The 230,686-nt window shown below is 24.4% G+C and carries 210 protein-coding genes, 15 tRNA genes, 2 rRNA genes, 1 other RNA gene and 4 pseudogenes (1 of these 232 running past the window's edge); 107 read left to right on the plus strand and 125 right to left on the minus strand.

Going from position 1 to position 230,686, the window contains the following annotated elements:
- The 4 genes from zwf to tsaB form a co-directional block, all read left to right on the plus strand.
- On the plus strand, positions 1 to 337 hold the 3' portion of the coding sequence (zwf, locus tag UAT33_01525) for a glucose-6-phosphate dehydrogenase (protein ID XBC43629.1). 1,130 nt of this gene lie to the left of the window's left edge; only the last 337 of its 1,467 coding nucleotides appear in the window; the start codon falls outside the window, past its left edge; it ends in the stop codon at positions 335 to 337.
- Between the two features lie 552 nt (positions 338 to 889).
- Positions 890 to 1,771 carry a protease HtpX gene (htpX, locus tag UAT33_01530; protein ID XBC43630.1) on the plus strand — a complete coding sequence of 294 codons (882 nt, stop codon included), beginning with the start codon at positions 890 to 892 and terminating at the stop codon, positions 1,769 to 1,771.
- 314 nt (positions 1,772 to 2,085) lie between these two features.
- Positions 2,086 to 3,666 carry a TerC family protein gene (locus tag UAT33_01535; GenBank protein XBC43631.1) on the plus strand — a complete coding sequence of 527 codons (1,581 nt, stop codon included), beginning with the start codon at positions 2,086 to 2,088 and terminating at the stop codon, positions 3,664 to 3,666.
- A 113-nt stretch (positions 3,667 to 3,779) separates the two neighbouring features.
- The gene (tsaB, locus tag UAT33_01540; protein ID XBC43632.1) at positions 3,780 to 4,448 is read left to right on the plus strand and encodes a tRNA (adenosine(37)-N6)-threonylcarbamoyltransferase complex dimerization subunit type 1 TsaB; all 669 of its coding nucleotides are present in this window, start codon (positions 3,780 to 3,782) and stop codon (positions 4,446 to 4,448) included.
- A gap of 118 nt (positions 4,449 to 4,566) precedes the next feature.
- Here the strand turns inward: tsaB and minE are convergent, their stop codons facing one another.
- From minE to minC, 3 genes are read right to left on the minus strand one after another with little or no spacing between them, the layout of a single operon-like run.
- Positions 4,567 to 4,818 carry a cell division topological specificity factor MinE gene (gene minE / locus UAT33_01545; protein XBC43633.1) on the minus strand — a complete coding sequence of 84 codons (252 nt, stop codon included), beginning with the start codon at positions 4,816 to 4,818 and terminating at the stop codon, positions 4,567 to 4,569.
- Positions 4,819 to 4,820: 2 nt separating this feature from the next.
- On the minus strand, positions 4,821 to 5,633 hold the full coding sequence (gene minD / locus UAT33_01550; GenBank protein ID XBC43634.1) for a septum site-determining protein MinD: 813 nt from the start codon (positions 5,631 to 5,633) through the stop codon (positions 4,821 to 4,823).
- An 18-nt stretch (positions 5,634 to 5,651) separates the two neighbouring features.
- The gene (gene minC, locus UAT33_01555) at positions 5,652 to 6,353 is read right to left on the minus strand and encodes a septum site-determining protein MinC (GenBank protein ID XBC43635.1); all 702 of its coding nucleotides are present in this window, start codon (positions 6,351 to 6,353) and stop codon (positions 5,652 to 5,654) included.
- Positions 6,354 to 6,776: 423 nt separating this feature from the next.
- Between minC and rsmC the strand changes: the two genes are divergently transcribed.
- Positions 6,777 to 7,730, plus strand: a complete 954-nt coding sequence (gene rsmC, locus UAT33_01560) for a 16S rRNA (guanine(1207)-N(2))-methyltransferase RsmC (protein XBC44108.1) — start codon at positions 6,777 to 6,779, stop codon at positions 7,728 to 7,730.
- A 32-nt stretch (positions 7,731 to 7,762) separates the two neighbouring features.
- Here the strand turns inward: rsmC and UAT33_01565 are convergent.
- Both UAT33_01565 and UAT33_01570 read right to left on the minus strand, forming a co-directional pair.
- Positions 7,763 to 7,846, minus strand: a tRNA-Leu gene (locus tag UAT33_01565).
- A gap of 26 nt (positions 7,847 to 7,872) precedes the next feature.
- Positions 7,873 to 7,943, minus strand: a tRNA-Cys gene (locus UAT33_01570).
- 182 nt (positions 7,944 to 8,125) lie between these two features.
- Here UAT33_01570 and UAT33_01575 point away from each other — a divergent pair.
- Positions 8,126 to 8,210, plus strand: a tRNA-Ser gene (locus tag UAT33_01575).
- Between the two features lie 7 nt (positions 8,211 to 8,217).
- On the opposite strand, the gene murJ is transcribed toward UAT33_01575, so the two are convergent.
- On the minus strand, positions 8,218 to 9,768 hold the full coding sequence (gene murJ, locus UAT33_01580) for a murein biosynthesis integral membrane protein MurJ (GenBank protein XBC43636.1): 1,551 nt from the start codon (positions 9,766 to 9,768) through the stop codon (positions 8,218 to 8,220).
- 186 nt (positions 9,769 to 9,954) lie between these two features.
- Here murJ and pyrC point away from each other — a divergent pair, with 186 nt between their 5' ends.
- A complete protein-coding gene (gene pyrC, locus UAT33_01585; GenBank protein ID XBC43637.1) occupies positions 9,955 to 11,004 on the plus strand; it encodes a dihydroorotase in 1,050 nt (349 codons plus the stop codon).
- On the opposite strand, the gene flgA is transcribed toward pyrC, so the two are convergent.
- The gene (flgA, locus tag UAT33_01590) at positions 10,994 to 11,656 is read right to left on the minus strand and encodes a flagellar basal body P-ring formation chaperone FlgA (GenBank protein XBC43638.1); all 663 of its coding nucleotides are present in this window, start codon (positions 11,654 to 11,656) and stop codon (positions 10,994 to 10,996) included. The genes pyrC and flgA overlap by 11 nt on opposite strands.
- 242 nt (positions 11,657 to 11,898) lie before the next feature.
- On the opposite strand from flgA, the gene flgB reads away from it, so the two are divergent.
- The 7 genes from flgB to UAT33_01625 all read left to right on the plus strand — a co-directional run bounded on the left by flgB (position 11,899) and on the right by UAT33_01625 (position 16,753).
- Positions 11,899 to 12,303 (plus strand): flagellar basal body rod protein FlgB, encoded by a 405-nt coding sequence (gene flgB / locus UAT33_01595; GenBank protein ID XBC43639.1) that lies wholly within the window; start codon positions 11,899 to 11,901, stop codon positions 12,301 to 12,303.
- Between the two features lie 3 nt (positions 12,304 to 12,306).
- A complete protein-coding gene (gene flgC / locus UAT33_01600) occupies positions 12,307 to 12,720 on the plus strand; it encodes a flagellar basal body rod protein FlgC (protein ID XBC43640.1) in 414 nt (137 codons plus the stop codon).
- Positions 12,721 to 12,889: 169 nt separating this feature from the next.
- Positions 12,890 to 13,633, plus strand: coding sequence for a flagellar hook-basal body complex protein (locus tag UAT33_01605; protein XBC43641.1), 744 nt, complete (start codon positions 12,890 to 12,892; stop codon positions 13,631 to 13,633).
- Between the two features lie 17 nt (positions 13,634 to 13,650).
- The gene (gene flgG / locus UAT33_01610) at positions 13,651 to 14,433 is read left to right on the plus strand and encodes a flagellar basal-body rod protein FlgG (GenBank protein XBC43642.1); all 783 of its coding nucleotides are present in this window, start codon (positions 13,651 to 13,653) and stop codon (positions 14,431 to 14,433) included.
- 69 nt (positions 14,434 to 14,502) lie between these two features.
- Positions 14,503 to 15,210, plus strand: coding sequence for a flagellar basal body L-ring protein FlgH (locus tag UAT33_01615; GenBank protein ID XBC43643.1), 708 nt, complete (start codon positions 14,503 to 14,505; stop codon positions 15,208 to 15,210).
- A 101-nt stretch (positions 15,211 to 15,311) separates the two neighbouring features.
- Positions 15,312 to 16,433, plus strand: a complete 1,122-nt coding sequence (locus UAT33_01620; protein ID XBC43644.1) for a flagellar basal body P-ring protein FlgI — start codon at positions 15,312 to 15,314, stop codon at positions 16,431 to 16,433.
- Positions 16,434 to 16,435: 2 nt separating this feature from the next.
- A complete protein-coding gene (locus tag UAT33_01625; GenBank protein ID XBC43645.1) occupies positions 16,436 to 16,753 on the plus strand; it encodes a rod-binding protein in 318 nt (105 codons plus the stop codon).
- Positions 16,754 to 17,516: 763 nt separating this feature from the next.
- Here UAT33_01625 and UAT33_01630 read toward each other — a convergent pair.
- A pseudogene (locus UAT33_01630) lies at positions 17,517 to 18,827 on the minus strand (Rne/Rng family ribonuclease).
- Between the two features lie 436 nt (positions 18,828 to 19,263).
- Between UAT33_01630 and rluC the strand changes: the two are divergent.
- From rluC to UAT33_01680, 10 genes and pseudogenes are all read left to right on the plus strand, one after another.
- A complete protein-coding gene (rluC, locus tag UAT33_01635; GenBank protein ID XBC43646.1) occupies positions 19,264 to 20,220 on the plus strand; it encodes a 23S rRNA pseudouridine(955/2504/2580) synthase RluC in 957 nt (318 codons plus the stop codon).
- A gap of 188 nt (positions 20,221 to 20,408) precedes the next feature.
- On the plus strand, positions 20,409 to 20,573 hold the full coding sequence (gene rpmF / locus UAT33_01640; GenBank protein XBC43647.1) for a 50S ribosomal protein L32: 165 nt from the start codon (positions 20,409 to 20,411) through the stop codon (positions 20,571 to 20,573).
- A gap of 313 nt (positions 20,574 to 20,886) precedes the next feature.
- Positions 20,887 to 21,798: an ACP S-malonyltransferase gene (gene fabD, locus UAT33_01645; protein XBC43648.1), complete on the plus strand. Its 912-nt coding sequence runs from the start codon at positions 20,887 to 20,889 to the stop codon at positions 21,796 to 21,798.
- A gap of 49 nt (positions 21,799 to 21,847) precedes the next feature.
- Positions 21,848 to 22,564, plus strand: a complete 717-nt coding sequence (fabG, locus tag UAT33_01650; GenBank protein XBC44109.1) for a 3-oxoacyl-ACP reductase FabG — start codon at positions 21,848 to 21,850, stop codon at positions 22,562 to 22,564.
- Between the two features lie 80 nt (positions 22,565 to 22,644).
- Positions 22,645 to 22,881 (plus strand): acyl carrier protein, encoded by a 237-nt coding sequence (gene acpP / locus UAT33_01655; GenBank protein XBC43649.1) that lies wholly within the window; start codon positions 22,645 to 22,647, stop codon positions 22,879 to 22,881.
- Between the two features lie 91 nt (positions 22,882 to 22,972).
- A pseudogene (gene tmk / locus UAT33_01660) lies at positions 22,973 to 23,607 on the plus strand (dTMP kinase).
- Positions 23,604 to 24,599, plus strand: coding sequence for a DNA polymerase III subunit delta' C-terminal domain-containing protein (locus UAT33_01665; protein ID XBC43650.1), 996 nt, complete (start codon positions 23,604 to 23,606; stop codon positions 24,597 to 24,599). Before tmk ends, UAT33_01665 begins: the two are co-directional and overlap by 4 nt.
- Before the next feature lie 21 nt (positions 24,600 to 24,620).
- Positions 24,621 to 25,406: a YchF/TatD family DNA exonuclease gene (locus UAT33_01670; GenBank protein ID XBC43651.1), complete on the plus strand. Its 786-nt coding sequence runs from the start codon at positions 24,621 to 24,623 to the stop codon at positions 25,404 to 25,406.
- Positions 25,407 to 25,551: 145 nt separating this feature from the next.
- The gene (gene ptsG / locus UAT33_01675; GenBank protein XBC43652.1) at positions 25,552 to 26,985 is read left to right on the plus strand and encodes a PTS glucose transporter subunit IIBC; all 1,434 of its coding nucleotides are present in this window, start codon (positions 25,552 to 25,554) and stop codon (positions 26,983 to 26,985) included.
- A 114-nt stretch (positions 26,986 to 27,099) separates the two neighbouring features.
- Positions 27,100 to 27,447 carry a histidine triad nucleotide-binding protein gene (locus tag UAT33_01680; GenBank protein ID XBC43653.1) on the plus strand — a complete coding sequence of 116 codons (348 nt, stop codon included), beginning with the start codon at positions 27,100 to 27,102 and terminating at the stop codon, positions 27,445 to 27,447.
- A gap of 1,057 nt (positions 27,448 to 28,504) precedes the next feature.
- Here the strand turns inward: UAT33_01680 and UAT33_01685 are convergent.
- The 3 genes from UAT33_01685 to pncB form a co-directional block, all read right to left on the minus strand.
- Positions 28,505 to 28,678, minus strand: coding sequence for a hypothetical protein (locus tag UAT33_01685; protein ID XBC43654.1), 174 nt, complete (start codon positions 28,676 to 28,678; stop codon positions 28,505 to 28,507).
- 304 nt (positions 28,679 to 28,982) lie between these two features.
- Positions 28,983 to 30,383, minus strand: coding sequence for an asparagine--tRNA ligase (gene asnS / locus UAT33_01690; GenBank protein XBC43655.1), 1,401 nt, complete (start codon positions 30,381 to 30,383; stop codon positions 28,983 to 28,985).
- A gap of 49 nt (positions 30,384 to 30,432) precedes the next feature.
- Entirely contained in the window at positions 30,433 to 31,620 is a 1,188-nt protein-coding gene (gene pncB, locus UAT33_01695; GenBank protein ID XBC43656.1) for a nicotinate phosphoribosyltransferase, read from the minus strand.
- A 137-nt stretch (positions 31,621 to 31,757) separates the two neighbouring features.
- On the opposite strand from pncB, the gene pyrD reads away from it, so the two are divergent.
- Both pyrD and UAT33_01705 read left to right on the plus strand, forming a co-directional pair.
- Positions 31,758 to 32,768 (plus strand): quinone-dependent dihydroorotate dehydrogenase, encoded by a 1,011-nt coding sequence (pyrD, locus tag UAT33_01700; protein ID XBC44110.1) that lies wholly within the window; start codon positions 31,758 to 31,760, stop codon positions 32,766 to 32,768.
- A gap of 187 nt (positions 32,769 to 32,955) precedes the next feature.
- Positions 32,956 to 34,851 carry an ATP-binding cassette domain-containing protein gene (locus UAT33_01705; GenBank protein ID XBC43657.1) on the plus strand — a complete coding sequence of 632 codons (1,896 nt, stop codon included), beginning with the start codon at positions 32,956 to 32,958 and terminating at the stop codon, positions 34,849 to 34,851.
- Positions 34,852 to 35,072: 221 nt separating this feature from the next.
- Here the strand turns inward: UAT33_01705 and UAT33_01710 are convergent, their stop codons facing one another.
- From UAT33_01710 to UAT33_01720, 3 genes are all read right to left on the minus strand, one after another.
- Positions 35,073 to 36,014 carry a rhodanese-related sulfurtransferase gene (locus tag UAT33_01710; GenBank protein ID XBC43658.1) on the minus strand — a complete coding sequence of 314 codons (942 nt, stop codon included), beginning with the start codon at positions 36,012 to 36,014 and terminating at the stop codon, positions 35,073 to 35,075.
- A 92-nt stretch (positions 36,015 to 36,106) separates the two neighbouring features.
- Entirely contained in the window at positions 36,107 to 38,965 is a 2,859-nt protein-coding gene (locus tag UAT33_01715; protein XBC43659.1) for a valine--tRNA ligase, read from the minus strand.
- A gap of 76 nt (positions 38,966 to 39,041) precedes the next feature.
- Complete coding sequence (locus UAT33_01720; protein ID XBC43660.1) at positions 39,042 to 40,550, minus strand: leucyl aminopeptidase; 1,509 nt, start codon at positions 40,548 to 40,550, stop codon at positions 39,042 to 39,044.
- A 497-nt stretch (positions 40,551 to 41,047) separates the two neighbouring features.
- Here UAT33_01720 and argF point away from each other — a divergent pair, with 497 nt between their 5' ends.
- From argF to UAT33_01740, 4 genes and pseudogenes are all read left to right on the plus strand, one after another.
- On the plus strand, positions 41,048 to 42,064 hold the full coding sequence (argF, locus tag UAT33_01725) for an ornithine carbamoyltransferase (protein XBC43661.1): 1,017 nt from the start codon (positions 41,048 to 41,050) through the stop codon (positions 42,062 to 42,064).
- A gap of 155 nt (positions 42,065 to 42,219) precedes the next feature.
- Positions 42,220 to 43,160, plus strand: a pseudogene (gene pyrB / locus UAT33_01730) (aspartate carbamoyltransferase).
- Complete coding sequence (gene pyrI, locus UAT33_01735; protein XBC43662.1) at positions 43,147 to 43,614, plus strand: aspartate carbamoyltransferase regulatory subunit; 468 nt, start codon at positions 43,147 to 43,149, stop codon at positions 43,612 to 43,614. Before pyrB ends, pyrI begins: the two are co-directional and overlap by 14 nt.
- A gap of 80 nt (positions 43,615 to 43,694) precedes the next feature.
- Positions 43,695 to 44,090: a RidA family protein gene (locus UAT33_01740; protein ID XBC43663.1), complete on the plus strand. Its 396-nt coding sequence runs from the start codon at positions 43,695 to 43,697 to the stop codon at positions 44,088 to 44,090.
- A 224-nt stretch (positions 44,091 to 44,314) separates the two neighbouring features.
- Here the strand turns inward: UAT33_01740 and UAT33_01745 are convergent, their stop codons facing one another.
- The 13 genes from UAT33_01745 to greA form a co-directional block, all read right to left on the minus strand.
- Positions 44,315 to 46,120, minus strand: a complete 1,806-nt coding sequence (locus UAT33_01745) for a DEAD/DEAH box helicase (GenBank protein ID XBC43664.1) — start codon at positions 46,118 to 46,120, stop codon at positions 44,315 to 44,317.
- Positions 46,121 to 46,632: 512 nt separating this feature from the next.
- Complete coding sequence (gene pnp, locus UAT33_01750) at positions 46,633 to 48,726, minus strand: polyribonucleotide nucleotidyltransferase (GenBank protein ID XBC43665.1); 2,094 nt, start codon at positions 48,724 to 48,726, stop codon at positions 46,633 to 46,635.
- Between the two features lie 252 nt (positions 48,727 to 48,978).
- The gene (rpsO, locus tag UAT33_01755) at positions 48,979 to 49,248 is read right to left on the minus strand and encodes a 30S ribosomal protein S15 (GenBank protein XBC43666.1); all 270 of its coding nucleotides are present in this window, start codon (positions 49,246 to 49,248) and stop codon (positions 48,979 to 48,981) included.
- A gap of 111 nt (positions 49,249 to 49,359) precedes the next feature.
- A complete protein-coding gene (gene truB, locus UAT33_01760) occupies positions 49,360 to 50,289 on the minus strand; it encodes a tRNA pseudouridine(55) synthase TruB (protein ID XBC43667.1) in 930 nt (309 codons plus the stop codon).
- A 21-nt stretch (positions 50,290 to 50,310) separates the two neighbouring features.
- Positions 50,311 to 50,670: a 30S ribosome-binding factor RbfA gene (rbfA, locus tag UAT33_01765; GenBank protein XBC43668.1), complete on the minus strand. Its 360-nt coding sequence runs from the start codon at positions 50,668 to 50,670 to the stop codon at positions 50,311 to 50,313.
- Between the two features lie 58 nt (positions 50,671 to 50,728).
- Positions 50,729 to 53,344 (minus strand): translation initiation factor IF-2, encoded by a 2,616-nt coding sequence (gene infB / locus UAT33_01770; GenBank protein XBC44111.1) that lies wholly within the window; start codon positions 53,342 to 53,344, stop codon positions 50,729 to 50,731.
- 16 nt (positions 53,345 to 53,360) lie between these two features.
- Positions 53,361 to 54,848 carry a transcription termination factor NusA gene (gene nusA / locus UAT33_01775; GenBank protein ID XBC43669.1) on the minus strand — a complete coding sequence of 496 codons (1,488 nt, stop codon included), beginning with the start codon at positions 54,846 to 54,848 and terminating at the stop codon, positions 53,361 to 53,363.
- A gap of 318 nt (positions 54,849 to 55,166) precedes the next feature.
- Positions 55,167 to 55,251, minus strand: a tRNA-Leu gene (locus UAT33_01780).
- A 45-nt stretch (positions 55,252 to 55,296) separates the two neighbouring features.
- The gene (secG, locus tag UAT33_01785; protein XBC43670.1) at positions 55,297 to 55,533 is read right to left on the minus strand and encodes a preprotein translocase subunit SecG; all 237 of its coding nucleotides are present in this window, start codon (positions 55,531 to 55,533) and stop codon (positions 55,297 to 55,299) included.
- Between the two features lie 125 nt (positions 55,534 to 55,658).
- Positions 55,659 to 56,993: a phosphoglucosamine mutase gene (glmM, locus tag UAT33_01790; protein XBC43671.1), complete on the minus strand. Its 1,335-nt coding sequence runs from the start codon at positions 56,991 to 56,993 to the stop codon at positions 55,659 to 55,661.
- Between the two features lie 355 nt (positions 56,994 to 57,348).
- Positions 57,349 to 59,178, minus strand: a complete 1,830-nt coding sequence (gene ftsH, locus UAT33_01795) for an ATP-dependent zinc metalloprotease FtsH (GenBank protein ID XBC43672.1) — start codon at positions 59,176 to 59,178, stop codon at positions 57,349 to 57,351.
- Positions 59,179 to 59,239: 61 nt separating this feature from the next.
- Positions 59,240 to 59,878: an SAM-dependent methyltransferase gene (locus UAT33_01800; protein ID XBC43673.1), complete on the minus strand. Its 639-nt coding sequence runs from the start codon at positions 59,876 to 59,878 to the stop codon at positions 59,240 to 59,242.
- Between the two features lie 259 nt (positions 59,879 to 60,137).
- Complete coding sequence (greA, locus tag UAT33_01805) at positions 60,138 to 60,617, minus strand: transcription elongation factor GreA (GenBank protein ID XBC43674.1); 480 nt, start codon at positions 60,615 to 60,617, stop codon at positions 60,138 to 60,140.
- A gap of 432 nt (positions 60,618 to 61,049) precedes the next feature.
- Between greA and UAT33_01810 the strand changes: the two genes are divergently transcribed.
- The 5 genes from UAT33_01810 (at position 61,050) to cgtA (ending at position 64,658) form a co-directional block, all read left to right on the plus strand.
- Entirely contained in the window at positions 61,050 to 61,295 is a 246-nt protein-coding gene (locus UAT33_01810) for a BolA/IbaG family iron-sulfur metabolism protein (GenBank protein ID XBC43675.1), read from the plus strand.
- A 5-nt stretch (positions 61,296 to 61,300) separates the two neighbouring features.
- Positions 61,301 to 62,551, plus strand: coding sequence for a UDP-N-acetylglucosamine 1-carboxyvinyltransferase (murA, locus tag UAT33_01815; protein XBC43676.1), 1,251 nt, complete (start codon positions 61,301 to 61,303; stop codon positions 62,549 to 62,551).
- 326 nt (positions 62,552 to 62,877) lie between these two features.
- Positions 62,878 to 63,189 (plus strand): 50S ribosomal protein L21, encoded by a 312-nt coding sequence (rplU, locus tag UAT33_01820; protein ID XBC43677.1) that lies wholly within the window; start codon positions 62,878 to 62,880, stop codon positions 63,187 to 63,189.
- A 12-nt stretch (positions 63,190 to 63,201) separates the two neighbouring features.
- On the plus strand, positions 63,202 to 63,462 hold the full coding sequence (rpmA, locus tag UAT33_01825; GenBank protein ID XBC43678.1) for a 50S ribosomal protein L27: 261 nt from the start codon (positions 63,202 to 63,204) through the stop codon (positions 63,460 to 63,462).
- 176 nt (positions 63,463 to 63,638) lie between these two features.
- Positions 63,639 to 64,658, plus strand: a complete 1,020-nt coding sequence (gene cgtA / locus UAT33_01830) for an Obg family GTPase CgtA (GenBank protein XBC43679.1) — start codon at positions 63,639 to 63,641, stop codon at positions 64,656 to 64,658.
- A gap of 256 nt (positions 64,659 to 64,914) precedes the next feature.
- Here the strand turns inward: cgtA and rpsI are convergent, their stop codons facing one another.
- Together rpsI and rplM are read right to left on the minus strand one after the other, a co-directional pair.
- Positions 64,915 to 65,307, minus strand: a complete 393-nt coding sequence (gene rpsI / locus UAT33_01835; GenBank protein ID XBC43680.1) for a 30S ribosomal protein S9 — start codon at positions 65,305 to 65,307, stop codon at positions 64,915 to 64,917.
- Positions 65,308 to 65,322: 15 nt separating this feature from the next.
- Positions 65,323 to 65,751 carry a 50S ribosomal protein L13 gene (gene rplM, locus UAT33_01840; GenBank protein ID XBC43681.1) on the minus strand — a complete coding sequence of 143 codons (429 nt, stop codon included), beginning with the start codon at positions 65,749 to 65,751 and terminating at the stop codon, positions 65,323 to 65,325.
- Positions 65,752 to 66,172: 421 nt separating this feature from the next.
- Between rplM and UAT33_01845 the strand changes: the two genes are divergently transcribed.
- From UAT33_01845 to rplS, 6 genes are all read left to right on the plus strand, one after another.
- The gene (locus tag UAT33_01845) at positions 66,173 to 67,315 is read left to right on the plus strand and encodes a chorismate mutase (protein ID XBC43682.1); all 1,143 of its coding nucleotides are present in this window, start codon (positions 66,173 to 66,175) and stop codon (positions 67,313 to 67,315) included.
- 508 nt (positions 67,316 to 67,823) lie between these two features.
- Positions 67,824 to 69,185, plus strand: a complete 1,362-nt coding sequence (gene ffh, locus UAT33_01850) for a signal recognition particle protein (GenBank protein XBC43683.1) — start codon at positions 67,824 to 67,826, stop codon at positions 69,183 to 69,185.
- A gap of 69 nt (positions 69,186 to 69,254) precedes the next feature.
- The gene (gene rpsP, locus UAT33_01855) at positions 69,255 to 69,512 is read left to right on the plus strand and encodes a 30S ribosomal protein S16 (GenBank protein ID XBC43684.1); all 258 of its coding nucleotides are present in this window, start codon (positions 69,255 to 69,257) and stop codon (positions 69,510 to 69,512) included.
- A gap of 50 nt (positions 69,513 to 69,562) precedes the next feature.
- Complete coding sequence (gene rimM, locus UAT33_01860) at positions 69,563 to 70,072, plus strand: ribosome maturation factor RimM (GenBank protein XBC44112.1); 510 nt, start codon at positions 69,563 to 69,565, stop codon at positions 70,070 to 70,072.
- Complete coding sequence (gene trmD / locus UAT33_01865) at positions 70,065 to 70,859, plus strand: tRNA (guanosine(37)-N1)-methyltransferase TrmD (GenBank protein XBC43685.1); 795 nt, start codon at positions 70,065 to 70,067, stop codon at positions 70,857 to 70,859. The genes rimM and trmD overlap by 8 nt, the downstream gene beginning before the upstream one ends.
- A gap of 35 nt (positions 70,860 to 70,894) precedes the next feature.
- Complete coding sequence (gene rplS / locus UAT33_01870) at positions 70,895 to 71,248, plus strand: 50S ribosomal protein L19 (protein ID XBC44113.1); 354 nt, start codon at positions 70,895 to 70,897, stop codon at positions 71,246 to 71,248.
- A gap of 151 nt (positions 71,249 to 71,399) precedes the next feature.
- Here the strand turns inward: rplS and tldD are convergent, their stop codons facing one another.
- Positions 71,400 to 72,848 (minus strand): metalloprotease TldD, encoded by a 1,449-nt coding sequence (tldD, locus tag UAT33_01875; GenBank protein XBC43686.1) that lies wholly within the window; start codon positions 72,846 to 72,848, stop codon positions 71,400 to 71,402.
- A gap of 261 nt (positions 72,849 to 73,109) precedes the next feature.
- On the opposite strand from tldD, the gene aroQ reads away from it, so the two are divergent.
- Entirely contained in the window at positions 73,110 to 73,571 is a 462-nt protein-coding gene (gene aroQ / locus UAT33_01880; GenBank protein ID XBC43687.1) for a type II 3-dehydroquinate dehydratase, read from the plus strand.
- A 333-nt stretch (positions 73,572 to 73,904) separates the two neighbouring features.
- Here aroQ and rluD read toward each other — a convergent pair whose 3' ends face one another.
- Complete coding sequence (rluD, locus tag UAT33_01885) at positions 73,905 to 74,873, minus strand: 23S rRNA pseudouridine(1911/1915/1917) synthase RluD (protein ID XBC43688.1); 969 nt, start codon at positions 74,871 to 74,873, stop codon at positions 73,905 to 73,907.
- 406 nt (positions 74,874 to 75,279) lie between these two features.
- Between rluD and alaS the strand changes: the two genes are divergently transcribed.
- From alaS to UAT33_01915, 6 genes are all read left to right on the plus strand, one after another.
- Positions 75,280 to 77,889, plus strand: a complete 2,610-nt coding sequence (gene alaS, locus UAT33_01890; protein ID XBC43689.1) for an alanine--tRNA ligase — start codon at positions 75,280 to 75,282, stop codon at positions 77,887 to 77,889.
- 156 nt (positions 77,890 to 78,045) lie between these two features.
- Complete coding sequence (gene csrA / locus UAT33_01895; GenBank protein XBC43690.1) at positions 78,046 to 78,231, plus strand: carbon storage regulator CsrA; 186 nt, start codon at positions 78,046 to 78,048, stop codon at positions 78,229 to 78,231.
- A gap of 230 nt (positions 78,232 to 78,461) precedes the next feature.
- A tRNA-Ser gene (locus UAT33_01900) sits at positions 78,462 to 78,548 on the plus strand.
- A 15-nt stretch (positions 78,549 to 78,563) separates the two neighbouring features.
- Positions 78,564 to 78,637, plus strand: a tRNA-Arg gene (locus UAT33_01905).
- Between the two features lie 144 nt (positions 78,638 to 78,781).
- On the plus strand, positions 78,782 to 80,332 hold the full coding sequence (gshA, locus tag UAT33_01910; GenBank protein ID XBC43691.1) for a glutamate--cysteine ligase: 1,551 nt from the start codon (positions 78,782 to 78,784) through the stop codon (positions 80,330 to 80,332).
- 217 nt (positions 80,333 to 80,549) lie between these two features.
- Positions 80,550 to 81,266, plus strand: coding sequence for an endonuclease (locus tag UAT33_01915; protein ID XBC43692.1), 717 nt, complete (start codon positions 80,550 to 80,552; stop codon positions 81,264 to 81,266).
- Positions 81,267 to 81,411: 145 nt separating this feature from the next.
- Here the strand turns inward: UAT33_01915 and UAT33_01920 are convergent, their stop codons facing one another.
- The 6 genes from UAT33_01920 to UAT33_01945 form a co-directional block, all read right to left on the minus strand.
- The gene (locus UAT33_01920; protein ID XBC43693.1) at positions 81,412 to 82,008 is read right to left on the minus strand and encodes a 5-formyltetrahydrofolate cyclo-ligase; all 597 of its coding nucleotides are present in this window, start codon (positions 82,006 to 82,008) and stop codon (positions 81,412 to 81,414) included.
- 58 nt (positions 82,009 to 82,066) lie between these two features.
- Entirely contained in the window at positions 82,067 to 82,354 is a 288-nt protein-coding gene (zapA, locus tag UAT33_01925) for a cell division protein ZapA (protein ID XBC43694.1), read from the minus strand.
- 246 nt (positions 82,355 to 82,600) lie between these two features.
- Complete coding sequence (rpiA, locus tag UAT33_01930; protein XBC43695.1) at positions 82,601 to 83,269, minus strand: ribose-5-phosphate isomerase RpiA; 669 nt, start codon at positions 83,267 to 83,269, stop codon at positions 82,601 to 82,603.
- A gap of 173 nt (positions 83,270 to 83,442) precedes the next feature.
- Positions 83,443 to 83,513: transfer RNA gene (locus tag UAT33_01935), tRNA-Gln, on the minus strand.
- 24 nt (positions 83,514 to 83,537) lie between these two features.
- Positions 83,538 to 83,619 (minus strand) — tRNA-Leu (locus UAT33_01940).
- A 29-nt stretch (positions 83,620 to 83,648) separates the two neighbouring features.
- Positions 83,649 to 83,722: transfer RNA gene (locus UAT33_01945), tRNA-Met, on the minus strand.
- A 205-nt stretch (positions 83,723 to 83,927) separates the two neighbouring features.
- Between UAT33_01945 and glnS the strand changes: the two genes are divergently transcribed.
- The 3 genes from glnS (at position 83,928) to eno (ending at position 88,950) form a co-directional block, all read left to right on the plus strand.
- Positions 83,928 to 85,619, plus strand: coding sequence for a glutamine--tRNA ligase (glnS, locus tag UAT33_01950; protein XBC43696.1), 1,692 nt, complete (start codon positions 83,928 to 83,930; stop codon positions 85,617 to 85,619).
- A 361-nt stretch (positions 85,620 to 85,980) separates the two neighbouring features.
- Positions 85,981 to 87,624 carry a CTP synthase gene (locus UAT33_01955; protein XBC43697.1) on the plus strand — a complete coding sequence of 548 codons (1,644 nt, stop codon included), beginning with the start codon at positions 85,981 to 85,983 and terminating at the stop codon, positions 87,622 to 87,624.
- Positions 87,625 to 87,678: 54 nt separating this feature from the next.
- Positions 87,679 to 88,950 (plus strand): phosphopyruvate hydratase, encoded by a 1,272-nt coding sequence (eno, locus tag UAT33_01960; GenBank protein ID XBC43698.1) that lies wholly within the window; start codon positions 87,679 to 87,681, stop codon positions 88,948 to 88,950.
- Positions 88,951 to 89,112: 162 nt separating this feature from the next.
- On the opposite strand, the gene ispF is transcribed toward eno, so the two are convergent.
- Genes ispF through UAT33_01975 form a run of 3 tightly spaced genes read right to left on the minus strand, consistent with a single transcriptional unit; the run spans position 89,113 to position 90,632 of the window.
- On the minus strand, positions 89,113 to 89,595 hold the full coding sequence (gene ispF, locus UAT33_01965; GenBank protein XBC43699.1) for a 2-C-methyl-D-erythritol 2,4-cyclodiphosphate synthase: 483 nt from the start codon (positions 89,593 to 89,595) through the stop codon (positions 89,113 to 89,115).
- Positions 89,592 to 90,311: a 2-C-methyl-D-erythritol 4-phosphate cytidylyltransferase gene (gene ispD, locus UAT33_01970; protein XBC43700.1), complete on the minus strand. Its 720-nt coding sequence runs from the start codon at positions 90,309 to 90,311 to the stop codon at positions 89,592 to 89,594. The genes ispF and ispD overlap by 4 nt, the downstream gene beginning before the upstream one ends.
- Positions 90,312 to 90,356: 45 nt before the next feature.
- Positions 90,357 to 90,632 (minus strand): septum formation initiator family protein, encoded by a 276-nt coding sequence (locus UAT33_01975; protein XBC43701.1) that lies wholly within the window; start codon positions 90,630 to 90,632, stop codon positions 90,357 to 90,359.
- Positions 90,633 to 93,357: 2,725 nt separating this feature from the next.
- On the opposite strand from UAT33_01975, the gene UAT33_01980 reads away from it, so the two are divergent.
- A complete protein-coding gene (locus tag UAT33_01980) occupies positions 93,358 to 94,278 on the plus strand; it encodes a 5'-3' exonuclease H3TH domain-containing protein (protein XBC43702.1) in 921 nt (306 codons plus the stop codon).
- Positions 94,279 to 95,235: 957 nt separating this feature from the next.
- Here the strand turns inward: UAT33_01980 and yihA are convergent.
- The gene (gene yihA, locus UAT33_01985; protein XBC43703.1) at positions 95,236 to 95,853 is read right to left on the minus strand and encodes a ribosome biogenesis GTP-binding protein YihA/YsxC; all 618 of its coding nucleotides are present in this window, start codon (positions 95,851 to 95,853) and stop codon (positions 95,236 to 95,238) included.
- Between the two features lie 288 nt (positions 95,854 to 96,141).
- Between yihA and typA the strand changes: the two genes are divergently transcribed.
- Complete coding sequence (gene typA / locus UAT33_01990) at positions 96,142 to 97,986, plus strand: translational GTPase TypA (protein ID XBC43704.1); 1,845 nt, start codon at positions 96,142 to 96,144, stop codon at positions 97,984 to 97,986.
- 133 nt (positions 97,987 to 98,119) lie between these two features.
- Here the strand turns inward: typA and gmk are convergent, their stop codons facing one another.
- The 6 genes from gmk to prfB form a co-directional block, all read right to left on the minus strand.
- A complete protein-coding gene (gene gmk / locus UAT33_01995) occupies positions 98,120 to 98,740 on the minus strand; it encodes a guanylate kinase (protein XBC43705.1) in 621 nt (206 codons plus the stop codon).
- 79 nt (positions 98,741 to 98,819) lie between these two features.
- Complete coding sequence (gene thyA / locus UAT33_02000; GenBank protein ID XBC43706.1) at positions 98,820 to 99,614, minus strand: thymidylate synthase; 795 nt, start codon at positions 99,612 to 99,614, stop codon at positions 98,820 to 98,822.
- Positions 99,615 to 99,624: 10 nt separating this feature from the next.
- Positions 99,625 to 100,485 (minus strand): prolipoprotein diacylglyceryl transferase, encoded by an 861-nt coding sequence (lgt, locus tag UAT33_02005; protein XBC43707.1) that lies wholly within the window; start codon positions 100,483 to 100,485, stop codon positions 99,625 to 99,627.
- 248 nt (positions 100,486 to 100,733) lie between these two features.
- The gene (gene lysA / locus UAT33_02010; protein ID XBC43708.1) at positions 100,734 to 101,990 is read right to left on the minus strand and encodes a diaminopimelate decarboxylase; all 1,257 of its coding nucleotides are present in this window, start codon (positions 101,988 to 101,990) and stop codon (positions 100,734 to 100,736) included.
- Positions 101,991 to 102,211: 221 nt separating this feature from the next.
- Entirely contained in the window at positions 102,212 to 103,738 is a 1,527-nt protein-coding gene (lysS, locus tag UAT33_02015) for a lysine--tRNA ligase (GenBank protein XBC44114.1), read from the minus strand.
- A gap of 9 nt (positions 103,739 to 103,747) precedes the next feature.
- Positions 103,748 to 104,849 (minus strand): peptide chain release factor 2 gene (gene prfB, locus UAT33_02020; GenBank protein XBC43709.1). Its coding sequence is split into 2 segments (ribosomal slippage): positions 103,748 to 104,770 and positions 104,772 to 104,849, totalling 1,101 coding nucleotides; the frame shifts between segments, so codons are not numbered across the junction.
- Positions 104,850 to 105,135: 286 nt separating this feature from the next.
- Here prfB and ygfZ point away from each other — a divergent pair.
- The 9 genes from ygfZ to tusA all read left to right on the plus strand — a co-directional run bounded on the left by ygfZ (position 105,136) and on the right by tusA (position 114,589).
- Positions 105,136 to 106,080 (plus strand): tRNA-modifying protein YgfZ, encoded by a 945-nt coding sequence (gene ygfZ / locus UAT33_02025; protein XBC43710.1) that lies wholly within the window; start codon positions 105,136 to 105,138, stop codon positions 106,078 to 106,080.
- A 55-nt stretch (positions 106,081 to 106,135) separates the two neighbouring features.
- Positions 106,136 to 107,476, plus strand: coding sequence for a tRNA (N6-isopentenyl adenosine(37)-C2)-methylthiotransferase MiaB (miaB, locus tag UAT33_02030; GenBank protein ID XBC43711.1), 1,341 nt, complete (start codon positions 106,136 to 106,138; stop codon positions 107,474 to 107,476).
- 173 nt (positions 107,477 to 107,649) lie between these two features.
- Positions 107,650 to 108,108 (plus strand): rRNA maturation RNase YbeY, encoded by a 459-nt coding sequence (gene ybeY, locus UAT33_02035; protein XBC43712.1) that lies wholly within the window; start codon positions 107,650 to 107,652, stop codon positions 108,106 to 108,108.
- A gap of 69 nt (positions 108,109 to 108,177) precedes the next feature.
- Positions 108,178 to 109,056: a CNNM family magnesium/cobalt transport protein CorC gene (corC, locus tag UAT33_02040; protein XBC43713.1), complete on the plus strand. Its 879-nt coding sequence runs from the start codon at positions 108,178 to 108,180 to the stop codon at positions 109,054 to 109,056.
- Between the two features lie 781 nt (positions 109,057 to 109,837).
- The gene (leuS, locus tag UAT33_02045) at positions 109,838 to 112,429 is read left to right on the plus strand and encodes a leucine--tRNA ligase (GenBank protein ID XBC43714.1); all 2,592 of its coding nucleotides are present in this window, start codon (positions 109,838 to 109,840) and stop codon (positions 112,427 to 112,429) included.
- 208 nt (positions 112,430 to 112,637) lie between these two features.
- The gene (holA, locus tag UAT33_02050) at positions 112,638 to 113,639 is read left to right on the plus strand and encodes a DNA polymerase III subunit delta (GenBank protein XBC43715.1); all 1,002 of its coding nucleotides are present in this window, start codon (positions 112,638 to 112,640) and stop codon (positions 113,637 to 113,639) included.
- A gap of 27 nt (positions 113,640 to 113,666) precedes the next feature.
- Complete coding sequence (locus tag UAT33_02055) at positions 113,667 to 113,921, plus strand: adenylyltransferase/cytidyltransferase family protein (protein XBC43716.1); 255 nt, start codon at positions 113,667 to 113,669, stop codon at positions 113,919 to 113,921.
- 5 nt (positions 113,922 to 113,926) lie between these two features.
- A complete protein-coding gene (locus UAT33_02060) occupies positions 113,927 to 114,304 on the plus strand; it encodes a nicotinate-nicotinamide nucleotide adenylyltransferase (GenBank protein ID XBC43717.1) in 378 nt (125 codons plus the stop codon).
- Between the two features lie 48 nt (positions 114,305 to 114,352).
- Positions 114,353 to 114,589 carry a sulfurtransferase TusA gene (gene tusA / locus UAT33_02065; GenBank protein ID XBC43718.1) on the plus strand — a complete coding sequence of 79 codons (237 nt, stop codon included), beginning with the start codon at positions 114,353 to 114,355 and terminating at the stop codon, positions 114,587 to 114,589.
- Positions 114,590 to 114,759: 170 nt separating this feature from the next.
- Here tusA and asd read toward each other — a convergent pair whose 3' ends face one another.
- Entirely contained in the window at positions 114,760 to 115,875 is a 1,116-nt protein-coding gene (gene asd / locus UAT33_02070) for an aspartate-semialdehyde dehydrogenase (protein ID XBC43719.1), read from the minus strand.
- Positions 115,876 to 116,403: 528 nt separating this feature from the next.
- On the opposite strand from asd, the gene UAT33_02075 reads away from it, so the two are divergent.
- The 9 genes from UAT33_02075 (at position 116,404) to recD (ending at position 129,422) form a co-directional block, all read left to right on the plus strand.
- Positions 116,404 to 116,997, plus strand: coding sequence for a YhgN family NAAT transporter (locus tag UAT33_02075; GenBank protein ID XBC43720.1), 594 nt, complete (start codon positions 116,404 to 116,406; stop codon positions 116,995 to 116,997).
- Between the two features lie 378 nt (positions 116,998 to 117,375).
- Positions 117,376 to 118,536, plus strand: coding sequence for a phosphoglycerate kinase (locus UAT33_02080; GenBank protein ID XBC43721.1), 1,161 nt, complete (start codon positions 117,376 to 117,378; stop codon positions 118,534 to 118,536).
- Positions 118,537 to 118,587: 51 nt separating this feature from the next.
- A complete protein-coding gene (gene fbaA, locus UAT33_02085) occupies positions 118,588 to 119,667 on the plus strand; it encodes a class II fructose-bisphosphate aldolase (protein XBC43722.1) in 1,080 nt (359 codons plus the stop codon).
- Positions 119,668 to 119,821: 154 nt separating this feature from the next.
- Positions 119,822 to 120,673: a small-conductance mechanosensitive channel MscS gene (gene mscS, locus UAT33_02090; protein ID XBC43723.1), complete on the plus strand. Its 852-nt coding sequence runs from the start codon at positions 119,822 to 119,824 to the stop codon at positions 120,671 to 120,673.
- Between the two features lie 26 nt (positions 120,674 to 120,699).
- Positions 120,700 to 123,744 (plus strand): exodeoxyribonuclease V subunit gamma, encoded by a 3,045-nt coding sequence (locus tag UAT33_02095; GenBank protein ID XBC43724.1) that lies wholly within the window; start codon positions 120,700 to 120,702, stop codon positions 123,742 to 123,744.
- Entirely contained in the window at positions 123,741 to 124,013 is a 273-nt protein-coding gene (locus UAT33_02100) for a hypothetical protein (protein ID XBC43725.1), read from the plus strand. Before UAT33_02095 ends, UAT33_02100 begins: the two co-directional genes overlap by 4 nt.
- 50 nt (positions 124,014 to 124,063) lie before the next feature.
- Positions 124,064 to 124,372 (plus strand): UvrD-helicase domain-containing protein, encoded by a 309-nt coding sequence (locus UAT33_02105; protein XBC43726.1) that lies wholly within the window; start codon positions 124,064 to 124,066, stop codon positions 124,370 to 124,372.
- Positions 124,327 to 127,557, plus strand: a complete 3,231-nt coding sequence (gene recB, locus UAT33_02110) for an exodeoxyribonuclease V subunit beta (GenBank protein XBC43727.1) — start codon at positions 124,327 to 124,329, stop codon at positions 127,555 to 127,557. The genes UAT33_02105 and recB overlap by 46 nt, the downstream gene beginning before the upstream one ends.
- A gap of 17 nt (positions 127,558 to 127,574) precedes the next feature.
- The gene (gene recD, locus UAT33_02115) at positions 127,575 to 129,422 is read left to right on the plus strand and encodes an exodeoxyribonuclease V subunit alpha (GenBank protein ID XBC43728.1); all 1,848 of its coding nucleotides are present in this window, start codon (positions 127,575 to 127,577) and stop codon (positions 129,420 to 129,422) included.
- 109 nt (positions 129,423 to 129,531) lie between these two features.
- On the opposite strand, the gene UAT33_02120 is transcribed toward recD, so the two are convergent.
- Positions 129,532 to 129,605, minus strand: a tRNA-Met gene (locus UAT33_02120).
- A 75-nt stretch (positions 129,606 to 129,680) separates the two neighbouring features.
- Between UAT33_02120 and mltA the strand changes: the two genes are divergently transcribed.
- The 5 genes from mltA to nusB all read left to right on the plus strand — a co-directional run bounded on the left by mltA (position 129,681) and on the right by nusB (position 134,047).
- Entirely contained in the window at positions 129,681 to 130,760 is a 1,080-nt protein-coding gene (gene mltA / locus UAT33_02125; protein ID XBC43729.1) for a murein transglycosylase A, read from the plus strand.
- 47 nt (positions 130,761 to 130,807) lie between these two features.
- Entirely contained in the window at positions 130,808 to 131,278 is a 471-nt protein-coding gene (gene ribE, locus UAT33_02130) for a 6,7-dimethyl-8-ribityllumazine synthase (protein XBC43730.1), read from the plus strand.
- A 121-nt stretch (positions 131,279 to 131,399) separates the two neighbouring features.
- Positions 131,400 to 132,371 carry a thiamine-phosphate kinase gene (gene thiL / locus UAT33_02135; protein ID XBC43731.1) on the plus strand — a complete coding sequence of 324 codons (972 nt, stop codon included), beginning with the start codon at positions 131,400 to 131,402 and terminating at the stop codon, positions 132,369 to 132,371.
- Positions 132,372 to 132,467: 96 nt separating this feature from the next.
- Positions 132,468 to 133,589 carry a bifunctional diaminohydroxyphosphoribosylaminopyrimidine deaminase/5-amino-6-(5-phosphoribosylamino)uracil reductase RibD gene (gene ribD / locus UAT33_02140; GenBank protein ID XBC43732.1) on the plus strand — a complete coding sequence of 374 codons (1,122 nt, stop codon included), beginning with the start codon at positions 132,468 to 132,470 and terminating at the stop codon, positions 133,587 to 133,589.
- 38 nt (positions 133,590 to 133,627) lie between these two features.
- Positions 133,628 to 134,047: a transcription antitermination factor NusB gene (gene nusB, locus UAT33_02145; GenBank protein XBC43733.1), complete on the plus strand. Its 420-nt coding sequence runs from the start codon at positions 133,628 to 133,630 to the stop codon at positions 134,045 to 134,047.
- Between the two features lie 17 nt (positions 134,048 to 134,064).
- Here the strand turns inward: nusB and dxs are convergent, their stop codons facing one another.
- The 3 genes from dxs to UAT33_02160 form a co-directional block, all read right to left on the minus strand.
- Entirely contained in the window at positions 134,065 to 135,930 is a 1,866-nt protein-coding gene (gene dxs / locus UAT33_02150) for a 1-deoxy-D-xylulose-5-phosphate synthase (protein ID XBC43734.1), read from the minus strand.
- Between the two features lie 19 nt (positions 135,931 to 135,949).
- Positions 135,950 to 136,846 carry a polyprenyl synthetase family protein gene (locus UAT33_02155; GenBank protein ID XBC43735.1) on the minus strand — a complete coding sequence of 299 codons (897 nt, stop codon included), beginning with the start codon at positions 136,844 to 136,846 and terminating at the stop codon, positions 135,950 to 135,952.
- A gap of 321 nt (positions 136,847 to 137,167) precedes the next feature.
- A complete protein-coding gene (locus UAT33_02160; protein ID XBC43736.1) occupies positions 137,168 to 138,340 on the minus strand; it encodes an MFS transporter in 1,173 nt (390 codons plus the stop codon).
- 115 nt (positions 138,341 to 138,455) lie between these two features.
- Here UAT33_02160 and UAT33_02165 point away from each other — a divergent pair, with 115 nt between their 5' ends.
- Positions 138,456 to 138,749 carry a TusE/DsrC/DsvC family sulfur relay protein gene (locus UAT33_02165; GenBank protein XBC43737.1) on the plus strand — a complete coding sequence of 98 codons (294 nt, stop codon included), beginning with the start codon at positions 138,456 to 138,458 and terminating at the stop codon, positions 138,747 to 138,749.
- Positions 138,750 to 138,787: 38 nt separating this feature from the next.
- On the opposite strand, the gene cyoE is transcribed toward UAT33_02165, so the two are convergent.
- The 4 genes from cyoE to cyoA form a co-directional block, all read right to left on the minus strand.
- Positions 138,788 to 139,645 (minus strand): heme o synthase, encoded by an 858-nt coding sequence (cyoE, locus tag UAT33_02170; GenBank protein XBC43738.1) that lies wholly within the window; start codon positions 139,643 to 139,645, stop codon positions 138,788 to 138,790.
- Positions 139,646 to 139,979: 334 nt separating this feature from the next.
- Positions 139,980 to 140,588, minus strand: a complete 609-nt coding sequence (cyoC, locus tag UAT33_02175) for a cytochrome o ubiquinol oxidase subunit III (protein ID XBC43739.1) — start codon at positions 140,586 to 140,588, stop codon at positions 139,980 to 139,982.
- A 2-nt stretch (positions 140,589 to 140,590) separates the two neighbouring features.
- Positions 140,591 to 142,579 carry a cytochrome o ubiquinol oxidase subunit I gene (gene cyoB / locus UAT33_02180; protein ID XBC43740.1) on the minus strand — a complete coding sequence of 663 codons (1,989 nt, stop codon included), beginning with the start codon at positions 142,577 to 142,579 and terminating at the stop codon, positions 140,591 to 140,593.
- A 19-nt stretch (positions 142,580 to 142,598) separates the two neighbouring features.
- Entirely contained in the window at positions 142,599 to 143,486 is an 888-nt protein-coding gene (gene cyoA / locus UAT33_02185) for a ubiquinol oxidase subunit II (protein XBC43741.1), read from the minus strand.
- Positions 143,487 to 143,769: 283 nt separating this feature from the next.
- Here cyoA and UAT33_02190 point away from each other — a divergent pair, with 283 nt between their 5' ends.
- From UAT33_02190 to UAT33_02225, 8 genes are all read left to right on the plus strand, one after another.
- A complete protein-coding gene (locus UAT33_02190; GenBank protein XBC43742.1) occupies positions 143,770 to 144,093 on the plus strand; it encodes a BolA/IbaG family iron-sulfur metabolism protein in 324 nt (107 codons plus the stop codon).
- A gap of 270 nt (positions 144,094 to 144,363) precedes the next feature.
- On the plus strand, positions 144,364 to 145,656 hold the full coding sequence (gene tig / locus UAT33_02195; GenBank protein XBC43743.1) for a trigger factor: 1,293 nt from the start codon (positions 144,364 to 144,366) through the stop codon (positions 145,654 to 145,656).
- Positions 145,657 to 145,875: 219 nt separating this feature from the next.
- The gene (gene clpP / locus UAT33_02200; protein XBC43744.1) at positions 145,876 to 146,499 is read left to right on the plus strand and encodes an ATP-dependent Clp endopeptidase proteolytic subunit ClpP; all 624 of its coding nucleotides are present in this window, start codon (positions 145,876 to 145,878) and stop codon (positions 146,497 to 146,499) included.
- A gap of 97 nt (positions 146,500 to 146,596) precedes the next feature.
- Positions 146,597 to 147,871, plus strand: a complete 1,275-nt coding sequence (gene clpX / locus UAT33_02205) for an ATP-dependent Clp protease ATP-binding subunit ClpX (protein ID XBC43745.1) — start codon at positions 146,597 to 146,599, stop codon at positions 147,869 to 147,871.
- 183 nt (positions 147,872 to 148,054) lie between these two features.
- Positions 148,055 to 150,394, plus strand: a complete 2,340-nt coding sequence (gene lon / locus UAT33_02210; GenBank protein XBC43746.1) for an endopeptidase La — start codon at positions 148,055 to 148,057, stop codon at positions 150,392 to 150,394.
- A gap of 130 nt (positions 150,395 to 150,524) precedes the next feature.
- Positions 150,525 to 151,622 carry a SurA N-terminal domain-containing protein gene (locus tag UAT33_02215; protein ID XBC43747.1) on the plus strand — a complete coding sequence of 366 codons (1,098 nt, stop codon included), beginning with the start codon at positions 150,525 to 150,527 and terminating at the stop codon, positions 151,620 to 151,622.
- A gap of 165 nt (positions 151,623 to 151,787) precedes the next feature.
- Positions 151,788 to 153,461, plus strand: coding sequence for an ABC transporter transmembrane domain-containing protein (locus UAT33_02220; GenBank protein XBC43748.1), 1,674 nt, complete (start codon positions 151,788 to 151,790; stop codon positions 153,459 to 153,461).
- 65 nt (positions 153,462 to 153,526) lie between these two features.
- Positions 153,527 to 155,290: a SmdB family multidrug efflux ABC transporter permease/ATP-binding protein gene (locus UAT33_02225; GenBank protein ID XBC43749.1), complete on the plus strand. Its 1,764-nt coding sequence runs from the start codon at positions 153,527 to 153,529 to the stop codon at positions 155,288 to 155,290.
- A gap of 32 nt (positions 155,291 to 155,322) precedes the next feature.
- Here UAT33_02225 and ffs read toward each other — a convergent pair.
- An RNA gene (ffs, locus tag UAT33_02230) (signal recognition particle sRNA small type) lies at positions 155,323 to 155,420 on the minus strand.
- Between the two features lie 172 nt (positions 155,421 to 155,592).
- Here ffs and dnaX point away from each other — a divergent pair.
- The 4 genes from dnaX to UAT33_02250 all read left to right on the plus strand — a co-directional run bounded on the left by dnaX (position 155,593) and on the right by UAT33_02250 (position 159,993).
- Positions 155,593 to 156,714, plus strand: coding sequence for a DNA polymerase III subunit gamma/tau (gene dnaX, locus UAT33_02235; GenBank protein XBC43750.1), 1,122 nt, complete (start codon positions 155,593 to 155,595; stop codon positions 156,712 to 156,714).
- Between the two features lie 70 nt (positions 156,715 to 156,784).
- Complete coding sequence (locus UAT33_02240) at positions 156,785 to 157,117, plus strand: YbaB/EbfC family nucleoid-associated protein (GenBank protein XBC43751.1); 333 nt, start codon at positions 156,785 to 156,787, stop codon at positions 157,115 to 157,117.
- A 245-nt stretch (positions 157,118 to 157,362) separates the two neighbouring features.
- A complete protein-coding gene (gene htpG, locus UAT33_02245) occupies positions 157,363 to 159,243 on the plus strand; it encodes a molecular chaperone HtpG (protein XBC43752.1) in 1,881 nt (626 codons plus the stop codon).
- A gap of 90 nt (positions 159,244 to 159,333) precedes the next feature.
- Positions 159,334 to 159,993 carry a nucleoside monophosphate kinase gene (locus UAT33_02250; GenBank protein ID XBC43753.1) on the plus strand — a complete coding sequence of 220 codons (660 nt, stop codon included), beginning with the start codon at positions 159,334 to 159,336 and terminating at the stop codon, positions 159,991 to 159,993.
- A gap of 19 nt (positions 159,994 to 160,012) precedes the next feature.
- Here the strand turns inward: UAT33_02250 and UAT33_02255 are convergent.
- Positions 160,013 to 160,086: transfer RNA gene (locus tag UAT33_02255), tRNA-Arg, on the minus strand.
- A 183-nt stretch (positions 160,087 to 160,269) separates the two neighbouring features.
- Here UAT33_02255 and folD point away from each other — a divergent pair.
- On the plus strand, positions 160,270 to 161,124 hold the full coding sequence (folD, locus tag UAT33_02260) for a bifunctional methylenetetrahydrofolate dehydrogenase/methenyltetrahydrofolate cyclohydrolase FolD (GenBank protein ID XBC43754.1): 855 nt from the start codon (positions 160,270 to 160,272) through the stop codon (positions 161,122 to 161,124).
- 55 nt (positions 161,125 to 161,179) lie between these two features.
- On the opposite strand, the gene cysS is transcribed toward folD, so the two are convergent.
- Positions 161,180 to 162,607, minus strand: a complete 1,428-nt coding sequence (gene cysS, locus UAT33_02265; protein XBC43755.1) for a cysteine--tRNA ligase — start codon at positions 162,605 to 162,607, stop codon at positions 161,180 to 161,182.
- Positions 162,608 to 163,113: 506 nt separating this feature from the next.
- On the opposite strand from cysS, the gene ybeD reads away from it, so the two are divergent.
- On the plus strand, positions 163,114 to 163,377 hold the full coding sequence (ybeD, locus tag UAT33_02270; protein XBC43756.1) for a DUF493 family protein YbeD: 264 nt from the start codon (positions 163,114 to 163,116) through the stop codon (positions 163,375 to 163,377).
- A gap of 135 nt (positions 163,378 to 163,512) precedes the next feature.
- On the opposite strand, the gene cspE is transcribed toward ybeD, so the two are convergent.
- The 6 genes from cspE to UAT33_02300 all read right to left on the minus strand — a co-directional run bounded on the left by cspE (position 163,513) and on the right by UAT33_02300 (position 168,970).
- Positions 163,513 to 163,722: a transcription antiterminator/RNA stability regulator CspE gene (gene cspE, locus UAT33_02275; protein ID XBC43757.1), complete on the minus strand. Its 210-nt coding sequence runs from the start codon at positions 163,720 to 163,722 to the stop codon at positions 163,513 to 163,515.
- Between the two features lie 267 nt (positions 163,723 to 163,989).
- Positions 163,990 to 164,105, minus strand: a 5S ribosomal RNA gene (gene rrf / locus UAT33_02280).
- Between the two features lie 133 nt (positions 164,106 to 164,238).
- Positions 164,239 to 167,167: ribosomal RNA gene (locus UAT33_02285) — 23S ribosomal RNA — on the minus strand.
- A gap of 174 nt (positions 167,168 to 167,341) precedes the next feature.
- Positions 167,342 to 167,414 (minus strand) — tRNA-Glu (locus UAT33_02290).
- Between the two features lie 172 nt (positions 167,415 to 167,586).
- Positions 167,587 to 168,414: a shikimate dehydrogenase gene (gene aroE, locus UAT33_02295; GenBank protein XBC43758.1), complete on the minus strand. Its 828-nt coding sequence runs from the start codon at positions 168,412 to 168,414 to the stop codon at positions 167,587 to 167,589.
- The gene (locus UAT33_02300) at positions 168,407 to 168,970 is read right to left on the minus strand and encodes a Sua5/YciO/YrdC/YwlC family protein (GenBank protein XBC43759.1); all 564 of its coding nucleotides are present in this window, start codon (positions 168,968 to 168,970) and stop codon (positions 168,407 to 168,409) included. Before UAT33_02300 ends, aroE begins: the two co-directional genes overlap by 8 nt.
- 222 nt (positions 168,971 to 169,192) lie before the next feature.
- Between UAT33_02300 and def the strand changes: the two genes are divergently transcribed.
- Positions 169,193 to 169,693 (plus strand): peptide deformylase, encoded by a 501-nt coding sequence (gene def / locus UAT33_02305; protein ID XBC43760.1) that lies wholly within the window; start codon positions 169,193 to 169,195, stop codon positions 169,691 to 169,693.
- Positions 169,694 to 169,719: 26 nt separating this feature from the next.
- Positions 169,720 to 170,670 carry a methionyl-tRNA formyltransferase gene (gene fmt / locus UAT33_02310; GenBank protein ID XBC44115.1) on the plus strand — a complete coding sequence of 317 codons (951 nt, stop codon included), beginning with the start codon at positions 169,720 to 169,722 and terminating at the stop codon, positions 170,668 to 170,670.
- Between the two features lie 311 nt (positions 170,671 to 170,981).
- Here the strand turns inward: fmt and rplQ are convergent, their stop codons facing one another.
- The 36 genes and pseudogenes from rplQ to fkpA form a co-directional block, all read right to left on the minus strand.
- Positions 170,982 to 171,353 (minus strand): 50S ribosomal protein L17, encoded by a 372-nt coding sequence (gene rplQ, locus UAT33_02315; GenBank protein XBC43761.1) that lies wholly within the window; start codon positions 171,351 to 171,353, stop codon positions 170,982 to 170,984.
- A 43-nt stretch (positions 171,354 to 171,396) separates the two neighbouring features.
- The gene (gene rpoA, locus UAT33_02320) at positions 171,397 to 172,386 is read right to left on the minus strand and encodes a DNA-directed RNA polymerase subunit alpha (GenBank protein XBC43762.1); all 990 of its coding nucleotides are present in this window, start codon (positions 172,384 to 172,386) and stop codon (positions 171,397 to 171,399) included.
- 24 nt (positions 172,387 to 172,410) lie between these two features.
- Positions 172,411 to 173,031, minus strand: coding sequence for a 30S ribosomal protein S4 (gene rpsD / locus UAT33_02325; GenBank protein XBC43763.1), 621 nt, complete (start codon positions 173,029 to 173,031; stop codon positions 172,411 to 172,413).
- A gap of 26 nt (positions 173,032 to 173,057) precedes the next feature.
- Positions 173,058 to 173,447: a 30S ribosomal protein S11 gene (gene rpsK / locus UAT33_02330; GenBank protein ID XBC43764.1), complete on the minus strand. Its 390-nt coding sequence runs from the start codon at positions 173,445 to 173,447 to the stop codon at positions 173,058 to 173,060.
- 15 nt (positions 173,448 to 173,462) lie between these two features.
- On the minus strand, positions 173,463 to 173,819 hold the full coding sequence (gene rpsM, locus UAT33_02335) for a 30S ribosomal protein S13 (GenBank protein XBC43765.1): 357 nt from the start codon (positions 173,817 to 173,819) through the stop codon (positions 173,463 to 173,465).
- A gap of 120 nt (positions 173,820 to 173,939) precedes the next feature.
- Entirely contained in the window at positions 173,940 to 174,056 is a 117-nt protein-coding gene (gene rpmJ, locus UAT33_02340) for a 50S ribosomal protein L36 (GenBank protein ID XBC43766.1), read from the minus strand.
- Positions 174,057 to 174,082: 26 nt separating this feature from the next.
- Complete coding sequence (gene secY / locus UAT33_02345; protein XBC43767.1) at positions 174,083 to 175,408, minus strand: preprotein translocase subunit SecY; 1,326 nt, start codon at positions 175,406 to 175,408, stop codon at positions 174,083 to 174,085.
- A gap of 12 nt (positions 175,409 to 175,420) precedes the next feature.
- Positions 175,421 to 175,855 carry a 50S ribosomal protein L15 gene (rplO, locus tag UAT33_02350; protein ID XBC43768.1) on the minus strand — a complete coding sequence of 145 codons (435 nt, stop codon included), beginning with the start codon at positions 175,853 to 175,855 and terminating at the stop codon, positions 175,421 to 175,423.
- Between the two features lie 11 nt (positions 175,856 to 175,866).
- On the minus strand, positions 175,867 to 176,058 hold the full coding sequence (gene rpmD, locus UAT33_02355; GenBank protein ID XBC43769.1) for a 50S ribosomal protein L30: 192 nt from the start codon (positions 176,056 to 176,058) through the stop codon (positions 175,867 to 175,869).
- A 1-nt stretch (position 176,059) separates the two neighbouring features.
- Complete coding sequence (rpsE, locus tag UAT33_02360) at positions 176,060 to 176,563, minus strand: 30S ribosomal protein S5 (GenBank protein XBC44116.1); 504 nt, start codon at positions 176,561 to 176,563, stop codon at positions 176,060 to 176,062.
- Between the two features lie 20 nt (positions 176,564 to 176,583).
- Positions 176,584 to 176,946 carry a 50S ribosomal protein L18 gene (gene rplR, locus UAT33_02365; protein XBC44117.1) on the minus strand — a complete coding sequence of 121 codons (363 nt, stop codon included), beginning with the start codon at positions 176,944 to 176,946 and terminating at the stop codon, positions 176,584 to 176,586.
- 4 nt (positions 176,947 to 176,950) lie between these two features.
- A complete protein-coding gene (gene rplF / locus UAT33_02370; protein ID XBC43770.1) occupies positions 176,951 to 177,487 on the minus strand; it encodes a 50S ribosomal protein L6 in 537 nt (178 codons plus the stop codon).
- A 12-nt stretch (positions 177,488 to 177,499) separates the two neighbouring features.
- Positions 177,500 to 177,895 carry a 30S ribosomal protein S8 gene (rpsH, locus tag UAT33_02375; protein ID XBC43771.1) on the minus strand — a complete coding sequence of 132 codons (396 nt, stop codon included), beginning with the start codon at positions 177,893 to 177,895 and terminating at the stop codon, positions 177,500 to 177,502.
- A 35-nt stretch (positions 177,896 to 177,930) separates the two neighbouring features.
- The gene (gene rpsN, locus UAT33_02380; protein XBC43772.1) at positions 177,931 to 178,236 is read right to left on the minus strand and encodes a 30S ribosomal protein S14; all 306 of its coding nucleotides are present in this window, start codon (positions 178,234 to 178,236) and stop codon (positions 177,931 to 177,933) included.
- Between the two features lie 13 nt (positions 178,237 to 178,249).
- Complete coding sequence (gene rplE, locus UAT33_02385; GenBank protein XBC43773.1) at positions 178,250 to 178,789, minus strand: 50S ribosomal protein L5; 540 nt, start codon at positions 178,787 to 178,789, stop codon at positions 178,250 to 178,252.
- A 16-nt stretch (positions 178,790 to 178,805) separates the two neighbouring features.
- On the minus strand, positions 178,806 to 179,120 hold the full coding sequence (rplX, locus tag UAT33_02390) for a 50S ribosomal protein L24 (protein XBC43774.1): 315 nt from the start codon (positions 179,118 to 179,120) through the stop codon (positions 178,806 to 178,808).
- Positions 179,121 to 179,135: 15 nt separating this feature from the next.
- Entirely contained in the window at positions 179,136 to 179,504 is a 369-nt protein-coding gene (gene rplN, locus UAT33_02395; GenBank protein XBC43775.1) for a 50S ribosomal protein L14, read from the minus strand.
- 142 nt (positions 179,505 to 179,646) lie between these two features.
- On the minus strand, positions 179,647 to 179,901 hold the full coding sequence (gene rpsQ / locus UAT33_02400; protein XBC43776.1) for a 30S ribosomal protein S17: 255 nt from the start codon (positions 179,899 to 179,901) through the stop codon (positions 179,647 to 179,649).
- Positions 179,894 to 180,073: pseudogene (rpmC, locus tag UAT33_02405) on the minus strand (50S ribosomal protein L29). The gene rpsQ and the pseudogene rpmC overlap by 8 nt, the downstream one beginning before the upstream one ends.
- A 13-nt stretch (positions 180,074 to 180,086) precedes the next feature.
- Positions 180,087 to 180,500: a 50S ribosomal protein L16 gene (gene rplP / locus UAT33_02410; GenBank protein ID XBC43777.1), complete on the minus strand. Its 414-nt coding sequence runs from the start codon at positions 180,498 to 180,500 to the stop codon at positions 180,087 to 180,089.
- A gap of 12 nt (positions 180,501 to 180,512) precedes the next feature.
- Positions 180,513 to 181,214: a 30S ribosomal protein S3 gene (gene rpsC, locus UAT33_02415; protein XBC43778.1), complete on the minus strand. Its 702-nt coding sequence runs from the start codon at positions 181,212 to 181,214 to the stop codon at positions 180,513 to 180,515.
- Between the two features lie 18 nt (positions 181,215 to 181,232).
- Entirely contained in the window at positions 181,233 to 181,568 is a 336-nt protein-coding gene (gene rplV / locus UAT33_02420) for a 50S ribosomal protein L22 (protein XBC43779.1), read from the minus strand.
- Positions 181,569 to 181,582: 14 nt separating this feature from the next.
- Positions 181,583 to 181,861, minus strand: coding sequence for a 30S ribosomal protein S19 (gene rpsS / locus UAT33_02425; GenBank protein ID XBC43780.1), 279 nt, complete (start codon positions 181,859 to 181,861; stop codon positions 181,583 to 181,585).
- A gap of 17 nt (positions 181,862 to 181,878) precedes the next feature.
- Positions 181,879 to 182,700 (minus strand): 50S ribosomal protein L2, encoded by an 822-nt coding sequence (gene rplB / locus UAT33_02430; protein XBC43781.1) that lies wholly within the window; start codon positions 182,698 to 182,700, stop codon positions 181,879 to 181,881.
- A 24-nt stretch (positions 182,701 to 182,724) separates the two neighbouring features.
- A complete protein-coding gene (gene rplW, locus UAT33_02435; GenBank protein XBC43782.1) occupies positions 182,725 to 183,027 on the minus strand; it encodes a 50S ribosomal protein L23 in 303 nt (100 codons plus the stop codon).
- A complete protein-coding gene (gene rplD, locus UAT33_02440) occupies positions 183,024 to 183,629 on the minus strand; it encodes a 50S ribosomal protein L4 (GenBank protein XBC43783.1) in 606 nt (201 codons plus the stop codon). The genes rplW and rplD overlap by 4 nt, the downstream gene beginning before the upstream one ends.
- On the minus strand, positions 183,613 to 184,275 hold the full coding sequence (rplC, locus tag UAT33_02445) for a 50S ribosomal protein L3 (protein XBC43784.1): 663 nt from the start codon (positions 184,273 to 184,275) through the stop codon (positions 183,613 to 183,615). The genes rplD and rplC overlap by 17 nt, the downstream gene beginning before the upstream one ends.
- A 37-nt stretch (positions 184,276 to 184,312) precedes the next feature.
- Positions 184,313 to 184,627: a 30S ribosomal protein S10 gene (rpsJ, locus tag UAT33_02450; protein XBC43785.1), complete on the minus strand. Its 315-nt coding sequence runs from the start codon at positions 184,625 to 184,627 to the stop codon at positions 184,313 to 184,315.
- A gap of 439 nt (positions 184,628 to 185,066) precedes the next feature.
- Positions 185,067 to 186,251: an elongation factor Tu gene (tuf, locus tag UAT33_02455; GenBank protein ID XBC43786.1), complete on the minus strand. Its 1,185-nt coding sequence runs from the start codon at positions 186,249 to 186,251 to the stop codon at positions 185,067 to 185,069.
- Between the two features lie 48 nt (positions 186,252 to 186,299).
- Positions 186,300 to 188,411, minus strand: a complete 2,112-nt coding sequence (gene fusA, locus UAT33_02460) for an elongation factor G (protein XBC43787.1) — start codon at positions 188,409 to 188,411, stop codon at positions 186,300 to 186,302.
- A gap of 96 nt (positions 188,412 to 188,507) precedes the next feature.
- Complete coding sequence (rpsG, locus tag UAT33_02465; protein ID XBC43788.1) at positions 188,508 to 188,978, minus strand: 30S ribosomal protein S7; 471 nt, start codon at positions 188,976 to 188,978, stop codon at positions 188,508 to 188,510.
- Positions 188,979 to 189,071: 93 nt separating this feature from the next.
- On the minus strand, positions 189,072 to 189,446 hold the full coding sequence (gene rpsL / locus UAT33_02470; protein XBC43789.1) for a 30S ribosomal protein S12: 375 nt from the start codon (positions 189,444 to 189,446) through the stop codon (positions 189,072 to 189,074).
- Between the two features lie 110 nt (positions 189,447 to 189,556).
- Positions 189,557 to 189,844 carry a sulfurtransferase complex subunit TusB gene (gene tusB, locus UAT33_02475; GenBank protein XBC43790.1) on the minus strand — a complete coding sequence of 96 codons (288 nt, stop codon included), beginning with the start codon at positions 189,842 to 189,844 and terminating at the stop codon, positions 189,557 to 189,559.
- 10 nt (positions 189,845 to 189,854) lie between these two features.
- A complete protein-coding gene (gene tusC / locus UAT33_02480) occupies positions 189,855 to 190,214 on the minus strand; it encodes a sulfurtransferase complex subunit TusC (GenBank protein ID XBC43791.1) in 360 nt (119 codons plus the stop codon).
- An 11-nt stretch (positions 190,215 to 190,225) separates the two neighbouring features.
- Entirely contained in the window at positions 190,226 to 190,612 is a 387-nt protein-coding gene (gene tusD, locus UAT33_02485; GenBank protein XBC44118.1) for a sulfurtransferase complex subunit TusD, read from the minus strand.
- A 68-nt stretch (positions 190,613 to 190,680) separates the two neighbouring features.
- Complete coding sequence (gene fkpA, locus UAT33_02490; protein XBC43792.1) at positions 190,681 to 191,448, minus strand: FKBP-type peptidyl-prolyl cis-trans isomerase; 768 nt, start codon at positions 191,446 to 191,448, stop codon at positions 190,681 to 190,683.
- 982 nt (positions 191,449 to 192,430) lie between these two features.
- On the opposite strand from fkpA, the gene tsgA reads away from it, so the two are divergent.
- Positions 192,431 to 193,588, plus strand: a complete 1,158-nt coding sequence (tsgA, locus tag UAT33_02495; protein ID XBC43793.1) for an MFS transporter TsgA — start codon at positions 192,431 to 192,433, stop codon at positions 193,586 to 193,588.
- Here tsgA and trpS read toward each other — a convergent pair.
- The 4 genes from trpS to aroK form a co-directional block, all read right to left on the minus strand.
- On the minus strand, positions 193,585 to 194,589 hold the full coding sequence (gene trpS, locus UAT33_02500) for a tryptophan--tRNA ligase (GenBank protein ID XBC43794.1): 1,005 nt from the start codon (positions 194,587 to 194,589) through the stop codon (positions 193,585 to 193,587). The two genes, tsgA and trpS, sit on opposite strands and share 4 nt — an antisense overlap.
- A 47-nt stretch (positions 194,590 to 194,636) precedes the next feature.
- On the minus strand, positions 194,637 to 195,317 hold the full coding sequence (gene rpe / locus UAT33_02505) for a ribulose-phosphate 3-epimerase (GenBank protein ID XBC43795.1): 681 nt from the start codon (positions 195,315 to 195,317) through the stop codon (positions 194,637 to 194,639).
- Between the two features lie 362 nt (positions 195,318 to 195,679).
- Positions 195,680 to 196,762, minus strand: a complete 1,083-nt coding sequence (gene aroB, locus UAT33_02510; protein ID XBC43796.1) for a 3-dehydroquinate synthase — start codon at positions 196,760 to 196,762, stop codon at positions 195,680 to 195,682.
- A gap of 42 nt (positions 196,763 to 196,804) precedes the next feature.
- Positions 196,805 to 197,329, minus strand: coding sequence for a shikimate kinase AroK (aroK, locus tag UAT33_02515; protein XBC43797.1), 525 nt, complete (start codon positions 197,327 to 197,329; stop codon positions 196,805 to 196,807).
- Positions 197,330 to 198,196: 867 nt separating this feature from the next.
- On the opposite strand from aroK, the gene UAT33_02520 reads away from it, so the two are divergent.
- Positions 198,197 to 198,283 (plus strand) — tRNA-Ser (locus tag UAT33_02520).
- A gap of 89 nt (positions 198,284 to 198,372) precedes the next feature.
- Here the strand turns inward: UAT33_02520 and deoD are convergent.
- From deoD to UAT33_02535, 3 genes are all read right to left on the minus strand, one after another.
- Positions 198,373 to 199,083: a purine-nucleoside phosphorylase gene (deoD, locus tag UAT33_02525; protein XBC43798.1), complete on the minus strand. Its 711-nt coding sequence runs from the start codon at positions 199,081 to 199,083 to the stop codon at positions 198,373 to 198,375.
- 47 nt (positions 199,084 to 199,130) lie between these two features.
- Entirely contained in the window at positions 199,131 to 200,363 is a 1,233-nt protein-coding gene (locus UAT33_02530) for a phosphopentomutase (GenBank protein ID XBC43799.1), read from the minus strand.
- 134 nt (positions 200,364 to 200,497) lie between these two features.
- Positions 200,498 to 202,090, minus strand: a complete 1,593-nt coding sequence (locus UAT33_02535; protein XBC43800.1) for a peptide chain release factor 3 — start codon at positions 202,088 to 202,090, stop codon at positions 200,498 to 200,500.
- 304 nt (positions 202,091 to 202,394) lie between these two features.
- Here UAT33_02535 and ansA point away from each other — a divergent pair, with 304 nt between their 5' ends.
- Positions 202,395 to 203,411 carry an asparaginase gene (gene ansA / locus UAT33_02540; GenBank protein XBC43801.1) on the plus strand — a complete coding sequence of 339 codons (1,017 nt, stop codon included), beginning with the start codon at positions 202,395 to 202,397 and terminating at the stop codon, positions 203,409 to 203,411.
- Positions 203,412 to 203,446: 35 nt separating this feature from the next.
- On the opposite strand, the gene UAT33_02545 is transcribed toward ansA, so the two are convergent.
- A complete protein-coding gene (locus UAT33_02545; GenBank protein ID XBC43802.1) occupies positions 203,447 to 204,022 on the minus strand; it encodes an NfuA family Fe-S biogenesis protein in 576 nt (191 codons plus the stop codon).
- 180 nt (positions 204,023 to 204,202) lie between these two features.
- Between UAT33_02545 and bioH the strand changes: the two genes are divergently transcribed.
- Positions 204,203 to 204,982, plus strand: a complete 780-nt coding sequence (gene bioH / locus UAT33_02550; GenBank protein ID XBC43803.1) for a pimeloyl-ACP methyl ester esterase BioH — start codon at positions 204,203 to 204,205, stop codon at positions 204,980 to 204,982.
- Positions 204,983 to 205,067: 85 nt separating this feature from the next.
- Here bioH and ssb read toward each other — a convergent pair whose 3' ends face one another.
- Complete coding sequence (gene ssb / locus UAT33_02555) at positions 205,068 to 205,580, minus strand: single-stranded DNA-binding protein (GenBank protein ID XBC44119.1); 513 nt, start codon at positions 205,578 to 205,580, stop codon at positions 205,068 to 205,070.
- A 1,100-nt stretch (positions 205,581 to 206,680) separates the two neighbouring features.
- Between ssb and dnaB the strand changes: the two genes are divergently transcribed.
- From dnaB to ruvX, 4 genes are all read left to right on the plus strand, one after another.
- The gene (gene dnaB / locus UAT33_02560; protein XBC43804.1) at positions 206,681 to 208,066 is read left to right on the plus strand and encodes a replicative DNA helicase; all 1,386 of its coding nucleotides are present in this window, start codon (positions 206,681 to 206,683) and stop codon (positions 208,064 to 208,066) included.
- Positions 208,067 to 208,490: 424 nt separating this feature from the next.
- Positions 208,491 to 209,444 carry a glutathione synthase gene (gene gshB, locus UAT33_02565; GenBank protein ID XBC43805.1) on the plus strand — a complete coding sequence of 318 codons (954 nt, stop codon included), beginning with the start codon at positions 208,491 to 208,493 and terminating at the stop codon, positions 209,442 to 209,444.
- Between the two features lie 75 nt (positions 209,445 to 209,519).
- A complete protein-coding gene (locus UAT33_02570) occupies positions 209,520 to 210,089 on the plus strand; it encodes a YqgE/AlgH family protein (GenBank protein XBC43806.1) in 570 nt (189 codons plus the stop codon).
- 3 nt (positions 210,090 to 210,092) lie between these two features.
- The gene (gene ruvX / locus UAT33_02575) at positions 210,093 to 210,512 is read left to right on the plus strand and encodes a Holliday junction resolvase RuvX (protein ID XBC43807.1); all 420 of its coding nucleotides are present in this window, start codon (positions 210,093 to 210,095) and stop codon (positions 210,510 to 210,512) included.
- 137 nt (positions 210,513 to 210,649) lie between these two features.
- On the opposite strand, the gene leuA is transcribed toward ruvX, so the two are convergent.
- The 4 genes from leuA to leuB form a co-directional block, all read right to left on the minus strand.
- Positions 210,650 to 212,203, minus strand: a complete 1,554-nt coding sequence (gene leuA / locus UAT33_02580; GenBank protein XBC43808.1) for a 2-isopropylmalate synthase — start codon at positions 212,201 to 212,203, stop codon at positions 210,650 to 210,652.
- A gap of 420 nt (positions 212,204 to 212,623) precedes the next feature.
- Complete coding sequence (leuD, locus tag UAT33_02585) at positions 212,624 to 213,235, minus strand: 3-isopropylmalate dehydratase small subunit (GenBank protein XBC43809.1); 612 nt, start codon at positions 213,233 to 213,235, stop codon at positions 212,624 to 212,626.
- 42 nt (positions 213,236 to 213,277) lie between these two features.
- The gene (gene leuC, locus UAT33_02590; GenBank protein XBC43810.1) at positions 213,278 to 214,675 is read right to left on the minus strand and encodes a 3-isopropylmalate dehydratase large subunit; all 1,398 of its coding nucleotides are present in this window, start codon (positions 214,673 to 214,675) and stop codon (positions 213,278 to 213,280) included.
- Positions 214,672 to 215,769, minus strand: a complete 1,098-nt coding sequence (gene leuB / locus UAT33_02595; protein ID XBC43811.1) for a 3-isopropylmalate dehydrogenase — start codon at positions 215,767 to 215,769, stop codon at positions 214,672 to 214,674. The genes leuC and leuB overlap by 4 nt, the downstream gene beginning before the upstream one ends.
- A gap of 394 nt (positions 215,770 to 216,163) precedes the next feature.
- Here leuB and UAT33_02600 point away from each other — a divergent pair, with 394 nt between their 5' ends.
- Positions 216,164 to 216,832: a YggS family pyridoxal phosphate-dependent enzyme gene (locus UAT33_02600; GenBank protein XBC43812.1), complete on the plus strand. Its 669-nt coding sequence runs from the start codon at positions 216,164 to 216,166 to the stop codon at positions 216,830 to 216,832.
- Between the two features lie 428 nt (positions 216,833 to 217,260).
- Here the strand turns inward: UAT33_02600 and trmB are convergent, their stop codons facing one another.
- Positions 217,261 to 217,962 carry a tRNA (guanosine(46)-N7)-methyltransferase TrmB gene (trmB, locus tag UAT33_02605; GenBank protein ID XBC43813.1) on the minus strand — a complete coding sequence of 234 codons (702 nt, stop codon included), beginning with the start codon at positions 217,960 to 217,962 and terminating at the stop codon, positions 217,261 to 217,263.
- 159 nt (positions 217,963 to 218,121) lie between these two features.
- On the opposite strand from trmB, the gene mutY reads away from it, so the two are divergent.
- The 3 genes from mutY to murI all read left to right on the plus strand — a co-directional run bounded on the left by mutY (position 218,122) and on the right by murI (position 220,351).
- Positions 218,122 to 219,186, plus strand: a complete 1,065-nt coding sequence (mutY, locus tag UAT33_02610; protein ID XBC43814.1) for an A/G-specific adenine glycosylase — start codon at positions 218,122 to 218,124, stop codon at positions 219,184 to 219,186.
- 1 nt (position 219,187) lies between these two features.
- A complete protein-coding gene (locus tag UAT33_02615; protein ID XBC43815.1) occupies positions 219,188 to 219,433 on the plus strand; it encodes an oxidative damage protection protein in 246 nt (81 codons plus the stop codon).
- 78 nt (positions 219,434 to 219,511) lie between these two features.
- Positions 219,512 to 220,351 (plus strand): glutamate racemase, encoded by an 840-nt coding sequence (murI, locus tag UAT33_02620; protein XBC43816.1) that lies wholly within the window; start codon positions 219,512 to 219,514, stop codon positions 220,349 to 220,351.
- Positions 220,352 to 220,381: 30 nt separating this feature from the next.
- Here murI and sbcB read toward each other — a convergent pair whose 3' ends face one another.
- Together sbcB and UAT33_02630 are read right to left on the minus strand one after the other, a co-directional pair.
- Entirely contained in the window at positions 220,382 to 221,818 is a 1,437-nt protein-coding gene (gene sbcB, locus UAT33_02625; protein XBC43817.1) for an exodeoxyribonuclease I, read from the minus strand.
- A gap of 137 nt (positions 221,819 to 221,955) precedes the next feature.
- Positions 221,956 to 222,028, minus strand: a tRNA-Asn gene (locus tag UAT33_02630).
- 152 nt (positions 222,029 to 222,180) lie between these two features.
- Between UAT33_02630 and UAT33_02635 the strand changes: the two genes are divergently transcribed.
- A tRNA-Ile gene (locus tag UAT33_02635) sits at positions 222,181 to 222,253 on the plus strand.
- Between the two features lie 45 nt (positions 222,254 to 222,298).
- Positions 222,299 to 222,955: an orotate phosphoribosyltransferase gene (gene pyrE / locus UAT33_02640; protein XBC43818.1), complete on the plus strand. Its 657-nt coding sequence runs from the start codon at positions 222,299 to 222,301 to the stop codon at positions 222,953 to 222,955.
- Positions 222,956 to 223,011: 56 nt separating this feature from the next.
- On the opposite strand, the gene dut is transcribed toward pyrE, so the two are convergent.
- From dut to miaA, 8 genes are all read right to left on the minus strand, one after another.
- Complete coding sequence (dut, locus tag UAT33_02645) at positions 223,012 to 223,476, minus strand: dUTP diphosphatase (GenBank protein XBC43819.1); 465 nt, start codon at positions 223,474 to 223,476, stop codon at positions 223,012 to 223,014.
- A gap of 252 nt (positions 223,477 to 223,728) precedes the next feature.
- Positions 223,729 to 224,190 (minus strand): 50S ribosomal protein L9, encoded by a 462-nt coding sequence (rplI, locus tag UAT33_02650; GenBank protein XBC43820.1) that lies wholly within the window; start codon positions 224,188 to 224,190, stop codon positions 223,729 to 223,731.
- A 23-nt stretch (positions 224,191 to 224,213) separates the two neighbouring features.
- On the minus strand, positions 224,214 to 224,441 hold the full coding sequence (rpsR, locus tag UAT33_02655; GenBank protein ID XBC43821.1) for a 30S ribosomal protein S18: 228 nt from the start codon (positions 224,439 to 224,441) through the stop codon (positions 224,214 to 224,216).
- A 120-nt stretch (positions 224,442 to 224,561) separates the two neighbouring features.
- Positions 224,562 to 224,912, minus strand: a complete 351-nt coding sequence (gene rpsF, locus UAT33_02660; protein XBC43822.1) for a 30S ribosomal protein S6 — start codon at positions 224,910 to 224,912, stop codon at positions 224,562 to 224,564.
- A gap of 316 nt (positions 224,913 to 225,228) precedes the next feature.
- On the minus strand, positions 225,229 to 226,521 hold the full coding sequence (locus UAT33_02665; GenBank protein ID XBC43823.1) for an adenylosuccinate synthase: 1,293 nt from the start codon (positions 226,519 to 226,521) through the stop codon (positions 225,229 to 225,231).
- 64 nt (positions 226,522 to 226,585) lie between these two features.
- Positions 226,586 to 227,566: a protease modulator HflC gene (gene hflC, locus UAT33_02670; protein XBC43824.1), complete on the minus strand. Its 981-nt coding sequence runs from the start codon at positions 227,564 to 227,566 to the stop codon at positions 226,586 to 226,588.
- Positions 227,567 to 227,569: 3 nt separating this feature from the next.
- Positions 227,570 to 228,787: an FtsH protease activity modulator HflK gene (gene hflK / locus UAT33_02675; protein XBC43825.1), complete on the minus strand. Its 1,218-nt coding sequence runs from the start codon at positions 228,785 to 228,787 to the stop codon at positions 227,570 to 227,572.
- A 257-nt stretch (positions 228,788 to 229,044) separates the two neighbouring features.
- A complete protein-coding gene (miaA, locus tag UAT33_02680; protein ID XBC44120.1) occupies positions 229,045 to 229,941 on the minus strand; it encodes a tRNA (adenosine(37)-N6)-dimethylallyltransferase MiaA in 897 nt (298 codons plus the stop codon).
- Positions 229,942 to 230,686: the final 745 nt, after the last annotated feature.

Raw genomic sequence — 230,686 nt, forward strand, 5'->3', positions numbered from 1 at the left:
TGAAGGAATAAATATTCAAATTCTCAACAAAATTCCAGGATTAGAATCTAAATACAAATTAGGAATAACTGAATTAAATTTTAACTATTCTCAAGATTTTAAATCATTAAAGTTATTTGATGCATATGAACGATTATTACTAGAAAGTATTAGAGGTAATCGATCTTTATTTGTAAGACGAGATGAAGTAGAATTATCTTGGAATTGGATTGATTCTATTTTCGATTCTTTAAATATACAAAAAAAATCGCCTGTGTTATATCCTTCTGGAACATGGGGACCTAATGAATCCCACATTATGATAAAAAAAGATGGTTATAAATGGAATATGCCTTAAATGTAATATTTCATTATGATTGTTTACTAATATAATATAAAATAGTTTATGTCTAATTATAAAACTTAGAATAGTTTAATTACAATTTTAAATTTAAAATTAACATTAAGTTTCGTTTTTTACTTATTACAAAACTATTTTTTCTAATTTCATTAAAATAATTAATAAAATTAAGTATAAGTTTATATCTTATTGTATAAGATCTATTAAATATCACAAAATATTTCAAAAATTTTTAATAACAAACATACACAATTTTTCTATTTTAAAATATTATTTTAATAAAGTAATTAGTATTAACATTTATACATTTAAATAGTATTTCATTAAAACTTTATAAAATTTCAAACTATAATTAAATCATAAAATGTTTTTAATTTCTATTATAATATTAATATTATTATCATTTAAAATAACTATCAATAAGAGAAGTTCGAAAAATACGCATAAATACCCATTATAAGTTAATGTAAAACGAATCACTAAAAATAAGAAAGATAATTTATTGTCTAAAATGCTTGTTTTAATTAAACTAAATTTAGGAAATTCATCATGATGCGTATAATTCTTTTTTTAATAACTAATTTAGCTGTTGTGTGTGTTTTCGGTTTTATTTTAAGTATTACAGGAATTAAATCTGAAAGTATGCATGGATTGCTGATTATGTCTATAATGTTTGGATTTAGTGGTTCTATAATATCATTATTAATGTCAAAATGGATTGCGTTACGTTCTATAAATGGATATGTAATACATCAACCTAATAGTGATACTGAAAATTGGCTAATAAATACTATTCGATTTCAATCTGAAAAAATCGGAATTTGTATGCCAGAAGTCGCAATATATCATGCTTCTGATATAAATGCGTTTGCTACAGGAGCAAGACGTAATTCTGCACTAATTGCAGTTTCTACTGGTTTATTAGAAAATATGAACAAAGATGAAGCTGAAGCTGTATTAGCTCACGAAATTACTCATATAGCTAATGGCGATATGATTACGATGACTTTACTACAAGGAATAATTAACACTTTTGTGATTTTTGCTTCTAGAATCGTTGCTAAAATAGTATCGAGTATATTATCAGGAGAAAAAACTGAAGATAGTCATTACAATGGAAATCCATGGATATATATAATTCTTTCCACTATTTTAGAGCTAACTTTTGGAATTTTTGCTAGTATAATAACTATGTGGTTTTCTAGAAATCGTGAATTTTATGCTGATGCTGGATCTGCAAAACTAGTCGGAAAACATAAAATGATTGCAGCGTTAGAAAAACTAAAGTTAAGTTATGAACCTCAAGAATCTAGTAGTATGATAGCATTTTGTATTAACGGAAGATCAAATAACTTTTTAAATTTATTTATGTCTCATCCATCGTTAGAAAGAAGAATTAATGCTTTATATAACCAGGAGTATATACAATAAGTAATATATATTATTACAATAAAAGAAGATACAAAAACAAAATTAAAAGTTTTAATTTTTAATAAAATTTATTTATTAATAGATGTTTAATTTGAAACTCAAGATTTTATTGGAAAAATAACATTATTTTTAAATTTTAATGAGGGCCTATGTATAAATTGCACAAGGCCTTTGTTTTCCAAAATTTTTATTTGAATAACTAATACAAATTTAAATAATAAAGTCTTTAATCCTTATAAAAATTATTTAAATAATAATATTGTCTTAACTTAAAATTAAATTTTATTCTGTCCTATTATTTTACGGAGTTTCTAATGGAACTTTTTTTAGATCCGTCGATCTGGGCAGGTCTATTAACACTTGTTATACTAGAAGTAGTATTAGGTATCGACAATTTAATATTTATAGCTATATTATCAGAGAAGTTACCACCATGTAAACAAGATAAAGCTCGTTTAATTGGACTATGCTTAGCTCTCATAATGAGATTAAGCCTACTTTCATTAATGTCATGGATGGTTACCTTAACAACAACGATAATTAGTAATAAATATTTTTCTTGTTCAGGACGTGATTTAATATTATTAGTTGGTGGATTTTTTTTATTATTTAAAGCAACTATAGAATTACACGAAAGATTAGATAATAATATACGTCAAGATGACAGCCATAAAAATTATGCCGGTTTTTGGACCGTAGTTATCCAAATTGTTGTTTTAGATGCTGTTTTTTCTTTAGATTCTATTATCACAGCAGTAGGAATAGTAAACAATTTACCGATTATGATGACTGCAGTAATTATTGCTATGGCTCTAATGTTATTAGCTTCTAAATTATTAATAAGATTTATTAATTCACATCAGACAGTAGTTGTTTTATGCTTAAGTTTTCTATTAATGATTGGATTTAGTTTAGTATCAGAAGCATTAGGATTTGTTATACCAAAAGGATATTTATATGCAGCAATTAGTTTTTCTATTATTATAGAGTTATTTAATCAAATAGCGCGTAGAAATTTTATTCGACATCAATCTCGTAGACCTATGAGACAAAGAGCTGCAGAAGCTATATTAAGACTAATGATTAGAGATCAATTTAAAAATTCTAATGATACAGTACCTTTAACCAGTAATACAGAAAAAAAGAACTTATGTATTTCTTCTTCAAATTCCGAAGAATTTAAAGAAGAAGAAAAATATATGATTAATAGTGTGTTAACGTTAGCTGCTCGATCTATTCGAAGTATTATGACACCCAGAAGTGAAATTTCTTGGGTTAATGTAGAACAACCAATTCCTAAAATTCGTACTCAACTATTAGACACTCCTCATAGTTTGTTTCCTATTTGTAAAGGTAAATTAGACGAAGTAATAGGAGTAGCACGAGCTAAGGAATTATTAGTAGAAATAGAAAATAAAAAAGATATAATAAAATTTTCTTCTACTACCCCTCCAATAATTATACCAGATACTATTGATCCATTAAACTTAATAGGAATATTAAGGTGTTCTAAAGGAAGTTTAGTGATTGTTACTAATGAATTTGGAGTAGTACAAGGTTTAATTACTCCATTAGATGTACTTGAAGCTATTGCTGGTGAATTTCCAGATGCAGATGAAACACCTGACATTATCATTGAAAAGGATAGTTGGTTGGTAAAAGGTGGCACAGACCTACATTCTTTGCAGCAATGTTTAAATACAACAAATTTAATTCAAGAAGAAGATAGCTATGCTTCATTAGCTGGATTATTAATTTCTCAAAAAGGACAGCTACCTCTTCCAGGAGAAATTATTTATATTCCCCCTTTAAAATTTTATATTGTAGAAGCAACGCAATATCGCATTAATTTAGTTCGAATTACCAAAGATAACACTTCAAGTCATAATACATAACTGTGTATCATTAAAATATTTATAAAATAAAAATAATGTCATAAAATTTGTTGTTTGTTTTTACGTTTCATGAATTTATAATTTTTAACGTGCTTTAAAGAGATGAAATAAATATGAATAAAACTATTTTAGCGTTTGATTCTTCGTTTTCTAATTGTTCTGTTTCTTTATTATATAAAAATAATGTCTATAGTAAAAAAAAAATATGCAGTAAAAACCAAACTAAATATATCTTACCTATGATAAAAAAAATATTAGAAGTCAACACCATAAAATTACATGAAATAGATATTATTACTATTTCTAAAGGTCCAGGAAATTTCATAGGAATAAGAACAACTATTGCAATAGCTCAAGGTATAGCACTAGGATTAAATATACCAATTGTTTCATTTCCTGCTGCATTAATCATGGCGGAACAAGCTTGGAAAATATTCGATAAAAAAAAAATATTAGTTATTTTTAAAATAGATGATAGCAGAATATATTTAATGCAATACATTAAAAATCAACAACAATATTGGACAAAAAAAAAATCAAAAACAATACTTACTCTTAAAGAAGTTATAAACAAGCTTTATATTTTAAGAACGCCGTGGGTAATAGTCGGGAATTGTTTAGAGTTATTTTCAAAAAATATTTATAAAAATTTAATATTTACCAATATTACTACTCCACAATCAGAGTTTATTATCTCTCTGTATTTATCACATAAGTGTTATCGAAGATGTAATTTCTCTAAAAAAATATTTCCAATATACTTTCAAAAAGAAGTATATTAATATAATATTTTAAAGCTATTAATTTTAAAATTAATAATTATGAATTTATCCAGAACTAATATTCTGGATTAACAGACTAATATTTTAAAAATATTATGAAAAATTGAAATTATGCTACTTATTCAGGAATAGTAACATTTAGTTCTAGTATGGAAATGTCTTTTTCTTTATGATCTAATTGAACTGAAATCATCTTAGGATCTACTTTAACATATTTACAGATTACTCGTAAAATTTCTTGTTTTAATTCAGGTAAATAATTGGGTTCATGATCTTTTCTTCTACGTTCAGCAACAATAATTTGTAATCTTTCTTTTGCTATATTAGCAGTATTTTTTTTTCGAGATAAAAAAAAATCTAACAAAGCCATATTTATCTCCCAAATAATCGTTTTAAAAAACTTTTTTTTTCTTCTTTAATAAATCGAAAAGGAACATTTTTACCTAACAAACGATTGACAGTGTCACAATAAGCTTTCCCAGCATTAGATTTCGTATGTAAAATTATAGATTCTCCTTGATTAGATGCTTTTAAAACGGAAGAATCTTCAGGAATTACTCCAATTAATGGTATTCTTAAGATATCCAAAACATCCTGTGTACTCAGCATTTCTCCACATTTTACTCTAGTTGGATTATAACGAGTCAATAATAAATGTTCTTTTATAGGATTACATTTATTTTTTGAACGTTTTGACTTAGATGCAATAATACCTAACATACGATCAGAATCTCTTATAGAAGAAATTTCAGGATTAGTAGTAATAATTGCTTCATCTGCAAAATATATTGCTAAAACAGCCCCAGATTCTATCCCAGCTGGAGAATCACAAATAATAATATCAAAACTCATTTCAATTAATTCTTGAAAAATATTATTAATACCTAATTTAGTGAGTGAATTTTTATCTTTAGTTTGAGATGCTGGAAGAATAAATAAATTGTCTGTTCTCTTATCTTTAATCAATGCTTGATTTAAATTTGCATCCCCATTAATTACATTTATAAAATCGTATACTACTCTACGCTCACATCCCATTATTAAATCTAAATTTCTTAATCCTATATCAAAATCAATTACTATTGTTTTTTTTCCTCTTTGTGCAAAACCTGTAGCTAATGCTGCACTAGAAGTTGTTTTTCCTACGCCTCCTTTACCTGATGTTACTACAATAATGCGCGTCATAAATATATCCTTAACATTTTAATTAAGTTTTAAAATATTTAATTTTTTATTCATTATATAAATTCTAACACTATGTCCTATAAAATCTGAAGAGAAGTGATTACTCAACAAATATTCTCCTGCAATAGACACTAACTCCGAAAAAAAATTCATACAAAATATTTGACACGTAGTATCTCCTTTAGCTCCAGCTAATACTCTTCCTCTCATATGCCCATAAACATGAATATTACCATCTGCTATTATTTCTGCTCCTGAATTAACATTATTGATAATAATTAAATCAGAGTTAACTGCATAAATTTTTTGGCCAGATCTAACAGGAAAATTAACAATTTTAGTTTTTACACTTTTATTTAAATCAGTATAGTAACTACTACTCAATCGATATTTTTTAATATGATGAATTAAACTTTTTTCTTCTGATAAAATAGGTAATCCAGATTGAATAATTTCATTTTTAAAAGTATCACTATAACAACCACTAACTCCTATAATATAAAAATTAAATGAGATAATTAACTTTTTTATATTATTCCAACTCTTTATATTGAAAGAATTTTGTATATTAACTAATATTGGTAAGTTTTTAAAAAATTTAGGAGACATTTGAATTTTCTTTCTTAGTTCTTGGCATATTAATTCAGTTGAATCAGTTTGCAAATGAAGAACTAATATTTTAAAAATACTTTCTTTTAATTCTAGCGGTAAAATTTTCATAATTTTAAATATTATTTAGAATAATAAATACCTTAATTTTCGAATATAGATTTTTAAAATAACATTAAGATATATAATTATTTTACGTTTAGGCATGAAGTAACTAATTTAAAACAATTAAATCATATAAATACTATAAAAATAGATTATAACTTAAATAATTTATATAGTTATTAAATTTAATAATTAATTTTGTATTTTACAAAAAATTGCTTTATATATAACTGATAAAATAAAGATTTTAATGTTTCTAAGTATAAATTTTTTTATAAATTTTTATGAGACACTATAAATGAATATACTATGTTAAGTATAATGCACTTAATATATAAGTTTAATTACTTATTAACATTGAATAGTCATAAATATGAAAAACACAAATAAATTAATCTTTAAAAATATAAATTTATTTTCAAAAAAAAAATTTTTATATCAGGCAATATATATAGTCAATTATATTTAAATATGTTTAATAGTAATATAGAAATATGCACTCAAAAATTTGATCATTGGTTAAATTTAAAAAAAACAAAACATAAAATAAAATTCTTATTATTAGAAGAAAAAAAATCTATTACAAATTCTGATACTGTATTATATTTTTGGCCAAATAACAAGATTGAAGCTATATTTCATTTACATCGTATTTGTTCATTACTTCCTATAAATAGTCATATTTTTTTAGTTGGGGGAAAAAATAGTGGAATTAATACTGTAAAAAATTTATTGAAACAATGGATGCGATTAGAAAAAATAGATTTTGCAAAACATTGTCTTCTTTTTGTTGGAGTAATAATTTTAAAACCTAATTTTCAATTTAACTATTTTATAAATAATACAACATGGAATGCAATGAATATTAAAACTGTTCCAGGAGTATTTAGTTATGGCAAAATCGACATAGGTTCTCAGTTATTGACATCAACTTTTACATCATCAATCAAAGGAAACGTACTTGATATAGGATGCGGTTCAGGAATTTTATCAGTATCACTAGCTAAATGCTCAAAAAAAGTACAACTAACATTAGTAGATACAAACATAGCAGCACTAAAATCTAGTGAATTAACTTTAAAATATAATAATATTAAAGGAGACATATTTCCTAGTAACATTTATTCAAATGTTAATAACAAATTTAATTTGATTATATCTAATCCTCCTATTCATAATAATTCAAAAACCAATTTGTACTATATAAATGAAATAGTAAAAAATTCGATACAATATTTAAAACCAAAAGGTGAAATAAGAATAGTAATCAACTCTAGTATATCATGTCATAAAATTTTTAAACGAACTTTTTTAGAATATAATATTTTAAAAGAAAATTTTAATTTTAAAGTTTATCAAGCGTATAAAAAATATAAAAAATGACTTTTATATGTAGAATATATGTTTTATTGATATACCCAGAGCGGGAATTGAACCCGCAAAGCTATGAAGCCGAGGGATTTTAAATCCCTTGTGTTTACCAATTTCACCATCTGGGCTAATATATTATAGATAAATTTTAAATAGGCGCATCCCGGAATTGAACCGGGCTACACGGATTTGCAATCCGCTACATAACCAATCTGTCAACGCGCCATAGAACAGAAATAGATTTTATCAATATTGATTAACAATTACAAGCATTTTAACATTCAATCGAAATATCATTTTATACATAAATAATATTTAAAATATAGTACTATAATATAACAAGAATTTCTTTAAAATATCATATAAATATTGTATAATAATTAATTAACATAAAATTTTTTCTTTATGGAGGAATGGCCGAGTGGTTTAAGGCAGCGGTCTTGAAAACCGCCGATGAGAAATCATCCGAGAGTTCGAATCCCTCTTCCTCCAAGAATTATTAAAGTTTACTACTTTTAAATATAATTAATGAAAAATTTTTCAAACGTAAACCTAAAATAAAGAGTGTTATTAAATAACTACACCCAGATATAAAACAGATTAATATTAATTGAAAAAATTTAGAAAGTATTGTTTTCGAGCTCCAATTAAAAAAAATACTTAAATTAAAATTCAAAACATATATCATAACTATTATAGAAATAAAAATTTTTCCTAAAAACACTAACCATCCAGGATTAGGAAAAAAATATTTTTTATTCAATAAAACTAAAAATAATAAAATAAAATTTATCCAAGCTGCAATACTAATTGATAATGCAAAGCTATTTTGTTTTAAATATGGTAAAAAAATAATATTCATTAACTGTGTTATTATTAAAATAAAAACAGAAATTATTGTAGGACTCAACAGATCATCATTTGAATAAAACTTAGATAATAAAATTTTTATTAAAATTAATGGAATTAACCCAATGGAATAAAAAATTAATATATCTTTAGTCATAATAACGTCAAAAATAGAAAAATTTCCATATTGAAATAATACAATTATTATTACCTTTGACAAAATAGCTAAAGATATTGAACTAGGGATAGCGATTAAACATCCAATTCGAAGTGCCCAATCCAACAATTTAGAATTTTCTTTTTTATTATTACCAATTATGTTATTTGATAATAAAGGTAAAAGAAGAGTTCCTAAAGATACTCCGAACATACCGGAAATAAATTCTATTAATCTATCAGCATAATATATCCACGATATAGCTCCAGTAACTAAAAATGATGCAGAAATAGTATTTATAATTACTGAAATTTGATTAGTAGAAACCCCTAAAATAATGACAATCATTTTTTTTAAAGTTATTTTTAATTTGACATTTTTCATATTAAATGTCGGTAATACTAACATATCAATTTTTTTTAAAAATGGAATTTGATAAATCAATTGAATTATCCCACCTAATACGATTGCCCAAGCCAAAGAAAAAATAGATGTTTCAAAATGTGAAGATAAAAATAATATAAAAAATATTATATTTATATTTAATAAAATAGAAGAACAAGAAGGTATAAAAAAATAGTTCCAAGTATTAAGAATAGATCCAATAAATGATCCTAAAGAAATAAAAAATATATAGGGAAAAATTATTTTTAGTAATTGCGATGTTAAATTAAATTCATATGAATTCTTATATAGTCCAGGAGCAATTATTGAAATAATTTCTGATGAGAAAAACATTCCAAAAATTGTAAAAATGCTTAAAAAAATAATCATAAATCCCAATATATTAGAAATAAACTCTTTTACAAACTTAATGTTATAACAATATTTATATTTTGATAAAATAGGAATAAATACTTGATAAAAAAACCCTTCTGCAAAAATTCTACGAAATAAATTTGGAATTTTGAAAGCTAAAAAAAAAGAATCCGTCAGTCCTGAAGCTCCAAATGTATATGCAATCAATGCATCTCGTATAAATCCTAATATTCTAGAACAAAAAGTTACAGTACTTAGTGATATTAATGATTTTAATATATTCACGATAAAACTACCTTTTTTGTTATTTATAATATAAAATAAATATTGTTCAATTTCTATCGTCGTACCAAATTACTAAACTTTTTATTAAATCTAAAATTTTTAAAATTTCTAGTGTAATTTCAATCTATAAAATTACTGTTAAAATTTATATTAAAATTATTCTACAACAGGAGTTATATAATTAAATTGAATAAATTTACCATAAAAAAACCTGATGATTGGCATGTACACTTTAGAAGTGGTGTCATTTTAAAAAAAATAGTAAAATATACAAGTAATTTCTATCAAAGAGCTATGATTATGCCTAATCTAGTTCCTCCCATTACTACTATAGAATCAGGAAAAAATTATAAAAAAGAGATTCTTCATACATTAGAAAAAAATTCAACTTTTCAACCATTAATTGTTTGTTATTTAACTGAACATACTAAACCTGATGATATTGAATATGCTTTTCTAAATAAAATTTTTTTTGCTGCTAAACTCTATCCTCAAAGTAGCACACATAATTCTAAATGCGGAATTAAAACAATTAAATCTATTACTTCTGTTTTAGAACGTATGCAAAAAATAGATATGCCATTATTAATTCATGGAGAAATAGTAGATAACAATATTGATATATTTGATAGAGAGAAAGTTTTCATTGATAGAGTATTAATTAAACTTAATCGAGATTTTCCAAAACTAAGGATTGTTTTAGAACATATTAGCACTAAAGAAGCTGTTGATTACATAACATCTATTAACAGTAATGTAGGGGCTACAATTACACCTCATCATTTAATGTTCAATAGAAATGATATATTATCGAATGGAATTCGACCGCATTTATATTGTTTACCAATTTTAAAAAATAAAAAACATCAAAATGCTCTTAAAAAAGTAATATCTAATGGACATAAAAAGTTTTTTTTAGGAACTGATAGCGCACCTCATTATTGTTTCAAAAAAGAAAATTATTGTGGATTAGCTGGAATATTTAATTCAATTTCGTCATTACCAATATATGCAGAAATATTTGAAAAAATGAATGCTTTAAAACACTTTGAGTCTTTTTGTTCAAAAAATGGGGCTCTTTTTTATTCACTTCCTGAAAACAAAAATACTATTACATTTATACGAAGGAGTTGGAAAATTCCTAATAAAATTTTAATTGGAAAAAATGCTATTATTCCTTTATTAGCGGGAAAGATAGTAAAATGGACCATAAAAAATACAAAAGTTATTTGTTAGTAATTACAATGTATCGTTTATTGTTTGCTATTCCTAATATTATTTTCCCATTATCTAGTTTCACCTTTACCTGTTGATTCATATACGCATTATTAATAGCACGACCTTCTGAAATAATTGTAAATTTTGAATCTTTAATAATTATTAATACTTTTTGATTCGTTTCAATTAACCACATAGGACGTAATAAAACATTAGTTATCAACTCGTTTTTTTTAATCGCTTTTAAACTAATTAAATTTAAAACTTGTTGTTTACTTGAATATATGTTAGATGATATTTTATCTAAATACCCATATTCGACAAAAACATCTTTGTTAGTTAATTTTTCCCCTTTATTAATATTTCTAGCAGCTCTTACATATTTTCCTTTAATGCTAATTTTTACTTGAATAAATTTATTTATTTTACCACAAATTACTTTAATATTTGTTAATCCTAATAATTTTTTAGAATTTAATAAAACAAATTTAGGAGAAAAACAAGTTTTCCACTGTTTCGAAGGAATATAATTATATAAAATTATATTCATACTATTAGAATAAATAGGATTTTGTTTTTTTAAAAATTTAATAAGATTTTCTGGTAAGGTGCTAGCTCGAATTGGAAATATAGTAAAAAATAATAAGCTTAAAAATAAATATATTTTCAAAATTATATACTCTTTCATAAAATAATGTTTATAAATATAAATTACATATTTTTACCAAAATAATTACAATTACAAATTAATAATAATTATAATTAGTATCAATAATAATATAAATTACAATAGTATGATATAATTTTTATATTTCATTAAACTAAGATTTAAATTAAAAACAAAAAATCAAAAGTAAATCTCTAAAAATAAACAACATTAACTTATAATACACTTTGAAATATGTGAACGAAATGTTAAATAAACTAGATAAAGAATTTTACTTGAATACATGCTCATTGAATTTACATGCGTACCGACAAGAGTTATTAGCTTCAAACATTGCAAATAGTAATACTCCGAATTATCGATCATTAGATATTGATTTTCCAAAAATATTGAATACACTAATAAAAGAAAATACTAATCAACCTAAATATAAATTAACAGTAACTTCTAAAAATCATATTTCTGTTTCAAAAAATAGAAATAAAAACAACTATGATAGAATCGTATCAAAAAATTATATTGTTAATAATGATACAGTAAATATAGATTCTGAAAAAATAAATTTTATAAAAAATAGTTTGTTATACCAAATGGATATTATTTTAATTAATAATAAATTTAAAAATCTTATGAACGTATTGAAAGGATAAGTCATGTCTTTACTAAAAATATTTGATATAGCTGGATCAGCAATGGTTGCACAATCTCAAAAAATGCAGATGCATGCGAGTAATTTAGCTAATACAGACAGTTTAATTAACAAAAATGGAAAGTTATATCCTTATATAGCAAAAAAGGCAATATTAAAATATGATAATTTAGATGATACTGAACTAGGAGGAGGAGTAAAAATAAAAGAGATAATAAATGATACAACCCCATTAAAGTCAATATATGATCCGCAAAGTCCCATCTCAGACTCCAATGGATTTGCTAAAATTTCAAATGTTAATGTTATTACTGAAACTATTAGCGCTATTTCAGCATCTAGAAATTATCAAGCTAACTTAGAGATATTAAATACGGCAAAATCAATGATTATGAAAACATTATCAATGGGACAATAAAATATAATTTTAAAACATATTATTTAACAAAATTTGAATATGTGTTATTACATATTTTATTTGTAAAATAAATTGTAAAATTTTTTTAAAATTAATTTATAATTAACATATAATAAATTTACATTACAAACAATTTTAAATTATCCTTTAAAAATTCTAATAAAAAATTATGGAACCTTTAATACACGAAACTATGATTTCTACTAAAAATATATTAGATAATCAAGAAATACTAGCTAACAATTTAGCTAATGCATCGACAGTAGGATTTAAATCTGCATTGCGTTCTCAAATAATATTATCTAATAATACAGATAAAGAACAATATCCTCATTTACTTAGTAAAAGTTATGATCAAACACAAGGTCCATTTATAAGTACTATGCAACCCTTAGATATTGCGATTACAAATAAATCTGGATGGTTAGTAGTACAAACTAATGACAAAAGTATAGCTTATACTAGAAATGGACATTTAAAAATAAATTCAGATCAACAGTTAACTAGTCAAGAACATATAATTATGGGGCAAAATGGTCCTATAGTTATACCTTCTGATTCTAAAACAAGAATATTATCTAATGGAATAATAGAAGTTATACATAACGATGAAGATTTTAGTCAAGAATTAGATAAATTAAAATTAGTGGAAATTAACATAAATAATTTAACTTATGGCAATAACGGATTATATTTTTTAAAAACGGCTAATCAACCTGATATAAAAGAAATTGAAGATAATCCTAATGTAAAATTGCTGTCCGGGACATTAGAAGATAGTAACGTTAATTTATCTGAAAATATGATTAATATCATGTCTGATGCTAGAAAATTTGATATGCAAATGAAAATTTTAACCGATTATGATGAAAACATACAACTTATTAATAAGTTCTTAAATATTAACAATTAAAACAAGAGAATTTCTTCATGATACCATCTTTATGGATTGCAAAAACAGGGTTAGACGCTCAACAAATTAATATGAACGTTATTTCTAACAACTTAGCTAATGTAAGTACTAATGGATTTAAACGATCTAGAGCTATATTCGAAGATCTAATTTATCATACAATACGACAACCTGGATCAAAATCATCTGGTGATACAACATTACCATCCGGATTGCAAATGGGAACAGGAGTAAGACCTGTATCTACAGAAAGAGTACACAATCAAGGTAATTTATCTAAAACTGATTCTTCTAAAGATATTGCTATAAATGGAAACGGGTTTTTCCAAGTACAATTGCCTGATGGAGATTTTGCATATACACGAGATGGGTCCTTTCAAGTTGATCAAACCGGACAATTAGTAACAAATAGCGGATTTCCTGTACAACCAATAATTAGCTTTCCAGCTAATAGCATTAATATGCATGTAGGAAGAGATGGTATAGTTACTGTTACCGTACAAGGGCAATCCCAACCAATACAAATTGGACAACTGCACCTTGTAAACTTTGTTAATAGTTCTGGATTATCAAATTTGGGAGAAAATTTATATCAAGAAACCGAAGCATCCGGAAATCCTGTTACTACAATACCTGGATTAAATGGAACAGGATTACTGTATCAAGGATATGTAGAAACTTCCAACGTCAATATTGCAGAAGAATTAGTAAATATGATTCAAACTCAGCGTGCTTATGAAATTAATAGTAAAGTTATTACTACTGCTGATCAAATGTTACAAAAATTATCCCAATTATAATGTTTAATTTATATATATTATATACTATGAAGAATTTCATTAAATCATGATTATTAAAGGAAATATTTTGTGACTACACTATTTACTTTTAAAATCAGAAACTGTTTAATTTTCATATTTTTTATAGTACTTAACGGTTGTGCATTAAATCCATACACTATTTTAAGAAAAGATAGATTGAAATCTCCTGATTCTTCTTCTATGATATGGACTGACTTAATTAATCATTCAAATTATCAAGAACCAAATTCGGATCATCGATCTTTTGAACCATTATTTGAAGATTATAAGCCACATAATGTAGGAGATACATTTACTGTAATTGTACAAGAAAACATTAGTGCTAGTAATAATTCTTCTAATAATTTAGTTCGTGATAGCAATGCTAATCTAGGTTTAACATTTGGAAGTAATTATGAAAAAAACAATTATGAAAATAGAGCCGGATTAAATAGTTCTATTAAGAATAATTTTACCGGGACTGGTAGTTCTTTTGCAAATAACAAATTTGTAGGACTAATTACAGTAGTAGTTAATCGTGTCTTGCCAAATGGAAATTTAGAAGTTTCAGGAGAAAAAAAAATTTCAATTAATGAAGAAAGAGAAAAAATATATTTTTCAGGAATAGTTAATCCTCGTACTATTTCTAAAAATAATTCTGTAATTTCAACTCAAATAGCTAATGCTCGTATTGAATACATCAGTGATGGGGTTATTAATAAGGGATTAAATGTTGGTTGGTTTCAACGTATATTTTTAAGTATTTTATCTTTTTAACAAAATTAATAAATGGATAATAGCTAAACAATATTTATCTAAATTATTAATATTTGTCATAAAAATATTTAATTATTGATATCAATCAATTAAGGAAATTTATGTTTAAAAAATTGTTATTGAAATATATTTTAATAATGCTTTTTTTAATTAGCTTAAATGCACATGCTGATAAAATAAGAGATTTAATAACTATTCAAGGAGCGCGTGATACTCAACTAATCGGGTACGGTTTAGTTGCAGGTTTAAATGGGACGGGAGATGATACAAAAAATATTCCATATACCATTCACACGCTTCAAAATATGCTAGCTCAGTTAGGAATTGGGTTTTCTATAGAAAAAAATATGAAACTCAAAAATATTGCAGCAGTTATGGTAACTGCCAAATATTCAAGTTTTATTCATGAAGGGCAAAAAATAGACGTAATAATTTCTTCTATTGGAAATGCAACAAGTTTAAAAGGAGGAACATTATTAATGACTCCTTTAAGGAGTACTGATAACAAAATATATGCTGTTGCTCAGGGTAGTATTATAATAGATGAAACATATCACTCTCAAAAAAAATTTAAAAAATTTACGAATAATCAATTTAATAGTGGAAAAATTATTGAGGGAGCTATTATAGAACGAGAAATTAATAATAGTTTTGGAAAAAAGAACACTGTTATTTTACAACTTAATAACGAAGATTTTACTGCAGTACAAAAAATTAGCGATTTGATCAATGTTAAATATCCTTATTCTGCAATTGCATTGAATTCTAAAACAATACAATTAAATGTTCCAAAGAATAGTATTATTCAAGTTCGCATGCTATCAGAAATTCAAAATATTGATGTTAACTTACCTGATCAAGATGCAAAAATAGTTATTAATACTAAAACTGGAGATATTGCTATGAATCATGAAGTTAAAATAAATTCATGTGCAGTAGCACATGGAAACATATCTATGATCATTCATAAACCAAATAACACGTCACATTATTTTCAAAATTCTATTCTTAATATTAAAGCTAGTCGTTCAACAGAAAAAAGAAGTATTCTTGATGATAATTACAACACTCAAAATGAAATTAAATATATAGACAAAGTTGTACACTTGAATAGTATAGTTCACGCGCTAAATTCCCTTGGAATTAAACCAATAGAACTAATATCCATATTACAAGCCATGCACAATGTAGGTTGTTTACGAGCTAAATTAGAGATTATATAACCATGAATAATGACTTTTACTTTTATATAACCCCATATTCTAATGTAAAAAATTCTGATAAATTAACAACTTTGATACAAAATGATCAGAATAAAACTTTAAAGATAGCAAAACAAGTAGAAGGTTTGTTTCTTTATATGATGGTAAAAAGTATGAAGAATAGCTTTCCAAAAGATACTTTAATTAAAAAAGACCAAGAACACATATACGAAGATATATACGATAAATTTATTACTCAAAAAGTTAGTGATAAAGGACTAGGTTTGGCAAATATAATTGAAGAACAAATAAAACAAACCAATGAGATTGAGTATAATTAATATAACTTTTCAAAAAATGTTATTTTAAAATTTTTTATACTATAGTTATTTTGAAATTTCAAAACAAGAATATATTCATTAATATTTTATTTGTTTTAGCTTTTAATATAGAAAAATACAAATTGTATTTTATAATACATGATTTAAAATCTATGATAAAAAAATAATTCTCCCATGATTGTTACAAATGTATATATTCTATTTCATGGAAGAATTATTGTACAATGATATTATAATATTAATATTATATGATAATATAAAACTAAAAATCTATTTAATTTTTATTAAATTAAAATTAAGCATCAATATATAAAAAAATATAATGTATATTAAATTCTCTATATAAAATTAAACTTATTTTTTAAAGCATATTCATTACTTTTTTAATATAAGTTAAAATATTTGAATATCATTCAAATATAAAATTTTATTGAAATATTAAATATGTTTATAATTTTTTAAAACTATAAAAAGTAAATTATTTAAAACTTTCTTTGAATATATCCTGAATTGAGTTAATTTTAAGTTTTACTTAAACATACTATAAGTAACTTTAAAGTTGTTAATTTAAAAAATTTTTAATATTTTGTATTTATAAAGTTTATATTTTATTGTATTTATCTAATAATAATTAATTAAATTTGATCATTTTAAATGCAAATTTTTGTTAAATATTATTAACATTTTTAGAAAGATTTTCCATAATATTTTTTTTATTTAATAAAATATGGATTGTTTCTATAGGAGTACTATTAAAATATGTATGAATATTTTTGTTTAAATTTTCTAAATTAATTAAGTTTAAAATAGATAAATACAAAGATTCATTATTATTAATGTTTCCTTTTCCACTACATTTCGGACAAATATAATATTTAGATTCTTGTAGAGACGAGTTTAAACGTTGTCTAGACATTTCTAATAATCCAAACTTAGAAATATTTCCAATTTGAATGCGCGCGCGATCCTGTTGAACTATATTACGTAAACGGCTTGCAACTAGTTTTTGATTTTTAGATGTTGTCATATCAATGAAATCAATTACAATGAGTCCTCCCAAATCTCGTAATCGTAATTGACGAGAAATCTCATCAACTGCTTCTAAATTTGTATAAAGCGCTGTTTCTTCAATATCTATACCTTTAGTAGAACGAGACGAATTTATATCAATAGCAGTTAATGCTTCTACAGTATCAATAATTATAGACCCACCAGAAGGAAGGTTAACTTTCCTTTGAAAAACAGAGTTAACTTGTGATTCTATTTGATAACAATTAAATAAAGAGCGTTTTCCAGTGTATAACTTAATTTTATTTTTAAAATCAGGTCTTCCTAATAAAGATATATATTGATTCATAAAATATAATATTATCGGATTATCGACAAAAATTTCACTTATATCTTGATCAAGATAATCTCGTAAAACTCGAAAAATGATATTGCTTTCTTGATAAATTAAAAATGGAGCTGAATTAACTTCAGATTTTTTTTTAATTTCATTCCAACGTTGTAATTTAAAATTTAAATTTGATTGCAATGACGTTATTGATTGTTTAACTCCTGCTGTTCTAATAATTATTCCTATTTCACTAGGAATTTCCAATAATGATAATAATTTTTTTAACTTTATTCTATCTTTACCTTCTATTTTTCTAGATATTCCTAAAATTCCTGGATTATTAGGCATTAATACTAAATAGCTACCAGCTAGACTTATGAAAGTAGTTAATAAAGCTCCTTTTTCTCCTCTTTCTTCTTTATGTATCTGTACGATTAACTCTTGTCCTTCTTTTAAAATGTTTTTTATATTATAACGAATTTTATTAGAGTTTTTATTATATGTATATCTATTAAAGATTTCTTTTATTGGTAAAAACCCGTGCCTTTTTGAACCATAATCAATAAAAGCTGCTTCTAGACTAGGTTCAATACGAACTACTTTTCCTTTATAAATATTAGATTTTTTTTTTATAAAATTTATATTTTCAACATATAAATCATATAATCTTTGACCATCTACAAGAGCAATACGAAGTTCTTCTGAATGAGTAGTATTAATTAACATTCTTTTCATTATAATTCTTCTCATTTTAAGTTAAAGGAAGGACATATTAAAATTTTTTGTAAAGTATTTAAAACTATCACAATATTAAATTAGAATTACTATTATTTATATTAATTATAATAATTAACTTTAAACACATCAAAAATTATAAATTTAATTTCGTATTTAATCGAATATGATTAATGTAATTAAATTATTTAATTTTAATTTTATTTATATTATTTACTTGATTTATGAACAATATTTAAAAAACACATTTTAAACATCGTCAAATATAATTTTTGTATTTTCACTAAATGTATTTAATTTTAAAAAATATGTAAAATGTGTTTATTATATTATTTATAAAACATAATTTTATCATTTGTAATTTTCTATAAATTATTTTTAAATTAATATTATAAAACTAAATAAAATTTATTTTTTATGACATATAGGACAATCGATGATAAACAAAATGTTACCTGTATCATTTTTATACATTACGAAAGAAAATACGGAACAAAGGATAGACAATTTTTTAAGACATAAGTTTAAAACACTTCCAAAGAGTACAATTTATAAAATACTGAGAACAGGACAAGTTAGAATTAATAAAAATCGAGTAAAACCTAAATATAAATTACAAATTAGAGATCATATCAGAATTCCTCCTATCGAAAATATTAATATAAAAGAAAAAAACATAAAATTAAACAAAAAATTGTTTTCTTTATTGTCTAATAATATCTTATATGAAGACAATTATCTACTAATACTAAATAAACCCGCAGGAATAGCAGTACATAGTGGTAGTGGAATTAATTTTGGAATTATAGAATGTTTTAGAGAACTACTACATCGTAAAAGTATGTATCTTGATCTCGTACATAGATTAGATAGAGGAACATCAGGGGCTTTAATAATAGCTAAAAAACGTTCGATATTACGCGAATTACATAAGCAGCTAAGAGAAAAAAAAATTCAAAAAAAATATTTGGCTTTAGTGCATGGACATTGGCCACAACACTTAAAATATATTTCTGCTCCTCTATTAAAAACAAGATCAAATAATGATCATATCGTTAAAGTTAGTAATATTCATGGAAAATTTTCAAAAACTTATTTTAAAATAAAAAAAAAATATACTAATAACACTTTAATGTCAGTTATTCCAATTACCGGAAGAACTCACCAAATTCGAGTACATGCTAAATATGCGAATCATCCAATTGTATTAGACAAAAAATATGGTAATATTGATTTAGACAATGTAATTAAAAATAATTTCTGTGTCAAACGATTATTATTACATGCTAGCTCTATTACTTTTTTTCATCCAAAACAAAAAGAACTAATTAATATAGTTGCACCTATAGATAAAGAGTTTACGACTATTTTAAATAATCTTTCAAAGAACTAATAATAAAAAATTTAAAATGTTTTATGAAACTAATTAATATAAATATAATTTTAATTTATATACTTTAAAACTTTTTGATATCTATATTATGATTGATATCATAAAAAATTTTAAATTACATTAAATTTATTAAATATTAATATAAATATTTTATATAAAATTTTACATAACTAAGAGAAATATTATCAATGGCAGTGCAAAAAAATAAACCAACTCGATCTAAACGAGGCATGCGTAGGTCTCATGATCGCTTATGCGTACCATTATTATCTATAGATAAGACATCAGGAGAAACCCACATAAGACATCATATTACTAAAAAAAAATATTACAAAGGTATAAAAGTATTTTAATCATATCTCGTTTAATAATTATATGTAAATTAAATAAATAGTGCTATTTATAAAATAGCACTATCACATAATATTACTTTTGTATAACTAATGCATAAATTATACTAATGTAATTTTCACTATTTTAATTTATAAATAAAAATTAATAAATCTATAAAATTTTGTTTTAAAAATTTGAATAAATACATTTCGACTATAAAAACATATTTGATAATTACTTTAATTCAAACATTACTATATCTCAAAAATAAAACCAAAAATTATTAAAATTATGAATTTCAACTATTAACTATTATTATAAAAAGGAATATTCATGTATTTACATTCTATATTATTCCCTGGTCAAGAATTACAAAATATAAATGTATTATTTTCTTTTATAAATAAAAATGCAATTATAAAAAATACTTTTGACGAATCGTCCGAATATATTGGATATGATTTACGGAAACTAATTAAAAAAAAATCACAAGAAAAAATCAATACGAGTAAATATGCTAAATTAATAACGCTAACATCATCAATTGCTATGTATCGAGTATGGAAAAGTGAAAACAAAAACGTACCGCTAATATTAGCAGGACATAGTTTAGGAGAATATTCTGCGCTAGTATGTTCTAAATCACTAAAATTTTATGATGCTATAAAACTAATTACACTTCGTAATAAACTTATGCAGGAATCTATAAAAAATATGCGTGGGGCTATGAACGTAGTAATTGGATTGCAACAATACGAAATTGAAAAAATTTTAAAGAATTTCCAATACACAAAAAAAATTTCTATAGCTTGTATTAATACTAAATATCAAATTGTTATTTCAGGAGAACAGTCTATAGTACATAAAGTAAGCGATGTTTGCAAAAAAAACGGAGCTAAAAAAATTGTTTATTTATCTATACATCCTCCCTCCCATTGCATTCTGATGAAAAATGCTGCAAAAAAATTTTCAATTATATTAAATAAAACAACATTTAAAACACCAATATTTCCAGTTGTTAATAATGTTGATGCAAAATGTGAAACTTCTATATTAGCTATTCGAAAAGCGTTAACTAGACAATTATATAATCCAGTTAGATGGACTGATACTATCGCATATTTAGCCTCTAAAAACACATCAATATTTCTTGAAGCTGGATTAAATAGTACATTAACGAATCTTAATAAATTTATTGTTGCAATTCCATCAATTTCACTTAATAATAAAGTTAATTCTTCTTAAAATATTTAAAATATATATATATAAATATTAATCATGAAATTAAAAAAAAATAGCATTAGTTACAGGAGCAAGTAGTGGAATAGGAAAAGGAATTGCTAAAAAACTAGTAAGTCAAGGAATAATGGTAATTGGTACTTCTACTTCTGCAATAGGACAAAAAAAAATTAATAATTATTTAAAAAAAAATGGTTCTAGCTTTATTCTTAATGCTGAAAATCCTAATTCCATCACAAAAACTATACAAAATATTTACAATAACTTTGAATCTATTGATATATTAATAAATAACATAGGAATTATAAATGATAAATTGTTAATTAATATGACACATAAAGAATGGAATAATGTTTTAAATATTAATTTAAATTCTATTTTCTATATAACTCAACCTATTGTGCAAAAAATGATAAAGAAAAAAAAAGGCAAAATTGTTACTATAGGATCTATTATGGGTCATATAGGAAATTTAGGCCAAACAAATTATTCTACTTCAAAATCTGGACTCATTGGTTTTCACAGATCTTTAGCGTTAGAAGTTGCTTCTCAAGGAATTTGTGTAAATATGATAGCTCCTGGTTTTATCGAAACTAATATGACAAAAAATCTCACAGAACGTCAAAAAAATAAATATCTTTCTAAAATTCCTATACGTAGGTTTGGAACAATTAATGAAATATCTGAAACAGTTTTATTTTTAGTTTCTGATCATATTAATTATATTACGGGGCAAATTATTCATGTTAATGGTGGAATGTACATGCCTTAATTTAATGAAATTCATGTATTTCATTTTATTCTGAATATTTTATTTTACAATATTTTATTAAATAATTAAAAAAGGTTTATATGAAAAATATAGAAAAAAAAATAAAAAAAATCATTTCAAAACAATTAGGCATAAATAAAGAAGAAATTAATAATAAATCATCTTTAATTGAAGATCTAGGTTCAGATTCATTAGATAATGTAGAATTAATTATGACTTTAGAAGAACAATTTAACATTGAAATTCAAGATGAAGACGCAGAGAAATTTAATACAGTACAATCAATAATTGATTTTATCAAAAGTAAAACTTTATAATTTATTTTTAAATGTAATAAAATTTTTTAATCTATTATTGATATTTATAATTCTATTAAATAAAAAAATTTTTCATTTGGAAGTTTCAAAAATGCTGAATAGTAAATTTATAGTAATTGAAGGGATAGAAGGTTCTGGAAAAACCACAATATGCCATTTTGCAAAACAGTTATTGTTTAAATGGGGAATTACTAATATAAAAAATTTAAGGGAACCTGGAAGTACCCCATTATCTGAAAAAATTAGATTTTTGATCAAAAATTCTATTAAAAATGAATATATACACAATGAAACCGAATTATTATTAATTTATGCAGCTAGAATACAACTAATAAAAACAATAATATATCCAGAACTAAAAAAAGGAAATTGGATAATTAACGATCGACATGCATTATCTTCTTTAGCTTATCAAGGTGGAGGAAGAAGAATTCAAAAAAAAAAATATTATTATTGCAATCATTATTTATAAAAAATTTCGTTCCTGATATAACGTTTTATTTAGATGTAAAACCTATAGTTGGCTTAAAAAGAATTCAAAAAAGAAAAAATTTAGATAGAATAGAAAATAATAAATTAGAATTTTTTATACGAGTCAGAAACACTTATTTAAAATTTATTAGAAATAATTCTAAAATCATTAAAGTTAACGCTAATCATAATTTGAAAATGGTAAAAAAGAATTTTCAATTGAAATTTTATTCTTGGTTAAATAAAAATATATGAGTTTACATCCATGGTTGATTACACATTATTATAATATCATTTCTCATTTAAAAAATAAAAAAAATAATCGTTCTATTATATTAAAAACTCATAAAGGAATAGGAACTACTTCATTAGTAAAAAATATTGCGTTTTGGTTATTATGCTTAAATAAAAAAGAAAACACTTCTTTTTGTGGTCATTGTCAAAGTTGTCAATTAATGCATTTAAAAACTCATCCTGATTGGTATGATATGAAATTATTTTCGCGTAAAAATATAGTAGGCATTGATAGTATAAGATTATTATGCAGTCAAATATTTCAAACTGCTAAAAAAAATGGAAATAAAGTTATATATTTTTCTAATATATCACAACTAACAGAATGTGGAATTAATGCTTTGTTAAAAACACTTGAAAAACCTCCAAAAGATACGTACTTTTTATTTATAAATTATTTTTCTTTACCATTACTACTCACGTTTCGCAGCCGTTGCATACTATATAAAATTTTACCTCCATCAGAAGAAATTAGTATTCATTGGTTAAAACAAAACAATTTTAAAATAAAAGAAAAAACTCTTAAAACTGTATTACGTATTAACAAAGGATTACCTATTTTAGCTAAAGAATTTCTTTTAAAGTCATTATGGAAAGAACGAGACACATTTTTTGTTTGTCTTAAACACTCTATTTTAAACAAGAACTTAGTTTATATGTTAGATAACTTTAATTTAGGTAATATAGAAAAAAAAATTTTTTGGTTGTGTAGTTTATTATTAGATTCTATGAAAATAAAATATAGCAATAAAGATAATATAATTAATTTAGACAAAGTTAATATCGTAAAGCTTTTAAAAAAAAGATACTCTTTTATTTTATTAGACAATAGTCTAAGATCATGGATATATTGTAATTTCAAATTAGTTAGTATAACAGGAATTAATACAGAACTATTATTAACTGAACAATTATTACGATGGGAAACTATTTTAGCATTTAATATAAATTAAATTTTAACAAGAGAAAATTTTATGTTTTTTGTAGACTCACATTGTCATATTGACCTTTTGAATTATCACAATATACATTTAGGAATAGAAGATGTAATACAAAAAGCTAAGAACAATAATGTTAAACTATTATTGACAGTATCAACATCTATTAAAAACTTTAATTATATAAAAGTTTTTACAAAAAATAATAAAAATATATTGTTATCTTGTGGTATTCACCCTTTGCATTTAAATGAAGATAAAAATGAAATAAAAGATCTAAAAATATTATCTCAAAATAAAAAAGTAATTGCTATAGGAGAAACAGGATTAGATTATTTTCATAAATCTGACAATTTTTCTTCCCAAAAATTGTCATTTCGAAAACATGTTCAAATTGCAGTTAAACTTAACAAACCATTACTAATACATACTAGATGTGCTATTAACGATACAATTAACATTTTAAAGGAGGAGAAATCAGAAAAATGCACAGGAATAATTCACTCTTTTACTGAAAATATTAGTTCTGCAAAAAAATTGCTAGATTTAGGATTTTATATTTCTTTTTCTGGAATTATAACTTTTAAAAACTCTGATCATATAAGAAAAGTTGTACAATTTGTACCTTTAGATAGAATTTTATTAGAAACTGATTCTCCATATTTAACTCCAGTACCATATAGAGGCAAAGAAAATCAGCCTGCTTTTCTATATAACACGGCATTAGTTATCGCTAAGTTAAAAAACTTAGACATTACAGTTCTCGCATACAATACTACGAAAAATTTTTTTAAACTGTTTAATTTAAATTATCTTTTTTAAGATCATATTACATTAGTTAATATATGATATTTGTTATTTACCGTATTTATTTCTCAACTATAAAAAGTTTTATAAATACAAAAATAAAACATGTTTCTTGAAATAGATTTTATCTATAATAAAATTTAATAGGAAATTATTATGTATGTTTAAAAATACGTTTTCAAATTTACAAAAAATAGGCAAATCATTAATGTTACCAATATCTGTACTCCCTATTGCTGGGATATTATTAGGTATTGGTTCTGCCAATTTTAATATAATTCCAAATATTGTTTCACGAATTATGGCTGAAGCAGGAGGATCAGTATTTTATAACATGCCTTTAATTTTTGCTATTGGGATAGCACTAGGATTTACTAAAAATGATGGAGTATCTGCTTTAGCTGCAGTAGTTTCTTATGGAATCATGACACAAACATTTGCATTGATGACTCCTATTTTTTTAAAAAGTTCAATTATAGATATGAATAATAAATATTTATTAGATACTGGAATATTAGGAGGTATTATATCTGGATCTATTTCTGCATATATGTTTAATCGATTTCATCATATTCAACTTCCAGATTATTTAGGATTTTTTTCTGGAAAACGATTTATTCCAATTATTTCAGGATTGTCAGCCATTTTAGTGGGTTTGATTTTATCATTTATATGGCCTCCTATAGGTAATGGAATAAAAATATTTTCTGAGTGGGCAGCGTATCAAAATCCTGTTCTTGCTTTTGGAATATATGGCATAGTGGAACGAGCTTTAGTACCCTTCGGATTACATCATATATGGAACGTACCCTTTCAAATGCAAATAGGAGAGTATAGTAATTCTATCGGGCAAATATTTCATGGAGATATTGCTAGATATATGGCAGGTGATTCCACAGCTGGAAAATTATCAGGAGGTTTTATATTTAAAATGTATGGTCTTCCTGCCGCAGCATTAGCAATATGGCATTGTTCTCATAAAAAAAATAAAGCTAAAATAGGCGGGATTATGATGTCTGGAGCATTAACTGCTTTTTTAACAGGAATTACTGAACCCATTGAATTCTCATTTATTTTAGTAGCGCCTATATTATATGTAATTCATTCTATTTTAGCTGGCTTGGCTTTTCCAATTTGTATCTTATTAAATATGCGATCAGGAACAAGTTTTTCTCATGGATTAATTGACTTTTTAGTACTCAGTGGAAATAGTCATAATTTATGGTTGTTTCCTATTGTAGGAATAGCATATGGTATACTTTATTACGTTATTTTTTATCTAACTATAAAAAAATTAAATTTGAAAACACCAGGAAGAGAGAAAACTAATACTGTAATAATATATAAAAATTTAAAAGAAATGGTACCACTTATAGTATCAGCTTTAGGAGGAAAAAATAACATTACCGCCTTAGATGCTTGTATTACACGATTACGTATTACAGTAATGAATATGTCTAAAGTAAATATACAAAAACTTAAAGATCTTGGAGCTGCTGGAGTAATTACTTCAGGATTAGGAGTACAAGTAGTATTTGGAACTAAATCAGATAATATAAAGACAGAAATAGATCATTATCTTTTAAACAATTGATATATGTCATATAAAAATTTTTGTTTATCAATTTTAAATATAAGTAAAATATAACTCAAATTATATTAAAATATCTATTTAACAGTAATCTAACATTTAAAGGATGTAATCATTTTGAAAAAAACAAGTGTATTCAGTAAAATAATAGAAGACAATACTTCATCAAAAATAATTTATCAAGATAAAGATGTGACTGCTTTTCACGATATTAATCCAATAGCACCTATACACATATTAATTGTCTCAAATATATTAATTAAATCTACCAATGAAATTAACGAAAGCAATAAACATATATTAGGACATATGTCATATATAGCAATTATATTAGCTAAAAAATTTAAAATTAGCAAAAATGGATATAGACTAATTATTAATTGTAATGAACACGGTGGACAAGAAATTTTCCATTTACATTTACATTTGTTAGGAGGAAAAAAATTAGGTAAAATGTTATTTTAAAGCGTCAATTATAATAAATTATTGCAAATAACATTTAGATCAAAAAAAATGAAACAAATAAGGATTTTTTAATAAACATTCTATATATATTAATATTATTATCAACATTAATATTAACTAATTGTAGTCTTTTAAGGCATAATAATTATTTAAAACCTAAATATTACAAAAAAGTATTATTTAAAAAACGTGTATTAATTAATCTTCTAAATTTAGAACAAAAAATTAATAATAATTTATCAAAAAAGATTCAAAGTATTAATATTCCATTTCAAAATAATCTATTATTTATAAGCGATATTAAAAATAATACTAATTATGAAATAGAAACAAATAAAATTAAGAATGCACTTATTCATTTATTTAATCAAAAAATTGCTTGTTTTAATATAATCAAACCGAATAATATTAAACAAGCAAAAAGAGATTTAAGTATTTCTTTGCAAGACATATTAATTAATAGAAATAAAGCATTACTTTTAGCAAAAAAAATTAATGTAAATTATCTAATATATAGCTCAATATATGAAAAATATAATATATTATTTTTTCAAATACAAATTATTTTAGTAAACTCTAAAGAAATTCTTTGTGAAACTAATATACCAATAGGCAATATTTTAAATTGAATAATTATTGGTACAATAATCATAAATAACATCTTTATATTATTAAATATTAGACATAACACCAATTGTTCTAAATAATAGAAATTATATCTTTGAACTTTCAAATAAGAAAAATTTTTAATTATAAATAAAAATTTCTTAAAAACATAATTTATACTTATACATAATGTAAAACTAAATGAAATACAACGTTTGTCAAAACATTTTAATAAAAATATATCAAATAAAAGTGAAGATCAATATAAATTTTTCATATAAAAGTTATATTCAGACATAATTAAATTAAAATTGTAAATATAAATTTTTATAATATTAAAACTTAAGATTGATTAAATCGACATAATTTTTATTTATATCATAAAAGTAAAATAAATACACAAAATACGTTTTAAGTTTATATTTAAATAAGATAAAATATTAAAAATTTACTATTTATTTATTATTTTACGAGCAAAATGTATTAATAAAACAGGAATATTTTTATAAATAGGAAATGCTATTTTATTTAATAAACATAATAATTCGTTATTTTTTTCATCATAAATTAAACTATTTAAACATATTGGGCATACTAAAATTTTAGTAAATTCTTTTCTTATCATAATATTTTACTTAAAAGTTTATAGACTTTTAAAATAATATTATACATTTTAAAAATAACATTTTGAACATTATTAGTAACCTTTTTGAAAACGAAATTTATAATTATATTATTTATATACGAAATATCTTATAAATATTATAATATAATATAGAAATTGTATATTCACTTAAAATTTTTTAATTATGATTTTAAAATCAATAATACTATTTGATTAATATAAAATATTAATATATCAATATCAGATTTTATGTTAGTTTTGTAAATTTAATTATTTTTAATCATTGAAATATCCATATTATTGATTAAATATTAATATTATTTACTGTTCTGGGAAATGGACATACGTCTTTTACATTTTTAACTCCTATTATATACGATAATAAACGTTCAAAACCTAGTCCAAATCCTGAATGTGGTACGGTTCCATATTTTCGAAGATCTCTATACCACCAATAATGTTCTTTTTTTAATTTAAATTCAGAAAATCGTTTATCTAAAATATCTAATTTTTCTTCTCTTTCAGAACCGCCTAAAATTTCACCAATAGTAGGAACTAATATATCCATAGCTGAAACAGTTTTATTATCTTGATTTAATTTCATATAAAAAGCTTTAAGAGACCTAGGGTAATTTATAATTATAACTGGAAAATTAAAATATTTTTCTACAAGATATCTCTCATGCTCTGATGTCAAGTCCATTTCTGGAAATATTGACTTTGATGGAAATTTATTAGATTTTTTTAAAATATTTATAGCTTCTTTAAATTCTATTTTAACAAATTTATCTTTTAAAAATTTTTTAAGTCGTGAAATAATATTTTTATCTAAAGTTTTTTTTAGAAATTCAATATCTATCAAACATTTTTCTAATACAACATTAACAACATGTTTTAACATGTCTTCTGATAATACAATTAAATCATTTAATTTAAAAAAAGCAACTTCTACTTCTAACATCCAAAATTCAGAAAGATGTCTACTAGTATTTGAGTTTTCTGCTCTAAATGCAGGACCAAAAGAATAAACTTTTGATAATGCACATGCATACGCTTCTAAATTTAGCTGACCTGAAACACTTAAATAACTTTTTCTTCCAAAAAAATCTTTTTTGAAATCTACTTCTAAAGAATTGTTTATAGGAATATCTGAAAAATCAAATGTAGATACTTTAAACATATCACCTCCACCTTCAGCATTTAATCCCGTTATAATAGGTGTTGAAATCCAGTAATATCCTTTTTCATGAAAAAACTGATGCAACGTATGAAATAAACAGTGTCTAATTCTAGAAACAGCTCCAATAAAATTAGTTCTAGGTCTTAAATGAAAATATTTTCTTAAATGCTCAATAGTATGTTTTTTAGATGACATTGGATAACTCGATGGATTTTCAACCCATCCAATAACCTGAACTTCTTTTGCGTCAATTTCATATAATTGATTTGTTCTCAAAGATCTTATTAAAGTTCCGTTAACAATAACTGAACAACCCACCGTTAATTTTATAACTTCTTGATAATAATTAGATAAAGTATTACGTGCTATAACTTGCATTATATATAAACATGATCCATCATATATATCAATAAATGAGATACCAGATTTTGAACTTCTTCTATTTTTTACCCATCCTCTTATACTAATATATTTATTTATCTTAACTTTATTACAATGTATATTAGATATAGAAACTACATCCATAATATTATCCTTTTATTATTTTAAATATAGTATAAAATTTATTTTTTGATTATAGATTAAATGTTTTTTTTAAAGTTTTTACAAATAATCTATTTAAACAAATTGTTTTTCCTGGACTATCCGAAATCTTAGCTACCGGCTTCCCATTGCATTTTATTAATTTAATTACAATATTTAAAGGTTTTACCATAGGAATATCACAAGTTAATTTTGTTCCTATTCCAAAAATAGTATTTATTCTTCCATTAAAAAATCGAAATAAATCTATTATTTTAGTAAAATTCAAGTTATCTGAAAATAATAGTGTTTTTTTTAAAGAATTAATTCCTAAAGATTGATAATGTTTAATAGCTTTTTCTCCCCACTTAAATGGATCACCAGAATCATGTCTTAATCCTTGATATCTATTAGCTAAATTAAAATCAAAATCTCTTAAAAAAGAATCCATAGAAATGCAATCTGTAAGAGCAATACCTAATTGCTTTTTATATTGCTTTAACCACATTTTTAATGCCATTTTTTGACTATTTATCAAAATAGGACTAATTTGTTGATGTGCTTGAAACCATTCATGAGATTGAGTTCCTACTGGATTAATGTTTAATATTCTAGAAATATGATAGTTACTAGATCCAACTAACCATGGAAAATTTGTCTTTAAAAATTTTATTATAGATAAATGAATATTATAAGAAAATCTTCTTCGAGTTCCAAAATCTATTATTTTTAATTTTGATATATCCAAATTTTTAGTAATATTATGAAAATTAACAATCTTTCTCTTCAAATGACAAATAGCAATATTTGACGTAACATTAGGTGATTCATTTTCATGAACAATTTCACTGATTAATGCCAATAAAGGTACTTCCCATAATATCACTTCTTTCCATAATCCATTTATATAAATACATAATCTTCCATTTTCGTTACATATATTAACTTGTGAAGTATCGTATCGAAATTTTTTTAACCATAATAAATATTCTTGTTTAAAAAAAGGAAAAGAAGACATGTATATATATTCATCATGAGTAAGATACAAATCATCAGACATCATTTCAATTTGGTCAATTAACGTTTTGGAATAGCTTCCATAAAAATTAATTCCTCGACATAAAAATTTTGCAGATACAGTAACATCATGATAATAATAAAATACAGCTTGTTGCATATGAAATTTATAAGCATCAGTATCTAAAAAAGCCTTTAATATAAGAGAATTATATTTTTTCATATTATATTTCACATATACATCTATTAGTTGATAACTATTGTAAAATATTCCTATAATATATTAATATAATACATACATATGCATTCACAATCACTTTAAATATAAATTTAAATTATAGAACATGCTTTAGGTATTATATAATGTATAATTTAATTCGTAATATATTATTTCGATTAGATCCAGAAAAATCACACTCATTAATATTAAAGTATTTAAAATTAAAAACACATTTTAATAAAAAGAGCATAAATTCTAATACATTCTTATATAAACCTGTTAAATATATGGGACTAAATTTTAAAAATGTTTTAGGATTAGCAGCTGGATTAGATAAAAATGGGATGTATATTGACAGTTTTTCAAAAATGGGGTTTGGATTTATAGAAATTGGAACTGTTACTCCCAAACCTCAATATGGAAATAGTATACCTCGATTATTTAGAGTAATTCCAGCTAATGCATTAATAAATCACATGGGATTTAACAATCACGGAATTAATCAAGTTATATTAAATTTAAAAAAAACTACTTTTAAAGGGATAATTGGGGTAAATATAGGAAAAAATAAAAATACACCCGTTAAAAAAGGAATTTTAGATTATATTTATTGTATGAAAAAAATCTATAATCTTGCAAGCTATATTGTTATAAATATATCATCTCCTAATACACAGAGATTAAGAGATTTACAGTATGGAATACTTTTTGAACAACTACTTATTGGAATTAAGCATACACAAGAAAAATTAAGTAAAATATATAAAAAATATGTCCCAATTGCGATAAAGATATCCCCTGATCTGTCAGAAAAAGAACTTATTTATATTTCTGAAAATTTAATAAAATACGATATAGAAGCAGTAGTTGCAACCAATACTACATTAGATTTTTCTTTAATAAAAGGATTAAAATATAGTACTGAAATAGGCGGATTAAGTGGTCAACCATTACAATCAAAAAGTACTAATGTTATCAAAATACTCAGTAGAGAACTAAAAAATAAACTTGTTATTATTGGAGTAGGTGGAATCGATTCGTTGATTTCTGCTAGAGAAAAAATATATTCTGGAGCACATTTACTTCAATTATATTCTTCACTAATATATAAAGGCCCTAAAGTAATAAAAAACATTATAAAGTACTTGTAAATACAATGTTTTAAACTTATGAAATTTTTATTAAATTAAATTATATTCTAATTTATGTAAAATATAATAATCAATTATTAATATTTTAAATTTAAATTAAATTAATAATTATTGAAATCTGTATAATCATATCATACTATAATATATTTCTAATTAATATTTAACTATTAATTTTAAGAGGCTAGTTATGTCATTAGTTTATATGCAAAATGCAAGTTTTATACTTAATCAAAATAAATTATTGAAAAATGTTAATTTTAAAATTGATGAAAAAGAACGTATTTGTTTGATAGGAAATAATGGGACAGGAAAATCTACTTTTCTTAACATTATTTCAAAAAAAGAACCATTAGATCATGGTTCTATTGTATATAAAAAAAATATAAAAATAGAATATTTAGAACAAAATGTCATACATAACAATACTAAATCCATTTATGAATTTATTTGTGAAGGAATAGGAAAAGAATCAAAATATTTAAAACATCATTTTTATGTTTTAAATAATAAAAAATTAAAAACATCTAAAAATGATATTAAACTATTAATTCAATTAGAAGAAATATTTGATAAAAAAAAGTTATGGAAAAGAAAAGAAAAAATTGATAATATTATTAAAATTTTTGGGTTAAAAAGCTATTCTGCATTATCTACACTTTCTGGAGGATGGTTAAGAAAGGTAGAACTAGGTAAAATACTAATAAGCGAACCCGATCTAATTATATTAGATGAACCTACAAATCATTTAGATATTATTACAATTAATTGGTTAACAAAATTTTTAAAAAAACATCTTATTAGTTTGTTATTTATTTCTCATGATCGAGATTTTATAAAAAACCTATCTACTAGAATTGTTCATTTACAATCCGGAAATTTGATTTCATGGACAGGTGATTATAATTCTTTTTTAAATTATCAATCTTGTAATGATTACATAGTTAAAATAAATGAAACAAAATTCAATAAAAAATTAGAAAAAGAGAAATTATGGTCTAATAGTGGAATAAAAGCTCGTTCTACTAAAAATGAAAGTCGAATAAAAAATCTAAAATATATGATAAATGCAAAGGAGTCTAAAAAAAATACTACAAAAAAAATAAAAATTTTAATTAATGAAGATAATTATGAAGGGCATGTTTTTTTTAAATTAAAAAATATTTGTTTACATATAAATAAAACTATTCTAATTAATAATTTTTCTGATACTATAAAAAAAGGCGAAAAAATTGCATTAATTGGAACTAATGGAAGTGGAAAAAGTACATTATTAAAATTAATATTAGATAAATTAAAACCAAATAGTGGAACTATTGATTGTAATACAAACATCAAAATAGCATATTTTGACCAAAAAAGAACCAAAATAAATCTTGAAAAAACTATATTAGATAATTTATCTTATAAAAACGAAGAAATTATTATTAATGATAAAAAATATCACAAACTAAAATACTTAGAAAATTTTTTATTTTCAAAAGAAAAAATAAAACTAAAAGCCAAAGTATTATCAGGAGGGGAAATAAACAAACTACTTCTAGCTAAGCTATTTTTAAAAAAAAGCAATGTATTAATATTAGATGAACCAACTAATGATTTAGATTTAGAATCACTAAAAAATTTGGAATCTGCATTAAAAAAATATAAAGGAATAATATTATTAGTTAGCCATGATAAAAAATTTATAGAAAACGTAGCTAATAAATATTGGAATTTTGAAGATAATGGGCATATTAATATATATTTAAACTTTCCACAAATAAAAGAGTTAACAAATGTTGAAAAACCATATCTAAAAAAATTTTATATAAAAAATAATATTAAAAAAATGTCAATTAAAAATCAATTGATTTCTAAAACTTTAAAATACGATTTAAAAAAAGAACTAAAAAACATACCAAGAAAGATAGAAAAAATAGAAAATTATATACATAAATTACAGAATAAAATAAACACTTCAAATTTTTTTTGCTCGCTATCAAACGAAAAAAAAGAGATATTACATCAATTAAAAAATGCAGAAATAAAATTAGAAAATCAACTTTTAAGATGGGAATATTTAGAATTACATAATGATAACTAAGATAATAATTAATAAAAATTAATTTTAATACGAATTCTACTTTGTATTGCCATAAAATAAGCCTCTAAATAAAACACATTAAATAATTACATATTTTATAGAAAAATATTTTAAAAATATACATAGTAATTTCTAAAAATAAATATGTTAATTTATATTTTATTATGTAACATATACAATAATTTGATATTATTGTGATTAGAAAATTCTTGAAATAGTTTTTACCTATTTGATATTTTAGCTATACAATTTTGAGAACAACAATTTTTAAATTTTTTAGAACATTTAATACATTGAATAAATAAATTGTGACAAAAATTATTGTGACAATTTTTATATGCATCACAATATTCATCACATTGAAAACATTTTGATAAAATATCGTTTGAAACTACTTCGCTTATTCGTTCATCAAAAACAAAATTTTTTCCTTTAAAATAAATAGGCAAATTATTTTTTCTAGCATCATTAACATATCCAATTATCCCCCCTCGTATCTGATAAATATATTTAAATTTATTATATGCCATCCAAGACGAAGTTTTTTCACATCGAATTCCTCCTGTACAATAAATTACAATTTTTTTGTTCTTTTCATTTTTTAAAAAAACAACAATTTCTTTTAATTGTTCTCTAAAAGTATTCACCGGAATATTAATAGACCTTTCAAAATGACCTATTTTATATTCATAATGATTACGTATATCTAAAAATATTACATCTTTTTGATTAAATATTCTATTAACATCAAAAGCATTTAAATATATTCCAGAATAATTTAAGTTATAACTATTTCTATGCAAACCGTCCAAAAGAATAGTTTTTTTAGTTTTTATACGTAATACCCAAAAAGATTTTTTATTATCTAACGATTCGTTAATATATACATTATTTAAAGCATCAGAATAAGAATAAATAAAATTTTTAACATCATTGTATATATTTATAGGAATGCTTATTTGTGCATTAATTCCTTCTTGAGCTACATATACTCTTCCAAATATTTTTAAACTATTAAAATTGATGTACCAATCGTCTCTAAACTTTTGAACATCTTTAATAAAAAAATACTTATAAAAAGAAACTGTAATACGAGGTACATTATCAAATAGCATACGATTTTTTAATTCTTTATTAGAAATTAAATTATGTAGTAGAATCATAATATACTATTTCCTTAAAATTTAGAAAATATAATATTTTGAAATGAATAAATAAAATGCACGTAAAGCTAAAATATAATATAGATAAAATATTATAACAATTTCTTTTCTTTCAATAATAATTGTTCATATACTGATTGATATTGACATAAACGATTTTTTACATTCGAAACTATTTCATATGGAGCATACTTTAAGAAATTTACATTTAATAATTTCGTTTTTAAAATGTCTATTTTAGAATTAATTTTTAATATTTCTTTTTTTATTCTTTTTAGCTCTATGTCTTTAGAAAAATAACTTAATATAGGAATTAACAATTCTGCTCCAGTTATTATATGTGATGTAAAAGATAAATTACATTTGTTGTTAGATAATATATATACGTCTTTTAAATATAAAACTTGTTTTAAATATTCTTTATATTTCTCTATTAATTTGAGTATTTTTGAATTAACATTGCGAAAGTATATAGATATTAACTCTTTATAAGACAACTTCATATTTGAACGATATTGCCGTATAATGAGAACTATCTTTTTAATCCACTTCATATCTTTTATAACGACGTTATTTTTAAAGTTTGTATCATATTCTGGAAATCTTTTTAACATAATAGTATTAGTATCGCTAGTTTTTGAGATAACTTGAAGTTTTTGCCAAATTTCTTCAGTTATAAATGGAATAATAGGATGTAATAAACATAATATTGATTCTAATACACGCAATAAAGTATATTTAGTTCCAATAGACTCTAGATGTGAACAAGATATAATAAATGCTTTTACTAATTCTATATAAAAATCACAAAATTTATTCCAAACAAATTCATATAGTATATTAGATGCTATATCAAATCGATAAGTGTCTAAAGCTTGTCTATATTTTTTTACTGTATCATTTAATTCTAACAAAATCCATTGATCAGCTATAGATAAAACATTCTTTTCGTCATTTATTATTTTTTGTTTGTTAATATTTAGTAATACAAATCGACTAGCATTCCATAATTTGTTACAAAAATTTCGATAACCATGAAGACGATTAACATTCCAATTAATATATCTCGTAGGACTAGCTAACGCTGCACAGGTAAATCTTAAAGCATCAGTTCCTGTTGCAGAAATTCCATTAGGAAACATATTTTTGGTTTGTTGGATAATTTGAGATTTTAATTTAGTTTGTGGTATATCCTTTGTTCTTTTTTCTATTAATTTTTCTAATAGAATCCCGTCAATCATATCTAATGGATCAATGACATTACCTTTTGATTTAGACATTTTTTGTCCATTTTCATCACAAATTAACCCAGTAACATAAACTATTTTAAAAGGAATTTGTGATTGACTACAACTATCTTTCATAAAATGCATACTAAGCATTATCATTCTAGCAATCCAAAAGAAAATTATATCAAAACCACTTACAATTACATTAGTAGGATAGAATGTTTTTAAAGTTCTAGTATTTTTAGGCCATCCTAATGATGAAAATATCCATAAACCAGAAGAAAACCATGTATCTAATACATCAGTATCTTGTCTTAATATTATATTATTAGGTAATTTATATATTTTCTTTACATTATTTTCATCATAACCAACATATGCATTATTTTTATTATCGTACCAAACAGGAATTTGATGTCCCCACCATAACTGTCGTGAAATACACCAATCTTTTATATTTTTCATCCAAGAAAAATAAATATTTTCATATTTTTTTGGAATGAATTTAATGTCTCCACTTTTTACAGATTCATATGCTTTTTTTGCTAAAGAAGAAATATTTAAATACCATTGATCAGTTAGAAATGGTTCAATAATAGAATTACTTCTGTCCCCGTATAAAGTTGTCACAGTTTGAATTTCTACCTTCTCTAACTGTTGATATTTTTTTAATTCATTAATAATTTTTCTTCTTGCTAGAAACCTATTCATATTATGAAATTGAGATGGAATTTTTTCATTGTAAAAAAAAGAAGGTGCTCCATTTACATTATATTCCTGTAAAGTATGAGAAATATTTCCATTAATTGTTAAAATATTAATCATTGGCAAGCTGTGACGTAATCCTACTTCAAAATCATTAAAATCATGAGCAGGAGTAATCTTAACACATCCAGTTCCTTTATCCATTTGTACAAAATTGTCCCCGATAATAGGAATAATCCTATTAATTAATGGAACTAATACTTTTTTTCCTATAAATTTATTATATCTTGTATCTTTAGGATGAACTGCTATTGCTGTATCTCCAAATAATGTTTCAGGTCTAGTAGTAGCTATTACTAAATATTTATGATGTTTTTGATTAACTAGGTTAACATTATCTTGAATCAAATGATATTTTATATACCACATTTTTCCTATAGAATCACGATTCTGTACTTCTAGATCGGAAACTGCTGTTTTTAACACAGGATCCCAATTAACTAATTTTTTTCTTTTATATATTAATTTTTGATTATATAAAATTATAAATGCTTCTTTAACTGCTTTAGACATTTCAGGATCTAAAGTAAATTTTTCTTTTTCCCAATCTACAGACATACCTAATCGACGCATTTGATCAGTAATAATCTTTATAGACTTTTCTTTCCATTTCCATGCTAATTTTATAAAATTTTTCTTACCATATTCTTGAAGAGTTTTTTTTTCTTTCACTAATATTTTTTTTGAAAGGACAATTTGGGTAGCAATACCAGCATGATCTGTACCTACTTGCCAAAGAGTATTTTTTCCTTGCATACGATGATATCTTATCAAAATATCCATAATCGTATATTGAAACGCATGTCCTATATGTAAAGTTCCAGTTATATTTGGTGGGGGTAATATGATACAAAAATTAGATTTATTATGTTCTAAATTAGGTTTGAAATATCCATTTTTTTCCCAAAATTCATATAATTTTTTTTCAATTTCTATAGGATTAAAATTTTTTTTCATTTTTTTATTATTAGTAAAATTTAGTAATATTATGTTAAATAATAATTCAAATATGTAACAAAAAATTACATATACTTTAATATTTTGAATTTTTTAATTTATTTAAAAGGAACTGAGAAAGTAATGACATAGGACGACCTGTAGAACATTTTTTATCTCCTGAGATCCATGCAGTACCAGCGATATCTAAGTGAGCCCATTTGTATTCTTCAGCAAATTTAGATAAAAAACAAGCAGCAGTAATAGCCCCAGCAAATTTTCCTCCAGTATTGTTCATATCGGCTACATTTGATTCTAAGCTTTTATAATATTCCATAAATAAAGGTAATTGCCATACTTTGTCATTGGTTTGATAACCAGATTTCTCTATATCTTTTGCTAATGCAATATTATTAGACATTAATCCAGTTATATCATTTCCTAATGCTACAATACAAGAACCAGTTAAAGTAGCAATATCAATAACTACATCGGGATTAAACTTTTTTACATAAGTTAATACATCACAAATTACTAATCTACCTTCAGCATCTGTATTTAAGATTTCTACCGTTTTTCCAGACATAGTTTTCAATATATCACTAGGACGAAAAGATTTTTCGCTAAGCATATTTTCACATCCTGCAAGTATGCCTATAACATTTAAAGGTAATTTTAATTCAGATATAAATACCATTAATCCATAAACAACTGCCGCCCCAGACATATCATATTTCATTTCATCCATACGCGAAGAAGGTTTTATCGAAATTCCGCCAGAGTCAAAAGTAACTCCTTTTCCTATAAAAATAATATTTTTTGAATGATGATCTTTACATCCTTTATATTTGATTACTGACATAAGCGCTTTATTTTTAGATCCTTTTCCAACTGATAAATAAGCATTCATTCCTAAATTTTTCATATCGTTACAATCAACAATGCTTGTACTTATAAAGTTAGGATATTGGATAGATAATTTCTTAGATTTAAAAGCTATATATGAAGGAGTACAAATATTAGGAGGAGTATTTGAAAGATCTTTAGCGTATTTTATTCCTTTTGAAATTGCTAATCCATGTAAAATAGCTTGCTCAGAACACATTATATCACTATTAGATGATACATTAAAAGTTACGCTATTAAATTTAATGATTTGATTTAATTTTATGGTTTTAAATTTATCAAAATAATATAAATAATTTTGAATAGATTCAATTGCAAACCTAATTTTCCAATATATATTTAATTTCTTAACATCGAGTTCAGATAAGAAATAATTTATATTAAAAATAGGAAATTTACACACTATATCTAAACTTTTTTTAATAACTTTTTGATAAGAATTAATATCAAAAATATTTTTTTTTCCACATCCAAGAACAATAACTCTTTTTGAAGAAACATTAGGAAGATCATATAATAATAAAAATTGACCAATTTTCCCTTCTATTTCTTTGGATTTAATCATTTTACTAATACAACCATTAGAATTTATGTCTAAATCTTTTATCGATCCATATATTTCTAAATCTTCAAATAATCCAAAAATTAAACAATCATAATATTTTTGATGTAAATTATTACAATTTATATTGTATTTCATATTACTCCTAAAAATAAAATATATATATACATTATAAATTTATTTATAGTATAAAATTAATAATGCGTTTGCCCTAAACTAATATATAAAATAATTACAACATATGTTAATTTTATATTGATTAATTTGAATTAAATTTAAATCCAACTCAATTTTATAACGTAAAAAAATTTAATTTTTAAAAATTAGAATTTACATACTACTAGTACATAAATTTTAACATCATTTATATACTATTAATACTTAAAATAATTAATATTAATTCATGTTATATTTTTCAATATGTTGTAGATAATTATAAAAAGTTAAACGATAAAAGATAAATAAAATTAACATATTATAATTAAAATTTATTCATAACACTATATATTTTTAAGTAATAATAAACGTATTAAAGTATACTTTTATATATAATCAAAACACTTTATAAATTGTCAATCTTTATTAACTATTATAATTTAGATATTATAAACACTAAATATTTATTAAGGATAATAATGAATATATTATATAAAAAAAGCTGTCTTAAATTATCAGACTTCCATAATCATGAAATTACACATATTATTAATGTTGCTAGTTTCTTAAAAAAATTAAAAAGAGAAAATAAAGAAAAACGTTATCTAAAAAATAAAAACATTGTATTAATTTTTGAAAAAGAATCAACCAGAACTAGATGTGCTTTTGAAGTTGCAGCTTTTGATCAAGGAGCAAATGTTACATATTTAGGTCCAGGAAGTACTCATTTAGGGTATAAAGAATCAATAAAAGATACTGCAAGAGTATTAAGTCGTATGTATAATGGCATACAATATCGTGGACATAGTCATAAGACTATAGAAATTTTAGATAAATATTCTAATGTTCCAGTATGGAACGGGTTAACAGAAGAATTTCATCCTACACAACTATTAGCAGATTTATTAACTATGAAAGAAATACTTTCATCTAAAAAATTATCTAATATTAGTTGTGCTTATATTGGTGATGTAAAAAACAATATAGGATACACTTGGTTAGAAGCTGCTGCCATTATGGGTTTAGATTTACGTTTAGTTGCACCTATTAAATTTTGGCCAAAATCGACATTCTTTTTAAAATGCAAATTACAAGCACAAAAGAACTATGGAAATATTATTTGTACAGAAAACATTGAAGAAGGTGTAAAAAATGTCGATTTTATTTATACTGACGTTTGGGTGTCAATGGGGGTTCCAGAAAAAAAATGGAATAATCGTATCGAATTGTTAAAAAAATATCAAGTAAATTTTGATATGTTAAATTTAACAAATAATAAAAACACACGGGTATTACATTGTCTTCCTTCTTTCCATGATAAAAATACAATTATAGGAAACAAAGTAATTAAAAAAAATAATTTAGATAATGGAATAGAAATTACAAACGAAGTTTTTGAATTACATGCAAAAACTATTTTTAAACAATCTGAAAATCGATTACATACTATAAAAGCATTAATAGTTACTAGTTTAATAAAAGATTTTTCATATTAAAATATTAAGAAAAGTACAAATTTCATTTTAATTGCTAGTATAGAAGTAAATTTAAATTATTGTATTTTAACGAAAGCATATATATTATTTTTCTATCATAAAATTTATAATATTAATCACATGTTTTTATTTATTAAAAACAAAGAAAAATTAACATGAAAAACCAATCTTTATATCTAAAAAATATTATATCTATCAATGACTTAACTAAAAAAGAATTAGAACTAATCCTAAATATTTCTAAAATTTTAAAAAAAAAAATTTAACTTTGTTAAAAAATAAAATAATTGCTATTTGCTTTTTTGAATCTTCTACTCGAACACGATTATCGTTTGAAACTGCTATACTTAGATTAGGAGCATCAGTAATTGGTTTTTCAGACGGAAATAACATTGCTTTTGGGAAAAAAGGAGAAAGTTTATCAGATACGATTTCAGTTATTAGTACTTATGCTGACTTAATTATTATACGTCATCCTAAAGAAGGAGCTGCACGATTAGCATCTGAATTTTCTAATAAAATTCCTATTATAAATGCTGGTGATGGAGCTAATCAACATCCTACTCAAACTTTATTAGATTTATTTACTATTCAAGAAACACAAAAAACATTAGACAATTTAAATATAGGTATAGTAGGCGATTTAAAATATGGGAGAACTGTTCATTCTTTAACGCAAGCATTATCAAAATTTAAAAATAACCGATTTTTTTTTATTTCGCCAGATACATTAACTATGCCAAGTTATATTAATAATATGTTGTACGATAAAAAAATTATTTGGAACAAATATAATAATATTACAGAAATTATTTCTGAAATAGATATTTTATATATGACACGTATTCAAAAGGAACGACTGGAATCTACTGAATACGCTAATATAAAAGCACAATGTATTTTAAAAAAAAACGATCTAAAATACGCCAAAAAAAATCTAAAAGTTTTACATCCATTACCTAGAATTAATGAAATATCCAAAGATGTAGATCAAACTCCGTATGCTTGGTATTTTCAACAAGCAAAAAATGGAGTGTACACTCGCCAAGCGTTATTAGCATTAATATTAAATAAGGATATATATGAATCAAATTAGCAAACTAAAAGTAGAAGCTATCAACCGCGGAAGCGTAATTGATCACATTCCAGCTCGAATTGGGTTTAAATTATTAACGTTATTTAAATTTACAGAAACAGAGCAACGAATTACTATAGGATTAAATTTGCCTTCAAGAAAATTAATAAAAAAAGATCTCATAAAAATAGAAAATATATTCTTAACAGATGATCAAATAAACCAGTTATCTATCTATGCTCCATGTGCAACAGTCAACCATATTAATGACTACAAATTAGTCGGAAAAATTTTTCCTGCCGTACCTAATCATATAGACCAAATATTAACTTGTCCTAACAGTAATTGTGTAAGCAATGATGCAGAAATTGCTTCTAGCTTCAAATTTAAAAAAAATAGTGATATTTATCTAGTATGTAAGTATTGTGAAAAAGAATTTAAAAAAAATATAATTTTGCTAAACCAATGTCAATAATACTTCTAAAATTTTATATTATTATATTATATACATGCTCTAAAAATTTTATACTAACATTTATAAAAAGAATATAATTTATGAACATTACAATTAATAAGTCTAAAATACCTAATCCTATCGGGCCTTATAAAACAGTAGTAAAAGCAGGAAATTTAATCTTTATATCTGGTCAAATTTCTAATTCTAGTGATTTTAATGACTATAACAATAATATTTCTATTCAAACTAAAGAAATATTAAATAATATTAAACATATTTTAGACGAATCTAACGCGCACATTAAAGATATCGTAAAAACTACTTTATTTATAACTAACTTAAAATACTTAAATATCGTAAATGATATATATAAAGATTTTTTTTTAAAATATTCTAATTGCTTTCCAGCTAGATCTTGCATTGAGGTATCTAATCTACCCAAAGATGCCTTAATTGAAATTGAAGTGATTGCTTACAAAAAAAATAATTCTTAAAAAACAATATTGCAAAAGGCAAAGAGTTTATTCCTTTGCCTTATATTTAAATTATAAAATTATCAAAAAAAATACAAACGTATTTAATTATAATACTTTATATTATATCTTTTATTAAGTTTATGATAGTTATTAAAATAACTATTTACATTAAAATAGCGTATTAATTGAATTAAACTATATATTTCCATCAAAAGTTTAAATTTAATAAACATTATCGAAAATCAAGTATTTTTTCTATGATAAAAAGATAAATTTTTGTCTTTCTGATGAGTATTTTTAACTGTTTTTCTTCGTTCAATTATACTCTTAGAATTTGGATGTATACTATTATAATTTTTTTTCTGATCTCTTAATCGATAATTATTTCTAAATTTCATATTATATAATAATTTTATATTAATAGGCTTATTAAGTATTTTAGTATGTAAAAATAATTTTGAAAGATTTTTTAGTAATCCCGTTGGCAATTCAATAGTAGAATAAGTTGAAAACAACCTAATGTTACCAATATGTTTACTGCTAATGTCTCCTTCATTAGCAATAGCTCCAACTATATGACGTACTTCTATACCATCATTTCGACCTACTTCAATGCGATATAGATCCATAACATTACTTGCTTTATTATCACGATGAAATCGAATATTACTTTTATTATTATCATGTCGATTAGTATCTTTTGAATTTCTAGTAGAATTTATTAATGCATCAGGTTTGATAACTAAAAGACGTTCTCCTTGTGCCATTTTTAACAATGCAGCAGCTAGCGACTCTATATCTAATTCAGATGAAGGCTGTAATTTAGGTAATAAATTACGATATTGATCTAAATCTGAACTTTTTAATTGTAATTGTAATTTTTTAGAAAATTTTTCTAATCGTCTTCTGCTTAGTAACTCAATCTTTGGCAAAGTCACTTCTATCATAGTTAATTTCATTATTCTTTCAATATTTCTTAATAAACGTCGTTCACGATTTTCAACAAATAACAATGCCTTACCTTTTCTTCCTGCACGACCTGTACGCCCAATACGATGAACATAAGATTCAACATCCATTGGAATATCATAATTAATAACCAAACTGATACGATCAACATCTAGCCCGCGCGCAGCAACATCTGTAGCTATTAATATATCTAATCTTCCATCTTTTAATTTTTCTAATGTTTGTTCTCTGAGTGTTTGATTCATATCACCATTTAATGCAGCACTATTATAACCATTCCGCTCTAAAGCTTCTGATACTTCTAATGTAGCATTTTTAGTACGTACAAATATAATAGTCGCAGAAAAATCTTCTGCTTCTAAAAATCGAATTAGTGCATCAGTTTTTCTACCATAAACTATCCAATAACTTTGCTGAATATCAGGACGTGTGATAGTATTGGATTTAATTTTTATTTCCTTTGGATTATTCATAAATCTTTTGGAAATTCTTCGAATAGCGTCTGGCATAGTAGCAGAAAATAAGGCTGTTTGATGTTTAGCTGGAATTTTTGTCATAATAGTTTCTACATCTTCTATAAATCCCATTCTTAACATTTCATCTGCTTCATCTAATACTAAACCATTTAAATTAGATAAATTAAGTGTTCCTCTCTTTAAATGATCAAGAAGACGTCCAGGAGTACCAACAATAATTTGTGGCCCTTGACGAAGAGCTTTTAATTGAACATCATATCGTTGTCCACCATATAAGGCTAGTACATGAATTCCAATTAATTTTTTTGAAAAATAAGAAAAAGCTTCAGCAACTTGAACTGCTAATTCACGAGTAGGTGTTAAAACTAAAATCTGAGGAATTTTTAAATTTAATTTTATGTTATTTAATAGAGGCAATGCAAAAGCTGCAGTTTTTCCGCTACCTGTTTGTGCCATTCCTAATACATCTCTTCCTTTTAAAAGATGTGGGATACACGCTATTTGAATAGGAGATGGTTCTATATATCCCAGATCATTTAATGAATTTATGATATACGAATTTAAACCTAAACCAAAAAATGTTGCTTTATAAGTATGAATCATGTAAATATATATGCCTCTTAAGTTAAAGCGACCAGTTTACATAACTTATAATAAAAATATCTTTTTATTTTCATTGAACAATGTTAACCGGCTAAAATAGGTAATTTAAAAAACTCATGCTCTATAAGAGTTTAATAATTAAAATTTCTTTATTGTATCGAATACAAATATTGTTAAAATTATATGTTTTATTAAATAAAACTAGTATATATAAAATAAGATATGAATTTCGTTTAATATTTGAGTTTGTTTTATAATAAAAATGTATTAAAAGTTATAAAAACTATAATAATTCTATGTTTGACAATTTACCTCAAGTAAATATTTTAAATAAGACAATCAATAATATTAATAAGTACTAACATTGTGCTTTGTACTACTTGAAACAAACAAAATTAATATTTTGCAATATAATAAAATTATTTAGAACTATATACTTGATATCTTGTTATATAAAATAATTGTTATTATATATATTTTATAACATAAATTATTTGTAATATATACTAGAATTAATATAAAACTTTTTTATTTTCTTTAATACTTAATCGTAGTCGACCTTGTCGATCTATTTCTAAAACTTTTACAAATACTTTTTGATCTAAACTAAGATGATTTTCTACTTTATCTATACGCTTATTAGAAATCTGAGAAATATGAACTAGTCCTTCTTTTCCTATTCCAATAGAAACAAACGCACCAAAATCAACAATTCGTGTTACTTTACCACTATAAATTTTTCCAACCTTAATTTCAGCAGTAATTTCTTGAATTCTACGAATAGCATTTTTAGCTTTTTCTTGTATCATAGCAGAAATTTTAACAGTTCCATTATCTTCAATTTCAATAGTAGTTCCGGTTTCTTCAGTTAACATACGAATTACTGAACCACCTTTTCCGATTACATCTTTTATTTTTTCAGGATTAATTTGAATAGTATGTATTCTAGGAGCGAATTCAGAAATATCTTTTCTTGGAAATTGCAAAGATTTTTTCATAGTATTTAGAATATAAAGTCTAGCTTTCTTTGCTTGATATAATGCTAATCTTATTATATCATTAGTGATACCCTCAATTTTTATATCCATTTGAAGAGCAGTAACTCCATTTTTACTACCAGCTACTTTAAAGTCCATATCTCCTAAGTGATCTTCATCTCCTAAAATATCAGACAATATTATAAATTCATTTTTTTCTTTTACTAATCCCATAGCTATACCTGCTATAGAAGAAGATATTGGAACTCCGGCATCCATAAGAGCCAAAGAAGCACCGCAAACTGAAGCCATAGAGGAGGATCCATTTGATTCAGTAATTTCAGAAACTATACGTATTGTGTAAGGAAATGCTTCCAATTTTGGCATAACTGCTAGTATACTACGTTTTGCTAGTTTTCCATGTCCTATTTCACGACGCTTAGGAGAACCTATAATGCCTATTTCCCCTACAGAGTAAGGAGGAAAATTATAATGAAACAAAAAGTTTTCTATTCTATCTCCTAATAACTCATCTATGTTTTGAGCATCTCGAGACGTACCTAATGTGACCGATACTAAAGATTGAGTTTCACCTCGTGTAAATAACGCAGATCCATGTGCTCTAGGTAATATTCCTATACGAACATCCAAAGCACGAATCGTATCTTTTTTTCTACCATCTATTCGAATCTTATCATTTATAATTCGAGTACGAACTGTATCTTTTTCAATATCATAAAATATAGATTCTATTTCTGATTCATCTACAACGAAATCTTCGTTCATTAAAGTTAATGCTACATTTGATTTAATATTATCTAACGTTTCCAACCTTTCTTTCTTATTAAAAATATTATATGCACTATTTATATCATTTTTAGAAAGTTCAACTATTCGCAATTTTAAACGTTCATTTATAGGACATAAATAATTCTCCCAAATAGGTTTATTAACTTCGTGCATTAAACTATTAATATTTTGAATAACTACTTGTTGTTGACGATGCCCAAAAATTATCGCTTGCATTATTTCATCTTCAGACAAGATGTTAGCTTCTGCCTCAACCATTAAAACAGATTTTTTTGTTCCGGATATTACTAAATCCAAAGTACTAGATTTAATTTGATCAACACTTGGATTTAATACATATTCATTATTAATGTAACCAACTCTAGCAGCACCAATAGGACCAAAAAAAGGCAATCCAGATATACTCAATGCTGCAGATGCACCAATTATTGCAACTATATCAGGATTTACCTGGGGATTTAATGAAACAACTGTTGCAATAATTTGTACTTCATTAAAAAATCTTTTAGGAAACAAAGGACGGAGAGGACGATCAATTAAACGAGAAATAAGTATTTCATTTTCACTAGGTCTACCTTCACGACGAAAAAAACCACCAGGTATGCGGCCTGCAGAATATGTTCTTTCTTGATAATTTACTGTTAATGGAAAAAATTTTTGACCTAGCAATAGTTTTTTTTGACCAACAACAGTTACAAATACTACAGTATCATCCATACTAACCATTATAGCTGCAGTAGCTTGTCTAGCCATTATGCCTGTTTCTAACGTAACAGTGTGTTGACCATATTGAAATTTACGTATAATAGGATTAAACAAAATAATGTCCTTAGTATATTACAATTTACATACATATCTATCAAATATGAATTTAAAAATTTATGACATTTATTTAAAATAAAAGAAATCAAAGTTAAACGAATAGATAAAACTTTTGTCAAAAATGAAATTATTTGAAAAACATTGTCATTAAGTGAATACCTGATTTTTAAATTTTCAAGAAATATTTTTTAAATATAATATTTTATTGATCCTATAAAAAATCAGAAATAATATATTTTGATCTATAAGTTAACGACGTAATTTTAATCGATCAATTATATTCGTATAACGTAATATGTTTTTTCTTTTTAAATAATTTAATAATTTTCTACGATGTGATACCATATTTAGTAATCCACGCCTACTACCGTGATCTTTTTTATGAATAGAAAAATGTTTTTGTAAACAATTTATTCTATCTGTCAATAAAGAAATTTGAACTTCAGAACATCCACTATCTTTCTCATTAGCACCAAATGTTAAAATCAAATTGCTTTTTTTAATGATGTTTAAGGACATTGTATTTAGAACTCCACGTCATTACTTATAATAGTAAAATAAAGGTTAATAAAAGTTTTAAAATATTTTATTTATAGTACTATTATATAATTTTTATAGCAAATGACCTATTTAAAATTTACGTTTTAAAACTAAACGATAAGGCAACAATTCTTGATTTTTATTTACTCTTCCTATTCCAATAAAACTTTGACTTTTTCCTGCTGTTATTCGAAAAAACGAACTTTTTAAAGTACAAAAAACTTTTATTTTTTTTCCATTTTGAATTTTATTTGCATCATTACTAGATAAATTTATTTCTGGAAAATCTAATACAGGAGTATCTAATGGGATTAAAATTTTATATAATTGTTTTAAAAATAATTTTGAACTATATTGACTTAACGATTGAAGTTGATCTATAGTAATCATTTTAGAAATAGGATACTTATCCACTTGCAATCTACGTAATTTAATTACGTGCGCTCCACATCCTAAATTTTCTCCTATATCCTCTATTAAAGTTCTTATATAAGTTCCTTTAGAACACGTAACTTCTAATTCTAAAAATACATTATAACAATTAATGTATTTTAACCTATAAATAGTAATTTTTCGACTTTTTCTCGGTATAAAAATTCCTTTTCTAGCATATTTATATAATGATTTGCCTTTATATTTAATTGCAGAATACATTGGAGGAATTTGTTGTATGTCACCTTTAAAAGAATTTAAAGTTTCAATTAAATGCGTAAACAAAAAATTTACTATTCTAGTCTTTATCACTTTACCTTCAGAATCAGACGTATTTGTAGTCTGCCCAAGCTTAGCTATTACTCGATAACGTTTATTAGTATTAAACAAAAATTGAGAATATTTTGTTGCTTCTCCGCAACATATAAGTAGCATACCCGTAGCAATAGGATCTAAAGATCCTGAATGCCCAGCTTTCTTTATATTTAAAATATACTTCACTTTTTGTAAAATATTATTAGAAGAAAACCCGCTTGGTTTATCTATTAATAATATTCCATCAACTGTTCTAAATTTATTAAGAAACATTTAACTATCCTTGTTTTTAAACTATTTTTTTTTTAAAGATCTATCAATTAAACTACTTATTTTCATACCTTTAATAAATGAATCATCATAAATAAAATGTAAAGTAGGAATAATTCGTAAACAAATTTTTTTTGCCAATAAATATCTTATATAACGTGAAGATTTTTGTAATATTAATATTACATCTTTAGGAAATAATGTTTTAGTTTTATCGAATGAACTAATATATATTTTAGAGTAACTAAAATCACGAGAAGTTTCTACCTCTAATACTGTTATCAATACTTTTAAACGAGGATCTTTTAAAGAATGACAAATAATCCATGATATTGCTTTTTGCAGCTCCTTTGATACACGAAAAAAACGGTTAGATTGCAACATTTAATGAATTCTCCAATTACTTACATAATAAAACACAATAAAAAAATATTTATTGTATTTATTTCACTCGTGATGTACAAAATGCTTCAATTAAATCGTTAATACGAATATCATTATAATTTTTTATTCCAATACCACATTCTACTCCATTTCTTACTTCATTTATATCTTCTTTGAATCTTCTCAAAGATTCTAATTCTCCTTCATAAATAACTTTATTTTTTCTTAATATTCGGATAAAATCATTGCGTTTTACTATACCTTCAATCACCATACATCCAGCTATGCTTCCAAACTTTGGAGATTTAAAAACGTTCCTTACTTCTGCTAATCCCATGATTTTTCGTTTATATTTTGGTAATGTCATACCATGTATAGAGTTTTTTACTTCATCAATAATATGATATATTACCGAATAACAACGTAAATCTATATTTTCTAATTCAATAATTCGTTTTGCAGAAAAATCTACTTTAACGTTAAAACCTATAATAATAGCCTTTGAAGCTATAGCAAGAGATGCATCAGTTTCTGTAATATTTCCTACTCCTTTTCCTATAATTTTTATTTTTACATTATTATTAGATAATTTTTTTAAAGAATCAGAAATTGCCTCCAATGAACCCTGAACATCTGATTTTAAAATAATGTTAAGTTCTAAAATATTATCTTTTTTTATTTTTTCGAAAATGTTAGATAATTCAAATATTTTCTTTTTAGCTAATTTTTTTTCTCTAAACTTTTTTTGACGATATAAAGCAACTTCACGCGCTTCTTTTTCACTATTTACAACAATAATTTTATCTCCAGCTATAGGAACTCCTGACAAACCTAATATTTTAGCTGGAATAGAAGGACTAATAGATTGAACTTCTTGTCCTAAAGAATTTTCTATAGCACGAACTTTTCCGTATTCTAATCCACATAATACTATATCTCCTTTTTTTAAAATTCCTTCTTTTATTAAAACTGAAGCAACTGGGCCTTTTCCTTTATCCAAAAACGATTCAATAACCAAGCCTGTAGCCATGCCATTATAGATTACCTTTAATTCTAAAATTTCAGCTTGTAGTAAAATAGATCTTAATAAGTTATTAACTCCTTCTCCTGATTTAGCTGAAACGTTTATAAAAATATTATCACCCCCCCATTCTTCTGGAACAATATTGTATTTCATTAATTCATTTTTAATTTTATCCGGTTCTGAATTTAACTTATCTATTTTATTAATTGCTACTAATATAGGTACTGATGCTGCTTGAGCGTGTTGTATAGCTTCAATTGTCTGAGGTTTTACTCCATCATCAGCAGCAATAACTAAAACAACCATATCTGTAATTTTAGTTCCACGAGCTCTCATTGCAGTAAAAGCAGCATGACCAGGAGTGTCTAGAAATGTAATAATTTTATTATTTACTTCAATATAGTATGCACCTATGTGTTGAGTGATACCACCAGATTCCTGAGAAACAGTTTTAGTTAACCTAATATAATCTAACAACGATGTTTTTCCATGGTCTACATGACCCATGATAGTTACTATAGGAGGACGAGATTGCACAGATTTATCATGAGTATGTCGATTTTTCATGACCTTTGTTTCTAATGCATTATCATAATATATAGTAACTTTGTGCCCTATTTCTTCTGCTACTAATTGTGCTATATCTTTACTAAGATTTTGATTAATAGTAACAATATAACCTAATTTCATCATAATTTTAATTAAATCAGAACTTTTTATTGCCATTTTATTAGCTAATTCAGATACCGTAATTGTATCTCGAATAATTATATCTCGATTTACTACGTATGATGGTCTTTTAAATACTTGTTGTAGAGCACTATTACTATAATTATTATTATTTTTTTCTAAATGAGTAGACTTTTTTAAATCTCTATAGTTACTATTTTTTTCAAAATAATTTTTATTTTTTTTATGACGTAAATTTGTTTTAATTTTATTACTATTTAATCGATAATTAACTTCTATTCCACTATTGCTATTACGACGATGATTAGTACGAATAACATTAGAAATGTTATTATTATGACGTATTATCGACGATTGATTTCTATTTATTGTTCTATCTTTAGTTGTTTTTTTACTATTAAAAGAAGAATATTGTTCTGTATGACGCTTTAACTCTTCTGATTTAAAAATATTATTTTTATTTTGAATATTATTAGATAAATTGTGTGATTTTTTCTTAACTTTATTAGATGTTATATTTCGTTTTAAATTACTAAAAACACAACGATTTTTAATAATATTTTTGTTAGGATAAATTGCGCTGTCATTTTGTTTTCCTATAATAGATAAATTACTTTTACTATCTTTAGAAATTAAAGTGATATCTTTTAATATATTACTTTGAATTTCTTTACTTGGTTTAGTATATGTTTTCTTTTTTCTAATCTCAACTTGTATACATTTATTTTTTCCTCCCATATGAGATATATTCAAAATACTACGAGTTTTTCTTTTTAAAGTTAATGTATTTTTTAAAATAGAACTAGTATTCTTTAAATACTTATCTAAGATTTCTTTTTCATGAGAAGTGATATAATCATATTTGTCTTTTAGAATACCTGCGCTAATACATTTTTGTATTAACTTTTCTACTGAAATCTTCATTTCATTAGCTAGATTTTTTATATTTATTTCCATAATTAAATTCTCTCCTATTTTAATTCTTTTTATTAAACCAACATATATTACGTGCTTCCATAATTAAAGAACCAGCTGTATTAATATTAAGTTCTTCAATGTCAACTAAATCATCTATTCCTTGATCAGCTAATTCTTCTAAGTCATAAATATTTTTTTTTGCTAATTTAGAAGCTATTATCTGATTCATTCCTTTTAAATTTAATAATTCTTGTTTAGGTTGTTTTTCTCTCAATTTCTCCTGATGTTTTTTTTCTATTATTGTCAAAGCTTTTTTTGCTTCTGATCGAATTAATAAAGCTAATTCTTTGTCAATATTATTAACATTAAGCAATTCTTCAAACGGGATATAAGCTAATTCTTCTATCGAAGAAAAACCTTCTTCAATTAAAATTCTTAAAAATTTCTCATTTACTTGTAGATACTCTTTAAAAATATTTAAAATTTTATCAGCTTCTTTTTGATGTTTTATTTTTAAATCATCAACTGTCATAACATTAATTTCCCAACCACTAAGTTGGGAAGCTAAACGAACATTTTGACCATTTCTTCCAATAGCTTGAGCTAAATTTCTAGAATCTACAGCAATATCCATTGTACGATTTTCCTCATCTACTACAATAGAAGAAACATCTGCAGGAGCCATAGAATTAATAACAAATTGAGCTGCATTATCATCCCATAATACAATATCAATTCGTTCACCACATAGTTCACTAGATACTGCTTGTACACGAGCTCCTCTCATTCCCACACAAGCACCAACTGGATCAGTTCGTTTATCATTGCTCTTGACCGCAATTTTAGCTCTAGATCCTGGATCACGAGCTGCTGCTTTTATTTCAATAATCGATTCTCCTATTTCAGGAACTTCTATTTTGAACAATTCAATTAACATTTCAGGTTTTGATCTACTAACAAATAGTTGAATGCCTCTAACTTCAGGATAAATAGCATAAAGAACGCCTCTTATACGATCACCTAATCTAAAATTTTCTCTCGGTAACATATCTTCTTTTAAAATTAATGCTTCAGCATTATTTCCTAAATCTAAAGTGATACTATCTCTATTGATCTTTTTTACTATTCCTGTCACGATTTTACCAGAATGACTTTGAAATTGATCTACAATCATTGCTCTTTCAGCTTCTCTTACTTTTTGAATAATTACTTGCTTTGCTGTCTGAGTGGTTATTCTATCGAATATAACTGATGTTATTTTATCTTCTATATAATCATTAATTTTTATTGAATTGTTTTCAAATTGAGCAGCTTCAAATGTAATTTCTTTCGTTGGATGAAATACTTCATGAACTACTAACCAACGACGAAATGTTTCAAAACTTCCATTTTTTCGATCAATCTTTACTCGTACATCAATTTCTTGATCATATTTTTTTTTAGTTGCTATTGCTAATGCACTCTCTAACGCCTCAAAAATTTTTTCACGAGGAAGAGATTTTTCATTAGAAACAGCTTCCACAACAGCTAAGATTTCTTTATTCATCTTAGTTTACCTCAGTTTATACAATAATATTGTGGAATAAAAATTATTTTATTATAAAAATCTACAAAATAATAATAATGTACTTTATTTAAAATTTTTAAAAATAATATTACGAAGGTTAACAATATATATTAAATTTTAAATAAAATTAATTTATAAACATTTTATCTTAATTTTTTACAGAAAATATTAATCATTCTGATATTATATTTAATTTCATGTATATATTAATTTTAATATAATAAAATCCCCAAGCTCTTTGGGGATTTTATTATATTAAAATTAATATATACATGAAATTAAATATAATATCAGAATTGCCGAGAACGGGACTTGAACCCGTACACTTAATAAAAGTACTACCCTCTCAAGATAGCGTGTCTACCAATTCCACCACCTCGGCATAAATAACAAAAAAGTTAAATTTTGTTGTATATTTTAAATGTAATCAAAGAATATTATTATAACTAATATTACATATTATTAAACTAACAAAAAAAAACAAAAAAGCGAATATACCTGTAACACAGGTTAACATATTATCATTATAATACGTTATTACCTGAGGTGATTTTACTGAACTAAAACTAGAATTTCCACTACCATCTTTTCTATTTTGTATCATAATTAAAAAAATAAGACAAATAGAAACAAATATAAAAACTCCCAAAAAAAAACTGTACATAACATTGTTCCTAACTATTATAAAAATTCACAATTAAGATAAAAAATAGAAATATTATAAATACTTTAATACTAATATTAAATATATGTTACTAAAAATATAAATAACAATACTTTTTAAAATTTCTACATATAATTAAGATGTTTTTTTAAATTATTAGAAATAAATGTAACAATACTCTTATTTTGATCTTCTACTAAAATTCTAAAACATGATTCTGTTCCAGATTTTCTTAAAAATATTCGTCCAAATTCACCTAACATATTTTTATATTTAGGGAGTATAGTTTGTATTTTTCTATATTTATCAAAGTCATTTTTTCTTCCAGCATCTACATTTATTATAACTTGAGGAAACAAGTTTATTTCAGAACATAATTGAAACAAACTCATTTGAGTATTTAACATGACTTTAATAATCTGTAAACCAGTAATAATACCATCTACAATAGGCGACATATCTAATATAATAACATGACCAGAACTTTCTGCACCTAATCTCCATTGTTTTTTCTGCAATTTTCTTATTATATTTCTATCCCCTACATTAGTTTTAATAAAAGGAATACCTATTTTTTTTAATGCCACTAATAATCCATTATTACTCATTACAGTACCAACTACACCTTCATTGTGAATTTTATGATATAAATAAAATTTTGCTAAAACATATAACATTTGATCACCATTTACTTTATTGCCTAAATGATCCACCATAATAACTCGATCTCCATCACCATCAAAAGCTAAACCTATATCTGCTTTTTCAGACAATACTCGTAATTTTAAATTACTAATATTTGTTGATCCACAGTTTTTATTAATGTTATATCCATTTGGAACAACAGATATAGTAACTAAATTAGCACCTAAATCTCTAAAAATTTTAGGTGCTATTCGATAAGTCGCTCCATTAGCACAATCTAATACAATTTTAAATGATTTTAAATTAAGATAAAACGGTATAGTTGATTTACAAAATTTAATATATTCTTTATAAATATTTTTATCTTTTTTAATAGAAGCTGAATGAGATATATTACAAAAAAATGTAGGTTTTTCTAATTCTCTTTCAATTTCTTTTTCTAAAATAATAGATAATTTAACACCTTTTTTTAAAAATAGTTTTATACCATTATCTTTAAATGAATTATGAGATGCTGATATTACTATTCCTACTTCCAACTTTAATAATCTTGTTAAATATCCAATAGCTGGAGTAGAAATAATACCTATTGATATTACAGAAATACCAGAAGCAGACAAACCTGAATTCAATGCTGATTCCAACATACAATTAGAAATTCTAGTATCTGTTCCTACAATTACTTTTTTAGAATTATTTTTAAATAATAATCTTCCAATAACAAAGCCAAACTTTAAAAAAAAATCTGGAGTTATAGGAAATATACCAACCTTTCCACGAATACCATCCGTTCCAAAATATTTTTTAACATTCAATTTATTATCCTTATACTATAATAATAAATTTCAGCGAAATAAAAAATAAATAACACATATTTCAAACTGTATTTATTAAAAATTTAATTAAATTTAAATGAACTCACTTATGCTTTATAAATATGCATATTATTAAAAATCATACAAAATTATTAATTAATAATTAATATCTATTCATAAGCTATCTCTTAAAATTATAGTTTAAGAGATAGCAATCTCGAAAAATTTATATTACGTATCAATTTTTTTACATAAATTTTCATTAACTTAAGAAATAATATAATTATATTATAAATGTAATCAAATGTAGTTTAATTTTAACTATTAAAATATTTAAATATAAAATATCGTTTACTTAATTATTATCTTCACTCCAACCATCAGGTTGTCGAACAGATTTTCTTTGCATTAAATCATTAATTTGATGAAAATCAATTGTTTCATATTTTATTAATGCATCCTTCATAGCATGAAGAATATCTAAGTTTTCATCTAATATTTTTTTCGCTCGGTAATAATTTTTATCTATTAATAACTTTACTTCTTCATCAATAATTCTTGCTGTTTCATCAGACATATGTTTAGATTTTGACACCGTTCTGCCTAAAAATATTTCACCTTCTTCTTCAGCATATAGAAGAGGACCTAACTTTTTCGAAAAGCCCCACTGCGTTACCATGTTTCGAGCTAAACTAGTTGCAACTTTTATGTCATTAAATGCACCTGTAGATACATTATTTTCACCATAAATTATTTCTTCTGCCAACCTACCTCCATACAATGTAGATATTTGGCTTTCTAATTTCTTTTTACTAATACTTAATACATCATCTTCTGGCAAGAAAAAGGTTACTCCTAATGCTCTACCTCTTGGAATAATTGTAACTTTATGAGCAGGATCATGCTCTGGAACTAACCAACCTACAATAACATGTCCAGCTTCATGATATGCTGTAGATTCCTTTTGTTTATCTGTTATAACCATAGATCGTCTTTCAGTTCCCATAATAATTTTATCTTTTGCTCTTTCAAAATCAAACATTGATACTACTTGATTATTATTTCGAGCTGCAAATAACGCTGCTTCATTAACTAAATTTGCTAAATCAGCTCCAGAAAATCCTGGAGTTCCACGAGCTATAATCATAGGATCTACATCTTTACTTAAAGGAACTTTTTTCATATGTACTTTAATAATTTGAGATCGACCCTTAATGTCAGGTAATGCTACAAATATTTGACGATCAAATCTTCCAGGTCTCAATAAAGCAGGATCTAAAACGTCTGGTCGATTAGTAGCAGCAATTAGTATTATTCCTTCATTACCATCAAATCCATCCATTTCTACTAACATTTGATTTAACGTTTGTTCGCGCTCATCATGTCCACCTCCTAATCCAGCTCCTCTTTGACGACCTACAGCATCAATTTCATCAATAAAAATTATGCATGGTGCAGATTTTCTGGAATGTTCAAACATGTCGCGAACTCTAGACGCTCCAACTCCTACAAACATTTCTACAAAATCAGAACCTGAGATGGTAAAAAAAGGAACTTTAGCTTCTCCAGCAATAGCTTTTGCTAAAAGAGTTTTACCAGTTCCAGGAGGACCTACCATTAAAATTCCTTTTGGAATTTTTCCTCCTAACTTTTGAAATCTAGTAGGTTCTCTAAGATAATCTACTAATTCTTTTACTTCAGATTTAGCTTCATCACACCCTGCTACATCAGAAAAAGTAATTGTAATTTGATCTTCAGACAACATCCTAGCTTTACTTTTTCCAAAAGACATAGCGCCTTTTCCACCACCAAGTTGCATTTGACGCATGAAAAAAATCCAAACTCCAATTAACAAAAACATAGGAAACCATGAAATAAAAATAGAAGTTAAAAAACTTGGTTCATCTTGTATTTCTCCTATTATTTTTACATTTTTTATTAATAGAGTATCCAGCAATTTAGGATCATTCATAGGAATATACGTTATATATCTACTATTATCTTTTTTTATTACATTAATTTCACGTCCATTGACATACACTTTACTAATCTGATCTTGATTTACTTCTGATAAAAAAGTAGAATAATCCACTTTCCGATAATTTATATTATTAGAATTAAAATTCTGAAAGATAGACATTAATACCATTGCAATTACTAACCAAAGAATAAGGTTCTTAGCCATATCACTCAAGAGATTAACCTCACAAATTTAAAACCATTAAATAAAATGACACATAAAATAGCTATTTTTTTCGCTCAGATGCTATAACATACACTTCTCTAGAACGAATTCGAGAAGAATTTGGTTTAAAAATTTTTACTTTAGTAAATTCAGTTTTAACTCGATCAATAAACGAACGAAATTGATCACCATAAAATGCCTTTACCAATAATTTTCCATTATACAATAATATTTTTTTAGATATTTCTAAAGCTAGTTTACTTAATTTTATAGATCTAGGATGATCTATACAATAAGATCCACTCATATTAGGAGCCATATCAGACATAACTAAATCTACTTTTTTATTTTTTAAAAAAGTCAATAAAACATTAATAACTTTAAATTGTCTAATATCACCTTGAATGAAAAAAACACCTTTAATTGGAAACATAGGTAATATATCGCAGGCTATAATACACCCTTTATCTCCTATTTTTTTACTAGCGTATTGAGACCAACTTCCAGGAGAAGAACCTAAATCTATTATAGCCATGCCTTTTTTGAACAATTTACTAACGTTATGTATATGGTCTAACTTAAAATAAGCTCTAGATCGAATATTTTTTTTATAAGATAAATTTACATACGGATCTTTAATGTGTCGTCTAATCCATCTTTTAGAACTTAAAGAACGAGCTTTAGACACTGATAATACCATTTTTAAGTGAGATTATTAAAAATCAATTTTATCAATAACATATATATAGTGACAACAGTAAAACGTTTATAATTCTTAAAAATATTATCATACTTAAAAATATATGATATAAACATGAACGCTTTAGAAAGTAATATGATAATTATTATATTAAAGGATGAATATTACTATAAAATAACGCACATCTTTGTTATTTAATAAATATAAACACCATATTGGTTAAATTTTAAATTTTTACAACATCATAACTAACTATTAATTACTTATACTCTACACTTAGTATTTCATATTTTACATCACCAGACGGGGTCTTAATTATAGCGATATCACCAACTTTTTTCCCAATTAATCCCCTAGACATAGGTGAATTAATAGAAATTAAGTTGAGTTTGAAATTTGATTCGTCATCCCCAACAATACGATAAATAAATATTTTTTTTGTTTTAGAATTAAGTATAGTTACTGTAGATCCAAAAATAACGATTCCACGATTTTTAATTTGAGTAACATCAATTATTTGAATTTTAGATAATTTTAATTCAATTTCTTTGATTCTTCCTTCACAAAAACTTTGCTCTTCCCTTGCCGCATGATATTCTGAATTTTCTTTTAAATCACCATGTTGTCTAGCTTCTATAATAGAAGCTATAATTTTAGGTCTTCGTACTTTCTTAAGCATTTCCAGTTCTCTACGAAGTTTTTCAGCACCTAATAATGTCATTGGAATTTGATTATTCATATTTACTCCTTATAATTACACTTCAATAAAATAAATATTTAGAAATTTTTTAAAAAAGTTATTTCAGATACAAATTATTATATTAATATTATGTTAATAAAAAATGCCAACTATAGTAGCTAGCTTTATTCTAACTAAAAAATTACATTTAAATTAATATTAGTATAAAAAGTAACTTCTAATAATCCAGTTATAATTTAAAATATAAAGTATTTTAAATAATAGTTATAAGATAGTATATAAATTATCACTTCAACAAAATAAGAAACATGTTAAAAATTATGATATAAACAGATAAAAACTATATTTAAAAATTAAAAAATATAAAATATCTTATTTCAAAAAAAAATTATTCATAATTAGAGATATATTCATAAATTATGTTCTGATATTATATATACGAAATTTAATCAAAAAAAAAGAACAATACTAATGATCACAGAAAAAATTAAACATTTATTAATAAAATCTTTATCGTTAAATGAAGTTAAAGTTACTGGAGATAATAACTATATTGAAATAATAGCTATTGATGATATATTTCATAATAAAAGTGAAGTAGAAAAACAAAAGATAATTTATTCACAATTAATGCACTATATTGCAGATAAAACAATTCACTCTATTTCAATAAAAACATATTCTTTAAAAGAATGGAATAACAAAAAATATAATTAGTTAAAATGAAAACATGTTACGTAACAGGTCCTACCAATCTTCTAGGAGAAGTAAAAATTTCTGGTTCAAAAAATGCTGCTTTACCTATATTATTAACATCAATATTATCAAAAGAACCAATAGAATTACATAACATTCCAGTATTGCTAGATACTACTAACGCAATGAAAATACTAACTAAATTAGGAGTAAAAATAGAAGTTAAAAAAGAAATATATCTCGATTCTAGTACAATAAAAAATTGCATTATATCCAATTATATAACAAAAAAAATACGTGCTTCTATTTGGATATTAGGCCCTTTATTAGCAAGATGTGGTTATGCAAAAATATCTTTTCCAGGAGGATGTAAAATAGGGTATAGAGAAATTGACTTACATATATTTGGATTAACTCAATTAGGAGCTAAAATTACTATATACAAAAATTATATTACTGGATCAGTAGTAGGAAAGCTAAAAGGTACCAAAATTACGTTATCTAAGATAAGTGTAGGCGCAACTATTACTATTATGAGTACAGCTACTCTAGCTACAGGAATTACCATTATTTCCAATGCTGCACGTGAACCAGAAATTATTGATCTTGCAAATTTTCTAAATAGTATAGGAGCTAAAATTTCTGGAGCAGGAAGCAAAAAAATTATTATAAAAGGAGTTAATAAACTACATGGAGGTAAATACACTATTATTCCTGATAGAATTGAAACTGGAACTTTTTTAATAGCTGCGGCTATATCTAACGGGCACATTGTTTGTTACAATACCAAACCCAATTTACTAGCATATTTTTTAAAAAAACTAATTCAAACAGGAGCTAAAATAAAAGCTGGTAATGATTGGATTAGCTTAAATATGGTTAATATTCATCCTAAAGCTATTAATATTACAACTTCTCCATATCCAGGATTTCCTACTGATATGCAAGCACAGTTTACATTACTAAACATTATTTCACATGGAACAAGTAAAATAACCGAAACTATATTTGAAAATCGCTTTATACACATACCTGAACTTAAAAAAATGGGTGCAATAGTAATGATAAAAAATAATTCTATTTTTTGTTATGGAGTAAAAAAATTAAATTCAGCTAAAATAATCGCATCAGATTTACGAGGGGCAGCTAGTCTAATATTAGCTGGTTGTATTGCTAATGGAAACACAATTATTAAAAATTCTAATTTTGTTACAAGAGGATATGAAAGTTTTTACAAAAAACTTAAAATGATAGGCGCTAAAATTAAGAATAAATAAAAATATTATTAAAATATAGTTTACAATATTAAAATCTAAAAATTTTAAAATATTACACATTTAATTAAATTGCATGTTCAAGATTATAATACACTTAAATCGCATTTAAAATATAATATATTATAATCTTCAAATCATTAAAATACAATATTTACATAAATATTAGTAAAATAATATTCAAGAGCACATTTTCAGTTAAATTATGTTTTAACAATATTTTATCAAGTATAAAATATAGAACACGTTAAAAAACTACTTCTGTGTTCAAACTTAATAAGAATACAAATTAAACTATTCAAAATATATACAACATATGGAATTAAATTATGTATGCAATTTTTGCACATGGTGGAAAACAATACAAAGCTAAAAAAGGTCAAATAATTAAGTTAGAAAAAATAAATTATATTTCTGGAGAACAAATAAAATTTAAAGAAATTTTAATGATATCAGATAAAAATGAAATAACAATAGGAAAACCAATATTATTAGATAGTTTTATATCAGCAAACGTTGTAAGTCATGGACGTAATAAAAAAATTAATATTATTAAATTTAATCGAAGAAAACACTATAAAAAACATCAAGGTCATCGTCAATTTTTTACTAAAGTTTTAATTACTAATATTCATAGATAATAAGGAAAATTTATGGCTCATAAAAAAGCTGGAGGATCAACTAGAAATGGAAGAGACTCACATTCTAAAAGATTAGGAGTAAAACACTTTGAAGGAGAATTAGTACTTCCTGGCAGTATTATAGTCCGTCAAAAGGGAACAAAATTTCATGCCGGTATAAATGTAGGATGTGGTAAAGATCATACATTATTTTCTAAAATTCAAGGAAAAGTAAAATTTGAAACAAAAGGTATAAAACGTAAAAAATATGTAAATATCATTTCTATAACATGATTTTCCAATATTATAACTTTGTGTACTAACAAAAATATTTATAAATACACTTTTTATTTGTACACAAAGTATAATTTATTAAATATATATTAATAAGTTTTATATTCCAAAAAAATAAAACAATTAATATGAAATATTATGAATTTTACAAATAATATTTTAAGGAAACTAAAATAATGAAGTTTTTAGATCAAGTTACAATTCATGTTATCGCTGGAAATGGAGGAAATGGGTGTATTAGTTTTAGACGAGAAAAATATATTCCAAAAGGTGGCCCTGATGGAGGTGATGGAGGTAATGGAGGTAATGTTTGGCTAAAAGCTAATAGAAATTTAAATACCTTAATTGATTTTAGATTTAAGAAAACTTTTAAAGCCCAAAATGGCGAAAATGGAAAAAATAAAAAACAATCAGGAAAAAAAGGAAAAGATACTATAATCAACATACCTATTGGAACTAGAATTATCGATAACAATACCAAAGAAATCATAGATGATATAACAAACAATAAACAATTAATTTTAATAGCTAAAGGCGGATGGCATGGATTAGGAAATACAAGGTTTAAATCTTCTATCAATAGAACGCCTAAAAAAAATACTTTAGGAACACAAGGAGAACAAAGAGAAATTAAATTAGAATTAATTTTATTAGCTGATGTAGGAACACTAGGATTACCAAATTCTGGAAAATCTACTTTAGTGAGCCACATATCTGCAGCAAAAACTAAAATAGAAAGTTATCCTTTTACAACACTTACTCCAATATTAGGTACTGTAAAAATAGAGAAAAACAAAAGTTTTGTAATTGCTGATATACCTGGTTTAATTCAAGGAGCTTCACACGGACTTGGACTCGGATTTAAGTTTTTAAAACATTTAGAAAGATGTCATTTATTATTACATATAATTGATATTTCTATAGAAAATAAATTTAATATTTTAAACAATATTAATATTATTTTAAAAGAGATACAAAATTACAGCAAAAAATTATGTGAAAAACCAATTTGGATAGTATTTAACAAAATTGATTTAGTAAGTGAAAAGAAAATAAAAAGCATTATTACATTCATTAAATTTCACTTAAACCAAAAGAAACCATACTACTTAATTTCGTCAATAAGAAAAATAGGAATTAAACCAATGTGTAAAGACATTTTACAATTTATAGAAAAAAATACATCAGTTTATTAAAAACTTTCTTAATAACAATAAAAAATAATTCATATATTTATTACATAAAATAAAATTTTAATAGTCTTAAACTTCAAGATGAATGTTTAAAATGCCTATCAAAATAACTATTCTAAACTTATTTGTTAAAAATTTATAAATTACAATATATCTAAAATAATATAATTTAATTTATACAATTAATTTCAAATAAAATAATTTACCCGGTTTATTCCGGGCATGAATATAAATGTATAAAATTATCTTATTAAAGTAATTAACGTTTAGAAAATTGAGGACGTTTTCTTGCTTTTCGAAAACCCACTTTTTTTCTTTCTACTCGACGAGCATCACGAGTAACGAAACCTGACTGTCTTAACTCATTTCGAAAAGAAATATCGTAATTTATTAATGCGCGAGTAATTCCATGTCGAATTGCACCAGCCTGACCAGAAACCCCTCCACCTTTTACAGTGATATATAAATCACATTTATTTAACATATCAACCAATTCTAAAGGTTTTATAATTATCATAGATGTAATTTTATAACTAAAATAATTTTTTAGTGAACGATTATTAATTGTAATATTTCCTTTTCCAGGTTTAAGAAACACTCGAGCGGAAGAACTTTTTCTACGACCAGTTCCATAATTATATACTTGAGTCATTATCTATATCTCCAATTAAATAATTAGCATTTTTGGGTTTTGTGCTATATGAAAATGATTTTCATCAGAATATACTTTAAGTTTCTTAAACATACTTCGACCTAGAGAACCTTTTGGTAGCATCCCTCTTACTGCAATTTCAATAGCTCTAGTAGGAAAGTTAGACATCATATCTTTAAACGCTATTTTCTTAATCCCACCTATATAACCAGTATGACGATAATAAATTTTATCAGTATACTTTTTACCTGTTACTATTATTTTTCTAGCATTAATAACAATTAAATAATCTCCAATATCTACATAAGGAGTATATTCTACTTTATGTTTTCCACGTAATCGAGTGGCAAGAACAGAAGCTAATCGTCCTAAAGTTTTTCCTGAAGCGTCAATACAATACCATGATCTCTGTAAATTTCTAGTTTTAGCAAAAAAGCTTTTCACATTAAATTACCTATATAAAATTAAAGTTTTATTTATTTTTATAAAAATTTATAATATGAGTATTATTTTAAATTTTAATAACTTAACAACATTGTAACATCAATAAAAGGTTTTTATAATTAAAAGAATAATTTAATATAATTTAAGTATATGTCAACGTTTTAATAATTAAAAAGTTTAAATATTGGAATATCTTAATACTATGCTAAATACATTCTATTATTTTAAATTTATAACTTTTACTTAACATTGTATAATAATTTTTTATATTAATTAATTCTCATATAACTTTAATTTAAAATACTACTGTTTCTAATTAAAAATTACATTTTTAAAATAATAAATATTTTATAAATTTTAAAAAATAAAAACAGTTTTATTAAAATTATATATTTGAAATTAGCCTGAAAGGCAGTGAAATATGAAGTCTAAAAGTACTTTACTAACACTACGAAATATTATCAATACTTTAGATAAAGACTTAATTACTTTACTTGCTAAAAGAAAACAAATAGCAATAAAAATAGCAAAAATAAAAGTCAAACAAAACTATCCAATAAGAGATATAGAACGGGAGCAATTATTATTAAGTGATCTTTCCATATTAGGAAAGAAACATAATTTACATGATACATATATTTATAATTTATTTAAAATTATCATACAAGATTCTATTTCAACTCAAAATGATTGGATAAAAAATAACTATTATGAAAACAAAAAATTAAAAAGTTTTTCTTTTCTCGGTGATTATGGCTCATATTCTTATCATGCTACCGAAAAATACGCTAGTAAATATTTTCAATTTTTTGTCAAACATTGTTGTAATAATTTTCAAGAAGTTGTTCACAATGTTGAATGTAATAAATCTGATTATGCGGTTTTGCCAATAGAAAATAATACTTCAGGATCTATTGAAGAAACTTACACAATTTTAATAGATACTAAATTATCAATTATTGGTGAGATAAATATTCCTATAGATCATTGTTTATTATCACAAAAGCAAACTCAATTAATAAATATTAAAACAATATATAGTCATAAACAACCTCTAATGCAATGTAGTAAATTTATCGAACATTTTCCTAATTGGAAATTAAAATATACAAACAGCACTACTGACGCAATTAAAAAAATATCTGATGATGTAAACTTTGCATCGGCTGCATTAGGAAACAAAACATGTTCTAAAATATATCAATTAAAAATTATAGCTAGAAATATTTCTAATTTAGAACATAATATAACTAGATTTATAATATTAAAAAAGAAAAATATAAATATATCTATTCATATTCCAACTATAACAACTATCATGATATCAATCAATAATAACAAAAATTTAGTAGAAAAAATTGCTATAATACTTAAAGAATATAATTTAAAAATAAGACAACTAAAATCTCATAAAACACCTAAAATATTACAAAAAATAATAATTTTTATTGATATTAAAAATAACATTAATACCAATCAAATGAAAAAAGCTATTGATAAGTTAAAAATTATTGCTTCAGTTAAAATACTAGGATGTTATCCAATAGAAAAATATCCTTTATAATTGAGTTTATTTATTATATATTTCTACAATTTTTAATATATGCTTCTATTTTGTTCATGAAAAAAATAGAGCATATATTAAATAACCTAAAAAATAACATTATAAAATACTTCATATATCAGTAATCTATTAAAAGTTTTATTTTATCAATAAACAATTAATTATCTCAAAAATATATACGATTTTTATCAGTTCTATACAACATAAATAAAAACTTTTAAAATTTTAAAAATAATAGCAATCATTATTGTTCAAATAAATAATGTTGAGGAGTAAAATTTTTTATAAAATTATTAAAAGTTATTAATTGCTATAACTCATATTATTTATATTTAATTAATTTATATAATAATGATATTATATGACCTTATAATTATCGTTTAAAAAGCATATTTGTTATCTAAAAATTAAACAATTATGCTTTAATTTATACTTAAAAATTAACAACGTATTTAATATTTATAAAAAAATTAAACGAATTTTTTAAATTAATCATAGAGTAAAAATCATGTTTAGTAATATAACCGAGCGATTTTCAAAAATATTTAATAAACTTTCTCATAAAGGTAGATTAACTGAAAATAACATTAAAGAAACATTGCGAGAAATAAGACAAACTTTATTAGAAGCAGATGTCGCATTATCAGTAGTACGAGACTTCATACACTCTATATCTAAACAAGTTATTGGAAATAGCTTCAATAATAACTTTACTCCAGAACAAGAGTTAATAAAATTAGTAAAAAAAGAACTTATAATGATATTAGGAGAAGGTAATAATAACCTAAACTTATCAACTCAACCTCCAGCAATAATAATGATAGTAGGATTACAAGGTCAAGGAAAAACGACGAGTATAGCAAAACTAGGGAAAAAAATAAAAAAGACCAAAAAGAAGAAAGTATTAGTTGTATCTACAGATATCTATCGACCTGCAGCAATAAAACAATTAGAAATATTATCAAAAACAGCAAATATTGATTTCTATCCTTCTAATACTAATCAAAGTCCTATAGAAATAGCCAATACAGCATTAAATTTTGCTAAATTAAAATTGTATGATGTATTATTAGTAGATACTGCTGGACGTCTTCATATTGACAAACATATGATGGACGAAATTTCAAATATACAAAATAAAATAAATCCTATTGAAACATTATTAGTAGTCGACGCAATGATAGGTCAAGATGCAGTAAATATCGCACATAAATTTAACAATAGTTTATCCATTACTGGATTTATTATAACTAAAACCGATAGCGATACTAGAGCAGGTATTATATTGTCTATGAAATATATTACAAAAAAACCAATTAAATTTTTAAGTACTGGAGAAAAATTAGATGAATTTGAAATATTTTATCCAGATAGAATTGCAACTCGTATCCTTGGTATGGGAGACATGCTAACTCTTATAGAAAACATTGAAAGCAAAATTGACAAGAAAAATATTGATAAGTTAACTAAAACAATAAAAAGTCGAGAAAAATTTGATTATAATGATTTATTAACTCAAATAAAACAAATAAAAAAGATCGGAAACATTACTTCAATATTAGGAAAATTACCTAAAACACAAACAATATTTAATAATGACCAAAATAATATAAATGAAAAAATGTTATTAAAAATGGAAACAATGATTTATTCTATGACTACAACAGAAAAAAAACAACCAGAATTAATTAAAGGATCAAGAAAACGTCGTATTTCAAAAGGATCTGGTTTATCAATACAAGAAATAAATTCGTTATTAAAACAATTTTATAATATAAAGAAAATGATAAATACTATTAAAAAAGGTGGAATAAATAAAATGATGAAAGGAATAAACAACATAGTTAACAATCGATTCTTAAAATCATAAAATATTTTCATAACATCATTTTTAAGTTATAATATAAAAAATAAAATCATTTATAAAGGTATAACTATTATGGTCAAAATTCGTTTAGCAAGAGTAGGAGCAAAAAAACGTCCTTTTTATCAAATTATTGTCGCTGATAACCGATGTCCTAGAAATGGTAAATTTATAGAAAAAGTGGGGTTTTTCAATCCAATATCATTAAAAAATTCTAATAATATTTACATAAACTTTACAAAACTGCAATATTGGATTAAAAATGGAGCTCAAATATCTGATCGTGTAAAACACTTAATTAAAATAACTTCTAAGGTTAATAAAAACATATAAGGAACGAAATAATCATAAGAACTAAAAAAAAACATCATAATAATTTAATTATTGCTAAATTTGGAAAACCACATGGGATATTAGGGTGGATTCGAGTATTTTCTTTTACAGAAGAAAAACAAAATATTTTTAAATATTATCCTTGGTATATTCAAAAAGAAAAATTCAAAATAATTATTAATGTAAAAAATTGGAAAGATAAAAACAAATATTTTTTAGTAAAAATCAAAAATATTAATAATCGTTCTATAGCTGAAAAGCTAACTAATTATCATGTAATTATTAATCAAAGTACATTACCAAAACTACAAAACGATAATTACTATTGGAAAGACGTGATAGGTTGTAATGTTTTTAACATAAAAAATAAAGAATTAGGAATAGTAACTGACTTAATGCAAACATTTTCCAACGATATTCTTGTTGTTAATAAAACCTTTAAAAACAACATCAAAAAAAAGCAAAATATCTTAATACCTTTTATTGAAAAAAAAATTATAAAAACAATAAATATTAGTAATAAAACTATTATAGTAGATTGGAATTATATTGTTGAATAAAAACATTTTAAAAAAAAACCAAAAAACGTATTTAAATATAGGAATAATTAGTATTTTTCCAGAAATGTTTCATACTATCACCGATTACGGAATTACCAGAAAAGCAATTCAAAAAGGAATTATGAAACTTAGTATTTTCAATCCTAGAAATTATACAAAAAATAAATATCGGAACATTGACGATTATCCTTATGGAGGAGGACCTGGTATGTTAATGACAGCAGAACCATTAGAAAAAGCCATTCAACATGCTAAATATACACTTAGATGTAACGCAAGGGTATTTTATCTATCACCCCAAGGAGCTAAAATCAATCAAACTAAAATTATCACTCTATCAAAAATAAAACATATGATTTTATTATGTGGACGATACAAAGGCATAGACGAACGGTTAATACAAAGTAAAATTATAGATGAAGAAATATCTATTGGAGATTATATTCTAAGTGGAGGGGAACTTCCTGCTATGGTGTTAATTGATATGATATGTCGATTTATTCCTGGAACTTTAGGAGAAAAACAATCAAAAAAATGTGATTCTTTCTATAATGGATTGTTAGATTGCCCACATTATACTAGACCTAAATTTTTTCATGATATGGAAGTTCCTAACGTTTTACTATCAGGAAATCATAAAAAAATAAAAAAATGGAGGTTAAAGCAATCTCTAGGATATACTTGGATTAAAAGGCCAGATTTATTAGATAATATTACACTTACTCAAGAAGAAAACAATTTATTAGAAACATTTAAAAAAGAAATGTCAAAATTAAAAAAATTATAATAATTTAAATATAAATTATATATTAGGAAAATATTATTATGAATATTATACAAACAATAGAAAAAGAACAAATTAAAAATAACATTCCTGTTTTCAAAACAGGGGATACTATAGAAATTAAAATATGGATAGTAGAAGGATCAAAAAAAAGAATTCAATCATTTGAAGGAATAGTCATAGCTAAACGTAATAGATATTTTAATTTTTCATTTTGCGTACGAAAAATATCTAATGGATACGCTGTAGAACGCGTATTTCATTCTAATTCACCAAATATTGAAAATATTTGTATTAAAAAAAATGGAGACGTTAGAAAATCAAAATTATATTATCTACGTAATCGAACAGGCAAATCAGCCAAAATAAAAGAACTACTAACAAAAAAATAATATTTATATTACTATAAAATGTACTTCATAAATTTATAACATTTATATGACTTATCATGCAGTCATATAGTTATTATAATTTGACTGCATAATTTTTACATAAAAACTTTATACATCAAAATTTATATAGTATTAAAACAAAATTAAACTACTATTTAGTACCCCCCACCGTAATACCGTTTAATTTTATTGTTGGTTGACCTACACCTACTGGAATGCTTTGTCCATTTTTTACACATGTTCCAATTCCTCCATCTATTGATAAATCATTTCCAACCATAGAAATTTCTTTCATTACTTTACTACCTGATCCAATTAACATTGCATTTTTTATAGAATCAGTAATTTCTCCATTTTTTATTAAATAAGCCTCAGCAGTAGAAAACACAAAATTTCCTGAAGTAATATCAACCTGTCCCCCGCTGAAATTCAAAGCATATATTCCATATTCTATGCTATTAATAATGTCTTTAGGAGTTGAATTTCCTGATAACATATATGTATTTGTCATACGAGGAAAAGGTAAATGAGCATATGATTCTCTTCTACCATTACCTGTCGTTTTAGTTCCCATTAAACGAGAATTAAATTTATCTTGAATATAACTTTTTAGAATCCCATTTTGTATCAATATATTATATTGACTTGGAACGCCTTCATCATCAACAGTTAAAGATCCCCTTTTATTTTTAATAGTCCCATCATCAACTATAGTACATAACTTTGAAGCAACTTGATGTCCAATTTTATTAGTAAACACTGATGTTCCTTGTCGATTAAAATCTCCTTCTAATCCATGACCAACTGCCTCATGCAGTAAAATTCCTGGCCAGCCAGGACCTAATACTACAGGAAACATTCCTGAAGGAGCATCTTTAGCAAATAAATTAACTAAAGCAATTCTTACCGCTTCTCTAGAATAATATTCTATAAAAGATACACCAGAAAAGTGATTTTTAAAGAAAAACGAATATCCATCTCGACTACCTCCTCCACTAAAACCACATTCTCGTTTTCCTTTATGTTCAACTATGACACTAACTGATAACCTAATTAAAGGACGAATATCAGCTGCTAAATTTCCATCCGTAGCAGAAACTAATATTTGACTATATTCACCGCTTAAAACTGCATTTACCTTAATAATGCGATGATCAATACTACGAGCAATAGAATTTACTTTATGAAGAATTTCTACTTTATATCTAGAATCAAAGTTTACCAATGGATTATCTAAAGTATACAAAGGTTTTCTTTTAATAATTTCAAAAGGTTTAATACAAATAGAATTATTTTTATTTAGAATACTACTTGCTAATCGCGAACTTTCTTTTAATGCATTTAATGTAATACTATTTGAATAAGAAAAACCAGTACTTTCTCCGGAAATAACTCTTACTCCAATTCCTTGATTAAGATGATAAAATCCTTCTTTAACAATATTATCTTCTAATATCCAGGACTCACTACAATTAGATTGAAAATAAAGATCAGAATAGTCCACTCTATTTTTTGAAATATCACTTAAAACTTTAAAAAGATCTTGATGAGTAATTTTATTTGAAGTTAATAAATACTCAGTAACTAAATCAAATGCCATTGCAGCTCACTTATTTTAAGTATAAAATATTTAAAATAAACTAAAAAATATATATAAATTAAATAATGTTACTAATAAGATATTTCATTAATTTACTTATGTATAAAGTATGATAAAATTATATCAGTATTGTTGATCGAACTTCAATTACAAAATATCAAAAACTAAACAATAAAAAAATAATTTTATTATTAATATAATATTATTTTAATAATATAATCATCAAACGTTTTATATTCTTGCTAAAGAGAGTTTAATAACATGAAATTTGATTTTAATGTTTTAATAATAAATGGCCCTAATTTAAACTTATTAGGAAAAAGAGAACCTAATATTTATGGAAATATTACATTAGTACAATTAGTAAATGAACTAATCGAGAAAGGAAAACTATTAAATACAAAAGTCCATCATATTCAATCTAATTCAGAAAGCACTTTAATTAATAAAATTCATAGCTCTAACGAAGAAATAGACTATATTATAATTAATCCAGGCGCTTTTACACATACTAGCATAGCATTACGAGATGCGTTAATTGGAATTGACATACCTTTTATAGAAGTTCATATTTCCAATATTTATGCACGCGAAAATTTTCGAGCACACTCATGGTTATCTGATGTTTCATCTGGAGTTCTTTGTGGATTAGGTTTAGACGGATACTATTGGGCTTTACAAACAGCTATAAATAGACTTAAAAATAAAAGAAAACAAAATTAGTCTCTAAAAATTATAACTATTACTACTAAATAATTTTTATAAATTACTATTGATACAAAACATCAACATCATTAAATTAGAAAATTTAATTGAAATAGCTACTCATAATAATATAAGGTATTATTTAAAATTATTTAAAACTATTCTATAAAATACCTTTTAATAAAAATATTTTAATCTAAAATATCAACTTTTATATATTAAATATTTTCGAAAATGTACAAAAATATGAAAATAAATAAAAAAACAATATTATTTGTTGCATTATTTAAAAAAATTACTATCACATAATAGTACTAAAAATAAATAGCATTTCATATATCTATATAATATCTAATTTTTGTTTGTATCGTCATTCACATTTAAACAGTTTAACAGATCTAAAATATCTTTTGGCAAAGTACTATTCCATTCCATCCATAATCCTGTTATTGGATGCTTTAAACGTAATTTGCTTGCATGTAATGCTTGCCTAGGAAAATTTTTAACTACTTTTAAGACATCTGAAGTAATTTTTTTATGAAATTTATATTTATTTCCATACATATTGTCTCCTACTAAGGGATGATTTATACTGAGCATGTGTACCCTAATTTGATGTGTACGTCCTGTTTCTAATTTAACCGCTAAATGAGTATAATGAAAAAAACGCTTTATAATTCTATAATGTGTGATAGCTGACTTTCCTGATATACTAGTAGTCATAACTACTCGTTTTATTGGATGTCGTTTAATACATCGATCGATAGTTCCACCTGAAATTATACGACCATGTACTATAGCTTCATATTTCCGAATAATGTTTTTAGATTTCATTAATTTAATTAAATTATTATAAGATATAACATTTTTTGCAATAACCATTAATCCAGTAGTATTTTTATCCAATCTATGTACAATCCCAGAGCGAGGAACGCTCAAAAATTTCTCATCCTTGTATAACAATGCATTTAATAAAGTTCCATCCTTATTTCCTGCCCCAGGATGAACAACTAAATTAGATTGCTTATTAATAACTAAAATATCATTATCTTCGTAAACAACATTTAAATGAATATTTTGTGCATTATAAAACTGGTCATTACTTTTAATAACATTAATAGTAATCAAATCACCGCATGACACTTTGATACTAGGTTTGTTAAATGTTCTTCCATTAACATTGACTTGATGATTTAAAATCCAATTTTTTAAACAAGTTCGAGAATAATTATAAAATAATCGTGATAATACAATATCTAATCTTGTTTTTAACGAAAATATGTTAGGAACAACAAAAATAATATTTTTGGTATTTGTCATATAACAATCCCTGAAAACTATAATTACATATAAAATATGATCAAAATTATATTTTAATTACACTGATATTTAAAACTATTACATCAATAAAATTAATATCATCATTTTAAATTTTTATTATCATATAATAACAAACTATTTTATTCTTATATAATATTAATAATTATTAATTTTATATCCTTAATATGAAGACATCGATGTTTATTTAATAAAATTCATACATATATTAATGTTTATACTAATAATTAAATTAAATAATTAATCAAAAATTTGTATAAAATAAACTTACATTATTCTAAAATATTTTAATATTAACATATTTTAATTAAGTGTATATTTTAATAACTTTCAAAATATTTAATTTATAATTTAAAAAATGCAAAATATAACAAATGAAATAAGAAAAATGTTTCTCCAATTTTTCAAAGAAAAAAATCATATTATTCTCCCAGGTAGCTCACTAATCTCTTCAGATGATTCTTCATTACTATTTACTAATGCTGGAATGAATCAATTTAAAGATTTATTTATAAAAGAAAACCATAATTTTAAATATTCTCGAGTTGCTACAACCCAAAATTGTTTGCGAACAGGAGGAAAACATAATGATTTTGAAAATGTAGGATATACATCTAAACATCATACATTGTTTGAAATGTTAGGAAATTTTAGTTTTGGAGATTATTTTAAATTAGAAGCTATTACATATGCTTGGGAACTTCTTACATCAAAAACATGGCTAAATTTATCTAAAGAAAAATTATGGATTACTGTTTACAAATATGATTCAGAATCATATAACATATGGAGAAATATCATCAACGTAAAAGAAGAAAAAATTATCAAAATAGGTGATAAAAAAAATCATAAATATACTTCAGATAATTTCTGGCAAATGGGAGATACAGGACCATGTGGGCCATCTACAGAAATTTTTTACGATAAAGGAGATCATTTGTTTGGACAACCTCCTGGAATCCATACAAATAATGGAGAACGATTTGTTGAAATTTGGAATATTGTATTTATGCAATTTAATAAGGTAAATAATAATAAAATAGTAAAACTATCTAGACCTTCAGTAGATACAGGTATGGGATTAGAACGTATTTCGGCAATTATGCAAAAAGTAGTTTCTAACTATGAGATTGATTTATTTCAACCATTAATAAATTTAATTATTAAAATGAGTACTGTTCACAACTTAAATTATAAACATATATATGTTATTGCAGATCATATTCGATCTAGTTCTTTTATCATATCTGAAAATGTTTTTCCTTCTAATGAAAAACATGGTTATGTTCTAAGAAGAATCATTAGACGAGCTATTCGGCACGGACATCATATTGGGATAAAAGGATTGTTTCTACATAAACTAATTCCTACTTTAATACATTCTATAGGAACACATGCATACATTTTGAAAAAAAAACAAAAACAAATCGAAGATGTATTAAAATTGGAAGAAAGTAAATTTATTAATACTTTAGAAAAAGGATTAAAACTACTTGAAACAGAAATAAAAAATATTAAAAATAACATTCTTAACGGAAAATTGGCATTTGAATTGTATGATACATTTGGATTTCCTATAGACCTAACTATAGATATTTGCCGTGAAAAAAACATCGTTTTAGATATTAAAGAATTTGAAGACTGCATGAAACATCAACAAAAAGCAACAAAATACACACAATTTTATAAAAAAAATAATCCAAATACTAACATATCTATAAACAATAATATATCATCTAAATTTATAGGTTATAACACTATAAAAACACAATCACACATTATCGATATAATCTATAATAATGCTCATAGTACAATTATTTCAAAAAATGAATTAGGAATAATAATATTAAAAGACACTCCTTTTTATGCAGAACAAGGAGGCCAAATAGGTGATACTGGAGTTATTTATAACGCTAATGGAAAATTTTTAGTACATGATACTAAAAAATACGGACACCTAATCGGACATATAGGACAGGTAGAATCAGGTTATCTTAATATTAATAATATAGTTAATGCTGAAATTAACTATAATAGAAGATTGCTTATTCAATCTAATCATTCTGCTACTCATTTATTACATTCATCACTGCGAAAAATACTAGGAAATCATGTTTTTCAAAAAGGTTCTTATATTACAGAACGTTTCTTACGATTTGATTTTTCTCATTATAATCATATAAATTTAAAAGATATACAGAACATTGAAAATATGGTTAATATGAAAATTAATCACAATATTTTAATTAAAACAAAAATTATGACTTTGAAAGAAGCAGAAAAAGAAAATGCCATATCTTTATTTCAAAATAAATATACCGAAACAGTTCGTGTTCTTTCAATTAATAATTTTTCAATTGAATTATGTGGAGGTACTCATACTAAAAGAACGGGAGATATTGGACTTTTTAAAATTATTACTGAAAAAAGTATATCATCTGGAACAAGAAGAATAGAAGCTGTGACTGGACAAATAGCTTTGTCTATTATTCATGAAAGAGAAAAAGAACTACAAGATATTGCTATTATGTTAAAAGCAAAAAATAAAAATATTAAAAATAGTATTCAAGTTCTTTTATTAAATAATAAAAAGTTAGAACGAAAAATAAACGAAATAAATGAAAAAGAAACATGTAATATAGTTAATATGTTAAGTAAAAATTATATATTTATTAAAAATGTAAAAATTGTTATAAATATATTTAAAAAACAAGATTCTAAAACACTAAAAAACATAATAGATAGACTTAAAAATAAATTGAAATCAGCCATTATTATATTCGCAAACGTCTTTGATAATCACGCAGTAATTATTATAGGAGTTACAGATAATATATCTAATATAATTTCTGCTAATAAATTACTAAAAATACTTTTAAAGAAATTACATGGAAAAGGTGGAGGAAAGACGTCTATAGCTGAAGGTGGAACAAAAAACTTAGATTTTCTAGAAAAAGAATTAATTAATATAAAACATTGGATTAATTCTAATTTATAAGAAATCTAATATTAATAAACGCTTTAAGATATATATAAAATAGTAAATTAACAACTAAAAACATGATATTTTAAAAGTTATATTTAGCCTAGTATTAGGAATAATACTAACAATTTGGATAAAGATTACACTCTTTTAAAAGTTTAAGGAAAATAAATGCTTATTCTAACTCGTCGAGTAGGAGAAACACTCATAATTGGTGATGAGATATCTGTAACAGTATTAGGTGTAAAAGGAAATCAGGTACGCATTGGTGTAAATGCTCCTAAAACGATTTCAGTACATCGTGAAGAAATATATCAGAGAATTCAAGCTGAAAAAAACCAAAAATCTAAGTGCTAAATATATCAGCATCTTGCTATTCTTTACTAAAGCAAGGTGCTGTAATTATTAATTTATTTCATACTTTATGTTTTAAAATTTAAAATATCACTTAAATATCATTATTTATAATACATAAAATATTTTTAAATTACTATACAATATAAAATCAATATGATAATCTAATCCAAGTTATAATTTAAATTATAAATACTATTTTATAAAATATTTATAGAGTATAAAACGTGTTAGGTGAGATGGCCGAGAGGTTTAAGGCACTCCCCTGCTAAGGGAGTATGTGATTTGTCGCATCGAGAGTTCGAATCTCTCTCTCACCGAAGTAAATGATATTAGCATCCGTAGCTCAGTTGGATAGAGCACTCGGCTACGAACCGAGAGGTTGGAGGTTCAAATCCTTCCGGATGCACAAATTATAACATTTTAGCCTTTCTAGTAAAATCCAACTCGCGTAAATCTTATACTTTGTTAACTAAATTTGCTTACAAAATTATTACTATAAAATATTATAATTTATTTTTAATATCACTTACATTTATTATAAGGAGATCATTTGATTCCGAAAATATCACATAAAATCCACTGGTTAAAATCTAATTCTAATATTTCAAAAAATATATTAAGAGGAATTGAACGAGAAACTTTACGTGTAAATATCAATGGAGAGATTTCTAAACACGATCATCCTTATTCTATGGGTTCAGCTTTAACTCATAAATGGATTACAACTGATTTTTCTGAATCACTATTAGAATTTATTACTCCTCCTACCAATGATTTAAATTACTTACTTAAAATTTTACGAGATATTCATAGATTTTCTAGCAAAAATATAAAGACAGAATATCTATGGCCTTTTAGCATTCCACCAAAAATTAATTCAAATAGTTCTATAACCTTAGCAAAATATGGAACATCTCATATTGGAAAAATGAAAACACTCTATAGGAAAGGACTAAAAAATAGATACGGCACATTAATGAATATTATTTCTGGAGTGCACTATAATTTTTCACTACCAATTACATTTTGGAAAGAATGGAAAAAAAATAATAAAATTATTAAAAAAAATTTTATTTCTAATGGATATTTATGTTTAATTAGAAATTTCTATCGATTTGGATGGATAATTCCTTATTTATTTGGAGCTTCTCCTGCGATCGATTCATCTTTTATAAAAAATAAAAATATTAATTTAAAATTTTACCGTAAAAATAAAACATTATATTTACCATGGTCTACTTCTTTAAGATTAAGTAGTTTAGGACATACTAATGAGTCAATAAAAAATTTAAATCTAACATTTAACTCTTTAAATAGTTATTTATCATCACTTCAATATGGTATACACACATCATCTAAAAGGTTCGAAAAATTAGGGCTAGTAGATTGTTATGGAAATTTAAAACAGGTTAATACTAACATTTTACAAATAGAAAACGAATTATATACCTATATTCGACCTAAAATACAGCTAACATCTAATGATACTATGATAAATGCTTTAAAAAATAAAGGAATTCAATATATAGAAATACGATCATTAGATATTAATCCTTTTTCATGTATAGGAATCGAAAAAAATCAAATATTATTGTTAGATTTATTTTTAATTTGGTGTGTTATTGCTGATTCTCCTAAAGTAACTAATAAAGACCTTCAATATTATTCTAACAATTGGGAAAGAATTAGTCTTGAAGGAAGAAAACCAAAACAAACAGTATATATTAATACATACAATCAAAAAAGAACGGTAGAATCAGTAGGAAAATATTTAATAGAAAATTTTTTTCATATAGCAGAAATTTTAGATTATCATTTAAAAAATGATAATTACAAAAAAATTTGTCAATTAATGTTTACGTATTTTAATTGCACAGATTTAACTTATTCCAAACGAATTTTAGATAAATATATAAGCGAAGACATTAATCAAGTTGGAATGAAATTAGCTATAAAAAATAAGATAAAATTAAAACAAGAATTACTAGAAGAACTTAACGAAAATGATTTTATCAATGAAGTATATCGTTCTCATCTTATGCAAAAAAAAATAGAAGATGAAGATAAATTTAACTCATTACATTTTCCTTATTATAATTAAAACAATATATAACTAATATCAATTAACATTAAATTATATAATCATTGCTAATTTCTAATAAAGACATTAATTTTACTCTTTGAAACTTACAAAATACACGAATTAATGATGTTTAAAATATTAAATATAGGAAAATTATTACAATTTAAGTTATATTTATTATTTAATATTTAAACATATTTTGATAAAATATTATTTTTAAAACTATTAAAATAAAATGTTAATTAAAGCGTTTTTTATATTATTATCATCATTAACGTTATTACATTCAGAAAAAAATGAAACGTATAAACATAATTATAGAAATTTTTATCAAACTAAATTGTTAGCACAAAAAATTAATATTGATGCACCAAGTACTTTTTATTGCGGATGTAAAATATCATGGACTAAAAAGAAAGGTATTCCACAATTGCAATCTTGTGGTTATAAGATTCGAAAAAATACAAATAGAGCTCATCGAATAGAGTGGGAACATGTCGTTCCAGCATGGCAGTTTGGACATCTAAAACAATGTTGGAAAAAAGGAGGAAGAAAAAACTGTACTCATGATATGAACTATAAAAAAATAGAAACAGACCTTCATAATCTGCAACCTGTTATAGGAGAAGTAAATGCAGATAGAAGTAATTTTATGTATGGACAATTAGATAATAACAGTAAAAATCAATATGGACGCTGTTCAATGAAAATTGATTTTCATCGAAAAGTAGCAGAACCACCTGATATATCAAAAGGAATTATTGCAAGAACTTATTTTTATATGAATGAAACTTATAAATTAAACATTTCTCAAGAGCAAATAAAATTATTTAATATTTGGAATAAAAAATATCCAGTTAGTGTTTGGGAATGTAAGAGAGATAAATTAATTTTTAATATTCAAGGAAATCATAATCCTTATGTACATTCTTACTGTATTAAACAACGTTAAAAATATAATTACTCTTAATATTTAAAAGATATCATTATTAAAATATATAGAATGAATTATTTTAATAATCTAGCTAAATAATAGTAAAATATACCTTTTAAAATAAGTAAAACTAAGAATCCAATATTACTTATTTTATGTATTTTTAAAAAATATTTACATTCCATCTCCACAACTTATTAGGAGTTAAAATAACAGGTAATGGAGACTCCCAAGGACCAGGAGTTATTTCATTTGTTAATTGAAAACTATAAGCCAATCCAATTGGAAAAAACCCTTTATTTTTCCAATTATTTAAAATTCTATCATAAAATCCTCCACCCATTCCCAATCGATATCCAAATCTGTCAAATGCTACTAATGGAACAAAAATTATATCCATATCTTTATAAGATAAAACAACTTCTTTATTGATAACTGGCTCAAATATATTAAAATTATTCAATTTTAAACGAGTATTAGGATAATATTGAGCAAACAATAATGGAATATTAAAATCTTGACAAACGATAGGTAAAAAAACATTATATTTTTTTTTCCACAATTTCAAAATAAGTTCATTAGTACTAATTTCTCCATCAAAAGAAAAGAAAACTGCTATATTTTTAGATAAAGAAAAAATTTCATAGTAAAAAGCCATAATAGAAATATTAATGGATGCAATTTTTTGTTCGCTCAACGACAATTTCTTTCTTAGTTCTCTAAAATATGTCCTTTGAGCATTTCTTTTTATAAAAAACATAAAGTCATCTTATGTAAAACTAATAAAATATGTATTTATTTAATAAAGTATAAAACTTTCACTTTTTTTTAATTGTCTTTATTTTTTTTAATTTTGAAATAATCGCTTCTAATTTTAAAATGATTTTATTGATCTTTGCTTTTTCGTTTTCTAATTCATAAGATATATTTAATGCTGTTACAAATATCAATTGTTCTGTATTAGAAACTTTAGTTTTAACTTTTAAATCTTGTAGTCTTTGATTCAGATAACGAGCCGCAGTTTGTAAATCTTCACTACACTCATTGGGACAACTAACTTTTAATGATTTTCCAAAAATTTTTATATCTATATATTGTACAGACATTTTATTTATATAACCTAACTTTAAAATAATTAAATTTTGTAATAATATTTATTATATACCAGCAAAATAAAAATTATTATTTTAAATAATACAACTTACTATATGAATTACTTAAAATTTTGAAAAATCAAGTATATTATAAGATATCAATAAATTTAATAACTAAAAGACATAAAATAATTTTAAAATAAAATTATATATTACATACAATACTTAAATATTTTAATGTTTACTTATACGATCTTATTATATACTAACTTTCTTCATAACTACTACACCTGATTGTTTTCCAATCAAAGCAATATCTGCCGTTCGAGTTGCAAATAAACCTACACTAACTACTCCAGGAAAAGAATTAATTTTTTTTTCTATTTTTATTGGATCTAATATTTTAAAATCATAAACATCAATAATTAGATTTCCATTATCCGTAATAACATTTTTTCTAACTTTTGGTTTACCTCCTAATTTTTTCAATTTATTACATATATAAGACATAGCCATTGGTATTATTTCAATAGGTAATGGAAACGCTCCTAAAACTTTTACCAACTTTGATTCATCAGCGATGCAAACAAATTTTTCTGCTACAGAAGCAATAATTTTTTCTTTAGTTAACGCAGCACCTCCTCCTTTAATCATTTGAAACTGGAAATTAATTTCGTCTGCACTATCAATATATAATGTTAACGATTGTACATCATTTAAATTATATACAGGAATACCATATTTTTTTAAAAATAATGTAGAAGAATTAGAACTCGAAACAGCTCCATTAACTAAATTTTTAGTAGAACTTAATGCTTTAATTAAATATGATACAGTAGAACCTGTACCAATCCCAATTATTGTACCAGGACGAATATAGTCTAAAGCAGCTATTGCAACAGACTTTTTTAATTCATTTGAATTCATAAGATAAAACCTATACTAAATTTTATTATTTATAACAGTTTTATTTATTTTAAATTCTTATAACTATATATTTTATTTCTAAAAAACATATGATTTAATAGATAGGAAAACGCATTTTAGGTTTGATTAACGAAGAGTAATACCAAAAAAATTCAAATTTTTAATTTATTTTTCTGGGGTACCTGGATTTGAACCAGGGATGCCGGTATCAAAAACCGGTGCCTTACCTCTTGGCTATACCCCAAATATAAACTTACTATTTTTAAAATGCGGAAGGCGAGACTCGAACTCGCAAACCTAATGGTGCCAGAACCTAAATCTGGTGCGTCTACCAATTTCGCCACTTCCGCATTTTTAAAATTTTATTTAAATAACAATATAGCTACGACAGGAATTGAACCTGTGACCTCAGCGTTATGAGTGCTGTGCTCTATCCAACTGAGCTACGTAGCCAAAATATAAAATTATTTATGATTTAAATTATGCTGTGTTATACTAATAAAGTCAACACTGATTTATAATAAATTATAATTATAAAATTTACTCATAAAATCGTTAACATGAATTATATTACAATTATCTATTTATATAAATAATTTTATTTTCTTATATTTTTAAAAATATTTTTATTATTTTGAATTAATATCATGGACATAACATGAATAATAAAAACAAAAAAATGCGTAACTTCATCCAAAAAATAATTTTTCATGATTTGATGAGCAAAAAAATAAACAATGTTAAAACGCGATTTCCTCCTGAACCAAATGGTTATTTACATATAGGACATGCAAAATCTATATTCCTAAATTTTTATTTAGCTAAACAATTCCAAGGAACATTTAATCTTCGTTTTGATGATACTAATCCTAAAAAAGAAAATATTCATTATATTAAAAGTATTATTAAAGATATAAAATGGTTGAAATGCAGATGGGATAATGATGTCTTATATGCATCTTCATATTTTAAAATTATTTATAAATATGCTAAAGAACTGATTACGAAAAAATTAGCTTACGTTGATAGATTAACTAAAGAAGAAATACGAATATATAGAGGAACTTTAACTACTCCTGGAATCGATAGTCCATATCGAACACAAACAGTTGAAGAGAACTTATTATTATTTAAAAAGATGAAAAATGGATTTTTTTCTGAAGGAGATGCATGCCTAAGAGCTAAAATTGATATGAAATCTCCTCTCATTGTAATGAGAGATCCTGTATTATATCGGATTCTATTTATTAAACATCATCAAACTAAAAAAAAATGGTGTATATATCCTACATATGACTTTGCTCACTGCATTTCTGATTCTCTAGAAAAAATTACACATTCTATCTGTACATTAGAATTTCAAGATAATCGGAAATTATATGAATGGATCTTAAGTAAGATCAGTGTTACTCATCATTCTCACCAATATGAATTTTCTAGACTAAAATTAGAATATTCCATATTGTCAAAAAGAAAACTGCAACTATTAATATCTAACAATATTGTCAATGGATGGGATGATCCTAGAATGCCAACAATTTCTGGATTAAGAAAACGAGGATATACACCTTCCTCTATAAAAAATTTTTGCGAAAAAATTGGAGTTACAAAACAAGAAAATATAATAGAATTATCTTTATTAGAATCTTGTATTCGAAATGATTTAAATTTAAATTCTCATAGATACATGGCAGTAATTAATCCAATACAAATATATATCTGTAATTTATCTGATGATTATGAAGAAATATTAACCGTTCCTAATCACCCTAATATTAGTGAAATGGGGACACATAAATCAATTTTTAGCAATAATATATATATAGATCGTTTCGACTTTTATGAAAATAATGCTATATTAAGTAAAAAGTTGACAATTGGAAAAGAAATCAGATTACGACATGCTTATACTATTAATGCAAAAAAAGTTATAAAAGATGATAATAATAATATAACTAGAATTATTTGTACATATGATAAAACTACGTTAGGAAAAAATCCTATTAACAAAAAAGTATCTGGAGTAATTCATTGGATTTCTAAAAAAAATGCACTACCTGCAACATTTAATTTATATGAAAAATTATTTTTACTAAAAGATCCTGAATCAGAATTAAATTTTTTAAAATATATTAATAAGAATTCATTAACTATTAAAAAAGGTTTTATAGAATCTGGAATATTAAATAATATTTCCAAAAATCACTTTCAATTTGAAAGGGAGGGATATTTTTGTATTGATAAAAACTATCATACTACAAATGAATTAACATTTAATAGAATAGTAACATTAAAAGATAATGTAAAAATTAATATTGACGACCAAAAAAAATTATTTAAAAAATCTTAAATTTATAAAATACTATATTATTTTAATAAAAAGACTTTTTAATATACCATAAACTATTTTATTCCATATCAATAATTGAAAATCTAGTATTAAATCATATATTTAGATATTTTAATTAATTTTATTTTATTCATGAAAAATAAATATTACGTAATTTATTAAATATTTTAAACACATTATAAGGTATGGTAACTCATAAAACAACTAATATTACAAATAATACAATAACTAGTAAAATTTATTTTAAATAAAATTACTATATAATCCAACCAAAAAATAAAGTTTATAACATAAATTTTAAAAAACTATATTATTATTTTTAATGATCTTGTTTAATATTTCATTTAAAATTTGGCTAAACATGACAACACATTATGTTTTTATAACCGGGGGTGTAGTATCATCTCTCGGAAAAGGCATTACAACAGCGTCTTTAGCTGCTATTCTGGAAGCAAGAAATCTTAATGTAACCATTATAAAATTAGATCCATATATTAATGTAGATCCAGGTACTATTAGTCCAATCCAGCATGGAGAAGTCTTCGTTACTGAAGATGGAGCAGAAACAGACTTAGATTTAGGACATTATGAACGATTCATTCGAAATAAAATGACTCGTTATAATAACTTTACTACTGGTAGTATTTACTCCGAAGTACTACAAAGAGAAAGAAATGGAGATTACCTTGGTTCTACCATTCAAGTTATTCCTCATATTACTAATGCTATTAAAAATAGAATTTTTTCATGTTCTAAGAACAAAGATATCATTTTTGTAGAAGTTGGAGGCACTGTAGGCGATATAGAATCATTACCGTTTTTAGAAGCAATTCGCCAAATGGCTGTAGATGTAGGGAAAAAAAATGTTATGTACATTCATTTAACTTTAATTCCTTATATATCTGTCACAGAAGAAATTAAAACAAAACCGACGCAACATTCGGTAAAAGAATTGTTATCGATTGGAATACAACCAGATATATTAATCTGTCGATCAGAAAAAACGATCTCAATTACTGAGCGAAAAAAAATTTCCTTGTTTTGCAATGTTTCAGAAAAGTCAGTTATTTCATTAAAAGATGTTAAATCTATTTACACTATTCCTAAATTATTAAACATACAAAAAGTGGACAATTTAATTTGTAATCATTTTAGATTATACGCACCTAAAGCTGATTTATCAGAATGGGAGCAAGTCATACATAATGAATGTAATTCTAAACAAACAGTAACTATTGGAATTATTGGAAAATACATTGAGTTGCCAGATGCTTATAAGTCAGTTATAGAAGCATTAAAGCATGGTGGATTACAAAATAAAACAATAATTGATATAAAATTAATTAATTCTAAAAATATTAATAAATCAAATGTTAATTTATTAAAACTTCTTCACGGAATTTTAATTCCTGGTGGATTTGGAAAAGCAGGAATAAATGGGAAAATAATCTCTGTAAAATATGCCAGAGAAAAAAATGTTCCATTTTTTGGAATTTGTTTGGGAATGCAAGTTGCATTAATAGAATTTGCTAGAAACGTTGTAGGTTTAAAAGAAGCTAACTCAACAGAGTTTTCACCACAATGCAAATATCCTGTTATTTCATTAATACAAGAACAAAAAAAAATATTAATCCATAATAAAATCAAAAAAAATACGAAACATTTAATAGGAAGAATGAGACTAGGAAGCCAAACATGCTATTTAAAAAATAATAGTTTATCTAAAAAGTTATACGGAACTGATACTATATCAGAACGACATAGACATCGATATGAAGTAAACAATAATTTCTTAAAAAAAATAGAAGAACATGGATTACGCGTTACAGGGCTATCTGAAAATAACAAATTAGTAGAAATTCTAGAATTATCTAATCATATATGGTTTCTTGCTTGTCAATTTCATCCAGAATTTACATCAACACCTAGAGATGGACATCCATTATTTTCTAGTTTTGTCAAAGCTGCTTTGAAATACAAACAAAAATATAAAATTAATCATTAAATTTAAATTATACCTAACATAAAAAATATATTAACATAATAGGAAAATCAATTTATGTCTAAAATCAAAAAAATAATCGCTAGAGAAATAATAGATTCCAGAGGATTCCCTACTATTGAATCTGAAGTTCATTTAAAAGGAGGATGTATAGGATTAGCATCTTCTCCTTCTGGTTCTTCAATAGGATCTAAAGAAGCATTAGAATTACGTGATAATGATAAATCACGATTTTTTGGAAAAGGAGTAACTCAATCTGTTAAATTAATTAACAATATTATATCTAAAAAATTAAAAAATCAAGATGCTACTGATCAAAAAACTATTGACGATATTATGTGTCAATTAGATGGAACAGATAATAAATCTAAATTAGGATCAAATACCATTTTATCTATTTCACTAGCAACAGCACGAGCAGCATCAGCATATAAAGGTATACCTTTATATCAACATATTGCTGAATTAAACGAAACTCCAAAAAAATTTTCTATACCTATTCCTATGATAAACGTCATAAACGGGGGAAAACACGCAAATAATAATATTGATATACAAGAATTTATGATACAACCAATTAGTGCTCATACTATTAAAGATGGTATTAGAATGGGATCAGAAATATTCCATATGTTAGGAGAAATTTTAAAAAAACAAAAATTAAGTACAGCTGTTGGAGATGAAGGTGGATATGCTCCAAATTTAGAATCAAATGAATTAGCGCTAGAAATTATTAAAGAAGCTACTGAAAAATCTGGATACATATTAGGAAAAGATATTACTTTCGCTTTAGATTGTGCTGCTTCTGAATTATACGATGAAAATACAAAACAATACAAATTAATTGGAGAAAAAAAAGATTTTACATCAAAAGAATTTACTCATTATTTAGAACAACTAATCAAAAAATATCCCATAGATTCTATAGAAGATGGTCAAGACGAATCAGATTGGAATGGATTTTTATATCAAACACAAATATTAGGAAAAAAAATCCAATTAGTAGGAGATGACTTATTTGCAACTAATGAAAAATTATTAAAAAAAGGAATTAAAAAAGGAATAGCTAATGCTATTTTAATTAAATTAAATCAAATTGGAACATTAAGCGAAACACTGAAAACCATAAAAATAGCAAAGGAAGCAAATTATACTACAATTATTTCTCATAGATCAGGAGAGACAGAAGATACTTTTATATCTGATTTATCTGTAGGAACAACTTCTGATAAAATTAAAACTGGTTCTATGAGTAGATCCGAACGCACTTCTAAATATAATCAATTGATAAGAATTGAGGAAAATCTAAAAAAATACAACTTTATTTAAGTTGCAAACTAAAAGTGATTTTTAAATTTTTAGTTACTTAAAATATAAAATAGCAGGAGAGTAGTTTTAATTGAAACAAATTACTTCTGCTATTCGCTAATTTATTGCCTATATATATCGAAAATAAAACATTATTTTAAATTCATTTTCCTAAACTTTATATTATAATTTATTGAAATTACTTAACATAACAATAGATTCACATGCTATACCTTCTTTTCTTCCAACAAAACCTAACTTCTCAGTAGTAGTAAATTTAACACTTACATTGTCAATAGAAGTAACTAAATCCATAGCAACATTTTTTCTCATCTCATTTCTATATACTAACATTTTTGGAAGTTCTGCAATAACTGTTGTATCAATATTGGATAAAATACATCCTAATTTCAAAATTTTCTTCCATATTTTTCTTAATAAAATTCGACTACTAATATTTCTATATTTTATATCAGTATTAGAAAAAAATGAACCAATATCTCCCAATGCAGTAGCGCCCATTAACGCATCAATAATAGTATGCATAACAATATCACCATCAGAATGTGCAATTAAACCACATTCATAAGGAATTACTACTCCTCCAATAATTAATGGCTTAGTACTACCAAATGCATGCACATCAAAACCATGTCCTATTCTCATATGTTTATTTTCTTACAAAATTTATTTTTTAAATAAAAATTAACAAAAGAAATATCTTCTGGATAAGTGATCTTAATATTATTGTTACTTCCTTTTATCAATTTTGGATAATACCCACAATATTCCATAACTGATGCTTCATCAGTTATATTTATTCCTTCTTTTATTGCTTTTTTTAAGCAAACTAGCAACAACTTTATAGGAAAACATTGAGGAGTCAATGCATTCCATAAATTATTACGATTAACAGTACAAAAAACATTAGAATTATCTATACTATATTTAATAGTATTACTTATTGGTGTAGCTAATATTCCTCCTATTTTACTGGTATATACTAAAGATATAATTTTATTTAAATCATTAAAGTTTAAACATGGTCTTACAGCATCATGAATTACAACCCAATCTGCATTTTTGACTATTAATAAACCGGATAGTACAGAGCAAAAACGAAATTTACCTCCAATTACAGAAAATACTCGAGGATGAGATGAAATAGATAATTTTTTAAAAAAAGCATCTCGCTTATTTAAAACGACTATTACTTTTTTTATATTAGAATGCGCTAATAATAATTTTATACTATGTTCTAAAATAGTATACCCTCTTACCTTTATATATTGTTTGGGTATTTTTAAAAGCATTCTACTTCCAATTCCAGCTGCAGGAACAATAGCAACAATATTAGTACGCAAATAATTAATAGTACTCATAAAATAATTTGTAAACTTTTAATATATTATTTAATATGACTAATATTATGGATTAATGACAATTCTATAAAAACTTTCTCCTTTTTTAATCATTCCTAAATTACTTCTTGCATATTCTTCTATTAATTCATTACTAACATCCCAATTTTTTATTTCTGACAATAACTTTGTATTTTGTTCTGTAAGATAAAAAATGTTTAATTTTTTTTGAGAAATATTTCTATATAATTGCACATATTCATATAAACCATTTTTTCCTATAAAGAAACTTATTTGCAAAAAAAATAATAATATGAATAAACCTATTTTTATAACTGTCATATACGCTCTAAAATTATTATCAATTATGAAATTAATAATATTTCTTATAAAATTTAATTTTGAACTTTAAATATAAACGAAATTAATTTTTAAAATATACGATATGTTTTATACTAATCTAATTTATATATTTATACATATCTAATAAATTTAAATAATTACAATTATATAATAATAATATATAAATTTATTCTAAATAACTCTCCAAATACTTTATTTGTATTTTATAACATAAATATTAATTTAATAATATTTACAAATATAACTAATACTAATAACTTAAGATTTATTATTTATCTAATTAAATACTTATTACAAAGCATACTGTACTATAAATAAATAACATTATTTATATTAATTTATATTAAAATACCTTTTTTATTTATAAGATATTTAACATCAACAATTTAAAATCTAAAATTCACTATTTAAATGATAAAAATTTTACCCTTACAAATATTTTATTATTCTATGAATAAAACTTTTAAATATTTTAAAACAAAGCTTAAACCTATATTTTGTATATTACATTGGTTATTTAATACAAATATAAAATTAGTTTTAATAATTGCTAAAAATAAATATAATATTTTTGTTTATTATTAAAAGATAGAATTTCTATTTGTAAAATATGTATATATGAAATTATATTTAATGATCAAATAAATAAAAAGTAAATTAAATTTATTAAATATTAAATTATTAACTATATAATTATTAAAATTTATAAGATAAAATATTAAAATAACAATTTAATAAAATAAGTTTATTTTATATAAAATTACTGATTCTACTTGTATTAACATATAAAAAAATAACATTTCAAATTTTATTTTTTTAAATTGACAAAAAAAGAGATAATATATTTTAAAAAGTAAATAATTCTATTAATCAATATGAAACGTAAAATTTTTCCAAAAAATAAGATTTTAAATAACTTATAAATTAAACTGTTAAATTTTAAAAATAATAAAATTATTATATTTAGTATTATAATAAATCTAAATATATATTTTAAAATCTTTAAATATCTTATTTAAAATTAAAATATAATTAAATATTACTTTTCATTATCTTAATTATACCATTTAAATACAAAATACTAAATTCAATACAAGAAAATAGTTTATAAAGTAAAATACAATAACAAACTTTATAAATTTTAATGTTAGCTAAACTTTAATTACTTTTTATTTAATAATAAAATGTTACAAAACGTTTAAAAATCTTAACGACTTATTTAAAGTATTAGAAGCTAATATACAAATAAAAATATTTTTAAAATATAAGATACTATTTTAAAAGCAAAGTTTTAATATTTATACGTTAAATTTATTACTAAACTAATTTAAAAAATTTATCATATAAAATTTCTTTAATCTTTAATACTTATTTTAAAACTCTAATCATAATATCATACTTTAATGTTTCTTAAATAGAACACATTCATAATATTTTAAAAATTATTTAAGAATATGATTTTTAATAACTAATCCGATACATGTTTTATCGATTTACATATAATAATATAAAACTTTTGACGATATTTTAATACATCTAAAGTATTCAATTAAAATTTGTTTTTCTTTTAAATATAATATTTTAAATAATAAAAATATTATATTAATAATACACATATACATTAATAAGCCTTAACAAATTAAGGTAAATTATTTTGCTTTAGTATATATGAATTTAAAAAACCAAATTGTATTAACTTAATTTATTACACACGTTACAAAAGTTAAATTTATATAAAAATTAATATCTAATACACCCTATTTTAAAATACATAAAATTTTTAAAACATTTTTTAAAATTAGCAATATTTTAAAATTTATTTGATATTTCAAAAATAGAAATTAACGAGTAAAATATTTCAAACTGCCAAATATTTTAAATGTATATTTAAAGTAATATTTGAAATATCCGATAGTTTAAAGTAAACAAATAACTCTAATAAATTGTTTTATACTTGTTTAATAAAATTTATATATATTACCTACTATTCTAATATAATTATTTTGGCAATTTTTTATTAATTAATGTTGTAGCTCATACTTCTTAATATCTATTATAAAATGTTACTATATACTTTCCTAAATTAACTATTTTCAAATAAAGATATAGAAACTCTACAAATTTTCTACTATTTAAATTTTAAATTTATTCAAATAACCTTTCTTAATATAAGAAATATTTACAAAAATAAAATATATTTTACATTATCGTGAAATAATCCATAAAATTACTAACTCTAAAACACTACATATTTTATAATAATATTGTTTTATAAACCAACGTATTTTTAATCACTAAAACTAAATTAAAATAACCTTCTATCTATAAAATTTGCTTAATTAAAATATTTTTCAATGATAAAATACAATTCCTATATATAAAAAAAATAAAAATATTTAATTTCTTAAAATAATTTCATGGCTACATTTGTACTATATAATTAAAATATAGTTTTAAGTATCATATATTTAAATCACATACTTTAATTCATGAAAAGTATATTATAAACAATAAAATATAGATAATATATCAAAGAAAATCGTATTAAAAGTACATTAAAATTATAAAATATTTGCTTAAAAATAATAATAAATATTAATTATAAAAGTTATCATCGTTGTCTTATTTTTAATAAAGACATATAAATAATACAAAAATCTGAAACACATCTTAAAACATGCTAATAAACTAAGTGAACGTACTCATGACTAACAATCAGAAAGATATTAATTATTTATTAATAGATGGCACTTCTTATCTTTATCGATCATATTATTCTTTTCCTTTTCTCAATAATAAAATTGGAATACCATCTGGAGCTATATATGGTGTAATAAATATGCTTAATAAACTATTATTTAAATATCCTAAAACCCAAATAATTATAGTTTTCGATTCTCCATTTAAAACTTTTAGACATAAACTATTTAAATTTTATAAATCAAATAGACCAATTATGCCGATTAAACTACAAGTTCAAATTAAACCATTACATCAAATAATAAAAATGATGGGATTTCCAATTGTATTAATACCTCATTTTGAAGCTGATGATATTATAGGAACATTATCATGTGAAGCAAATAACAATAATAAATTTACTTTAATTAGTACTAATGATAAAGATTTAGCTCAATTAGTTAACACTAATATCAATATATTAGAAAATAAATCTAACAAAATTTTAGGAAAAAAAGAAATAATAAGTAAATATGGAATTACTCCAGAATTAATTCCTGATTTACTTGGATTAATGGGGGATAAATCAGATAACATTCCAGGAGTCCCAAAAATAGGAAAAAAAATAGCACTATTCTTATTAAGAGAGTTTAAATCCCTAAAAAATATATACAAAAATATTGAAAAAATACCTAAATGCTTATTTAGAGGAGCAAAAAATATAACTGAATCATTAATAAAAAACGAAAGTTTAGCATTTCTTTCAAAAAATTTAGCTACGATAAAAACTGATATACTAACAAATATATCAATAAACAAACTAAAAATGTCTAAACCGTCTATATATAGACTATCTCATTTATTTAAATATTACGAATTTCATAACTGGTCAAAATTACTAGAAAAAGGAAAATGGACGATTCATGAAAACTATCTAAAAAAATAAATTAAAATTTCACACGTTAATAAAAAAATTTAAAAATTTTTACTTTATTTTTTAAGTATTAAAATAAATCAAAAAGTATATTATATAAATATTAAAAATAATTTTTAAATACATTTAAACAATTCTATTTACTTATTATCAAAACTATTTAGAACAAACACATTAATAAAATTAATAGAAATTATATTATTTTATCTAAAAATGTTTTAAGATAAAGCAATAAAATAAAATATCATATCAATGATATATAAAATGTTTTAAAATGCGCAATGTTATTATATTATAATATTAATATAAAATTATATTAAAATTTTATATATTGAATAATATACTTAAAAGTTGAGACTATTTATCAATATAAAAATCAAGTTTAAGTTACTATTTAATAGTAAATTTTAAGAATTATTTATTTAAAATTTTATGGTAATTTTATTAAGAATACCAAAAAAATTATCATAAAATTATACATTACCAAAAATAATTTTAAAATAAAAATCTCTATATGTTAAAACTACATATTTTAACAAGGTTTAAATAATAAATTACAATAGATAATTAAACTATTTATTTTTATAATTAAAAATATACAATGTTTAAATATATTTAAATAAAAATAAAATGTATATCTTATTGTATATCAAGAATTTAATATCTCTACTAATAATATTAACTATTATAAACTAAACCATATCAAAATAATCAATTTTTCTATTATTTATAAAATTTTTAGGATTATCTAGAACAATCAAAATATAACTTCAAATTAAATTAAAACGATATTTTTATATAAAACATAAAAATAATTTTATAAATTTATAACAAATTAATATTTTAAATAGAAAATTAATAAAAATATTTTATACGATAAATATATTTTAGAAACATAAAAGATTAAACATTTATTTGACAAATAACATCAAAAAATAAATCTGGATTAGAAATAAATTAGTTCTAAAATTATGTATGATAATGTTTCTTACACATCCAATTGTCTAACTGATTTTTCAAAATACGAACTCCAATTTTCTTGAATGATGAAAATAATTCTACTTGTATGTTATGTAACATAACCAACTTATCTTGACGTATAATGTTCAATTGTTTTTTTTGTTTAAGAAAAGATATTTTATCAGCTTTACTTAGTAAAATTAATATTGGAATATTATATGACTGTGCCAAACTTACCACTAATTTATCTAAATACTTAATAGTAGAGTTTCGAATATCCATTAATAAAACTAATCCTCGTAAACATTTTTGAATTTTTAAATATTTAAATACCATATTTTTTAAATTAAACTTAACTTTTTCCGGAACTTTAGAATAGCCATAACCAGGTAAATCTACTAAACGTATTTCAGGAGAAACCTCAAAAACATTGATTAATTGTGTCCTCCCTGGAATTTTACTAACTCTAGATAACTTTTTTTGATTAGTTACAATATTAATTACTGTAGACTTTCCAGAATTAGAATACCCGATAAAGGCGACTTCAGAACCAAATTCATACTTTTCTACTTCTATGTTAGCAATACTTTTTAAGAAAGTAGTATTATAATATTTTTTTTTAAACAAAATAAAGTTCTCAATAATATATACTATAAAATTAACTATTTTAAAATAATTATTAACGAAATAAAAGAAGTGTATTATAAATTATAAAGTAATTATTTATGTTACTGCTTTAAATTTATGCTATCTAGCATAAATTATTATAAAAAATTATATATTTTAAAGCATTTTAATTTAAAATATACAATTAAATTATTACTATTTTAGCATAAACATGCTAACATAAAATTTTCATAACGTTATCTAACAATTACAAAATTAATTACTATCTATTTTATAATATTAATAAAAATGAATAAAAATTTACGTAACATAGCTATTGTTGCTCATGTTGATCACGGAAAAACTACCTTAGTTGATAAATTATTACAACAATCAGAAAATTTTAAAAATAACAAAGACAATTCCGAACGAATAATGGATTCAAACGATCTTGAAAAAGAACGAGGAATTACAATTTTAGCAAAAAATGCTGCAATTAAATGGAAAAATTATCATATAAACATAATAGATACTCCCGGACATTCTGATTTTGGAGGAGAAGTAGAACGTATATTATCTATGGTAGATTCTGTATTACTAGTAGTAGATGCATTAGATGGACCAATGCCTCAAACACGATTCGTTACTCAAAAATCGTTTAATTATGGAATAAAACCTATTGTAGTAATTAATAAAATAGATCGAAAACATGTAAGACCAGATTGGGTAATTGACCAAATTTTTGATTTATTTGTAAATCTTAATGCCACTGATGAACAACTCGATTTTCCTATTATATATACTTCTGCATTACTTGGAATATCTGGAGTAGACTATAAAAATATGGGATCTGATATGTCATCATTATACAATACAATAATAAAACATACACCTCCTCCTAAAACTGATTTTAATAGCAATACTCTACAAATGCAAATTTCACAGTTAGATTATGACAATTATTTAGGAACAATTGGGATTGGGCGTATTAAACAAGGATCTATTACACCAAATAAAAATGTAATAATAGTAAATAATCAAGGATTAAAAATCAATGGAAAAATAGGAAAAGTATTAAATTATTCTGGATTAGAAAAAATTGATACAAATCTAGCACAATCAGGAGATATAGTAGCTATAACAGGTATTGAAAAACTTAATATTTCTGACACTATTTGTGATCCTAACTACGCAAATCCACTACCAACATTAAAAGTAGATGAACCCACAGTAGAAATGATGTTTTCTGTAAATACTTCTCCTTTTTCAGGAATAGAAGGAAAATATGTTACATCTCGACAAATATTAAATAGACTAAAAAAAGAAATGGTTTACAATATTGCTTTAAAAGTAAAAGAAACAAAGAACTCTAACACTTTTTCAGTATCTGGACGCGGAGAACTACACTTATCAATACTAATTGAGAATATGAGAAGAGAAGGATTCGAATTAGAAGTATCTCGTCCACAAGTTATTATTCGACATATTAACAATATCAAACAAGAACCATTTGAAATAGTTTCATTAGATATTGAAGCTAAAAATCAAGGGTTAATAATACAATTAATCGGAGAACGAAAAGGAGAAATTACTAATATTATTACTGATAAAACTAATAGAACTAGAATTGATTGTATCCTTAGTAGTCGTGCTCTAATTGGATTTAGATCAGAATTTATAACTATTACTTCAGGGTCTGGAATATTTTATTCTTCTTTTAGCCACTATGGAAATATACAACATGAAAACATTGGATTGCGTAAAAATGGGGTATTAATTTCGAATAAAACAGGATATTCAGTTGGATTTTCTTTATTTAGCTTACAAAATCGTGGAAAATTATTTATAGGACATGGAGTAAAAATATATGAAGGGCAAATTGTCGGTATTCATAATAGAATAAACGATTTAACTGTTAATTGCTTATCAGGAAAAAAGCTAACTAATATGAGAGCATCAGGGTCTGATGAAGCAATAACATTAACTACACCTTTAAAAATTAATTTAGAATATGCTATTAGTTTTATTAATCATGATGAATTAGTAGAAATAACACCGTCATCTATTAGAATAAGAAAAAGATACCTAAGAGAAAACGATAGAAAAGTAGCGTCGAGAAAAAATAATTATTATGATAAAAGTAATTTTATTTAACATATATCAATGATATCATTCGTTTCTATAAATTTCAACTAAAATAAAAACATAACTAATTTATGTAATATGTATAATTATATCAAACTTAATACTATAATAAACATTTTATCTACTTGATATAAAAACCATATTAATTTAACAAATTTTTGATAAGAATGTTGTTCTTTCTTATTTGATACTGTTTTGATAAATGTTCTACTTGAACAATATTATTTAAATGTGATGCAGCTAATTTAAAATCATCATTAATAATTAAATAATCATATTCTATATAATGTTTCATTTCAGATACTGCTTGATTCATTCTTTTTTGTATTATAGAATCACTATCTTGAGATCTTTTACACAGTCGTCTATATAATTCATTTTTAGATGGAGGCAGAATAAAAATACTTTTAGAATCCGGAATTAAACGACGTACTTGCTGTGCTCCTTGCCAATCAATATCTAGTAAGATATCTATCCCAGTTAATAAATAATTATAAATTTCTTCTTGAGACGTACCATAATAATTATTAAAAACTCGTGCATATTCTAAAAATTTTTGTTTTTTGATCATTTTTTTAAATTTATTAGTAGAAATAAAATAATAATGTTTTCCATTACATTCCCCAGGTCTAATGCTACGAGTAGTATGAGATATTGATACTTTTATTTTAAATAATACATTAGTATTTAATATTTCTTGAATTAAACTAGATTTTCCTGTTCCACTTGGAGCAGAAATTATAAATAATATACCTTTTAGCATGATTTTTAAAATTAGAATTACTCTAAATGTATAAAAAACTTTTGAAATAAATGTAAATTTAAAAATTATTTAATTAATATTATACGGCTATATTTGCTTTAATAGAAGGATGAAATTTATATCCTAATAAACTAAAATCACGAAAACAATAATCAAATATTTTTTTAGGTTTTTTATTAATTATTAGTTTTGGAAGACGATAAGGCTTACGTAATAATTGTTCTTTTGCTTGTTTAATATGATTTTTATACAAATGTACATCACCACCTGTCCATAAAAAATTACCAATTTTCAAACGACATTGTTGTGCTACTATATGAGTTAACAAAGCATAACTAGCAATATTGAATGGAAGACCTAAAAAAACATCACAAGAACGTTGATATAATTGACAGCTTAAAACATTATCTATAACGTAAAATTGAAACAATACATGACATGGAAATAAAGCCATCTTTTCTAAATCACCAACATTCCAACTAGATACCAATATTCTTCTAGAATTAGGATTATCTTTTATTTGATTAATTACGTTTTTAATTTGATCAACTTCTTTACCATCTATAGTTTTCCATCTCCGCCATTGTTCCCCATAAATAGGCCCAAGATCACCAAACTTATCTGCCCATGAATTCCAAATAGATACTTTATTGTCATTTAAGTATTTAATATTTGTATCACCTCTAAGAAACCATAAAAGTTCATGAAGAATAGAAGAAAAATAACATCGTTTAGTAGTAACTAATGGAAAACCTATTTTTAGATTGAATTTCATATGATGACCAAAAATAGATAACGTTCCTATTCCAGTTCTATCTGATTTGTTTTTCCCTTTATTTAATATTCTATTTAACAACGACAAATAAACATTCATATTTAACCTGTTATTTTAATTTTTTAATTGGATTATATATAATAATAATTACCATAAATCCATATATTATCATAGGAATTGATAATATTTGTCCCATAGTAAGAGTGTGTTTCAATAATCCTATTTGATAATCTGGTTCACGAAAATACTCAACTATAATACGAAAAATTCCATAAAAAATTAAAAATGCACTAGATACTACACCAATAGTTTTTATTACTTTTGAAAGATAATATAAAATAATAAATAAGATTATTCCTTCTAAAAAAAATTCATATATTTGAGATGGGTGCCTAGGCAAAACACCAAATTTATTTATTAATTCCTGTAATCTTAAATCATGCTTAGATACTTCTAAGTCTAAAAATCTAGAATTAGGAAATAAAACAGAAAAAGGAAAATCTGGAGCAACACGACCCCACAATTCTCCATTAATGAAATTTCCTATTCTTCCTATTCCTAATCCAAACGGTACTAACGGGGCAATCAAATCAGAAATTAAAAAAAATTTTTTATTAAATTTTTTTGAAAAATAAAAAATTACTATAATTACTCCTAATAAACCTCCATGAAACGACATCCCGCCTTCCCAAACTTTAAATATATTTAAAAAATTATTAAAAAAAAATACTGGATTATAAAAAAGTATATATCCAATTCTTCCACCAATAAATAAACCTAAAAAACTAAAATATAAAATATCTTCTATCTCTCTTTTTTTTAATCCTATTTTTCTTATACAAATTTTCCCTTGATATAAAACAAAAAAAAATCCTAATAAATACATTACTCCATACCAACGTATAGAAATATTAAATATAGAAATAGCAACAGGATTAAAATTAGGAAACGATATATAGACACTGTTCATTAACTTTATTTTTCCTACTTTTAAATTCTTTTATTTTTCAATTACACGAAAATTTTTATATAAAATAAATTATAACTACAATTAATATATATTAATTAACAATAGTAAAAATAATTTATATTTATATAATATAATAAAAAACCAATCAATATAAATATTAAAAAATAAAATTTCATATCAAAAATAGAATTTATTATATTTTAAACTAACAAACATTAATATTATTAATTGATATATTTTAATTTATATTAAATGCAATTTATTTCTAATTCTAATAATTCTCGTATAGTTTGACGTTTTCGAATAATTCGAAAATTTCCATTTTCATATAAAATTTCTGGAATTAAAAAACGACTGTTATAATTAGAAGACATAGAAGCTCCATAAGCTCCAGTGTCATGAAAAACTAAATAATCTCCAGGCCTAACTTTAGGAAGCATCCTAGTTTCTATATCGCCTTGTCCATTTTGAGTAAATATATCTCCTGATTCACATAATGGACCACCTACTACAGTTTCTATTGTATCTTGTTCATTTATTATGCGCCCATCACCTGAAATAACAGATATATGATGATAACTTCCATACATAGCAGGTCTAACTAAATCATTAAACCCAGCATCAACTAAAACAAAAAGCTTAGAACTTGTATTCTTAACTGTTCTTATTTCAGTAACTAATACTCCTGATTCTGCAACTAAAAATCTTCCAGGTTCTATTTCTAACTTAACAGGATGATTTAAATAATTAGAAATCTTTTTTCGTGCTATATCCCATAAAACAAAATATTTATTTACATCAAAAACATTTTCATATGGTTTATAAGGAATCGTTAACCCTCCTCCTGCTGATATCATAGTTATATCATAATTTAAAGAAAATACTTGTTTTATCATTTCTTCACATACGCATTCTAAATATTCATAACTTACACCAGATCCAATATGTATATGTAATCCCATTAATTGAAAATTATACTTTTTAATAAATGGTATAGCTAATTTAATATCCCAAATACCATGCTTGCTATTCTCTCCACCAGTATTTGTTTTTTTACTATGTCCATAACCAAATCTTGGATTAATACGTAACCAGATTTTATGTCCAGGAGATACTTTTCCAATTTGTGTTAACATATCAATAGATCCTATATTTACAGGAATGTGAAATTCTTTAATTTTTTCTAAAGTACATCTATCAATTAAATCAGCTGTAAATATCATCCCTTGATCAATAGAACTATATCCAGAAATTAACCCTCTTTCAATTTCTCCTAATGATACAGCATCTATTTTTACTCCATTTTTACGAAATAAATTTAAAATATGAATATTAGAACAAGACTTTTGAGCAAATCGGATAGTATCAAATCTACGTAATTTTTGAATATTCTTTAAAATTACATTTGCATCATATATCCATAAGGGAGAATGATATTTTTCAACTAATTTTAATATACTATCTGTTTCAAATATTACTTTTTTTTTATTTAAACAACTAAACATAATTTCTTTCTCAAAAGTGACACGTTATTGTTTATACTCAGACATCTTTAATATAACATTAACGATAAATTAACATAATTCAAAATAAAAATTTTTAGAATATTAAGTAAGACTTATTGTATAAAACTTTTTAGAAAGTTAAATATATAAAACTAATTAAATTTATAACAACATATAACCAAATAAATATCGTAAATATAATAAAAGACAATAATTAAAATTTATGTTTTAAAGTTCATAGGTTTGAGAATAGGAAAAAAAATGACATCACGAATACTTTTTTGATTAGTTAAAATCATAATTAGTCTATCAATTCCTATTCCTAATCCCGAAGTTGGAGGTAAACCATATTCAAGTGCAGTGATATAATCCTCATCATAAAATGTTGAATCATTTTCAAACTTAATTTTTTCTTGTTGATTTTGATCTAGAAATCGTTTTTTTTGATCTTCTGAATCATTTAATTCCGAAAATCCATTTGCTAACTCATAACCAGAGATAAATAATTCAAATCGATCAGCAATATCAGAATTAACATTATTTCTTCTAGATAATGGAGAAATTTCTATAGGATAATTAATAATAAAAGTGGGTTGAACTAATTTCTTCTCTACAGTTTTATTAAATATCTCTGATATTAATTTACCCATTCCCCAATTTTCTTCAACTTTTATTTTTAAAATGTTTACTATATGCTGAATTTTTTCTAAATCATTTAAATCAGATAATTTAATATCTGAATTAAAGCGCAATATCGCTTGTTTCATAGTCATTTTACAAAAACTTTTTTCAAAATCTAATTCATATTCTCCATACTTAAATTTTAAATGTCCTATTACTGACTTAACTACATTTCTCAATAAATTTTCAGTAAAAACCATCATGTCTTTATAATCCGAATAAGCCATATACGCTTCCATCATAGTAAATTCTGGATTATGACGCGTTGAAATTCCTTCATTACGAAAACTTCTATTAATTTCGAAAATCCGATCAAATCCTCCAATAATTAATCTCTTTAAATATAATTCAGGAGAAATTCGTAAATATAAATTGAGATTCAAAGAATTATGATAAGTAATAAAAGGACGTGCAATAGCACCTCCAGGAATATTTTGTATCATAGGTGTCTCCACTTCTAAAAATTTATTCTCTAACATAAATTTTCGAATACTAATAAAAATATTAGATCGTATTTTAAAAATATATTTTAAATTTTTGTTACTAATAAGATCTAAATACCTTTGTCTATATCTTATCTCTTTATTATACAATCCATGAAATTTATTTGGTAACGGTCTTAATGACTTAGTCAATAATTTTAATTCTATACAATAAATAGAAAGTTCTCCTGTTTGTGTTTTAAACAAATTCCCTTTAACACCTATAATATCACCTAAATCTAATTTTTTAATCATATCTGAATAAAAATTATTTAAAAAATTTTTTTCTGTGATATATAATTGAATTTCCCCTTCACAATCTTTTAACAAAAAAAAAGAACTTTTTCCCATGATACGTTTTTGTAAAATTCGACCTGATACACTAACAAAAATATTCATAATTTTTAACTGGCTATTACTATAACATTTATAATCATTATTAATATCTACAGAATATTTATTAGGTTTAAAATCATTAGGAAAATTAAAGCCATTCTCTTTCATAATATATAATTTTTTACGTCTATTTTGTTCTTCATTATTGAAATTGTCCAAATTAACCTCTACAATATGGTTTAATACAATTGTATATTATTATAAACCACGTTTTAAACTAGATTCAACAAACAAATCTAAATCTCCATCTAAAACAGATTGTACATCATGAACTTCTATTCCTGTTCTTAAATCCTTAACTCTAGAATCATCTAATATATATGAACGAATTTGATTTCCCCAACCTATGTCTGATTTTTTACTTTCAAGTATTTTTTTTTCATTGTTTTTTTTACTCATAGTTACCTCATATAACTTTGCTTTTAATTGCTTGAACGCTTGATCTTTATTTTTATGCTGAGAACGACTACTTTGAGATTGAGTTACTATACCCGAAGGAACATGTGTAATTCGAACAGCTGATTCAGTCTTATTTATATGTTGACCTCCAGCTCCAGATGCTCTATATACATCTATTCTTAAATCACAAAAATTTATTTTTATATTTATTGAATCATCAATATCAGGATATACGAAAATAGAAGAAAAAGATGTATGTCGTTGATTATTAGAATTAAATGGGCTTTTTCTTACTAAACGATGAATTCCTGTTTCAGTTCGAAACCACCCAAAAGAAAATGGTCCTTGTATTTTTACTGTAGCAGATTTTATTCCAACTATTTCACCATACGTTCTATCAACAATTTCTGTATTAAACTTTTTATATTCAGCCCATTTTAAATACATTCGTAATAACATATTAGCCCAATCTTGCGATTCTGTTCCTCCAGAACCAGATTGTATATCTAAATAACAATTAAAATGATCATCTTTCTTCGAAAAAATAGAGTTTAATTCTAATACACTAATAGCGTTATCTAATACGTTTAATTCACTAATGACATCACATAATAAATTTAGATTATTTTCATTAATTGATAATTTTAAAATGTCTATTACTGCATGCAAATTTGACTCTATCTCACTTATAGAACTAATAGAAGACACTAATATACTTTTTTCTCGACTTAAATTAATTATTAAACTAGGATCTTGCCATACCTTAGATAATTCTAATAAAGAATTAATTTCTAATAATCTATCTTTTTTATTGTTATAGTCAAAGCAACTCCTTTAAATTATTTATTTTATTTACATACATTTGAATTCGGCGCTTTATAACACTAATTTCACATACCATTTTACAGTCTCTCAGTAACATTTTATAAATATTTTAGTCTAAAAATAAAAAATATATACTTTAATAATAATTGTTATAAAAATTAATTAAAATATAAAATATTCATATATATAACTTTAATAAAGTAAAATATAAAAATTGACATTACTTATATTAAGTCTTAATTCAATATTAACTTAATTAAATTAATTTTTATAAGAACTAAGATATAAGTATACATTAACTTCAAACTGTAAAATATCAATTTTATTTGAAAATTAAAAAATTAATATACGGAAAAATTAAAATGCATAATAATCTATCACGTTTTTTTGAAAAAGATATTATATTGATGACTTTAAACGACTGGACATTAACAAAAATAATAGGAAGCGATAGCAAAAAATACTTGCAAAATCAAATAACTATAGATATGAATAAATTAAGCAAAAAAAAACATAAATTATGTGCTCACTGTAACGTTAATGGAAGAGTATGGAGTAATCTGCGCATATTTCAATATGAGATAAATAGTTATATGTATCTTCAAAGAAAGAGCGTATCTTATCATCAAATTAATGAACTAAAAAAATATTCTATATTTTCTAATATAAGTATATTTCATGATACTGAAATGTATTTACTAGGAATTACTGGAACAATGGCAAGAACTAAATTACAGAAATATTTTGATATATTACCAAATAAAAACCTTACAATATGCTATAAAAATAATGTAATTTTATTATGGTTTAATTTTCCATGTGAAAGATTTATACTTATTACAAAAAAAAATAATGCTATTTTAAAAAAAATATTGTCATCAGTAAAAACAATACACGATAGTAATTTATGGTTAGCTTTAGACATCTCTTCTAAATTCCCTATTATTGAAAAAGAAATGTCGGGAAAATTTTTTCCGCAATCATTAAACTTAGAAAATTTAGATGCTTTAGATTTCAAAAAAGGATGTTATTATGGTCAAGAAATGATCACTAAAATACGATTTAGAAAACTTAATCAATATAACTTACATTGGTTAATTGAAAAATCTGATAGAATTACTCGAATAGGAGAAATAATAGAATCTAAAATCCAAGAAAAATGGAATCGAGTCGGATATATTTTATCTTTTGTAAGAGTTAATAAAAATACGATATGGATACAAGCTGTTTTAAAAATAAATGTTAAGATAAATGACAAAATTCGCATTGAAAATGATATAAATAGCAAATTATATATGCAAATGTAAAATGTCTTTCGTATAAAAATTTTATTTAATAAACTATTAACAAAATAATAACATTATGATTATAGATACTATATATGTAAAAACCTGGGGTTGTCAAATGAATGAATATGACTCATCAATGATAACTCAATTATTACAAAAAAAATATAAATTTAAAGAAACTCATTATCCTGAATTAGCTAATATTTTAATTCTCAACACTTGTTCTATTCGCGAAAAAGCACAAGAAAAAGTTTTTCATCAACTTGGTAGATGGAAAAAATTAAAAGACAAAAATCCTAAAATAATTATTGCAGTAGGTGGTTGTGTAGCTACACAAGAAGGAAAAGAAATTTATAAACGTGCTAATTATGTTGATATTATATTTGGAACACAAACACTACACAGATTACCAAATATGATAGAAAAAGTAAAAAAATTTAAAAAACATATTGTCGACATTGAATTCCCTTCAATCGAAAAATTTGACTCTATTGAATATCCTGATTTTCCAGGAGTTACAGCGTATGTAACTATAATAGAAGGATGCAATAAATTTTGTTCATTCTGCATTGTACCTTATACTAGAGGTCACGAAGTTAGTAGACCGGTAGACGATATTTTATTAGAAATTTCTATATTAGCTAAAAATGGAGTTCGGGAAATTAACTTATTAGGACAAAATGTTAATGCATACAGAGGAAAAACTTTTAACGGAAAAATTTGTAAATTTTCAGAATTATTAAAATTAGTAGCATTAATAAATGGAATCGATAGAATTAGATTTACAACAAATAATCCTATTGAATTTACTGATGATATTATCAATGTTTATAAAAATACAAAAGAAATAGTTAGTTTTCTTCATTTACCTGTACAAAGTGGATCTAATCGAATATTAACACTTATGAAAAGAGCACATAACATACAAGAATACAAGAAAATTATAAAAAAGCTAATTATAAATCGCCCCAACATTCAAATTAGTTCAGATTTTATTGTAGGGTTTCCAGGAGAAACTCAAGAAGATTTTGAAGAAACATTACATTTAATTAAAGAGATAAATTTTGATATGAGTTTTAGCTTTATTTATTCTGCTCGCCCAGGAACACCAGCATCAGAATTATTAGATAATATTACTTTAAAAGAAAAAAAACAAAGACTCTATATGCTTCAAGAAATTATCAATAAAAATACACAATTATGGAATGAAAAAATGTTAGGAAGCATACAGTCAATATTAGTAGAAGGACCCTCTCGTAAAAACATAATGGAGTTATCAGGACGAACAGAAAATAATCGTGTTGTTAATTTCACAGGTAATCATAATATGATTGGACAATTCATTAACTTAAAAATTATACAAATAAATCCTAATTCTCTTAGAGGTCATTATTCTAAAAAATTTAATAATTAAAATTTATAGAAATAATATAGTTAACATAAACTTAAAATCAATAAAACACATCAGTACAATTATCTATAAAGAAACAATTAAAGACATAGTACATACAAAAAAAATCTGATAAAATATAATATTATTATAAATAATAGTAACACTTACTTTAAATAAATAATAAATAAAATTCAATGGAATCAATCATTATTAATTTACAAACAGCTTGTTCTAAAAAAATTTATTTTCCAAAAAAGATACATTATTTAAAATGGATACAAGCTAGCCTAAATAAAAGATCATCTAATTTAGAAATAACAATTAGAATTGTAAAATCCTCTGAAATGCAATCCTTAAATTTTAAGTATAGAAAAAAAAACAAAACTACCAATGTACTATCATTTCCATCTACTTCAAATACAATAGTTAAATCTAATTTTATTGGAGATTTAATTATTTGTAGTGATATTATCAAGAAAGAAGCTATAAAATTTAATAAAGAAATAAAATCACACTGGGCACATATGGTAATACATGGTACATTACATTTATTAGGATATGATCATAACAATTACTATAACTCAAAAAAAATGAAACACTTAGAAATAAAAATTATGTCATCTTTAGGATATAAAAATCCTTACACAAAATAAAATATTTAAAATACAAAATATCTCCATAATAATAAAATATAATATATAAGAGATTCATACTAATATCTCATGAGTGACGATTATCCACGAAATAGTAATAAACATAATAAAAAAAACTTTTTCTCTATTTTATTAAATCAAATATTTCACGACGAACCAAAAAGTAAAGAAGATTTATTAGCACTAATACGATATTCAAAAAAAAATAAACTAATAGACCAAGATACATGTGATATGTTAGAAGGAGTTATCGATATAACACAACAAAAAATCCGTGATATAATGATTCCTCGTACACAAATGATAACATTAAAATTAACTTACCCACTTAATAAGTGTTTAGATATCATTATTAAATCTGCACATTCACGATTTCCAGTAATGAACTATGATGAAAATTACATTGAAGGATTTTTAATGGCTAAAGATTTTTTACCTCTTGTAAAAAATAAATTAGACATCTTTTGTATAAAAAATATATTACGACCTGCTGTTGTAGTTCCTGAAAGTAAACATGTAAATTGTATGTTAAAAGAATTTCGATTAAAAAAAAATCACATGGCAGTCGTAATAGATGAATTTGGAGCTGTTTCAGGATTAGTAACTATTGAAGATATATTAGAATTAATTGTAGGAGATATCGATGACGAATATGATGAAAATGAAACAAATATTCGACAATTAAATAAATATACCTTTATGATAAAATCTTTTACTTCTATAAAAGAATTTAATGATACTTTTAAAACTAATTTTAACAATGAAGAAGTAGATACTATTGGTGGATTAGTTATGAAACAAATTGGACATTTACCTGTTCAAGGCGAACTTATAAACCTTTCTGAATACACATTTGAAGTCCACATTGCTAATAATAGAAGAATTGTACAATTACAAGTTACTATTCCAAAACATAAAAAACTTCCTAAACTTTCAGAAAATAATTAAATTTTTATATAAAAAAATATATAAAATTATTATTATAATGTTCTAAAAATATTAATAAACTCTTAAAAAAATATAAAATTATATTATTTTATAAAAAAATATTAACTTATACTTTGTATTGTTAACTTTAATAAAATTTTATCCGTGAATTATTATTAAATAATATTAAAACTCTATAAATATTAATTAATTATAAATTCTTATAATAAGATTTGAAGTATAATTTAGACTAAAAATTACTAAAATCTTTATTATATATTTTATAAAAATTGTTTATGTTTTATGGTACTTACTTGTCTTATTAAAGATGCTAATTTTTATAAAATTACTACTTTAATTTACTTTAATTCCTAATTTAAAATATTTTAATTTAAAACATACTTAAAAATATCAATTATTTTCTAAAACAAAATTCTAATGTTATTAAAATAATACGTTAAATTATTTAAATATTCTAAAATCCGTTGTAGTACAATAATGCTTTAGAAATAATATCCCCATATTTTCAATAAATATCATGAATATAATTTTATAAAACATTAACTCGAATTAATTGAAATTATCAACATATAAAAATCAACAATGTCACATACAAATATCTAATTCTAACAATATAATATTGTAAACATTTTTGATATTAAGAGTTTATGTTATAAAATATATAATATATTAAAATTTTTTTACAAAAAATTTAAAAATATTTAAATTTGAATTAATAAAATAATGTATATAATTTATTATTTAATTAAAATAAAAATTATGAAAATAAATAAGAAAAATTATGAAAAAAGAATATATCCCTAAAGAAATAGAATATAACATGCAAAAAACATGGGAAAAAAATAATGAATTTTTAGTAACCGAAAATGAAAAAAAAGAAAAATATTATTGCCTTGCTATGATTCCCTATCCATCTGGAAAATTACATATGGGACACGTTAGAAATTATACTATTAGTGATGTCATAGCAAGATACCAAAGAATGATTGGGAAAAATGTACTACATCCAATGGGATGGGATGCATTCGGACTACCCGCAGAAATAGCTGCTATACAAAATAATATTGATCCTTTTACATGGACTAATGAAAATATTCAATATATGAAAAAACAATTACAATCATTGGGATTTAGTTATGATTGGAGTAGAGAAATTACGACTTGTCAACCTGAATATTACAAATGGGAACAATGGTTTTTCATAGAATTATATAAGAAAAAATTAATATATAAAAAAAAATCTTGGGTGAATTGGTGTAAAACTGATAAGACAGTTTTAGCTAACGAACAAGTTATTAATGGACTATGTTGGCGTTGCAATAATAAAATTATTAAAAAAAATATTTTTCAATGGTTTATAAAAATTACAAAATATGCTGAAGAATTACTTTATGGATTAAAAACACTATCCGATTGGCCAGAAAAAGTCAAAAAAATGCAATCTAACTGGATTGGACGCTCATCTGGCGTTGAAATATATCTAAAGTTATCTAATATTACTAAAACACTTAACGTATTTGTATCTACACCAGAAATATTAATGGGGGCAACATACGTAGCTATTTCTCCTTTACATAAATTAGCTCAAAAAATATCTTATACTAATAAAAAAATTCAATCTTTTATTAAAAATGAACATTTTTTAAATCCATCTAGCAATAGTTTCAATAAGTATGAAGGAGTTGATACTCATATATTTGCCTTTCATCCATTAATCGAAAAAAAAATACCTATATGGATAGCCAACTACGTACTTTCAGACTGCATAACCGAAGCAACATTAGGTATACCAGCTCATAATCAAAACGATTTAAACTTTGCTTTAATCTATAATTTAAGAATTATACCAGTAATATTACAAGAAAATAAAAAAAAACCAGAAATAAAAAATATAGCTATGACAAATATAGGAATACTATTTAATTCTGGTAAATATGATAATTTACATACTAAAAAAGCACGAATTTCCATAATATCAGAATTAGAAAGAAAGAAAATAGGTGAAAAAAAAATATGCTATCAACTAAAAGATTGGGGAGTATCAAGACAACGTTATTGGGGAGTACCTATTCCAATGGCAACTTTACAAGATAACAGTACTATACCAATACCAAAAAAATACCTTCCACTAAAATTACCTAAAAATAAATATACTACTACATATACTAATCCAAATTCGTTACATTCACCCAAAGAAAAAATTATAAATATTAATGGCAAATTAGCAAAATGTGAATCTGATACACTAGATACATTCGTAGAATCATCATGGTATTATGCCAGGTATACTTGTACAAAATTTAATCAAGGAATGATAGAAAAAAATGCTGCAAACTATTGGCTTCCAGTAGATTTATATATAGGAGGAATAGAACATTCTACAATGCATTTAATATATTTTCGATTTGTTCATAAGCTTTTAAGAGACTTTGGATTAGTTAAATCAAACGAACCAGTAAAAAAATTATTATGTCAAGGAATGGTATTATCTGATGCATTTTACTATCTTGATCATAATAATCAAAAAAAATGGACTAATATTTCATTTTCTAATATTAAATATCACTCAAATGGGAGTATAAAAAAAAGCTTTATGTATCATGAAAAAAAAATATTTCATGCAGGTATGATTAAAATGTCTAAATCAAAAAAAAATGGAATAGAACCAGAAGATATAATCAATAAATACGGAGCGGATACAGTAAGACTATTTATTATGTTTGCTGCACCAGTAGAAGCATCATTAGAATGGAAAGAATCTGGAATAAAAGGAGCGCACAGGTTTTTAAAAAAATTGTGGACGTTCTGTTATGATCACATCACAAAACATAAAGATCCAAATATACCGATAAATTATAATCACTTAACTAACAAACAAAAAGAATTTTATTCTTTCATATATAAAACTATAAGTAAAGTAGAACATGATATCAGCGTAAGACAATCATTTAATACAGCAATTTCTGAATTAATGAAACTAGTTAACAAATTATTTGATATTTCCTTAAATGAAGAAGATAATAAAATATTAATTCGACAATCTTTATTAATTATTACAAAAATGCTATATCCTTTTACACCTCATTTTAGTCATACGTTATTAAAATATTTACTAAAAGATAAAAAAATAAAACACATTGAATGGCCTAAAGTTAATAAAAAATTTTTTTTAAATAATTATACTACTTTAATACTAATTCAAATCAATGGAAAATTTCGTCATAAAATTCTAATCACAAAACAAAATTCTAAAAAACAAATATTAGATATAGTCTTAAAAGAACCAAAGATATATAAATATACTAAAAACCATAAAATAAAAAAAGTAATATATATCCCAAATAAATTAATAAATTTAGTTATTAATGATTAATAAAAATTAAATACTACTTATTTAGCATATATAATTTTTACTATAGCACTAAATAAAACAGTATATACTTTTACAATATTTAAATTTTATAAAAATATAACTACATTACAACATATAAATAACATTTTATAACTTATAAAATCAATAATATAGAATTAAATGAATATTGTTATAATAAAAATATTATAACAATGTTTAAATATAAGTTATGAAAATCATTAATCCAGAACAACTATTTCCTATTTTTTTTAAAAATTTAAGTCCCTACTATATTCTTATAGGAGATAACGATTTTTTTATTCAAGAAAGTAAAAAAATTATATTCTCTATAGCTAAAAAAAATGGATTTTCTAAATTTTCAATTGTGCAAGTAGAACACCATATCAATTCTAAATATTTATATTCTCATTTTGAAAATAATAATTTATTTTTTAAGAAAAAAATTGTTATATTAGATTTGTCTAAAAAAAAAATAACCAACATAGTCCAAAAACAACTATCTCATTTATCTACTCTTATGAATTCTAATTTATTATTAATTATCTATAAAAATATAAAAGAACATAAAGAAGAAATCATTTGGTTTAATATGTTTAAGTTAAGAGGTACAATCATATATTGTCAAAACCTTACAAAAGATAAACTAGATACCTGGATACAATATAAAATACAAGAATTAAAAATAAATATTCATACAGATGTAAAAACTTTACTGCTCCAGTTTTACTCAGGAAATATATTATTTTTGTATAATATATTAAATATTTTAATGTTAATTTGGCCAAATACCATAATTACTATTAAAAAAGTTCGAAATTTTATTAGTGATAAAGCTATTTTTACAATAGAAGAATGGATTAATGCAATGCTCATCGGAGATTTAAATAAATCAATGAGAATTCTGAATTACTTTTGTATTAACAATTACAATCAAATAATACTAATACGAAATCTACAATATGATCTATTAACAATATTAATGCTACAACGTGAGAAGCTAAACAATAATGATTATATATTAAAAAAAAGAAAAGTTTTAAAAAATCGGTATTCACTATTTAAAAATATTGCAAACTATAAAAACTTTAAAAAAATACATCAATCTATTAACTTGTTAACAAAAATAGAAATCAATATAAAAAAAAATTATGAAAAAAATATATGGAATCAGCTAAAAATCCTGTCTTATATAATAAGTAAACAAGATTAATTTAATTACTATCTTAACGGATAAAAAATGACATCATCATATGCAATACTAGGTGGAACTTTTAACCCAATCCATTATGGTCATATTATTACATCAAAAATATTAGCAAAAAAAATTAATTTAAAAAAAATTATTTTATTACCAAATTATATTAGTTTATATCAATCTAAATCAAATGTTTCTATAAAACATAGAATTAAAATGATAAAATTAGCGATAAAAGGGCAACCACTATTTATAATAAACTATATAGAAATAAAAAAAAAATACTCTATACTATAGATACATTGAAATATTTAAGAAAAACAATAGGGTATAAACAATCATTAGGATTTATTATTGGATTAGACAATTTAATAAATTTAGACAAATGGCATCAATGGCAAGAACTATTGAAATGGTGTCATTTAATAATATTAAAACGTTCTTTAAACAAACAATATACACAAAATAACATATTAAAAAATTGGATTCAAAACCATGCAACTACAGACTATTCTATATTGAATAAAAATCCATTTGGACACATTTTTTTTTCTAATACACCTTATATTGATATTTCTTCTACACAAATTCGAAAACTTGTAAAAAATAAATATTCTTGTGAACATTTACTACCTGTTTCTATAATCAATTATATACAAAAACATAAACTATATATTTAATATACTTATTTTAACAATTATATTAAATATAAAATACTATAAAAAAATATGAACATTAAAAAAAAATATAAAATATTAGATTTAAGAACTTTACGCTGTCCCGAACCTATTATGTTATTAAGAAAAACAATTAGAGAAATTAATATTGGAAAAGTGCTATTAATACTATCAGATGATCCATCAACTATAAGAGATATTCCAAATTTTTGTCGATTTATGAATCATTTACTATTAACAATTATCATCGACAAATTGCCTTACAAATATTTAATTAAAAAAAAGTAATTTTTATCTAATCTTAAAAAACTAAAATAATTTTGTGTAATACATTAAAATACAATATTTTGAAATTTTATTAGATTTCACCAAAATTACAAAATACTAACAATTATTAATTTACACTTAATAATTGTTAGAATAGTATTATAATACTTGTAAAAAATTATTTTAATTATTTATAATTCAATAAGTAATTTTAACATACGTCGTAACGGTTCTGCAGCACCCCATAGTAATTGATCTCCAACGGTAAATGCAGAAATATACTTTTTTCCAATATTTAGTTTTCTTAATCGTCCAACAGGGGTCATTAAAGTTCCAGTTACTGCAAAAGGAGTTAAATTTCTTATAGTGACTTCAGGTTCATTAGGAATTACTTTCGTCCAAATATTGTGATTAGATAAAATATGTTCAATTTCCAATAAAGGAATATCTTTTTTTAACTTAATTACAAAAGATTGACTATGACACCTCAAAGATCCAATACGAATGCACAAACCATCTATGATAATGTTTTTATTAGATAATAATATTTTATTTGTCTCGCATTGCATTTTCCATTCTTCTCTACTTTTTCCATTTTTCATTTTAGAATCAATCCAGGGAATCAAACTTCCAGCTAACGGAACATGAAAATTATCAATTGGAAAACATTTAGACAAACTTATTTTATTCACTTTTTTTTCAATATTTAAAATAGATTTAGCTGGATTTTCTATATCATTAACAATACCTTTACAAATTGAATTCATTTGCATCAATAATTCAATCATATGAGAAGCTCCACTTCCAGATGCTGCTTGATAAGTAGAAACTGTTATCCAATCAATTAAACTATTAGAAAACAATCCTCCTAACGACATTAACATTAAACTCACAGTACAATTTCCACCTACAAAAGTTTTAATTCCACTATCGATAGATTTATTTATAACTGATAAATTAACTGGATCCAATACAATTATTGCTTCATTTTTCATTCTAAGATAAGATGCAGCATCTATCCAATATCCCGTCCAGCCACTTTTTCTCAATTTATAATATATATCTTTAGTATATTCACTTCCTTGACATGTAACAATAATATTCAATTCTCGTAGTACATCGAAATTATAGGCATCTTGTAAATTTCCATAACGCTTCCCATTAATAATCGGACTTTTTTGATCAATTTGAGATGTAGAAAAAAAAATTGGATCAAAATAACGAAAATCATTTTCTTCAACCATTCGCTGCATTAATACTGATCCTACCATTCCTCTCCATCCTACTAAACCTACAGATTTTTTCATTATTTTCACCAAATAATTTAAAATGAAAGCACTTAGAATTTAATAATTAAATATTTAATTTAAATATAAACAACTAATTTCAAATATATAAAAATTTCAATTGTATAATAAAACTTTTACAATCTTAAAATTACCCAATTTATTAAAATTATTAGAAAAAATTATACATGATATAATCATACAATGTTTTTTATAATAACTTTATTTTTTAAAATTATTTTAATTTTATTTGAAAAAGTACAAAACGTATATTTAATTGATATTAAGAATTTTAAAATGTTAAAATCATAAAAATACAATTAAATATTTAATACTATTTTTATCAATATAATCTTATCGTTAATAAATCAACTTATTTTTTGATATTTATTTAATATATACTAATATATATTACATGTTGAAAATATTAATTTTTTAAATATGAAATTTTATTTTTTAAAATTATTAAAATATTTATAATTAATATCTTAACAAATATGATTTTATACCATTTAATATACTAAAAAACGATTTTAATAAGAGTGAATTATGAACGAAATGATTTCTTCAACTATTTTATTAATTTTAATTATGGATCCATTGGGAAATCTTCCTATATTCATGTCTATATTAAAAAATTTAAAACCAAAGCGTCGGCGAATTGTACTATTAAGAGAAATGATAGTAGCTTTATTAATAATGTTATTGTTTTTATTTGCAGGAGAAAAAATTCTTACTTTTTTAAATCTAAAAACTGAAACTGTATCTATATCAGGTGGAATAATTCTATTTTTAATAGCGATTAAAATGATATTTCCTTCCCACCAATATGAAAATAATTCACTATATATAAATGAAGAACCTTTTTTAGTACCTTTAGCAATTCCTTTAGTAGCAGGGCCATCTCTTTTAGCTACATTAATATTACTATCACACGAATACTTAAATAAAATAATGTATTTAACGATATCGCTTTTAATAGCATGGGGGTGCACAGTAATAATTTTATTGTTATCAAATGTCTTTTTGCGTTTATTCGGATCTAAAGGAGTTGATGCATTAGAGAGATTAATGGGATTAATTCTAATTATGTTATCTACTCAAATGTTTCTAGATGGTATAAAATCTTGGTTTCAAACTTAGAATAATACCAATTATATTGGAAACAATAAAAATATAATTCTTTTTATCTAATGAAAATAATAAACCTAAAATTTAAAAATATTATTACATTATTAAAAGTATAATTTACAATTGTATTTTATAGTTTAATAATAATTATATTTTATTTATAAAATATAGCAGTCACAATTTTATTTTATAACATATAGTTAGAAAATTAAATACTTAATATAATCAAGAAAATATATTTTATTTATATTAAAAACATTAAAATATATATTTACTCATAATAAATATAATTTATATCATATAAAACTAATAGATTCTAAAAAATAATTCAGAAATAAGCTTAAATTTTTAGAATTTTGTCATATTTAACATTCTCTTGATGGTAAAAAAATGTCAATTATTAACATAAAAGATTTAAATCTCTTAAATAAAAGAGTACTGATACGATCAGATTTGAACGTACCAGTTCAAAATCAAAAAATTATTTCTTATGCCCGAATTCATGCATCACTACCAACTATTAAGCTAGCATTAAAAAGTCGCGCAAAAGTTATTGTAGCATCTCATCTCGGTAGACCTATAGAAGAAAAATACGATCTAAAATTATCGCTATTTCCTATTTTTAAATATTTAAAAAAAATATTAAAAAAAACTAAAGTACATTTCTGTGAAGATTATCTAAATGGTATAGAAACTAAATCAGGAGAGCTGACTATATTAGAAAATGTACGATTTAATAAAGGAGAAAAAAACAATAGTATTTCCCTATCTAAATCATATTCTAATTTATGCGATATATTTGTTATGGATGCTTTTGGAACATTGCATAGAAATGAATCTTCTACTTATGGACTATCAAAATATGCAAAAATGGCATGTTCAGGATTACTACTAAATTCTGAATTAAAAACATTGAAAAAACTTTTAAAAAACCCTACACGACCTATGGTTACAATTGTCGGAGGTGCAAAAGTATCAACAAAATTCAATTTGTTAAAATCATTAGCTAAAATATCAGATACTTTAATAGTTGGCGGAGGAATTGCTAATACATTTATAGCTATTGATCATAATGTCGGGAAATCTCTTCATGAACCCAATTTTATCAATCAAGCTAAAACATTACGTGATAATTATAATATTTTTATACCAATAGATTCTCGTGTAAGTACTACATTTAACAAAAATAGCATAAGTATTATAAAAGATGTTAATAATATTAACGATAATGAAGAAATTATGGATTTTGGAGATAAAACTATAGATATCATGATACCAATATTAAAACAAGCAAAAACAATTTTTTGGAATGGACCAATAGGAGTATTTGAATTCAAAAATTTTAAAAAAGGTACAGAAACATTAGGTAAAACTATTGCAACTAGTAATGCTTTTTCTATAGCAGGTGGTGGAGATACTTTATCTGTAATAGAAATTCTAAAAATAAAAAATAAAATTTCTTATATATCTACTGGAGGAGGTTCTCTTTTACAATTTTTAGAAAAAAAGGAATTTCCTATAATAAAATTATTAAAACAATTTTCTCAATAAAAAGTAATTTTATCTATATCAAAACTTTTCTTGAATAGGATTATTAACATAATGTGTAAAATTTTAAATTTTATCAAACCAGGTGTAGTAAATGGACATGACGCACTAAAAATATTTAACATAGCTAAAAAAAATTTTTTTGCAATACCTGCAATAAATTGCATAGGAACTGATTCTATAAATATAGTTTTAGAAACAGCACAACGAGTTAATAGCCCAGTAATAATACAATTTTCTTATGGAGGTTCGGCTTTTATTTCAGGAAAGGGATTAAAAACAAATAAACTACATGAACAAGCAATATTAGGTGCAATATCAGGAGCCCAACATGTACATTTAATGGCAAAATATTATAATGTTCCCGTGATATTGCATACTGATCATTGTAACAAAAATATGTTACCTTGGATTGACAAATTAATTCAAGAAGGAGAAAAATATTTCAAAATTAATAACAAACCTCTTTTTACTTCTCATATGATAGATCTATCAAATGAACCACTAAAATTAAATTTAAATATTTGTGAAAAATATTTTAAAAAAATCAATAACATTAATATGATGCTAGAAATAGAACTCGGTTGTACAGGAGGAGAAGAAGATGGAATTGACAATACAGATATAAACAATGATTTGTTATATACTAAACCTATAGATGTAAATACTGCATACGAAAAACTATCTTCGATTAGTCCATGTTTTACTATAGCGGCTTCTTTTGGAAACGTACATGGAGTATATAAGCCAGGTAATATTTGTTTAAAACCTACTATTTTAAAGAAATCACAATTTTATATTCAAAAAAAACATAATCTACCTCATAATCCATTAAATTTCGTATTTCATGGAGGCTCTGGATCTTCATTAGAAGATATTAAAACATCTATAAAATACGGGGTAATAAAAATAAACATTGATACCGATATACAATGGGCAACTTGGAAAGGTATATTAGAATTTTATAAAAAGAACAATATTTACTTACAAAAACAACTAGGTAACCCATCTGGATCGGATAAACCAAATAAAAAATACTATGATCCCAGAACTTGGATTCGTTCTTCTCAATTATCAGTTTCACATTATTTAAATAAAACATTTAAAATATTAAATTCTTGTAATACCCTATAAAATTATCTTTACAAAACGCGTCTTTTAACAAAATTAGAGGAGGATACAACTATGATTCTCCCTAATTCTATAACGTATTTTAATTATATACTAATCATTATTATAACTTTTAACATAAATATTAAATAAAAAAATCACTTAAAGAACATAAAAAATGGAAAAATTAAATGTAGTTAATGATATTAATCATGCAGGAAATTGGTTAATACGAAATCAAGAACTCTTATTAAGCTATATCATTAATCTTATATCTGCTATTATAATCTTAATAGTAGGTTTTTTCATAGCAAAAATAATTTCAAATATTATTAATAAAGTTTTAATTACTAGGAAAATTGATTCTACTATTTCTGGATTTTTAGCTGCATTAGTAAGATACATAATTATTACATTTACATTAATAGCATCATTAGGATGTATTGGAGTTCAAACTACATCCGTTATTGCTGTATTAGGTGCAGCTGGAATGGCTATTGGGTTAGCTTTACAAGGTTCATTATCTAATTTCGCAGCAGGAGTATTATTAGTAATACTACGTCCACTACGAATTGGAGAATATATAAATATAGGAAACATATCTGGAACAGTATTGAATATTCATATATTTTATACTACACTCCGAACTTTAGATGGGAAAATTGTTGTTATACCTAATAATAAAATTGTATCAGGAAATATAATTAATTATTCTAGAGAAAAAACTAGAAGAAATGAATTTATTATTAGTGTTTCATATGATTCTGATATTGATTTAGTAATAAAAATATTAAAAAACGTTCTAAATCAAGAAGACAGAGTATTAAAAGATAGAGATATTATTGTTGGATTAAGTGAATTAGCTCCATCCTCTTTAAATTTTATTGTACGTTGTTGGAGTAATACCGATGAATTAAATGTAGTATATTGGGATCTAATGGCACAATTTAAAAAAGCTTTAGACTTAAATAATATTAATATCCCTTATCCCCAACTTGAAATACATTATTATAAAAAAATTACTAAATAGAAATTTTAAACTAATTTTAAAAAACTATGTTTACACTATACAGATCTTATAGCTTTTCTTATCTTATAGAAAAAGCATGTTCTATTTTTATAAACAATCCATTATCTAATCCATTAACTAGTGAAATATTTGTTACTCCTAATAAAGAAATAAACCACTGGATCAAAATTTTTATAACTCAAAAATATTCAATATCTTCAAATATTAAATTTTTAAAATTTAATCAACTCATATGGGAAATTTTAAAATATATAACGCCTAATTCTTGTCCTCAATTAGAATTTAAAAAATATAATTTAATATGGAAAATGATGAATATTAAAGACATTAAGTATTTAACTAGTTTTATTAGCAAAAGTAATTCAAAGATTAAACTATTTGAAATAATATCTTTTATATCAATATGTTTTAAAGAATATTTATTATATCGTCCAGATTGGATAAAAAAATGGGAAACATCCTTAGAACTATTCAATCAAGAAGACATATTAATTAATAAAAATAAATTGTTATGGATAACTCTTATAAAATATATGCATGATAAAAATCAACCAATATGGAATTACTCTAACTTACTATTTCTCTTAGAAAATAAAATACGATGTAAACAATTTAAAATAAATCAACTACCGTCCAGAATTTTTATTTTTGGAAATGATTTCTTAACACCATACAATTTAATAATTTTAAAAAAAATAAGTAAATTTTGTTCAATACATTTTTTCTATGTAACACCATACCAAAACGAAAAAAAACTATTATTAAATCAAGTAAGATTTAAAAAACAAACTTCAAATTTAATTGAGAATAATATATCATATTTTTTAAAAGCAACTGAACACTATAAAAAATTTAAACAAAATGTTTCAAATTTTAAAAATGATATTAATTACATTTTTCTATGGGGTCAATATGGATATGAATATACTTTATTATTAAACTTACTAGAAAAAAAAGAAGTAAATATATTTAAAAAAATAAAACCAACTTGTTTATTACATAATATACAACATGACATAATAAAAACTAATTTTGATAATAATAATAAAAAACATAAAAAAGATAAACAAATTTTACATAATAATGATCAATCTATTTCTATACATGCATGCACTACATTAAAAAGAGAAATAGAAGTTTTACACGATAATATATTAAATATACTTAATACTAATCACGATATTTTATTTCATGATATCTTAGTAATTAGTCATAATATTGATTCATATACCCCATTCATTAATTCTATATTTAATTCAATTAATCTAAAACACAATATTCCTTTTTACATTGCGTCTAATATATATACAAATGAACTAACAATTTCAAAAACTATTATTAAAATATTAAATTTACCAAATAATTTACTCGATAATGAAAGTATTTTTAATTTTTTAGAAAATCCTTTTATATTAAAAAAGTTTGATATAACAGAAAAAGAAGTAATTTTTTTATTTAAATTCATAAAAAAATCTGAACTAAATTTTGAAAATAATGAAAACAAAATAAAACACCAATCATTAAAAGACGATAAAAACAATATTTTAACTAATGTAGAACAAAGAATATTTCTTGGAAAAGCAATTAACGATATCAATTATACAATATGGAATCAAACTGTACCGTATAATACTCTAAGTGAAGAAGACTACGAAATATTTAGTAAATTTACAAAACTAACATTATTATTACGTAAATGGAAAAAAAAATTATCTATCTCAAAATCTTTAGTATCTTGGAATACTATATTTAAAAAATTATTAAGTGATTTTTTTACAAATGACGAAATAGAAAAAACAGAAATAGAATCTGTTAAAAGTACTTGGAATAAAATAATTGACCCTGGAATTATAGAAGGTTACAAAAAAAAAGTTTCTATAAAATTATTACAAAATGAATTACTAAAAAATTTTTCTAAAAAAATAAATACATATAAACTTTTTTCTGGAAAAATTACTTTTTGTAATGGATTTATATTAAGAAATATACCATTTAAAGTCATTTGTATCCTTGGAATGAACGAAGAATTTATAATTCAAAAAACATTTTCTAAATATTTTAATTTAATACATAAATATCCTAGAATATGTGATCCGCACAGAAATGGGCAATATGAATATTTATTTTTAGAAACATTGCTATCTGCAAAAAAAATATTATTAATTAGTTATAACACACAATCTAAAAAAAATAACAGAACTAACGCCCCATCTATAATTGTTAATCAATTATTTTCATATATTAAAAAAAACTTTTATATTTCTAAGGAAAACTGTAAAAACAGTAATAATGAAAATAAACTATTTTCTCACTTATATCATTATCATACACATGAATCTTATAATATTAAAAATTTTATTTCAGGATCTAATTATCAAAGTTTTAACAAAATTTGGTTAAATTGTCTTAAATCGAAAAAAACATATAAAAAAAATTCGCAAAGAGCTCTCAAAAAAATTGAATATAAAAATATTAATTCTTCTGATTTAATTTCTTTCTGGAAATATCCTATTCGATATTTTTTTAATAAACGACTTCATATTAAACTAAACCCCATTAAAACTGTTAACCTATGTCAAGAAAATTTTAAAGTTACAAAACTTAATCGTTATATAATTAACCAAAATATAATAAACTTTTTATTAAATCAAAAAAACATTAATCAATTATTTTTGTATTACCAATATAAAGGAATTATACCTTATGGAAATTTAGGAAAAATATTTTGGAAAAATCAAGTTTGTTTAGTTAAACCTTTATACAAAAAAATTAATTTAATAAAAAATAAAATAAAAAACAAAACATTTTACATGAAGATTAACAAATATGTATTACATGGGTTATTAAAAAACATAAATACAGAGGGATTATTATATTGGAAATCTGCTACTATAAATAATAAAGATATGATTTCCTTATGGATAAAACATTTAATATATTGTTCTATATATAAACCCCAAAATAGTACAATGTTAGGATTGAAAAATAATAATTTAACTTTTTTAAAATTAGAAAAAAAAAAGCAAATTATCTTTTATATAAATATATTAATGGATATGAAAAAGGTATGAATAACCCTATATTACTTACCAATTCAGGCATTAATTGGTTAAAAACTGTTTACAACAAAAAACAAAAAGTTATTCTTATAAATTCAACAAATTTAAAACAATCTAAAAAAAATATGCTAATAACATGGGAAGGAAATAAATGGAAACAAGGAGAGAAAGATGATTTATACTTAAAAAAAATTATTACTTCCTTAGACGAAGAAACAATTTCCAAAATACGTACAATAGCTAAAAAATGGATACTTCCCATATTAAAACATATTTTATAAAATATCATTTTATTTACGTATAAATGTCTAACTAATTTAAAATTAAATATATGAAAAAAACAAAATTAATATCTACTCTAGACATAACAAACTTACCTCTATCAGGAAAAATATTAATTGAAGCCTCAGCAGGAACTGGAAAAACATTTTCTTTAATTATTTTATATCTCAGACTAATATTAGGAATTGGCAAAATAAATGAAGCGTATAAAACATTATCTATTGAAGAAATATTAGTAGTAACATTTACAGAACATTCAAAAGAAGATTTAAAAAATAAAATAAAAAAATATATTTATGATTTTAGAATAGCATGTATAAAAAAAAAAGTAATAACTTTGTATTACATAACTTATTAAAAAAAATCAACAATTTAGATAAATCAATTTATTTATTACTTCAAGCAGAAAAATCAATAAATGAACTAAAAATTTATACTATACATGAATTTTGTTATCAATCCCTAAAAATAAATAAATTTTGTTCTAATATACTTTTTCAAAAAAAAATAATAACGAATGAACATTTTTTATACTTAAAATCTAGCGATATTATTTGGAAAGACTATATTTGTTCTTTAAATAAAAACATTGCTAGTATTATTGTCGAATATTTTAAAAACCCAAATATTTTATTAAAAGATGCATTACCATTATTATTAAATCATAATAATAAAGGCAAATTACTTACTAAAAATAAATTAGACTTAACTCAACATTATAATAAATTAATCAAAAAAATAAAAATATTTAAAAAACAGTGGCTACTTGATTATCAAAAAATATTTTTATTAATTAAAGAATCTAGTATAAATAAGCGAAGTTATAATAAAAAAAATGTATCCAGATGGATCAACATTATTACAGAATGGTCTTTTAAACATACAATAAATTTCAATATTCCAAAAGAACTAAAATACTTTCGAAAAAATTATTTAGTACAAAAAACTCCTGTTGGAATAGCTCCTAAGGATAACCTTTTTGAAACTATTGAAAATTTTTTAAAAACAAATTTTTCGTTAAAAACTTTATTTCTTATAGAATCTTCAAAAAAAATAAAAAGACATTTTAATAAAGCAAAAAAAACTCAAGGAACATTTCAATTTGACGACTTAATTCAATTTCTGTATATCGCTTTAAATAAAAAAAACGAAAAAATTTCGAATATTATCAAAAAAAAATATCCAGTATTACTAATTGATGAATTTCAAGACACAAGTTATTTTCAATACGAAATATTTAAAAAAATTTATAAATCAAAAAACAATTTATGCATTGTTGTAGGTGATCCTAAACAAGCTATTTATGATTTTAGAGGAGCAAGTATTTCATCTTATATACAAGCAAAGAAAGACATAGATAATCACTATCAACTTAATACTAATTGGAGATCTTCTAGAGAAATGGTAGAAAGTATAAATTCGTTGTTTTTAAGAGTCAAAAATGTATTTTTACTTTCTAATATTACTTTTATTCCAACAACATCAATTTATAAAAAAAAACAATTTGAATTTAGAATAAATGGAATACTTCAACCAGCATTACGCTTTGCATTTAATAACAAAATACAAATAGATAAACATGACTATTCAACATGGATCACTAATATTTGCGTAAACTATATTTTATTTTGGATTAATGAAGGAAAAAAAGGAAATGCTGTTATTACCTATAACAAAAAAACTCGACATGTTTCTCCAAAAGATATTTGTATATTAGTTAACAATAAAAAAGAAGCATTTATTATACAGTCAGAATTATGTAAATTAAATATTAAATCAGTATATCTGTCTCAAAAAAATAGCGTATTTCATAGTACTGAAGCATTAGAATTATTATGGATATTTCAAGCTATTTTAAATCCTAAAAATGAATTTATATTAAAGCGCGCTATATCAACTACAATCATTTCACAAAAAAATAAAAATATTGATGCTCTTACAAGTAAATATTTATTTTGGTCTAATTTAATAAATGAATTTTATGAATATTTAACTATTTGGGAAGAATTTGGTATAACAAACGTTATTCATAAAATAATAATGAATTACAAAATAAAACAAGATACTAAGTTCTTTACAAAAAATACCCCTAATATTTCTAACATCTTGCATGTTGGAGAACTATTAGAAAAACAATTTAACAAAACTAAAACAAAATATACTTTGATATTATGGCTAGAAAAAAAAATAGAAAAAAAATATGACATTCCTAATCAAGACTATATAAAACTAAAAAATAGTAAAAACTATATAGAAATTGTTACTATTCACAAATCAAAAGGATTAGAATATCCAATAGTTTGGATTCCTTTTTTTATAAATTCTTGTAAATCACATCACAATTATAATTTTTTTACAAATCCTAATTTAAACATAAAAAAATACAAAGAAATACTATCAGAAAATATGAGACTTTTATACGTAGCATTAACTAGAGCTGTAGTTCATTGTTGTATAGGTATTGCACCTATAAAAAGTTCAAAAAAAAACTTAAGCAGTTATTCAGATATTCATAAAAATGCTTTAGGATATATTGTTCAATCAGGAAAAAAATGTAATTATCAAAAATTATATATAATTCTTTTAAAAATATGCTGTAACAAAAACATAGATATTATTTTTAGAATACCTTATATTGATACTAGAAATGAAAAAAATTCCAAAAAATATATAAAATTAGAAAATAACAAATTAAAACGAACATTAAAATATAACTATGGAATAACAAGTTATTCAAAATTAACAAAACATTATAGTTCATCAATAGAAATAAAAAAAAGCTATACTATTTCTATTAATAAAAACATAAATATAAATCAGAAAAATAAAATTAAATCTATTACTCCATATACTTTTCCAAAAGGGAAAAAAATCGGAATATTTATTCATAAAATATTAAAAAATGTTAACTTTCATAAAGATATAAGTCTTGATTGGTTATCGAATCAACTTAAAAAACACAACCTCTGCACAAAATTGTCAGAAATATTAAAAAATTGGATTAACATGATTTTAAATACACCATTAAATCACGATAATCTTATACTATCTAAATTAAATCCACAAGAATATATAAAAGAGCTAGAATTTTTTTTACCTATAAAAAATCAATTAACAAAAAAGAAGTTAGAACAATCTATTTATACATCAAATTCACTTTTAAAGTTACCATCAAAAATATCTTTTAATCCTATAAAAGGAATATTTATGGGATCAATAGATTTAATTTTCAAATGGAATAAAAAATACTATTTAATCGATTATAAATCTGACTGGCTAGGTAATACAAACTCTGATTATTCAAGACAAGCAATACAACATACAATAACCATTAATCATTACGATTTACAATATAATTTTTATAGTATTGCTTTACATAGATATTTAAAACAACGAATTAAAAATTATTCTTTTAATAAATATTTTGGAGGAATTTATATTCTATTTTTAAGAGCTATGAATAATAATGATTTAAATAAAGGTCTGTTTTTTACATTACCTAAAATCGAAGTTATAAGAAAACTTAATAATCTCTTTATATAAAATAATCGGAGAAATAAATGGATGTTATATCTTTATTAAAAGAAGCTATTAAACAAGAAATAATTACTTTATCAGATTTTTACTTTTCTATTTCAATAACTCAATATCAATCACCTAAAATGATTTTTTTAGCTATTTGTATCAATTACTTTATCCGTACAGGAGGGCATACTTGCCTTCCAATTTCAATTATAGAAAAAAAAGAAATATTTCTTGAAAAGAAAAACAAAATATTAATTAATAAAATTTGGAAAACAACTCAATTATTAAATAATTTAAGAATAGAACTATTAACAAATAAAATGATTAGTAATGGATCACACCCAACTCCTTTCGTATTATTCAATGAAAAGATATATCTTAATAAGACATGGAAAGCAGAAAAAACAATTTTTAAATTTCTTTCAAAACCAGAATGCTCTAAAACAAAAAACTTAATCACAATTAAAAATAAAATAGCTCATTTATTATGTAAAAAAATTGATAATTTACAAAAAATCGCAATAATTTTATCAATTATTAATAAAATAACATTTATAATAGGCGAACCAGGGACAGGGAAAACTACAATAGTATCTAAAATATTAACTGCTATTATTAGCATATCTAATAAAAAATTAAAAATTCAATTAGCAGCTTCTACAGGAAAAGCTGCTAATCGCTTAACCGAATCTATCGAGAAATTCATCTCAAAATTTAAAAGTCTATATGAAAAAAAAAATATATTAATACAACCTGCAGTAACTCTACATCGCTTTTTAGGAATTCAATCAGAAAACAATTTAAACTTTAAAAAACTAAATTATTATTCAGAAATAGATGTATTAATTATAGATGAAACATCTATGATTGATATTTTTACTATGGAAAGATTAATTAAAAATATATCAAAAGAAACTAAAGTTATATTTTTAGGTGACCATCATCAATTACCTTCAGTAAACTGTGGACATATTTTAAAAGATATATATAGCTATTATTATAATGGATATAGTAAATCTATAATAAAAAAAATTAATTTCTTTGGAATTTTTAATATTAAAGAAATAAAAGATTACAAATTTTCCAATATCAATGATAAAATATGTATCCTAAAAACTAATTATCGTTTTACACTAAAATCTAATATTTTTAAAATATCTACTAAAATAAAAAAAAATAAATTTAAAAACTTTGAAAAATTATTCCTTAACACCTATGAAGATATTAAATTTATTTCTTTAGATACCGATCAAGACTATAAAAAAATGATTTCTAACTTAATTAAAAATTATATGTATTATTGGAATCATTTAAAAACAACTAAAAATTTTTTAGATATAATGTTAATTTTTAATTATTATAGATTAATATGTGTTTTACAAGACGGGCCATTCGGAGTTAAAGGATTAAATACAGCGTTAGAAAATGAAATGAAAAATAAAGGATTAATAAAAACAATTGTTATTAATAAAAAAATAGTCTATTTTGGACAACCAATAATAATTTTAAAAAACAACTATACTATAAAATTATATAATGGGGATATAGGAATTATTCTTTATGATAAAAAAAATGAATTAAAAGCATTTTTTTTTAATAAAAATAAATTTGATGTAAAATGTATACCTATCAATATACTACCTAGATTTCAAACTAATTGGGCTATGACAGCACATAAATCTCAAGGATCAGAATTTCAACATGTAGTTTTAGTTTTGCCAAATTATAATTCAAATGTTTTAACAAAAGAACTAATTTACACTGCAATTACTCGAACAAAAACTAAATTAACTATATACAGTAATAAGGAAATATTTATGAAGTCAATAAAGAATAGAACTAATCGATATAGTAGTTTATCTAAAAATGAATGTATTTATTAATCTAAAGTCAAAATTTATTAACAAAAGTTTTAATAAATAAAAAATAAAAAACTAAAACTAAATATTTTAAAATATTAAAAATAATTGTTATTTATTATATTTTATTACTTTGCGGGAGCCGGATTTGAACCGACGACCTTCGGGTTATGAGCCCGACGAGCTACCAAACTGCTCCATCCCGCGTCTTATATTTAAGACTATACTATATTATAATAAAGATGCAACCTTTTTTTAAATTAAATTTAAAATAAAACAAATATGAATAATAAAATTATTATGATATTGTTATTAACAATGTTAAACTATGGTTTATCTAAAAAAATAAATTCTAAAAACATTCATGATACAAACATCATAAAAAATGATAAAAGTATGTGGAAGAAGGATTTAAACGTTTCTATTAATAATAAAATTATTAACAAACGAGATATATTAGTACAAATTCAAAAAATAAAATTATTTTCTCCTAAATTATACAAAAAAAATAAATTATTATATCAATCCATAAGTAATTGGTTAAAATTAAGTGGAAATATTAGACAGTTAAAATCATATAAAATATATTTATATAAATTAAAAGATTTAAATAAGCATGGAAACATAAAAATAACAAGCTATTATACTCCAATAATTAATGCTAGAAAAGTTCCAGAAAAAGAGTTTAAATACCCCATTTACACTCTTCCTAATAGTACAGAAAAACATAAACTTCTACCCAGTAGGAGAAACATTTATAACGGAGTATTGAAAAAAAAATATATTATAGCATATAGTAATTCACTTATAGACAACTTTATTATGGATATTCAAGGTAGTGGGATTATCAATTATGGTTCGCATAAACCCTTAGTTCTATTAAAATATTTAGGAGAAAATGGATGGCCTTACAAAAGTATTGGAAAAATTCTAATTAAAAAAGGAGATATTAGAAAAGAAAACATGTCTATAAAAGCCATTAAAAATTGGGGCAAACAACACACGTTATCAGAAGTAAAAAATTTATTAGAAAAAAATACTTCATTTGTATTTTTCAAGTCAACAAAGTATAAACCGGTTTGTGGAGCTAGTTCAATTCCTTTAATTGCAAAAACATCTATAGCAACAGATACAAGAATAATTAAACCAGGCAACATTTTATTAGCAAAAATTCCTATTTTAAATAAAACTGGACAATTCACTAATACGTATGAAACTAGACTTTTAATAGCATTAGATGTTGGGGGGGCAATAAAAGGGCAAAAACTAGATCTCTATCAAGGAATTGGAGAACAAGCAGGTATTACGGCAGGATTTTATAACCACTACGGATACATATGGGTATTAAAAAAAGATATATAAAATAAAATTATAAAATACAAGTATCCTCTATTTATATACAACTAAATATGAAAATTATTGAAGAAACTATCTTAGCACCTACATCAAAAATTGCTATAATTATTAGTAGATTTAACTATTTTATTAATAAAAATTTGTTAAATGGAGCAATTGATACTCTTAAAAGAATTGGACAAGTAAATGATAAAAATATAACCGTTATATATGTCCCAGGAACATTTGAGATACCAATAATTGCAGATATTATAGCTAATAAAAAAAAATATAATGCTATTATTACATTAGGAACAATTATAAAAGGATATACTACTCACTTTTCAATATTATCAAACGAAGTTATTAAAAAAATTTCTAAAATTAGTATTAAAAATAAAATTCCTATTTCCTTTGGAATTATCGTAGCTAATAATACTGAACAAGCTATTGAACGTGCAGGAACAAAAATAGGAAATAAAGGCTCAGAATCAGCTTTAGCAGTATTAGAAATGATTAATGTTATCAATAAAATTAACGAATAATTAAAATACTGCTTTAATGACTTGAACCCATTTCATATATCTATACAATATTTAATATAAAACGTTGAATTATGCTAAGATATATTTTGAAAATAACAATATTTTTAAAACAGAAAATTAAATGAACTACAACGAATTCGAAATAATTCAAAAATATTTTAGTAATACTTTAAAAAAAGTTGATAAAAACGTCGTACAAGATATTGGTGACGATTGTGCTCTTATAACAATACCAAAAAATAATATCCTTTCGATTAGTACTGACACGCTAATAGAAGGAGTTCATTTTTTTAAAAATACTCATCCTACTCATTTAGGATATAAAATTGTTGCAGTTAATCTTAGCGACCTTGCAGCTACAGGATCACAACCTAAGTGGATTACATTATCTCTAACTCTTCCAAAAATTAATGTATCTTGGATAAAATATTTTAGTAAAAGCTTGTTTAATACATTAAATACTTACAATATGAAGTTAATTGGAGGTAACACTACTCGTGGTCCATTAAGTATAACAGTTAATATATATGGATTTGTTCCAAAAAATCAAGCACTACTAAGAAAAGGTGCAAAAATAGGAGACCTTATATATGTTACTGGAACCTTAGGAGACAGCGCAGCAGGATTATTTTTGTTAAAAAATAAGAAAAAAAATATTAAAAAAGATTTTAATTATTTGATTAAAAAACATTTACATCCTATTCCTAGAATTATACACGGACAATTACTAAGAAATATTGCTAGTTCTGCTATTGATTTATCAGATGGGCTATTAACTGATTTAAAAAAAATTTTAGAATCAAGTAAATGCGGAGCAAAAATTGAATTAGAAAAGCTACCTATTTCTAAAATACTAAAAACGAACTTTACGCAAAAGCAATGGTTAAATTTTGCTATGAATTCAGGAGAAGATTACGAACTTTGTTTTACTATACCAAAACAAAATGTATCACTTTTAAATAATACTATTAATCATCTCGGAATACCCTATAATTGTATTGGAAAAATTAATCATATTAATAATGGATATAACATAGTTTATAATGGTAAAAAGATACAACATTCATATAAAGGTTATAATCACTTTTGTTAAAAAATTAAAGACTATTAAATTCTATAATATTAATATGTTATACCAATTACAAATATTACAACTTTTATTAACAAAAATCATTATTTTAAGCAATCTATGGAAAATAACAATATAAAAGATATTTTTTACATGGAAGAAGCAATAAAAATAGCAAAAAAAGGAATTTTAACTACTTCTCCAAATCCAAATGTTGGATGTATTATAGTTAAAAACAATATCATTATTGGAACAGGATGGCATAAAAAACCTGGACAACCACATGCAGAAATATACGCTTTAAAAAAAGCAGGCAAACAAGCAAAAGGTTCTACAGCATACATTACTTTAGAACCATGTAGTCATTTTGGAAAAACCTCTCCATGCTGTATTGAATTAACAAATTCTGGTATATCTAGAGTAGTAATATCATCAGTAGATCCCAATCCAAAAGTGTCCGGAAAGGGAATAGATTGGTTAAAAAAAAATGGAATTATAGTAAAGATAGGAGTAATTTCTAACCAATCTAAAAATATAAACAAAGGATTTTTTCAAAGAATGCAAACAGGGATACCTTGGGTTCAATTAAAACTAGCTAGTTCTACTGACGGGCGAACTGCTTTAAAAAATGGATTGAGTAAATGGATTACTTCTTATGAATCTCGTCAAGACGTGCAAAATTATAGGAAAAAATCCGATGCCATAATTAGTAGTAGCAAATCTATTATTGAAGATGACTCATTATTAACTGTAAGAATAACACAAAAAAACAAATTTATAAAATTAAACTCAAATAAACAAAACCAAACAAAACAACCTTTACGCGTTATTGTTGATAATAAAAATCGTATGAACCCGTTACATAGATGTATTAAAGAACCTGGGAAAATACTTCTAATCAGATCAAAGCCTGATAATAATAATTGGCCAGACAACGTCGAACAAATAATATTAAATAATAATGAATCTAAAGTTAATTTAATTCATCTTTTAAAATTATTAGGAAAGCGTGAAATAAATCAAGTTCTAATAGAATCAGGAGCATCGTTATCTGGATCTTTTTTAAAGTTAAATATTGTTAACGAACTAATAATTTATATATCTCCAAAATTATTAGGTCATTATGCAAAACCATTATTTATATTAGAAAATTATAAACAGTTATCTTTAGTTCCTCAATTTAATTTTAAAAAAGTTATTAGAATAGGGCAAGATATAAAATTAATACTGGCAAAAAAATAAAAACTTTTTAAAAATAAAAAGGAAATAATATTTTACTTATGAAACCTTTAGCTAGAAGAAAAGCACGAGAATGCGCTGTTCAAGCATTATATTCATGGCAATTATCTAATAATAATATTAATGACATAGAAAGTCAATTTTACAAAAAAAACAATATACAAGAAATTGACAAAAATTATTTTCACGAACTTATTATAGAAATCACAAATAATCAACAATACTTAGATTCATTAATGACTCCTTATTTATCTAGAACTATTAACGAACTAGGTCAAATCGAAAAAGCTATTCTTAGAATATCATTTTATGAACTCAAAAAAAGACATGATATTCCATATAAAGTAACAATAAACGAAGGAATCGAATTAGCAAAACTATTTGGAGCGGAAGAAAGTCATAAATTTATTAATGGGGTTTTGGATAAAGCTGCTGCTAATATAAGAAATCATATAAATTAAACTATTAAAACAATAATTTATTCATCTAACCATAACAAAATTTTTTCTAAAATACCATTAGCATCTAATTTATATTCACTTCGAATTTCATCTTGCCCCCCTTGAGGAATGAATATATCTGGAATGCCAATATTTAAAATAGGAATAGTGATTTTTCTTTTCATAAATAACTCATTAATACTGCTACCAGCACCACCAGAAATAACACCTTCTTCAATCGTAACAAAAAAATTATGAGATTTAGTTAAGTTCAAAATTAGATTAATGTCTAATGGTTTTACAAAACGCATATCTACCAAAGTTAAATCTAATTTTTTTGCAACTTGTTCAGCAGAAATATACAATGCTCCAAAATTTAAAATAGCAATTTTTTTCCCTAATCGTTTTAAAATACCTTTTCCAATTGGAATTGATCTCATAGATTTTAAAGCTACTCCAATACCATTACCTTTAGGATATCTTACTACACTAGGACCTTTTCGATAACAATATCCAGTATAAAGCATTTGTAAGCATTCATTTTCATTACTAGGAGTCATTATTATAATATTTGGAATACATCTAAGGTAAGCTAAATCAAATACTCCTTGATGTGTTTCACCATCTTGACCTACAATTCCTCCTCTATCAATTGCAAACAATACCGGTAATCTTTGAAGTGCTACATCATGTATTACTTGATCATAAGCTCTTTGAAGAAAAGTAGAATAAATAGATAAAACAGGTTTATATCCACTAACAGCCAATCCAGCAGAAAATGTTACAGCATGTTGTTCTGCTATTGCAACATCAAAATATTGATCTGGGAAGCATTTCGAAAAATTAACCATTCCTGAACCTTCCGTCATAGCAGGTGTAACACCTATTAACTTTTTATCTATTCTAGCTACAGTACATAACCAATTTCCAAATATTTCAGAATAGGTAGGAATATTTTTCTTTGTAATTAACATTTTTCCAGTAACAAGATTAAATCTAGGAACCGAATGCCATACGGTAGGATTTAATTCAGAAGGTAAATATCCTTTTCCTTTCTGAGTTATTATATGTAACAAATTAGCATATTTCTGAGTATTTAATCTACTGATAACATCAATTAATAAAAAAACATCATGTCCATCAACTGGGCCGAAATATTGAAATCCTAAACTATCAAAAAAAGCATTAGATACTTTTATATCCTCTAAATATTTTTTTTGATATTCAAAATCGTTATTAAAAAAGTCAGATTTAATACAAAAATTTTTCTTGTTCTTATATTTTTTAATCAAATTAGAATCTAATGAAATTTTGGAAAAAAATGCGTTTAAAGCACCAACATTTTTAGAAATAGACATATTATTATAATTTAATATCACTAATAGACGCATTTTAGTACATCCAGCATGATTTATTGCTTCAAATGCCATACCAGAAGTTATTGCTCCATCTCCAATTATACATACAGTTTTTCTACCTTTATTTTCCTTTTTTGAAGCAATAGCCATACCAACTCCAGCACTAATTGAAGTAGAAGAATGACCTACACCAAAAATGTCATATTCACTTTCTTTTCTACAAGGAAAAGAATGTATTCCGTTTTTTTTTCGAATATTAATAATATCGTTTCTTCTTCCAGTTAAAATTTTATGAATATACGTTTGATGACCTACATCCCATATTAAATTATCAAAAGGAGTATTAAGAACATAATGTAAAGCTACTGTAATTTCAACAACTCCTAAATTAGAAGATAAATGGCCACTAGATTGGCTAATAGTTTCTAACAAATACTTACGTAATTCATAGCATAATTGAGGCAATTGCTCTATAGGCAATAACTTTAATTGTTTAACTGAACGAGCTAAATACAATGTTGGGTATTTTATATAGTTAAAACTCATTAAAAACTCATTATAAAAGTTATTTATCACGTGTAATTATGTAATGTGCCAATTTTTTCAACAATTCTACATCTATAAAGTCATCAGACAAAGTTTCTAAATGTATCAATGCATTTTTATATAATTCTTTTAATTTTACTTTAGACTGTTCTAAACCAATAATTAATGGAAATGTATTTTTTTTTGGATTATTAGAACATATACAGTTTTTTAGATTATGTCTATCATTAACATAATCAAGAATATCATCTTGAATTTGAAAAGCAAAACTAATACTTTTAGAATATTGTTCTAATGCTAAAAAATGTTTTTTTTTACATTTATCAGAAGAAAATAAAACTAAACGTACTGCAGAATTGATCAAAGATCCAGTTTTATAATAATATATTTTTTCTAATTCATATAATTTTAAATTCTTATCCTTTGATTCTAAATCAAAAAATTGACCAATACACATACCTGATATACCAGAAGAGTTTGATAATTCTAAAATGATTTTTATTTTTTTACTATTAGATATTTTAATAGAATTCATTCGAGATAAAATATTAAATGCTAAACATTGTAATGAATTACCAGCCAATATAGCAGTAGACTCTCCAAATTTTATATAACAAGAATCCCGTCCTCTCCTTAATATATCATGATCTAATGATGGTAAATCATCGTGAATTAAAGAGTATGCATGCATAAATTCTATAGAAGCAGCTAGAACATCTACGATGTTAAAATTAACTTGAAACATTTCCCCTATAATGTACATTAATATAGGACGAATTCTTTTCCCACCTAATAATACTCCATATTTTATGGCATCTAACAACAATGAATTTTGAAAAGGTAATTCCTTAAGAAATTCTAACATAAAATTATCAATACGATTTTGTTTTATATTAAAAAATTTAAATAAGTCCATTTTATATGCCTATAAATAAATAACACCAAAACTTTTAAATCATATTAATTATTATACTACTATAATTTTAAAATAATTTTTAATTTACAATAGTTAAGTAAAAATTAATAATATTTTTTAGATTCTTATAAATATATCTTTTAAAATAAATAGAGCTATTTATATATTAATCTACAAAATTAAATATATTATTTTATGTTTTAATATAATATTAATCACACGTTACTTTACTAATAACTATATTAACTAATAAAAAACAAATACATAATTTATTTAAAAATTTATTCTTAAAATACATATTTTCAAATTAATATAATTATTCTATATCTTTAAATATCGAATATTAATAAAAAACCAAATAAAAATTATAATCAATTCAAACAAAAATAGTAAACTACTTCCATAAAAATTTAAAATAAGCCCTCCTAATATACTTCCTATAGAAGAACCTAAAAACTGACTAATCGAATATATCGCCATAGCGGTTCCTTTATAATCTTTAGGAGAATTTTTACTTACTAAAATAGGAAAAATCATTTCAAAAAAACTAAAAACTATAAAAAATATTTGTAAACCCAAGATAAGAAAAATATAATTATTTTTAAAAAATAAAAAAATAAAATTAGAAATCATCAATAATACTATTGAACACAAAATTGCAATTTTTATATGTTTTTTATCTTTAATATATACATTAATTGGTAATACAACAATGAAAGAAACAATAATAGTAATTAAATATATTATCCAAGCAGAATGAATAAAACTTATATATATATGTAATTGAATTGGTATAACAATAAAATGTAATATTAATAATACATGAAGAAAAAAAATATTTAAATCTAACTGAAATAAATTAGAGCGTTTAAACAAGCTTAAAAAAATTTTATATTCATTCTTTATATATATTTTTTTATTAAATTTTGAAAATGGAATAACAAACCAAACTACTAAAATACACAATATTGATAGTAAGAAACTGACGAAAAATACACTATGAAAACCAAAGATACGTACAATAATAGGACTAATTACCATAGAAATAACAAAACTTGCTCCAAAACTAATACCTAATAATCCCATTGCTTTAGTTTTATTTTGTTTTGAAATTGTTTCAGATAACAATACCATACATACTGAAGATATTGCTCCAGATCCTTGTATACTGCGCCCTAATATCATTCCCCAAATAGAATTACTATTTAAACATACGTAACTTCCTATCAAAAAAAATAATAACCCTAAAATAATAACGATTTTTCTTCCAATTTTATCAGATAACCATCCATAAGGAATTTGAAATAAAGCTTGAAAAAAACCATATGATCCAATTGCAATACTACTTAGAAATATAGTACTATCTCTTAAAGAGATACCATAAGTACTAAAAACAGGTAAAACTATAAACATTCCCAATACACGTAAAGCAAAAACTAAACATATTCCTAAAATAATTCTCCATTCTTTTATATTAGTACTAAGTTTATTCATAATCAGTTGTTTTTCTATATAATATTATTATTATAAATATAATAAATTAATTATTAAAAATATAATATTTCCACATCTTTATTTAAATCAATAAAAAATTTAGCATAATTAAACTATGAAAAATAAACAATTAAAAAATAATATGCATTGGAATAAAAAAATAGCGTTAAAAATTGCAAAACAAGAATCAATTGATATTACAGAAGATCATTGGAAAGTAATATACTCTATTCGAAGTTTTTATTTCCAATTTAATTTAACTCCATCTATGAGAATGTTAATTAAATTACTAGAAAAAAGAGGATTAAAAGAAATAACAAGTTGTTATCTATTTAAATTATTCCCCATGGGCCCAATTAAACAAGCAAGTAAAATAGCAGGAGTTCCTGAACCATCTAATTGTTTTTAAACTTATTAGTTCTTGAAATAATAATAAAAAACAACGTTTTAATTAATAAAATCTACTGAAATCATTATATTCATAATTATCATAATAATAATAGAATGCAAGAAAATATTTTTTGACCAAATAAAATGATTACTATCACCTTTATATTTTTTTATTACAAGAAAAAACCAAAATATAGATAAACTTAATAAACTAAAAAAAAATTTATATCCAGTACAATTTATTATTGTTAATAAACAAGTAAATATTAAAAATAACAATATAAATATTTTGATATGAAATCGAGTAACTGAAAATGACTTAATAATAGGAAATATAGGTATATTTGCACGTTTATAATCATTAAAATACATAATAAAAATAGCATAAGAATGCGGTATTTGCCATAACATTAAAATTATAAATAAATTAATAGCACATAAATCTATACAATTAGTTACAGAACAATAACCAAAAACAGGAGGAATAGCACCAGATATACTGCCAACTATTGTTGAATATATAGATTTCTTTTTTAAATATAAACTATAAAATATAACATATATAATTAATCCTAAAATAGCAAATACCATACATAATATATTTATATACCACCCACAAATAAACAGTCCTAATATCCCTAAAAAAATTGAAAAAAGTATTGCCAAATTATAAAAATAAATGTCAGTGACTAATATTCTATTTTTAGTCCTATTCATTTTTTTATCTATTTCATAATCAATAATGTTATTCAATGCACAAGAAGATCCAATAACTAATGACATACCCACTACATCAAAAAATAGCAATTTATAATTAATATTCCCTTTTGAAGCTAATAAAAAACCACCTAAAACGGAAACCAAATTACCTAAAATTATTCCTGGTTTTAAAAGTTTTAAGAAAAGTATTATCATACTATTACATTGTATATATTATGATTTAAATTCTTCATAACCCAAAACGAACCAAAAAAAATAATTGAAATAATTAACAAAGAAAAAATTATTGATATAGTATTCCATTTATCTCTATCAGAAAAATTTAAATAAAAAAACAATTTAATATGAATCAAAATTTGAATAATTAAACATAGTATAATTATAAAATATGTAACTTCTTTAGAAAACATTTGTTTTATAACTACAAAAAATGGGAAAATAGTTAATATAACTAATATTATGAAATTTAAAATATAAAAAAAATATCTATTTCTAAAAATTGAAATACTTTTTAAATAAAAAAAACTCATTATATTGCTCCAATTAAAAAAACTATAGAAAATATAAAAACCCATATTATGTCTAAAAAATGCCAAAATAGACTTAAACAAAAAATTCTCATATAAATCTCATATGTAACTCCAAACTTTATTACCTGTTTTATCATCACTAAAATCCATATAAGAGCTAAAATTATATGTAATCCATGAATAGATAATAAAGTAAAAAAAGAAGATAAAAAACCACTATAAGATGGAATATATCCTTTTTCTATAAGATTATAAAATTCAAATATTTCTAACATTACAAACATAATACCTAATAAAAATGTTATTCCAAACCATAGTAAAATCTTGTTTATTTTATGTTTTTCTATTTCTAAAAAAATAAAACTATAAGAAAAAGAACTACATAATAATAAAAAACTTTCTAAAATTACTATAGAAAAATTAAAAATTTCTCGTTCAGATGGACCATGAGCAATATTATTTCTCATAACTACATAAACTGAAAATAACGTAGCAAAAATAATACAATCACTCATTAAATATAACCAAAATCCAAATAATTTATTAGAACGCAAAATATCTATCTTTAACATACTCATATTTGAATTTTTATCTATTAAATTACTCACTATTATTTTAATCCCAATTTTTTAAGATTATTAAGATATGCATTTTCAATTCTATTTACTTCTTCTTTAGAAATCACATAACCATTATCGATTGAAAAACTTTTTGAAATTAATAAATATACAATTGCTAAAAATGACACAATAGACAACCAAAAGATATACCAAATTAAAGAAAAACTTAAAATAATAGAAAGTAAACTAATAAAAACACCTAAACTAGTATTACTCGGCATATGAATATCAGAATATACAATACGTTTTGGATGTTTTTGATTCATTATTTCTTTTGATTTCCAAAAATGATCACGAAAACGAATTTTTGGTATAACAGAAAAATTATATATTGGAGGTGGAGAAGAAGTTGACCACTCTAAAGTTCTACCATTCCATGGATCACCTGTAATATCTTTATTAATATCACGATCTCGAATAGATACTAAAAATTGAACAACTTGACATAAAATTCCTATAGCAATTAAAAACGTACCAAAAGAAGCTAAAACTAACATAACATGAAATTTGGAATCTATATGTTGACTAAGACGACGAGTCATTCCCATTAATCCTAAAACATATAAAGGAATAAAAGCACAAAAAAATCCAGATATCCAAAACCAAAATGCGCGTTTACCCCATATTTCAGATAAAGTAAATCCAAACATTTTTGGAAACCAGTAAGTAATTCCAGAAAAACATCCAAATACTACTCCTCCGATAATAACATTATGAAAATGAGCTACTAAAAACAAACTATTATGTAATACAAAGTCAACAGCAGGTAAAGATAATAAAATGCCTGACATACCACCTATTGAAAAAGTAATTAAAAATCCCATAGTCCACAACATTGAAGAATGCATAGAGACACGTCCATTATACATAGTAAATAACCAATTAAAAATTTTTACTCCTGTAGGTATTGCTATAATCATAGTAGCTATTCCAAAAAATGCATTAACGTCAGCCCCTGCACCCATGGTAAAAAAATGATGTAACCATACTACAAAAGATAAAATGGTAATTATAATAGTTGCCAAAATCAAAGATACATACCCAAATAATTCTTTTTTTGAAAAAGTAGCTACTACTTCAGAAAAAATCCCAAAAACAGGTAATACTAAAATATATACTTCCGGATGCCCCCAAATCCAAATTAAATTAACGTACATCATTGCGTTTCCACCAGAGTCATTTGTAAAAAAATGAAATCCAAGATATCTATCTAATGTAAGCAATAGCAAGCTAACTGTTAAAACAGGAAAAGAAGCAAGTATTAAAATATTTGTACAAAATCCAGTCCATGTAAATACAGGCATTTTGAATAAAGACATTCCTGGTGCTCGCATTTTTAAGATAGTAACTAAAAAATTAATTGCTGTTAACGTCGTTCCTATACCAGATAATTGTAAGCTCCAAATCCAATAATCCACTCCAACTCCAGGACTAAATTCCATTTCCGATAAGGGAGGATAACCCAACCACCCTGTTCGGGCAAATTCACCAATACCAAGAGAAAGATTAATTAAAATAGCTCCACCAATAGTTAACCATAAACTCAAATTATTAAGAAATGGAAATGCAATATCACGAGCACCAATCTGCAAAGGTATCACTAAATTCATTAATCCAATTACTAAGGGCATAGCCACAAAAAAAATCATAATAACGCCATGAGCAGTAAATATCTGATCATAATGATGAGGTGGTAAAAATCCTATACCTTCTTTAGAAGAAGCTAATACTTGTTGTATTCGCATCATAATAGCATCAATAAAACCACGAAATAACATTATCGCAGCAAGAACAATATACATAATCGCAATTTTTTTATGATCTACAGAACAAAACCATTCGTTCCATATATAATTCCATTTTTTAAAATAAGTAATTACTATAAATATAGATATAGTACAAACAATAATTATAGAATACGTAACCATTATAATAGGATCATTATATGGAATAGCGTTCCAATTTAATCTACCAAACATATTATATAATTCCTTACATTTATACTGTATTTAATTTTAACAGAAAATTATTGTTTTTATTTTGAATTTTTTTAATAACCATATTAAACAAATTTTTATTTACATTAGAAAAATACTGAATCGCATTTTTTTCACTAGGAACTGCTATTTTTTCAAAATTAGAAATAGAATTTAATTGATTTGAAGAACTACGCACCTTTTTTAACCACTTGTTAAATGAAAACAAATTAGAAGTAACTATTACTTTAAACTTCATGTCAGAAAACCCTCTTCCACTATAATTAGAAGATATACCTTTATAGGTTCCAAATTTATTAGCCATTAAATTCAATTTAGTATTCATTCCTGCCATAGTATATATTTGACTGCCAAGAGAGGGAATAAAGAAAGAATTCATAACAGAATTAGAAGTAAGTTCAAAAATTATTGGAGTATTAATAGGGAACACTAATTCATTAATAGTAGCAATTTTTTCATTTGGATAAATAAAAAGCCATTTCCAATCTAATGATATAACACTAATTTTTATAGGTTGAACCTTAGAAACAATTGGCTTACTTGGATCTAAATTGTGTGTAGATTTCCAAGATAATACAGAAAGAAAAATAATTATAATAACTGGAAAACCCCATACTAATAATTCAATCAAATTAGAATGTGACCAATTAGGTTTGTAACTAGAATTAACATTATCTTCTCTATATTTTATAGGAAACAAAAATGTCATAATAAATACTGGAATTATAATACATAACATTATAAAAAATGAAATTAGTATTAGATAACGTTGCTCTAAAGAAATGCTACTATTTGGATGCAAAATTGTATTGTGACATCCAGTTAAAACCAAAACAGAACTTATTAAAAAAAAGTTTAAAATATATATGCGATATTTTGAAAATTGCATTTAATAACCTCAATATTCAATTTTATATTATAAAACTATATCAATTATTAAATAATTTATTATTATGCAAGTATATAACCTTTTAAAAAGAATAAAATATACATGTTTTACTACCATTTAATATTAAACATACTAATTATATATATAATTAGTAATTAATAATTATTTACATTTAAAAACATAAACATTTACTCAAACAACAAATTTAGATAAAAATATTATTTACTACTAGCTTAATATATATTTAAATAATAGAAAATTAAATATAACTAATTAAAATAAAATGATTATAAAAATAATAAAAAATATACTAACGTCGGTATTGAATACAAAAATAATTAAAATTTGTGACGAAAGTAAAAAACATAAAACATTTACGACAAATTATTCACATTTTAAAATTATTATAGTAAGCGATGATTTTAAAAAGTATAATTTACTAAAAAGACATCAAAAAATATATTATTTATTGTCTACATGTATATCAAAATATAAAATTCATGGACTTGCATTATATACATATACTATTCAAGAATGGGAAATTAAACTTAATAAAAATTGTACTTCTCCTGCATGCGCAAAACAGCACATAAAAAAATTAAAATAATTAACAACGCTAAATAAAAAAGTATGTTATGTAATTACGATGTTATATAGTTACATATCTACATTAATGATAACATAGAGTTATTTTATTATATTTCAAATAATCCGCTCTTAAACATTTCTAATTTCACAATATACAACATTTCATCTAAATATAATATGAAAACTAGCTATTAAAACTACCAAGAATAGCAAATTGATAAACTATATAAAACTTAATAATAAACTAAACATTTAAAAAAATAACACTAAAATTATCTAAGGAAATAATATGAAATTTCAAATTAAAAAAAATAATAATCTATTTAGAAAAATACATATTACTATTCCAAATCATGCAATACAAAAATCTATACAGGTGAAACTTGAAGAATTAAATAAAACTATACAAATTCATGGATTCAGAAAAGGAAAGGTACCACTACATATTTTAAAAAATCGTTATGAAATAAATATTCAACAGAAAGTATTACCCACATTAATAAATCAGTATTTTTCAGATATAATACAAAAAGAAAAATTTCATATAGCTGGGACACCTAAATTTATTCTAGAACAATATGAAAAAGACAAAAATTTTAATTGTTCAATAGAATTTGAAATATATCCAAAGTTTAAACTAAAAACAAAACCGTTTTCTATAAATATACCAATAATTAATATTACCGATCAAGATATTCAAAAAACAGCTTGCAATTTTTTTAAAAAAAATACATGGAAAGAAGTGAATTGCCCTATAAAACTACACCACAAAGTTAGCATTATTTGTATAAATCACGATTTAAAACATAATTCTGATATACAGAATTTATATGATTTTCAATTTATTGTTGGAAACAATGAAATATTACCTGAAATGGAAAAAGAAATACTTGATCATCAAGTCAATGATTCCTTTTTTATTAACATTACATTTCCACAAGACCATTGTGAAGAATATATAGCAGGAAAAACGTGTAAAATAGAAATAACTATTAAAAAAATTGAAAAATTTATAGAACCGTCATTAGAAGACAAAAAAAATATTATATTAAATTTAAATCAAGAACAATATAAAACCATTAGAAATATGCTAAAAAAGAAAGCAAAAACAATAATTAAAAGTTATATAAAATTACAAATAATAAAAAACTTAATAAAACTCAATTCTATAGATATTCCATCTATATTAGTAAAAAAAATTTTATTAATTCTAAAACAAAAAAATATAAATATATATAAAAAAAATAAAAAAAATATTTTTAAAATTATAAATCAAAAAAATTTAATGTTTCAAGCTCAATATCAAGTTAAAACTATAATTTTAATGAAAAAATTTATAAAAGATCATTCTTTAAAACCCAATTTAAATACAATACAATTATTACTACAAAAACTTTCAACATCACATAATCATTTTAAAAAAATAACTCAATTATATAATAATAATAAACATATTAAAAAATATTTTAATAATATAAATTTAGAAGAACAAGTTATAAATAAAATATTAAATGAATCTATCAAACATAAAAAAACGTATAGTTTTTATGAAGCAATAAATAAACTAGACAATGTAAGTTGATGTCTTTCAATCATTAACAACTTTAAATAATAAAAATCGTATTAAGTTTACATTTATTATTATAATCGTATACATTTTGTCAATAATGAATTTCTTCTTAAATGATATTTAAAAAATGAAATATATTTATAAAGTTAAAATTAATACTAAAAATATTTAAATACACTATTTCAATACTAAGAAATAATTCTTTCTGTTTCATAAACATTGGAAATAACAATGTCATATAATAAAAACAATACAAACAACAATAAAATTACATCATTAACCCCTATAGTAATAGAAAAAACTTCTTATGGAGAAAGATCCTATGACATATATTCAAGATTATTAAAAGAAAGAATAATTTTTTTAACTGGAATAATTGAAGATATAACAGCCAATGCTATTGTAGCTCAAATTTTATTTTTAGAATCTGAAAACTCAGAAAAAGATATTTTTATATATATAAACTCTCCTGGAGGTACGATTTCATCAGGAATGTCTATTTACGATACTATGCAATTCGTGACTCCAAATATTAATACAATTTGTATAGGCCAAGCATGTTCCATGGCTGCTTTAATTTTAACTGCAGGACACAAAGGAAAACGATTCTGTTTACCTAACGCACGAATTATGATCCATCAACCAATAGGAGGTTGCAATGGACAAGCTTCTGATATAGAAATTCACGCTCGAGAAATTATAACTATTAAAAAAAGAATTAATACATTAATGTCTATACATACTGGAAAAGATTTAAAAAATATAGAAAAAGACACTGAACGAGATTATTTTTTTTCTTCTGAAGAAGCAATAAAATATGGACTAATAGATTCTATTCTCCATCATAGAAAATAATTATTTTAAAATTTCATAATATCTTTATTATCATAATTATTAATGTAAGTAACCTTTAAATCCATCACTTATTCCATCAACTATACCAGGGAAAATAATGACAAATAATATCAAAAATGACAAAGAAAAACTATTATATTGTTCTTTTTGTGGAAAAAATCAAAAAGAAATAAAAAAACTAATAGCAGGACCATCAGTTTATATTTGTGATGAATGTATAAAATTATGTAATGATATTATTTATAAGGAAATTAAAAATACAATACCCTTAGAAAATACAAAATACAATATACCAAAACCTAATAAAATAAAGGAATATCTTGATAGCTATATAATAGGACAAGATAGAACCAAAAAAATTCTATCAGTAGCGGTATATAACCATTATAAACGAATTCAAAATATTAATTTAAAATGTGATATTGAATTAGGAAAAAGCAATATTTTACTGATTGGACCAACAGGAAGTGGAAAAACATTACTAGCAGAAACATTAGCAAAATTTCTCGACGTTCCATTTACCATAACTGATGCTACAACTTTAACAGAAGCAGGATATGTAGGAGAAGATGTCGAAAATGTTATTCAAAAATTATTAAGAGCCTGTAACTACAACATAGATCAAGCGGAGAAAGGTATAATCTATATAGACGAAATAGATAAAATCTCTCGTAAATCTGATAATCCATCTATAACTCGAGATGTTTCCGGAGAAGGAGTTCAACAAGCATTGTTAAAACTTATAGAAGGAACTATAGCTTCTGTACCTATTCAAGGAGGAAGAAAACACCCACAACAAGAATGTTTAAAAGTAAACACTTCTAAAATTTTATTTATATGTGGAGGAACATTTTCTGGATTAGAACAAATTATTTCTAAAAGAATAGAAACAGGAACAAAAATCGGATTCAATGCTAAAGTAAAAAAAAACAAAAAAAAATATATAAAAAATAAAATATTAGAACAAGTAACTACTGAAGATTTAATTAAATTTGGTTTAATTCCAGAATTTATCGGGCGATTACCTATTCTTACTACATTATGTGAATTAAACGAAAAAACGCTAATAGAAATATTATGCGTACCTAAAAATGCATTAATAAAACAATATCAAACATTATTCGATATTGAAGGAGTAAAATTACAATTTGACAATGAAGCTATTTCGTGTATAGCAAAAAAAGCTATGATTAGAAAAACTGGTGCACGTGGATTACGCTCAATTATAGAAATTATTTTACTGGATATAATGTATGATTTACCTTCTATGATAAATGTTGAAAAAATATTAATTAATAAACTAGTAGTTAACAACAAATCAAAACCAAAAATAATTTATAAAAAATATGATTCTACAACAGTTTCTAATTAACTTTAAAATACTATTTAGTTATTATGAAAACAGCTATTTATTGTTTTGTCACTTTAATTGATTAAAATAAAATATCAAATTTTTATTTTATAAAACTCAAGTTTATCATAATTTTAAACTATATATTGGTTTATTCAATATAGTTTTAAAATTTAAAATATTATTAAAATTAAGAGAGATTTTATGAATCTAAAACGTTCTGAGCACGTTGAAATTCCTGTTTTACCATTACGAGATGTCGTAGTTTATCCATATATGGTTATTCCATTATTTGTAGGAAGAGAAAAATCTATAAAATGTGTTGAAGCCTCTATGATAAATAATAAAAAAATTATGCTAGTAGCACAAAAAGAAGCAGAAATTGATGATCCTACTAACAACGATTTATTTACTATTGGAACAACAGCTTCTATACTACAAATGTTAAAGTTACCTGATGGAACAGTTAAAGTATTAGTAGAAGGATTACAACGTGCAAATATAAAAACATTAAAAAATAATGGGGATTACTTTATAGCACAAATTGAACCAATAATTGCACCTAATATTCCAAATAATGAACAAACTGTATTAATCAAAACTGCATTAAACCAATTTGAAACATATGTTAAACTAAATAAAAAAATTCCATCAGAAATACTAAATTCTTTATCTAATATAGATAATATAGAAAAACTATCAGATACGATTGCTATACATATGCCACTAAAATTATCGGAAAAACAATCTATATTAGAAATGTACCGCGTTAATGACCGATTAGAACGTTTGATGGCAATAATGGAATCTGAGATTGATTTACTTAATATAGAAAAGCGTATTCGAAATCGAGTTAAAAGGCAAATGGAAAAAAGCCAAAGAGAATATTATTTAAACGAACAAATAAAAGCCATTCAAAAAGAACTAGGAGAAATGGATGAAACTTTAGATGATAATGAACTATTAAAAAGAAAAATTCAATCTACTAGATTACCAAAAGAAGCAAGAGAAAAAATCGAGTCTGAATTTAATAAACTAAAAATGATGTCTCCTATGTCTGCTGAAGCAACAGTAGTAAGAAGTTACATAGATTGGATAATACAAATTCCTTGGAATAAAAAAAACAAAATAAAAAAAGATCTTAAAGAAGCGAAAACTATCCTAGATTTAGATCATTTTGGTTTAGAAAAAGTAAAAGAACGAATTTTAGAATATTTAGCTGTTCAAAGTAGAATTAGTAAAATGAAAGGACCTATATTATGTTTAGTAGGCCCACCTGGCGTCGGAAAAACATCTTTGGGAAAATCTATTGCAAGAGCTACTGGAAGAAAATATATCAGAATGGCTTTAGGTGGAATTAGAGACGAAGCAGAAATTCGAGGACATAGAAGAACATATATTGGTTCCATGCCTGGAAAACTAATTCAAAAGATTACAAAATCAGGAGTAAAAAATCCACTATTTTTATTAGACGAAATAGATAAAATGTCCTATGACGTAAGAGTAGATCCAGCATCTGCTTTATTAGAAGTATTAGATCCGGAACAAAATACTACTTTTAATGATCATTACTTAGAAATAGATTATGATCTTTCTGAAGTAATGTTTATTGCTACTTCTAATTCTACAAACATTCCTGCGCCTTTGCTAGATCGTATGGAAATTATTAGAATTTCTGGATATACCGAAAATGAAAAATTAAATATAGCAAAATCTTATCTAAAACCTAAACAAATACAAAGAAATGCTTTAAAAAAAAATGAGTTAACAATAGAAGACTCTGCTATCATTAATATTATTCGATATTACACGCGTGAAGCTGGTGTAAGAAATCTTGAACGAGAATTGTCAAAAATATGTAGAAAATGCGTAAAAACATTAATTTTAAACAAAACTCTAAAAAATATAAATATAAACAAAGATAATTTACACTCATACCTTGGAGTTCAACGATTCGATTTTGGAAAAATTATCAATACCAATCAAATTGGACAGGTTATTGGATTAGCCTGGACTGAAGTAGGAGGAGAACTATTAACAATCGAAAGCGCTTGTATATCAGGAAAAGGTAAGCTGATTTATACAGGATCTTTAGGAGAAGTAATGCAAGAATCTATTCAAGCTGCATTAACTGTAGTAAGATCGCACGCAAAAAAACTAGGAATAAAAAACAATTTTCACGAAAAGCATGATATTCATGTTCACGTTCCAGAAGGAGCTACACCAAAAGATGGACCTAGTGCTGGAATTGCTATGTGTACAGCAATAGTTTCTTGCTTAACAAACAATCCAGTACGATCAGACATTGCCATGACAGGAGAAATAACTCTAAGAGGACAAATTCTAACTATAGGAGGGCTAAAAGAAAAATTATTAGCTGCTCATAGAGGCGGCATTAAAAAAGTATTAATTCCTCATGATAATAAGAGAGATTTAGAAGAAATTCCAAAAAATATTCTTTCAGGTCTATATATTCATCCAGTCAAACAAATTGAAGAAGTATTAAACTTATCATTAGAACGTATGCCTTACAATCCAAAATAACAAACATTTTATTTATAAGACGCTCTAAAACTCATATATAAGCTGGAAAATAATAAAATTATAATTACCAGCTTATATATAAATTATAATTCAAAACAATATTACATTAATAAATTATACGAAATCACTAATGACGATTAAAAAAAAAATAAAATTAATAATCTCTAATATAATCATACTAATATTTTTAGTAATAATTTTTTTTTCATTAGTTATTACAAAAATAAATTTTTACTCATTAATTAATAAAAAAAACTATATAATAAAAATTAATAATGAAAAAATTAATTTAAATGATTTTATAAAAATATACACCATAGAACTATTAAAATACAAAAAAAATATTGATCTAAACAATTTAAAATCATTACAAAATCGAATATATTTAAAAAAAATATATAAAAAAGTAATGTTAAATATAATCTATGAAACTTTGTTAAAACAATATATAAAAAAATTGAATATATTTGCAAAAAGTTCTGAAATTAAAAACTATATACACAATCAATCTATTTTCAAAGAAAATAACATTTTTAGTATTAAAAAATACTATTCTTTTCTTAATTCTATTAACATGAATTCTAATGAATATATAAATAAAATTGAAACCAATCTTAAAATAAATAAATTTATATCTTTTATTTCTAATTCAACATTTGTTTTAAAAAATGAAATGGAAAATTTAATACAATTACTATCACAAGTTAGAATGATTAAAATTGCTCCAATAAAAATCTCTAATATTTTCAAATATCTAATCGATAACAACCGTAATATAAAAATCCATCATATTCAACATAATAGAAATATCTTATTTTTATCAAAAAAAAATACACTTAATCCTTTCATGATTACTAAAAAAATAATATACGAACTCAATCATGGATCTAATAAGATACTAAAACAAATGAATATAAAGTTTGAAAAAAAACAATTTTTTTATAAGTTTGATCTAAATAAATTAGAAAAACTAATATTTAACCTTCCACATCCTACATATAAAAAAAATATTTATTTTAGTATTCTTAAAAATAATCACGACTTGTTATTAGTTCAATTTTATAAAATCAAATATATAAAATTTTCAAAAAAACAAAAAAATATTATTTTTTCACGATTACTTAAACACAATATAGAAACAATATTAAATTCCATTATTAATAACCTATATACAAAAGCTAACATTTCATATGGAAGAGAATTAACTAATTTAAATCAATACTTTTAAAATATTAAACTTTTAAAATTATATTTAAAAAATAAGATATATTAAATATTTTTAAAAAATTAATTTCAAATATATTAATTATAAAATAAGAACTAACTTAAACTAAATAGTTTCGTAATTATACATATAATTAAACACTATTAATTCAACTACCAGGACATTTTTGTGGATTTATTTAAGCAACTAGGTTGGTATTTTATACGAGAATGGAAACAATATTTAATAGCTATTTTTTTATTAATACTTATTTCTATTTTGCAATTATTTCCACCAAAACTAGTAGGATTACTAATAGATTCTATCGTAAAAAAAGAAATCCAAGGTATACAAACATTTTCTTGGATTATAATCATTTTATGCATTGCAATAATAGTTTATATTCTTCGATATATGTGGAGAATTTTTTTGTTTGGGGCTGCCTATAAACTTGCTATTGAGTTAAGAGTAAAAATTTACGACCATATTATCAAAAAAAATCAAATATTTTATTTAAAATATAAAACTGGAGACTTAATGACACGAATTACTAATGATGTAGATAAAGTAGTGTTCGCAGCAGGAGAAGGAGTACTAACACTAATTGATTCTTTAGTAATGGGATTATCTGTAATAATTGTTATGATTATTCAAATTAATTGGAAACTTACTATATTTTCTCTACTTCCAATGCCTATTATGGCTATAATAATAAATAAAATAGGTAAAAAAATATATCATAGTTTTCAGAAATCCCAAACAGCATTTTCATATTTAAATAATCATACACAAGAAAGCTTAAACAATATTAGTTTAATTAAATCTTTTGGATTAGAAAAATACCAAATGAAAAAGTTTTACAAAACCTTAAAAAAATTAGGAAAAAAAAATACTAAAGTAGCAGAGATCAATGCTATGCTCGATCCAATTATACATTTATCTATTTCTTTATCTAATTTGCTAGCAATAACAATTGGAGGATGGTTATTTTGGAATAAAACAATTAGTATTGGACAACTAACTAGCTTTATAATGTATCTTGGACTAATGATTTGGCCTATGCTTGCTTTAGCATGGATGTTTAACATAGTAGAACGAGGAAGTGCAGCATGGAATCGAATACAATCAATTCTTATTCAAGATATACAAAAAGAAAAGCAATATAAAACTATTCCAATTTACTTTAACAAATTACATGTAAATATTAAAGAGTTCTATTATTACAAATGTAAAACTAAAATACTAAAGAACATTAAATTTTCACTATATAAAGGACAAACTTTAGGAATTTGTGGCCCAACTGGATCAGGAAAGAGTACTATTCTAAAATTAATTCAACAACAATTTCTAATATCTAATGGAAAAATATCATATAATTCAATTCCAATTAACCAATTTAATATAAAAGAATGGAGAAAAAAAATAGCAGTAGTAGATCAAACGACTTTTTTATTTTCAGATACTATTTATAACAATATTTCAATAGGAAACACACGTGCTTCCAAAAAAGAAATAGAAGAAGTAGTTTATCTTGCCAACTTGCATAATGACTTGATTAATCTTCCTAATGGTTACAATACCCAAGTAGGAGAACGTGGAATAATGCTATCGGGAGGACAAAAGCAAAGAATTTCTATTGCTCGAGCACTATTAGCAAAATCAGAAATACTAATGTTAGATAATGCACTATCTGCAGTAGATGGAGATACTGAATCAAAAATATTGAACAACCTTAATACCTTTAAAAAACAAGGATACACGATAATTATTTGTACTAATAGAATATCTTCGTTAATTAATTTTAACAAAATCATAGTTCTTAACAATGGAACAATAATACAAAAAAATAAATATAATAAATAAATTTAAAAATAAAGCATATAACATTATATACTTTATTTTAAGAATTACTAAAATATTAAAAAATAATGAAGAAAAAATATAAAACAAAATATCTTATTACAAAGTTTTGGCCAATATTAAAACGATTACTTCATTATGGAACAAACCACAAAAAAAAATTAATATTAGGATTTATTTTCTTATTATTAGCTTCAATATTTGAAGTATTAGGACCAGTATTAATTAGTTACTTCATACAAACTAGCTTAATAAAGCATCATATAAATCTTTCTACATTACTTACAATAATAATAATCTATATGTTTTTACAAATCATATCAGCTATATTTAATTATTTTCAAGATATCATTTTTAATAAAATATCAATAAAAATAATTGAAGAATTACGACTTAATTTAATGTCATCAACGTTAAATTTGCCTATAAGTCAATTTAACCAACAACCTATTGGAAAACTAATTTCATGTGTGACCAATGATACAGAAGTTATTAAAGAACTATATGATACATTTATTACTACATTATTCCGTAGTATTATACTAATTTGCGTTACATTAATAACTATGTTTATATTAGAATGGAGAATGGCAAGTATAGCAATAATTATTTTCCCATTAGTGCTAATAATAACATTATTATATCAATATTACAGTCAACCTATACTAAAAAAATCTCGAAAATACATTACTAGAATCTACAATATTTTCCATGAGATCATTAACGGGATTAGTGTAATACAACAATTTGGATTAGAAAAAAAATTTAAAAAATATATAGAAAGAACAAGTAAATTACATTATTTTTCTCGAATGAAAATATTACAATTAGATAGTTTTTTATTAAGACCGTTACTTAATCTTTTTTCAACAATTATATTATGTGGATTAATTCTATTATTTAGTTTTTATCCAAAAGGATTTTTTGAAATTGGAACTTTATATGCTTTCATTACCTATTTAGGACGCCTAAATGAACCATTAATCACAATTGCTTCTCAGCAATCTATTTTGCAACAATCTATAGTAGCAGGAGAAAGAATATTTAAATTTATAGATATTCCAAAACAAAAGTATGGAAAAGATTCAATTAATTTAAAAAAAGGAGAAATACATATTAAAAATCTAAGTTTTTGCTATGATAATAACTGCAAAAATATATTGCAAAACATTAACTTACATATTTTTTCAAAACAATTTGTAGCATTAGTTGGTTATACAGGAAGTGGAAAAAGTACATTATCACAACTTTTAATGGGATATTACCCGATCAAAAAAGGTAATATTTATTTAGATAATAGAAATATAAATTCTTTAAATAAAAATGTTTTACGAAATGGAATTTCTATTGTTCAACAAGATCCAATTATATTGGATGATTCTATTTTTGAAAATATTACACTTGGAAAAAAAATTTCCGAGCAAGTAGTTTGGAATATTTTAAAAAAAGTACATTTACTAAAATTAGCACAGTCAATGCCAAAAGGCATACATTCTCCACTAGGAGAAAATGGAAACATTTTATCTATAGGACAAAAGCAACTATTATCCATTGCTAGAATTTTAATATCTAATCCAAAAATATTAATACTAGATGAAGCTACTGCTAATATAGATTTAGAGACAGAAAAAAAAATACAAGAAATACTATCTTCTATTAAATCCTATACTACATTGCTAGTTATTGCTCACAGGTTATCTACAATAAAAAATGCAGATAAAATTGCAGTATTTCATGAAGGTAAAATAGTAGAGGAAGGAAAACATAACTACTTAATAAATCAAAGAAAACATTATTGGAAAATATATAGAAATCAAAATAACATTTTTTAAAAAACAAATTTTAAATTAATTAATATAAGAATTTCTGTTAGCAATAATCATAATACCTGCATTACTTAATATGGCTGCTATCTTCCGATCCTGACCAGTTTTTTAAGACTACAGTATTAGAATACTAACAGAAAACTCTTGATTTTAAGAATACATGAAATTATCATTAATTGCAAACTTTTTGTTAAATTTACTAACATTAATAGCACCACATAGTAATTTATTAGTACTCTTTTTAAATATTTGTTATAAATGTAATTCAATGCTATTATCATAAACCAATGTAAACTAACTTAATGAAAATGAATTATCAAATCCTATCTAATAAATGGCGTCCTCAAAAGTTTAGTGAAATTATTGGACAAAAATATATTGTCATTGCAATATGTAATGGATTGAAATTGGGACGCGTACATCACACATGGTTATTCTATGGCGTTCGAGGTACTGGAAAAACTACAATTGCTCGAATTTTAGCTAAAAGTTTAAGTTGTAAAAAAGGCATTACACATACTCCATGTAGAATATGTTTAAATTGTCAAGAAATAGAAAAAGGAACGTTTATTGATTTATTTGAAGTAGACGCTGCTTCTCGAACTAAAGTAGAAGATATGAAAGAACTATTAGATAATATATATTATTTGCCTACAAAAGGAAGATTTAAAATTTATTTAATAGATGAAATTCATATGCTTTCTAAACATAGTTTTAATTCACTTTTAAAAATAATTGAAGAACCACCACAACATGTTAAATTTATTTTAGCGACTACAAATTTAGAAAAAGTCCCAAAAACCATTTTATCACGTTGTTTACATTTTCAACTAAAATCAATTAGCGCAAACGAAATTCTAAAACGAGTCAAATACATATTATCTCAAGAAAATATATTATTTGAACACGAAGCAATAAAATTATTATCTATAGAATCTGAAGGTAGTTTAAGAGACGCATTGAATTTAACAGAACAAGCTATTTCTATGGGAAATGAAAAAGTTTCGACTAAAATTGTAAAAAATATGTTAGGAAAGCTAGATAATCATCAAATATTTACAATAGTTTTAGCTTTATTAAAAAAAGATTCTAAAAAAATACTATTATTACTGGAATATATAAATAAAATTGATGTTGATTGGGAATATATATTGATAGAAATTCTCAAATCATTATATCAAATAGCTATGTTAAAAATTTTTCCTAAAATAAACAATGACCATTTTTTTTGTAATAATCAAGAAGAAAATGAAAAAATGTATCAAATCTCAAAAATAGCTAAATATACTGATATTCAACTATATTATCAAACTATATTAATGGGTAAAAAAGAACTAAATATAGCTCCAAACCATCAAATTGGAGTAGAAATGACTTTATTACGCGCATTAAATTTACATACAACTCCAATAAAAGTTAATATTATCTAAAAAATAATTAAAATTACAATAATAGTATCAATATAAAAATTTTACTAATTAAATTAACACGGAAAATACAATGTTTTCTAAAACTAGATTGAACGATTTAATGCAACAAGCACAAGATATACAAAATAAAATGAAAAAAGTGCAAAAAGAAGTATCTAATATAGAAGTTATAGGAGAATCTGGGGCTGGAATTGTAAAAGTTACATTACTCGGATCGAGAAATTGTAAAAAAATTGAAATAGATCCTACTTTAATAGTTAAAAACGAAAAAGAAATATTAGAAGATCTAATAGTAGCAGCTTTTAACGATGCAACAAGACGTATATTAGAATTGCAAAAGCAAAAAATGTCTTCTATTTCATCTGATATTCCATTTTCTAACGACCTAAATATCTCTTTTTAAAAATAAATACTTAAAAGTATGTAATTATTATATTAAAAGTTAAACTTTTAATTTAAAAATAAAATTTTATAATATAATCGTACATTTAATATATAAAAAACTATATAAATATATTAAAAAATATTATTATATTTAATATAGATAATTTTATCATTTATGTTTAGAATATAATTAAATAATATTTATATTAAATACGCTTTAAATTTTACTAATTTTATCAAACATCCTTATTATGAGAATATTCCATGGATTCTAATAAAAAAGAAATACATGAGTTTCAATCAGAAACAAATGAAATATTACATTTAATGATTCACTCCCTATATTCTAATAAAGAAATATTTTTAAGAGAACTAATTTCTAATGCTTCTGATGCTATTGATAAACTAAAATTTAAATCAATATCTTTACCAGAACTGTATGAAAAAGATACCAATATGCATATTAGAATTCATATAGACAAAAAAAATGGTATCTTAACAATTAGTGACAATGGTATTGGAATGACATATCAAGAAATAATTAGTAATTTAGGAACTATAGCAAAATCTGGAACAAAAGAATTTCTAAAATCTTGTAACAAATCTATTCAAAACAAAAATGACTTAATTGGACAATTTGGAGTGGGGTTTTATTCAGCTTTTATTGTATCTAAAAAAATAATAGTAAAAAGTAGATTTGGGGGTTTAAAAAGCAATGAAGGTGTATTGTGGGAATCTGAAGGAAAAGGACAATATGAAATAAGCAAAATTAATAAAAAAAGTAGAGGGACAAAAGTAATCCTATACTTAAAACCAGAAGAAAAACTATTTTTAGAATCATGGACTATACGAAATATCGTTAATAAATATTCTAATCATATCTCAAATCCAATAGAAATAAACGTATTCGACGAAAAAACAAAAACTAATAAATGGGAAAAGATCAACCAAGCTCAAGCGCTATGGACCTTAAACAAATCTGAAATTAAAGATGAAGATTACAAAGCTTTCTATAAGCAACTTTGCAATGATCCTAATGATCCTATCATATGGACTCATAATAAAGTAGAAGGTATTCAAGAATATACAATCTTATTATTTATTCCATCAAAATCAGATTGGGATATTTGGAATAGAGAGAATAAACATGGTTTGAAATTGTATATAAAACGAATATATATCATGGATGATGCTGAACAATTTTTACCAAATTATCTTCGATTTATAAAAGGGGTTATTGATTCAAATAATTTACCATTAAATGTATCTCGAGAAATATTACAAAATCACGAAATTATAAAAAGTTTAAAAAAAACACTTACTAAAAGAGTACTAAAATTACTGAATAACTTATCTAAAAACGTTGATTCATACAAATTATTTTGGTCTCAATTTGGACTAGTATTAAAAGAAGGCCCAGCTGAAGATCCAGAAAACAAAGACACTATTGCTAATCTTCTACGATTTCATTCAATGAAACAAAATTCTTTAGAAAAAATGATATCCTTGAAAGATTATGTTAACAATATGAATAATGCACAAGAAAAAATTTACTTTATTACAGCAGACAGCTATTCTTCTGCTATAAATAGTCCTCACTTAGAATTGTTTAGAGAAACAAACATCGACGTATTATTATTGACTGATAAGATAGACGAATGGATGATGAATTACCTTACTCAATTTGATGGAAAATCATTTCAATCAATTAGTAAACATGATGAATCTATTGAAAAATTAAATAGCAACACTGATAAGTTTCAAAAAAATTCAAACATTGATGATATGAATTCTTTATTAGAAAAAATAAAAAAAGTATTAAAAAATAAAATAAAAGATACTCGCTTCACTTATAAATTAACACATACTCCTGCTATAGTAGTTACAGATTCTAATGATATGACTACACAAATGGCAAAGTTATTTTCTGCTGCTGGGCAATCCGTCCCTGAAATAAAATATATTTTTGAAATTAATCCACATCATCCATTAATAAAAAAAATACATAAAGAAAAAGATGAAAACAAAATTAAAAATTGGATAAAAATATTATTTGATCAATCATTACTAGCAGAAAAAAATACTTTAAATAATCCTAGTAAATTTATAACTAGAATTAATAATTTCTTAATAAATTGCAATTAATTTTAAAAATATAAAAGTAACATTGACTAAAATATATTTATATTATCTGATAGAAAGATATATTTATTTAAACTGAAAGGTATAAGAAACATGCGAATTGTTCTACTTGGAGCACCAGGATCAGGAAAGGGAACACAAGCTGAATTTATTGCAACACAATATCACCTTCCAATAATATCTGTTGGAGAAATACTAAGAAAATCAACAAAAAATGATACTTCAATAAGTAAAACAATCAAAAATACTATGAACAATGGAAAATTGATTTCAGATACAATAATTATAAAATTAGTAAAAAATTATATTTCTCAAACAACTCGAAATCCAGGATTTATACTTGATGGATTTCCAAGAACAATTGCTCAGGCTAAAACAATTGAGAACAAAGAAATAAATGTTGACTATATTTTTGAATTTAAGATACCTTCTCAAATAATTCTAGAACGTATTAAAGGAAGACGAATTGATCCTATTTCAGGAAAAACTTACCATTTAAATACCGAAAATTATTCTAAAAATTTAAATAAAATAGATTTAGCCCGAAGGATTGACGATAGTGAAATAATTATCAAAAAAAGATTAGAAGAATATAAAAAATTTACAATACCCCTTATAAATCACTTTAACAAAACTTTAAATACCAAAAATTTTAAATATTATACTATAAATGGAACTAAAACTATACAAGATATTAACAAAAAGATTAAAAATATCTTAAATAAAGATACAAAACTACAAAACTTATTTTAATTTAAATATAATATTTTTATGCGCTCTATAGGATTTGAACCTATGACCTACGGCTTAGAAGGCCGTTGCTCTATCCAACTGAGCTAAGAGCGCAAAATTTTCTTTAAGTATCTAAAATAAAGAGTAGACTATTGTTAATATTCAGTATTAATTTTTTATTAATATAACATAAAATTCAATATAAATTCTATAAAAATATTGTACCATTAATTTTATTAAAAAAATTATTTATTTTAGAAACTATAAAATATATCAAAAATTAATTGAGTCTATTAAATGTTTAAAAAAATTCTAAATGGAAAAAAAGTTGCTGATGAAATTCAGAAAAAAATAAAAAAACAAATTGATGAAAGACTAATGTTAGGAAAACGACCTCCAGGATTAGCAGTAATATTAATAGGACATCATATAGCATCACAAATTTACGTAAATAAAAAAATAACATCTTGTAAAAAAGTAGGATTTGCTTCAAAAGTGTGGAATTTCTCTAAACATATTCAAGAAGAAAAAATAATAAACCTTATCAAAATATTAAATCAAGATACAAATGTTGATGGAATATTAATACAACTACCTATACCTAAACACATTAATATTAAAAATATATTTAATAGTATTATTCCTAATAAAGACGTAGATGGGTTTCATCCATATAATATAGGCTGTTTATGCCAAAAAAATCCTAGATTGCGTCCTTGTACTCCATTAGGAATTATTACGATGTTAAAATATTATAATATTAATATACAAGGTTTACATGCTGTTATAATAGGAGCTTCGAATACTGTAGGTAGACCAATGAATTTAGAATTATTATTATCTGGATGTACTACTACAGTAACTCATAGATTTACAAAAAATATTAAATGTTTTATTAAACAAGCAGATTTGATAATCATTGCAATAGGAAAAGAAAAATTTTTAAAAGGAGAATGGATTAAACCAGGGGCAATAGTTATTGACGTAGGAATTAATAGATTAAAAGATGGAACAATAGTAGGTGACGTAGATTTTGAATCAGCAATATCATATGCATCATATATAACTCCAGTACCAGGAGGAGTAGGTCCTATGACTGTAGTAACACTATTAAAAAATACTTTAAAAGCTTGTATTGAATATAATAGTTAAATGTAAAATATATAAATATTTTAAAATAACTATAAATTATATATTTTCAATATAACTATTTCAATTTTCTCCAAAAAGTATTATATTTAGAATCTTCTAAAACAATACCTAAATTTAATAAGTTATTTCGTATTTTATCTGCTTTTATCCAATTTTTTATTTTTCGTGCATTATCTCTTTTTTGTATTAAAAGATTGATATTACTAATTTCATCAGAAGAAAATTTATCAATTTTTTGAAAAAAATATTCTGGATCTTGAAATAATATACCTAAAATATTACCTAATTCTCTTAATCTATAAGCTAAAACTATAATTTCATTATTATCATTTCTATCACTACATTTTAATTTTAAAATATTTATTCTATGAGACATTTTCAACAATATAGATAAAGCAACAGGAGTATTAAAATCATTATTTAATGCTTTGCAAAAATCTAATTTAAAAAGAGAATAAGAACAATAATTCGTTAAATTTAAACTATTAAACATAGTAAAATCAATATTTCTTAAAGAAAAATATAATTTCTTCAACAATATTTCTGATTTTTTTAAATTTTCTTCATAAAAATAAAGTGGATGTCGATAATGAGTAGACAATAAAAAAAAACGAATACTTTCTGAATCATAACGAACTAAAAGATCTTTTAATAATAAAGCATTTCCTAAAGATTTAGACATTTTTTTATTCTTTACAATAACTAATTCAGTATGCATCCAATGATTTACAAAAAATTTTTTATTAATACAAGTAGATTGCGCTAACTCATTTTCATGATGAGGAAATAATAAATCTTTCCCACCACCATGAATGTCTATTCTATCTTTTAAAATAGATGAACTCATAGATGAACACTCAATATGCCATCCAGGACGTCCTTTTCCCCAGGGGGAGTTCCAACAAAATGTTTCATGTTTTTTTAATAATTTCCATAAAACAAAATCTGATGGATTACGTTTATTTAAGTTTTTAGATATACGTACTCCAATTTTTAAATTATCTATTAACTGATTAGACAATAACCCATAATTTAAATACGTATCAATAGAAAACATAACATCTCCACAATTTGATACATATGCGTGCTTACTATTTAATAGTTGTAAAATAAACTGAATTATAATATCTATATTTTCAGTGGCACGAGGCTCATAATCTGGAGATACAATATTTAAATTTAAAAAATCTTTATTCATTTGATCAATCATACGATTGGAAAGACTAAAAATCGTTTCATTATTTTCAATAGATTTAGCAATAATTTTATCGTCTATATCTGTAATGTTACGAACATACTGTAACTTATAACCACAATAACGTAAATAACGTAAAACTATATCAAAAAAAATAAAAGTACGACCATGTCCAATATGACAAAAATCATATGAAGTAACACCACAAACATACATTTTAATTATTTTATCTGTATTTAATTTTAGTATTTCGTGTTTTTGTGTAAAAGAATTAAAAATATTCAACATAAATATCTATTTTCAAAGTTAAAGTTATATCTATTATAACAATATAATTAATATTTTTATATTATCATATCCATGCTACAATATTAAAGTAACCCAAATTAATTCTTAAATATTACAACTTTAAATATCTAATGTTTAAAATATCAAAATTATAAAATTATATAAATTTTAATAACTAATCATATAAAATCATTTATTTATACTTTTCATTAATACTAAATAATATCAACATTTATTTATATAATATTTTCCAATCATATAGTTTTTAAATATTAAAAATATTAAAAATTTAATTCCTATATGTATGTACAATATAAAATATTTATAAATGTATTCTAAAATGCATTTAATTTTATTATTTAAAATTCTAAAATGTATATTTAACATACTTATAAAGTAAGTAATTAAAATAATATAAAATGTAAATACAAATTATGCTTATAGTATACATTACTTGTCATGAACTAAAAATATAATTTTAAAAAATCGATAATACAGGAACGGATATGAAAAATAAACTTGAAAAAATGTTAAAATTTCCTTGTTTATTTACTTATAAAGTTATTGGATTAGCACAGCCTGAGCTAATTGATCAAATAATAAAAGTAGTTCAATGTAAATTACCAGGTGATTATATTCCGCAAACAAAATCTAGTAATAAAGGTAATTATCTGTCTGTTTCTATTACAATTTTTGCTAATAATTTTGAACAAATAGAAAGTTTATATCATGAACTCAGCGACATAAACATAGTTCGAATGGTACTATAAATTTACTTTTATAAAAACTATCTCACATAATAATTTAAAATTATTTATTCTACTTTAAATTATTTAAAACATGTAATGCAGCAAGATAAGCTGCATTACAAAAAATTAAAATATTTATAATTGTTTCAACAAATATTATAGACTAATGACATTAGCCGCTGATGGCCCTTTTGCTCCTTCGGTAATTTCAAATTCAACACTTTGACCTTCTGACAAAGTTTTAAATCCGTTGCTTTGGATAGCTGAAAAATGAACAAAAACATCTTTGCTTCCATCTTCAGGAGTAATGAAACCAAACCCTTTAGATTCATTAAACCACTTTACATTACCTTTAATCTTAGACATCTATATTACCTTCACATGAAAATATACACTAAACTTAAATGACAAGCTAGTACAACGATTATTGATTATTTTATTATTAACTTCAATAAAATATTGTTAATACAACAGTAACATTAAATCTAAATTAATAAAATTAAATATTATTTTTAATAAAGATTACTTTTACTTCTTAATATATAACTTTATGTAGTTTAATATCATTATAAAATTAATTCTAATCACAACTACATGTAAAAAAAAATCCGAAACAATTCGGATTTTTTTACAACCTGGCATTGTCCTACTCTCACACGAGGAAACCCCGTACTACCATCGGCGTTGAAATGTTTCACTTCTGAGTTCGACATGGTTTCAGGTGGTACCATAACACTATTTTTACCAGGTTGTTTAAATATTAAATATTAAATATTAAATGTTAAATATTAAATATTAAATTTATCGATATTTAAATTATCAAAATCGGATTACAAGAAATTCAATTTTATTATAATATTATTTAAACATCTCTGGTGTTGTAAGATTAAGCCTCTCGGGTCATTAGTACTGGTTAGCTCAACACATTACTATGCTTACACATCCAGCCTATCAACGTCGTAGTCTCCAACGTCCCTTCAGTAAGCATTAACATGCTTCAGGGAAGACTAATCTTGGAGCAAGTTTCGTGCTTATATGCTTTCAGCACTTATCTTTTCCGCATTTAGCTACCGGGCAATGCCATTGGCATGACAACCCGAACACCAGTGATGCGTCCACCTCGGTCCTCTCGTACTAGAAGTAGACCTCCTCAATCTTCCTACGCCCACGGCAGATAGGGACCGAACTGTCTCACGACGTTCTAAACCCAGCTCGCGTACCACTTTAAATGGCGAACAGCCATACCCTTGGGACCTGCTTCAGCCCCAGGATGTGATGAGCCGACATCGAGGTGCCAAACACCGCCGTCGATATGAACTCTTGGGCGGTATCAGCCTGTTATCCCCGGAGTACCTTTTATTTGTTGAGCGATGGCCTTTCCATACAGAAACCACCGGATCACTAAGACCTGCTTTCGCATCTGCTCGCGTTATCACGCTCACAGTCAAACTGGCTTATGCCTTTGCACTAACCTTACGATGTCCAACCGTAATTAGCCAATCTTTGTACTCCTCCGTTACTCTTTGGGAGGAGACCGCCCCAGTCAAACTACCCACCAGACACTGTTTCTGCACCGGATTACGGTACTAGATTAGAAAATTTACCATTAAAGGGTGGTATTTCAAGGTCGACTCCACTTAAACTAGCGTATAAGATTCACAGTCTCCCACCTATCCTACACATTAAAAATAAATGTTCAATGTCAAGTTATAGTAAAGGTTCACGGGGTCTTTCCGTCTTGCCGCGGGTACACTGCATCTTCACAGCAATTTCAATTTCACTGAGTCTCGGGTGGAGACAGCCTGGCCATCATTACGCCATTCGTGCAGGTCGGAACTTACCCGACAAGGAATTTCGCTACCTTAGGACCGTTATAGTTACGGCCGCCGTTTACCGGGGCTTCAGTCTAGAGCTTTAGGTTTCCCTTGACCCCTTCAATTAACCTTCCGGCACCGGGCAGGCGTCACACCGTATACTTCCACTTTCGTGTTTGCACAGTGCTATGTTTTTAATAAACAGTTGCAGCCAGCTGTTATCTTAGACTGATTTCAGCTTATAAAAGTAAATCTTACATACTTAATATCAGTGTGCCTTTTCCCGAAGTTACGGCACTATTTTGCCTAGTTCCTTCACCCAAGTTCTCTCAAGCGCCTTAGTATACTCTACTTAACTACCTGTGTCGGTTTCTGGTACGATTTAATGTTATCTATAGCTTAGAGGCTTTTCTTGGAAGTTTGGTATTAGTTACTTCACTATAAATAATAGCTCGTCATCACGCCTCAGATTAAAGAAAACCGGATTTGCCTAATTTTCATACCTACACGCTTAAGCCAGGATAACCGTCACCTGGTTAACTTAACCTTCTTCGTCCCCCCTTCGCAATAACATTAAGCACAGGAATGTTGACCTGTTATCCATCGATTACGCCTTTCGGCCTCACCTTAGGGGTCGGCTTACCCTGCCTCGATTACCGTTGGACAGGAAACCTTAGTATTTCGGCGAATAGGTTTTTCACCTATTTTATCGTTACTCATGTCAGCATTCGCACTTCTGATACCTCCAATATACTTTACAATATATCTTCATTGGCTTACAGAACGCTCCCCTACCCAATAAAATTTTAATTTTATTGCCGCAGCTTCGGTGCATAATTTAAGCCCCGTTACATCTTCCGCGCAGGCTGACTCGACCAGTGAGCTATTACGCTTTCTTTAAATGATGGCTGCTTCTAAGCCAACATCCTGGTTGTTTATGCCTTCCCACATCGTTTCCCACTTAATTATAACTTAGGGACCTTAGCTGGCGGTCTGGGTTGTTTCCCTTTCCACAACGAACGTTAGCACCCGCTGTGTGTCTCCCGTGATAACATTCTACGGTATTCGGAGTTTGCATCGGATTGGTAGACCGGGATGGTCCCCTAACCGAAACAGTGCTCTACCCCCGAAGATGAATTCACGAGGCGCTACCTAAATAGCTTTCGGGGAGAACCAGCTATCTCCCGGTTTGATTGGCCTTTCACCCCTAGCCATAGGTCATCCGCTAATTTTTCAACATTAGTCGGTTCGGTCCTCCAGTTAGTTTTACCTAACCTTCAACCTGCCCGTGGCTAGATCACCGGGTTTCGGGTCTGTATCCTGAAACTAAATCGCCTATTTAGGACTCGGTTTCCCTACGGCTCCCCTATTAAATATCGGTTAACCTTGCTACAGAATACAAGTCGCTGACCCATTATACAAAAGGTACGCAGTCACCCTTAAAAAACAAGGCTCCTACTGCTTGTACGTATACGGTTTCAGGTTCTATTTCACTCCCCTCACCGGGGTTCTTTTCGCCTTTCCCTCACGGTACTAGTTCACTATCGGTCAGTCAGTAGTATTTAGCCTTAGAGGATGGTCCCCCCATATTCAGACAGGATTTCTCGTGTCCCGTCCTACTTTTCGAACGTATAATATTAGCAATTTTCGTGTACAGGACTATCACCTTATATTGTATATTTTTCCAAATAATTCCACTAAAAGCTAAAATATAACTATGTTCTAGGCTGTTCCCCTTTCGCTCGCCACTACTTAGGGAATCTCGTTTGATTTCTTTTCCTCGAGGTACTTAGATGTTTCAGTTCCCTCGGTTCGCCTTGTTAATCTATGAATTCAATTAACAATGATACTGTTTTTAGTAGTATCGGGTTTCCCCATTCGGATATTATCGGATTATAATGTGTCATATCAACTAACCGATACTTTTCGCAGATTAGCACGTCCTTCTTCGCCTCTGACTGCCAAGGCATTCACCATATACGCTTTTATGCTTAACCTTACAACCCACAGATGTTTATATTAATTTTAATATGAATTTTCTTGATTCCGAATTTTTAAAGAGCTAAAACTTTTTACTTAATTTACAATATTTATAAGTGTTTCATAAATAAGGTATAAGAATAACACATTAATATAATATAGTATACAAATAATTTTAATATTTTTATACTTGTCCCCTAGGGGATTTGAACCCCTGTTACCGCCGTGAAAGGGCGATGTCCTAGTCCTCTAGACGAAGGGGACTAAATAATAATATATCAAACTAAACAAGTATCTTGTAAAAGTATTAAATAACTACAATAATTTAAATTATATATTTAATACCTATGTTACATAACGAGCAAAAAGAGTCAAGAGTTTTTTATAAATATTCACTTTTAATAAGCAACTTATTAGAAAATAAAATATTTTAAAATTAACTACGCCTTAGTTTAACGATAACTGATTCAATTTCTGGAAAAACATTATGCCATAAATAAAAAGAATATGCAGCTTGACTAACTAACATTCCAATTCCATCAGAAAACTTAGCAATATTATGATTTATACACCATGAAAGAAAAGGAGTAAACGTATCACTAGAATAATTAATATCGTAAAAATTAGTATGTCTATTTATTAAATGAGAAATAAAATTCCAATAATTATTTGTTTTTACATTTGCAATAGCATTAATTACTAAATCAAAAATATTATTTTTAAATTTCAAATCCGATAGAACAGAAATAGAACCAAATTTTTTAAAACTACTAACTAATTTTGTAGCACGATTCTTGGTTCTATTTAAAATAACAATATTGCAACCATAAGATAACAATGAAAAAATTATTCCACGAGCTGCACCTCCAGCACCTATTACTAAAATATTATCATGCCTTTTTAAAAATTTTAATCGTTTTAAATCATATAAAATACCTTTTCCATCAGTATTATCTCCTAAAATTTTTCCATTTTTTAACTTCTTTAAAGTATTCACTGATTCTGAAGCTCTAGCATAATCAGTTAATTCATCTGCTATCAAAAAAGCTTCTTCTTTAAATGGGCTAGTAACATTAGCTCCAATACCATTGCATAAAAAGAAATTAGTTATAAATTCATAAAATTTTCTTATTGGAACTAACGTATAATTATAATCACAAACTATGTTTGTTTGTTCGGAAAATAAACGATGAATAAGAGGTGATTTAGTATGATCAATGGGATTTCCAAAAACTGAAAACTTACTTAAATGATTTCTAAGCACAGCGTATTAACTCTCCACTTATAAGATTTATGATCTTGGACGGGTATTTATTATTACCTAATTTTCCATGAAAAATAGGAAAGTTTTTACCAAACTGGTTTACAATCTCTTCATACGTTTTACATGGCTTTAGACCAGAAAGATTAGCACTAGTAGATACTATAGCTGTTCCAAATGCATTACATAATTGTTGAATAGAAATATGAGAACTAATACGGACTGCCAAAAAATTAGATTTTCCAGTTAACCAGTATGGAACTGAAGATCTAGCTGGAACTAAAAAAGTAATAGGGCCAGGCCAATTTTTAAACATAACTTTCTTATGTTGAAAAGATAATTTATGCTCAGAAATATATGATTTAATTTGACTATAATGAGATGCTACTAATATTAATCCTTTACTCCATTTTCTTTTTTTTAATTTAAGTAACGTTGTTACTGCACATTTGTTATTTGGATTGCATCCTAATCCAAAAACTGACTCTGTCGGATAAGCAATAATACCATTATTATTTAATTTATTAATACATTCATACAATGATATTTTATTTATCATTATTTTATTTCCGTAATCAAAATTTATTACTAACACATTTAAAAATATAAGATAAATAATATTTAAATTGTTTTTATACTATCATTAAAAAATATAATTTTAAAAAATTTTGTTCATTTTATAAAAATACTTAGAAATAAAAAATATTATCTTTGGTTTTTAATTAAAAAAAGTTCATAATAAGATATAATTTATTATAAAAATATTAATATTTAAAAAATTATGTCTATTCTTGAAGTATTAAAATACCCTAATAGTCAACTTCGAATAATAGCAAAGCCAATTATAAAAATAAATAACTCCATTCATAAAATTATTAACAATATGTTTGAAACTATGAATTTTAAAAATGGTATTGGATTAGCCGCTACTCAAGTAAATATTCCCTTACAAATCATAGTAATTGATAATATTTCAGAAATAAAACAACCAATAACATTAATTAACCCCAAAATAATTCAATCAAACGGTAATATAAGTATAGAAGAAAGATGTTTGTCTATTCCAAATTATCAAGCATCAATACCTAGATCATCTCATATTGTCGTTACCGCTTTAAACTATTTTGGAAAAAAAATTAAAATAGAAGCTACATCTCTTCTAGCAATTTGTATTCAACACGAAATGGATCATTTAATTGGAAAATTATTAATCGATTATTTATCCAATGTTGAAAAAAGAAAAATACGAAAAAAAATCTTAAAAGATATCAAAAAATTATGACTCTAAACTATATAAAAATAAAAAAAATAAAAACATTAAATATTATTTTTGCAGGAACACCTGAATTTTCAGCACAACATCTAGTACACCTAATTAATTCTCAATACAATATTATTGGAGTACTTACTCAACCAGATCGACCTTCTGGAAGAGGACAAAATATAACTGAATCTCCAGTAAAAAATATAGCTAAAAAATATAATATTCCTATTTTTCAACCTAAAATTTTATTAAATAATTCAGAACTATACATTAAATTATGTAAAATACGTGCTAATTTAATGATAGTAGTTGCATATGGTCTAATTATTCCTAAAAAAATATTAAATATATTTTCTATAGGATGTATTAATATACATGCTTCTTTGTTACCTAAATGGAGAGGATCTACACCAATACAATCAGCAATTTTATCTGGAGATATAATAACAGGAATTACTATTATAAAAATAGATGAAGGAATCGATACTGGAAAAATAATATATTCAGAAACTTGTAATATAGACAAACATGAAACAAGTAAAAGTTTACAAGAAAAATTAAATAAAATAAGTTGTCGAGCAATATTGTTGGTACTAAAAAATATAGAATTAGGAAAATGTAAAACTGTTGTTCAAAGTCAACTCACTACTTATTCATATAAGATAAAAAAACAAGATGCTGAACTGAATTGGTTTCAAGATGCAATAACATTAGAAAAGCGCATACGAGCTTTTAATCCATGGCCAATATGCTTTTTTAAAATAAATAATAAACACATTAAAGTTTGGTCAGCTACAATTATTATAAAAGACAAAAAAAACACACATAAAGAAGGAGAAATAATATTAATTAATAAAAATGGATTACAAATACAAACTAAAATAAATATACTTAATATAGTAAAAATTCAATTACCTGGAAAAAAAATAATACACGCACATAATTTAAACAATTCTAGAAACAATTTTTTTACTTCTAATACACATTTAATTTAACTAAAAATTTCTAAATATAATTTTTTTATCTTACTTACGATATACTATAAAATTTATAAACACCGTTTATATAAAATATATAAAGTTAAATACATAATAGAAAATTATTAAATAATAAACCCTAAATCATTTATAATAAAAATATAAATCTTGTAATACGTTTAAAAAAATACATATTAATTTTATAAATATCTTAAAGTTAAATGTTAAAAAACAGAACGGCATGTAATGCCGTTTGTTATCAAAATATACTAATTTACTATATATAATAGAAATATATTCATTTTATTTAAAAAGCTTATCTTATGTATTTATTTTTGTTTCTTCAATCTATTGACTAATTGAATATACGCCATAGGTGCTTTATCACCAAAACGATAACCACATTTTAATACTCGAGTATATCCACCTAATCTATTTAAAAAACACGGACCTATGTCACTAAATAATTTAGAAACTATATCACTGTTCCTAATTTTAGAAAATACTAAACGCCTATTAGAAATTGAATTTACCTTAGATCGAGTTATCAAAGGTTCTACTATACGACGTAATTCTTTTGCTTTAGCTAACGTTGTTTTTATTATTTCATAATTTAATAACGCACATGCCATATTATTTAGCATAGACTTTACGTGGACACTATTTCTATTAAATCGACGACCAATTTTTTTATGTCTCATAAAAATGTAATCCTATCATGTAAATCTTAAAATACAATTTAATTTAATCATCTGAAATACTTATAGGAGGCCAATTTTCTAATCGCATACCTAGAGATAAATTTCTTATTGCTAATACATCTTTGATTTCAGTTAAAGATTTTTTTCCTAAATTAGGAGTTTTAAGTAATTCTACTTCAGTCTTTTGTACCAAATCTCCAATATAATGTATAGCTTCTGCTTTTAAACAATTAGCAGATCTCACTGTTAATTCTAAATCATCAACTGAACGAAGTAAAATAGGTTCAAATTCTGGTTTCTCTTCTTTAATCTCTGGTGCACGTATATCTCTTAAATCTACAAATGCTTCTAATTGATTTGATAAAATTGTAGCAGCACGACGAATAGCTTCTTCTGGATCAATAGTACCATTAGTCTCCATTTCAATTATTAACTTATCTAAATCAGTACGTTGAGCCACTCGAGCAGCTTCCACATTATATGCAATACGTTCTATTGGACTATAACATGCATCTACTAATAATTTCCCTATAGAATGTTCTCTATCTATTAAATTCATTCTAGAAGCAGCAGTAACATAACCTCTTCCTATTTCTATCTTAATCCTCATAACAATTGATACATTATCGTAAGTTAAATTACAAATAATATGATCAGGATTAATAATTTCTACATCACTATTATGTTTAATATCAGATGCTTTTACTACTCCTATCCCAGATTTATTAAGAGAAAGAACAACTTGACTTCTCCCGTACAACTTAACTGCTAATCCTTTTAAATTTAGTAAAATTTCAATAATATCTTCTTTAATGCCTTCTTTAGTACTATATTCATGAAGTACTCCATCAATTTCTACTTCCGTTACTGCGCAACCAGGCATAGAAGATAATAAAATTCGACGTAAAGCATTACCAAGAGTATGACCAAATCCGCGTTCTAACGGTTCAAGAGTAATTTTCGCATGCGTTATGCTAATATGTTCAATATCTACTAATCTCGGTTTTAAAAATTCATTTACAGAACTCTGCATTATTTTTCCTCTTTAATCTACATCTTATTTAGAATAAAGTTCAATAATTAAATGTTCATTAATTTCTGCAGATAAATTAGAACGCTCAGGAATTTGCTTAAATGTACCCTCCATTTTAGACGTATTTATTTCTATCCAAGACGAAATTTCACGTTGTTCTGCTAATTCTAAAGATGCTTTTACACGAGATTGTTTTTGCGATTTTTTACAAATGCTTATAACATCACCACAAGAAACTTGATAAGAAGGAATATTAACCATATTGTTATTTACTAAAATTGATTTATGACTTACTAATTGACGAGCCTCAGACCGCGTAGTAGCAAATCCTATTCTATATACTACATTATCTAAACGACTTTCCAATAAAATTAATAAATTTTCTCCTGTATTACCTTTTAATCTAACAGATTTCTTATAGTAATTTCGAAACTGTGATTCTAATATGCCATATAAACGCCGAACCTTTTGTTTTTCTCGTAATTGCATACCATAATCTGATAAACGCGATTTTTTAGAACCATGTTGACCTGGAAATTGTTCTAATTTACATTTGGAATCAATTGTTCGTATTCCAGACTTTAAAAATAAATCTGTTCCTTCTCTACGAGATAACTTTAACTTTGGCCCTAAATATCTTGCCACTTTTTATCTCCTAATCTAAAAATAATCTATACTCGACGTTTTTTAGGTGGACGACAACCATTATGAGGAATAGGAGTAACATCAGTAATGTTAGTAATACGGAAACCAGCAGAATTTAAAGCCCTAATTGTTGATTCTCTTCCTGGCCCAGGACCCTTTACCATTACTTCTAAATTTTTAACTCCATAATCTTTTACCATTTCTGAACAACGTTCAGCAGCAACTTGAGCTGCAAAAGGAGTAGATTTCCTTGATCCTCTAAAACCAGATCCTCCTGCAGTAGCCCATCCTAAAATATTCCCTTGTCTATCAGTGATAGACACAATAGTGTTATTAAAAGAAGCATGAATGTGTGCTATACCATCTAATATTTGTTGTTTAGTACGTTTTTTAATACGAACCGGTTCTTTTGCCATCATATAGACCTTATATTATTTTTTTACTAGTTTACGAAAATCTTTTCTAGTACGAGCATTAGTTTTAGTCCTTTGACCACGAACTGGAAGGTTTTTCCGATGACGTAATCCTCGATAACAACCAAGATCTACTAAGCGTTTTATATTTAAATTAGTTTCCCGACGAAGATCACCTTCAACGATAAACTTAAGTACCTCATTCCTCAATGATTCTACTTGACTTTCAGTTAAATTATGTACTTTAATATTTTCATTTATACCTGTTAAAGTACAAATTGATTTAGATCGTTTTTTACCTATACCATATATATTCATTAATGCAACAACGATATGTTTATTATCAGGAATATTAATACCTGCTATACGTGCCATAATAAAGTCCTATTAAACATGTTATATTTATATTAATACAACTTGTACTAATATACCATATAGTTACTCGTAACTTGTTTTTTATAACTTATTACAAATAAAATAAACGTTTTTCAATAATCATCCTTGACGTTGTTTATGTTTTGGATCCGTACTACAAATAATATGAATAGTATTATTTCTACGAATAATTTTACAATTTCTACAAAGCTTCTTTACTGAAGTTCGAACTTTCATAATTATAGCCTATAATGGAAACAATTTTAAAAATTTAAATTAGATTTTTTTAATACAGATTCATACTGAGTAGACATAATATACGTTTGTATCTGAGAAATAAAATCTATAATTACCACTACAACAATTAATAGCGAAGTACCACCAAAATAAAAAGGAACCCCCATAAATATACGCATAAACTCCGGGGTCAAACAAATAAATATCATATAAATAGAACCAATCAAAGTTAATCTCAACATTATTTTATTAATATATTTAGCTGTCTGAATACCAGGTCTAATTCCAGATATAAAAGCTCCAGATTTCTTTAAATTATCTGCTGTTTCACGGGGATTAAAAACTAGTCCAGTATAAAAAAAGCAAAAAAAAGTGATAGCTATTATATAGAAAAATACATATAACGGTTGGTTAGGTTGCAAATAAAAAGAAACATTAACTAACCATTTCCAATGATGCCCTCCACCAAACCAAGATACTACAGAAACAGGAAATAATATCACACTAGATGCAAAAATTGCTGGAATAACACCTGCCATATTTAATTTTAGCGGAAGATGTGTATTTTGCTCAGAATAAATTCTACGATTATAATAATTTTTCGCATAATTAACGCTAATTTTTCTATAACTCCTTTCCATAAAAACAACAAAAAATGTAACTAAAAATACAATTGCTACAATTAAAAAAAATAACAATAAATGCAAACTACCCTGTCTAACTTTTTCTATTGTACTCCCAATAGCCACAGGTAAACCGGATACAATACCTGAAAATATTATTATCGAAATACCGTTTCCAATACCTTTTTCAGTAATTAACTCACCTAACCACATTAAAAAAATAGTACCCGTAACCAAACTAATAATAGAAATAAAATAAAAATATATATTAGGATTAATAACTAAATTATTTAATCCAGATATATTTGGTAAACTTATTGATACACCAAACGCCTGTAGTCCAGCCAATATCAAAGTAGTATATCTTATATATACATTAATTTTTTTACGACCAGTTTCTCCATCTTTCTTCATTTCTATAAATTTTGGATATACTAACGTAAGTATTTGTATAATGATTGACGCTGATATAAAAGGCATAATGCCTAATGCAAAAATTGATGCTCGACTTAAAGCTCCACCAGAAAACATATTAAACATTTCTACAAGAGTGCCTTGTTGATGTTGTAATAATTGTGACAATACTAAAGTGTCTATTCCAGGAATAGGAATAAATGATCCTATTCTAAAAATTATTAATGCAACAAAAACAAAAAAAATTCTTTTTCTTAACTCACTGTATCTAGTATTTATATTTTTAAAATTTTTTTTAACAATTTTCTCTATCATAATATCTATTAATTATTCCTGAATTGTTCCACCAGAAGATTCAATCATATTACGTGCTCCCTTTGTAATATGCAATCCACGAATGGTTAGCGGAATAGTAATATTTCCAAATAATATTATTTTAACAAATTTAACATTATTATTAACTAAATTATGCTTTTTCAACAATTTTAAATCTACTATCTTATTCGAAAACTTTGATAATTCCGATAACCTGATTTCAGTTTTCTCTTTCATTTTCATAGAAATAAACCCATATTTTGGAATACGTCTATGAAGTGGAGTTTGACCGCCTTCAAATCCTTTATTAACTTTTCCACCAGAACGAGATTTTTGACCTTTATGTCCTCTTCCTGCAGTTTTTCCTAAACCTGATCCAATACCTCGACCTTTTCTTTTACACTTTTTTCGCGAACCATTTGCCGGAGCTATACTATTTAAATACATATTAACTATTCCTAATCAACAAATACTGAAGTTACTTTCAACATATAAGATAATTGTTTTATCATTCCTCGAATAGAAGATGTATCCTGACGTTGCACTGTATGCCCTATACGACGTAAACCTAATCCAATTAAAGTAGCTTTATGTCTTGGTAATCGTCCTATTGAACTTTTGTTCTGAGTAATACTAAAATATTTAGCCATTTTATTTTACCATAATATCTTTAATTAATTTGTTACGCTTAGCTGCTATCATTGATGGAGATTTCATATTTTCTAAACCAGATATAGTTGCTCGAACTACATTAATAGGATTAGTTGATCCATAAGTTTTTGCTAATACGTTATGAACACCTACTACTTCTAAAACTGATCTCATTGCACCACCAGCAATAATACCAGTACCTTCTGAAGCCGGTTTCATAAATACATTCGAACCAGTATGAGATCCAATAATAGGATGTTGCAATGTGCTTTTGTTTAATTTAATACTAATCATGTTGCGACGTGCTTTTTCCATAGCTTTTTGAATAGCCGAAGGAACTTCACGAGCTTTTCCATATCCGAAACCTACTTTTCCATTACCATTACCTACTACTGTTAAAGCAGTAAATGAAAAAATTCTTCCGCCTTTTACTGTTTTTGAGACACGATTGACAGAAATTAATTTTTCTTTTAAATCTAAATTGTTTTTTTTATCAATGTACATTGCCATTGTATTGTTTTATCCTAAAATTGTAATCCCACTTTTCTAGCTGAATCAGCTAAAACTTGAACTCTTCCATGATATTGAAAACCAGAACGATCGAAAGAAACTTTTTTAATTCCTTTTTTTAAAGCTCGTTCTGCAATAACTCTTCCAATAATAATAGCAGCTTCTTTATTACCTGTATAACTAATTAACGGTAATAATTTTTTTTCAAGAGTAGAAGCAACTACCAAAACTGAAGCATCACCAGGAGAAATAATTTGTGCGTAAATATGTTTAGAAGTACGATGGATAACTAAACGAATAGATCGTAATGATTTTAGTTTACATCGTACTTTAGTTGCTCTACGAATACGAGCTTTCTTTTTATTAACTAAAGACATCATATTATTTCTTTTTAGCCTCTTTTATACGTATAACTTCATCATTATAACGAATTCCTTTCCCTTTATATGGCTCTGGTACTTTATAAGATCTTATATCAGCTGCTACTTGTCCAACTAATTGTTTATCAGCTCCTTTAATAACGATTTCTGTTGAAGATGGGCATTCTATAGTAATACCTACTGGAACAAAATATTTAATTATATGAGAACAACCTAAATATAAATGAATCACATTAGTATTAATTATCGAAACCCTATAACCAACCCCTAATAATTGTAGTTTTTTAGAAAATCCTATTGTTACACCAATAATCATAGAATTAACTAATGATCTGGAAGTTCCGGCTTGTGCCCAACCTTTATAAGAATCAATTCTACTTTTAAAAATTAAATTATTATTCACATGAGTCACTAATACGCTATTATTTATAATATAATTAAGAGAATAATTGTCTTTTGTAACTGTGATATTCTGTTCAACTAATACAACATTAACTCCAGAAGGAACTACAATTAATTTTTTTGCTATACGAGACATATTTTTTTCCAATTAAGCCACATAACACATGATTTCACCACCAAGCGAAGCTCGACGTGCTGATTTATCAGTCATAACCCCTTTTGAAGTAGAAATAATAGCTATACCTAATCCAGCCATAACTTTTGGTAACTTATTCTTTCGATTATAAATTCGTAAACTAGGAGAACTAATTCTTCTTATATCTTCAATTACCGGTTTTCCACAAAAATATTTTAAAACTAATTCTAATTGAGGTTTAATAGAATCATTTTTTATAATATAATTTTTTATATATCCTTCCTCCTTTAATACAATGCTAATTGCTATTTTTAATTTTGAAGAAGGCATAGTTACTGATATTTTATTAGCTGTTTGACTATTTCGAATTCTAGTCAACATATCTGCTATAGGATCTTGCATAGTCATAATCATCACTCCAAAAAAATTAACAATTTAAATTTTTACCAACTAGCTTTTTTTAATCCAGGAATTTCACCTCTCATAGCTGCTTCTCTAACCTTAATTCTACTTAATCCAAACTTCCTTAAAAAAGCGTGTGGACGACCAGTTTGACGACACCGGTTACGTTGACGAATAGGACTAGAATCACGTGGAAATGTTTGTAATTTTAACATAGCATTCCAACGATCTTCCTTAGAAATTGTTAAATTGGATATAATAGATTTTAAACGATGTCGTTTTAAAAAAAATTTACTAGCTAATTTAACTCGTTTTACTTCACGTTCTTTCATTGATTGTTTAGCCATTTTACATTGTACCTTACTTACAAAATGGAAAATTAAAAGCAGATAATAACGCATGACCTTCACGATCAGACATCGCAGTAGTAGTAATAGTGATATTTACACCTCTAATCCGATCAATCTTGTCATAATCAATTTCAGGGAAAATTATTTGTTCACGAATCCCTATACTATAATTTCCTTTCCCATCAAATGATTTTCTGGATAAACCTCGAAAATCTCGAATACGAGGTATTGCTATAACAATTAATCGTTCTAAAAAATCCCACTTTCTTTGCTTTCGCAAAGTAACTTTACAACCAATTGGACATCCTTGGCGAATTTTAAAACTAGAAATTGATTTGCGCGATTTAGTAACTAATGGTTTTTGACCAGATATTTTAGCTAAATCGGCCATAGCATTATCAAGATATTTTTTGTCTATTGATGCCAATCCTACACCCATGTTCAAAGTAATTTTATCAATTCTAGGAACTTTCATAACAGAAGAATAATTAAATTTATACATCAGTTCTTTTAATACTTTATTTTTATAATAATTTTTAAAACATGGCACTAGAAACACCTCACTTCTACTTAATAAAAATATTATTTGATTTTAAAAATCTTACTTTTTTGTCATTTTCTATTTTAAAACCAACTCGATCTGGTTTCTTTGTATCAGGATTAAAAATAGCTATGTTAGAAATATGAATGCTAGCTTCTTTTTTCTCTATTCCTCCCGTTATATTTTGATCTGGAACAGATTTTCGATGTTTTTTTACTAAATTTATGCCTTCTATGATAACTCTTTTGTTAGAAAATACTTTTTTAACTACTCCAATTTTACCTTTTTCCTTTCCAGTAATTACTACAACTTTATCATTTTTTTTAATTTTTGCTGCCATGATTGTTTATTCTCTTTATAATACTTCTGGAGCTAATGAAATAATCTTCATAAACTTTTCATTTCTAAGTTCACGAGTAACAGGACCAAATATTCTAGTACCTAACGGTTGATTATTATTATTTAATATAACACAAGAATTAGTATCAAATCTAATAATAGACCCATCAACACGCCTTATTCCTTTTTTAGTTCTAACTATAACAGCTTTATAAACTTCTCCTTTTTTTACTTTACCTCTAGGTATAGCTTCTTTAATAGCTATTTTAATGATATCCCCTATATTCGCATATCTACGACGTGAACCACCAAGAACTTTAATACACATAGCAGAACGCGCACCAGAATTATCAGCTATATTTAAAATACTTTGCTCTTGAATCATTTTATATCCTTTAAAATAAAATACACATTTAATTTAAATATATGAGTAGCACTATTATAATACACAATAATAAACTTAATAAACTAAACATGAATAGCAAATATCGAATACTATTCATGTTAATATAAAACAGTATTTATTGTTAAATAATAGCTTTTTTAACAATACGCACTAAAGTCCAGGATTTTGTTTTAGAGATTGGACGACATTCACGAATCTCTACTACATCTCCTAATGAACATTCATTGTTTTCATCATGAATATGTAATTTAGTTGTTCGTTTAATAAATTTCTTATATAACGGATGTTTAACTACACGCTCAATAGAAATAACCGAAGATTTCTGCATTTTGCTACTAACTACACAACCTAATAATGTTCTAATATTATTACTCACTATACTTTCCTCTTTTAATTAGTAAAAAATTGATTCTAGCAATATTACGACGAACTACTCGCAACAAATGAGATTTTTGCAATTTTTTAGAAGAAAGTTGTAAACGAAGACTAAACTGATCTCTTAACAAATTGAGTAATTCAGCATTTAATTCTTTTACACTTTTTTTTTTGCTTCTTCTATAATCATGATACTGTTCTCTTAATTACAAACATAGTTTTTACAGGTAATTTTGACGATGCTAATCTAAAAGCTTCTCTAGAAAGTTCTTCAGATACACCATCAATCTCATATAATATTTTTCCTGGTTGAACTAAAGCAACCCAATATTCTACATTACCTTTTCCTTTTCCCATTCTTACTTCTAGAGGTTTTTTAGTAATTGGTTTATCTGGAAAAATACGAATCCAAATTTTACCCTGTCTTTTAATAGATCGAGATATAGCTCTTCTAGCTGATTCAATTTGACTAGCTTTCAACCTACCTCTTTCAACAGCTTTTAAACCATAAGATCCAAAATTGATATCTGTATCAATAGCTAAACCTCGATTGCGACCTTTATGCATTTTTCGAAATTTTGTTCGTTTTGGTTGTAACATTAGAATTATTCCTTACTTTTTATATTTTTTATAATGTTTTTTAGACTTAGTAAGAGGTTTTTCTAATTTCGGAACAGATGTAATACCACCTAAAACTTCACCTTTAAATATCCATACTTTTACACCGATAATTCCGTAAGTAGTATAAGCTTCAGATAAACTATAATCAATGTCAGCTCTCAAAGTATGTAAAGGAACTCTACCTTCACGATACCACTCTCTCCTTGCTATTTCTACTCCACCTAAACGCCCACTAATTTCTACCTTAATACCTTTAGCTCCTTGCCTCATTGTATTCTGTACAGCACGTTTCATAGCACGTCTAAACATTACTCTACGCTCTAATTGAGAAGTAATATTGTCTGCTACTAACTTTGCATCTAATTCTGGTTTTCTAACTTCAGAAATATTGATTTGAGCAGGCACACCTGTTATGTTCGTAACAGCAATACGCAATTTTTCTACATCTTCCCCTTTTTTCCCTATAACTATTCCTGGACGCGCACTGTATATCGTTATTCGAATACTTTTTGAAGGGCGTTCAATAACAATACGAGATATAGAGGCTTTAAATAACTTTTTTTTTAAAAATTCGCGAACTTTAAAATCACTATTTAAAGTTTCAGCAAAATTTTTAGTACTAGAAAACCATATAGAGTTCCAATGCTTAATTATACCTAATCGCATACCATTAGGATGTACTTTTTGACCCATTTATTCATTCTCCAACTATTATAGATGATCAGAAACAACTATAGTAATATGACTAGTACGCTTTAAAATTCGATCTGAACGGCCTTTAGCACGTGGCATCATTCTTTTCATAGTTGGGCCTTCATCAATAAAAATTTTTTTTATTATTAAATCGTTTGCATCAATACCATTATTATGTTCTGCATTCGCAATGGCAGATTGTAAAACCTTTTTAATTAATATCGATGCTTTTTTATTACTATAAATTAAAATGTTTAAAGCATCTGAAACTTTTTGACCTCTAATTAAATCAGCTACTAACCGAATCTTCTGAGCAGATGATCGAGCTTGACGATGTCTAGCAAAAGTTTCCATATTAAATTTTCCCTCTAACGTTTTTTAACCTTCTTATCAGATACATGACCACGATACGTGCGAGTAATAGAAAACTCTCCTAATTTGTGTCCTACCATGTCTTCAGTAATAAATATCGGAATATGCTGACGACCGTTATGAACTGATATTGTTAAGCCGATCATATTTGGAAAAATAGTTGAACGACGAGACCAAGTTTTTATAGGTTTTTTATCACAATCCTTAATAGCTTTTTCAATTTTTTCAAATAATGACACATCAATAAAAGGGCCTTTTTTAAGAGAACGTGGCATTCCCTTTCCTCCTTAAATTATTTTTTACGATTTTTTACAATAAATCGATCTGTTCGCTTATTTTTTCTAGTTTTTTTCCCTTTAGTTTGTAATCCCCATGGGCTAACAGGATGTTTCCCAAAATTCCTTCCTTCACCGCCTCCATGAGGATGGTCTACTGGATTCATTGCTGTTCCTCTAACAGTAGGACGAATTCCTCGCCAACGAGAAGAACCAGCTTTTCCTAATACCATTAACATATATTCTTCATTTCCTACTTCACCAATAGTTGCTCTACATTTCGATTCTAGACGTCTTATTTCTCCAGAACGTAAACGTAAAGTAACATATTTATCTTCTTTTGAAATTAATTGAACACTTGTTCCCGCTGATCTAGCTATTTGTGCTCCTTTTCCAGGTTTCATTTCCACATTATGAATCACGGTTCCAATAGGAATATTTTTCATAGGTAATACATTTCCAATCTTTATATCAGATGATGCTCCTGAAATCACTTTCGAACCAACTTTTAAACCTTTAGAAGCCAAAATGTATTTTCGTTCTCCATCTTTATATAATATTAAAGCAAGATTTGCAGACCGATTAGGATCATATTCTAATCGCTCGACAATAGCAGGAATGTTATCTTTATTTCTTTTAAAATCAATAATTCTATACGCTTTCTTATGACCTCCTCCTATATGACGAGTAGTAATACGTCCATAATTATTTCTACCTCCACTATTGTTTTTTTTATTTATTAAAGAAGAATAAGGTTTTCCCTTATATAAATTAGAATTAACTAATTTTACAACATGACGACGACCCGGAGATGTAGGTTTACACTTAATAATAGCCACTATCGGATTTTCCTTATTTCTCTTTTATTCTGTATTTCCAATAAAATTAACATTCTGTCCTTTTTTCAAAGAAACATAAGCTTTTTTCCAATCACTTAAATGACCTATACAATTATTCTTACGCTTCTTTTTTCCTTTTACAATCAATGTATTAATACAATTTACCTGTACTCGAAAAAGATTTTGTATAGTTGTCTTAATTTCCAATTTAGTTACATGAATAGGCACTTTTACTACTACAGTATTGAATTTTTCCGAAGAAATAGAAGATTTTTCAGAAATATGCGGAGAAAAAAATACTTTTAAAAGCTTTATTTTATCAATCATAGTAATAACTTCTCTATTTGTTTAATAGCTTCAGAAGTAATAATAATATTTTTATAAGTTATTAAATTCATTGGATCAATAATATTAATAGATTTAGCATTTATTCTATATAAATTACGAGAAGCTAAAAATAAATTATCATCCCTTTTTTTTGTTATAATTAAAACATCAGATACATTTATAGATTTCAATTTACTCACTAATAACTTAGTCTTAGGTTTATCTATAGAAAAATTTTCAAAAACTAAAAGACGATTTTTACGAATTAGTTCGGAAAAAACACTTCTTAACGCACCTCGATACATCTTTTTATTAATCTTTTGATGATAATTCTTAGACTTGGCTGCAAAAGTTACACCACCCGAACGCCATATAGGACTTCTTAAAGAGCCTGCTCTTGCACGTCCAGTTCCTTTTTGGCGCCACGGTTTCTTTCCTGATCCAGATACCTCTGAACGACTTTTTTGAGCCTTAGTTCCTTGACGAGAACTAGACGAGTAAGAAACAATGACTTGATGCACTAATGCTTCATTAAAATTACAATTAAAAACAACATCAGATACATTAACAATATTTTGTTTATCTCTAAGCACTAATTCCACTATGCTTCACTCCTTTTACCTTAATCGCTGGTTTAATAATAAGATCACTTCCTTTTGAACCAGGAACTGAACCTTTTACCAGAAGCAAATTTCGTTTCAAATCAATTTTAATAATATCTAAATTTTGTACAGTCGTTCTATGATTTCCTAAGCGACCTGCCATTTTTTTACCTTTAAAAACTTTACCAGGTGTTTGATTCTGTCCAATGGAACCAGGAGCACGATGAGATAAAGAATTTCCATGGCTAGTATCTTGAGCTCGAAAATGCCATCTTTTTACTGTACCACAAAATCCTTTTCCCTTAGACTTACCAACGACATCAACTTTTTTTATATTCAAAAATAAGTTTAAATCTATGTTTTGTCCTACTTTAAAATCTGATATATTTTTAAAAATACGAAATTCCCATAAACCACGACCAGGTTTAGCACTGGATCGTAAAAAATGACCAACTTCTGATTTAATCAAATTATTACTTTTTTTTGTTCCTGTAGTAACCTGAATAGCATTATAATTATCAACATCTACAGTTTTAATTTGAACAACACGATTTTCTTGAACTTCAATCACAGTAACTGGAATAGATACACCTTCGTTTGAAAAAATACGAGTCATTCCTATTTTTTTACCAATTAAACCAATCATATTACTTTGATTCCTTTTGATCACTTAATGATACGAATTAACCCAAGCTAATTTGTACATCTACACCAGCTGCAAGATCTAATCGCATTAAAGCATCAACTGTTTTTTCAGTAGGTTCAACAATATCAATAAGACGCTTATGTGTTCGAATTTCGTACTGATCACGTGCATCTTTGTTTACATGAGGAGAAATAAGTACAGTAAACCGTTCTTTATGTGTTGGAAGAGGAATAGGTCCACGAACTTGTGCTCCAGTTCTTTTAGCTGTTTCAACAATTTCTGAAGTTGATTGATCAATTAATCTATGATCAAAAGCTTTAAGACGAATTCGTATTCTTTGGTTCTGCTGCATAAGACCAGAACTCCCATAATGTAAAAGATCATCAAACATTCTTCTTTTCAATCTTAAAAGAAATATGTTATTATTAAGTATTTAGTTTATAAAATAAGAATATATTTAAAAAAATTCAACGTAAATTACGAAAATATCACAAATTATTAAATAAAATATTCAATCATAAAATATAAATAATATTCAAATATAAATAAGTTGTAAAATATTTTAATATTAGTAACTATAATATAATGTGATATACTATGCTAACATTTAAAAATTTTCTCTAAATCATTATAAAGCATGAAGTAAGAAAATTCATTACTTTTTTATAATTTATATTACAATTTAAATAATTTTATTTATTTTATTTAAAACAATAAAAAATCAAGAAAAGATCTAAATTATAACTTCTTTTCTTGACTTGATATAAATAATATACAGAATATGTTATTATTTAATTAATAACTTTAACTACAATTCCAGCACCTACAGTCCTTCCACCTTCACGAATAGCAAATCGTAATCCATCGGCCATAGCAATAGGATGAATTAACGTAACAACCATTTTTATATTATCTCCAGGCATAACCATTTCTACTCCTTCTGGTAATTCAATATAACCAGTTACATCCGTAGTACGAAAATAAAATTGTGGTCTATATCCCTTAAAAAATGGTGTATGACGTCCACCTTCTTCTTTAGATAATACATACACTTCAGATTCAAATTTTATATGCGGAGTAATAGCTCCTGGCTTTGATAGTACTTGACCTCTTTCAATATCATCACGTTTAGTCCCCCGTAATAATACTCCAACATTTTCTCCAGCCCGTCCCTCATCTAATAGCTTTCGAAACATTTCTACACCAGTACATATAGTTTTAGAAGTAGGCTTAATACCTACAATTTCTACTTCTTCACCTACTCTTATTATACCTCTTTCTACACGTCCAGTAACTACTGTACCACGACCTGATATAGAAAAGACATCCTCTATAGGTAATAAAAATGGTTGATCAATAGATCTAACAGGTTCAGGAATATATGTATCTAATATATTAGCTAAATCAACAATTTTTCTTTCCCATATAATATCTCCTTCTAACGCTTTTAAAGCAGAACCACGTATAATTGGAGTTTTTTCACCAGGAAAATCATATTGAGTTAATAAATCACGTACTTCCATTTCTACTAATTCTAGCAGTTCTTCATCATCAACCATATCACATTTATTTAAAAAAACAACAATATAAGGTACTCCAACTTGTCTTCCTAATAAAATGTGTTCACGAGTTTGAGGCATAGGACCATCTGTAGCCGCTACTACTAAAATTGCGCCATCCATTTGAGCAGCCCCAGTAATCATATTTTTTATATAATCAGCATGTCCAGGACAATCTACATGAGCATAATGTCTCAAAGAAGTATCATATTCTACATGAGAAGTATTAATAGTAATTCCTCTTTCTTTCTCTTCTGGAGCATTATCTATTTGATCAAAAGCTCGAGCACATCCTCCATACTTTTTTGCTAAAACTGTAGTAATAGCTGCAGTCAAAGTAGTTTTTCCATGATCCACATGACCAATAGTACCTACATTTATATGAGGTTTTAAACGTTTAAATTTTTCTTTAGACACAATAATTTCCCTTTTTAAAAACATTTAAAATAATATAAAACGTTAAAATTATCTATTTTTTCTTGTTTCAACAATAGAAGTTGCTATATTACTTGGAGCTTCTAAATATTTTAAAAATTCCATTGAATAAGATGCTCGACCTTGTGTTTGTGAACGTAAATCTGTCGCATAACCAAACATTTCGGCTAGAGGAACATAAGCTAAAATTATTTTTCCCATTAACAAATCTTTCATTCCTTCAATCATACCTCTCCTTCTATTCAAATCACCTATTACATCTCCCATATATTCTTCTGGAGTTTCTACTTCTACCTTCATAATTGGTTCTAATAATATTGGCTTTGCATGTTTAAAAGCATTTCTAAATGCTAATGAAGCAGCTAATTTAAATGCAATTTCAGAAGAATCAACATCATGATATGAACCAAAGTGCAAACGCACTCCAATATTAACAACAGGATACCCAGCTAATGGACCATTATGTAACTGATCTTGTATACCTTTGTCAATAGCAGAGATGTATTCTCCTGGAATAACTCCGCCCTTAATATCATTAATAAATTTATAATTCCCTTCACTAGATTTTAAAGGAAATAAATCAATTACAACATGCCCATACTGACCTCTTCCACCTGATTGCTTTATATATTTTCCCTCAACATTATTAATAGTATTCCTAATAGTTTCGCGATAAGCAACTTGAGGCTTTCCTATATTAGCATTAACACTAAATTCTCTTCTCATTCTTTCGACAATTATTTCTAAATGTAATTCTCCCATACCAGAAATAATAGTTTGATTTGATTCTTTATCAGTGCAAACTCTAAAAGAAGGATCTTCTTTTGCTAATCTGCTCAAAGAAATACCCATTTTTTCTTGATCTGATTTAGTTTTTGCTTCCACTGCTATAGAAATTACTGGATCAGGAAAATTAATTTTTTCTAATACAATTAAATGATTAGGATCACATAAAGTATCACCTGTCGTTACGCCTTTTAAACCAATTGCAGCAGCTATATCACCAGCTCTTACTTCCTTTATTTCTTCTCGCTTATTTGCATGCATTTGTACAATACGTCCAAAACGTTCTTTTTGATGTTTAACAGAATTAAACACTACATCTCCAGAATTTACTACACCAGAATATACTCTAAAAAAAGTTAAATTTCCAACAAATGGATCTGTAGCAATTTTAAAAGCTAATGCAGAAAAAGGTTCTTGATCATTAGAATAACGTAAAATCGAATTGTTTTTAATATCTTCAGATATTCCTTTAATAGATGTAATATCATTAGGGGATGGCAAAAATTCAATTATAGCATCTAATAAAGTTTGTACACCTTTGTTTTTAAACGCAGATCCGCAAGTAACGAGAAGAATTTCATTATTTAATGCTCGTTTACGAAGAGCAGATTTAATTTCTTCTTCAGATACTGTTTGTCCCATTAAATATTTTTCCATCAGGAACTCATCATTTTCTACTGCAATTTCAATAAGATTTTGATTCCACTTTTCGGATAACTCTTTTAAATGAACAGGAATATTTTCATAAGTAAACGTAACGCCTTGATCTAAATTATTCCAATGAATTGCTTTCATTTTTATTAAATCAATTATTCCAATAAAGTTATCTTCTGATCCAATAGCTAATTGAATGGGAACAGGATTAGCACCAAGTTTTTCTTTGATTTGCGTAACTACGTCAAGAAAATTTGCACCCATACGATCCATTTTATTTATAAAAGCAATTCTCGGAACATTATATTTATTTGCTTGACGCCATACTGTTTCTGATTGAGGTTGTACTCCTCCTACAGCACAATATACCATAACAACACCATCCAATACTCTCATAGACCTTTCTACCTCTATAGTAAAATCTACATGTCCAGGAGTATCAATAATATTAATTCTATGTGGTAAAAACTGCTTAGCCATTCCAGACCAAAAAGTAGTAGTTGCAGCAGAAGTTATAGTAATTCCTCTTTCTTGTTCTTGTTCCATCCAATCCATAGTAGCTGTACCGTCATGTACTTCACCAATCTTATGATTAATGCCTGTATAAAATAAAATACGTTCAGTAGTAGTTGTTTTTCCAGCATCTATATGAGCGCTAATTCCTATATTTCTATATTGTATTATTGGTGTAATACGTCCCATTATATTCCTCTAACTTTAAATCTCTATATAGTACATCATTATATACAAATTAAAATCAATTATAAATTAGTTGAAATTCACACATATATTATTGATTTACCAACGATAATGTGCAAAAGCTTTATTAGCCTCTGCCATACGGTGTACTTCTTCTCGTTTTTTTACAGCAGATCCTTTATTTTCTACTGCGTCTAATAACTCACTTGCTAATCTTAAAGACATTGACTTATCAGCACGTTTCCTAGCAGCATTTACTATCCATCTCATCGCTAAAGCATGCCGTCGAACTGAACGAACTTCTACTGGAACTTGATATGTAGAACCTCCAACACGACGAGACTTTACTTCAACAGTGGGACGAACATTATCTAAAGCTAAATCAAAAGATTCTAATTCTTTTTTCTTAGTATTCTTAGATAAGATTTGCAATGCACTATAAACTATATTTTCGGCAATCGACTTTTTTCCATTTATCATTATTATATTAATAAATTTTGCAATAATTTCAGAAGCAAATTTCGGATCTGACAAAATTTTTCTACATCCAACAACTCGCCGTCTCGGCATAATACACTCCAATTAATATTAACTTGAAATTTGTTTAAACTATTTTTAATATTATTTATCATATAAAATGTAAACTTTATTAAAAATAATATTTTATAACTTTTGCTTTTTAACTCCATATTTAGAACGACTTTTTTTTCTGTTCTTTACACCAGAACAATCTAAAGCACCTCTTATTACATGATAACGCACTCCAGGTAAATCCTTTACTCGACCTCCTCGAATTAAAATAACTGAATGTTCTTGTAAGTTATGACCTTCACCTCCAATATAAGAAGTAACTTCAAAACCATTAGTTAAACGAACTCTGCATACTTTACGCAATGCAGAATTAGGTTTTTTAGGAGTAGTAGTATATACTCTAACGCAAACACCTCTTTTTTGAGGACATTTGCTCAAAGCTGGAACATTACTTTTAATTGTTTTGCGCAATCGAGATTTTCGAACTAATTGATTAACTGTAGTCATATATTTTTTAATTATTCCTTACTAGAAACTACTAATTAAAAAATTTTAAATAATATTTTATTAAAAAATAATTCTTTAATATTATAAATATAATTCAAAATGTTAAATTTTTACCAAGACATCTGTTTTTTATGTTTTACCGTCAAAACAACAAATTGTAAATAATCTATGATATTGACTTTATTAGAAACTTTTTTTTGAATACCACGAGCACGTATATCTTGTTTCATAACATATAATACTACCGGAATAGACAACATCTGTTTAAGAAAAATATTACCGTCTATTGAAATAATTACACTATCTTGTAATGCAATTACATCATCATTAGATTTTAATAGATCTACCAATAATATCATATTAATTTCAAAAGGAGAACGCATTAAGATATGTAGCATATTTTATTCCTTAAAAATTAATAATTAAATCATGTTGCTCTAACTTTTCTCGTATGTGTATTCTACTTATAATAGAAACATTTAAAAAAAAGTCATATTTATTAAAATATCCCCTTTCAATTAACGAATCTTTACAGTAATACAATTTATTAATATCAAAAAAAGGCAAAACTCCAAATGAAGATACATAATTACGTGACAAAATACATTGTGGATTTTGATTTCTCATTAGTTGAAATATTCCATCTCCTACAAAAAAAATAGAAATATTTTGATTAATTACAGAAATAGACAAAACAGAATCTAATCCTTCACGACTCAAACTAGTTCCATGAGGTACATGAGAAAAAACAAAAGCTATATTTTTCATAATATTTATTATTAAAATTGTATAATACGATCACTTTTTTCTATATATCTCGCTAACTCACTAAATCCAGTTAAGTGAAATGACGATTTTAAAGTACTAATACTTCTTGAAAATTCATTATACACTTGATTTTTTACAATACCTCTTCTATAAGCAGCACTAATACATACATTTAACTTAACACCAAACGTTTTATTTAAATCTACCCACTTTTCAATTAAATTATATTCATCAGAAGAGAATGAAATTAATTTATTAGCATTCAACACTCCATCAAAATGAAAAAAAACGCTTAATAATTTATAATTACTAGTAAAAATAGCACGAGAGAATAAAAGAGCAGTACTTGCATTTTGAGTTCCATAAGGAGGGCCAGTAACTAATAACGTATAACTCATTCTATTTTTGCATTTCATATTTTATACTTTATATTAAAAACAATATCTCATATAATATTCATTTCTCATTATGATGGATTAGTTTTTATATTAATCAACTCTATATCAAATATTAAAGTAGAATTGCCTGGTATACCAGGAACTCCTTTTGTTCCATATGCTAAAGAAGGTGGAATAATTAACTTAATTCGTCCCCCTTTTTTTATATATTTTAATCCTTCTTGCCATCCTAATATTACACTATTCAAAGGAAAAGATAAGGGTTTTCCTCTCTTATAAGAACTATCAAATTCATTTCCACTAATTAATGATCCAACATAATTTACAGTAACAATATCATTCTCATGTGGATATAACCCTTTTCCTTCTCTTTCTATAAAATAAACTAAACCTGTACGTGAACGTCTTGCATTTTTTTTTGTTAAAATTTTATTAATATATTTTTCTCCTTGAATTCCATTAATTTTTATCTCTTTAATTACTATATCTTTTTCTAAACGTAATAACTTCATTTCTAATTTATTTAATATTTGAAACACCTCTTTAGTAGATAATTTAGGTTTAAAAGAAAATGAATCTTTAATTCCTAATAATAAGATTTCTTTATTTAAATGTACTCCCAATTTGTTTTTGTCTATAAAAAAATTATTTATATAATTTCCTAATGATATACCCAATGCATAAGACGATTTATTACCATCAATTTTAGAATTCTTGTTAATAGACGCATTTGATTGAGATGAAGCAACCGTAGAATTTATTACTTTTGAATAAGCTAAAAAAGAACAAAAAGAAATGATTGTTATCACTATTCCTCTAAATAAAAATACGAACATCCTCTCTCCAAAAGATAAAATACAACCTTAATCATAATATTAGTTAAGAACATCTAACTACTCAAAATATAATATAAAACATAAATATAATAACAATATATAATATTGAATTATACTATCTTTAAGAATATTCCAATTTAAAATATAAATCGAACGTAAAGAAAATTATGTAGAATATATTATATTGTACATAATCTATAAAACTGATATAAAATAAAATTCATGTTCTTTATATGCATGTTTTATTTTATATTCATAGTAATATTCTAACAATATAATATTTCAAACACTAATAACTAAAAAATACTAAATTAAATGAAAATTTTAATTCTTATAAAAATTTATTATGACAAAATGTTAATATACAGTTCAAAACTAACACATTTTAAATCAATTAAAGTATACAAAAACTAAATAAACTATTCTAAATCAATATATAAAATAAAATTTATTTAAAAATTCACATTAAAATATCAAAATAATATTAATAATATAAATTATTACTTATATTAAAACATTAAAAAATTAACAGTTATACTTTTTAAATACTTTACCATTTAAAACTATAAATCATAACTAAAACGTTTTATGATAAGTTTTATCATAATTAAATATTACTTATATTAAATTATAAAAAATTCAAATTGTTTATTTCAACTGATATACAACCCAACATATATAAAATGTACTAAAAATTTTTTAAATAAATCAATATAACTGTTATTAAAGCATATATATCTATCATTTTAAAATTTATCTTAAATATCAAGATATAATTCTTTGTTTTAAAATTACAATGTTCAAATATATAAATTTTTTATTAATAGTAAACTCTTAATAAAAAACTATTTTCATCTATAAATTATTATAATTTAAATTAATATACATACTAATTTTATATTATTTATATAAAAGTATAGAATTCTTATACTTTTATATAAAAATTATTAATAAGTTTTACATTATATAGGAACTTAAAATAATGGAAAAAAAAAATCTTATCGGACTTACTTGTATTAGTTTTTGCTCATATGCTTTAACAGGTGCATTAATTATCGTTACCGGCATAATTTTAGGAAATGTATCTAAATATTTTGGTATATCTATTACTCATATGAGTAGTACTTTTACTTTATTAAACGCCGGAATATTAATTTCTATTTTTTTAAACTCATGGCTAGTAAATATAATAACGTTACAAAAACAATTAATAGCTGGATTTATACTAACAATAATAGCTATATGGACATTAATATTTCACCATACGCTTATATCATTCTCTTGTAGTATATTTATACTAGGTTTAGTTAGTGGGGTAACTATGTCTATAGGTACTTTTCTAATTACTCACTTATATGAAGGAAGTAAAAGAGCATCTATATTACTACTGACCGATTCATGTTTCAGTATGTCAGGAATTATATTTCCTATTATTTCTACACTTCTAATTTCTAACAATATTACATGGTATTGGATTTATCCTATAATAGGAATATTTTATATAATTATATTCATATTAACACTAAATCTACGATTTCCTAAATTGAACACTCAAATCGAAAAACTTAATACAATAAAAAAATGGAACATTTCTATTTTTTATCTATCTATATCAGCATTATTATATATATTAGGACAATTAAGTTTTATCTCATGGATTCCAGAATATACTATAAAATCTATTGGCTTAAATATTATTCAAGCTGGAAAGTTAGTTAGTAATTTTTGGATGTCATATATGATAGGAATGTGGATATTTAGTTTTATATTGAAATATTTTGATTTAAAAAAAATGATTATATATTTAACAGGAATATCTACATTATTGATTTACATATTTAATAATGTTCACAATTACATTTTACTACAATTAATTATAATTTTAATAGGGTTCTTTTCTAGTGCTATTTATACTATTATCATAACATTAGCTTCCCAACAAACAAAAATACCTTCTCCTAAAATCACCAATTTTATTTTAACTAGTGGAACAGTAGGTACATTATTAACCTTTATAGTAACTGGACCTATTGTCAAACACTACGGGTTTATTTCAGCGCTTATTACATCTAATATATTGTATGGATTAGTGTTTATACTATCTATATTGCTATACTCAATAAAAAAAATAACATATTAAATTAATCCTATTGCTTTTTTTACTTTTTTTAAAGTTTTTTCAGATCGAATACTAGCTCTAGACGCACCATAATGTAATACTTTTTCTAAGTAGTCCTCATATTTTCTATAATAAAAATACGAAGATTGTAATTTATTTATTATATCAGATATAACTTCAATTATATCTGATTTAAAATCTCTATATGATTTTCTAGAAAATTCTACTTCTAAATTAGAAATTTTTTTATCTGTTAAACTAGAAAAAATATTTAATAAATTTGAAATTCCTTTTTTATTAATCATATCAAATTGAATTCTAGGAGGATTATCTGAATCAGTAACTGCCGATCTTATTTTTTTTGAAATACTGTGTATACTATCTAATAAAAAAATAGCATTATTTTTATTAATATCAGATTTAGACATCTTTTTTTCTGGATTTAATAATGATAAAATATTAGAACCATTTTTCGCAATATATTTAATAGGAATTTTAAATATGTTACTATCAAAACATGAATTAAATCTACGCGCAATATTACAAACTAATTCTAAATGTTGAATTTGATCAGATCCAATGGGAACGATGTCAGTATTATATAATAGTATATCAGATGCCATCAAAATTGGATAATTTAACAATCCAGAATTAATATTCTTTACGTTTTGAATGGATTTACTTTTAAATTGCGTCATCCTTGATAATTCTCCGTAATAAGTATAACACGTCAAAAGCCAATATAATTGAGAATGTTGATGAACATGAGATTGAAGAAAAATAATATTTTTATATGGATCAATACCGCAAGCTAAATATAGAGCAACCGTATCTAATATATTTTTTCTTAATTTTAGAGGTGAATGACGTATAGTCATAGCATGTAAATCAGCAATACAATACAAGCAAAAATAACTATTTTGCATTTTATTCCATTGACGTATCGCACCAATATAATTACCAATAGTTAATCTTCCCGAAGGTTGTACAGCACTAAACAAAATTTTTTTAGAATTATTCACTATCTTATTCCGTGTAAAAATATTAAAACTTTTCAATAATTATATTCTTATGTTTTTAAATGTATTTTATTTAACACATCACGCATATTCTTAATAGTTTCTTTGTAATTTTTTGATTGAAAAATAGCTGAGCCAATAACAAAAATATTAACTCCATACAATGCAATTTTTTGAAGATTATTTAAAGTAATTCCTCCATCAACTTCTAATAAAATATTTCGTTTGCTATCATCTATTAATTTACGTGTTTGTGATAATTTTTTAAATATAGTTGGTATAAATTTTTGACCAGAAAATCCAGGATTCACAGACATTAATAAAATCATATCTAATTTGTCAATAACATACTCTAGAATATTTAAAGTAGTTGCAGGATTAATTCCTAATCCTACTTTACAACCACAACTTTTAATTAAACTTAGCGACCTATCTAAATGATTAGTAGAATCAGGATGAATAGTAATAAAATCTGCTCCAGCTTCAGAAAATTGAATAATTAAATCATCTACTGGACTAGCCATAATATGAACATCAATAATCGACTTAATACCATAACCTCGAATAGATTTCAATACCATAGGTCCAAACGTTAAATTAGGAACATAATGATTATCCATAACATCAAAATGAATAATATCGCTTCCTGCTTCTAATACATGTTTAATTTCTTCTCCTAATTTTGAAAAATTTGCAGATAAAATTGAAGGTGCTAACCATACGGTTTTCATTACTTTTCCTAAAAATTTTTAACTTTACTTCATAAAATATGCCAACTCAAAATATACAATTAACTAATATATTTCATATATTAATAAATAATTAAAAAACCAATAACAATACTTAATTTTTACATCACTTTATTAAAAAGTATACTTTACTAAAATATAATATTATCAATCTACCTTATAAGATGTTTTCTTTAAACAAAAATGTATTTATAAAAACTTTTAAAATTACTAAAACCACAATTTTAACTATAACTATTTATTTATATATCATTGTCTTTTTATTAATTACATTATATAAAATACGAGTTCCATTAATATTAATTATATAAAATAGACAATGACTTAAAATTAAAAATTTTATTTTATTGACAATTATTAATAGCTGACATTAACAGATTTTCTTGTATATTAGAATATATTATACATTTTCCTATAGAAGTAGGTAATATTAATCTTAAAATTCCTAAAGTTACTTTTTTATCTCTTAATAAATGTGAATAATAAGAACTAAAAGTCATATTTTTAGGACTACGTACTGGCAAACCTACTCGACTTAATAAATTTACAATTCTATCTTTTTCAGATACTTTTAGTAATCCTAATAATACAGACGTTTCAGCTGCTATAGCTATTCCAACAGATACTGCTTCTCCATGTAACCATTTTCCATATCCTAAATAAGTTTCAATAGCATGACCGTATGTATGACCAAGGTTAAGCAAGGCTCGAGAATTATTTTCTTTTTCGTCTTGTTCTACTATTTTTTTCTTAATTTCACAACATTTTTGAATACAATAAGATACTGATATTGGATCTAATTTCAAAATAGAACTAATATTTTTTTCTAACCAAGAAAAGAAGACACTATCACAAATAATAGCATATTTTATCACTTCAGCTATTCCAGAAATTAATTGATTTCTAGGTAACGTAGACAAAAAATCAAGATTTATAATAACTGAAACCGGTTGCCAAAATGAACCAATCATATTTTTTCCAAGAATATGATTAATAGATGTTTTTCCACCAATAGAAGCATCTACTTGAGATAATAACGTAGTAGGAATTTGAATAAATCTGACTCCACGTTGATATATTGAAGCCACAAAACCTGTAATATCACCAATAACTCCACCACCTAATGCTATTAAAGTAGTATCTCTTCCATGTAAATTTTTTAATAATTCTGATATAATATACTCCATTGAACCTACATTTTTAGTAACTTCTCCATCAGGTAAAACAATACAATCTGTTTTTACCCCTATTTTATTTAAATAATAATCAACATTGCTTTTCCAAATACTGGATACTATATTATTAGTAACTAACATAGCTTTATCACCTGATCTTAATGGAAAAAAAATGTCCTTCATTTTAAATACAGATGATCCAATGTTAATAAAATAACTTCTATCACCTAAAATAACTTCTAATTTTTTCAAAATTGATACGTCCTAAAATATTTTAAATAATATAAGATATAATTAATTTTTATTAAGCAAATTAATAATATGGAAAACTACTGTTTTGACACTTTTTTCATCCATTTTAACAATAATATCTGCTATATCTTGATATAGATGATTTCTCTCAATAGCTAATGATTCTAAGATAGTTTTTGCAGGTACATTTTTTATTTGTAATAAAGGTCTTTTTTTATCTTTTTCAATTCTAATTAATTGTTTTTCTATGGTAGTTTCTAAATATACCACAATTCCACGTGATGATAACTTATTTCTAATCTCTTTAGACTTAATAGAACCCCCTCCTGTAGCTAATACAATTCCATGTTTGCCAGTTAATTCACTAATTATTTTTTTCTCACGTTTTCTAAATCCCAACTCACCTTCTATATCAAATACCCAACTGATATCAGCACCAGTACGTTTTTCAATTTCTTGATCAGAATCATAAAATTCCATATTTAACTGTTGAGCTAACTGACGACCAATAGTACTTTTTCCAGCTCCCATAGGCCCAATTAGAAAGATATTTCGTTTTTCTGCCATTTTTTTGATATTATTAAGATAGTTATGTTAATGATAACCATGCACAGCTTATTTTAACTGGCAGGAGATAAAATTTGTAATTTATTACTTAATATAAAATATCAAAACAAGTTGAAATTATAACTATATACTTTTAAACTAAGTTAAAATTCAATATATAAATTTTGTCAAAGAAATTAAACAATATAATTTAAGTTGAAATAGTACTTTAAAATAGAACAATAATTAATTATTCATACATAAAGAAAGATTATTAATTACTAAATAGTATAAAACTTATATAAATAAAGTACATAACATAAGAGTTCTTTCATAAAATAACAAAAATATTTAAATAACGTTTATCATAATATTAAACATATTATGAAATAATCTTTAATTTCTAATTAATTCAATTAAACTACATGTTTTATAAAATTTAAATTTATATTGTATTACTCTAAAATGAAACAACTAACGAACATAATGATTATAATACTATAAATAAAAAATATAATGTATACTTGTTGATTATAATCACTTTTTTCTAAAAGAAAAGTATAAAATATCATATAAAATATTATTTTATAAAGAATAAATATATAAAACTTAAATCTACTTACTTCATTTAGATTAAAACTTATTCTAAAAATAAATTTTATATAAAACATTATTTACAAAAATTAATTTATATATTTTCCTTTATTAATATATTAAAAGGCTTTTCCTATATACAACTCATAAAAAATATATTTCAACTTTATAAATTATTAAATATAAAATTAAATTAAAATATTTCTAATATTCTGATATTTATTGTATACTAATTATAAATTAGCAAAAATAATATTTATACTTTTAAACGCTAAAACAAATATTTGTAACATAGGTGAGATGTCCGAGAGGCTTAAGGAGCACGCTTGGAAAGCGTGTATACGAAAAAACGTGTCAAGGGTTCGAATCCCTTTCTCACCATATAATAACAATTGTTATACATAAATAAAAAAATTAAACTTAAAACATATATTATGTTGATATCTTATTTTAACAAATACTAACTTTATTTAATCTATTAGAATTGAATCTAAAGAAATTTTAATCATTTTATCTAAACTAGATTCTCTATCTTTAGAATTGATTCTAGTTTTTTTTATAATATGATCAGATACTGTACAAATCGATGCGGATTGTATTCCAAATTCTGCAGATAAACTATATAATCCAGCCGTTTCCATTTCTATTCCCATAATTTTAAACTTTTTAATCACTTCCCAAATACAACTATTGTTATGATAAAACAAATCCGTTGTAAAGAAATTTCCTATATTTACATGAATTCCTAAATTTTTAGAAGCTAATACTAATTTACATACTAAATCAAAATTTGCAACAGAAGAAAAATCATGATTTTGAAAACGCGACCTATTTATTTTAGAATCAGTAGATGCACCTAAACAAATAATAAGATCATTAAGATTTATGTCTTCACAAATAGTTCCACATGTACCAATTCGAATTATTTTTGTTACATTATATTTTGTAATCAACTCTTGAACATAAATTAAACAAGAAGGAATTCCAATACCATGACTCATGACAGAAACACGTTTGCCTTTATAATTTCCAGTAAAACCTAACATTGAACGAATGTTAGTTACCTGAACAGAATTCTCTAAATAGTTTTCCGCAATATATTTTGCCCGAATAGGGTCACCAGGCATAAGAACAAAATCAGAAAAGTCTTGTTTTTTTGCACTAATATGAGGAGTTATCATATACTTTCCTATTTTAACATAATTACAATAATAATTAGAATAATCTTTTATATCTTATAGAACATTTCTTTTCCAAATTTCATTGGAGATAAATTAAAATAACTTGCCAAAGTTTGAGCTATATCTGAAAATGTTGTACGATGACCTAAAAACATTGGTTGAATAGTTGGCCAATACACTAAAATTGGGATATTTTCCCTTGTATGATCAGTACCTATCCATGTAGGATCACATCCATGATCAGCAGTAATAATTAGAACATCATCTTTCTTTACTAATTCTAGTAACTCTGGTAAACGATTGTCAAACCATTCTAACCCTTTAGCATAACCAGAAACATCACGTCTATGACCCCATAAAGAATCAAAATCTACAAAATTAACAAAAATGATAGTGTTATTTTTTGATCTTTTTACTTCATGTAAAGTAGAATTAAAAAGTTCCAATAAACCTGTTGCATGAACCTGTTTTGTGATTCCTTGTCCTGCATAAATATCTGATATCTTACCTATTGAAATTACTTGTCCTAATTTTTCGTCGATTAATTTTTCCATAACAGTTATATCATGTGGTTTTACCGAAAAATCTCGTCGATTTCCGGTTCGTTTAAAACTAAACTTTTTATTACCAATAAATGGTCTAGCAATTACTCTACCAATATTAATTTGTTCTTCGTCTAATATTTTTCGAATAGTACTACAAAGAGCATATAAATTTTCTAAACCGAAAATATTTTCATGACAAGCAACTTGAAATACTGAATCAACAGAAGTATAAAAAATAGGTTTTTTTGTATATATATGTTTTTCTCCAAAATTATCCAATATAGCAATTCCAGAAGAATGGCAATTTCCTAATATTCCCGATAAATTACATTTTTTAATAATTTTTTTAAGTATATATTTCGGAAAGCTATCATTCACATTACTAAAATAATCCCAATGATATAAAACAGGTACCCCTGCTATTTCCCAATGACCTGAAGATGTATCTTTTCCTGATGAAATTTCACTCGCATAGGCGTAACTACCTATAATCTTACTATCTTCGTTAATTCCAAATAGATTTTTTCCTATTGACTTATTAGCGGCACGAACTAGTCCAAGAGAAACTAAATTAGGTATGTGTAATGGGCCCAATCGACCATGATTAGCTTTTCCTAAATGACAAAACTTAACTATATTTCCGAAAGTATTAGCACCTACATCGTTAAATTTATGCGCATCACTGGTTGAACCAATTCCAAAAGAATCTAATACTAGAATAAATGCGCGCTTCATGTAATCTCCATATTAAATAAAATTTTATATAACGAATATATACTAAATAAAAAAAAGTTAAAATATATATATTTTTAAAAATACTATTTTAAAATATTTACAAAAATTACTTATACATATATTTCTTTAAAAAATTAATATTCACAAGTATTACAAAAAATAATATCAGGATAACGCGATATAATTAAATTCAAATTTATACTAGTAGGGGCTAAATATACTAGATTATTATCAATATCAACAGCTAAATTAACGCTATACTTTTCTTTGAAGTCAACGATTTTATCATTGTTTTTAGATTTTATCCATCTAACTGTAAAAATGTTAATAGCATTATAAATAGCATAGATATTATATTCAATTTTTAATCGTTCCATAATGATATCAAATTGCAATTTTCCAATAGCTCCTAATATCAACTTATTGTTTGTAATGGATCTAAAAATTTGAATAGCTCCTTCTTCTGCAAGTTGAATTAATCCTTTTAATAATTTTTTGTATTGCAAGGGATTGTCTAGGGATATAAAACGAAAAATATCAGGAGCAAACTTGGAAATTCCAAAAAATTTTAACTCCTCTCCTTCGGTAAACGTATCACCAATTTTAATATTATTATGATTATGAAAACCGATAATATCTCCAGGATAAGCATTATTGATTAAAAAACGTTCACCTGCTATAAATGAGAATACTTCTGTTTTAATACTATATTTTTTAGTACGAACATGATATAGCTTCATTCCTTTTTTATATTTTCCCGATACTATTCTAATAAACGCTATTCTATCTCTATGTTTTAAATCCATATTAGCTTGAATTTTAAAAACAAACCCAGAAAATTTTTTTTCATACGATTTAACTTTTCTAGTATGACTTATTTTAAAAGTAGGAGGAGGAGCCCAATGAAGTATACTCTTAAACAAATGATCAATGCCAAAATTTTTTAATGCACTACCAAAAAAGACAGGAGTTAAACTACCTTTTAAAAAAGAAGAACAGTCAAATGATTTGTAAATTAATCGTACTAATTCTATTTCTTCTCGAAATTTAGCAATAAATTCCACATCAAATATATTTTTTAATAGTACATTATTTAATCCGTAAACAACATTAAAAACGTTAGAATTATTACAAATACTTTTTTCTGAATTAAAATAAAAAACGTCTTCTAACATATGATATACACCATAAAACATATACTTATGATTAATAGGCCAAGTAATTGGAGAACATACCATATTGAATTCAATTTCAAGTTGATCTAATAACTTTGTAAAATTAAGAGAACTTCTATCAAGTTTGTTAACAAACGTTATAATAGGAATATTATGCATTTTGGTAATACTAATTAATTTTTTCGTTCTTTCTTCTACTCCTTTTGCTGCATCAATCACTATTAAACAAAAATCAACTGCTGTAAGAACACGATATGTATCTTCAGAAAAATCCTCATGTCCAGGTGTGTCTAATAAATTAATTAAATATTTATGATATGGAATTTGAATAACAGATGTAGTAACAGATATTCCTCTCTTTTTTTCACTTTCCATCCAATCCGATTTAATATATTTCTTCGATCTTTTTGCTTTCACCATTCCTTCTTGTCTAATTATATTTCCAAGAAATAAAAATTTTTCAGTAAGAGTAGATTTTCCAGCATCAGGATGAGAAATAATAGCAAATGTACGTCTTTCACTTATAGAAGAACAAATAACATTTTTTATCATATTTTACTAAATCCTCAAAATGCTATTTTAATAAAACTAATTTGAAAATTATTTTTAAATTAAAATTTTTACTTATAGTCTAGTATTACTAATATAATATTATTTATACAATAAAACATGTAATTACTTTACACTATATGATAGTACAAATAAATGTCGCGGTATATAATTTATAAAAGTATATTTCGAATACACTAAAACGTTAATATAATTCAATATACATTACAATTTCGATATTAATATTGATATTTTCATTCAGTTTACGTATACCTTATACTAAAATTTAAAATATTAAAGAGTTAAAATGTATAAAAAATCCATATATATATCTTATACCGGAGGAACAATTGGTATGAAAAAATCATTATACGGATATATTCCAGTATCTGGATATCTACAAAAACAATTAATTAATATTCCAGATTTTAGTAAACCTGAAATTCCACTATTTACAATTAATGAATATAAACCATTAATTGATTCTTCTAATATGACCCCTAAAGAGTGGAAAATAATAGCAGAAGACATATACAAAAATTACGAAAAGTATGACGGATTTATTGTTCTTCATGGTACAGATACCATGTCTTATACTGCTTCAGCATTATCGTTTATATTAGAAAATTTAAAAAAGCCAGTAATTATAACTGGTTCACAAATTCCATTATCTGAATTACGATCTGATGGACAACAAAACTTATTAAATGCACTATTCATAGCTGCACATCATCCAATTCCTGAAGTTACTCTATTATTTAATAATAAATTATATCGCGGAAATAGAACTACAAAATCTCATGCAAATGGATTAAACGCCTTTTCGTCACCTAACTTTAATACATTATTAGAAATAGAAATATCCATTAAATATACGTATAAACCTTATATAAAAAACGAAGAAAAAATTTTTAAAATTAACTCTATAAAAAAACAACCAGTTGGCATAATAACTATTTACCCAGGAATCTCAGAAAAAGTTATATATAACTTTCTAAAACAACCTGTTAAATCTTTAATTCTACGTTCATACGGTGTAGGTAATGCGCCACAAAACAAAAAATTTTTAAAAGCGCTATACTATGCCTACAAAAGAAAAATAGTAGTTATTAATTTAAGTCAATGTATGTCAGGTACCGTAAATATGAATGGATATGCAACAGGAAATTCACTTGCTAGTGTAGGAGTAATTAGCGGATATGATTTAACTATTGAAGCAGCATTAACAAAATTATATTTTTTACTAAGCAAAAATTTAACTTATAAAAATATCCAAAAAAAAATGCAAAAAAACTTACGGGGTGAATTAACCCCTTCATTATAAAGAATAATTTTAGTTTAGTAAAACATTACTAATATTTAGTAATATGAATTATTATCCTTAGTGTGTTTTGTAGCATCATATACTCCCGTTAATTCAGGAAATTCAAATAACAACTGACGTTCTATTCCTTCTTTAAGAGTATTTCCTATCATAGCACATCCATTACAACCTCCAAAAAATTTAAGAATAACATATCCTGATTGAGTAATATTCACTACACGTACTTTTCCTCCATGAGATAATAATTGAGGATTAATCCTTAAATCAAAAAAAGATTCTATCTTATTTCTTAAAATAATATCTTTATTTAAAACACATTTTTTAGAATAAGGAGCCATTAAAGTTAGTTGAGAACTGCAATTTTCTACTACTAAATCGATAGTAGCATCTCTTAAATAAGGTATACTTAATTTATCAATATACAATTTAAAATGTTCGTATTGAAATTTAATATCTTGTTCTGTAATTTCATCTAAATAACAAAAAGATACTCCACATTTTGCAATAGGAGTACCAGGATGACTAACAAATGCTCTAATATGAGTATCTTTTTCTTGTTTTGAAAGCAAATTTAAAAAATGATTTTGCGCTAATTTAGAAATATTAATCATAAATAAATTCCATGATTTAATTGCCAAAAAATAGATATATTATATATGTTGTATATACAGTATTATTAATTATAATATATATTTATAAAATATGACACATACGCATTAAAATATTTAATCCTACATCATATAAAATATGTTCATTATAAATGAATCAGCTAATAAATTTATATAATATTTATGAAAAAATTTTACTGGAACACTACAGGAACCGGAAAAACACATTTAATTTTAATACACGGATGGGGATTTAACTCAAAAATTTGGAATATGTTATTATCTAATTTAAAAACGAATTTTACAATTCATTTAGTAGATTTGCCAGGATTTGGAAAAAATAATATGTTTCAATTTATGAACCTAAACAATACAGCTAAATTATTAGAAAAATATATACCTAATAATTCTATTTTATTAGGATGGTCTATGGGAGGACTGATTGTCAGCAAAATTGCATTATTATATCCAGAAAAAATTAAAGCACTTATTAGTGTAGCTTCTTCTCCATGTTTCATAATGAAAAACAATTGGCCAGGAATTTCTAAGCATAAACTATCTAAATTTTATTATCAATTAGCTATTAACTATGAAAAAACTATTTTAAACTTTATTACAATACAAATTATACATTTAAACCATCTCAATGAAGAAATATATCTTCTAAAAAATAATATTTTGACTCAGCCTAAGCCTAATATATTAACATTAAAAAAAGGATTAGAATTGTTATATTCATCCGATTTAAGAGCAGAGATCACCAAAATTAAAATACCTTTTCTTAGAATATATGGAGATCTAGATACATTAGTCCCAAAAAAAATTGCTACAGTATTAGATGAAAAGCTACCAAAAACCAAATCTATAATAATTAATAAATGCGCTCATGCTCCTTTTATTTCTAATAAAAACGAATTTTGCTCTATAATATTAAATTTTTCTAAATATTTAAAAAATTTTTAACAAAACTACTATAAAACTATCTAATAAAAAATATTTACTATTAAAACTTTTAACAAAAATATATTGTGATTATATTAGTAATAGTTTAAAAAGGAATATCCTCATCATCAAAATTCAAATTTTCAGAATTGTCATTCAAAGATTTTTTAGAATCATAATTCTCTTTATTATTTTTCAATATATTTTTATCTGATTCACTATGTATATTACTCTTTGAGTATCTTAATGAAGACGATTGATGATTAATATTACGATTACCTAACATTTGCATTGTTCCACCAACACTAACAATAATTTCCGTAACATAACGATCTAATCCATTTTGATCTTGCCATTTCCTAGTCTGCAATGATCCTTCGATGTAAACTTGTGATCCTTTTTTTAAATACTCTCCTGCAATTTCAGCTAATTTATTAAAAAAAACAATTTTGTGCCATTCCGTTTTTTCTTTAATTTCACCAGTATTTTTATCTTTCCACGTTTCAGATGTAGCTAATGTAATATTAGTAACCGATCCTCCATTCTGCATATATCGAACTTCTGGATCTTTTCCTAAATATCCAATAAGAATAACTTTGTTCACCCCTCTACTAGCCATAATTTTATTTTTTACTCCAACAATTTTATTAATGCTACGTATAAAATACATAAAAATTTTAATAAATTACTTACATTTCCAAAAGACATTAGGATTAATAAACTAAACTAAACAAAACAAATAATATACAAATATTATTTAATTGTTATATTTAAAACAGTACAATAAACTTTTACGAATGCAAAATTGAAACAAGAACGAAAATAATAACATGATATTATTTATAATACAAAATATATAAATTTTAAAATTATTATTACTTATATTAAAGCATATAAATAAAATATATAAATTTTCATAATAAAAGTTTTTCAATTATATTATTATACAACAATTAATACAGTTACTTTATAAATTTGCAAAATATATTTTTAATATTACATTTTTAAAACATCAATTTTATTATATTTTAAAAATATTAAACACTTAAAACTTTTAAAATATAATAAAATTAGTTTAAATAGAAACTATGTTATTAGAAAACATACAAAATAAGACTTATTATGTACTTATAAAAGTACGTTGTATAACTATGAACGTTGCTAAAATACATACTTTATTAAAATACCTTTTATAAAATATAATAATTTAAATACTATTAAATAAATAGTTATTGTTTCTTCAATAATTTTAAAATGGTACTTTATTATTTTAAAACATAACAACTTCATTGTCATAAAAAAACTTTTCTATATAATTAACAAAATATAATCTATTTTCACTAAATTATATTACAATGTATAAAATGAACATCCTATTGTAATTAGAAAAACTAAGCATAAAATATATCTATTAAATTATATTTTAATCATAAAATATAAAAATATTTTAAATAATAATTAATAAAAAATTTTAATAAGAATATTAAAAATATTAAAATTTATTAGCTAAAATGTAAATAAATGTTATCTATAATTTTTTAAAACATTCACATACTCCAATATCATTATATCGTTAAAGTTCATTAATATTATCGAAAAATCATTTTAAAAGTAAAATATATATTTTATTTAGAATAGAACCATCAATACTTAATTTCTTACTTTAAAAATAAAATACAATTTAAAATTACCATAACTGAATTTTGGTGTTACATTAAAATGTCAGAAAAAAAAATATTTCATAATCAAATCAAAAAAAATACTATCCTTCCTCATTCTCTAGAAGCTGAACAATCTATACTAGGAGGTTTAATGCTAGATAATGGACAATGGGATTGTATATCAGAAAAAATTACAGAAAATGATTTTTTTTGTATACCTCATCAGTTAATTTTTAGAGAAATGCAATATTTACTAGATAATGGATATCCTATCGATCTTATAACCTTATCAGAATCTTTAGAACAAAAAGGAAAACTAGAAAATATAGGAAGATTTTCTTATTTAGCAGAACTATCTAAAAATATTCCCAGTACTGCTAATATTTCAACTTACGCTGAAATAATTCGTGAATATTCTATTGTTCGCGAAATTATTCAAGTTGCACATAAAATAATACATATTGGATACAATTTAAAAGGACAAACCAGCGAAGAACTTTTAAACTTAGCTGAATCAAAAATATTTAATATTACAGAAAATCGTTTAAAAAAAAATTCTGGACCTAAAAACATAGAACAAATACTTGATTCTACCCTAAAAAATATAGAAGACTTACTCAATACGTCACATAAAGGAATCACTGGAATTAACACAGGATACCAGGATCTTAATAAAAAAACATCAGGTCTACAACCTTCTAGTTTAATTATTATTGCTGCTCGACCTTCTATGGGAAAAACAACGTTTGCTATGAATATTTGCGAAAATATTGCAATGACCTATGAAAAACCAGTTCTAATTTTTAGTTTAGAAATGTCAGGAGAACAAATAATGATGAGAATATTATCTTCCTTATCTAGAGTAAACCAAGAAAAAATAAGAACAGGAAAATTAAACGATGAAGATTGGTCTAGAATTTCTAGTACTATAAATATTTTATTAAAGAAAAAAAACATGTACATCGACGATTCGTCAACTCTTACACCTACTGAAATGCGATCTAGATCACGTCGTATTTATCGAGAAAATAATGGACTAAGTTTAATTATGGTAGATTATTTACAATTAATGAAAGTTCCATCACTCATAGGAAATAGAACACTAGAAATAGCTGAAGTTTCTAGAACGTTAAAAGCATTAGCAAAAGAATTACAAGTTCCAATAATAGCACTATCACAACTAAATCGACTATTAGAACAAAGAGGAGATAAAAGACCAATCAATTCTGATTTACGTGAATCTGGTTCTCTCGAACAAGATGCTGATTTAATTATGTTTATATATCGAGACGAGTTATATCACGAAAATACAGATTTAAAAGGAATTGCTGAAATAATCATAGGAAAACAAAGAAATGGTCCAATTGGAACAATTAAATTAACATTTAATGGTAATTGGTCTCGATTTGATAATTATTCTGGGTCTGAATATCATAAAAAATAAAATTTAAATTTAAAAAAATTAAAATAAAATATACTAATATTTTAAATTAAACAAATCAATATACAATTAATTATTTTAAAACTACACAAACAACAACTATATATTTCTAATTATAAATCATATTATAATTAGAAAAACTTTTCATTATTTATGACATCATAAAATTTAATTAAAATGATAAATCTAAGATCTATAATTAGTAATAGCTGTTTAATTCTAAAACTTTGCTAATAGAACCTTAAATTTTTTTAATGAAACATGAAAAAATTTAGTTGACAAAAAATATCTATATTATTAATATCCAATATTACTTATTAACATTTAGTTAATAAAAATTACTAGAAATTAAATATAAAAGAGTAAACATACTATAGTAAATCTATTTCAAAAACTTTAAAAAATATAAATCAAGCGAAAAATAAGTATGAAAATAAAACTAGGAATTATAATGGATCCAATTTGTTCTATTAATATAAAAAAAGATTCTAGTTTTTCTATATTATTAGAAGCCCAAAATAGAGGGTATTCAATATATTACATGGAATTATTAGATTTATATCTTAAAAATAATCAACCTTTTTCTAAAACTAAATTATTATCACTAAATAACGATGTAAAAAAATGGTTTTTTTTTAAGAAATCAAAAAACATTTCTTTACTAAATTTAGATGTAATTTTAATGAGAAAAGATCCTCCTATTGATGAACAATATATGTATATCACCTATATTCTTGAACAAGCTGAAAACCAAGGTGTACTTGTAATCAATAAACCACAAAGTTTACGAGATTTCAACGAAAAATTATTTACTCTATGGTTTCCTAAATTTATTCCTAATACTTTAGTTACTAGTGACACTTCTAAAATTCATGATTTTCTATGTCAACACAAAGATATTATAATCAAACCATTAAATGGAATGGGTGGATTATCTGTTTTTCGAATAAAACAAAACGATCCTAATACTATGGTTATAATTGAAACCATGACTGATCACGGGAAAAAATTATGTATATCACAAGTTTATTTACCAGAAATTCAAAAAGGAGATAAAAGAATATTAGTTATTAATGGTAAACCATTTCCATGGTGTCTAGCTAGAATTCCCAAAATAAATGAAAATAGAGGAAATTTGGCTGCAGGAGGATATGGAAAAGTACAAAAACTTACTTCATATGATTGGAATATAGCTAATTCACTTTCTGATATACTAAAAAATAAAGGATTACACTTCGTAGGATTAGATATCATTGGAAATAAATTAACAGAAATCAATATTACTAGTCCAACATGCATACGTGAAATTGAATCTGGATGCAAAACATCTATTAGCAAAATTATTTTAGATTCTATAGAAAAACGTCTTATCAATAAATAAACATTAACACTATTTCTTAATAAGAAGAATTTTATTATTAATTATATTAAACTCATATAGTAACAGGAATTAAAAATGAAAACTAATCTACAAAATCATCTTTTAATTGCTATGCCTAATTTACAAAACTCATTTTTTAAACAATCTGTTATATATATATGTAAACACGATAGAAATGGAGCAATGGGAGTTATAATTAATAAACCTATCAAAAATTTAACCATAAAAAAAATTTTAAATAAATTAAAAATTAATATATCATCTGAAAATTCTACCAATAGCTTAAACAACCCCGTAATAATTGGAGGACCAATATCTGAAGATCGCGGTTTTATTTTACATTCTTTTAAAAAAAAATTTATTTCTAGTATTGTCATCTCTAAAGATATCTTTGTTACATCATCTCGAGATGTCTTAGAATATATAGCTACTCATAAATATTCTAACGATATGTTAATGACATTAGGTTATTGCATATGGGGGAAAAACCAACTAGAAAATGAAATATTAGATAATATTTGGTTAACTACATCAGCTAATACTAAAATTTTATTTGATACTCCTTTATCTGAACGATGGACTAAATCAGCTAACAATATCGGAATAAATATGTACCAATTAACTACAGATTTTGGACATGCATAAGTAATGATTATTTTATCTTTTGATTTCGGAATTAAAAGTATTGGGGTAGCAGTAGGACAAAATATCACAAAAACTGCCCAAATTTTACCTTCTATAAAAGTAAAAAACAAAGTAATAAACTTAAAAAAATTTGAAACATTGTTTTTTGAATGGAAACCAAATTATATAATTATAGGATTACCGCTTAATATGAATGGTACTGAACAAAGTCTAACAAAACAATCAAAAAAATTTTCAAAAAAATTATTTTCACATTTTAAAATACCTATCCACTTACATGACGAAAGATTAACAACTGTAGAAGCAAAATCGATATTATTTGAAAGAAATGGATTTAAATCTTTAAAAAAAAATAAAATTGACTCACTTTCTGCTGCTATTATTTTAGAAAGTTGGTTTTTAAATAATAAACTTATCAAATAGTAAAATAAAACATAATTTTAAAAAATAATATCTAAAAACAACGTATTTTAAATTTATAAAATTTTATATGAACGTAAAAACTATAAAATTTTTACATCCATATTTAATAATATCAATAAAAATTTTAAAAATTTAAATCAAGTACAAAAAGACTTATTTAATTTTATGTTTACCTGTTTTATTCTCCAAATATCATTTAATATATTAATCATTGCTTGTATGAAAGACTCAATCATATCTTGAGCTGTACCTACTCCATAAAATTTACGAAATTCATGTTGCACTTCAATACTAACTTTTCCAAAAGAATTATAATTTTTTTCTTTCATTACTAAAAAAAAGTTTTTTACTTTAATATTAAAAGAAGTTATTTTATTTAACGCTTTATATATTGCATATATCAGTCCATTTTTAGTGGTTATTACTTCAGTAGATAGCTCTTTTCCACACATTAATTGTATTGAAAAATAAGATATTCCATTCGAACTTGATTTAACACTAAAATTCTTTAGTTTAAAATGTTCAAATAACTTATCTTCTAAATCAATAAAGGCTAATATTTCTAAATCATAATCAAATACCTGTCCTTTTTTGTCAGCAAATTTTAAAAAAGAGCTATATAAATCGTCTAAATTATAATCACTATTTTCTTTGTATCCCATATTAGACATATGATATTTAACAGCAGCACGACCTGAGCGAGAAGTTAAATTTAATTTAATTGGTTTTAAACCTATAGTTTCAGGAATTATTATTTCATAATTTTTTTTATTTTTTAAAACTCCATCCTGATGAATTCCAGAAGAATGAGAAAAAGCATTACTACCTACTATAGCTTTATTTGAAGGGATAGAAATATTGCATATTTTACTAACTATTTGGCTAGTATTAAAAATTTCTTTATATTTAATATTAGTATGTAATTGAAAAATATCATTTCTAATTTTAATAGCCATAATAACTTCTTCTAACGCAGTATTTCCAGCACGCTCTCCTATTCCATTAATAGTACCCTCTACTTGTCTAGCCCCTGCTTGTATAGCTGAAATTGAATTAGCAACAGCCATTCCTAAATCATTATGACAATGTACAGATATAATAGATTTATCAATGTTAGGTACTCTTTGATATAAAGAAGTAATAATACTTTGAAATTGATTAGGAATAGTATAACCAACCGTATCTGGAATATTAATAGTTGTTGCGCCAGTTTTAATTGCTATTTCTACAATACGACATAAATTATCTAAACTTGTTCTTCCCGCATCTTCACAAGAAAATTCAATGTCATCTGTATATTTTCGTGCTCTCTTTATAGAACACACTGTCATATCTATAATTTCATCAAAAGTTTTTCTTAGTTTAGATTTTATATGTAAATTAGACGTACCTAAAAATATATGAATTCGAAAAGACCTAGCACTTTTCATTGCTTCAGCAGCTACATCTATATCTTTATAAATACATCGAGCTAAACTACAAATTTTAGACTTTTTAATATTTTTAGCTATAGTATGAGTTGATTTAAACTCACCAGGAGATGAAATAGGAAAACCTACTTCTATAATATCAACTCCTAACTTTTCCAAAGCAAAAGCTATTTTTAATTTTTTTTCTACACTTAAACTTGCTTGTAAAGATTGTTCACCATCTCGTAACGTCGTATCAAAAATAATTAATTGCTGAGTCATTTATTTTCCTAAAAAATTAAATATATTACATAATATTTTATTTAAGAAATTTATAAAATACAAAAAAATTACTATTTATTATATTCTAATAAAAAATTATATTTTATGTGATTACACACGTATTTAATATTAAAATTTTAATAATACTATTGAAAATACCATTAACTTAAAAAGTTATTTAAACTGTTTTAAACATAATCTTTAATACATAAACATCAATAATTTATATCTTATTAATATAAATTAACGGCTATGTATTAATAATCTAGTTGATACAGTAAAAACAACAATTACATAAAATTATTTAATTTATTATTAAAAAATTAATATGATTAATTGTTCTACATATATTTAGAATACAATAAAAATAAAGTTTTTATAATTTTACTTCAAAATTTTAAAAATATTTTAAAAACATAACTAATCAAAAATACATAAAAATTTAGGAATATTATTCTCATAACTTTTTATTTTTTCAAGATTTTTCATAGTTAAATCTATATTATCCCATCCATTTAACATACATAATTTATTAAAAACGTTCATTTTAAATTTATAACATTCGTTATTTACTATGACTTCATTATTAAATAAATTTACTGTTATAAGCGTATCAGATGATGCTTTTATTATGTCAAATAAATGTTTTATTATATCTTCAGACAATATTATAGGTAATAAACCATTTTTAATACTATTATTATAAAAAATATTAGAAAAACTAGATGCTAAAATTACTCTAAAACCATAATCAACTAAAGCCCAAACAGCATGTTCTCTTGATGAACCACAACCAAAATTTTCTCTTGATAATAAAATTGTTGCATCTTTATAACAATTCTGATTTAAAACAAACTTCGGGTTTAATTTTTTACTGTAATTATCTAAATATCTCCAGTCATTAAATAAATGATCTCCAAAGCCAAATTTAGTAATTTTTTGTAAAAATTGTTTAGGAATAATTGCATCAGTGTCTATATTAGATATATCTAAAGGTACTACCGTTCCAATATGATGGATAAATTTTCTCATTTTAATTTCCTATAAAAATGATACTTTAAATTAAATTAATATTTAAAGTTTTCTAATATCTACAAAATGACCAAAAATAGCTGCACCAGCAGCCATTATAGGACTTACCAAATGTGTTCTACCTCCTCGTCCTTGACGCCCTTCGAAATTCCTGTTACTAGTTGAAGCACAGCGTTCTTTATCATTTAAATAATCGCCATTCATAGCTAAGCACATAGAACATCCCGGATAACGCCATTCAAATCCAGAATTAAGAAAAATTTTGTCTAATCCTTCTTTTTCTGCTTGTCTTTTTACCATTCCAGATCCCGGGACAATAATAGCTTGAACCGAATCAGAAACACGTTGATGCTGAACAATTCTTGCGATATCACGCAGATCTTCTATTCTAGAATTAGTACACGAACCAATAAAAATCTTATCAACAAATACATTAGTTAGGTGCATACCAGGTTCTAATCCCATATAATGTAGCGATTGTTCTGCACTATCTCTTTCGAAATGATCATGATAAGAATCGAGTAACGGAATAGTCTCATCAATAGAAATAACTTGACTCGGATTAGTACCCCAAGTAACTTGAGGAGAAATAGTAGACACATCTAGTACTAATTTTTTATCAAAAATTGCATCAATATCAGATTTTAAAGAACTCCAATATAACACTGCACGATTCCAATTTTCTTTTTTTGGAGCATATGCACGATTTTTTAAATATTTAAAAGTAATTTGATCTGGAGAAATAATTCCTGATTTTGCGCCCATTTCAATCACCATATTACATATAGTCATTCTACTTTCCATGCTTAAGTTAGGAATTAAATTTCCAGAAAATTCTATTACATACCCAGTTCCACCAGATACACCTAATTTTCTAATTATAAATAAAATTATATCTTTTGCAGTTACTCCATAACCAATTTTACCATTTATTTCTATATTCATATTTCTAAAACGATCTTGTTGCAATGTTTGTGTAGCTAATACATGTTCTACTTCCGATGTTCCAATTCCAAAAGATAATGTTCCAAAAGCTCCATGTGTTGAAGTATGTGAATCACCACATACTATAGTCATACCAGGTAAAGTCATACCTTGCTCAGGGCCAACAACATGGATAATTCCTTGATTTACATTATCTAACCCGAATAACTTAATATTAAACTTTTTACAATTTTTTGTTAATTCATCCATTTGTCTTTTAGCTAAATTAGTTGCACAATTGATATCCCTACTAATCGTTGGAACATTATGATCCATAGTAGCAAAAGTCTTTTTAGGTTGTCTTAATACTCTATTCTTTGAACATATCTCAGAAAATGCTTGAGGAGAAGTAACTTCATGTATTAAATGTAAATCTATATATAAAATTGGAGATTGACCTTTTTCTTCGCATACTATATGCGAATCATATAGTTTTTGATAAAGTGTTTTTTTCATTTTATTCTTCTATGAGACAAAAACTCAGAAATAATATCACCCATTTCACTAGTACTAATAAAACAATTATTATCTGAAATATCTTTTGTGCGATAACCTAAATTCAATACCTCATACACTACATTATCAATAATATCTGATACCACATCTAATTTAAAACTATACCTAAATAGCATACTTATTGAAAGAATTAATGCGATAGGATTAGCTATGTTTTTTCCTTGAATATCTGGAGCTGAACCCCCAGCTGGTTCATATAAACCAAATTTTTTTTCGTTTAAACTAGCAGATGGTAACAAACCTATAGAACCTGTAAGCATTGCACATTCATCAGAAAGTATATCACCAAATAAATTAGAACATAAGATTACATCAAATCTATCAGGTTGATTAATTATTTGCATAGCAGCATTATCAACATACATATGAGATAATTTTACTGAAGGATATTGTATAGATACATTATTAACTATTTCTCTCCATAATATAGAAGTTTCTAATACATTTGCTTTGTCAATAGAAGTAAGATGACATTTTCTGGTTAAAGCTAATTGAAATGCAATATGAGCAATTCTTTCAATTTCAAATTGATGATATATTTCAGTATCAAATGAATATTTCTTGGAATTTATATATTTTGTTCCCTTTGGGTGACCGAAATAAATGCCTCCTATTAACTCACGTACAAACAAAATATCAAATCCTTTCTTAGTTATTTTAGATTGAAGAGGAGACAATTTTTCTAATCCAGCATATAACTTAGAAGGTCTTAAATTTGCAAATAAGTTAAAGTACTTTCTTAAAGGAAGTAATGCTCCTCTTTCAGGTTGTAAACTAGCTGATAAATTATCCCACTTTGATCCTCCAACAGAACCAAATAAAATTGCATCAGAATTTTTACATCCATTCAATGTATTTTCAGGAAGCGCTAAACCATGTTTATCTATAGCTATTCCTCCAACATCATATTCTTTTAATCGAATATTTATACGAAAATCTTTCTGGAGTACTTTCAAAATTTTATATCCTTCTCGCATTATTTCAGGCCCAATTCCATCTCCAGGTAAAACAGAAATCTTATATGTTCGATTCATATATCATTATTTTCCTTACATTCTAATATACCGTTCCTCGAAAATATCAAAATTTTTGAAATAAACACCATTATGAATCACTAATCTAAAGCAATTATTTAGAAAAACATAATAAAGTTTTAAATATATTTTAATTAAACAAAATTAAAATATATACTTAAACATATTAAAAATATTTACTTATATTATAAAATATAAAATTACTGCAAACGTTTTTATTTTATTTATTATAAAACTACGGTATTATCGTTAATATTTAATTAGTAATACCTCATATAATTAATTTATTTATATATTTATTAATGTCGTAAAAAAACTAATATTCACTATATAATATTTTTATTTATTATTAAAATAATATATTTAAAATTGATTTCATAACACAATTATATTTATGTCAATAATACAAAAAAAAATCAATGCAATAAAAAATAAAATTATTTCTATAAACAACAAGTATTGCATTGCTCCAAAAAAGATAAAATTATTAATAGTAAGTAAATCACGATCAATTCTAGATATAAAAAAAGCAATGTTATATAAACAATATAACTTTGGAGAAAGCTATATTCAAGAAAGTCTACTAAAAATAAACAAACTTAAAAATGTTCAATGGCATTTTATCGGAAATGTACAATCTAATAAAACACAAATTATTTCTACTAACTTTTCGTGGTGTCATACTATAAAAACTGAAAAAACAGCTAGGCTATTAGACAAATATCGCACTAATATTCTTCCAAAATTAAATGTTTTAATACAAATAGATATTAGAAACAATTTTATTGCATCTAAAGAAAATATAAACCATTTTAAAAACTTAGTTAAAAAAATAATATCTTTAAAAAATTTGAATTTAAGAGGAATAATGGGAATGCCTTATAAGTTTTATTGCTATAATGATCAAATACAATCATATAAACATATAAAACTATATTTTTCTATAATAAAAGACATATATCCTAACGTAGATACTATATCAATAGGAACTAGTAATGATATAAAGGCTGCTATAATTTCTGGCAGTACTTTGCTAAGAATAGGATCATATATTTTCAATTAGTATAATCTTATAAAATTTGAATTTTTAAAATTACGTAAAACATTATCGTTTTAACTATTAAAAATATGTGTAAATATCAAATATATTTTTTAAATTTAAATATTTTTAATGTTTAATATTAAAAATATACCGTACTATTATTTTAATTTATTTAAACATAATAAAAAATTTAAGAAATAACATATAAAACAAAATAAAAAAGTATTTAAAAAATTTAATATTATTTTGTAAAAGAACACATATATAAAACTTTTCCACTATAGTTAAATATAAAACTTATATATGAATTCTAAAAATTATTCTAAACTTGTATATTATAATAATAAAATAATTATAATATACACTAATATTAAATAGAATCACTACTTTCAACATATAGACTAAAATTGCTAAAATAAATTTGTTTATATTTTAAAAAAATTAATTATTTAAACTAATTTAAATATTAAATCAAATATAGTGTTTCCTAAATTTATCCCTCTTTGCTCAAATTTAGTAATAGGACGAGAAATTGATTTAGAAATATAAATATTTTTTTGAAACGAGATAATACATCTATCAATATCACGAATTATAGTTATTATTTGTTCAGCATATGACTTGCAATCAGTAGATATATGTAATATTCCATTAGGAATTAATTTTTTTAATATTAACTGAGCAAAATTTTTGGTAAAAATTCTTCTTTTTTGATGACGTTTTTTAGGCCATGGATCTGGAAAAAACATTTGAACTTTAGATAAGCTACTATTATCAATCATACTATTTAATACTTCCACTGCATCATGATAAATAATTCGAATATTCTTTAAACAATATAAATTAATATTTTGTAAACATGATATAACACCTGGTAAATGAACTTCAATTCCTAAAAAATTTTTAGACATATTGTTCAAAGCAGTCTTAAAAAAAGAATCACTCATTCCGAACCCAATTTCTAATACTACTGGAGAATAAGAACAAAATATGCTGTTCATATCTAAATATGAAGACTGAAAATTTATTCCAAATTTTGACCAATTTTTATTAATAAAATCATACTTATTACTACTTAACTTTCTATTTCTAGATACAAAACTACGTATCTTACGTAAAAAAATACCATTTCTATTATATTCTTTTGTCACAACATTTCTTATCATATTATAAACTAAAGTAATTCTTTCAATTTTTTAAAATAATATAATATAATACTACTTCTTGCGAAAAAGATACAATATTTAACGCTATTCAAATATATAAATACCTATACAAAAAATTTAAAAAGTAAAAAATATTAATCTATTATGAATGCTTCATTATCACAATTAATTTTAAATTGGTACCATACAAATGGTAGAAAATATTTACCTTGGAAAACAAAAATAAATCCCTATAATATTTGGATATCAGAAATTATGTTGCAACAAACACAAGTTAAAACTGTAATACCTTATTATATAAAATTTATAAAGCGTTTTCCAAATATTAATATATTAGCAAAAACTACTATAAACGACGTATTAAACATATGGAGTGGATTAGGATATTACACTAGAGCACATAATATTCATTATACTGCAAACATTATTGTGAAAAATTATGATGGACAATTTCCAAATAATTTTTACAATATCATTAAATTACCGGGCATAGGTCGAACTACAGCAAATGCTATTTTATCTTTTGGATTTAATTTTTATGCATGTATTCTTGATGGAAATATCAAAAGAACTTTATTAAGATACTTTAACTTACATTTAAATGGAAAAAAGGAAATTGAAGAAAAACTGTGGAAAATAATAGAACTAATAACACCAATACATAATACAAACAAATTTAATCAAGCTATTATGGATATAGGATCCTTAATTTGTACAAAATCTAAACCAAAGTGTAATATATGTCCTATACATAATAAATGTTTATCATTTATTAAAAATGACTGGTCTTCATATCCAATAAATAAAAAAAAACTTCTAAAAATTCAAAAAAAAATATTTTTTTTAATTATTCAATATCAAAACTTTGTTTTCTTAAATAAAAATATGTTAAATGAAATTTGGAAAGGACTATATTACTTTCCAATATTTTATAACGAATTAGAAATATCAAAATGGATAAAAAATGAAAAAATTAAAATAAAAACTAAAATAATACAACCACCTTTGATTTGCAAACTTTCACATATTCAATTATTTTGCACGCCTATACAAATTAAAATAAACAAAATGTTTTTTATTAATAAACTTAATTATGAAATTTGGTTTAATATGTCTAATCCACAAAATATAGGATTACCATCACCAATAAAAAGAATTATCAAAAATATATTTTTATCTTATAAGCTTAAAATTAAGGATAAAATTTAAAATGACTAGAAAGATCTTTTGCTGTTATTTAGAAACATATGATATTGGGCTCGATCAACCACCATATCCAGGTGAATTAGGTAAAAAAATTTATAAAACAATTTCAAAAATAGCATGGAAAACATGGATGTCTCAACAAACAAAATTAATTAACGAAAAAAAATTGAATATGCTTGACATAAATGATAGAAAAATATTAAAACATTATATGATACAATTTCTTTTCAATAAAAAACGTCATAAATAAATACAAAACTAATTATAAAAATTTTTATAAATTAGTTAACTCGTAAAACATGTTCATTAATCAATAAAACTCTATAAAATGAAAAATTCTAAAACTGATCTTAAACAAAATACAATATGTAATATTTTAATATTTGATTCAGGACTAGGAGGATTGTCTATCTATAAAAAAATAAAAAATTATTTTCCATATGCAAATTATATTTATGCATTTGACAATGAAAAGTTTCCTTACGGAAATAAAAAAGAATCTTTTATTATTACAAGATGTTTAAAAATAATTTACTCAATATCTAACATAATAAATATTACTATAGCTATAGTAGCGTGCAATACAGCTAGCATAACTAGTTTACCAACATTACAACATTATTTTAATTTTCCTATAATAGGAATTATTCCAAATATAAAAAAAGCAGTTAAAATAACTAAAAACAACATCATTGGCCTTCTTGCAACTAAAACTACTATTAATAATTATAACATTCAAAGAACGATTTCATCATTATCACCTAATTTTATAATAAAAACATTACATAATGAAAATTTAGTAAAAATAGCAGAAAAAAAATTAAAATATAATTTTACTGAACTAAAACTAATTAATAATATATTAAAACCCTGGTATCTTACTAAAAATAAACCAGATACAATCATACTAGGATGTACACATTTTTATTTCTTAAAAAACGAAATTAGACATTTATTTTCTAAAAATATTAATATAATTGATTCCAATATCAACATATCAAAAAAAATTTGGAGTATTTTAAAGAACAATATTGTTAGAAACGAAAATATTGCTTTTTTTTCAAAATCTATTAAAAATGATATATCTTTATTAAGCTTATTTAATAAATACAAATTTTTAAAATTTAGTAAACTAAATTTAAAATTAAACATATTTTTTAATTCATAAAGAACTTATAATAATTTTTAAAAAGCAATATTATATATTACGAATTTCGTTTTTAATATTGTAGATATATTTAAGTAAATCTTGAAGCAATAGTATATTTTTAAAATTGTATTTATTTAATTCTAATAAATGTTCAACTTTTCTTATATATTCTTGTATAACTTTTTTATTTATAACTGAACTACAATGCTTTTTCCAAACTACTTTTTCCATATCATTTAACATATGAGGAAAATTACGAGATATACAGCGGGTTAATAATAATTTAATTCTATTACTACAAACAAATGATTTTTTATTTATAAAACATCTTAAAGATAATTTTTGATGTATATCGTTAATTACTTTTTTTTCTAAATTATTAAAAAATACATCATATATTTGTAAATCAATATTACTAGAATTCAACTTTACAATACTATTATTAATTATTCTCAACTTCTTTTTTAAAAAAATATTATTTCGTATCAATAACAAATTTTTTTTGCATAATAAATAATCTATTCCCAAACACATCATATCTTCAATACTAATAACATTAACAGGTGCTAGTATAGGACAGCGATTAATATATACCAATACTATTCCTTTCTTAAAAATTTTACTATAATCTAAATTTTCTATAGTAATACTAGAAAAATATTTTAAAAAACTTTCAAAATTTTTTGTTAAATCAAAACTAATTAATATATTAGAATTATTAGGATTCCATAGAATAGGAGCAATTAAACTAACATTTTTTCTCAAAGAACCAAATATTCGAGATATATATATCATAGGCTTAATATCATAAATATTAATCATTCGTAATAACTTATCTTTCTTACGATTCTCAAAAAAATAATTAAATAATTTTGGTTGCTTTTTTTTCAATAATTTTGTTATTTTAAGAGTAGCATATACATCACTAATAGCATTATGTACCTGATTATGATTTATACAATTAGATTTTGATATGTCGGATAATTTGAAACTAGGATAATTATTGTATTTATTACTTGGCCACTTAATTCCTTGGGGGCGCAACACATAACATGCACGTAACAAGTCTAAAATATCCCATCTAGAATTTCCATATTTCCAACTCCATTCATAAGGATCAATAAAATTACGATAAAAAATATTTCTTGTCACTTCATCGTCAAAATAAATATTGTTATAACCAACAATACAAGTATTTGGTTTAATAAATTGTTTATAAATTTTTTTTGCAAATTCAAATTCATTCAAACCATATTTTTTTGTATAAATTGGAGAAATTCCAGTAATCAAAATTGATTCAGGATTAGGTAAATAATCAATTGGAGGATAACAAAAATACTCGATAGGAATATCAATGATATTAAAATCTATATCAGTACGAATACAAGCAAATTGAGATGGCTTATCTAAAGCAGGATGAATTCCAAAAGTTTCGTAATCATAAAATAAAAAAGTAAATTTATTTTTATTTAATATTATACTCATTATTTTTACGTTATTTAATAATAAAATTCAAAACATCTAAATATTTTTAAAAAATGCAAAAAACTAATTTATAATTTTATACATATCTTAAATACTAATATCATCGCATAATATATTAAAGAAATAAGATCATCTTTCTCCCCTGACTGGATTCGAACCAGTGACATACGGATTAACAGTCCGCCGTTCTACCAACTGAACTACAGAGGAAAGGGAAATTTTAACAAAAAAAATTTTATTTGTCAACAAATTAAAGTTGAAAAAATGTATATTTTCAATTAAAATACATGTATACTTATGATAATTAAATTTTTTAATATAAAACAATTTTCACAAAAACTTTTACTTCACAAAAATTTATAGGCCCCTTAGCTCAGTGGTAAGAGCAAGCGACTCATAATCGCTTGGTCGCTGGTTCAAATCCAGCAGGGGCCAAATAATTTGGATTTAAACACATATTTTTAAATTATGGAACATAAAATGAACCATTGGAATTTAGAGTTTATCAAATTTTGTTTTGAAAAAAAAATATTACAATTTGGAAATTTTAAATTAAAATCAGGAAAAAAAAGTTCATTTTTTTTTAATTCTAGTTTATTCAATACAGGAAATGATCTTGAAAAGCTTGGATATTTTTATGCTAAAGCCATTATTGAAAATAAAATTAATTACGACTTATTATTTGGAGTAGCCTATAAAGGAATACCTATTGTCATATCTACCGCGATAGCATTAAAAAAACACTTCAATGTAAACGTTTCGTATTGCTTTAATAGAAAAGAAATAAAAAATCATGGAGAACAAGGAAGATTTATTGGAAAAGACTTAAAAAAAAATATACTCATACTAGACGACGTTATAACATCTGGTCTATCTATAAGAAATACCGTAGAAATTATAAAACTTTGTCATAAAAAAAGAATTTACAATAATTTAATATCAGGAATTGTCGTTGCTCTAGATAGACGAAAAAATACAAATCTAAATCTAAATCTAAATAATACAAAAAATAAATACGATTTAAAAATAATTTCTATAATAAATATAAATGATATAATTAACTATATAAAACACAAAAAAAATTTACATTGTTACTTAAATAAAATAGAAAAAATAAATTTTGAAAGTAATAAATAAATAAAAAATTTTATTTAATATTAAATTTTTAAAACAGTTATTATTGATAATATCAATTAATTAGTTCCTGAATGACCAAATCCTTTCTCTTTTCTCTCACTTATGCTAGTACAAAAACTTTTTACAAAATTAAAATTAGGTCTAATAATAGGCACAAAAATGATCTGAGCTATCCTCATACCAACATTTATTGAAAATAATTTAGTACTCCTATTCCAAATAGATACCATAATTTGACCTTGATAATCAGAATCAATTAATCCAATCAAATTTCCTAATACAATACCATTATTATGTCCTAAACCTGATCGAGGTAAAATTAATGCAGAAATACATGGGTTTTCTATATGAATAGCTATTCCAGTAGGTAGCAAAGCAGTAGTATTAGGAAATATATCTTGTTTGCACGTAATACAAGCTCTTAAATCTAATCCCGACGATCCTTTAGTAGCATAATTTAAATGAGGAAACTCAGTACCTATGCGAGAATCTAAAATTTTAATATTAATATTAGTATTCATTTATTTGATACTTTTAACATTTTTATAAATATTTCAATTTTACAATAAATCAAAAATATACGTAAATTTTAAATAAATTAAACTTCTACTAATTCCTTAAATGTTAATATAAAATATATCTAGAAAATTATTACTTTTAAAGTATATTACATAATATGCAATTTGACAATACTATAAAATTAATTTAAAAAATTTAATTAACACTAAATTTTATTTTAAATATATCAACATTCATCATTTGTTTTAAAAATATTATTCTTCTTTCGATACAATATTAACTATAATATTTACTATAATTGTATGATGAGGTTTAAAAATTATATTATGTTTTCCAATTGTCCTCAAAGCCCCGTTTAAAAGATGAATTTCTCTCTTTTTTACTTCTATTCCACTTAAATTAGATAGTAACTCAGATATATCACGAGATCCTACAGAACCAAATAGCTTCCCCTCTTTTCTCGATTTTAAAAATATAGTTACTGGTTGAGTAATCATTCTAATTTTTTTAGCACGAGATTCAGCTAAAGACAACTTATCTAAAAGCTTTTGTTCTAATTCTATCTTTTTCTTTAATATTAATTTAATATTAGAAGGAGTAGCTATAACAGCTTTTCCATTAGGTATTAAAAAATTTCTCGCATAACCAGATTTAACATTAATTACATCACCTAAATTACCTAAATTTTCTACTTTATTAACGAGAATAATTTGCATTTATTATATAATCCTTATTTAGATTATTTATGTTGATCTGTATATGGAAGTAAAGAAAGATAACGAGCACGTTTAATAGCACGAGCAAGTTGTCGCTGATACTTTGCTTTTGTTCCAGTAATTCTACTAGGAACTATTTTCCCACTTTCCGTAATATAATTTTTTAATATAGAAATATCTTTGTAATCTATTTCTTTAATTTTTTCAGCAGTAAATCGACAAAATTTACGACGACGAAAATAACGTACCATGATAAGACACCTTTTAGAATTACATAAAATTATCAAGATAATGCTTAACATATACCTTTAACTAAATATATTTTTTATTCAATAGAACAATAAGTTTTAATATATGTCAACTAAAATATTTTAATGAACTACATTATTCAACTTTTTTTCATCTCGACAACGCATTATTGGAGACATGTCTTTTATCGGTTTTTTTACACATATAATAATGTTTCGTATTATATAGTCATTGAATCTAAATTTGTCTGATAATTCCTGAATTATACTTGGGAACACTTCAATATTCATTAAAATATAATGCGCTTTATGAAGTTTATTAATAGAATATGCTAGCTGACGTCTTCCCCAATCTTCTAATCTATGAATCTTTCCTTGATCGTTAAAAATTAATTTTTTATATTGTTCAATGATATTCGGAAGTTGCTCACTATGATCAGGATGAACAAGAAATACTATTTCATAATGCCGCACTAAAAACTCCTTATAATAATTAAGTTTATATAAATTAACATAATTTAATAAAAATAAATAAAATAAAACTAAAGCGAATGTAATAATATACATTAATGATAAAAAATATTCAATATAAGATATATTAGATATATTAAATATAACAATTAACACTGTAAAAGTTCAACATTAAAATATGTAACTTAGATTATCTTTAATACGTTAATAAAATATCATTAAATGCATATTTATTTTTTAAAAAGTTAATAATATTAATTAAAAATTTAACATAACTTTAAATCTAGAACTAAATAAACTCTGTTCTAGCTTCTAATAATTACACATTTCGAATAATTGTATCATTGCGATTAGGTCCAGTAGATATTATATAAATAAACACACCTAACAACTTTTCAATTCGAAAAATAAATTTTTTTGCTAGAATAGGGAGATTATCAAAATTAGTAATTCCACACGTATTATCATTCCAACCTTGTATTATTTCGTATATAGGTTCAATCATTTCCCATTCTTTAAAACAACAAGGAATTTTATCATTTCTTAAATTACTGACTCTATTTTTATAACCTATACAAACCTTAATTTCTTTTAAATTGTCTAATACATCTAATTTAGTCAAACACAACTTAGAAAAAGAATTAATTTGTATAGATTTTTTAAGTAATATTATATCCAACCAACCGGATCGACGCTTTCTTCCCGTAGTAGAACCAAATTCATTTCCTTTTTTACAAAAATAAGCATCTAAATCACCAAAGACCTCTGTTGGAAAAGGACCATTTCCAACTCTGGTAGAATATGACTTCATAACTCCAAATACGTTATTTATTTTAATAGGTCCTATTCCAGAACCCGTACATACTCCACCAAACGTACTATTAGAAGAAGTAACGTATGGATACATACCGTGATCTATATCTAATAAAGCTCCTTGAGCACCTTCAAATACAATGGACTTATTATCGTTTTGAGCTTGTTTTAAAATTTCTGAAACATCATCAGATATTTTTATAAATACATCTTTTATTTTTAAAATATTGTTAATAATATTATTATAATTAATACCTTCAACATGATAAAAATTTATTAATTGATGATTATAATAATCTACGTTATCTCGTAACTGACGAGAAAAAAAAGCCCAATCTTTTAAATCACCTACACGTAATCCCCTTCTAGCTACTTTATCTTCATAAGCAGGGCCAATACCACATTTAGTTGTTCCAATAGAAAAACTTCCTCGTTTTCTCTCTCTAGCTATGTCCATAGCAATATGATAATCTAATATTAAATGACATGATTCTGATACAATTATACGATCTTTAACGTTATAATTATATTTTTCTAACATATTTATTTCATCAATAAAGTGAAAAGGTGATAGAACGACACCATTAGCTACTATTACTACAACATTACTATGTAAAATTCCAGAAGGCAAAATATGCAAAACAATTTTTTTTCTATTAACAACTAGCGTATGTCCAGCATTGTGCCCTCCTTGATACCGAACAACATAATTTGCATCTTTAGTTAAAAAATCTACAATCTTCCCTTTTCCTTCATCTCCCCATTGAGCTCCTAAAATAACAACGTTTTTTTTTGTCATTAAGTAATTACCTATTTTGTATAAATTTAATATGAATATATTATTTTATATAAAAATTAATATATTATTGAAACTTTTTCATATATTTAAAAAAATAATTATTTTCTGGATTAATTATAAAAATATCTTGTCCACTCTCAAAACTTTTTTCATAAGCTCGAAGACTACGAATAAAACTATAAAAATCAGGTTCTTGATTAAAAGAACTAGAAAATAATTTAGACACTTCCGATTCTCCTTCACCTCTTATAATTAAAGCTTTGCGTTGTGCTTCTGATAATACTTTAGTTACTTCGTAGTCAGCAAAAGCTTTCAATTTTTCTGCTTCTTCTTGACCTTTCGAACGTTGACTTCTAGCTACAGCTTCACGTTCTGCTCTCATTCTATTATATATCGCATCAGACACTTCAATAGGCAAATTAATTTGCTTAATACGCACATCAATAACCTTAATTCCTAATTCAGTCATACTATTAGTATTAATTAATATTTTGCTATATTTGTTATTTTTTTTATCTAACATCATATATTCATTTTGTTTTGCATCATTATCAAAAGCATAATCTATACTTCCAGTATTTAAAGCATCTCTTACATCAGTAGTTAACCTTCCTCTAGAATCAGTAACAATTTCTTTTACATTAAGTCGTCCCATTTCTGAACGTAATCTATCACTAAACTTACGCTTTAATAATATTTCTGCTTGAGATATATCACCTCCTCCTGTAGCTAAATAATATCGACTAAAATCGCTAATATTCCATTTTATATAAGAATCAACAATTAAATCTTTTTTTTCTCTCGTAACAAAACGATCTGCTTGATTATCCATAGTCTGAATCCTAGAATCTAACATCTTAACTATATCAATTAATGGAAATTTAACATGCAAACCGGGATCGTAAACTATTGGTTGATCTTGACTATTACGTAATACTTTTCCAAATCGCAATACAATACCTCTTTGTCCCTCTTGAACAATAAATAAGCATAAAAATAAAAAGACACATATTATACTAAATGTTACTGTAAATACTTTATTCATATTTTACTCACGTCCTTTTCTTGGAAAATCAGCTCTAATAGAATGTGTTTTTCTTTTATCTATCACATTTTTAGATGGTACATTAGAAACTACATTACTTTTATTTTCTTTTGGAAAAGTAGGAACGTGTTTTATAGAAACGTTTTTTTTACTAAAATTATAATTATCACGCTTTAAAAAAGTATTATTTTTAAAAAACAAATTATCTAAAGATAACAATAACGTATTGTTATTAATAAATATTTTTTTAACATTACTAAATATTTTTTCCATAGACTCAATATATAATCTTTTTACAGTAATCGTTTTTGAAGCTCTATATGCAGGTAATATTTTCGAAAATCTTACTACTTCTCCTCGTGCTTCTGATATTATACGAGACTTATAAGCTCTTGCTTCTTCTAAAATGCGTTGTGCCTGACCACTAGCTTTTGGCTGAACTTCATTTACATATGCTTCTGCTTCTCTGATATACTGTTCTCTATTTTCTCTAGCAGCAATAGCATCATCAAATGCAGATTTTACTTCTTCAGGTGGACGAGCAGTTTGAAAATTTACATCTAATATAGTAATTCCCATATTATATGGTTTTATTGTTTTTTCTATTTCTTTTTGTGTATCACTTCTTACTATAGTACGGCCTTCAGTCAATACTCGATCCATAGTAGAATGACCTATAACACCGCGTAATGCACTATCAGTAGCTTCTCTTAAACTATCATCAGGATTAGTTACTGAAAACAAATATTGTGATGGATTAGTAATACGATACTGAACATTCATTTCTACTCGTACAACATTTTCGTCAGATGTTAACATAATACCAGATGTAGCTAATTCTTTTACTGATTTAACATTTATAGGAATTACTTGATCAATAAAAACAGGTCTCCAATTTAAACCAGGTTCTACTAAATGACTAAACTTTCCAAAATGTGTAATTACACCACGTTCTGCTTCTTTAATAGTGTAAAAACCATTAACTATAAAAAATAAAAAAATTGTTGAAAAAATTAATATTATAGGACTTTTAACGCATTTAAATGATCCTGAATGATTACAAAATAATTTTGTTTTCATTTTTAAAAAATAAAAAAATTTTTTTAACTCAATAAGAGTAAATATTCCATTCTTTTTATTTTTAGAATTTTCTGAATTTCGATTTTTATCGCTCCAAGGATCTAGTTCAGGTTTATCATTACTAGGCTGATTCCAGACCATGCTTATCTCCATATATTGTTTTATTACTGCAAAACTAAAGAAAAGTTCTAGATAAATTATTTTACATAATATTAAATTGTTTTAACTTTAATATAAACAATTATATAAATATATAAATTATATATGAAATAATATTACCATATATTAGTTAAATAGTTAAAATCGTATAAAAATTAAATTAATATATAAAAATTTAATAAATCATAAAATAAAAAAGATCTTTAAAATAATATTAAAGTATACACTAACTTTTAAAATTATGAAGCTTTAAGAACTTTAACTATCTGATTACACAAATCATCTAAATTATCATTATTTATTAATTTATTTATATTATTCCAATTTTTTAACCACGTTAATTGATTTTTAGCTAGTGTTTTAGTAGCAGCAATTGATTTGCATATCATTTCATCATAACCTAATTGTTTTATAAGATAATTCCACATTTGTTTATATCCTACACAACGCATAGAAGGCAAATTAACATTTAAATCTCCACGATTTAATAAACCTTCAACTTCATTTTGAAATCCAAGCGATAGCATCCTTCTAAATCGAAAACATATATTATTAACTAACCACTCTTTACTTTTTGGAAGAATTGAAAATTGAACAACTTTATAAGGAAATTGATAATTTTTAAACTTTGTTAATTCGGTTAATGTTCGTCCAGATACATAAAAGATCTCTAAAGCTCTTAAAATTCTTTGAAAATCATTAGGATGAATTCTTTTTGAAGATTCAAAATCAACTTTTTTTAATTTATTATATAAAAATTCTTTATTCTTATTTTCTGAATATAAATACGAACGGACACTATGATTAGAAGGAGGCAACTTAGGTAATCCTTCTAATAATATTTTAAAATAAAACATAGTTCCTCCAACTAACAAAGGTATTTTCCCTAAAGAAAAAATATGTTTTATCGATTCAAAAACATCTTTTTGAAATTCACCTACAGAATATACATCTATAGGATCTTTAATGTTTATTAAATAGTAAGGATTATGTAATAACTCTAAACTTGTAGGTTTTGCTGTACCAATATCCATTCCACGATAAATTAACGCTGAATCAACACTAATCAACTCAATTGGAATCAATTTCCTTAATTTTTTTGCAAGAACACTTTTTCCACATGCAGTAGGACCCATCAAAAATATTACTAATGGAGTTTTTAGCTTTATAATCATATTTTTATAAATTTAACATCATGTCAGCATCAATAGATTCTAAAAAATTAAAATAAAGGTATTTTAGATTTTGTGTAATATTTTCAAATTCTAATAATAACAATATAATTTATAAATTATCCAATATAAAATATTAATTTTAATAGTATCTACATTTTTATAATTAATATTAACCATGTTAATTTCTTATTTTAAATTAAATAGTTTAATACATTTTAAATAATATTATTTAAATCTTGTTAAAATAAAACAAATAAAATATAATCTAGTTATATTAAAAACTAGCTTGAATCAACGTTATAAAATTACGTTTTATAAAAATTTACATTTAACTAAAAAAATTTTAAATAATAAAACAAAATACTAAAATGTATTAATTTAGAATTTTGCAATATTGTTAACTTTAACTATAACTTACACTAAAGCCAAATACTTTTCTGTAAATTCAATAATTAGAATAATAATTATTATTATTTTGAATTAATAACTATTTTAAAAAATTTATCTACATGATAACTTTAAATTTAATGTATTAAAGTGTAACAACATACTAAATTTCTCAAATTTCTTAAAATCTATTTGTATTTTTAAAATTATAATAAAAAATTATGAATCTCTTTATCAACAATAATAAATAAATTAACGTTAAAATTTATATACTGCATATAAATTTTGAAACACTTATATTTAAAAATATTAAATTAAT

The sequence above is a fragment of the Buchnera aphidicola (Floraphis choui) genome, from assembly GCA_039830045.1.
In the GTDB taxonomy this organism is placed as follows: domain Bacteria; phylum Pseudomonadota; class Gammaproteobacteria; order Enterobacterales; family Enterobacteriaceae; genus Buchnera_B; species Buchnera_B aphidicola_AX.

What these genes read in the sequence shown, in the direction of transcription:
- htpX (XBC43630.1), top strand. Translation starts at nt 890, where the DNA reads ATGATGCGTATAATTCTTTTTTTAATAACTAATTTAGCTGTTGTGTGT.
- UAT33_01535 (XBC43631.1), top strand. Translation starts at nt 2,086, where the DNA reads ATGGAACTTTTTTTAGATCCGTCGATCTGGGCAGGTCTATTAACACTT.
- tsaB (XBC43632.1), top strand. Translation starts at nt 3,780, where the DNA reads ATGAATAAAACTATTTTAGCGTTTGATTCTTCGTTTTCTAATTGTTCT.
- minE (XBC43633.1), bottom strand. Translation starts at nt 4,818, where the DNA reads ATGGCTTTGTTAGATTTTTTTTTATCTCGAAAAAAAAATACTGCTAAT.
- minD (XBC43634.1), bottom strand. Translation starts at nt 5,633, where the DNA reads ATGACGCGCATTATTGTAGTAACATCAGGTAAAGGAGGCGTAGGAAAA.
- minC (XBC43635.1), bottom strand. Translation starts at nt 6,353, where the DNA reads ATGAAAATTTTACCGCTAGAATTAAAAGAAAGTATTTTTAAAATATTA.
- flgB (XBC43639.1), top strand. Translation starts at nt 11,899, where the DNA reads ATGTTAAATAAACTAGATAAAGAATTTTACTTGAATACATGCTCATTG.
- flgC (XBC43640.1), top strand. Translation starts at nt 12,307, where the DNA reads ATGTCTTTACTAAAAATATTTGATATAGCTGGATCAGCAATGGTTGCA.
- UAT33_01605 (XBC43641.1), top strand. Translation starts at nt 12,890, where the DNA reads ATGGAACCTTTAATACACGAAACTATGATTTCTACTAAAAATATATTA.
- flgG (XBC43642.1), top strand. Translation starts at nt 13,651, where the DNA reads ATGATACCATCTTTATGGATTGCAAAAACAGGGTTAGACGCTCAACAA.
- UAT33_01620 (XBC43644.1), top strand. Translation starts at nt 15,312, where the DNA reads ATGTTTAAAAAATTGTTATTGAAATATATTTTAATAATGCTTTTTTTA.
- UAT33_01625 (XBC43645.1), top strand. Translation starts at nt 16,436, where the DNA reads ATGAATAATGACTTTTACTTTTATATAACCCCATATTCTAATGTAAAA.
- rluC (XBC43646.1), top strand. Translation starts at nt 19,264, where the DNA reads ATGATAAACAAAATGTTACCTGTATCATTTTTATACATTACGAAAGAA.
- rpmF (XBC43647.1), top strand. Translation starts at nt 20,409, where the DNA reads ATGGCAGTGCAAAAAAATAAACCAACTCGATCTAAACGAGGCATGCGT.
- fabD (XBC43648.1), top strand. Translation starts at nt 20,887, where the DNA reads ATGTATTTACATTCTATATTATTCCCTGGTCAAGAATTACAAAATATA.
- acpP (XBC43649.1), top strand. Translation starts at nt 22,645, where the DNA reads ATGAAAAATATAGAAAAAAAAATAAAAAAAATCATTTCAAAACAATTA.
- UAT33_01665 (XBC43650.1), top strand. Translation starts at nt 23,604, where the DNA reads ATGAGTTTACATCCATGGTTGATTACACATTATTATAATATCATTTCT.
- UAT33_01670 (XBC43651.1), top strand. Translation starts at nt 24,621, where the DNA reads ATGTTTTTTGTAGACTCACATTGTCATATTGACCTTTTGAATTATCAC.
- ptsG (XBC43652.1), top strand. Translation starts at nt 25,552, where the DNA reads ATGTTTAAAAATACGTTTTCAAATTTACAAAAAATAGGCAAATCATTA.
- UAT33_01685 (XBC43654.1), bottom strand. Translation starts at nt 28,678, where the DNA reads ATGATAAGAAAAGAATTTACTAAAATTTTAGTATGCCCAATATGTTTA.
- asnS (XBC43655.1), bottom strand. Translation starts at nt 30,383, where the DNA reads ATGGATGTAGTTTCTATATCTAATATACATTGTAATAAAGTTAAGATA.
- pncB (XBC43656.1), bottom strand. Translation starts at nt 31,620, where the DNA reads ATGAAAAAATATAATTCTCTTATATTAAAGGCTTTTTTAGATACTGAT.
- UAT33_01705 (XBC43657.1), top strand. Translation starts at nt 32,956, where the DNA reads ATGTCATTAGTTTATATGCAAAATGCAAGTTTTATACTTAATCAAAAT.
- UAT33_01710 (XBC43658.1), bottom strand. Translation starts at nt 36,014, where the DNA reads ATGATTCTACTACATAATTTAATTTCTAATAAAGAATTAAAAAATCGT.
- UAT33_01715 (XBC43659.1), bottom strand. Translation starts at nt 38,965, where the DNA reads ATGAAAAAAAATTTTAATCCTATAGAAATTGAAAAAAAATTATATGAA.
- UAT33_01720 (XBC43660.1), bottom strand. Translation starts at nt 40,550, where the DNA reads ATGAAATACAATATAAATTGTAATAATTTACATCAAAAATATTATGAT.
- argF (XBC43661.1), top strand. Translation starts at nt 41,048, where the DNA reads ATGAATATATTATATAAAAAAAGCTGTCTTAAATTATCAGACTTCCAT.
- pyrI (XBC43662.1), top strand. Translation starts at nt 43,147, where the DNA reads ATGAATCAAATTAGCAAACTAAAAGTAGAAGCTATCAACCGCGGAAGC.
- UAT33_01740 (XBC43663.1), top strand. Translation starts at nt 43,695, where the DNA reads ATGAACATTACAATTAATAAGTCTAAAATACCTAATCCTATCGGGCCT.
- UAT33_01745 (XBC43664.1), bottom strand. Translation starts at nt 46,120, where the DNA reads ATGATTCATACTTATAAAGCAACATTTTTTGGTTTAGGTTTAAATTCG.
- rpsO (XBC43666.1), bottom strand. Translation starts at nt 49,248, where the DNA reads ATGTCCTTAAACATCATTAAAAAAAGCAATTTGATTTTAACATTTGGT.
- truB (XBC43667.1), bottom strand. Translation starts at nt 50,289, where the DNA reads ATGTTTCTTAATAAATTTAGAACAGTTGATGGAATATTATTAATAGAT.
- rbfA (XBC43668.1), bottom strand. Translation starts at nt 50,670, where the DNA reads ATGTTGCAATCTAACCGTTTTTTTCGTGTATCAAAGGAGCTGCAAAAA.
- nusA (XBC43669.1), bottom strand. Translation starts at nt 54,848, where the DNA reads ATGAATAAAGAAATCTTAGCTGTTGTGGAAGCTGTTTCTAATGAAAAA.
- secG (XBC43670.1), bottom strand. Translation starts at nt 55,533, where the DNA reads ATGTACAGTTTTTTTTTGGGAGTTTTTATATTTGTTTCTATTTGTCTT.
- ftsH (XBC43672.1), bottom strand. Translation starts at nt 59,178, where the DNA reads ATGGCTAAGAACCTTATTCTTTGGTTAGTAATTGCAATGGTATTAATG.
- UAT33_01800 (XBC43673.1), bottom strand. Translation starts at nt 59,878, where the DNA reads ATGGTATTATCAGTGTCTAAAGCTCGTTCTTTAAGTTCTAAAAGATGG.
- greA (XBC43674.1), bottom strand. Translation starts at nt 60,617, where the DNA reads ATGAATAATCAAATTCCAATGACATTATTAGGTGCTGAAAAACTTCGT.
- UAT33_01810 (XBC43675.1), top strand. Translation starts at nt 61,050, where the DNA reads ATGATCACAGAAAAAATTAAACATTTATTAATAAAATCTTTATCGTTA.
- murA (XBC43676.1), top strand. Translation starts at nt 61,301, where the DNA reads ATGAAAACATGTTACGTAACAGGTCCTACCAATCTTCTAGGAGAAGTA.
- rplU (XBC43677.1), top strand. Translation starts at nt 62,878, where the DNA reads ATGTATGCAATTTTTGCACATGGTGGAAAACAATACAAAGCTAAAAAA.
- rpmA (XBC43678.1), top strand. Translation starts at nt 63,202, where the DNA reads ATGGCTCATAAAAAAGCTGGAGGATCAACTAGAAATGGAAGAGACTCA.
- cgtA (XBC43679.1), top strand. Translation starts at nt 63,639, where the DNA reads ATGAAGTTTTTAGATCAAGTTACAATTCATGTTATCGCTGGAAATGGA.
- rpsI (XBC43680.1), bottom strand. Translation starts at nt 65,307, where the DNA reads ATGACTCAAGTATATAATTATGGAACTGGTCGTAGAAAAAGTTCTTCC.
- UAT33_01845 (XBC43682.1), top strand. Translation starts at nt 66,173, where the DNA reads ATGAAGTCTAAAAGTACTTTACTAACACTACGAAATATTATCAATACT.
- ffh (XBC43683.1), top strand. Translation starts at nt 67,824, where the DNA reads ATGTTTAGTAATATAACCGAGCGATTTTCAAAAATATTTAATAAACTT.
- rpsP (XBC43684.1), top strand. Translation starts at nt 69,255, where the DNA reads ATGGTCAAAATTCGTTTAGCAAGAGTAGGAGCAAAAAAACGTCCTTTT.
- tldD (XBC43686.1), bottom strand. Translation starts at nt 72,848, where the DNA reads ATGGCATTTGATTTAGTTACTGAGTATTTATTAACTTCAAATAAAATT.
- aroQ (XBC43687.1), top strand. Translation starts at nt 73,110, where the DNA reads ATGAAATTTGATTTTAATGTTTTAATAATAAATGGCCCTAATTTAAAC.
- rluD (XBC43688.1), bottom strand. Translation starts at nt 74,873, where the DNA reads ATGACAAATACCAAAAATATTATTTTTGTTGTTCCTAACATATTTTCG.
- alaS (XBC43689.1), top strand. Translation starts at nt 75,280, where the DNA reads ATGTTTCTCCAATTTTTCAAAGAAAAAAATCATATTATTCTCCCAGGT.
- csrA (XBC43690.1), top strand. Translation starts at nt 78,046, where the DNA reads ATGCTTATTCTAACTCGTCGAGTAGGAGAAACACTCATAATTGGTGAT.
- UAT33_01915 (XBC43692.1), top strand. Translation starts at nt 80,550, where the DNA reads ATGTTAATTAAAGCGTTTTTTATATTATTATCATCATTAACGTTATTA.
- UAT33_01920 (XBC43693.1), bottom strand. Translation starts at nt 82,008, where the DNA reads ATGTTTTTTATAAAAAGAAATGCTCAAAGGACATATTTTAGAGAACTA.
- zapA (XBC43694.1), bottom strand. Translation starts at nt 82,354, where the DNA reads ATGTCTGTACAATATATAGATATAAAAATTTTTGGAAAATCATTAAAA.
- rpiA (XBC43695.1), bottom strand. Translation starts at nt 83,269, where the DNA reads ATGAATTCAAATGAATTAAAAAAGTCTGTTGCAATAGCTGCTTTAGAC.
- glnS (XBC43696.1), top strand. Translation starts at nt 83,928, where the DNA reads ATGAATAATAAAAACAAAAAAATGCGTAACTTCATCCAAAAAATAATT.
- UAT33_01955 (XBC43697.1), top strand. Translation starts at nt 85,981, where the DNA reads ATGACAACACATTATGTTTTTATAACCGGGGGTGTAGTATCATCTCTC.
- eno (XBC43698.1), top strand. Translation starts at nt 87,679, where the DNA reads ATGTCTAAAATCAAAAAAATAATCGCTAGAGAAATAATAGATTCCAGA.
- ispF (XBC43699.1), bottom strand. Translation starts at nt 89,595, where the DNA reads ATGAGAATAGGACATGGTTTTGATGTGCATGCATTTGGTAGTACTAAG.
- ispD (XBC43700.1), bottom strand. Translation starts at nt 90,311, where the DNA reads ATGAGTACTATTAATTATTTGCGTACTAATATTGTTGCTATTGTTCCT.
- UAT33_01975 (XBC43701.1), bottom strand. Translation starts at nt 90,632, where the DNA reads ATGACAGTTATAAAAATAGGTTTATTCATATTATTATTTTTTTTGCAA.
- UAT33_01980 (XBC43702.1), top strand. Translation starts at nt 93,358, where the DNA reads ATGACTAACAATCAGAAAGATATTAATTATTTATTAATAGATGGCACT.
- typA (XBC43704.1), top strand. Translation starts at nt 96,142, where the DNA reads ATGAATAAAAATTTACGTAACATAGCTATTGTTGCTCATGTTGATCAC.
- gmk (XBC43705.1), bottom strand. Translation starts at nt 98,740, where the DNA reads ATGCTAAAAGGTATATTATTTATAATTTCTGCTCCAAGTGGAACAGGA.
- thyA (XBC43706.1), bottom strand. Translation starts at nt 99,614, where the DNA reads ATGAATGTTTATTTGTCGTTGTTAAATAGAATATTAAATAAAGGGAAA.
- lgt (XBC43707.1), bottom strand. Translation starts at nt 100,485, where the DNA reads ATGAACAGTGTCTATATATCGTTTCCTAATTTTAATCCTGTTGCTATT.
- lysA (XBC43708.1), bottom strand. Translation starts at nt 101,990, where the DNA reads ATGTTTAGTTGTTTAAATAAAAAAAAAGTAATATTTGAAACAGATAGT.
- ygfZ (XBC43710.1), top strand. Translation starts at nt 105,136, where the DNA reads ATGCATAATAATCTATCACGTTTTTTTGAAAAAGATATTATATTGATG.
- miaB (XBC43711.1), top strand. Translation starts at nt 106,136, where the DNA reads ATGATTATAGATACTATATATGTAAAAACCTGGGGTTGTCAAATGAAT.
- ybeY (XBC43712.1), top strand. Translation starts at nt 107,650, where the DNA reads ATGGAATCAATCATTATTAATTTACAAACAGCTTGTTCTAAAAAAATT.
- corC (XBC43713.1), top strand. Translation starts at nt 108,178, where the DNA reads ATGAGTGACGATTATCCACGAAATAGTAATAAACATAATAAAAAAAAC.
- leuS (XBC43714.1), top strand. Translation starts at nt 109,838, where the DNA reads ATGAAAAAAGAATATATCCCTAAAGAAATAGAATATAACATGCAAAAA.
- holA (XBC43715.1), top strand. Translation starts at nt 112,638, where the DNA reads ATGAAAATCATTAATCCAGAACAACTATTTCCTATTTTTTTTAAAAAT.
- UAT33_02055 (XBC43716.1), top strand. Translation starts at nt 113,667, where the DNA reads ATGACATCATCATATGCAATACTAGGTGGAACTTTTAACCCAATCCAT.
- tusA (XBC43718.1), top strand. Translation starts at nt 114,353, where the DNA reads ATGAACATTAAAAAAAAATATAAAATATTAGATTTAAGAACTTTACGC.
- asd (XBC43719.1), bottom strand. Translation starts at nt 115,875, where the DNA reads ATGAAAAAATCTGTAGGTTTAGTAGGATGGAGAGGAATGGTAGGATCA.
- UAT33_02075 (XBC43720.1), top strand. Translation starts at nt 116,404, where the DNA reads ATGAACGAAATGATTTCTTCAACTATTTTATTAATTTTAATTATGGAT.
- UAT33_02080 (XBC43721.1), top strand. Translation starts at nt 117,376, where the DNA reads ATGTCAATTATTAACATAAAAGATTTAAATCTCTTAAATAAAAGAGTA.
- fbaA (XBC43722.1), top strand. Translation starts at nt 118,588, where the DNA reads ATGTGTAAAATTTTAAATTTTATCAAACCAGGTGTAGTAAATGGACAT.
- mscS (XBC43723.1), top strand. Translation starts at nt 119,822, where the DNA reads ATGGAAAAATTAAATGTAGTTAATGATATTAATCATGCAGGAAATTGG.
- UAT33_02095 (XBC43724.1), top strand. Translation starts at nt 120,700, where the DNA reads ATGTTTACACTATACAGATCTTATAGCTTTTCTTATCTTATAGAAAAA.
- UAT33_02100 (XBC43725.1), top strand. Translation starts at nt 123,741, where the DNA reads ATGAATAACCCTATATTACTTACCAATTCAGGCATTAATTGGTTAAAA.
- UAT33_02105 (XBC43726.1), top strand. Translation starts at nt 124,064, where the DNA reads ATGAAAAAAACAAAATTAATATCTACTCTAGACATAACAAACTTACCT.
- recB (XBC43727.1), top strand. Translation starts at nt 124,327, where the DNA reads ATGTATAAAAAAAAAAGTAATAACTTTGTATTACATAACTTATTAAAA.
- recD (XBC43728.1), top strand. Translation starts at nt 127,575, where the DNA reads ATGGATGTTATATCTTTATTAAAAGAAGCTATTAAACAAGAAATAATT.
- mltA (XBC43729.1), top strand. Translation starts at nt 129,681, where the DNA reads ATGAATAATAAAATTATTATGATATTGTTATTAACAATGTTAAACTAT.
- ribE (XBC43730.1), top strand. Translation starts at nt 130,808, where the DNA reads ATGAAAATTATTGAAGAAACTATCTTAGCACCTACATCAAAAATTGCT.
- thiL (XBC43731.1), top strand. Translation starts at nt 131,400, where the DNA reads ATGAACTACAACGAATTCGAAATAATTCAAAAATATTTTAGTAATACT.
- ribD (XBC43732.1), top strand. Translation starts at nt 132,468, where the DNA reads ATGGAAAATAACAATATAAAAGATATTTTTTACATGGAAGAAGCAATA.
- nusB (XBC43733.1), top strand. Translation starts at nt 133,628, where the DNA reads ATGAAACCTTTAGCTAGAAGAAAAGCACGAGAATGCGCTGTTCAAGCA.
- dxs (XBC43734.1), bottom strand. Translation starts at nt 135,930, where the DNA reads ATGAGTTTTAACTATATAAAATACCCAACATTGTATTTAGCTCGTTCA.
- UAT33_02155 (XBC43735.1), bottom strand. Translation starts at nt 136,846, where the DNA reads ATGGACTTATTTAAATTTTTTAATATAAAACAAAATCGTATTGATAAT.
- UAT33_02160 (XBC43736.1), bottom strand. Translation starts at nt 138,340, where the DNA reads ATGAATAAACTTAGTACTAATATAAAAGAATGGAGAATTATTTTAGGA.
- UAT33_02165 (XBC43737.1), top strand. Translation starts at nt 138,456, where the DNA reads ATGAAAAATAAACAATTAAAAAATAATATGCATTGGAATAAAAAAATA.
- cyoE (XBC43738.1), bottom strand. Translation starts at nt 139,645, where the DNA reads ATGATAATACTTTTCTTAAAACTTTTAAAACCAGGAATAATTTTAGGT.
- cyoB (XBC43740.1), bottom strand. Translation starts at nt 142,579, where the DNA reads ATGTTTGGTAGATTAAATTGGAACGCTATTCCATATAATGATCCTATT.
- cyoA (XBC43741.1), bottom strand. Translation starts at nt 143,486, where the DNA reads ATGCAATTTTCAAAATATCGCATATATATTTTAAACTTTTTTTTAATA.
- UAT33_02190 (XBC43742.1), top strand. Translation starts at nt 143,770, where the DNA reads ATGATTATAAAAATAATAAAAAATATACTAACGTCGGTATTGAATACA.
- tig (XBC43743.1), top strand. Translation starts at nt 144,364, where the DNA reads ATGAAATTTCAAATTAAAAAAAATAATAATCTATTTAGAAAAATACAT.
- clpP (XBC43744.1), top strand. Translation starts at nt 145,876, where the DNA reads ATGTCATATAATAAAAACAATACAAACAACAATAAAATTACATCATTA.
- clpX (XBC43745.1), top strand. Translation starts at nt 146,597, where the DNA reads ATGACAAATAATATCAAAAATGACAAAGAAAAACTATTATATTGTTCT.
- lon (XBC43746.1), top strand. Translation starts at nt 148,055, where the DNA reads ATGAATCTAAAACGTTCTGAGCACGTTGAAATTCCTGTTTTACCATTA.
- UAT33_02215 (XBC43747.1), top strand. Translation starts at nt 150,525, where the DNA reads ATGACGATTAAAAAAAAAATAAAATTAATAATCTCTAATATAATCATA.
- UAT33_02225 (XBC43749.1), top strand. Translation starts at nt 153,527, where the DNA reads ATGAAGAAAAAATATAAAACAAAATATCTTATTACAAAGTTTTGGCCA.
- dnaX (XBC43750.1), top strand. Translation starts at nt 155,593, where the DNA reads ATGAATTATCAAATCCTATCTAATAAATGGCGTCCTCAAAAGTTTAGT.
- UAT33_02240 (XBC43751.1), top strand. Translation starts at nt 156,785, where the DNA reads ATGTTTTCTAAAACTAGATTGAACGATTTAATGCAACAAGCACAAGAT.
- htpG (XBC43752.1), top strand. Translation starts at nt 157,363, where the DNA reads ATGGATTCTAATAAAAAAGAAATACATGAGTTTCAATCAGAAACAAAT.
- UAT33_02250 (XBC43753.1), top strand. Translation starts at nt 159,334, where the DNA reads ATGCGAATTGTTCTACTTGGAGCACCAGGATCAGGAAAGGGAACACAA.
- folD (XBC43754.1), top strand. Translation starts at nt 160,270, where the DNA reads ATGTTTAAAAAAATTCTAAATGGAAAAAAAGTTGCTGATGAAATTCAG.
- cysS (XBC43755.1), bottom strand. Translation starts at nt 162,607, where the DNA reads ATGTTGAATATTTTTAATTCTTTTACACAAAAACACGAAATACTAAAA.
- ybeD (XBC43756.1), top strand. Translation starts at nt 163,114, where the DNA reads ATGAAAAATAAACTTGAAAAAATGTTAAAATTTCCTTGTTTATTTACT.
- cspE (XBC43757.1), bottom strand. Translation starts at nt 163,722, where the DNA reads ATGTCTAAGATTAAAGGTAATGTAAAGTGGTTTAATGAATCTAAAGGG.
- UAT33_02300 (XBC43759.1), bottom strand. Translation starts at nt 168,970, where the DNA reads ATGATAAATAAAATATCATTGTATGAATGTATTAATAAATTAAATAAT.
- def (XBC43760.1), top strand. Translation starts at nt 169,193, where the DNA reads ATGTCTATTCTTGAAGTATTAAAATACCCTAATAGTCAACTTCGAATA.
- rplQ (XBC43761.1), bottom strand. Translation starts at nt 171,353, where the DNA reads ATGAGACATAAAAAAATTGGTCGTCGATTTAATAGAAATAGTGTCCAC.
- rpoA (XBC43762.1), bottom strand. Translation starts at nt 172,386, where the DNA reads ATGCAGAGTTCTGTAAATGAATTTTTAAAACCGAGATTAGTAGATATT.
- rpsK (XBC43764.1), bottom strand. Translation starts at nt 173,447, where the DNA reads ATGGCAAAAGAACCGGTTCGTATTAAAAAACGTACTAAACAACAAATA.
- rpsM (XBC43765.1), bottom strand. Translation starts at nt 173,819, where the DNA reads ATGGCACGTATAGCAGGTATTAATATTCCTGATAATAAACATATCGTT.
- rpmJ (XBC43766.1), bottom strand. Translation starts at nt 174,056, where the DNA reads ATGAAAGTTCGAACTTCAGTAAAGAAGCTTTGTAGAAATTGTAAAATT.
- secY (XBC43767.1), bottom strand. Translation starts at nt 175,408, where the DNA reads ATGATAGAGAAAATTGTTAAAAAAAATTTTAAAAATATAAATACTAGA.
- rplO (XBC43768.1), bottom strand. Translation starts at nt 175,855, where the DNA reads ATGTATTTAAATAGTATAGCTCCGGCAAATGGTTCGCGAAAAAAGTGT.
- rpmD (XBC43769.1), bottom strand. Translation starts at nt 176,058, where the DNA reads ATGGCTAAATATTTTAGTATTACTCAGAACAAAAGTTCAATAGGACGA.
- rpsE (XBC44116.1), bottom strand. Translation starts at nt 176,563, where the DNA reads ATGTACATTGATAAAAAAAACAATTTAGATTTAAAAGAAAAATTAATT.
- rplR (XBC44117.1), bottom strand. Translation starts at nt 176,946, where the DNA reads ATGTCTTTAGTTAATAAAAAGAAAGCTCGTATTCGTAGAGCAACTAAA.
- rplF (XBC43770.1), bottom strand. Translation starts at nt 177,487, where the DNA reads ATGTCTCGTATAGCAAAAAAATTAATTGTAGTTCCTTCTGGAGTTAAT.
- rpsH (XBC43771.1), bottom strand. Translation starts at nt 177,895, where the DNA reads ATGACTATGCAAGATCCTATAGCAGATATGTTGACTAGAATTCGAAAT.
- rpsN (XBC43772.1), bottom strand. Translation starts at nt 178,236, where the DNA reads ATGGCTAAACAATCAATGAAAGAACGTGAAGTAAAACGAGTTAAATTA.
- rplX (XBC43774.1), bottom strand. Translation starts at nt 179,120, where the DNA reads ATGGCAGCAAAAATTAAAAAAAATGATAAAGTTGTAGTAATTACTGGA.
- rplN (XBC43775.1), bottom strand. Translation starts at nt 179,504, where the DNA reads ATGATTCAAGAGCAAAGTATTTTAAATATAGCTGATAATTCTGGTGCG.
- rplP (XBC43777.1), bottom strand. Translation starts at nt 180,500, where the DNA reads ATGTTACAACCAAAACGAACAAAATTTCGAAAAATGCATAAAGGTCGC.
- rpsC (XBC43778.1), bottom strand. Translation starts at nt 181,214, where the DNA reads ATGGGTCAAAAAGTACATCCTAATGGTATGCGATTAGGTATAATTAAG.
- rplV (XBC43779.1), bottom strand. Translation starts at nt 181,568, where the DNA reads ATGGAAACTTTTGCTAGACATCGTCAAGCTCGATCATCTGCTCAGAAG.
- rpsS (XBC43780.1), bottom strand. Translation starts at nt 181,861, where the DNA reads ATGCCACGTTCTCTTAAAAAAGGCCCTTTTATTGATGTGTCATTATTT.
- rplW (XBC43782.1), bottom strand. Translation starts at nt 183,027, where the DNA reads ATGATTGATAAAATAAAGCTTTTAAAAGTATTTTTTTCTCCGCATATT.
- rplC (XBC43784.1), bottom strand. Translation starts at nt 184,275, where the DNA reads ATGATTGGTTTAATTGGTAAAAAAATAGGAATGACTCGTATTTTTTCA.
- rpsJ (XBC43785.1), bottom strand. Translation starts at nt 184,627, where the DNA reads ATGCAGCAGAACCAAAGAATACGAATTCGTCTTAAAGCTTTTGATCAT.
- fusA (XBC43787.1), bottom strand. Translation starts at nt 188,411, where the DNA reads ATGGGACGTATTACACCAATAATACAATATAGAAATATAGGAATTAGC.
- rpsG (XBC43788.1), bottom strand. Translation starts at nt 188,978, where the DNA reads ATGCCGAGACGGCGAGTTGTTGGATGTAGAAAAATTTTGTCAGATCCG.
- rpsL (XBC43789.1), bottom strand. Translation starts at nt 189,446, where the DNA reads ATGACTACAGTTAATCAATTAGTTCGAAAATCTCGATTGCGCAAAACA.
- tusB (XBC43790.1), bottom strand. Translation starts at nt 189,844, where the DNA reads ATGCTACATATCTTAATGCGTTCTCCTTTTGAAATTAATATGATATTA.
- tusC (XBC43791.1), bottom strand. Translation starts at nt 190,214, where the DNA reads ATGAAAAATATAGCTTTTGTTTTTTCTCATGTACCTCATGGAACTAGT.
- tusD (XBC44118.1), bottom strand. Translation starts at nt 190,612, where the DNA reads ATGAGTTATACGTTATTAGTTACTGGCCCTCCTTATGGAACTCAAAAT.
- fkpA (XBC43792.1), bottom strand. Translation starts at nt 191,448, where the DNA reads ATGTTCGTATTTTTATTTAGAGGAATAGTGATAACAATCATTTCTTTT.
- tsgA (XBC43793.1), top strand. Translation starts at nt 192,431, where the DNA reads ATGGAAAAAAAAAATCTTATCGGACTTACTTGTATTAGTTTTTGCTCA.
- rpe (XBC43795.1), bottom strand. Translation starts at nt 195,317, where the DNA reads ATGAAAACCGTATGGTTAGCACCTTCAATTTTATCTGCAAATTTTTCA.
- aroK (XBC43797.1), bottom strand. Translation starts at nt 197,329, where the DNA reads ATGGCAGAAAAACGAAATATCTTTCTAATTGGGCCTATGGGAGCTGGA.
- deoD (XBC43798.1), bottom strand. Translation starts at nt 199,083, where the DNA reads ATGATAACTCCTCATATTAGTGCAAAAAAACAAGACTTTTCTGATTTT.
- UAT33_02530 (XBC43799.1), bottom strand. Translation starts at nt 200,363, where the DNA reads ATGAAGCGCGCATTTATTCTAGTATTAGATTCTTTTGGAATTGGTTCA.
- UAT33_02535 (XBC43800.1), bottom strand. Translation starts at nt 202,090, where the DNA reads ATGATAAAAAATGTTATTTGTTCTTCTATAAGTGAAAGACGTACATTT.
- ansA (XBC43801.1), top strand. Translation starts at nt 202,395, where the DNA reads ATGTATAAAAAATCCATATATATATCTTATACCGGAGGAACAATTGGT.
- UAT33_02545 (XBC43802.1), bottom strand. Translation starts at nt 204,022, where the DNA reads ATGATTAATATTTCTAAATTAGCGCAAAATCATTTTTTAAATTTGCTT.
- bioH (XBC43803.1), top strand. Translation starts at nt 204,203, where the DNA reads ATGAAAAAATTTTACTGGAACACTACAGGAACCGGAAAAACACATTTA.
- ssb (XBC44119.1), bottom strand. Translation starts at nt 205,580, where the DNA reads ATGGCTAGTAGAGGGGTGAACAAAGTTATTCTTATTGGATATTTAGGA.
- dnaB (XBC43804.1), top strand. Translation starts at nt 206,681, where the DNA reads ATGTCAGAAAAAAAAATATTTCATAATCAAATCAAAAAAAATACTATC.
- gshB (XBC43805.1), top strand. Translation starts at nt 208,491, where the DNA reads ATGAAAATAAAACTAGGAATTATAATGGATCCAATTTGTTCTATTAAT.
- UAT33_02570 (XBC43806.1), top strand. Translation starts at nt 209,520, where the DNA reads ATGAAAACTAATCTACAAAATCATCTTTTAATTGCTATGCCTAATTTA.
- ruvX (XBC43807.1), top strand. Translation starts at nt 210,093, where the DNA reads ATGATTATTTTATCTTTTGATTTCGGAATTAAAAGTATTGGGGTAGCA.
- leuA (XBC43808.1), bottom strand. Translation starts at nt 212,203, where the DNA reads ATGACTCAGCAATTAATTATTTTTGATACGACGTTACGAGATGGTGAA.
- leuD (XBC43809.1), bottom strand. Translation starts at nt 213,235, where the DNA reads ATGAGAAAATTTATCCATCATATTGGAACGGTAGTACCTTTAGATATA.
- leuC (XBC43810.1), bottom strand. Translation starts at nt 214,675, where the DNA reads ATGAAAAAAACACTTTATCAAAAACTATATGATTCGCATATAGTATGC.
- leuB (XBC43811.1), bottom strand. Translation starts at nt 215,769, where the DNA reads ATGAATCGAACATATAAGATTTCTGTTTTACCTGGAGATGGAATTGGG.
- UAT33_02600 (XBC43812.1), top strand. Translation starts at nt 216,164, where the DNA reads ATGTCAATAATACAAAAAAAAATCAATGCAATAAAAAATAAAATTATT.
- mutY (XBC43814.1), top strand. Translation starts at nt 218,122, where the DNA reads ATGAATGCTTCATTATCACAATTAATTTTAAATTGGTACCATACAAAT.
- UAT33_02615 (XBC43815.1), top strand. Translation starts at nt 219,188, where the DNA reads ATGACTAGAAAGATCTTTTGCTGTTATTTAGAAACATATGATATTGGG.
- murI (XBC43816.1), top strand. Translation starts at nt 219,512, where the DNA reads ATGAAAAATTCTAAAACTGATCTTAAACAAAATACAATATGTAATATT.
- sbcB (XBC43817.1), bottom strand. Translation starts at nt 221,818, where the DNA reads ATGAGTATAATATTAAATAAAAATAAATTTACTTTTTTATTTTATGAT.
- pyrE (XBC43818.1), top strand. Translation starts at nt 222,299, where the DNA reads ATGAACCATTGGAATTTAGAGTTTATCAAATTTTGTTTTGAAAAAAAA.
- dut (XBC43819.1), bottom strand. Translation starts at nt 223,476, where the DNA reads ATGAATACTAATATTAATATTAAAATTTTAGATTCTCGCATAGGTACT.
- rplI (XBC43820.1), bottom strand. Translation starts at nt 224,190, where the DNA reads ATGCAAATTATTCTCGTTAATAAAGTAGAAAATTTAGGTAATTTAGGT.
- rpsR (XBC43821.1), bottom strand. Translation starts at nt 224,441, where the DNA reads ATGGTACGTTATTTTCGTCGTCGTAAATTTTGTCGATTTACTGCTGAA.
- UAT33_02665 (XBC43823.1), bottom strand. Translation starts at nt 226,521, where the DNA reads ATGACAAAAAAAAACGTTGTTATTTTAGGAGCTCAATGGGGAGATGAA.
- hflC (XBC43824.1), bottom strand. Translation starts at nt 227,566, where the DNA reads ATGAATAAAGTATTTACAGTAACATTTAGTATAATATGTGTCTTTTTA.
- hflK (XBC43825.1), bottom strand. Translation starts at nt 228,787, where the DNA reads ATGGTCTGGAATCAGCCTAGTAATGATAAACCTGAACTAGATCCTTGG.
- miaA (XBC44120.1), bottom strand. Translation starts at nt 229,941, where the DNA reads ATGGGTCCTACTGCATGTGGAAAAAGTGTTCTTGCAAAAAAATTAAGG.